This is a genomic window from Pseudodonghicola flavimaris, from assembly GCF_030164425.1.
GTDB lineage: Bacteria > Pseudomonadota > Alphaproteobacteria > Rhodobacterales > Rhodobacteraceae > Pseudodonghicola > Pseudodonghicola flavimaris.
The window spans coordinates 1-227,775 of sequence record NZ_JASNJD010000004.1 but is presented as its reverse complement, the minus strand read 5'-3'; the positions used below and the strand labels follow the sequence as shown (position 1 = coordinate 227,775).

Here is a 227,775-nt window from a genome sequence, read left to right as displayed (position 1 = left end):
CAGGGCCGCTGGGCGAGTGCCTGCCCGTCCCATCGGGCTGGCGCTTTGGCAATGTCGTGCCTCGGTCAGATCGTGGAAGTCTTTGACTGCCATCAAGCACACCGAACCGGAGACCGCAGCCCCCACGGGCAGGCGCCTGCCCTCCCCCGCCCACAAACGAAAACGACGGCCCGAAGGCCGCCGCTTTAGGGTGCGAAAGACTCACCCGGATCAGTCTTGCGGGATCACCCGCAGGTTCAGCTCCATAAGCTGTTCCGGGCTCGGCTCGCTCGGCGCGCCCATCATCAGATCTTCGGCGCGCTGGTTCATCGGGAACATGATCACCTCGCGGATGTTCTGTTCGTCGGCCAGCAGCATGACGATCCGGTCGATGCCCGCGGCGCAGCCACCGTGCGGCGGGGCACCGAACTGGAAGGCGTTGACCATGCCACCAAAGCGCTTACGCACCTCGTCTTCACCATAGCCGGCGATCTCGAAGGCCTTGAACATGATTTCGGGCCGGTGGTTCCGGATCGCGCCGGAGACCAGTTCGTAGCCGTTGCAGGCCAGGTCGTACTGATAGCCCAGCACCTTCAGCGGATCGCCTTCCAGCGCTTCCATCCCGCCCTGCGGCATCGAGAAGGGGTTGTGTTCGAAATCGATCTCGCCGGTTTCGTCGTCCTTCTCGTAGATCGGAAAATCGACGATCCAGGCAAAGGCGAAACGGTCGGTGTCGGTCAGCCCCAGTTCGTCGCCGATTACGGTGCGGGCCTTGCCGGCAACGGTCTGGAAGGACTCGGGCTTGCCGCCCAGGAAGAAGGCCGCGTCGCCCACGCCCAGACCCAGTTGCTGGCGGATCGCGTCGGTGCGTTCCGGCCCGATGTTCTTGGCCAGGGGGCCCGCCGCCTCCATCTCACCGTCCTTGTCGCGCCAGAAGATATAGCCCATGCCGGGCAGACCTTCTTTCTGGGCGAAGGCGTTCATGCGGTCGCAGAACTTGCGGCTCCCGCCCTTCGGCGCCGGGATGGCGCGGATTTCGGTGCCTTCCTGCTCCAAGAGCTTGGCGAAGATGGCAAAGCCGGAGCCCGCGAAATGTTCGCTGACCACCTGCATCTTGATCGGGTTCCTGAGGTCCGGCTTGTCGGTGCCATACCACAGCGCCGCGTCACGGTAGGAGATCTGCGGCCACTCCGCCGGGGCATCGACCTTGCGACCGCCGCCGAACTCCTCGAACACGCCCGCCAGCACCGGCGAGATGGTGTCGAACACATCCTGCTGGGTGACGAAGCTCATCTCCATGTCGAGCTGATAGAAGTCGGTGGGCGAACGATCGGCGCGCGGGTCTTCATCGCGGAAACAGGGCGCGATCTGGAAATATTTATCGAAGCCCGACACCATGATCAGCTGCTTGAACTGCTGCGGCGCCTGCGGCAGCGCATAGAACTTGCCGGGATGCAGGCGCGACGGCACCAGGAAGTCGCGCGCGCCCTCGGGGCTCGACGCGGTGATGATCGGGGTCTGGTATTCGCGGAAGCCCTGATCCCACATCCGCCGGCGCATCGACGAGACGACGTCCGAGCGCAGGGTCATGTTGCGCTGCATCGCCTCGCGCCGGAGGTCGAGATAGCGATAGCGCAGCCGGGTTTCCTCCGGATACTCCTGATCGCCGAAGACGATCAACGGCAGTTCCTTGGCGGCGCCCAGCACTTCCATGTCACGTACGAAGACCTCGATCTCTCCGGTGGGCAGCTTGGGGTTGATCAGGCTCTCGTCGCGCGCCTTCACCTCACCGTCGATGCGAATGCACCATTCCGAGCGCACCTTCTCCACCTCGGCGAAGACCGGGCTGTCGGGATCGCACAGCACCTGGGTGATGCCATAGTGATCGCGCAGGTCGATAAAGAGGATGCCGCCATGGTCGCGGATCCGATGAACCCAGCCGGACAGGCGAACGGTCTGGCCGACATTGGCCGCGGTAAGGTCTGCGCAGGTATGGCTGCGGTAGGCGTGCATCGTATCGATCCTTCGGGCGATCAGAAATGTGGCGCTGATACACCGCGATGGGCATCAGAAGTCAAGTCGGCAACAAGTGACGCGACGGGAATGGCTACATGCTTTGGAATTCGGCGGAACCCGTGTACGCTCAATGTGTGAAATAACCAGCGAACCTGAAAGCCGGAGGTTTGCCCTATGTGGAAAGCTGTTCTAGATCGCATGTTGGTGCAACTGATCAAGCAGGGTCAGTTGAAGGTTACCTTCCCAGATGGTGAGACAAAGACATACGGATCCGGGTCCGGACCCGGGGCCGACGTTCGCCTGACCGATAACAAGGCGGTGCGTGCGCTTTGCCTCAAGCCCGAGCTGTCCTTCGGGGAGTCCTACATGGACGGGACCCTGCAGATCGCCGACGACGACATGGAAGGGCTGTTGCGCGTTATCCTGCGCAATGCGCGGTCCCGCGACATTCCCGTCTGGGCCCGCGCCTACAGCGCCCTGCGCTATGCGGCGCAGAGCGTGATCCGCGCCAACACCAAGCGGCATTCACGCCAGAACGTGGCGCATCACTACGATATATCGGACGATCTGTATCGGCTGTTCCTGGACAAGGACATGCAATACAGCTGCGCCTACTTCACCGATCCCGCGATGTCGCTGGAAGACGCCCAGATCGCCAAGAAGGCGCATATCGCGTCCAAGCTGCAAATCGAACCGGGCATGAAGGTGCTGGACATCGGCTGCGGCTGGGGGGGCATGGGGCTGACCCTGGCCCGCGACTACGGCGCCCGGGTCACCGGGGTCACGCTGTCGGAAAACCAGCTGGCCACCGCCAAGCGGCGCGCCGCCGAGGCCGGGCTGGAAGGCCAGACCAATTTCCGCCTGCAGGATTACCGCGACCTGAATGAGAAATTCGACCGGATCGTATCGGTCGGCATGCTGGAACATGTCGGCGTTCCGTTCTACGGCGAATATTTCAATAAGGTCTCCGAGCTTCTGGACGACAGCGGCGTGGCGCTGATCCATACCATCGGCAGCCTGGCGCCACCCAGCGCCCAGGCGGAATGGATCACGAAATACATTTTCCCCGGCGGCTATATTCCCAGCCTGTCGCAACTGGCCCCGGCGATCGAGAAGTCCGGCCTCTGGTCGCTCGATCTCGAGGTGCTGCGCCTGCACTACGCGATGACGCTGCGCCACTGGCTGCAACGGTTCGACGCGCAGATCGATATCGTCCGGCAGACCTATGACGACCGGTTCATCCGCATGTGGCGGTTCTATCTGATCGCCTGCTACATGACGTTCGAGGAAGAGGATCAGGCGGTGTTCCAGTTCCAGCTGGGCCATCAGCACACCGCCGTGCCGCTGACGCGCGACTACCTCTACCCGACCGCAGAGAAGGTCTGCACGCCGCAGGCGGCGGAATAGATCGCTCTCCGCCCCAAGGCGGAACACCCTGCAATCAAGGGGCGGCCTGACCGGGCCGCCCCTTTGCAGTCCGGGGCCCGCCCATATCGCTCTTCCCCCGGCCGCACGCGGAATTCCGATCCGGGGAGCTGACCAGACGGCATGCGACAATCAAACATTTGCCGCATTAACCCAGTTCCGATAACCTTGGATTGCGCCCGCGCTTATTTTATGGGCGAATTTGATCAGTTAGCGTCACATTTTTCGACGCAACATTTCAGAATGTTCCTTGGTTCGGGAGGAAATCGAACATGAAGGTAGTATATGGTGACGACGGCCTGGACGACATCCTGGCTGGTTCGAACAAGAATGACCAGCTCATCGGCTTGGGGGGCGATGACATCCTCTTTGGTCAGGTGGGCGACGACACCCTGGAGGGCGGCGACGGCAACGACATTCTCTCCGGCGGGATCGGCGACGATACCCTGCTGGGCGGTGCCGGGCGCGATGTCTTCGATCTCTCCGCCGGGGACGACGTGGCCTTCGGCGGCGGTGGCAATGATCACTTCATCGTCAACGGCTTCGCCGGCGATCACGTGGTGATCACCGATACCTCTGGCCGGTCCGACACGCTGGATTTCTCCGGCGGCGATACCGGCGCAATCATCAATATGGCCGCCGGCTCGCTGTCCTATGTCGATGATCGGATCATCGAACTGACCGGCCTGTCCGACGAAGGCACCCGGTCGCTGGAAATGGTGCTGCTGCAGGATCTCTCCGGTTCGTTCAGCGACGACGTCTCGACCGTACGCGGCCTGGCCGACGATCTTGTGGATACGATCTCGGCCCTGACGACGACCGTGCGGCTGGGCCTGGCCAGCTTCATCGACAAACCGACCTCGCCCTTCGGCAGCACATCTGATCACGAATATCTGACCCAGCTCGGCCTGACCTCTGATTCGGAGGCTTGGATCGCGGCGCTGGATGCGATGACCGTCGGCAGTGGCTCGGACGGCCCCGAGGCGCAGCTGACCGGCCTGATGCAGGTGGCCCTGCGCACCGCCGAAGTCGGCTGGTCCAGCGACGCGCTGAAGGTGGTGGTGCTGACCACCGACGCCGTGCCGCATTTCGCCGGCGACAACCCGGTGGGCGACAACGACGGCGACGCGATCACAGACGGACCGGACAACGACGGCACCGGCGAGGATTACCCGACCCTCGATCAGGTCAAGGACGCGCTGATCAAGGGTGGCATCATCCCGATCTTCGCCGTCACCTCCGGCGTGATCTCCGACTACGAGGCGATCGTCGATCAGTTCGGCTTCGGCACCGTGGTCGAGCTCAGCTCCAACAGCTCGGACATCATCGAGGCGATCGAAGGCGGCATCTCCGAGGCGACCGACACGCTGATCGAGAATGCCATCGGCACCGACTTCCGCGACATCATCACCGGCAACGACGCCAACAACCTGATCCTGGGCAAGAACGGCAACGACAAGATCCTGGGCGGCAACGGCGGTGACGAGATTCGTGGCGGTCTCGGCGCGGACAAGATCCTCGGCGAGAACGGTGGTGACGACCTCTATGGTGGCGGCGCCAACGACAAGCTCTATGGCGGGCGCGGCAACGACACCATCGAAGGCGGCGCCGGGCGCGACCTTCTGGTTGGCGGCATCGGCGACGATGTCTTCGAATTCAATATCACCGAGGCCGACAAGGTCGACACGGTGAAGGATTTCGAAGACGGTGCCGACACCTTCAACATCCTCGACACCGTGCTGCACAGCTTCAGCGACATCTCCGTCTCTGCAAGCGGCGACGACGTGCTGCTGTCGATCGGCGGCACCGACTTCGCCCTGGTGAAAGACACCCTGGTGAGCGAAATCGACGCCTCCGACTTCAGCTTCGGCCTCGTCTGATCCGACCGGACGGCGCCAGGCGCCAATCCGGGACCGCATTGATCCCCCCGCCCCGGCGGGGGGATTTTTTTGCGGCAACCGGCCCCTTGAACCTTTCCGGCCCATCCCTATAAAGCAGGACAATTTGGGCGCCGCGCGGCCCCGGTGACTCGCCCGCCCCCAACACCACATCGAAGGAACAGGCCATGCCCAGAAGAACCGATATCTCCTCGATCATGATCATCGGCGCCGGTCCCATCGTGATCGGTCAGGCCTGTGAATTCGACTATTCCGGCGCCCAGGCCTGCAAGGCGCTGCGCGAAGAGGGCTACCGGGTGATCCTGGTGAACTCCAACCCGGCCACGATCATGACCGACCCCGGCCTGGCCGATGCCACCTATATCGAGCCGATCACCCCTGAAGTCGTCGCCAAGATCATCGAAAAGGAGCGCCCCGACGCGCTGTTGCCGACGATGGGCGGCCAGACCGGGCTGAACACCTCGCTCGCGCTGGAAGAGATGGGGGTGCTGGAAAAATTCGGCGTCGAGATGATCGGCGCCAAGCGCGACGCCATCGAGATGGCCGAAGACCGCAAGCTGTTCCGCGAGGCGATGGACCGGATCGGGCTGGAAAACCCCAAGGCCGATATCGTCACGGCGCCGAAGCTGCCCAACGGCAAGCATGACATCGCGGCCGGCCTGAAACAGGCGATGGAAGCGCTGGATCACATCGGCCTGCCGGCGATCATCCGCCCCGCCTTCACCCTGGGCGGCACCGGCGGCGGCGTCGCCTACAACCGCGACGACTACGAATATTACTGCCGCTCGGGCATGGAAGCCTCCCCCGTCGGCCAGATCCTGGTCGACGAAAGCCTGCTGGGCTGGAAGGAATTCGAGATGGAGGTCGTCCGCGACAAGGCGGATAACGCGATCATCGTCTGCGCCATCGAGAACGTCGATCCGATGGGCGTGCACACGGGCGATTCGATCACCGTGGCCCCGGCCCTGACGCTGACCGACAAGGAATATCAGATCATGCGCAACGGCTCGATCGCCGTGCTGCGCGAAATCGGTGTCGAAACCGGCGGTTCCAACGTGCAATGGGCGATCAACCCCGACAACGGCCGCATGGTGGTGATCGAGATGAACCCGCGGGTGTCGCGCTCTTCGGCGCTGGCCTCGAAGGCCACCGGCTTCCCGATCGCCAAGATCGCCGCGAAGCTGGCGGTGGGCTACACCCTCGATGAGCTCGACAACGACATCACCAAGGTGACCCCGGCCAGCTTCGAGCCGACCATCGATTATGTCGTCACCAAGATCCCGAAATTCGCCTTCGAGAAATTCCCCGGCTCCGAACCCTATCTCACCACCGCGATGAAATCGGTGGGCGAGGCGATGGCCATCGGCCGGACCATCCACGAATCGCTGCAAAAGGCGCTGGCCTCGATGGAATCCGGGCTCACCGGCTTTGACGAGATCGCCATTCCCGGTGTCTCCGCCGGGCTCTGGGACGAGGCAGGCGACGACAAGGCCGCCGTCATCAAGGCGCTCAGCCAGCAGACGCCGGACCGGATGCGCACCATCGCCCAGGCGATGCGCCATGGTCTCAGCGACAGCGATATCCAGGCGGTCACCAAATTCGACCCCTGGTTCCTGGCCCGCATCCGCGAAATCGTCGAGGCCGAGGCAGAGCTGCGCAAATTCGGCCTGCCGGTCACCGAGGACGGGCTGCGTGCGCTGAAGATGCTGGGCTTCACCGATGCCCGTCTGGGCAAGCTGACCGGCCGGGACGAGGACAACGTTCGCCGCGCCCGCCTGAACCTGGGCGTCACCGCCGTCTTCAAGCGGATCGACACCTGCGCCGCCGAGTTCGAGGCGCAGACCCCTTATATGTATTCGACCTATGAAACCCCGATGATGGGCGAAGTCGAGTGCGAGGCGCGCCCGTCGGATCGCAAGAAGGTGGTGATCCTGGGCGGCGGGCCGAACCGGATCGGCCAGGGCATCGAATTCGACTATTGCTGCTGCCACGCCTGTTTCGCGCTGACTGATGCCGGCTATGAGACCATCATGGTCAACTGCAACCCGGAGACGGTCTCGACCGACTACGACACCTCCGACCGGCTCTACTTCGAGCCGCTGACCTTCGAAAGCGTGATGGAAATCCTGCGGGTCGAACAGCAGAACGGCACGCTGCACGGGGTGATCGTGCAGTTCGGTGGCCAGACGCCGCTGAAACTGGCCCGGGCGCTGGAGGCCGAGGGCATCCCGATCCTCGGCACCACGCCGGACGCCATCGACCTGGCCGAAGACCGCGAGCGCTTCCAGGAACTGGTCAACCAGCTCGGCCTGAAACAGCCCAACAACGGCATCGCCCATTCCGATGAGGAGGCGCTGGCCATCGCCGAGGGCATCGGTTTCCCGCTGGTGATCCGCCCCTCCTACGTGCTGGGCGGCCGCGCGATGGAGATCGTCCGCGACCTCGATCACCTCAAGCGGTATATCTCCGAAGCGGTGGTGGTCTCCGGCGACAGCCCGGTGCTGCTCGACAGCTATCTCGACGGCGCGGTCGAACTGGATGTCGACGCGCTCTGCGATGGCGAGGCGGTGCATGTCGCCGGCATCATGCAGCATATCGAAGAAGCCGGCGTCCACTCCGGCGACTCCGCCTGTTCGCTGCCGCCCTACTCGCTCTCCGACGCCGTGATCTCCCGAATCAAGGACCAGACCTTTGCGCTGGCCCGGGCGCTGAACGTCGTCGGCCTGATGAACGTGCAGTTCGCGATCAAGGACGACGAGATCTACCTGATCGAGGTCAACCCGCGCGCCTCGCGGACCGTGCCCTTCGTCGCCAAGGCCACCGACAGCGCCATCGCCTCGATCGCGGCCCGGATCATGGCCGGCGAGAAGCTCTCCGCCTTCCCGGAACGGCCGCCCTATCAGAAGGACGCCGATTACGACACCACGCTGCCGCTGGCCGATCCGATGACGCTGGCCGATCCCAACATGCCCTGGTTCTCGGTCAAGGAGGCGGTGCTGCCCTTCGCCCGCTTCCCCGGCGTCGACACCATCCTCGGCCCGGAAATGCGCTCCACCGGCGAGGTGATGGGCTGGGATCGCGACTTCCCGCGCGCCTTCCTCAAGGCGCAGATGGGCGCCGGCATGGTGCTGCCGCGCGACGGGCGCGCCTTCATCTCGATCAAGGACGCCGACAAGACCGCGCTGATGCTGGAAGCGGCCCAGGTGCTGGTCGGTCTCGGTTTCACCCTGGTCGCCACCCGCGGCACCCAGGACTGGCTGGCCGGTCACGGGGTGCCCTGCGACCTGGTCAACAAGGTCTATGAGGGCCGCCCCGATATCGTCGACATGATGAAGGACGGCGCGGTGCAGCTGGTGATGAACACCACCGAAGGCGCCCAGGCGGTCGAGGACTCCAAGGGCATCCGCTCGGTCGCGCTCTACGACAAGATCCCCTATTTCACCACCGCCGCCGGCGCCCATGCCGCGGCACTCGCGATCAAGGCGCAGGCGGAGGGCGATGTCGGGGTGAAGAGCCTGCAGGCCTGAGCGCCCGCTCTCTGAAACGTCAAACGCCCGGCTTCGCGCCGGGCGTTTTCGTTTCCGCAGCAACTGTTGCGCCGCCACCCCTCTCAGCTGCCTCGCGCGGGGGGGGGGAGCCAGCTGGCCCGCGCCCTTCTTCTCTGCCCAAATACTCCCGCCGGAGGCGCCCGCAGCCCGCCGCGGCTCCCCCGGCCGGATAGGCAGGATCAGCGCTGCATCACATAGGTGCCGGGCGCATCGCACAGCGCCTTGCCCATCTTCGGCGGCGCGATCGGTTCGCCGCTCTGCTGCCCCTTCAGCCAGTCGACCCAGGCCAGCCACCAGGACCCGTCCTGCGGCGCCACGCTCTCGGCCCATTCGTCCGCCGGCACGAAGTGATTGTTGGTGAAGATGCGGCCCAGCCGGAAATGCCGGTGCTTGTGCCCGGGCTCCGACACCACCCCGGCGTTATGGCCACCGTTGGTCAGCGCGAAGGTCACCTCGCCCCCGGTCAGCGCCCCGGTCTTATAGGCCGATTTCCACGGTGCGACATGGTCGGTCTCGGTCCCCACCGCGAAGATCGGCACCATGATGTCGCGCGGCGTCACCGGATGGCCCTCGACCATGAACTTGCCGGCGGCGAAATCGTTGTCCAGGAACAGATGCCGCAGATATTCCGAATGCATCCGATAGGGCATCCGCGTGGTATCGGCGTTCCAGGCCATGATATCGATGGGATGCGGCCGCTCCCCCATCAGATATTCATGCTGCAGCCGCGACCAGATCAGATCGTTGGACCGCAGCAGCTGGAAGGCACCGGCCATCTGCGAGGCGTCGAGATAGCCGCTCTTCCACATCATGTCCTCGAGGAAGGAAACCTCGCTTTCATTGATGAACAGCGTCAGCTCGCCGGCTTCGGTGAAGTCCATCTGCGCCGCCAGCAGCGTCATCGAGGCCAGCCGGTCGTCGCCGTCGCGCGCCATCGCCGCGGCGGCGATGCTCAGGAGGGTACCGCCCAGGCAATAGCCCACCGCATGCACCCGCGCCGCGCCGGTGATCTTCTGGATCTCGTCGAGCGCCGCCATCGGCCCCATCTTGCGGTAATCCGTCATGCCCAGCTCGGCATCCTCGGCCTCGGGGTTCAGCCAGGAGATCATGAAGACGGTAAAGCCCTGATCGGTCAGGAATTTCACCATCGAATTCGACGGGCCCAGATCGAGGATATAGTATTTCATGATCCAGGCCGGCACGATCAGGATCGGCTCTGGCTGCACCTTGTCGGTGGTCGGGGCATATTGGATCAGCTCGATCAGCCGGTTGCGATAGACCACCTTGCCGGGGGTCACCGCCAGGGTCTCGCCCACGCGGAACTCCTCCGGGATCTCCGGCTTTTCCTGCAGCATCACCTTGCGCATGTCTTCCTGCAGATTGTGCATCCCGTCGACCAGGTTGCGGCCGCCCGTGGTGATGGTCTTTTGCAGGATCTCCGGGTTGCTCAGGACGAAATTGGTCGGCGCCATCGCGTCCAGCAGCTGGCGGGCAACGAAATTCACCACTTTCTCATTGGCGCGCTCGACCCCTCGCACCCCCGTGGTGGCCTCGTCCCACCATTTCTGTGTCAGCAGAAAGGCCTGCTGAAAGGCGTTGAACGGCTGGTGCGCCCAGCCCTCATGCTTGAATCGGCGATCATGGGCATCGGGCTGCTCGCAACTGCTGCCGCCCTGCTTCATCGCACAATCCGCAAGATAGCGGGTGTAACGCACCCAGTTCTCCACCGCCAGCTCGCCAAGCTCCAGCTGCTTGCCCGGCGACATCGCCATGTGCAGCGCCCAGTCGTAATAGTGCAGCAGCAGCGACGAGGGCGACAGCCCCATGGTCATCTGGCTGACGCCGGCACGAAAGGCGGTATCGGTCATCTGCGCCAGCTCATGCTCGCTCTGATGAAAGCCGGCGGAGGTTTCGGAAAGATCTTCGGATTTCGGGGAAACGGGGAGGCTGCTATCGGTCACGTCGGTCGATCCTGATCGGTTGGGCTGCGCCCGCCACATCGCGGCGGGTCCGGGTCGGGGTATCCGGGCAGGATATCAGTTTTATGACCCTGCCGGGCCGAGACTATCGCCTGATCCCCGGCCCGGCCAGACTTGACCGGGACAATCGCTTGGGAAACAGTGATCAAAACCGAGCAGAATGGACAAATCAGATGCGACTTTTTCTCCTCCTCAGCGGATTGCTCGCCCTCACCGCCTGTGGCGGCGTCCCGCTGGTGCCGCTGATCTGAAATCCTGCCGTGACGGCACCGGCGCGCGCGCCCTGGCGCCCTGCCCGCCCCGGAGGCGGAGCCGCGCCCACGGGTTGACCTGCACCCCGGTTTTGGGCCACATCGCCCGGCCCCGCTAGGAGACATAGATGTATAAGCCCGCGATCACCGGAACCGGCGTTTTCACGCCGGAAGAGGTCATCACCAACGCCGAACTGGTCGAGACATTCAATGCCTATGCCGACCGGATGAATGCCGCCAACGCCGAGGCCATCGCCGCCGGCGAGATGGAGCCGATGCAGCATTCCTCGGATGCCTTCATCGTCAAGGCCTCCGGCATCGAGCGGCGCCACGTCATGAACAAGAGCGGCATCCTCGACCCCGAGGTCATGCATCCGCTGCTGCGCCAGCGCAGCGACGACGAGCCGGGCATCATGGCGGAAATGGCGCTGGATGCGGCGAAGAAGGCGCTGGCCCAGGCCGGCCGCACGCCCGAGGATATCGATCTGGTGATCTGCGCCGCCTCCAACATGGAGCGCGCCTATCCCGCCGTCGCCATCGAGATACAGGCTCTGCTGGGCATCAAGGGCTTCGCCTTCGACATGAATGTCGCCTGTTCCTCGGCCACCTTCGGCATTCAGGCCGCCGCCGACATGATCCGCAGCGGCTCGGTCCGCGCGGCGCTGGTGGTCAACCCGGAGATCTGCTCCGGCCACCTGGAATGGCGCGACCGCGATTGCCACTTCATCTTCGGCGATGTCGCCACCGCCACGGTGATCGAACGGATCGAGGAGGCGCAGGGCCCGCATTTCGAGATCCTGTCGACCCGCTGCGCCACCCAGTTTTCCAATAACATCCGCAACAACAACGGCTTCCTGCGCCGCACCCGCCCCGACGGGCTGGCCGACCGCCGCGACATGCAATTCATGCAGAACGGCCGCAAGGTGTTCAAGGAAGTGGTGCCGATGGTCAGCCATCATATCGCCGACCATATGGCCGACGAAGGGCTCGAAGGCAGCGCACTCCGGCGGATGTGGCTGCATCAGGCCAACAAGACGATGAACGATCTGATCGGCAAGAAGGTCCTGGGCCGCGAGCCGGCACCGGAAGAACAACCCAACATCCTGCAGGACTACGCCAACACCTCCTCGGCCGGGTCGATCATCGCCTTCTCGCAGAATTCCGACGATCTGGGCGACGGCGATCTGGGGCTGATTTGCTCCTTCGGCGCCGGCTATTCGGTGGGCTCGGTGCTGCTGCGTCGGCATCTGTGATCCCCGGCCTGCGCCGCCCGGGCTGATCTGCGGCGGCGCCCCCGGCTTCTTCTCTGCCCAAATACTCCCGCCGGAGGCTCCTGCCCGCCGGACCAGGCGATTGGCCGCAGGGCTGACCCTGGCGGAGAGGACCTTGGGGGCGCTGCCCCCGCCGCGCCTCCCCCGGGATACTTTCAGCCAGAAAAGACCCCACGTTCCGATCGGAGCAGGGGGGATTTCGGGCAGGGCCTGGAGATGATGGGACGCGCCGGCGCGGGGACCTCAGGCGCTTTCCTCTTCCAGGTGCAGCTTCATGTCGATCAGCACCTGTTGCAGCAGCACGGTTTCGCGCAGGAGCCGCTTGGCCTCGTTCACCGTGATGATGCCATCCTCGATCGCGGTCTGATATTCGCTCATCAGCATGGCGAAGCGCTGACTCAGCGCGATGACATCGGAATTCACATTGCCGACGCTGGCCGAATTCGACCTGCGATCGTCGAAGGACAGCGTGATCTTCTGCAGCTCCGCCAGGGCTGCGGTGACATGCGGATAGCTCGCCTTGGCTTCCAGCCGCGCCACCACGTCGACCGGCATGAAGCGGTCGGCATGTTCGGGGTTGTCGGAGTAATAGCGGCCGAGCGTCGCCTTGGATTTGCCGGTGATCTCGCAGGCCGCCTCGATGCCCACTTCCTTGACCAAAGCCTCGGTGTGCTTCTTCAAATAGGTCGAGATCGAATTCATCCGGAACACCTTACCCATGACCCGGGCACCAAGGGGGAAGCGCCCGAAATTTTTCCCATTACCGATTCCTAATCGAAATGCGATCCCTTTGCTATCCCTCAGGTTTTCGAGGGTTTGAAAGAGTAGCAGATGTTATTGTCCGTCTGCGATTTTTGCGGCGGCGGGGCCTTATTTTTCGATCCCTCCCCCGTCGTCATGGCCTATTAGGCCGATTGCGTCGCCGCTCCAGGACTGCCCTGTCCATCCCCAGGGTCTGTTCCGTCCCGGATCGGCAGCCTTTAGCGGCGGCGCAGACCTTTTCCGGCAACGTCCTGGGTCTGCGGCCCTCCGTGCCCCAGCGACTTGTCACGGCGACTTGCCCCGCCGCGATTCCCCGCCTATCCCCTGCGCCATGGCCAAGCTCTACTTCAACTACTCCACCATGAACGCCGGCAAATCGACAGTGCTGCTGCAGGCGGCCCATAACTATGTCGAGAACGGCATGGCGCCCTATCTTCTGACCGCCGCGCTGGACGATCGTGGCGGCGCCGGCCGGATCGCGTCGCGGATCGGCATCGGGCGGGAGGCAGAGACCTTCACCGCCGGCGACGACCTGTTTCAGCGCCTGCAGGCGCGGCTGGCCGCCGGGCCGGTCGATTGCGTCTTCGTCGATGAGGCACAGTTTCTCGCCCCGGAACAGGTCTGGCAGCTGGCCCGAGCGGTGGACGATCTGCGGGTGCCGGTGCTCTGCTACGGGCTCAGGGTCGATTTCCGTGGCGCGCTCTTCCCCGGATCCGCGACGCTTCTGGCGCTGGCCGATGAAATGCGCGAGGTCCGCACCATCTGCCATTGCGGCCGCAAGGCGACCATGGTGATCCGGCAGGGACCCGACGGGGCGCCGCTGCATGAGGGCGATCAGATCCAGATCGGCGGCAATGAGACCTATGTCTCGCTCTGCCGCCGGCACTGGCGCGAGGCGATGGGGGAACGCGCTCCCGACGGCGCCTGAGGCGGCGCGACCGCCTAATTGACCCGGTTGGGGACGGTCTCTCCCGCCGCATAGGCGCGCAGGTTCTCCACCGCCATGGCCCCCATGTTCTCTCGCACATCGAGTGCGGCCGTGCCCAGATGCGGCAGCAGCACCGCGGTGTCGAGCGCCCTGAGCGCCGCCGGCACCGCCGGTTCGAACTCATAGACATCGAGGCCGGCAGCACCGATGCGGCGATCCTGCAGAGCGGCGATCAGCGCCGCCTCGTCGACGATATCGCCGCGGGCGATATTGACGAAGACCCCATGCGCCGGCATCGCGGCGAAGACCTCCGCCCCGACCAGATGATGGGTCTCGGCGCTGCCCGGGGCAGCCACCACCAGAATATCGGCCCAGGCGGCCAGATCGGTCAGCGTCTGAAACCGGGTGGCCGGGTGATCGACCTGCTTTTCCGAGCGGTTGAAATAGCCGATCTCCATGTCGAAGCCGTAGTGGCAGCGCCGCGCCACCGCCTGGCCGATGCGGCCCAGACCGATCACCCCCAGCTTGCGACCGGTGACATGCAGCCCCAGCATCTGGGTCGGATGCCAGCCCTGCCATTGCCCCGACCTCACCAACCGTTCACCCTCTGCGGCGCGGCGGCAGGCCATCAGGATCAGCGTCATGGCGATATCTGCGGTGGCATCGGTGACCGCGCCGGGTGTGTTGGAGACGGTGATGCCATGGGCGCGACAGGCCTCGACATCGATATGGTTATAGCCGACACCGAAATTGGCCAGCATCCGGCAGCGCGGGCGGCCGAAGTCCTGCAGGATCTCGGCCGTCACCCGGTCACCGAGGGTGATCATCATCGCGTCGAAGACGGCCAGCCCGGCGCGCAGCTCTGCGGCGCTCATCGGCTGGGTGCTCTGGCGCACCTCGACCTCGAACAGCTCCTCGGCGGCCGCCACGGTCGCCGGCGGCATCGGGCGCGACAGCAGCACCCGCATCAGTGCATCCGCCCGCCGGTGGGCACCTCGAGATCCGGACCGATCAGCACCACGCCACCATCGGGATCGGGCAGGCCCAGCACCAGCACCTCGGACATGAACTTGCCGATCTGGCGCGGCGGGAAATTCACCACCGCCATCACCTGTTTACCGATCAACCCGTCGGGCGTGTAATGCGCGGTGATCTGGGCGGAGGAGCGTTTCTCGCCGATCTCCGGGCCGAAATCGATCCACAGCTTGATCGCCGGTTTGCGCGCCTCGGGATAGGGTTCGGCGCGCACCACCCGGCCGACCCGGATATCGACTTTGAGAAAATCGTCGAAACCGATCTCGTCAGCCACGGGACAGCTCCTTCGATCGGTCGGTGGCCGCGGCCACGGCCCGTTTCAGCAGCGGCGGAAAGCCGGTTTCAGCATCCATCAGCACCTCGAGCGCGGCCTGGGTGGTACCGTTCGGGCTGGTGACATTGACCCGCAGCTGCGACGGCGTTTCCGAAGCGGCCTCGGCCAGCGCGCCGGCGCCGGCCACCGTCGCCTTGGCCAGCTGCATGGCAAGCTCGGGGCTCAGGCCCTGGGCCTCGCCGGCGGCGGCCATGGTTTCGATCAGGTGGAACACATAGGCGGGACCCGAGCCGCTGACCCCGGTGACCGCGTCGATCTGAGCCTCGTGATCCAGCCGGACCACCTGCCCCACGGCCGACAGCAGCCCCTCGGCCACATCCAGATGCTCTGCCGTCGCCTTGGCGTTGCCGATGATGGCGGTGATCCCGCGGCCGACGGCGGCCGGGGTGTTGGGCATCGCCCGCACCACCGGGGTGCCATCGCCCAGCATCTCCTCATAGGCGGCGATCGGGGTGCCGGCGGCAACGCTGACAAAGAGGGTATCACCGCCCCCCAGCGCCTTCAGCGCCGGCAGTGCCTCGCGCATCATCTGCGGCTTGACCGCCACCAGCACCAAGGCCGGGCATTCGGGCAGCGGCGCGTTGATATGCACGCCCTGCGCCTTCAGCCAGTCCGACGGATGCGGATCCACCACCCAAACCGAGGCGGGCGGAAGACCACCATCGAGCCAGCCTTCGAGCATCGCCGAGCCCATCTTGCCGCAGCCCAGAAGCACCAGCCCCTGTTCGGCGATCCGTGACATATCCATGGGGACCCCTTCCGTTTATATCGGTTCGGGGCCTAGGTTTACGCCCGGCCGTAGGCCTCTGCAATGGCGGCCTGCATCGCATCGCGCGGGGATTTGCCGCCCCAGACCAGCAGCTGGATCGCCGGATAATAGCGCTCGGCGCTCATCACCGCGGCATTGATCATGGTGTCGATCTGATCGGCACAGGCAACCTGCCCCCCGGCCAGAACCAGACCGTAGCGGTAGACCATCAGCTTCTGCTCTGCCCAATAGGTGAAGGCGCCGGCCCAGCACTGATCGTTCATCAGGTTCAGCAGCTCGTAAAGCCGGCTGTGCTGCTCTTCGGGGGGCTCCATCTCGAAGGTGCAGACCAGGCGCAGGGTCTCGTCATAACCGGACCAGGCCAGGGTGATCGAATAGGTGCGCCATTGGCCCTCGACAGCCATCGCGATCTGATCGTCACCGATCCGGTCGAAATCCCAGTCTCGGAATTCGGCCAGATGTTCGACGATGTCGATGGGATGAATATCGTCTTCCAGCATGTATTCGGACAAGGCCATGGTGCCACCTCTTTGATCTTTAGCGGCGTGGGGCCGATAGCGCCCCCAGCGCTAGGTGCCTGCTCAAGAGACCGGGGATGAACCTCCCCGCCTCTACAAGATATGGTGCGCCGCCTATGGGGGCTCTGGCAACCATTATTTTGGGGATAACAGCAATAACTTGTGGAGGAATAAGAAAAGGCGCCGAAATATTGACGCCTTTAAATCCGAGTCTTTTTCTGCGGGAATTCCCGGAAAACTCCGGCCCGGCCCCGGACGCCAGCGGGCGGACGCAGGGTTTTCCGATCCGGGCCAAGGGCTTGGGGCAACGGAACGCGATCTACTCCGCGGCCCAGAGAAACGCCACTGCCCGGGCCAGAAAAGCGGTGACCGAAGCACCGTGGCCGACATCGTCGAAGACCACGAAATCGGCCCCCAGATCGGCGGCCATCCGCTCTGCCCGGCCGAACATGTCGCGCTCTATCAGCCGCGCGATCCGGTCGGCCGGGGCACCGGTGGCGGCGGCCCGCTCCGGCGTCTCCAGCCCACCGATGGTGATCAGCACCGGGGCGCCACCGGGACCGGCGGCGGCAAACAGCGCCTCCGCATCGGTCCAGATCGACGGGCTGCCGGCGGCGATGTGGGAAAACAGCCCCGGCCGCTCTGCCCGCGCCTGCAGCGCGAAGGCGCCGCCGAAACTGTGCCCCAGGATCATGCGATGCGCCGGATCGACCGGCAGCGCCGTCTCGACCCGCGGGATCAGAACGGTTTCGATCAGTTCCAGCGTCGCCGCGCGACCGGGGCCCTCGGTCCCCTGCCCCACCAGATCCGGGCCGCGCCGGTCGAAATCGATCAGGGTGTCGGTGGGCCAGCCGATCCCCACCACCACCGTGGGGCGGGCGCCGGAGTGCGCATAGGGGCTGGCCCGCATCCGCACCGCGTCGCGCAGGGTGCCGAAGGTCCAGCCGGCATCGAGCGCATAGATGATGCCATAGCCCTCCTCCGGCGGCGGCTGATCGGGCAGCGACACGAGAATGCGGAACCGACCCTCCGCCGGGCCGAGATCGAATTGCGCGGTGCCGGCGGGCTGCCAGCGGGGGCCGAACGTTTCAGCCCCCGGGATCGGCTCTGGGCCCTGTTGGGCGGGCAGGTCCGTGGCGAAGCCGAGCATCGAAAGCGATGTGGCCATTGCTGCGATATGCCTCCGCATCAGAACGTCTTGGTCAGCGCCAGGTTGAAGGCCCGCGGCGCACCCCGGAAGTTGAACACGGTCGTGCTGCCGACGCGGGTGTAATAATCCTTGTCGAAGAGATTATCCACGCCCAGGCGCAGGGTCACGTCATTGGCAAAGGTCTTCGCCACCATCAGATCGACCACACCATAGCCCGGCGCCACGATCCCGCGCGACGAAAAGCTCGACATCACGGTCAGCCGACCGCCCAGGCTCCAGCCGGCGAACAGCCCCTCGGTCACATCGTAGCTGCCGGTGAGCTTCAGCATATGCTCCGGCGTGTAGGTCGAGAACGGATTGCCGGCGCTGCTGCCGGTCAGATATTCGGTGTCGGTAAAGGTGTAGCCGGCCGCGACATGCAGGTTCTCGCTGAACTCGCCCGACATCTCCAGTTCCAGCCCGCGTGAGCGGACCTCTTCGTCGGCGACGTAATAGCTGGTGCCGGTCACCGCCTCGGGCCGGTTCGTCTCGCGCAGATCGAACAGCGCGGCAGAGACGTTCAGCCCGTAGCCCAGCGTTGCCTTCACCCCGATCTCGTATTGCTGCCCCTCGATCGGGTCGAGCAGGTTGCCATTCACATCCACATAGGATTGCGGAATGAAGATTTCCGAATAGCTGGCGTAGAGCGTGGTGTTCGGCGTCAGGTCATAGGTGACCCCGGCAAAGGGCGTGACCTGGGCCGACACGTCATAACGGTCAGAGGTGGTGGCCCCGGTCGCCAGCGTCACGGTATCCACCGTCCCCTCGTACCAGCTGAGCCGTGCGCCGCCGATCAGGGTCAGCGGTTCCACCGGCGACAGCCGCACCTGGGTATAGAGCCCCTTCGACGTGGTCTCGGTATCGGTGCGGGTGGAATAGGTCGCGCCCGGCACCGCGACCGCGCCGCTGTCCCAGTTGTCCAGGTCCCAGCTGCCGGCGATGCTGCCGCGAGCCTGATACATGGTACTGTCGACCTTCTGCCAGTCGGCGCCGATGATCGCGTTGCCGTCCCAGTCGCCCAGCTGGAAGGGCAGCTCGGCATGCAGATCCAGCGCCAGGCTGTCCTGATCGAAATCCCGGTCCAGCCAGGACAGGCTGGAAATGGTATTGTCCGCCGCCGCGACAGAGCCGGAATAGCCATAAAGGAAATCGGCGTCCTGCTGCGACCTGCGCAACGAGAATTTCACCCGCCCGCCGTTGTCGAGGAAATGTTCGGCCGCGATCACCGCATCAGTGGTCTCGTTTTCGAAGGTATTCCAGTCGAGCACGGTGGTGGCCGAGGGGTCCATCCAGATCAGCGAACCGTCGGCATAGGTCGGCAGGCCGTTATAGGGGATGATGTCCCGCTCCATATGGCTGAGCGAGAAGGTCAGATGGGTGTCGGGCGTCACGTCCCAGGCCAGGGTGCCATAGAGCGAGGTGACCCCGTTTTCCACCCCGTCGACAAAACTGTCGCCGTCGCCATAGGCCGCCACGAAGCGGCCGCGCAGGGTGCCGTCGGCGTTCAGCTTGTCGGAGACATCGATCTCCGCCCGCGCATGGCCGTTCGAATCGATACTGGTGGTCGCATAGCCCTGAAACGCGGTGGCGGCGGCCTGTTTCAGCCGCATGTTGATCGACCCCGCCGGTTCGCCGGTGCCGATGAACAGCCCCGCCGGCCCTTTCAGCACCTCGATATGATCGACCATGGAGAGATCGGGCTGGGTGCCGTAGATCGAGCTGACCGGCGCCGGCAGACCGTCGAAATAGAGGTAGTCGAACTCATACCCGCGGGAGAAGATCGACGACCGGCCGACGTTGTTGTTCAGGATCATGATCCCCGGCACGTCGGTCAGCGCCTCTTCCAGCGCGGTATAGCCGCCGTCCTCGATCTGCTTGCGGGTCACCACGCTGGTCGATTGCGGCACCTCGCGGGGGCTCATCGTCGCCTTTTCCCCGACCGAGATCAGGTCGGTGGAATAGCTGCCGCTGGTCTCGGTCTCATAGCTCGATCCATCGACAACGATGGCATCGAGTTCGAAGGCATCCTGGGCCAGCGCCGGGCTGGCAAGAGCGGTCGTGGCCAGAAGGGCCACGCGCAGAGAGTGGCGCGAGAGGTTGAGCATCGTTGCGTCCCTAAATTCCGACTATTTTTCTCAAGCACTAAGCTGTAGGCTGCTCACGCAAAAGCCCGTCGGCTTCGCCAGACGGTCAGAAAGCTTTCGGAAACCGCCAAAATTCGGAGAGACCGGCACCATGGCGCAGATCAGCCTGGGACAGATCGAACGGAGCCTGCCACCGGCCAGCCGCGATTTCGGGGCCACCCTGCCGCCGGAGAGCATCGTGCTGAGCGGCGGCCGCATCGGCAGCAGCACCCCTTCGGGACTGGTGGTGAACCTGCAGGCGACGCGCGGCGAATCCGATTTCGAAACCCGGACGACCCGGCCCGCCAATGTCGTCCTGCACATGGTTCTGGAGGGCGGCGTGGACACCTGGCTGGGCGCCCAGCCGATGCCTCTGGGCCGCCCCCCGCGGGAGCCGGTGCGCGTGGTGATGAGCGCGCTGGCCCAGCCGATGGACTTCCGCCGCCGGGTCCGGCGCGGCCAACATCTGCGCAAGCTGACCGTGGTGCTGTCCTGGGACTGGCTCGAGGCGCGCGGGGTGCAGCGGGCGCAGCTGCTGCAGGGTCAGCGCCACCGCAGCGACAGCTGGATCGCCGCCCCCGGCGATGTCGCCCGGGCCGAGGCGCTGCTGGCGGCCCCCGACGGCGCCCCCCCGGGCCCGCTCCTGACCCTGGAGAAAGAGGCGCTGGCGATGTCGCTGGTGCGCCATGCGATGGAGCTCCTGCTGGCCGGCCGCGACCGGCTGAAGCCGCAGGACCGGGAAAAGCTCTCCCGCATGGAGGCGCTGGCGACCCGCCCGGGACCGCTGCCGGCGCTGGAGGATCTGGCGGCGGCGGGCGGCGTCAGCCTGTCGACGATGCGCCGGCTGTTTCGCCGCGCCTATGACCAACCGGTGCAGGAACGGCTGCGGGCGCTGCGGATGGACCGGGCCGCCGACGCCCTGCGTGCCGGCGCCCCGGTGGCGGAGGCCGCCCGGCTCGCCGGCTATGAGCGCACCACCGCCTTTGCCACCGCCTTTCGCCAGCGCATGGGCACCAGCCCATCGCGTTTCGCCCAGACCGCAGACTGAAATCGCCGGCCGATACCGCCCGGCAGGAGACACCGCACATGCTGACCATCCGCGACGAACGCCCTGAGGATATCGACGCCATCGGAGCCATCACCGCCGCCGCCTTCGCACCGGTGGCGGTCAGCCAACAGACCGAACCGGCGATCATCCGGGCGCTGCGCGCCGCCGGCGCGCTGAGCCTGTCGCTGGTCGCCGAGGATGCGGGGGAGATCGTCGGCCATGTGGCGCTGTCGCCGGTGACGATCGCCGCAGATGCGAACAGCGCGGACAGTGCTGCCCCGGAGGGCAACTGGTTCGGACTGGGACCGATCGCGGTTCGCCCCGACCGTCAGGCCGAGGGTCTCGGCAGCCGGCTGATACGGCAGGCACTGGCGCGGCTCACCGCCCGGGGCGCCGCCGGCGTGGTTCTGGTCGGCGATCCGGGCTACTATCGCCGCTTCGGCTTCGCCCCGGTCGCCGGGCTGGGCGTGGGCGGCGTCCCGCCCGAGTATGTGCTGGCCCTGGGGCTGGCCGCCGCCCCGCGCCCGGGACGGATCGTCTTTCACCCGGGCTTTGACGCGCGCTGAGCCCGGGCCCCGATGCCGCGCTGCGGCAGAGACCCCACAGTCCGCCACCTTCCGATGCCACCGCCCCGCTGCCGTCTTGTCTTCCCCCCCCAACAATGGGCTATTGACGGGATCGGAAACGCAAGGAACGGACCAGAGGCCCCCCGGCCGCCGATCAGCGGATGAGTTTTGTCGTCTTCATCAATAGCGTCGCCATGCTGGCAATGTCCGGGCTCATGGCCCTGACCGCGCTCCTGTTTGCCGATTCCACCCCGGTCTTCGTCGAGGCCTTCATCCTCTGCGGCCTGCTCGGCGGCGCCGTCGCCCTCGCCGGCGCCCGGTCGCAGCACGATCTTGAGCCGCAGCATGTGTTCCTGGTCACCGCCAGCGTCTGGATGACTGCGGCGCTCTGCGGCGCGCTGCCGCTGATGGTCTGGCAGCTGAGCCCGGTCGACGCCTTCTTCGAGGCGATGTCGGGCATCACCACCACCGGATCGACGGTGATGAGCGGCCTGGACGAGACCCCGCGCGGCATCCTGTTCTGGCGCGCCCTGCTGCAGGCGATCGGCGGTATCGGCTTCGTGGTCACCGGCGTGGCGCTGCTGCCGATTCTCAAGGTCGGCGGCATGCAGCTCTTCCGCACCGAAAGTTCGGAAAAGGGCGAAAAGGAACTGGCCAATGCCGCCCGTTTCGCGCTGGCCACCCTGGTCGCCTATGGCGGGCTGATGGCAGTGTGTTTCCTGCTCTATCTGCTGGGAGGGATGAGCCTGTTCGATGCTGTCACCCATGCGATGACCACGCTGTCCACCGGCGGCTATTCGAATTACGACGCCTCCTTCGGCCATTTTCAGAGCCCGTTTCTGCAATATACCGCCACCATCTTCATGGTTCTGGGGGGCTTTCCGTTCGCCTGGTACATCCGCGCCATCCTGCGGCGACAGTTCAACAGCGAACAGGTGCGCTGGCTGGTCTGTTTCCTGCTCGGTGTCAGCGTGATGCTGACCCTCTGGCTGGTGCTGGTCAACGACATGGAGATCGAACCGGCCTTCCGACAGGTCGCCTTCAACGTCGCCTCGGTGGTGACAACCACCGGCTACGCCAGCACCGATTACATCACCTGGGGCCCCTTCGCGGTGGCGGTGTTCTTCGCCATCACCGCCGTCGGCGGCTGCACCGGCTCCACTGCCGGCGGTGCCAAGATGATGCGCTGGATCGTGTTTTTCCGGCTGACGGCGGCGGCGGTCAAGCGCATCCGCTCGCCGCATCAGGTGGTGGTCGCACGCTACGAAGGCCGGCCGATCGGGCCGGATGTCACCTCCGGGGTGATCTCCTTCTTCACGCTCTACCTGTCGACCGTGATGGTGATGGCGGTGGTGCTGAACCTGCTGGGGCTGGATTTCCTCACCGCGCTCAGCGGGGCGCTGACCGCAGTGGCCAATGTCGGCCCCGGTGTTGGCGAGATCATCGGCCCCTCGGGCAACTTCGCGACGCTGAACGAGGCGTCGAAACTGATCCTGTCGATGGGGATGTATCTGGGCCGGCTGGAGATGATGACGGTTCTGGTGCTCTTCACCCCCGTCTTCTGGCGCGCGGGCTGAGATCGCCCGCGCCTGAGGCCCCGACAGCATCGGGGCCGGATACCCGCCTGCCGGGGCGGGGCGGGCTTACTTGCCCAGCTTCTCTTCCAGCGCGGCGATCCGGGCTTCGAGCGCGGCGTTCTCCTCGCGCGCCTTCTGCGCCATGATCCGCACCGCGTCGAACTCTTCGCGGGTCACGAAATCGCGATCGGCCAGCCAGCGGTCCATCAGCGATTTCATCGCGTTTTCGGCTTCTTCCCGGGCGCCCTGGGCCACGCCCATCGCATTGGTCATGAGCTGCGAGATGTCGTCGAACATCTTGTTGCGGGTTTGCATCTGTTGTCTCCCTGTCGCGGTCGCCCTCTATATGGGCGCAACGGCGCCGGGCGGCAAGGTTGACTTCGCCCCGTGCCCAGAGGCAAGGAGACGCATATGTACGCCGCCCTACGCTTTCCCGATCTGTCGCCCGAATTGTTCTCGATCTCGATCTTCGGGATGGAATTCGCCCTGCGCTGGTATGCGCTGGCCTATATCGCCGGCATCCTGATCGCCTGGCGCCTGGCCGTGGCTGCGGTGAACCGCCCCGCGCTCTGGCCCGCCACCGGCGCGCCGATGACGCCGAAGCAGATCGAGGATCTGCTGACCTGGATCATCCTTGGCGTGATTCTGGGCGGGCGGCTGGGCTTCGTGCTGTTCTACCAGCCCGGCTATTACCTGAGCCACCCGGCCGAGATCGTCATGGTCTGGCAGGGCGGCATGTCGTTTCACGGCGGCTTTCTGGGCGTGGTGGTGGCGGCCTGGCTCTATACCCGGGCCGAGGGCATTCCGCGGCTCGCCGCCGCCGATCTGATCGCCCATACGGTGCCGCCCGGGCTGATGCTGGGCCGTCTGGCCAATTTCGTGAATGCCGAGCTCTGGGGCCGGCCGACCGATCTGCCCTGGGGGGTGATCTTTCCCGGCGAAGCGGCGCAGGACTGCGCCGGGGTGCTGCCCGGGCTCTGCGCCCGCCACCCCTCGCAGCTCTACGAGGCGGCGCTCGAAGGGCTGATCCTCGGCGGGCTGCTGCTGTGGCTGGTCTATCGTCGCGGCGCCCTGAAGCGGCCCGGCCGGGTACTGGGCCTCTTCATCGCCGGTTACGGGCTTGCGCGGTTCATCGTCGAATTCTTCCGTCAACCCGATGCGCAGTTCGTCAGTCCCGGCAATCCGCTGGGTCTGGCACTGCACCTGGACGGCTACGGGCTGACCATGGGGCAATGCCTGTCGCTGCCGATGATCCTGCTCGGACTCTGGTTCCTGCTGCACGCGCGGAAGGCCGCCGCATGAGCCTGATGGACCGCCTGCAGGCCCGGATCCATGCCAGCGGCCCGATGCGGCTGTCGGACTACATGACCGATTGCCTGCTGCATCCCGATTTCGGCTATTACACCACCCGCGACCCGCTGGGCGCGGCGGGGGATTTCATCACCGCCCCCGAGATCAGCCAGATGTTCGGCGAGCTGATCGGCCTCTGCCTCGCCCAGGTGTGGATGGATCAGGGCCGGCCCGACCGTTTCACCCTGGCCGAACTCGGCCCCGGCCGTGGCACCCTGATGGCCGATCTGCTGCGCGCAACCCGCGCGGTGCCGGGATTTCACGCCGCCGCCGATCTGGTGCTGGTCGAAGCCTCCCCCACCCTGCGGCAGGCCCAGGCCCGGGCGCTGAGCGACGCCGCCCCCCGCTGGATCGGCGAGGTCACCGAGCTGCCGACCGACCAGCCGCTCTATCTGGTCGCCAACGAATTCTTCGATGCGCTGCCAATCCGCCAGTTCCTGCGCGACGGCGACGGCTGGCGCGAACGGCTGGTGGGGCTTCAGGACGGCGCCCTGATCTTCGGGCTCGGACCGCAGGCCGATCAGCCGGCGCTGGCCGGGCGGCTGCCCGACACCTCCGAGGGCGATCTGGTCGAACATTGCGAGGCCGCCGCGCCGATCACTGCCGAGATCGCGGCGCGAATCGCCGCCCGGGGCGGCGCCGCGCTGATCGTCGATTACGGCGATTGGGTGTCGCTGGGCGATACGCTGCAGGCGCTCAAGGGGCATCAGACCGCCGATCCGCTGGCGACCCCGGGCGAGGCCGATCTGACCGCCCATGTCGATTTCGAGGTGCTGGCCACCGCCGCCCGCGCCGCCGGCGCCGCCCATAGCCGGCTGACGCCACAGGGGGTCTTTCTGGAACGGCTGGGGATCACCCCACGGGCGCAGGCGCTGGCGCGGGGGCTTACCGGGCCGGCACTGGATCAGCTCGTCGCCGCACATCGCCGGTTGACGCACCCCGAGGAAATGGGAAACCTGTTCAAGGTGCTGGGCCTTTTCCCGGCCGATTGCAACGCACCGCCGGGACTGGAACGATGACACTGGAAATCCTGACCTCTGACAGCCTGTCGCCGCTGACGCATGGGTTCTTCACCCGCCGTGGCGGCGCCTCGTCCGGGGTCTTCTCCGGGCTGAACTGCGGCCCCGGATCGACCGATCAGGCCGAAGCGGTCGCAATCAACCGCGCCCGGGTCGCCACCGCGCTGGGTCTGCCGCCGGAGGCGCTGATGGCGGTGCATCAGGTGCATTCCGCCGATGTCGTCACCGTCACCGACCCGCTGGCCGACAAACCGCGCGCCGATGCGCTGGTCACCCGCACCCCGGGGCTGGCGCTGACCGTGCTGACCGCCGATTGCCAGCCCGTGCTTTTTGCCGACCGCGGCGCCGGGGTGATCGGCGCCGCCCACGCCGGTTGGAAGGGCGCGCTCTCCGGCGTGCTGGAGGCGACCCTCGACGCGATGGAAGCGCTTGGCGCCGACCGCGCCGAAACCGTGGCGGTGATCGGCCCGACGATCTCGCAGCGCGCCTATGAGGTCGGCCCGGAGTTCCTCGACGATTTCATGATGGAGGACCCGGAGAATGTCCGGTTCTTCGCCAATGGCGAGGGCGACCGCTATCTCTTCGATCTGCCCGGCTATGGGCTGCACCGGTTGCGCCGCGCCGGCATCGGCGCCGCCGAATGGACCCGGCACTGCACCTATTCCGATCCGGAGCGGTTCTATTCCTACCGCCGCACCACCCATCTGAAAGAGGCCGATTATGGCCGGCTGATCTCGGCCATCCGGCTCTGATCCCGTCGAGGCGAAGAATGCGGCGAGGCTGTCGCATTTCTTCCCCGCGCGCGCCGAAGCGTGCCATTTTTTCCCTGCCAAGGCCGCATCCCTGCCCGATTGCCCGGCGAGACTGACGGCATCGAAGACACCGCGACGGCGGTCCCAGGCAGGAGCATCCCGATGAAAGAAAAGACCCGCTTCATTCAATCTGTCCTCGACAGTGCGAAGAGCAGCCAGATCGCCCTGCCCTGGAGCCGCAAGACCCGAAAGCCGAAGGCGGCCTGAGGGAGAGGTCCGAGACACCTGAGCCGGCCGTTCCGGCCGCATCGCACCCGGATCCAGTACGGGGGATTCGAGCGCATCTTGCGGCAGGGCGGCCAATCTGACCGGGAATTCAGCCTGATTGCCCGCACAGCGGAAACAATACCGCGGGACTTATCGAGATTAGTGGACACGTTAACCGAGTTGCCCGCAATTCTTTGACAATTCTAACTGAATTTTGGCAAAAGCTGAATTGCTTCAGATGATCACATTCACCCGTGTCTGTCTGACGTCGTCGGTGGGGGCCGACCCAGATACGACCCTGTTGGAAAGGGCCGACCAAGCATGGCTACTACGCTCCCCCGTGCGCTTGCGCCAGTACCGCAACCGCAACCTAACACTCTTGAAATCAACCCGCTGCTGCAGGATCCCGCCGCGCTGCGCGGCGCCCGTGGCCGGCCGCAGCTGCGCCGCTACGAAGTCAGCGCGCTGGCGCCGAACGGCGACATCGTCGACACCCATCACATCGCCCCGGCGCTGCCGCTGTTCGAAAACGCCTTCTGCGCCTTCACCCGCCGTACCATGGTGGAAACCGACTGCGGCCCCGTCGCGGTCGAGGACCTGCTGCCCGGGGATCGCCTGATCACTGCCGACGGCAGCGCCGCGCCGCTGCTGTGGAAAGGCAGCACCACGATCCAGCCCAACCGACCGGACGCCAAGGGCCGCTATCACCGGCTGACCCGCGTGATGGCCGACAGCTTCGGCATGCAGATGCCGATGTCCGACGTGCTGCTGGGCCCCTCGGCCCGCATTCTCAAGACCCCGGGCCACCTGCGGGCGCTGGCCGGCAGCAACCCGTTGCTGACGCCGCTGACCGAATTCATCGATGGCATGAGCGTGATTGAAACCGCCCCGCCGACGCCGGCGCAAGTCTATCACCTGTGCCTGGCCGAGCATGCGGTGATCCGCATCGGCGGCATGGAGTTCGAAACCTATCATCCCGGCGCCAATGCGCTGCGAATGAGCAGCCCCGCCATGCGCGAGGTCTTCCTGGGACTGTTCCCCCATATCCGCGAGATGCGCGATTTCGGGCCACAGACCTACGCCCGCGCCGGCGACGGGGAGATCGACGCGATCAGCGCCTGATCGGCGCGCGCCGCCCGGTCGGCCCTTCCGGCCGGGATCATCTTCGAAGCAGATGCCCGCAGCCGCAGCGTCCCGATCAGGCGCTGCGGCTCAGTCTTTCTTCCAGCACGTCGAACGGCACACCAGCCTGATCCTTGGCGCAGCGGATCACCAGCGAGGTCTTGACGCTGGCGACATTCGGCGTGGTCAGCAGCTCCCCGGTCAGGAAGCTCTGGAAACTGCTCAGATCGGGGGCGACACATTTCAGGATGAAGTCCACCTCGCCGTTCAGCATGTGGCATTCCCGGACCAGCGGCCAGTTGCGGCAACGCTCCTCAAAGGCGCTCAGCTCGACCTCGGCCTGGCTGTCCAGCCCGACCATGGCAAAGACCTGAACCTCGAATCCCAGCTCGCGCGCGTTGACCTCGGCATGATAGCCGCGGATCAGCCCCGCCTCTTCCAGGGTACGCACCCGGCGCAGACAGGGCGGCGCGGAAATGCCCACCCGTTTGGCCAGTTCGACGTTGGTCATCCGGCCGTCTGCTTGTAGTTCCGACAGTATCTTGCGATCAATCGGGTCGAGTCGTGTCGTCGCCATGAAACGCTCCCGTAAAGTTGCGTTTCTTATAGCAGCGCGCCAAATATGCGCAATAATGTTTCGCCACAACGCAATATCCTGCCATTCTTGCCCCAAAAACCTGCCGTTTCGCTGTGCAGCCCCCCTGCAAAGACCGCCCCCGACGAAAGGATCCTGCGCGGATCTGGGGCCTTTAAGCCCCCTGCCCCTGCCGCTATATCCCCAAGAACCGCGGCGGCCCGTCTGCCGCCCTGCTGATTTGTGAGGACACCATGACCGAGACGCGCCACACCCGGGTTCTGATCATCGGCTCCGGCCCGGCCGGCTACACCGCCGGCGTCTATGCCAGCCGCGCCATGCTGCAGCCGATTCTGGTGCAGGGGCTGGAACCGGGCGGGCAGCTGACCACCACCACCGAGGTCGAGAACTTCCCCGGCTTCACCGAGGTGCAGGGCCCGGATCTGATGATCAAGATGCAGGAACACGCCCAGGCCATGGGCTGCGAGATCGTCGGCGACATCATCACAGATCTGGACCTGTCGAAACGCCCCTTCACCGCCAAGGGCGACAGCGGCACCACCTATACCGCCGACGCGGTGATCCTGGCCACCGGGGCGCGCGCCAAGTGGCTTGGCCTGCCCTCGGAAGAGGCGTTCAAGGGCTTTGGCGTCTCCGCCTGCGCCACCTGTGACGGGTTCTTCTACCGCGGTCAGGAGATCGTGGTGATCGGCGGCGGCAATACCGCCGTGGAAGAAGCGCTGTTCCTGACCAACTTCGCCTCCAAGGTGACGCTGATCCATCGCCGGGACGAGCTGCGGGCGGAAAAGATTCTGATCGACCGGCTGATGAAGAACGACAAGATCCACCCGCTCTGGCATCACCAGCTGGAAGAGGTGGTGGGCGAGAACGATCCCAAGGGCGTCACCGGCATCAAGGTCAAGAACGTCCAGACCGGCGAGATCAGCGAAATCCCCTGCAAGGGCGTTTTCGTCGCCATCGGTCATGCGCCGGCCAGCGAACTGGTGAAGGATCAGCTCGAGCTGCACAACGGCGGCTATGTCTCGGTCCAGCCCGGCTCCACCGCCACCTCGGTGCCCGGTGTCTTCGCCGCCGGCGATCTGACCGATCACAAATACCGCCAGGCGGTGACCAGCGCCGGCATGGGCTGCATGGCGGCGCTCGACGCCGAACACTGGCTGGCAGCCCAGGACGATTGAGCGGACGACTGCGGCACCAGGCCCCGCCGCCGGACGAAAAAACGCGCAGCCCCCGATCCCGGAGGCTGCGCGTTCTGCGTTTCAGCCCGCCCCGTTTCAGCGGGTGGGACGGATGACCCGGTTGACGTGACCCATCTTGCGGCCCGGCTTGACCTCGGCCTTGCCGTAAAGATGCAGCGCGGTATCCGGGGTTTTCGCCAGCTCCGGCACCCGCTCCATATCGTCGCCGATCAGGTTCTCCATCACCACGTCGGCGTGGCGCTGCCCGTCGCCCAGCGGCCAGCCGGTCACAGCGCGGATGTGCTGTTCGAACTGATCGACGGTGCAGCCGTTCTGGGTCCAGTGACCCGAATTGTGGACCCGAGGGGCGATCTCGTTCACCACCAGCCCGGCCGGCGTCACGAACAGTTCCACCCCCATCACGCCGACATAATCCAGCGCGTTGAGTATACGGGCCGCCAGCAGCACCGCGTCGTTGCGCTGCGCCGCGCTCAGACGGGCCGGAACCGTGGTCTGGCGCAGGATCCCCTCGCGGTGCAGGTTCTCGCCGGGATCGAAACAGGCGATCTCCCCCGACAGGCCGCGCGCGGCGATGACCGACACCTCATGGCTGAATTCGACGAAGCCTTCGAGGATCGCCGGCGCACCGGCCATATCCGCCAGCGCCGCCCCGGCCTGGTCGGCGGCCATGATCCGCGCCTGCCCCTTGCCGTCATAGCCGAAGCGGCGGGTCTTCAGGATCGCCGGCGCGCCGATCTCGGCCAGCGCCTCGGTCAGGTCCTCCATGTCGTCCACCGCCGCGAAGGGGGCGGTCGTCAGGCCCAGGTCGGTCAGAAAGGCCTTTTCCACCAGCCGGTCCTGGCTGACCTTCAGCGCCTTGCGATTGGGGCGGATCGGCCGCAGCGGCTCCAGCAGGTCGAGCGCCTCGGTCGGGATGTTCTCGAACTCATAGGTGATCACATCCACCGTCTCGGCGAAGGCACGCAGGGCGTCCGCATCGTCATAGGCGGCGGTGGTGACACGATCGGCCACCTGCGCCGCCGGCGGGTTGGCGCCGGGTTCATAGATATGGGTGGTAAAGCCCAGCCGGCTGGCCGCGACAGACAGCATCCGGCCCAGCTGACCGCCGCCGAGGATCCCGATCACCGCCCCGGGGGCGAGAACTGCGTCAGTCATCGACCGGCTCCTCCGGGATCGAGGCGGAGAGCGCGGCGCGCCAGGCGTCCAGCCGCTCGGCCAGCGCCGGGTCCTGCAGCGCCAGGATGCCCGCGGCCATCAGCCCGGCGTTGGCGCCGCCGGCGGCGCCGATCGCCATGGTGGCCACGGGAAAGCCCTTGGGCATCTGCACGATCGAATACAGCGAATCGACGCCGGAGAGTGTGCGGGTCTGGATCGGCACGCCGATCACCGGCACCCGGGTTTTCGACGCCATCATGCCCGGCAGATGCGCGGCGCCACCGGCGCCGGCGATGATCACCTGCAGGCCGCGGTCCACCGCAGTCTTGCCGTAATCCCACAGCCGGTCCGGCGTGCGGTGGGCCGAGACGATCCTGGCTTCATAGGGGATGTCCAGGGTATCGAGGATCTCCGCTGCCAGTTTCATGGTCGGCCAGTCGGACTGGCTCCCCATGATGATGCCGACGGGAGGATTGGCGGAATTGGCCATGTCTTGCGCCCCTTGCTGCGCCCGTGCTGGGAAAGAGCGCGCACTATAGCCAAATCAGCGCCCCAGGCAATCCACCAGCTCTGCCCCGTTGCGGCGGCGGCCATGCCGCAGGCGACAGGGTCAGACGATACCGGGTCAGGCGATGATATCGGGGGTCAGCCGGTCCTCGATCATCGCGATCAGGTCCTTCAGACGCAGCTTCTGCTTTTTCAGCCGCTGGATGGTCAGCTGATCGCCGGTGCCCCGCTCAACCAGTGCGGTGATCGCCTCGTCCAGGTCGCGGTGCTGCTGGCGGAACACCTCCAGTTCGACCCGCAGCACCTCATCGGTCTTCATCGAGATGTCGGTCGGAGCGTTCATGGCGATTCACCCAATCCTGGCTGCACAGCGGGCGTCCAGAATACGACCTCACATCGGTTTCGCCTAGCCCTTGTTAAACATGGTCATTCTTACCATATTCCTAGAACCTGCTGTCGCCGAACGGGGCGGTAGGCACCGTCGCTTTGGCAAAAGGACGAAAGACGTGTCGAAACTTACCCTCGGGTCCTACCCGCATCTTCTGGGGTTCGAGCAGCTCGAAAGGCTGCTGGAACGCTCAACCAAGTCGGGAAACGAAGGCTACCCGCCGTATAACATCGAACAAACTTCCGATTACTCCTATCGCATTACCTTGGCTGTCGCCGGATTTGCCGAGGATGATCTGTCCATAACGGTCGAGGATCGCCAGCTGGTGATCCGCGGGCGCCAGAGCGATGACAGCGAGGGGCGGGTCTTCCTGCACCGTGGCATCGCCAGCCGCCAATTCCAGCGTATGTTCGTTCTGGCCGACGGTGTCGAAGTCGGCGATGCGATCATGGAAAACGGTCTGCTGCATGTGGACCTGACCCGCTCTCAACCCGAAACCGTTGTGCAGACCATCAACATCAGAAAGGGGTAATGCATATGAACACGCCTTTTGATTTTCATCAGGATGGCCGCCGGATCGTCTATGTGAAGGCGGTGGATGTCGCCGATCTCCCGGCCGAGGTTCAGGCCGGCGCCAAGGGGCTTGACCACCTCTATGCGGTTCATGACGAGACCGGCCAGCAACTGGCGCTGGTCGCCGACCGTCGCCTGGCCTTCGTGCTGGCGCGGCAGAACGACCTAGAGCCGGTCACCGTGCATTGACCCGGTACGCCTTTGACTGGGTGGACGCCTTCACCGACCGCGCCTTTGGCGGTAACGGCTGTGTCGTCGTCCACGATGCCGATGACCTGAGCGTGGCGGACCGGCTGGCGCTGGTCCGCGAGACATCGCTGTCCGAATGCGCCTTTGTCGTCGCCTCCGATGTCGCCGATTTCGGGGCGCGTTATTATCTTGCCGACAAGGAAATCCTGATGGCGGGCCACCCCACCGTGGCCACCGTTGTGTCGCTGGTCGATCGCGGGCTGGTGACGCTGGAGACCGGGCAGGCCGAGTTCACGCTGGAGGTCGGCGCCGGCGTTCTGCCGATCACCGTGACACGACAGGACGGGGCGCTGAAGGTTGTCATGACCCAGCCGGCGCCGCAGTTCGGCCGCAGCTTCGATCCGGCGGAGATCGCGCCGATGGTCTCGCTGGCGCCCGGCGATATTCTGGGCACGCCGCAGGTGGTGTCCACCGGCTCGCCTTTCTGCATCGCCGTTCTGGAGAACAAGGACGCGCTGCGCCGCGCCCGGCTTGATACCGATCTGTTCCACGCGATGAACCCGCCGGGCACCCCCAGGGGCGAGGTGATCGAACCCTTCCTGGTCACCCTGGGCGGAGAAACCGAGGCGGGCGATACCTTCTCTCGGTTGCTGCTGCCGCCGCCGATGCCGGCCGAAGACCCCTTTACCGGATCTGCCACCGGCTGTATGGCCGGTTACCTGTGGCATCACGGGCTGATCGACGCGCCGCGCTTTCGGGCCGAACAGGGGCACTGGATGGGCCGTCCCGGTCTGGCGGAGGTCGAGGTTCTGGGCCCCCGCCCCGCCCCCACCGGCGTCAGGGTCGGCGGCCAGGGTTATGTGCTGATGCGCGGAGAACTGGAACTGCCGGCGGCCTGATCCCGCCGGGGCGCGCAAGACAGGACCGTCCGATGACCGAGCCCGCAATCGCCATCCTGCCGCATGGCCACCGGCTGGGGCCGGCGCTTTCGTCCCTGCCGGTGAGCGCGCTGATCTGGCCCGAAGGCTGTCCGGAGCGGTTGCAGGGCCGGACCGTCGGCGATCTGGCCGCCACCGACCACCTGATCGTCTACCCCCGTACCGACATCCATGTTCGCCTGCGCCGCGGCACCCGGGCACGGATTTCGCTGATCCTGGCGGAACCGGCGGTGATTCACGCCCGCCACCACCGGATGCTGCGCCTGAGCTGGCGGCGGTTCCATCGCATCCTGACCTTCAACGAAGATCTGCTGCGGCATTTGCCCAACGCGGTCCTGTTCCCGCTGGGCACCACCTGGGTGCCTGAGTGGCGCCAGCTGCCGCTGGACAAGACCGCGATGTGTTCGTTGATCGCCTCGGCCAAGCGCCACTCCGACGGCCACAAGCTGCGCCATGCCATGGTCGAATGGGCCCGCGACACCGGCCAGGAGATCGAGGTCATGGGCCGTGGCTACACCCCATTCGAGGCCAAGGCCGAGGGGCTGGCGCCCTTCCGCTACTCCATCGTCATCGAGAATACCCGCGAAACCAATTACTTCTCGGAGAAACTGCTGGATGCGGTGCTGTGCAATACGGTGCCGATCTATTGGGGCTGCCCCAATCTCGACCGGTTCATGGTCCCAGAGGGCATCATCCAGTGCCAGAGCGCGGCAGAGCTGCAGGCCGCCGTTGCCGCCATGTCGGTCGCGGATTTCGAGGCGCGCCTGCCGCAGCTGCGCCGTCTGCAGGGGGAGCTGGAGAAATACATCGACATCGACGCCCGCGCCGCCAAGATCATCCGCCAGAGCCTTTGAGCCAGGTTTCGCGGCAGATGTCCCGCCGCCTTGCTTTTGCGGGGGCAAGGCTGTAAGCCCCCCGCCACACCGGTCGCAGCCTACCCGGTTATCAAAACAAGGACTGAAACGATGAAAACTGCTGTTGTCTGCTCCGGCGGACTCGATTCCGTGTCGCTGGCCCATGTGCTGGCGGCGGAAAACGCCCTCACCCGGCTGATCTCCTTCGACTATGGCCAGAGGCACCGCAAGGAGCTGGACTTCGCCGCCGCCTGCGCGGCGCGTCTCGGGGTGCCGCACCATGTGATCGACCTGCGGTCTGTCGGGGCGGCGCTGACCGGATCGGCGCTGACCGACGATCTGGATGTGCCCGACGGGCATTACGCGGAAGAGACCATGCGGATTACCGTGGTCCCCAACCGCAACGCCATCATGCTGACCATCGCCTTCGGCATCGCCGCGGCGCAGGGCGACGATGCCGTGGCCACCGCCGTGCATGGCGGAGATCACTTCATCTACCCCGATTGCCGCCCGGCCTTTACCGAGGCCTTCGATGCGATGCAGCGCGCCGCGCTCGACGGTTATGCCGACGTCCGGCTCTCCACCCCCTTCGTGCATCGCAGCAAGGCCGATATCGTCACCGCCGGCGCCCAGGCCGGCACGCCGTTTGAGCAGACCTGGTCCTGCTACAAGGGCGGAGAAGAGCATTGCGGCCGCTGCGGCACCTGTGTCGAGCGGCGCGAGGCCTTCGCGCTGGCCGGTGTCGCCGACCCGACCACCTATGCCGACCCGGAGTTCTGGCGCGCGGCGATCGCGGCGCGGGAGGCTGTCTGATGTACCGGATCACCAAGGAGTTCCATTTCTCCGCCTCGCATCAGCTGTCCCATCTCCCCCCCGATCACCAATGTGCCAGGCTGCATGGGCACAATTACATCGTGGTGGTCGAGCTGGCGGCGGCTGATCTGAACGCGGACGGTTTCGTGCGCGATTATCACGAACTCGCGCCGCTCAAGACCTATATCGACGACGGTTTCGATCACCGGCACCTGAACGATGTGCTGGCCCAGGCTTCCACCGCAGAGAATCTGGCACGCCATTTCTTCGACTGGTGCCGCGCCCGCTGGCCCGAGGTAACGGCGGTGAAGGTCTCCGAGACGCCGAAGACCTGGGCCGAGTATCGGCCATGAGCCTGCGCATCTCGGAAATCTTCGGCCCCACCGTGCAGGGAGAGGGGGCGCTGATCGGTGCGCCCACGGTCTTTGTCCGCGCCGGCGGCTGCGACTACCGGTGCAGCTGGTGCGACAGCCTGCACGCGGTCGACAGCGCCCATCGGGCGGAATGGACACCGATGACACCGGCGGCGATCTGGGCCGAGGTCGCGCGGCTGTCGGACGGCCAACCGCTGACCGTATCGCTGTCGGGCGGCAATCCGGCGATCCAGGACTTCGGGCCGCTGATCGCGCTGGGGCACGCCGCAGGCTATGGCTTCGCCTGCGAAACCCAGGGCTCGGTGGCGCGCGACTGGTTCGCCGCGCTCGACACCCTGGTGCTGAGCCCGAAGCCGCCCTCTAGCGGCCAGACCGTCGACTGGGCGGCCTTCGATGCCTGCCTGACCGCCGCCGGAGCCGCCCCGCAGGTGGTGATGAAGATCGTGATCTTCGACGACACCGATTACGCCTGGGCCCGGGCGGCCGCCGATCGCTATCCCGATCTGCCGCTTTATCTGCAACCCGGCAACCCCGAGGTCGACCCCGAACGACCCGTCGATCTCACCGCCGCGCTGGCCCGGCTGGAGGCGCTGATCGCGCGCGTCACCGCCGACCGCTGGTTCCGCCCCCGCGTCCTGCCACAGCTGCATATGCTGATCTGGGGCAACAAGCGCGGCGTCTGACCGTTTCTGAGGAGCATGTCATGACCGACAAGACCATCTACAGCGATCTCAAGCAGCTGGGCGGCGCCACCGTCCTGCCCTCCAGCCCGGAAGAGGCAGAGCTGGAACGGGTCGCCAACCCGCAGGCCGATGTGGCCTACAACGTGCGCTTCACCGCGCCGGAGTTCACCTCGCTCTGCCCGATGACCGGACAGCCCGATTTCGCCCATCTGGTGATCGACTACGTGCCGGGCGACTGGCTGGTGGAGAGCAAATCGCTGAAGCTCTACCTCGGGTCCTTCCGCAACCACGGGGCGTTTCACGAGGATTGCACCGTCTCCATTGGCCGGCGTCTGGCGGCGTTTCTGGCACCGCAATGGCTGCGCATCGGCGGCTACTGGTATCCGCGCGGCGGTATCCCGATCGATGTGTTCTGGCAGACCGGTCCGCTGCCCGAAGGCGTCTGGATCCCCGATCAGGGGGTGCCGCCCTATCGCGGCCGCGGCTGAGCCAGACCGCCCCATATCCCCAAAGCAAAACGGCCCGGAGCAGTGCTCCGGGCCGTTTTCCATTCCTCAAGGCAGGTGCGATCAGCTCAGGCCGATCAGCCCCATGCCCTCCAGTTTCAGCAGCACCTGATGGGCGCAGTTATCAACCTCGGTGCCTTCGGTATCCAGGCGCAGCTCGGGGTTCTGGGGCTCTTCATAGGGGTCCGAAATCCCGGTGAACTCCTTGATCTTGCCTTCGCGAGCCAGTTTGTAGAGGCCCTTGCGGTCGCGCGCTTCGCATTCTTCCAGCGAGGTCGCCACATGCACCTCGACGAAGGCGCCATAGGCTTCGATCATCTCGCGAACGGCGCGACGGGTCGCGGTATAGGGCGCGATCGGCGCGCAGATGGCGATCCCACCGTTCTTGGTGATCTCGGACGCGACATAGCCGATCCGCTTGATGTTGATGTCGCGGTGCTCTTTCGAGAAGCCCAGTTCGGAGCTGAGGTGCTTGCGCACCACATCGCCGTCGAGCAGGGTCACCGGGCGACCGCCCATCTCCATCAGCTTGACCATCAGCGCGTTCGCAACCGTCGATTTACCCGAACCCGACAGGCCGGTGAAGAAGACGGTGAAGCCCTGCTGGGCGCGCGGCGGCTTGGTCTTGCGCAGCTCGGCCACGACCTCGGGGAAGGAGAACCACTCGGGGATCTCCAGGCCTTCGGCCAGACGGCGACGCAGTTCGGTGCCGGAGATGTTCAGGATGGTGACGTTGTCGCGATCCTCGATCTCGTCGTTCGGCTCGTACTGGGCGCGCTCCTGCACATAGACCATGTGCTTGAAGTCGACCATTTCGATGCCGATCTCGTCCTGATGCTGCCGGAACAGGTCCTGCGCATCATAGGGGCCGTAGAAATCTTCACCGGCGGAATTTTTGCCGGGGCCGGCGTGGTCGCGACCGACGATCATGTGGGTACAGCCGTGGTTCTTGCGGATCAGACCGTGCCAGACGGCCTCACGCGGGCCGGCCATGCGCATCGCCAGGTTCAGCAGCGACATGGTGGTGGTGGACTGCGGGTATTTGTCCAGAACCGCCTCGTAGCAGCGCACACGGGTGAAGTGATCGACGTCGCCCGGCTTGGTCATGCCGACAACCGGGTGGATCAGCAGGTTGGCCTGCGCCTCTTTCGCGGCGCGGAAGGTCAGTTCCTGGTGCGCGCGGTGCAGCGGGTTGCGGGTCTGGAAGGCGACGATGCGGCGCCAGCCCAGCTTACGGAAATAGGCGCGCAGTTCGTTCGGGGTGTCGCGGCGGGCCTTGAAGTCATAGTGGACGGGCTGCTGGATGCCGGTCACCGGGCCGCCGAGATAGATCTTGCCGGCGGTGTTGTGCAGGTAGTTGACGGCCGGGTGCGCCAGATCGTCGGCGCCGAAGACCATTTCGGCTTCGCGCGACTTGTTGGGTTCCCAACGGTCGGTGACGGTCATGGTCGCCAAGATCACGCCTTCCTGGTCACGCAGGGCGATGTCTTCGCCCAGCTCCAGGCCCGCGGCGAACTCTTCCGAGACGTCGAGGGTGATCGGCATCGGCCACAGCGAGCCATCGGCGGTGCGCATGTTCTCGACGACGCCGTTGTAATCCTCTTCCGTCAGGAAGCCCTTGAGCGGGAAGAACCCCCCGTTCATCAGCAGTTCCAGATCGCAGATCTGACGCGGGGTCAGATCGAGGCTTTTCAGGTTGGCAGCCTCAAACTTGAGTTTCTGCGCGGAATCAAAGGAAACATATAGCTCTGGGATCGGAGCCAGATTGCTCAACATCGTCATTTCAAATCTCTCGATTTCGGTTTGCGGCCTGCCCGTCACCCGGGTCGGGCGCGGCTTAGCCTTGCGGACCATAAAAAGTCCAGCCGCCCCGGAGCGTTTTTTCCGGTTTTGGGGCGTCTGGGCCGCAGTGTTCGCGGCTTTTCGCCGGTTAAGGCGTCAGAATGCCACCAATGCCGGCCTTGCGAGCCTCAGGCGGCATCCTTCGTCAGCAGCGCGTCGAGATCGCAACCGCTCTTCAGCGGCAGCGCCATCAGCGGCTCCGGTCGGCCCCGGAGGTCCAGCGACAGGAAGTCCAGCCCCGTCACCTCGACGCCCGCCGCCTCGAGCAGCGGCGCCGAGACCAGGAGTTCCACCCCGAGGTCCTTGGTCCGCCCTTCGAGCCGGCTGGCGGTATTCACCGAGTCGCCGATGATGGTGCGGGGCGCGTTGCCCGCCGCGCCGATCTCGCCCAGCACGAGGTTGCCGATATGCAGCCCCATGCCGATGTGAATCGGCGAGATCCCCTCGCGCGTCAGCTTGTCGTTGAAATCCGCCAGCGCCGCCGACAACGCCGCCGTCGCCTGCAGCCCGGCCCGGGCGGAACCGCGCTCTGTCCCGGTCTCGAACACCGCCAGCAGGCCGTCGCCCAGATATTTGTCGATGCTGCCCCCCGCCTCGAGGATGGGCGGCACGATGGCGTCGAAGAAGCGGTTCAGCAGGAAGACCACGTCATAGGGCAACTGCCCGGTAGTGCGGGCGGTGAACCCCCGCATGTCGAGAAACAGGATCGCCAGCCGCCGCTCCTCGCCCTGGCTGGCATGGGCGCGGCCACGCCGTCCGTCGGGCAGGAACACGCGAAACACGGTCAGGGGATGGTCAGGGCGGATCTGGCAGGCCAGCCGGGTATTCGGCGAAGCATGCACCGCGCGCAGGCTGCTCGCCTCGGCCGGGGACGGCGGCGGCAGAAACTCCCCGCCCTCCTCGATCACCACCCGGCAGGTGGTGCAGCGGCCGCGACCGCCGCAGAGCGCGGTATGCGGGACGCCATGAAACCGCGACATCTCCAGCAGCGTCATGCCGCGCGGCGAGGTGATCTCGGGCCCATCGACATAGGTCACCCGCACCGACCGGCGCCGGCGCAGCAGCCGGCGGCCGAAATGGATCAGCGCCGCAGCGGCAAGCAGCACGAGGAAGATCCGCACACCACCGGTCTCGATCCCGATCAGGGTGGTGAAGGCCTGCTGGTCCGGCCAGCGAAACCGCGCCATTTCCGTCGCCCGGGTGGTCACATCGGAGAAGACCAGCTCATGCATCCGCCGCCCCTCGGTCATGAACCCGGCCAGCGCATAGGCCGGAATCAGCGCCCCCAGCCCGAACCACAGCGGCGCCAGCCTGACCCACCAGTCCTTGGCCCGCAGCCAAAAATGCAAGCCGATACAGCCATGCACCCAGACCAGCAGCAGCAACAACGCCTGCAGCCAGCCGTCGGTGGAATTCCAGATCAGCGCGATCAGATAGTCCATCTCGTCCCGCACCCCGAACAGCTCATGCGCCAGTCGGGTGTGCACCAGATGCGGGATTAGCAGGACCGGGATGGCCAGGCCGAAGACGAACTGCAGCGCATTCCACCACGGCATCCGCAGGGTGCGCCGGCTGGCGAGGCTGTAGAGCGCCAGAGCGACATGAAGGACCAGCGCGGTATAAAGGAGAATCGTGCCCGGCAGGCTGCGGGTCACCACCTGGCGTAAGTCCTGGGCCACCTCCATCCAGCGGGGAGAGAACAAGCCCAACCCGATATTCAGGAAGTGAAACAGCGCGAAAACGAACAGCACCAGCCCGCTGCCGATGCGAGCCTTGGTGATCCAATTGCCACGCCAAAGCAGTGTCGCCACCCGTCGGTTCCCTTTCTGCCGCGCGAGCGCGCCCGATGCGCGCTCTGCGGCGTAAGACTGATTTCGAGGCCCCCCGGGGTCAAGGGCCGCGATGCACAACGATGGTGCGATCCGGACATCGGGCGCCCCTGTCCCGCCGTACCGCGCGGGCTCAGCCGGTCAGAAACCGCGCCGCCAGGTCGCCGGACATATGCGCCACGCGGCCGGCCGCGAACACCGCCACGATCCGCCCGGAGGACCGCTCCAGCACCAGAAGATCGGCGCGCTTGCCCGGCGCCAGCGTGCCGCGATCACTCAGCCCTAACACCCGCGCCGGCCCGGCCGAGACCAGATCCCAGGCCGCCTCGACCCCGAGAACCCCGGTCTGTGCGAGACTTAGCGCGGCGCGACGCGGCGAGGGGTAATGGTAATCCGAGGCCAGCGCATCGCACAGCCCGGACGCCACCAGATCGAGGGCAGAGACATTGCCGTTGTGCGATCCGCCCCGCATGACGTTGGGCGCCCCCATCACGATGGCGTCCCCCGCCGCGCGTGCCGCCTCTGCCGCCTCCCGCGTCTCGGGGAATTCGGCGATGCCGACGCCGCGCGCCCGCCAGGCCGCCCGGGTCTGCGGATCGCGGTCGTCGTGGCTGCCCATGCGAATGCCCACATCGCCGAGCCGCGCGGTCAGCGCCTCCAGCGCCGCCGGCACCTCTGGCCCCCGAGCCTCCAGCGCCAGCATCGTCTGGAAATACGCATCGGGGTTGCGCCCGGCCTTCAGCGCCTGGCCGGTCAGCCGAGGCGGCTTGCGTCCCGCCGCCAGCCGGTCATGGGCCAGATGGTCGTTGAAGACCACATAGGGCACCCCCCAGGCCGCCAGCCGGTCCGGCAGCGCGGCGTAATCGTCCAGCATATAGGTCTCGAACCGCAGCTGCGGGATCAGATCGGGGATCACCCGCGGCCGGACCGCGGCGATCGCGGTGAACACCTTCTCGGCGAACTCCGGTCCGCGCAATCCGCCCTCCCAGCTGTAGAACTGCGCCAGAACCGCGGTGGTGATGCCGTTCAACGCCAGCTCTCCCGCCGCAGCGACCAGCCCCTCCGCCACATCCGTCATCGCCCCGCGGCGCGGTGCCACGTGGCGTTCGAAACCGTCGCCATGCAGATCGACGATCCCCGGCAGGATCATGCAGCCGGAGAGATCGACGCGCCGGCCCGCAGGCTCCGACACGATCCACCCGTCGGCGAAGGAGAGCGGCGCATCCACCAGCCCCTGCCCCGGCAGGAGCACCTGCGCCCCGATCAGATCCAGCGCTGTCATCGCCGCCCCTCCCTTTCGAACAGAACCGCGCGCCAGGACAGATCGCGGTCGAAGGCCCCGGTGTCGAGAAACCGGATCACCTGGGCGATCACCCTGGGATCGTTCATCATATAGGTATGGGTCACCGGCAGCACGATATGGTCAGCCATGCCCGCGACCCGGGTTGCCGCCACCGCCACCTTGCCATCGTCCGGCCCCGCGATCAGCGCAGAGAACAGCGGGTTGGCGCTGTGCGACCCGGCGATCACGCCCAGCTCGAACCGCACCGGCGGCAGCGCCTTCGGCAGGCTCGCGGTGGCGCCGGCGCCGGTGCCCAGTTCCAGCCCCGCAGGTCCGTTCAGCCGGCGGAACAGCCGCCAGCCGGCCAGCGCGTCAACCAGCTCCGAGCCCTGGTTCGGCGGTCCCAGCATCACCACGCGGCCAATCGCCGTCTGCGGATGTCGCTGCATCCAGACCCGCAGCAGAATGCCGCCCATCGAATGGGTCACCATCTGCACCCGGGCCCCGTCGCAGGCCGAAAGCACCCTTGGTATGGTCTCGGCCGCCAGCGTCGCGATCGGCTTGCGGGTCGACAGGTAGCCGACCGTTTCCACCCGGGTGCCGCGCGCGCGCAGCACCGCCTTCATCACGGTGAAGGAGGCCTCGCTGCGGGCCAGCCCGTGCAGCAGCACCACACAGTCCGCCGCCCGAAGCCGGCCGGGCAGCGCCGGCACCAGTACCGTCGCCAGCAGGAGAGAGAGGAGAAGCCCGCGCATGCCCCGCCACATAGGCATTTTCCGCGGCCGGGAAAAGCCGGATCAGCGGTCTGCGCGGGGCTGGCGCCGGACCGGGCGCGGCATCCCCAAGGCGATGCCGCCGATCACTGCCACCGCGCCCAGGATCACCGGCCAGCCCGGCGCCTCGCCCAGCAGCGACGCCCCGGCCAGCAGTGCGATGACCGGTACCGACAGCTGCACCGTCGCCGCCGTCGGAGCCGCCAGCTGCGGCACCACCCGATACCACAGCGCATAGCCGAGCCCGGAGGTCAGCGCCCCCGAAACCACCGCCAGCCCGAGCCCGAGGGGCGCCGGTGCCGGCCCGCCCTCGAAGATCAACGGCAGCAGGCAGAGCGGCAGCGCCAGCAGGAAATTCGCCGCCGATCCGGCCAGCGCCGAGGTCTCGCCCCGCCCCGACAGGGTATAAAGCGCCCAGCCGAAGCCCGCCGCTGCCATGAAGCCGGCGCCGCGCACCGGCACCTCGGCCCCGGCCTCTGGCCAGAGGATCCAGGCCAGCCCGCCGAAGGCGACCACCGCCCCCAGCATCTGCCGCAGCCCGGCCGGGGCGCCGTCCAGCGCCGTCAGCGCGAAGATCGAGATCTGCACCACGCCGAAGAGGATCAGCGCGCCGACGCCGGCGTCGAGCGTCCGGTAGGCCAGCGAAAAGCCGATCATGTAGACCGAGAGCGACAGCGCCCCGAGCACGCGACGCCCCCGTCGGCCCCGCAACGGCAGCGGCAGGCGCCGGGCGCGGCTCAGCCCCAGCAGAACCACGGCACCGGCGGCCACCCGCACCGCGGCAAAGGCGGCGGGGGTGATACCGCCCTGCTCCACCCCCGCCCGGGTCAGCAGGGAATTGGCCGCGAAGGCCAGCATCACCAGCCCGACCAGAAGCGGCAGCCGCATCGCCACCGGCTCAGTACCGCGGCACGCCGGTCATATGCTCCGGCAGCAGCCGGATCGTCAGCGCACCGAGGCCGACCAGCACCAGCGCCAGAACGAACAGCCAGCCGAAGAACGGGATCAGCGCCACCAGACCGGCCACCAGCGCCCCGACCCCGGCGGCCAGCGCCCGGTCGCCGATCCCCTGCGGCAGCGGCCGACCCGCCGCCCCGAGCAGCGCCACGCCGAGCGCGTAGGCGCCGATCACGTAACCGAAGAGCCCGGCCAGCGCCGCCAGCAGGAAAAACGCAGGCGTCAGCAGGATCCCGATCCCGGTGAGCGCGACGACCAGCCCCGCCCCGGCCAGCGCCGACAGGGCGACGAAGCCCAGCCCGAGGCTGCGCCCCGGCCGGTCGAGGATGCGCCGCCGCATCGCCGCCAATGCCTCCGGCGCCAGCAGCGCGATGCCGGCCGCGATCGCCGCGATCAGCAACACCCCGGCGAGAAACCCGCTCAAGACCCCGCGCCAGGACATCATCGGGCGGCGATGATCGTCGCCCCAGGCGTCGGCCGGACGCCGCTCCACCCGATCGGACGGCGCGACGGTGGCCGGAATGGTCAGGCTGCCGGGCTGGTTTTCGTAAAGGATCAGGGTGCCTTCGACCCTGGCGCCGGTGCCGAAATCGACCTCGCGCGCGGTCAGGGCCAGATCGCCGGCGATGGCGCTGTCGATCTCGACCCGTTCGCCCGCCAGCATGGCATAGCCCGTCACATCCCCGGTCAACCGCAGGTCCGAGGCGGTGGCGCGCAGGTTGCCGCCCACCGGCGCGGTGATCCGCAGCTCCTGCCCCAGCAGCGTCGCATTGCCCGCGACCGGCCCCGACAGGGTCAGCCGCTGTCCCAGCGCATAGAGATTCTGCCCGATCGCCCCCGACAGCACCGCCCAGCGCCCGGCGACATGGGCAGTGCCGGTCACATCGGCATCAAGCGTCACCCGCTCCCCTGCCAGAAAGGCATCGGCGCGGCCCGCCTCGTCCAGGGTTACGGTCTGCCCGGCGCGAAACACGTCCTGCGCGATGGCGAAACTGCTGACCTCCTGCTCTGCCGCGGCGGCCGCCGTCAGGCCGACCATCGCGCACAGCGCGGCCATCACCCCCCTTACCAACCCCATGATATCCTCTCCCGATCTGCGGACGGTTCGGCGACATGCTACAGGCTCGGTGTGACAGTTCCTAGCGTTGACTGAGCCCCGCCTGCGGGGACACCGGCGGCACATGAAAAAAGGGGCCCCGAAGGGCCCCTTTCCAGCAAAAGCTGAGGGTCAGGCTTACATCATGCCGCCCATGCCGCCCATGCCGCCCATGTCGGGCATGCCACCGGCTGCCGCGCCTTCTTTGGCGGGCTTGTCGGCGACCATGGCTTCGGTGGTGATCAGCAGGCCAGCGATCGAGGCCGCATCTTCCAGAGCGGTCCGGGTCACCTTGGCCGGGTCGATCACGCCGAAGGAGAACATGTCGCCATATTCGTCGGTCTGCGCGTTGTAGCCGAACTTCAGGTCGTCGGATTCGCGGACTTTGCCAGCCACGACCGAACCGTCGACACCGGCGTTCTCGGCGATCTGACGCAGCGGAGCTTCCAGAGCCTTGCGGACGATGTTGATGCCGGCGTTCTGGTCGCTGTTGATGCCTGCGACACCTTCCAGAGCCTTGGCACCCTGCACCAGAGCAACGCCGCCGCCGACCACGATGCCTTCTTGCACGGCAGCGCGGGTTGCGTTCAGCGCGTCATCGACGCGGTCCTTACGCTCTTTCACTTCGACTTCGGTCATGCCGCCCACGCGGATGACGGCCACACCGCCGGCGAGTTTGGCAACACGCTCTTGCAGTTTTTCGCGGTCGTAATCGCTGGTGGTTTCTTCGATCTGGGTGCGGATCTGGGCCACGCGGGCTTCGATCTCGGCCTTGTCGCCGGCACCATCAACCACAGTGGTTTCGTCTTTGGTGATGGTGACTTTCTTGGCGGTGCCCAGCATGTCCATGGTCACGGACTCGAGCTTCATGCCCAGGTCTTCGCTGATCACCTGACCGCCGGTCAGGATGGCGATGTCCTGCAGCATGGCCTTGCGGCGATCGCCGAAGCCCGGTGCCTTGACGGCTGCGATTTTCAGGCCGCCGCGCAGTTTGTTGACCACCAGGGTTGCCAGGGCTTCGCCCTCGACGTCCTCGGCGATGATCAGCAGCGGTTTCTGCGACTGGATCACCGACTCGAGCAGCGGCACCATCGGCTGCAGCGACGAGAGTTTCTTCTCGTGCAGCAGGATCATGCAGTCTTCCAGCTCGGCGATCATCTTGTCGGGGTTGGTCACGAAGTAGGGCGACAGGTAGCCGCGATCGAACTGCATCCCTTCGACAACGTCGGTCTCGGTTTCCAGACCTTTGTTCTCTTCGACGGTGATGACGCCTTCGTTGCCGACTTTCTGCATCGCGTCAGCGATCTGACGGCCGATTTCGGCTTCGCCGTTGGCCGAGATGGTGCCGACCTGAGCAACTTCGTTGGTGTCGTTCACCGGACGGGCAGCGGATTTGATGGCTTCGACGACTTTGGCGGTTGCCAGGTCGATGCCGCGCTTCAGATCCATCGGGTTCATGCCAGCGGCAACGGCCTTCAGGCCTTCGCGCACGATGGCCTGAGCCAGAACGGTAGCGGTGGTGGTGCCGTCGCCGGCCTCGTCATTGGTGCGCGAGGCGACTTCTTTCACCATTTGCGCGCCCATGTTCTCGAACTTGTCTTCCAGTTCGATTTCCTTGGCAACCGACACACCGTCTTTGGTGATGCGGGGGGCGCCGAAGGATTTGTCCAGGACCACGTTGCGGCCTTTCGGGCCCAGGGTCACTTTCACCGCATCGGCCAGGATGTTCACACCCTTCAGCATCTTGTTGCGGGCTTCGGTGTTGAATTTGACGTCCTTAGCAGACATGTCTTTCTCCTTGAGAAACGTTGCGTGAAGTCAGCGATCAGAAGATCAGAGCAGCGCGGGCGCGCTTACTCGATGATCCCCATGATGTCGCTTTCCTTCATGATCAGCAGTTCCTGACCTTCGACGGTGACCTCGGTGCCCGACCACTTGCCGAACAGGACCTTGTCCCCGGCTTTGACGGCCATCGGGATCAGCTCGCCGCTGTCTTTGCGCGCGCCTTCACCGCAGGCGACAACTTCGCCTTCGCTGGGCTTTTCTTTCGCGCTATCGGGGATGATCAGCCCGCCTGCGGTTTTCTCTTCGCTTTCGACGCGCTTGACCAGCACCCGGTCATGAAGCGGTTTGAATGCCATCTTTGCAGCTCCTTGAGGCTCAAAGTTCGTGTTCAATTGCCCGCCCCGCGGTATCCCGGGAGGGGCTATTAGCACTCACTTGGAGAGAGTGCTAACGGCTAGCTAGATAGCGAACCGCATCGAGTCAACATCCGGGTTTCAATTTTTTTGCCGCGGCTGCGGTCTCAGCCCCCCGCAGGGCCCGCCTCTGCCGGCAGCGGCCATTGCGCCAGACCCTCGCGCCCGGCCGGTGTCAGCGCATAAACCCCGGTCGCCACCCGGTCGAACCAGCCATAGTGGTTGTCCCGCATCAGCCGGGTCGCCGCCTTGACCCCGGTTTCCTGCGCCACCTCGGCGCCGCGCGCGGTCTCCCGCCCGGCCAGATAGGCGGCGCAGCGCAGCGCATCCTGACGATAGCCGGTAACGATCCCCCCCCGGGTGGTGCCGCCGGTGTTGGGGTCGCCGGCGATCCGGTCGAACTCCCGCAGCAGGCGGGCCTGCCGCACCCTGGACTTGCGCGGGGCATAGGGTCCCGGATCGCAGAGCACCTCGGCCAGCGGATCGCCCTTGCCATCCCTCCGCAACACGATCAGCCCCAGCCCCAGCCGCCGGCATAGCGCCATGTTGTCCTTGAGCATCCGTCGCGCTGTACGGCCAGAAGGCTTCGGCACCGCGACATAGATCAGATCGCTGATCGCCTGCCGCGCCACCGCCTGATGATAAAGGCTGAGCGAGAAGCGCAGTTTCAGTTCCACGATCACCGGCGGCTCCTCCCCCCGGCGGGCAACGACATCGGCGGCCCCGACCTCGCCCTTGACCTCATAGCCCTGCCGTTCCAGCAGTGCCTTGATCGGTGGATACAACTGTTCTTCCCGGTCCATGCGGCGCAAGCTAGCCGCAGATGGCGACATATCCAAGCGGCAGACAACCGATCATCAGCGCGCCCAGCCGCCGCCGCGACGGTCCGCCCGGGGCCCCATTGCCTTCGCCAGTTCGCATCACTAGCGTCGCATCAGTTCTCCGGAGGTCCGATGCACGCCCTGATTGCAGCCCTGTTCGCCCTGCTTCTCCTGCCCGCCGCGCTGCTGGCCGCGCCCGTCTGCGGCGGCACCGATCTGGCCACCACGCTCAGCGACACCGAGCGGCAGGAGATTCGCGCCCTGACGGAGGCCACGCCCTACGCCCGTGGCAATCACTGGATCGCCGAGCGCAACGGCCAGACCCTGCATCTGATCGGCACCATGCATCTGAACGACCCCCGCATGATCGACGCCGCCCACCGGCTGGCGCCGGTGCTGGAGGCGGCCGATCTGCTGCTGCTGGAAGTGGCGCCAGACGAAATGGCGGATTTCACCAGTGCGGAGAACATGTCCGCCTTCCTGCTGTCGGAGGGGCCGACGCTGATCGACATCATGGGGGCGGAGAAATGGGCCGCCTTCTCCACATTGCTGCGCCATCATGGCATCCCGCCATGGATGGCGGCCAAGATGCGCCCCTGGATGCTGGACCAGATGCTGTCGATGCCGGCCTGCATCCGGCAGGACAAACAGGCCGCCGAGGGGCTGGACATGCGGCTGGAGGCCATCGCCGCAGACCGTGGCATCCCGCTTGCCTCGCTGGAAACGATGCAGGAGCTGACGGCGATCATGAACGCCAAGCCGCTGCCCCAGCAGGTCGAGGAGCTGCTGCTGTCGCAGCCACTCTACGAGGGGGCGGAGGATTACCTTGCCACCCTGCGCGAGGCCTATTTCGCCGAGGATTCGAGCTTCGCGATGGAACTCCTGCGCCGGGTCGCCCGGACCCGGTCCGGGCTGCCGCCCGAGGACTTCGACCGCAAGTGGGAAGAGTTTCAAGGTTCGCTTCTGGTCGGGCGTAACGCCCTCTGGCTGCCGCGAATTCTGGAACGGAACGAGCCGACCGTCGTGATCGCCGTCGGCGTCGCGCATCTAAGCGGCGAAACCGGCTTGCTGAGCGTGCTGGAACAGGCCGGATTCGCCCTTCGCCGCGCAATATTCTGACCCGAAGCCCCCGCCCGTCGGCGAAGCGCCGCGACCGCGCGCGCCATGGGTGACAAGAGAAAACGACATCCTTATAAGGCCCTCAAATTTCATGCTGCACAGGATAGCCCCATGACCATTCAAGTCTTTGGCCACAAATCCCCCGATACCGATTCCACCGGCTCGCCGATCATCTGGGCCTGGTACCTGACCGAGGTGAAAGGCGAAGCCGCCGCGCCGAAGCTGCTGGGCGAACCCAACACCGAGGCCGCCTTCGTGCTGACGCGCTGGAACCTCGACAAACCGGAAATCATCTCGGGCGTCGACGCCGATGCGCCGGTGGTCATCGTCGACACCAACAACCCGGCCGAGCTGCCGGCCGACATCAATGCCGCCGATATCCGCGCCATCATCGACCACCACAAACTGGTCGGCGGGATCGAGACCAAGGGCCCGATCGACATCACCGTACGGCCGCTGGCCTGCACCGCCACCATCATGATCGACCTGATGGGCGACGACGCCGCCAAGATGCCCGAGGCGATCAAGGGTGCTGCGCTGTCCTGCATCCTGTCCGACACGCTGGAATTCCGCAGCCCCACCACCACCGATCACGACAAGGCCGTGGCCGAGAAGCTGGCCGCCGATCTGGGGGTCGACATCTCCGCCTATGCGGCTGAGATGTTCGAAGCGAAATCCGATGTCTCCGCCTTCTCCGACGCCGAGCTGCTGCGGATGGATTCGAAGGAATACAACATCGACGGCACCGAATTCCGCGTCTCCGTTCTGGAAACCACCGCGCCGAAGATCGTGCTGGACCGCAAGGACAGCCTGATGAACTCGATGGTGGACGTTGCCAAGGAAGACGGCGCCGATCAGGTCCTGCTCTTCGTCATCGACATCCTGAACGAAGAAGCCACGCTGCTGGTGCCGAACGATCTGGTCAAGACCGTCGCCGAGAAGAGCTTCGGCGCCACCGTCGAAGGCGACACCGTGGTCCTGCCCGGCATCATGAGCCGCAAGAAGCAGATCATTCCGAACCTCAAGGTCTAAGGCCCGAGGTTACCGGCCCCGCGCCACAGTTAAGTCCCGGACCCCGCAGGTGGCACCTGCGGGGTCTTTTTTTTCAGAAGGAGCCCCTGCGATGAAACCCTTCCTGCGGCCCATCCTGGCGGCGCTGACCCTGGCGGCCTGCGACACCTGAGAGACCACTAATATCGACCGCGAACTGCGCAACCAGCCAGTCGATCAGATCGAGGCCAGCGCGGTCGTGCTGAGCGCCACCGCATATGACCCCGCGCGAGAAACCAAGCTGGGCGATCTCAAGGTCACCGTGAAAAAGACCACCGCGTTCCATCCGAACCCGACGGTCGAACAGGTCGAGGCCAAGCTGCGCAGCGACGCCGCCAAGATGGGCGCGAGCCGGGTCGTGGAAACCGAGATTTCCGCGGTCGAGATCTCGCCCTTCAGCTGGGGCACCCGCACCGGCACCGGCATCGCGGTCAAGCCGGCGAACTGACCCCGCCCGGCCCTTTCCGGGCCGCAACGGACATCGGCCACGGTAGGACGATACCTGCGCCCTACTCCACCGGGGTGCCGAAGATCACGATGGCCAGCCCCAGAAGCGCCAGCGCGACGAAGGCCGGCCCCCGCCAGGCCGTGCCGGGGCGGCCCCGTGCCGCCAGCGCGGCGATCACCGCCTGCAGCGCGTAATAGGCCGCGAAGGCGCGCGAGGCATAGGAGATGATCTGGAAGACATCGGCGCTCCAGGTCAGCAGGATGCCAATCGCCACCAGCAGCACGTAGGACTGGCGCGAACTGATCCGACCGCCGGTCAGCTCCGCCACCAGCCCGCCCGATCCGGCGGTATCGGCCACCGCGGCACTGAACTGCGCCGCCAGCGCCGCCGCCACCAGCAACACCGGCAAGATCGGCGCCACCAGCTGCATCAGATCGATGATCGCGGTTTCGGTCAGCGCCACCTCGCCGGCCGGAAAATCGAAGGCCAGCAGGCAGATATAGACCATGTAGATCAGCGTCGCCAAAGCTTGCGCCAGCCGCATCGCGCGGATCCGGGTCCGCGCATCATAGGTCTCGCCCAGATAGCGGGCGGTCTCGAAGCCCTGCACGGTGACGATCAGCCCGAAGGCCAGGGTTACCGCCGGCCAGCCGCTCAGCCCGGGATCGTTCAGCACCAGGTCGCCGGCCACCGCGTGCTGCGCCACATATTGCGCCAGCCCCACCAGCAGCCCGAGGATGATGGCGAGCTTGAGGCTGACCGCCACCTGCTCCATCCGCTCCAGCGCGCCGAAGCCGCGTGCCCAGCCGGCGATCAGCACCACCAGGAACACCGCCGTGGTCACCTCCCGCGCGTGGTCGGGGCCTTTCAGCGGCGTCAGGCTGACCGCAAAGGCGCCAAACAGGTTCAGGTAATAGCAGACCGAGATCACATAGGCGAAGGCCAGCGCCCAGGAGGCCAGGGTCTCCACCCGCTCCTCCGCCCGGCTGCGGCGCCCGCCGGCACGCTCGATCGCGGCGATGTTGAAACGCACCGCCGCGCCGAAGACCCAGGCGCCGAGACAGAGCGCCGCCATCGCGATCGGGGCATAAAGCCCGTAGCCATCGTCCAGGATCGGCCCCAGCACCAGAAAGCCGCTGCCGATGATCGAGGCCAGAGGCGTCACCGTGGCCCGCCACAGCGGTGCCTCGGACAGGCGCGGCCACATCAGAACGCCGAGCAGGGCGATGGTGGCCAGAAGGATCGCGAGATTTTGCATGGATCCGGTCTAACGCCCTCCGCCCCCACGGTAAATGCGTGATCCCGCCCGCGTCCTACTGAACCTTCTGCAGCCCGATATTGGCGTCGATCTGCTGCTTGGTGGCCAAAACCGTGGCGAGCCGCTTGGCGTCGGGCGGATGGGTGCCCCAGAACGACAGGTTGCCGGCGGTGGTCCGTGCCGCTTCCGAACGGGCAAAGAACTTCGCGCCCTTGACCGGATCGTAGCCCGCCGCATCCGCGATCCGCGTCCCCAGCGTGTCGCTTTCCAGCTCGTAGGTCTGGGAATAGGCCATCGACCCCGCCGCCGCGCCGAGATCCATGCTCTGGCTGACGGTGTTAGGATTGTAGCTGGAGGCGTTCGCGGTGGCCGCCGCCGTGATGACCCCGAGGATCAGCGCCCCGGCCAGCGCCTGTTGCTGTTGCTTCTGGATATGGCGGCCGATGAGATGCCCATATTCGTGCCCGAGGATGAAGGCCACCTCGTCGTCGCTGGCGCTGTCCTGCAGCATCGGCATCGAAATCCGGATCACCGGGGCCTTGCCGTCATAGGTGAAATAGGCGTTGCGCTGCTTCATCTTGCGGTCGATCTCCAGGGCGACGTTGCAATCGATGCTGCTGCCCTCGCGGGCGAGGGTTTCGCAATAGCGCCGGCCGGTCGGCTGGATCCGCGCCGCCACCCGCTGGAACCGGCGCTCTGCCGCTGCGGCCGATAGCGGCTGGCGCGGCCCTTCGGCACGGGCCTCGGCGAACATTCTGGTGGCAGTGTCGGACTGCCCGGCGCCCAGTTCGGGCAACTGATACGTGGTGCCGCAGGCCGTGGTCAGACCACAGATGCCAAGCGCCGCGAAAAATCGGGAAAACCGGCTCATGAACTCTCCTCTGGATTGCAGGCGGGATCACTAACCCGTGAGCGCTCCGCCGATGTCAAGCCGGCCGCGACGGCAGCCGCCGGAGGTTTGCCGTTGTCATTCTGCCACAAACCGGTGTTAGTGGGCGCAGATCATCCCCGGCCCGGCGCGCCGCCGCCCCGGCCCGTTCTGTCCCTCCAGACCACAGCAGACGGCTTTCATGACCCAGATCATCCCCGCCCTTTCCGAGATTTCCCAGACCTACGACGCGATGTTTGTCGACCTCTGGGGTTGCGTGCACAATGGCGTCACCGCCTACCCCGAGGCCGTGGCGGCGCTGCAGGCCTATCGCCGGACCGGCGGCGTTGTGGTGCTGGTGACCAATTCCCCGAAACCCCGCGCCGGCGTGGCTGAGCAGCTGTCGGCCTTCGGCGTGCCGGAAGATGCCTATGACACCATCGCCACCAGTGGCGACAGCGCCCGCGCCGCGATGTTCGAGGGCGTCGTCGGCCAGAAGGTCTGGTTCATGGGCGAATGGGAGCGCGACCAGGGCTTCTTCGAGCCGATCCATGTGCTTGAGGATCCGGTGGACATCACCCGGGTCGAGCTGGAGGAGGCCGAGGGCATCGTCTGCTGCGGCCCCTTCGACCCGCAGGCCAACCCGGCGATCCTGCGGCCGCAGTTCCTCTATGCCAAGCAGAAGGGGATGAAGCTGCTCTGCGCCAACCCCGATATCGTGGTCGACCGTGGCGAGGTCCGGGAATGGTGCGCCGGCGCGCTGGCCAGCCTCTATACCGAAATGGGCGGCGAGAGCCTCTATTTCGGCAAGCCGCATCCGCCGATCTACGACCTGGCCCGCCGCCGCCTGACCGCCCTGGGAATGGAGGTGTCCCAGGCCTCGATTCTGGCCATCGGCGACGGCATTCACACCGATATCGCCGGCGCGATGGGCGAGGATCTCGATTCCCTCTTCATCACCGGCGGTCTGGCCGCGGAAGAGACCGGAACCGCCCATCAGCCGGATGAATCGGCCCTAAGCGCTTATCTGGAAAAGGAAATGCGCGCGCCGACCTATGCGATCGGCCGGCTGCGTTGACACAAGAAAGCCTCTTGATTTTCTGCGCTTGCAAAGTAATAAAGTTGCCGGTGACGCGACGACTCATAACCGTTTATTACCGCGCCGATGAAATCAAGAGGACGACATGTTGGATAATCTGCCCCGCGGAACCATCTGCATCGAAGACATCGAAATGGGAATGACCCGGTATCTGCGCAAACAGGTCACCGATCGCGACATCGAAATGTTCGCCGAGGTTTCGACCGACCGGAACCCGGTGCATCTGGACGATGCCTATGCCCAGGACACCATCTTCGAAGGCCGCATCGCCCATGGCATGCTGACCGCGGGGCTGATTTCGGCGGTGATCGGCGAACAGCTGCCCGGCCACGGCACCATCTACATGGGGCAGTCGCTGAAGTTCCTCGGCCCGGTCCGCCCCGGCGACACCGTCTATGCCGAGGTCAAGGTGACCGACATCGACGTCGCCAAGCGGCGGGTGAAACTGGATTGCCACTGCTCCGTCGACGGCAAGAAGGTGCTGATAGGCGAGGCGACGGTGCTGGCCCCCAGCCGCAAGTTCGACTGAGATCGCAAAGCCCCACGCAGGCGTCTTGCGCCTGCCCGCGCGGGGCGCTAGGCATCCGCCATGCGGATCATCCGGGATTATCAATTCGTCGAGCCCCAGGATCGCGGCGCCAGCGCCGCGATTGGCAATTTCGATGGCGTACACATCGGGCACCAGTCGGTGATCCGGATGGCGAAGGCCGCCTGCCCCGAGGCGCCCCTGGGCATTGTCACCTTCGAACCCCATCCCCGCGAATTCTTCGCCCCCGACAGCCCGCCGTTCCGTCTGATGCGCAGCGGCACCCGGGCGCACCGGCTGCGGAAGCTGGGGGTCGACCGTCTCTATGAGCTGAACTTCAACGCCGCCCTCGCCGGGCTGACGCCCGAGGAGTTCGCCCGCAACGTGATCGCCGACGGGCTCGGCCTGCGTCATGTCGTGGTCGGCGCCGATTTCTGCTTCGGCAAGAAACGCAGCGGCACCGCCGCAGATCTGGTGCGCTTCGGTCACGACATGGGCTTTGGCGTCACCGTCGCGCCGCTGCTGGAGCAATCGGATCACACCGTCTCCTCCACCGCCATCCGCACCGCGTTGACCGAGGGCCGGCCGCGCAATGCCGCCGCCATGCTGGGCCACTGGCACCGGATCGAGGGCGAGGTGATCGGCGGCGAACAGCGCGGTCGCGAGCTGGGCTTTCCCACCGCGAACATGTCGATTGCCGGGCTGCATCCGCCGGCCTTCGGCGTTTATGCGGTTTTGGTCGATGTGCTCGACGGGCCGCATCAGGGCAGCTACCACGGCGCCGCCTCGCTCGGGGTGCGGCCGATGTTCGATGGCGAGGTGCCGAATATCGAGACCTTCATCTTCGATTTCTCCGGCGATCTCTATGGGGCGACGTTGTCGGTGGCTCTGGTCGACTACCTGCGCCCGGAACTGAAATTCGACGGGCTGCAGGGCCTGATCGACCAGATGGATGCCGATTGCGCCCGCGCGCGGGACATCCTGACCGCCCTATGAGCGCGCATATCGATCGCAAGGGGCTGACCCCCCGGTTCTGGGAGCGCAAGCCGCTGCGCAAGCTGTCCGACCGCGAATGGGAGGCACTGTGCGACGGCTGCGGCAAGTGCTGCCTGAACAAGCTGGAAGACGAGGAAACCGGAGAGGTCGCCCTCACCTGCCTGGCCTGCCGGCTGCTGGACGACGACAGCTGCCTGTGTTCGCAATATGAAATCCGGCATCAGTTCGTGCCCGAATGCATCGTCCTGCGGCCGAACAATATCAACGAACACGCCTATTGGATGCCCGAGACCTGCGCCTATCGTCTGCTGTGGGAAGGCAAGCCGCTCTATGACTGGCACCCGCTGATCTCCGGCGATCCGGCGACGGTCCATGCCGCCGGGGTGTCGATGCGCCACCGCACCATCCCCGAATTCGAAGTCCCGGAAGAAGACTGGGAGAACTATATCATCGAGGAGCCGACCTGATGTTCTTTGCGTCCGACAACGCCGGTCCCGTGCATCCCAGGGTCCTTGCCGCGCTGACCGAGGCCAACCAGGGCTATGCCCCCAGCTATGGCGCCGATGCGGTGATGGACCGGGTGCGGAACCGTATCCGCGAGATCTTCGAGGCGCCGGAAGCCGCGGTGCATCTGGTCGCCACCGGCACCGCCGCCAATGCGCTGGCGCTGGCCAGCCTGACCGCGCCCTATGAAACCGTGTTCTGCACCCCGGTCGCCCATATCCACGAGGATGAGTGCAACGCGCCCGAGTTCTTCTCGGCCGGGGCCAAGCTGACGCTGGTGCCCGGCGGCGACAAGATGACCCCGGAAGCGCTGCGCCGGACCATCCGCGCCGAGGGCAACCGCGGCGTCCACGGCCCGCAGCGCGGCCCGGTATCGCTGACTCAGGCCACCGAGCGCGGCGGCGTCTATTCGGTCGCGGAGATCGCGGCGCTGACCGCGGTGGCGCGCGACTTCGGGCTCAGCACCTATATGGATGGCGCCCGCTTCACCAATGCGCTGGTCACGCTGGGGTGCACCCCGGCCGAGATGACCTGGAAGGCAGGGATCGATGTCGTCTCGCTCGGCGGCACCAAGAACGGGCTGATGGGGGTCGAGGCGCTGATCTTCTTCGATCCGAAAAAGTCCTGGGAATTCGAACTGCGCCGTAAACGCGGCGCGCATCTGTTCTCCAAGCACCGCTACCTGTCGGCGCAGATGGAGGCCTATCTGACCGACGATCTCTGGCTGGAAATGGCGACGGCGGCCAATGCCAATTGCGCCCGGCTGGCCGAGGGGCTGCGCCGGGCCGGGGCCCGGCTGCTGCACACGCCGCAGGCCAACCTGATCTTCGCCGCCCTGCCCCGCCGGGCGCACCAGCGGCTGATCGCCGAGGGCGCGATGTACCACCTGCTGGACGGCACGCTGGAGGGTGAAGACCCCGACGAGCTGCTCACCTGCCGGCTGGTCTGCGACTGGTCGATCAGCGACGCGCTGATCGATCAGTTCCTGACGCTCGCCGCCGCCTGAACCGCCGCCCGAACCATCCCTGAGACGGCGGCTGAACCGGTGGCCACACCGGTTTCAGGCCGCGCCCGGCAGCGGTGCGTCGGCGAACACTCCGCGCATCGCAGCCGCCACCGCCTCCGGGTGGGTGATCGGCAGCATATGCCCGGCCCCCGGCACCGCCTCCTGACGGACTCGTGTCAGCCGCGCCGCGATCGCATCCGTGATGGCCGAGATCACCGGATGGCTGTCGCAGCCGCGCATCAGCAGGACCGGCATGGTGACCGCGTCCAGCCCGCCCGGCGCCGCCACCCCGGCCGGATCGTCATAGAGCGCCTGGCGGCAGGCCGGCACCAGCGGGATGCCGCGGATCATGCTGGCCCGGGCGGCCTCGGGCAGCGCATCCCAGCGCGGCCCCACGCCACCGCCCCACATCCGGTTGAACAGCCGCGCCCCGGTTGCCACCTCGCCCCGCGCCAGCGCCTCGGTGAAGGGGGCGGCATCGGCTTCGTGGCGGGCGACGGCCTCCGGCGCGCTCTGCAGCGCGAAGGCGAAATAGACCGGCTCGATCAGCGTCAGGCTGCGCACCAGATCGGGCCGCGCCACCGCCAGCCGCAGCGCCACGGTGGCACCGAAGGAATGGCCGATCACATCCATCGGCTCGTCCAGCAGCCCAAGGGCGGTGTCCAGCGTGCGGTCCTGGATATCCCCCTGCCCGTCCCAGTCGGGGCTGCGGCCGTGGCTGAGCATGTCGAAGGCGGTCAGACGCGCCTGCCCGTCCAGCGCCTGGGCCAGGCCGCGCCAAACCCCGGAATGGGCCAGGGTGCAATGCACCGCCAGCAACCGGCGGTCCCCCGTCCCCAACTCCCGCACAAAGACCGGTTGCGGCAGATCATTCATATCTTTCATCGACATCGCCCTTTCGACGCGTGGAGGAGTGGCGCGCACAGGCGGCGCAAACCTGTCTGATAGACCCGGAATGCCGGCGCCGTAAACAAATAGTCGCTATGCCGTGGCATGTTAGCTTTTCTCCGGCGCCAACCTTTGCGGGACGGGACGGTCATGTTAAGCGGGGTTTACATCACGAATCTGTCACAGACCTTGCTGCCCGGGGATATCAGCATATGGCGACCATGAACGAACCCAAGCTCATCGCTGGGAACGCAAACCTTCCGCTTGCCGAAGCCATCGCACGCCGCATGAGCATGAACCGCGGGGTTCAGCTCGGGCTGGTGGACGCGCGGGTCGAGCGGTTCAACGATGGTGAGATCTTCGTCGAGGTCTACGAGAACGTGCGCGGCGAGGATATGTTCATCATCCAGCCGACCTCGAACCCGGCCAACGACAATCTGATGGAACTGCTGATCATGAGCGACGCGCTGCGCCGGTCGTCAGCTGCCCGGATCACCGCGGTGATCCCCTATTTCGGCTATGCCCGTCAGGACCGCCGCACCAAGGCCCGCACGCCGATTTCGGCCAAGCTGGTCGCCAACCTGCTGACCCAGGCCGGGATCGAGCGGGTGCTGACCATGGACCTGCACGCGGCGCAGATTCAGGGTTTCTTCGACATCCCGGTCGACAACCTCTATGCCTCGCCGATCTTCGCGCTCGACATCAAGACCAACTTCAAGGGCCAGATGGGCGATCTGATGGTGGTCTCTCCCGACGTCGGCGGTGTTGCCCGCGCCCGCGAGCTGGCCAAGCGCATCAACTCGCCGCTGTCGATCGTGGACAAGCGCCGCGAGAAGCCCGGTGAGGTCGCCGAGATGACCGTCATCGGCGATGTCACCGACAAGATCTGCATCATCGTCGATGACATGTGCGATACCGCCGGCACGCTGTGCAAGGCCGCCGAAGTGCTGATGGACAACGGCGCCCGCGAGGTGCACGCCTATATCACCCACGGGGTGATGAGCGGCCCGGCAGTCGACCGCGTCACCAAATCGGTGATGAAATCGCTGGTAATCACCGATTCCATCGCCCCCAGCGATGCGGTGAAGGGCGCGCCGAACATCCGCATCGTGCCCACTGCACCGATCTTCGCTCAGGCGATCCTGAACATCTGGTACGGCACCAGCGTCTCCTCCCTGTTCGAGGACAACACGCTGTCGCCGATCTACGAATCCCTCTACTCGATGGATTGATCGGGGCGCGCCCGGCTGCGGGCGCCCCCTTCCCCCGTTTTCCTCCCCCCAGAGATCAGATCAGGTCCCAGTCGTCCTCATGCGGCAGAGACCCGATCGCCAGCCAGGTCACCCGCATCCGCGCGATCCGGGTGTCCAGCCACGTCCGGCAGACGATATCGAACCCTTCCCGCGTGACCGCCTCGGGCTTCAGCTCCAGCCGCACCGCAGCGGCCGTATCCGCATCCAGCATCGAGATCGACAGATGTACCGCCGGTGGCTGGCGAAACGGGCTGGAAAAGGGAATTGTGCGGCGTTTTTCGCGCGGACCCTGGCCGGTCCACATCTCCCCGCCATCTTCGAAATCGGAAAACAGGGGCACGTCGCCCTGATCGACCCCGATCAAGTGGTTCTGTAATGTCTTCATGTCTTGTCACTGTTCCGTCAATGCCGGAACAGAGCATCCCCGGGCCCGCCCTGTCAAAACAAAAGGCGGAAACAATGCGAAACCGGCCCCCGCTGCGGGCGGAGGCCGGTTTGCTGATTTCGCTGTCTCCGCGGTGGCGGTTACAGGCTCATGTGGTCGCCCAAAGCTTCCATGTCGGCGAGCAGCTTGGCCGCTTCGTCGACCAGGTTCTGCTCCACTTCAGGCGCGGCCTTGGCGGCCTCATGCGCGGTGCGGGCGTCTTCGATCAGCTCGTCCAGATGAGCGCGGGTCATCTCGCTCAGGGGAACGGCTTTCTCGGCCAGCACCGACATGGACTCACCGCCCAGCTCCGCGAAACCACCGGTCACGACGAACTCGGAGGTGCCCTCCGGGCTCTCGATCCGCAGCACCCCGGGACGCAGGGTCGTGATGACGGGGGCATGCCCGGGCATGGCCGTCATCTCGCCTTCCGCACCGGGAAGCCGGACCGCGCTGACCGGGAGCGACGCGAGGCGCCGCTCCGGACTGACGAGGTCGAATTGCATCGTGTCTGCCATCAGGCTTCTCCTCAGGCGGCTTCAGCCGCCATTTTCTCGGCCTTGGCGATCACTTCGTCGATGCCGCCGACCATGTAGAAGGCCGCTTCCGGCAGGTGGTCGTATTCGCCGGCCACAACCGCCTTGAAGGACGAGATGGTGTCTTCCAGCGGCACCTGCTTACCGTCGGCGCCGGTAAAGACTTTCGCCACGTCGAAGGGCTGCGACAGGAAGCGCTGGATTTTCCGGGCACGTGCCACGGTCAGCTTGTCCTCTTCGCTCAGTTCGTCCATCCCGAGGATGGCGATGATGTCCTGCAGCGACTTGTAGCGCTGGAGGATACCCTGAACGTCACGGGCAACCTGATAGTGCTCTTCGCCGACGATCTGCGGGTCGAGGATCCGCGAGGAAGAGTCCAGCGGGTCCACGGCCGGGTAGATGCCGAGCTCGGAAATCGCACGGCTCAGAACGGTCGTTGCGTCGAGGTGGGCGAAGGTGGTGGCCGGTGCCGGGTCGGTAAGGTCGTCCGCGGGAACGTAGACGGCCTGGATCGAGGTGATCGAACCGGCTTTGGTCGAGGTGATGCGTTCCTGCATCGCGCCCATGTCGGTGGCCAGCGTCGGCTGGTAGCCCACAGCGGAGGGGATACGGCCGAGAAGCGCCGACACCTCGGAGCCCGCCTGGGTGAAGCGGAAGATGTTGTCGACGAAGAACAGAACGTCGGTGCCGGACTGGTCGCGGAACTGCTCGGCCAGAGTCAGGCCGGTCAGCGCAACGCGGGCACGGGCCCCCGGAGGCTCGTTCATCTGACCGTAAACAAGCGCCACCTGGCTTTCCGACAGGTTGTCGGGCTTGATGACGTTGGATTCGATCATCTCGTGGTAGAGGTCGTTGCCCTCACGGGTCCGCTCGCCAACACCGGCGAACACGGAGAAGCCCGAGTGCACCTTTGCGATGTTGTTGATCAGTTCCATGATCAGAACGGTCTTGCCCACGCCGGCGCCGCCGAACAGGCCAATCTTGCCGCCCTTGGCATAGGGTGCCAGCAGGTCGATAACCTTGATGCCGGTGACCAGGATTTCCGATTCCGTCGCCTGTTCGGCGAAGGTCGGGGCCGGCTGGTGGATGGCGCGGGTCTCGGTCGCTTCGACCGGGCCCTGTTCGTCCACCGGCTCGCCGACGACGTTCAGGATGCGGCCCAGGGTGGCATTGCCGACCGGGATCGAGATCGGTGCGCCGGTATCGCTGACAGCCTGACCGCGGACCAGGCCCTCGGTGGCGTCCATGGCGATGCAGCGAACGGTGCCTTCGCCCAGGTGCTGCGCGACTTCCAGCACCAGACGCTTGCCGTTGTTGTCGGTTTCCAGGGCGTTCAGAATCTCGGGCAGATGGCCGTCGAACTGAACGTCCACAACGGCGCCAATCACCTGAGTGATCTTGCCTTCTTTGTTTGCCATTGGTGTCGTCTCCGGTTCTTTTTACAGGGCTTCCGCGCCCGAAATGATTTCAATCAGCTCGTTGGTGATCACGGCCTGACGCGAGCGGTTGTACTCGATCGTCAGCTTGTCGATCATGTCACCGGCGTTGCGGGTCGCGTTGTCCATGGCGGACATCCGCGCGCCCTGTTCCGAGGCCCCGTTCTCCAGCAGCGCGCTGAAGATGGCGGTGGCCACCCCTTTCGGCAGCAGTTCGGCCAGGATGGCCTCTTCGCTGGGCTCGTAATCATAGAGCGCGGTTGCGCTCGGCTCCTCGGCGGTTTCGAATTTCGCCGGGATGATCTGCTGGGCGGTCGGAACCTGCGTCACGACGTTGACGAACTTCGAATAGAAGATCGTCGCCACGTCGAATTCGCCGGCGTCGAAGCTGGTCAGAACTTGCTTGGCGATCCCCTGTGCATCCGCATAGGACAACCGCTTCACATTGCTCAGATCCACATGGCCGACAAAAAGCTCACCGACGTCGCGCTTGATGGCGTCGCGGCCCTTCTTGCCGACGGTGAGGATCTTGACCGTCTTGCCTTCGGCCTGCAGCCGTTGCGCATGGTTGCGCGCCAGCTTGGCGATGTTGCTATTGAAGCCGCCGCACAGGCCACGCTCCGCCGTCATCACGACCAGGAGGTGAACCTGGTCGCTGCCGGTGCCACGCAGCAGTTTGGGGGCGCTGTCGCTGCCCCCGACCGAGGCCGCCAGATCCGCCATCACGGCATTGAACCGTTCGGCGTAGGGGCGGGCCTCCTCGGCAGATTCCTGTGCCCGCCGCAGTTTCGCGGCGGCCACCATCTGCATGGCCTTGGTGATCTTGCGGGTCGATTTGACCGACTCGATCCTGTTTTTTAGGTCCTTGAGACTGGGCATTGCCTAGATCTCCCCTCAGGCGTAGTCGGCGGCGAATTCGTCCAGCGCAGCCTTGAGCTTGTCTTCCGCCTCACCTTTGATCTTCGGATCCTCGTCGGTGATCCACTGCAGCAGATCGGCCTTCTTGGTCCGCAGGAAGTTCAGCAGGCCCGCTTCGAACTTGCCGACTTCGTTGACCGGCAGCTTGTCCAGATAGCCTTTGATGCCGGCGAAGATGACGCAGACGATCTCGGCGTTGGTCAGCGGCGAATACTGCGGCTGTTTCATCAGCTCGGTCAGACGGGCACCACGGTTCAGCAGGCGCTGGGTGGCGGCGTCGAGGTCGGAGCCGAACTGGGCGAAGGCCGCCATTTCGCGATACTGCGCCAGTTCCAGTTTCACCGAGCCGGCGACCGATTTCATCGCGTTGGTCTGGGCCGAGGAGCCCACACGCGACACCGACAGACCGGTGTTCACGGCCGGGCGGATGCCCTGGTAGAACAGATCGGTTTCCAGGAAGATCTGACCGTCGGTGATCGAGATCACGTTGGTCGGAATGAACGCCGACACGTCGCCGCCCTGGGTTTCGATGATCGGCAGCGCGGTCAGCGAGCCTGCGCCATGGTCTTCGTTCATCTTGGCGGAGCGTTCCAGCAGGCGGGAGTGCAGGTAGAACACGTCGCCCGGGTAAGCTTCACGCCCCGGCGGACGGCGCAGCAGCAGCGACATCTGACGATAGGACACTGCCTGTTTGGACAGGTCATCGTAGATGATCAGCGCGTGTTTGCCGTTGTCGCGGAAGTATTCGGCCATCGCGGTCGCGGTATAGGGGGCCAGATACTGCATCGGCGCCGGTTCGGAGGCGGTGGCTGCGACGACGATCGAATATTCGATGGCGCCGGTTTCTTCCAGTTTCTTCACCAGCTGCGCAACGGTGGAGCGCTTCTGGCCCACGGCCACGTAGACGCAGTAGAGCTTCTTGCTCTCGTCGTCGCCTGCGGCAGCGTTGTAGGATTTCTGGTTCAGGATGGAGTCGAGCGCGATCGCGGTCTTGCCGGTCTGACGGTCGCCGATGATCAGCTCGCGCTGGCCACGGCCGACGGGGATCATGGCGTCGACCGATTTCAGGCCGGTTGCCATCGGCTCATGCACCGATTTACGCGGGATGATGCCCGGCGCCTTGACGTCGGCGATGCCGCGGGCCGTTGCGGCGATCGGGCCCTTGCCGTCCACCGGGTTGCCCAGGCCGTCAACGACGCGGCCCAGCAGCTCGGGGCCGATCGGCACGTCCACGATCGAGTTGGTGCGCTTGACGGTGTCGCCTTCCTTGATGTCGCGGTCGGAGCCGAAGATCACGACGCCGACGTTATCGGCTTCGAGGTTCAGCGCCATGCCCATGATGCCGCCGGGGAATTCGACCATCTCGCCGGCCTGGACATTGTCGAGGCCATAGACACGGGCGATACCATCCCCCACGCTCAGCACGCGGCCGATTTCTGCCACCTCGGCCTCTTGACCAAAATTCTTGATCTGGTCTTTCAGGATCGCAGAAATCTCTGCAGCTTGGATACCCATTTATCCGACCTCTTTCATTGCATTCTGGAGGGAAGCGAGCTTGGAGCGGATCGAGGTGTCGATCATCTTCGAGCCCACTTTAACGACAAGACCGCCAATGAGGCTTTCATCGACGGTCGCATTCACGTTCACGGTCTTGCCCACGCGGGCCGCCAGGGTCTTCGCCAGCTTCTCGGTCTGGGCTTTGGTCAGGGCCTTCGCCGAGGCCACATCCGCGGTCACTTCGCCACGGTCGTCCGCGATCAGATCGCGCAGGGCGGCGATCAGCTGCGGCACGACAAACAGGCGGCGTTTCTGCGCCATCAGCGCCAGCGCCTGGGTCATCACCGATGCCAGGCCCATCTTCTCGGCCACGGCGGTGATTGCGGTTTGCTGATCGTCGCGGGTGTAGAGCGGCGAAGTGATCAGGTCGCTCAGATCCTTGCTTTCGCTCAGCGCCGACGACAAATCGTTGAGGCTCGATTCAAGACCGGCAAGGTCATTGCTCTCTTTCGCAATCTCGAAGATCGCGGTGGCATATCGCGCAGCGATGCCTGCGGAAATCGAAGCTGGTTCGGACACGTCCACCCTTCCGATATCTGGCCCCGGTTACGCCGCGTGCAACGGTCCGGGGGCGTGAAAAACGACCCGCGAAAACGCAGGTCATCAAAATCAGCGTGGATGTAGCAGAGCCGACCCCACCCCGCAACAACCTATAGCGATATCATTGGACGGCATTCCCCACTTGTTTTCATTGGGTTAGCCGATATGCGACGGATTGCGCAGAATCCGGGGAAAAAAAATAGGTGATTCCGTGCGATTCTGCGTGATCAAATCCCGTGCAAAAGCCCAGCAACCACGCATTTCCACAGGTTTGGGCAGGTTGCGGCGGCCCGGTGACGCAGGGTCCGGCCCGGCCGCGACCGGGGCCATCAAGGGGCCGCACAGGCGCCGCGCTCAGGCCGGTTTGACCAGCCCGTCCAGCGCCTCGATCGGGCGCTTGGCCAGATCCTTGACGACGGTGCCCTTGGGTGGCTGCACCCGCTTGGACACCTCGACGATGAAGATGCCCCCGACCAGCACCGTGGGCAGCCGCGTGCCCATCTTCTCCAGCAGCGATCCCGAGCGCAGCCAGAACCGGCGCGCCGAGGGCGGCTGATAGAGCGCGGCGCGATGACGCTCGGGCAGAAACTGATGCTCCTTCAGCTGCGCCTCCAGCTGGCCGATGGTATAGGGCCGGCCATAGCCGAACGGCGTGCGGTCGCTGCGCGACCAGAGCCCGGCGCGGTTCGGCACGATGAAAAGCGCCTTGCCGCCCGGCCCCAGCACCCGGAAACACTCCTCCAGCAGCCGGGTTGGACGTTCCGAGGTTTCCAGCCCGTGCATCACCACCAGCTTGTCGACCCGGCCGGTTTCCAGCGGCCACAGCGTTTCCTCGCACAGGACCGAGACATTGGGCATCCCCGCCGGCCAGGGCATCACCCCCTGCGGCCCCGGCATCAGCGCCATCACCCGCCGCGCCTCCCGCAGATAGGGGCGCAGCAACGGCACGGCGAAGCCGAAACCCGCCACGGTCTGGCCCTTGGCTTCCGGCCAGAGATCGAGCATCGCCGCGCGCACCGAAGCCTGCGCCGCCCGGCCAAGGGTGCTGCGGTAATAGAAATTCCGTAGATCCTGCACATCGAGATGCATTGCGGGCGCCCGTCTGATCGGCCAAGCTGCCGGCAGTTTAACAACCCCGCTTTCCATTGAAAGGGAGAATGGCCATGCCGCTGGAAATCCTCACCATCCCCTGCCTGTCGGACAATTACGCCTTTCTCGCCCATGACGCCGCCAGCGGCGAGACCGCGCTGATCGATGCCCCCGAGGCCGCGCCGATCCTGGCGGCACTGAAGGACCGCGGCTGGACCCTGACCCAGGTGCTGCTGACCCACCACCACTGGGACCATGTGGAGGGGCTGGCAGATATCCTTGCCGCCTGGCCCGGGGCGCGGGTGACCGGGGCGGCAGCCGATGCCCACAGGCTGCCGGCACTGGACACCCAGGTCTCGGAAGGCGACAGCGTGGCAATCGGGCAGGAAACCGGCCGGGCGATCGATGTGTCCGGCCATACCGTCGGCCATATCGCCTATGTCTTCCCCGACAGCGACGCGGTGTTTACCGCCGACAGCCTGATGGCGCTGGGATGCGGCCGGGTGTTCGAGGGCACCATGCCGCAGATGTGGGCCTCGCTCAGCAAGCTGGCGGCGCTGCCCCCCGAAACGGTGGTCTATTCGGGCCATGAGTATACCCAGGCCAATGGCCGGTTCGCCGTCACCGTCGACCCGCAGAACCCCGCCCTGGCGGCGCGGGTGGCCGAGATCGCCGCCGCGCGCGACAAGGGGCTGCCGACGGTCCCCTCAACCCTGGCGCTGGAGCTGGCCACCAACCCCTTCCTGCGCGCCGCCGATCCGGCGATCCGCGCGCATCTGGAGATGCCGGACGCCACCGATGCCGAGGTCTTCGCCGAAATCCGCGCCCGCAAGGACAAGTTCTGATTTCGGTCTGAGACCGGGCACGCCACGCCGGGCCCCGCCCGGCCTGCGGTGATCTGACCAGGGGTCAGAACAGGAAATCGTCTGCGGTCAGCTCGCCGTCGAAGCCGGCCAGCTTGATCACGTTGGACTTGCCGAACTCGATGAAGGTCGCCGCCTTGGTCTGGCGGATCTCCAGCTCCTCGAAACTGCGCCCGTCGATCTCTATCAGGTCGCTGCCCTGCTCGAACCCGCGGATGATGTCGAAGCCGTTGCCGACGCGGGCGAACTGATAGGTGTCCGCGCCCGCCCCGCCGACCAGCACATCGTCGCCGCTGCCGCCGCGCAGGATATCGCGGCCGGCGGCGCCGAAGATGAAATCGTCGCCCGCCTGCCCCACCAGCAGATCGTTGCCGGCGCCACCGCGCAGGGTGTCGTCGCCGGTACCGCCGAAGATCTCGTCATCGCCGGCCTGCCCCAGCAGGGTGTCCTGCCCGGCACCGCCCAGGATTCGATCCGCCCCGGTGCCGCCCGCGACCCGGTCGTCGCCCTCGCCGGCGGTGATGGTGTCATCCTCGCCATTGCCGGCGATGTCGTCGTCCCCGTCGCCGCCAGCGAGGGCATCGGCGCCGCCGTTGCCGGTTATGATGTCATCCCCATCGCCGCCATAGACGGTATCGTCGCCGGAATGACCGAAGATCACGTCGTCGCCACCGAAGCCGAACAGCCTGTCGTCATCGGCGCCGCCGGCGATCATGTCGTCCAGTTCGGTCCCCTTCAGGGTATCGTTGCCGCCGCCGCCCGACAGCACCGCGCCGTCCAGCCCCCGCGCCTCCTCCGCCGTCGCGACGCGGCCCTGTACCACGTCGTCGTCATCGCCGCCGAAGAAGCTCACCCGGGTCTCTCCCCGGCCCGGGCTGTCCAGCGCCTCGATGGTTGTGGGCAGATCGGCGAAATCCACTGCCAGATCAGCGATCGACCCCAGCATGTCGTCAAGCCCTTCGACCACCTCGAACAGCTCGGTGATCTTCGCCAGCAGATCGTCCACCGGCGTGGAGAATTCCTTCAGCGGGTTCAGCCTGTCGAGGATCTTGTTCACCGCATCCTCCACCGGGCCCAGGATCGGCGACAGGATCGGGTCGAGCAGGCCCAGGATCGTGTCCGAAACCCCGCTGAGGAAATCGAGGATCGCGTCGATATCCGACCGGCTGATCGGCGGAAACAGTTTGACCCCGAAGATCGACGGCGGATTTTCCAGGAAATCGAAGATCACATCGAAGGGCGCCACCATTGCCGACACCACGGCGGTGAAGGGCGCGACGGTGCCGGGCAGCGCGTTGAGCCGTGCCATCAGATCGGTGATCTCCCCGATCAGCGCATCGAGATCGGCGAGCTCTCCGGCAGCGGTCTCGGTGGCGGCGGCGACACTGTCGAACAGCGCCTGCAGCTGCTGCTGCGCCGTGGTCACCGGATCGACGGTATCGGCGAAACGCTCCGCCAGCGCCGTGATCGCCGCTTCCAGCCGCGCGTCGTCTGCCGCCACGTTGGTCGCCCCGACGCTGGCGGCATAGAGCCCCGGCGACACCCCCGCCTCGGTGGCGTCGGCGGTCTGCGCCTTCAGCACCGTGACCCCGGCCGAAAGCACTGTCAGCGCCGTATTCGCCTTGTCCGCGACGCCGTAGATGTTTTTCCAGAACACCAGACTTTCGGCATAGACGCTGTCGATCTTGGTCAGCTCTCCCCGCATTTCGGCCGAGATATCGGCGGCCTGCTTCATCAGCGTGTCGATATTGGCGCGTTTGAAGGTGGTGCCGAGCCCGGGCAGAAGCTCGGCAATCTTGGCGATCCGGGCGCCGCTGCGCGATGAGTCGAGCGCATCGTCGAGCGCATCGGCCCAATATTCGATGGCGCTGCGCATCTCGATCTTGGTCTCGAGCGTGGTGACCACCGATTGCGCATATTTCCTGACCGCAAAGGCCACCGCCTTCATCCCGTAGACCGTCAGCTGTGGCGCGGTGAACCCCAGAAGGTCGAAATCCTCATCCGTGTCCTCGGCGCCGTTCCGGCCGTACAGATACCGCTCGGCTGTCCGCAGGCCGACCCGGGCATCGGCCAGGCTGGACCTTGTTTCCTCAATAGATGCAATAGCTTGCGCAACACTCGCCATACCCTATACCGCCTATTTGAATCGCTTCTGAAAAATACATCTGAGACTACAGCCAAAGTTGACGTAACGACAGCCAAATCGCGCCGCCCCGGCCGGGATCGCAGCCCCTGAACGCCCCCAAAACTTCACCTTTCGCAGGCAGGCGGCGTAATTTGTGATCATTCGGACCAAGAAAACTCTTGAAGCCCGGCCCCGATAAACCAAACTCTAAGGGTATAACGACACGGTTGGCTCGGGGAACGGCCAACACCCCTCCCCCGTACTGACCCAGATCAGAGGAGCACCAACGTGCCTTCATTCTCGAGCACCCTTGAACAGGCCATCCACGCTGCCCTCGCTCTGGCCAACGACCGACGGCACGAGTTTGCGACCCTCGAACACCTGCTGCTGGCCCTGCTGGACGAGCCGGACGCCACCCGCGTCATGAAGGCCTGCAGCGTCGATCTGGGCGAATTGCGCACCACCCTGGTGGATTTCATCGACGAGGAACTGTCGAATCTGGTGACGGATATCGATGGCTCCGAAGCGGTGCCGACCGCCGCCTTCCAGCGCGTGATCCAGCGCGCCGCGATCCATGTGCAATCCTCCGGACGGACCGAGGTGACCGGCGCCAACGTGCTGGTGGCGATCTTCGCCGAACGGGAATCCAATGCCGCCTATTTCCTGCAACAGCAGGACATGACCCGCTATGACGCGGTGAACTTCATCGCCCATGGCGTCGCCAAGAACCCGGCCTATGGCGAAAGCCGCCCGGTTTCCGGCGCCACCGATGCAGAGGACGAGGGCCACAGCTCTGCCGCGCCCGAGACCGGCGACCAGAAGGAAAGCGCGCTGGGGAAATATTGCGTCGATCTGAACGCGAAATCGCGCGAGGGCGACATCGACCCGCTGATCGGCCGCGATCAGGAGGTGGAGCGCTGCATTCAGGTGCTGTGCCGTCGGCGCAAGAACAACCCGCTGCTGGTGGGCGACCCGGGTGTCGGCAAGACCGCCATCGCCGAGGGTCTGGCCCGCAAGATCGTCAAGGGCGAGGTGCCGGAGGTTCTGTCCAACACCACGATCTATTCGCTCGACATGGGTGCGCTGCTGGCCGGCACCCGCTATCGCGGCGATTTCGAGGAACGGCTGAAAGCCGTGGTGACCGAGCTTGAGGAACACCCCGACGCGGTGCTGTTCATCGACGAGATCCACACGGTGATCGGCGCCGGCGCCACCTCCGGCGGCGCGATGGATGCCTCCAACCTGCTGAAACCTGCGCTGCAGGGCGGCAAGCTGCGCACCATGGGCTCCACCACCTACAAGGAGTTCCGCCAGCACTTCGAAAAGGACCGCGCGCTGAGCCGCCGGTTCCAGAAGATCGATGTCACCGAGCCCTCGGTCGAGGATGCGGTGAAGATCCTCAAGGGGCTGAAGCCCTATTTCGAGGAGCATCACAGCGTCAAATACACCGGCGACGCGATCAAGACGGCGGTCGAGCTGTCGGCGCGCTACATCCATGACCGCAAGCTGCCCGACAAGGCCATCGACGTCATCGACGAAGCCGGCGCGGCGCAGCATCTGGTCGTCGAGAGCAAGCGGCGCAAGACCATCGGTGTCAAGGAGATCGAGGCCGTCGTCGCCAAGATCGCCCGCATCCCGCCGAAGAGCGTCAGCAAGGACGATGCCGAGGTGCTGAAGGATCTCGAAGCCACGCTGAAGCGGGTGGTCTTCGGCCAGGACGCCGCCATCGAGGCGCTGAGCTCGGCCATCAAGCTGGCCCGGGCCGGCCTGCGCGAACCGGAAAAGCCCATCGGCAACTATCTCTTTGCCGGGCCCACCGGCGTCGGCAAGACCGAGGTCGCCAAGCAACTGGCCGAAACCCTCGGGGTGGAGCTGCTGCGCTTCGACATGTCGGAATACATGGAGAAACACGCGGTTTCCCGACTGATCGGCGCGCCTCCGGGCTATGTCGGCTTCGACCAGGGCGGCATGCTGACCGATGGCGTCGACCAGCACCCGCATTGTGTGCTGCTGCTGGACGAGATCGAAAAGGCCCACCCGGATGTCTACAACATCCTGCTGCAGGTGATGGACCACGGCAAGCTGACCGACCACAACGGCCGGACGGTGGATTTCCGCAACGTGATCCTGATCATGACCTCCAACGCCGGGGCGTCGGACATGCAGAAGGCCGCTATCGGCTTTGGCCGTGACCGCCGCGAAGGCGAGGATACCGCCGCCATCGAACGCACCTTCACGCCGGAGTTCCGCAACCGTCTGGACGCGGTGATCTCCTTCGCGCCGCTGCCGAAAGAGGTGATCCTGCAGGTGGTCGAGAAATTCGTGCTGCAGCTGGAGGCCCAGCTGATGGATCGTGGCGTGACCATCGAACTGACCCGCCCGGCCGCCGAATGGCTTGCCGACCGCGGCTATGACGACAAGATGGGCGCGCGTCCCCTGGGCCGCGTGATCCAGGAGCACATCAAGAAGCCGCTGGCGGAAGAGCTGCTGTTCGGCAAGCTCGCCAAGGGCGGCGTGGTCAAGGTGGGCGTCAAGGACGGCGAGATCGACCTGCAGATCGACGGCCCCGACCGCAAGCGCCTGCCCGGCGACAAGCCGCCGCTGCTGACCGCGGACTGATGCGCCCAGGTCTCAGATGCGGGGCCGCTGTCGCGGCCCTGCTGACATCGCTCGCCGCGCCCGCCGCGGCGGGCGATTTCGCTTTGGCGCTACCGATCGACTGCACCCTGGGCGAGAGCTGCTATATCCAGCAATATGTCGATGACGACCCCGGCCCCGGGGCCGGGGATTACCGCTGCGGCCCGCTCAGTTACGACGGGCACAAGGGCACCGATTTCGCCCTGCCCGATCTGGCGACGATGCGGCGCGGCGTGAATGTCCTGGCCGCCGCCCCCGGCGTGGTCCGGGGCTTTCGCGACGGCATGGCCGACCGGCTCGCCAGCAGCGAGACCGCCGGGGAGATCGCCGGGCGGGAATGCGGCAACGGCGTGCTGATCGACCATGGCGACGGCTGGGAAACCCAATATTGCCACATGAAGGCCGGCTCGATCCGGGTCACCACCGGGCAGACGATTGCCACCGGCGAGGTGCTGGGCCAGGTCGGGCTGAGCGGTCAGACCCAGTTCCCGCATGTGCATCTCTCGGTGCGCCATGACGGCGCGGTGATCGACCCCTTTGCGCCGGAGGGCGCCCGCTGCGGCGACGATACGCCGGCGCGCGATCTGTGGACCGAAACACCGGCCTATGAACCCGGCGGCCTGATCGCGGCCGGCTTCGCCGCCAATGTGCCCAGTTTTCAGGCGGTCAAGGCCGGCACCGCCGCCGATCCGACGCTGAACAGCCAGTCGCCGGCGCTGGTGCTCTACGGCTATGCCTATGGCGGGCGGCAGGGCGATGTGCTGGAGATCACCATCAACGGGCCGAAGGGCGAGGTGATCTCGCATTCCGACGGGCTGGAAGGCGCCAAGGCGCAGCTGTTCCGCGCCGCCGGCAAACGGCAACCGCCCGGCGGCTGGCCCAGGGGGCGCTATATCGGCATTGTCCGCATGCTGCGTGGAGGCGAGGAAATCGACAGCGTGCGGGTAACGCTGGCACTCGATTAGGCCGCAAGGGCCCCCGCGGCAGGACCACGGGCATTTTCCGCGCCGGGCGCCCTGCCCTGATCTACTTCTCGGTCAGCTTAAGCTCGATCCGGCGGTTCTGCGCCCGGGCTTCCGGGGTATTGGCCGGGTTGATCGGCTGGTATTCACCGAAACCGTTGGCCGACAGCCGCCCCGGCGCGATCCCCTGCGCCTCGACCAGATAGCGCACCACCGACAGGGCGCGGGCCTGGCTCAGCTCCCAGTTGTCGGCGAATTCCGCGCCCGGACGCAGCGGCACGTCATCGGTATGGCCATCGACGCGGATCACCCAGTCGATCTCGGGCGGAATTTCCGCCGCGATCCGGCGCAGGATGCGGGCCACCTTGTCGATCTCGCCCTTGCCGGCATCCGCCAGCTCGGCCTCCCCCGGCGCGAACAGCACTTCGGAGGAGAAGACGAAGCGGTCGCCCTGAATCCGCACGCCTTCCTCGTTGCCCAGCACATCGCGCAGCCGGCCGAAGAATTCCGAGCGATAGCGCTGCAGGTCCTTGGTTTCGGCCTTGAGCTGCTCTGCCTCGGCCTCGAGCCGCTTGCGTTCGACTTCCTCCAACAGCCGGCGCTTGCGCTCTTCCGCGGCGGCCCGGGCCAGCGCCGCGTTCAGATCCTGGCCAAGGTTCTGCAGCTGCACCTGGGCCGCCGCATCCCGCGCCTTGTAATCGTCCAGCAACGCCTGCAGGCTGCCCAACTGGGTGCGCAAAGCCGCCACCTGCTGGTTGAGCAACGCGGTCTGGCGCTGTGCCTCGGCCGAGGTTTCCTGCTCCCGCGCCAGAGTCTCCCGCGCCTTTGCCAGCAGGACGTCGCGCTGTTCGGCGGCAGAGAGCCGATCGGCCGCGGTCTTCTCCGCCGCGGCCTGCGCCGCCAGCGCCGCCATCAGCTCACGCCGCAGCTTGTCCTGATCGGTGGCCACGGCCTGGGTGTTTTCCAGCGCCTCCAGCGCCTTGGACAGCCGTGCCTCGATCGCCGCGCGGTCGCTGCCGGCCTGATCGGCGACCGCCTGCGCGGCGGCGAGATCGGTCTGCGCCTGCGCCAGCTGCGCCTGCAGCGCGCTGACCTGATCGGCGCCTTCGGATTTCACCACCTCCATCTGCGCCAGCGCCAGTTCCAGCCGGCGGGCCAGATCGTCGCGATCCGCCGCCCCCGACTGCGCCGCGCTCAGCTGCGCCAGCGCCGCCTTCAATTTCTCGTCCAGCCCGTTGCGCGCCGCCTCTGCCGCCGCCAGCAGGGTCAAAGTGTCCTCAGCCGATTTGCGCTGGCGTTCCAGCTCCATCGTCATCGCCGTCAGTTCGGCATCGGAATCCTGCAGCTTCTGGCGCAGCGCCTCCGCCGCCGCCGCCTCGGCCAGCCGCGCCTGTTCCTCTTCGCTCAACTGGCTTTGCAGATCGCCCATCCGCGCGGTCAGCGCCTTGGTCTGTTCGGCGTCATCGGCGGCCTGCTTGCGCAGATCGGCAACCAGCGCCTCGAGCGCCTCACGTCTGGCAGCGGCAAGCCGCGCCGCCTCCGCCTGGGCGTCGATCTCCTCTCGATGCTTGGCCAGCGCCAGGTTCAGCGCCTCCTGCTGCGACAGCAGCGCCGCCTTCTCGCCCTCCAGGCTCGACACCTGATCGCGGGCCGCGTCGCGTTCGCCCAGAAGGCCCGCGACCTGCTCCTCGAAACTGGCGATCCGCCCCTCTGCCGCCTTCAGCGCGGTGGCCTGGCGGTCCCGCTCCCCGGTCAGGGCGGCAATCGCCGCACGGGCCTGGTCCAGATCGGTCTGGGTATCGCTCAATGTCGCGGTCAGCGCCCCCATCCGGGCCTGCAGTCGGGCGTTCTCCCGCTCCCTGACCCCCAGCGCATCGGCCAGCGCGCTGATTTCCGAAGACAGCTGGTCCAGCTTGCTTTCCTGTCCGGTGATGGTTTCGCGCAGCACGAACATGACCACCATGAAAATGGTCAGGACGAACATCAGCACCAGCAGCAGCCCGGTCATCGCATCGACGAAGCCGGGCCAGATCGAGCCCTGGAACCGTTGTCCTGTGCGGCGGGACAGGGCCATGCCCTAGTCCTCCGTCCCGCCGGTCTTGCCCCGGCGGCCGCCGCGCACCGGTGCCAGCGCCTTGATCAGGATATCGATGTCCTTGCGCAGCTCGGCCATGCTCTCCTGCCGGCCGGCCGAGATCTCTTCGAGAATGCGCAGCATCTGCACGTCGATCGACCGCAGACGCATCCGGCTTTCGGCATCCATCCCGTCGCCGGCACCCTGATCGCGGATCATCTCGATCAGGGTCTCCTGACCGACCGCCACCCGTTCCAGCGCCGCGCTGATGGTCTCGTTCCGCTCCATCCGGTCGGCCATCCGCTCGATCCCGTCGGCCAGATCGCCCAGCTTGCGGTCCAGCCCCGCCCGGCTCTGGTCCGAGCTCGAGAACATGTCCTGCAGCGCCTGCATCTGGTCGGACATATGGTCCAGCACCCCTTCGAGCACCGAAACCTCGCTGTCGCCCTCCTCGCCGGAGGCGAAGCCCAGCCGGGTGATCGAGGACAACCATTCCTCCAGCTCGCGGTAAAACCGGTTCTGGCCGTGGCCCGACAGCAGTTCCAGAAGCCCCACCAGCAGCGACCCCGCCAGCCCGAGCAGCGAAGAGGAGAAGGCCACGCCCATGCCACCCAGCTGCGCCTCAAGCCCGGTCATCAGCCGGTTGAAGACCGCCAGCCCGTCCTCGCCCTCCTTCGGCGCCAGGCCGCGGATGGTGTCGACCACCGCCGGCACCGTCGTCGCCAGCCCGTAGAAGGTGCCCAGCAGCCCGAGAAAGATCAGCAGGTTGACGATATAGCGGGTGATCTCGCGTTCCTCGTCGATCCGTTCGGACACGGAATCGAGGATCGACCGCGACGAGGTAGAGTTCAGCTGCATCCGCGCGCCGCGCGGCCGCAACAGCGAGGCCAGCGGCGTCAGCAGCTGCGGCGCCTGCATGTCGCCTGCCTGACCGGTCACGAAGAGCTCGATCCAGCGGACCGAGCGCATCAGCTGCACCACCTGCCAGAAACAGGACAGCACCCCGATGGCGAAGACCACGGCGATGGCGATGTTCAGATAGGGGTTGGCCAGAAACACCGGCAGCACCCGCGGCAGCGCGATGAACGCCCCGAAGGCGGCCAATCCGACAGCGATCAGCATCAACATGATCTGGCGGATGGGTTGTGAGAAATGCGGCCGGGGTTCGCGGTCTCGCTGCACCATGGGGCTGGCGTCCTGATGGGTCTCTGCTCTGCAGCGAGCCTATAGAATAACTTGGCGCAACGCCAAGGGTTTATGCCAGCAAGCCGGCGACACGGGCGGACAGCCAGTCCAGATCCGGATCGCTGAGCCCGATCTCGGCCAGATGGCGGGCGGTATTGAACAGATATTCCGCATTCGGCCCGCGCCCGCCCACCGCCCGGGCGATGATCTGTGCCTGCTCCTCCAGCGGCAGGCCGCCGCAATACTGGCGATGATCGGGATCGATCACATAGGTGACGGCCCGCACCCGGCTGCCGTCGGTCAGGTCGACCTCCAGCACCTTCTCCAGATAGGCGGAGGACACCAGTTCGCGTTCGCGCAGATAGGCCAGCGTCTGCGCCTCCTGTCCGGCGGCGACCTTCAGCGCCAGGCCGGCACAGCTGGCGCCCGATGCCTGATCCAGCGCCAGAACCAGCCCCGGGTCGTCCTCGGTGCCGCGGTGGTGGATCGAGCGCATGCAGAACGACCGGTGATAATCGGGCAGCCGCGCGATCTCCTGCGCCGCCACGTCGAACCCGGGGTTCCACAGCAGCGAGCCATATCCGAATACCCACATGGTCATGCGTCTGGTCCTTGTCGGTTCCCGCCTGTAAATTCCGTCTGTAAACAGGAAAACAGGCGCAGGCGAAAGGGGCCCGGGATGCGGCGGCTGATCAAAATCGCTATCGTACTCGGGCTTTTGTGGTCCGGTGTCTGGCTGGCCGGCAGCCTGGTCCTGAAACGCGGGATCGAAGGCTGGTTCGCCACCCAGGCGGCGCGCGGCTGGCAGGCGGAATATGCCGCGATCACCGGCTCGGGCTATCCGCTGCGCCATATGACACTGATCGACACGCCGGCGCTGGCCGATCCCGGCAGCGGCGCAGCCTGGCGCGCCGACTGGCTCCTGCTCGACAGCCCGGCGATCTGGCCCGGGCACCAGCGGCTGCAGTTCCCCGCGACCGATCAGCGGCTGTCCTTCTTCGACCGCACGACGGTGATCCGGGCCGAGGACATGCAGGCGCGGCTGGACCTGCGGCTGGGGCGGGCACTGACCCTCGACCGGTTGGAGCTGACCGCCGCCGCCTGGCAGAGCGATCAACCCGATGGTGACCGGTTCGGCGCCGACGACCTGATCCTGTCGATGCGGCAGGAAGGGGCGCCGGAAAGCTATCGGCTCAGCCTCGCCGCCCGCGGTTTCACCCCGGGTCGCCGCCTGCGGCTGGGGGCGCTGGCCGGCGGCAGCGGCCTGCCCGGGACCTTCGACGCGCTGAGCGCCGAAGCGCAGCTGCGGTTCGACCGCCCCTGGGACCGCCGCGCGCTGGAAGACCGCCGGCCGCAGCCCCGCGCCATCGTGCTCGATGACGCCGATATCCACTGGGGACCGCTGCGGCTGCAGGCGCGCGGCGCCGTCGATATCGATCCAGCTGGCCGGCCGGGCGGCGAGATCGCGCTGCGGGCGGAGAACTGGCGCGAGATGCTGATGCTGGCGGAACAGGCCGGTGTGATCCCCGCCGAGACCGCCGCGCCGTTGCGCCGCGTGCTGGAGCTGCTTGCCGGCACCGGCGACGACAGCGACACGCTCGACACCCAGCTGCGCTTCGCCGACGGGCGGATGAGCCTCGGGCCGCTGCCGCTGGGCCCGGCGCCGCAGATCACCCTGCGCTAGAACCTCAGCGGCAATAGGGACCGCTGCGATAGCGCGCCACGTCCATGTGGAAATGATCCTTATGATAGCCGTCCGAATTCGGCCCCAGCACGGTGCCGAAGGGGCCGCAGGCAGCTTTCAACGATTGGGCGAGCGGCCGCAGCGTGGTGCCCTGCCCCCAGCCCTTGAGCACGGTCACCACTTCGCCGTCCATCATGGTGAAACCGGAGATGTCGATCGCCCGGCCCCGCCCGTGTTCCGAGATCTTGGCACCGCGCTGATTGTTGCGGGTGCGGCAGACGTAATGCGCCGCCACCTTCAGCTCGACCACCGGGCCACGACGGCGGAAGGCAGGCTTCACCCCGCGCTCCACCCAGGTCTTCAGCGACCGCGCCACATCGCAGGTCACCACCGCCGGCTGACTGAGCCGCACGCCCGCGACCGAACGGACCCGCACCGCATCCTCGATGCCGCAACCGGCGATCCGCCCCGGCACCCGGCCCACCGGCTCGCCCTGAATGCCGATATCGCCGCAGATCGCCCCGGCACGCAGCGCGCGTTTCTTCGCCATCGCCTTTTGCGACAGCCCCTCCGGCCGGCTCCAGGGCGCCGGAGAGCGCTCCGGGCCGAGGAACGGCAGGCCGGCGGGGCGCGCCGCCGCCTGCAGGCTCTGATCCGAGACCGGGCGCACCGCCGGACGTATCCGGTCTGACGCGGGCGCCGCGGAGGGCATGGGCGCCGAGGAGGGCGCGGGCGCCGCCGGAACAGCCCCGGCGCGCATCGGCGGGCGCGGAGAGTGCTCGGGCGCACCGGCTGCCGCGGACCAGGCCAGCAGCAGCAGGACGCCCAACGCGGCCCCCCGCGCCGCGATCATGTCTTGCCTTTGGGACCGCGGCCGAAGTCCGGTGCGGCCGTGTCCTGCCCGGCCTCGATAATGCCGCGGCGGATCGCCCGGGTGCGGGTGAAATAGTCGAACAGATGCTGCCCGTCGCCGGTGCGGATCGCCCGCTGCAGGGCAAAGAGCTCCTCGGTGAAGCGACCGAGGATCTCCAGCGTCGCGGCCTTGTTGGTCAGGAAGATATCGCGCCACATGGTCGGATCTGAGGCCGCGATCCGGGTGAAGTCGCGAAAGCCCGCGGCGGAATATTTGATCACCTCGGAATCGGTGACCCGGCGCAGATCGTCGGCCACGCCGACCATCGTATAGGCGATCAGGTGCGGCGCATGGCTGGTCACGGCCAGAACCAGATCGTGGTGATCGGGCTCCATCTCATCGACATTGGCCCCCATCGCCTCCCACAGGTGGCGCAGCCGCTGCACTGCCGCCGGCGCCGCGTGTTCGACCGGAACCAGCAGGCACCAACGGTTGTCGAACAGCTCGGCAAAGCCGCTTTCCGGCCCGGAATGCTCGGTCCCGGCCAGCGGGTGGGCCGGCACGAAGTCGACACCCTCGGGGATATGCGGGCCGACCGCCTCGATCACATGGCGTTTGACCGATCCGACATCGGAGACCGTGGCGCCCGGTTTCAGCGCCGGGGCGATCTCTGCCGCCACATCGCCCATCACCCCCACCGGCACGCAGAGGACCACCAGATCGGCGCCCTCAACCGCCTCGGCGGCGCTGTCGCAGACCCGGTCGCACAGGCCGATGCGGCGGGCGGTGTCCCGGGTCGTCGCCGACCGGGCGTAGCCGGTCACCTCGCCGGCGAGGCCCGAGCGCTTGATCGCCCAGAACATCGACGAGGCGATCAGCCCCAGACCGATCAGCGCGATGCGGTCGTAGATCGGGCCGCTAACCGTGGCAGGCAGGGTCATGCCGCCGCCCCCTTGAACGCCCGCACCGCCGCCGCGACCCGGCGGCAGCTGTCCTCGTCGCCGATGGTGATGCGCAGCGCCTGCGGCAGCCCGTAGCCCGCCACCTTGCGCACGATCAGCCCCTGCGATTTCAGATGCTCGTCGCAGGCGTCGGCCTCTGCCGCATCGGAGAAGCGGGCAAGGATGAAGTTGGCGCAGGAGGTGTCGGAGGCGACGCCGCATTCGGCCAGCGCCTCGGCCAGCCAGGCCCGCCAGCGGGCATTCTCCGCCCGGCACTTCTCGACGTAATCCTGATCGCGGATCGCCGCCTCCGCCGCCGCCAGCGCGGTGTTCGACAGGTTGAAGGGGCCGCGCACCCGGTTCAGCACGTCAATGATTTCCTGCGGGCCATAGCCCCAGCCGACGCGCAGCCCGCCCAGCCCGTAGATCTTGGAAAAGGTCCGGGTCATGAACACATTGTCGCGCGTCCCGACCAGCGCCGCGCCGGCATCGAAGCCTTCGACATATTCGGCATAGGCGCCGTCGAGCACCAGCAGCGTTTCCTCCGGCAGGCCAGCGGCGAGCCGGGCCACCTCCGCCGCGCCGATCATGGTGCCGGTCGGGTTGGCGGGGTTGGCGATGAAGACCAGCCGGGTGTTCGGGTTGGCTGCGGCCAGGATGGCATCGACATCGACCACCCGGTCCTGTTCCGGCACCACCACCGGGGTGGCGCCGACGGCCAGCGCCGAGATGCGGTACATCGAGAATCCGTGTTCGGTATAGAGCACCTCATCGCCCGGGCCGGCATAGGCCTGGCAAAGGAAACTGATGATCTCATCCGAGCCGACGCCGCAGATGATCCGCTCCGGATCGAGCCCGGTCACCTCGCCGATGGCCCGGCGCAGCCCGCTGTGATCGGTCGAAGGATACCGATGCAGCCCCGCGGCGCTGTCGCGCACGGCGGCGATGGCGGCGGGGCTGGGGCCGAAGGGGTTCTCATTCGACGACAGCTTGACCACATTCGCCACGCCCTCGACATGCGCCGCGCCGCCCTGATAGAGCGCGATCTCCATGATACCGGGTTGAGGGGTGATTTTGGTCATTTTCGGGTCTCCTTGACTGCCGCCCCTCATAGCGCCCGCGCTGCGCAAGGGGAAGCGCGGATCTCGGGGCGCGCCGGTGGCGGCGGCGCCCATCCGGTGGCCGCCGGTGCCCTGGCCCCGCGGCGGGATTGAGGGGCCAGCTCCTCAAACTCCCCGGGATATTTTCAGCCAGAAAAAGAGCACCCGCCAGGCCGGGCCGCGGAGCGGACACGGGCCGGCGCGGGAGGGCACTTGCAGGCGGCCCGGAACGGAAAAACCCGCCGCGAGGGACGCGGCGGGTTTCGGAATTCGGAAAGGCGCAGAGACTTAGTTCTGCGCGTAGAATTCGATGACCAGATGCGGTTCCATCTGCACCGGGTAGGGCACGTCGCTGAGGCCCGGGGTGCGCACGAAGGTGGCGGTCATCTTGCTGTGGTCGGCTTCGATGTAATCCGGCACGTCGCGTTCCGGCAGTTGCACGGCCTCGAGCAGCACGACCATCTGTTTCGACTTCTCGCGCACCTCGATGACGTCGCCCTCTTTCACACGGTAGGAGGGGATGTTCACCGGCTTGCCGTTCACCAGCACATGGCCGTGGTTCACGAACTGACGGGCGGCGAAGACGGTCGGCACGAATTTGGCGCGGTAGACGACGGCGTCCAGGCGGCGCTCCAGCAGACCGATCAGGTTTTCACCGGTATCGCCTTTGACCCGCTCGGCTTCGCCGTAGATGCGGCGGAACTGCTTTTCGGTCAGGTCGCCGTAGTAGCCCTTCAGCTTCTGCTTGGCCCGCAACTGGGTGCCGAAGTCGCTGAGCTTGCCCTTGCGGCGCTGGCCGTGCTGGCCGGGGCCGTATTCGCGGCGGTTGACCGGGGATTTCGGACGACCCCAGATGTTTTCGCCCATCCGGCGGTCGATTTTGTACTTGGCAGAGGTGCGTTTGGTCACCGTCTGATCTCCTTCGATTGGAACGCCGCCCGAAAGCGGCAATGAAGGGCGTTGTCCTCTTGGCCGAAGCCATGACAGGCATCCCCTTGCGGGGGCCACCAACACCAATGAAGCCGCGCTTATAGAGGTCTGCGAGGGGGAGTCAATGCGGATTCTGCGGGGCCCGCCGGCTCAGCGCGACCCGCACCAGCCGCAGGCCAAGACCGATCAGCACCGCCCCCAGACCGCGCTGGAGCCGCAGCACGATCCCGGGCCGCCGGCGCAGCCCGCGGGTCAGCCCGGCGCCGGTCAGTACCAGAAGCGGTTCGATGCAGGCCGCGACCGCGATGATCGGGCTTCTGTGCAGGAAGAACTGCGCCCGGGCCGGCCCGGAGCAGCACAACGCCAAAGGGCGGCGCCTCAGGCGGCCTCGTGCCGCAGGATGGCAGCCTCGGAACGGGTCAGGTTGCGCCGGGCATGCGGGCCGTAGAGCAGCGGATCGTCCTCCAGCCCGGGCAGCTGCGCCAGCAGCCGGGCGCGATCGCCGGCCTCCAGCGTCGCCAGATCGGCATTCGCGGGATGGAAGCTTTCGGTTTCGACGCCGTTGGCGGTCAGGATCTCGTGACGCGGCAGCAGCAGGTGCACATAGGTCACCTCGCGCAGGACATGATCGCGCACGATGGTGGTGTCGTTGATCAGATCGCGGGCGGCGACCAGAACCTCATCGGTGTTGAACAGCGCCTGCGCCGCGCGGCCGCGCAGCAGGATGCGATGCTCCGGCGAGACGATGAGTTCCTGATCGGGATGATCGATACCGAAGGCGCCGGGCCGCAGCCGCACCGGCCGCAGGTGCGGCATGACATAAAGCCGCGCACCGCTGAGCCGCCGGCGGCCGGACCAGAGCACCGGTTGTGCGCCGTTGTCGCGGGTCTGCACCAGATCGCCTTCGCGCAGCTCCTCCACCGCGATCAGCCCGCGCGGCGTGACCAGCCGGGTGCCGGGGGTGAAGCAGATCACCCCGCCCTGCCGGTCCTCGGGGCGCTGCGGCGCGCGATCCGTCAGGCTGTGGCGCACCACCCAGAGATCGGTCCCGCGTGGCGGCAGATCGTTGAGAAACATCAGAAGCGGCCGGCGGCCGGGGCCGACCTCGACCAGCGTGACGGTATAGCTGCGGGCACCGTCGGTGACGACGAAATATCGCTCCAGAAGCGGATCGTCGATTTCGACCGCTTCCAGATCACTGGTATTCTGGACCACCGCCCCCACGAGACGCCGCACGGCGCGCGCCGCACGTTCCCGGATCTCGGCCTCCCCGTTCGCCCCCTCAAGCCGCAACACACCACCCGGCCCGTCCACCCGCACGGTATCCCCGCGCCAGGACCAGGCCGCACCGGTCTCGAGCGCCGCAACCGGCGCATCCTCAAGACCGTCAATCTCCGTCTGCGACCAGGAAATGACGAACGTGCCGCGAAAGCCCGTTCTCATCTGCTCGTCTGCCTGCCTCTGTTTATTGTTGCCAGAACGTTAACAAAGGAATCGGAGCAAAGGAAGGCGTTTTGATTTCCGCAGGTTAGACTGTGATCTTAAAACGTCATCTTCACCTGCAGCAGGCCGACGACCTGACTTTCGGGCTGGGCACGGAATTCCTCGCCCAGATAGGCCATGCCGAAGAAGATGCCGGTGCGCCGCCCCTGCCAGTGGATACCGGCGCGCAGCCGGTCGCGGTGATCGGTCAGATCATAGCCACGGCCGGAGGGCAGATAGACGCTGTCGGCCACATAGGCGATATCGCCGCCCAGCGTGAAGCTGAAGCCCGGCACCGCCTGTGTCACCACCCGATAGCGCTGGCCGGTAACCGGGTCGCGCACCAGAAGCTCGCCCAGACCGGCGGGACCGAAGGTCAGGTCGGCGCCGACCCGCAGCAGGGTTTCATCGCCGGCGCGAGCCTCGGCAAAGGGACGCAGCCGCGCACGGCCCCCCAGATCGAAGCTGCGCCCGATCTCGGCCACGGCGGTGGGGCGGACGGTATTGCCGATCTGATTGGCCAGCATCCCGGCGCCCGGCTCGGTCGAGCCGAACAGCTGGTGCAGATTCTCATGCAGGTTATCGATCCCGGTCTGCGGCCCGATGAAGACCAGATCGCCGCCCAGCGACAGTTCCAGCCCGTCGCGGTTCATGTGGCTGTGCACCCCGAGCGAGATCGCCCCGGCATAGGGGCGGTCCGCCGGATTGGGCGAGACCAGATCCGCCGGTGCAATCACCTGGCTGAGGAAGCGATATTCGATCAGTTCGCCGAAGCCGGCCGGTGCGCTCCCGGTCCAGTCATAGCCGCGCACATAAGACGCGCCGATCGCCCCGGTGCGCCAGCGGTCGTCGTGATCGCCGAGAAAGTCGTTGGTCATATAGGCCCCGACGCCCAGCTTGTGCCGGCGCGGTCCCGGTGCAGTGTCAGTTGCAGAGTCTTGCGCGGCCTCCAGCGCCACGGTGCCCTCGGCGGCCGGGGTCTCCAGATTACCGGCCTGCGCGGCGGTGGCGATCAGCAGCGATGCGCCGCAAAGGGTGAAGAGAGTACGAAACATGTCCTTAAAGTCCTGCGTGCCCGAGCTCCCGGGTGCCCTTTATCTAGGCCCCGATTCCGCTGTTTGCCAGAGCGGAGCTATGCCCGTTCTGCACTGCTGATTGTGCAACTCTGCACCGACTCCCGATGACCGGAACACCCGCATCCCCTCTATCTCCGGCGCCTTTTCCCGCCAAAGCAGTGCCACCGGCGCCGAACCACGGGTCAAACGCTCCGGGGGGCAGGCCCCGCCCGACATCCCGTTCCAGCATTCGGTATTTTGTCGCACCCACGCGCGCCGCCCGGCAAACAGGCGCGAAGACGTCGCGGTCAGGCGAACAGGTACACTGCCCGGCGCAACAGATCCAGCCCATCGTGCAGTTCCTGCACCGCGATGGATTCGTCGGGCTGATGGCCGTCGCGCATGGTGCCGGGCCCGCAGACCACCGTGGGGATGCCGCGCGCGGCGAAGAACCCCGCCTCGGTGCCGAAGGCCAGCCTGACCGGGGCGGCATCCCGCAACAGCCCGGCGAAGGTCGCCACCGCCGGCAGGGCGGGATCGGTGTCGAGCCCCGGGTAGCTGCCGGTCAGCGTCACCTCCACCCCCTCGGGAACATCGATCCCGGCGAGGATATCGGCTGCGGTTTCCGCCGCCAGATGGCGGATTTCGAAATCGATCTCGGCGCGGTCCGGCACGATGTTGAGCGCGCTGCCGCCGCGCATCACCCCGGCATGCACCGTTGAACAGGGCGGATCATAGGCCGGGTCCTGCGCCCCCGCCTGCTGCAGCCGGGTCTGTGCATCGCGCAGCGCCAGAATGGTTTCGGCGGCCGGATGCAGGGCGTTGCGATACTGCGGCGCCATCGCCGAATGGCCCGCCTGCCCCCGGCTCACCGCCCGGTAGCTGGCCTTGCCCTTGTGCCCGGTGCCCAGCCGCAGCGAGGTCGGTTCCCCGACGATGCAGAGATCTGGGCGGCCCAGCGTCGGCAGAACCGCGTCGATCATCTCCGGAATGCCGCGACAGCCGATTTCCTCGTCCCAGCTCAGCACGATGGAGACCGGGCGCGCCGGCGGTGTCTGCCGCAGGGATTCCGCCAGCGTCAGCACGCAGGCAACGAAGCCCTTCATATCGGTGGTACCGCGCCCGAAGTAGCGCCCCTGCCGCTCGCCCAGGGCGAAGGGATCGATGCTCCAGCTCTGGCCCGCGACCGGCACCACATCGGTATGGGCCGACAGCATCAGGCCGCCCGCGCCGGCGCCAAACCGGGCCAGCAGCCCAGCCCGGGTGCCATCCTGCGACGGTACGATCCGGGTAGTGAAACCCGCAGCCTGCAGCAGCGCCGCGGCCCAGTCGATCAGATCGCGGTTGGAGCTGCCGGCAACGGTCTCAAAGCCGATCAGCCGGGCCAGCAGGTCACGCAGCCGCGCATGCAGGGGATCGGGGGTCATTGGCTGTCCTTTGTGCTGTCCTGCCCCGCCGCCGGCGCGACGACGCGGGCCCTGGTGTCGGGGGTGATGTGATCGCGCGCATGGGCCAGAAAGGCCGAGATCGTGCGCGAATGCTCGGCCCCCTCGGTCATCAGCAGCCCCAGCCTGAGCGCCCGGACCGGCCCGGTCAGCGGCACGAAGCGCAGCCGGCTGCCATCGGGGGAGTAGTCGGACAGAGGCCGGATATTGGCCACCGAATAGCCGAAACCATTGGCCACCAGCGACCGCATCACCGCCATGTCGCGGGTCCGCTCCGCGATCACCGGGGTCAGCCCGGCGGCGGAGAAGAACGACAGGAAGTATTCGGCGCTCATCGGCAGGTCGAGCAGCACCATCGGGTAGTCCACCAGCTCCTCCGGCGACAGGCTGTCGCGATCCGCCAGCGGGTGATCCTCGGGAAACAGCGCAAAGGGCGGCAGGTCGATCAGCGGCACGAAGCTGAACTCGGAGGGGATGTTCAGATCGTAGGTCAGCACCACATCGACCTGGGCGGCGCGCAGCAGTTCGAACAGCTCCGATTGGTCGCGTTCGAACTGGTGGAAATCCACCTCGGGATACTGATCGACAAAGCTGCGCCTGAGCCGGGGCAGAACGATCTGGGCGAAGGTCAGAAGACAGCCCACCCGCAGCGGGCCGCGCACCTTGCCGGAGATGTCATTGGCCAGATCGCCGAGGGCATAGGCCTTTTCCAACGTCTCTTGCGCGGCGGTGCGGAACAGCGCCCCGGCCTGCGACAACGACAACCCGCGGGCATGACGGCGCACGAAGAGCTTCAGACCGAACTCCGCCTCAAGCTGGGCGATCGCGGTGGAGATCGACGGCGAGGAGACATTGAGCTTCTGCGCCGCCAGGGCGATCGAGCCCAGATCGCAGACGGCAACGAAATATTCGAGTTGGCGCAGAGTGATGCGCAGGGGCATGGCGGTTCGGGAGGCAGCGGCAAGCGTCTTTTGCTTGAACTGCGCCATGCCGCTGGGAAGGTCAACGCCCGTTTCGCGTTCCCCGGCGGAGGACCGCCCCTTTCGCCCCGCGCTCATGCCGGCCGCCCGGCTGCGACCGGGCTCCGCACAGATCGGCGGCAGTCACTCATCCCCCGGCACGCCATAAGAAGGGGCCGCAGCCGGGTTCAGCGCCCGGGTGACGTAATCCTCGGCCTGCGGGCGATAGACCTCCCAGGCGCGAGCCACCGCCTCGATCGGGCAATCGGTGTCGAGCCAGTCGACGCGCAGCTCGGCATAGGGCCAGGCCGCCTTGTCGACGATCAGCAGCCCCGCCGAATGCACCGGCCCGGCCTCGCCGCCCTCGGCCACGGCGGCGCGCAGCGCCGCCACCAGCCGATCCCCCAGCGCACCTCTGGTCGTCTCGAAGGCCCGCACCATCGCCGCCGGCACCTGGTCGGAGGCCAGAAGATTGCCCCCCGAGGCGCAATCCGTCCCGGTCGCCGCCGTCCAGATCCCCAGCGCGTTGGCGCCGGAATGCACGAAGCTGCCGCCCTGCCCGTCGACTGCCAGAAGCTGGCGGTAATCCGCATGGGCATCGCTGCCGGCGGCGAAGGTCACCGCCGCCTCGGCGCTGTCGCCGGCGGCGAGCCGGTCCAGCATCAGCGGCCCCAGCGCCGGGTTGGTGATGTTCTGGGTCGAGACCGCCCCGACCCCGGCGCGGGCGAAGGCGCAGCGCGCCGCCACCGCCGGCGAGGAGGAGGAGATCACCATGCCGAACTGTCCGGTCTCGGCACAGCGGCCAACGAGCGAGAAGGTCATATGCGTTCCTGATCTTGCGGGTTCTCAGAAAATACCGGCGGGTTGCCCCGCCGGCCAGCCCGATCCGGCGGGATCGGTCGGGGGATGGTTCGGGATCAGTCCGGAATCACCGCGGTGGCGTCGATTTCCACCAGCCAGGACGGCCGTGCCAGGCAGCTGACCACCACGCCGGTGGAGACCGGATGCACGCCTTTGATATATTCGCCCATGGTGCGATAGACCGCCTCACGGTGACGCACGTCGGTCAGATAGACGACGACCTTGCACAGGTGCTCCATGCTGCCGCCGGCCTCCTCGATCAGCTGACGGATGTTCTGCATCACCTTGTGGGTCTGCTCGACCGGATCGAAGCTGCCGATGTCCTCGGCGGTGTCCAGGCTCTGCGGACACTGGCCGCGCAGGAAGATGGTGGTGCCGCGCGCGACCACCGCCTGACACAGATCGTTGTCAAGGTTCTGCTCAGGATAGGTTTCCTTGGTGTTGAACTTGCGGATGCGGGTGTGGGCCATGGGATACTCCGAAGGCAGGAAAACGGCCCCGGCCGGATGCCGGGACCGGAAGGAATGATATCAGGCCTCTTCCCTGACCGGCTGATCGGCACTTTCCGCATCGGGCTGGTAGGCGAGGTATTTGCTCTGGATATCGATATGTTCGGCGATGTGTTTGGCATCGTGCCAGACCCCCCAGATGAAACTGGAGCCGCGCCCGGAAAGCCAGGGCAGACCGAGGAAATAGATCCCCCGTTCCCGGGACACACCGCGCAGATGATCCGGGCGTCCCTCGGCATCGAAGGCATCGACCTCCATCCAGCTGTAATCATTCCGAAAGCCGGTGGCCCAGATGATCGTGGTCACCCCGGCCGCGGCCGGATCCAGCGTCAGGAGCGGCGTCGTCACACAGTCGGGCAGCGGCAGGAATTCCCGCGCCGCGGGCTCCTCCGGCAGGTCGAGCCCGTTGCGGGCGATATAGGCATCGGCCTCATCCAGCAGCGACAGGTAGTTGGCGTCGCCCCGGGCGATGTTCTGCGGCAGATCCGGGGCGAAATGCAGCCCCTGCGCATCATAGCCTTCGGTGCGGCCCACCAGCGTCATGCCAGCCGCTGCCAGCCGGCGGAAATCGATGGTCTCCCCCCCGCGCGCACCGCTGACTGCGATGGTGACATGGTCCGAACCGGGGGCGGCGACCTGCGCGTCCCATTTGCCCAGCACCCCCAGCCACCAGACGAAATCCCGGCCGCGATAGCTGCGCGGCGGCCGGTCGTGCGGCCCGACCGAGAGATAGACCCTGCGGCCGGCGCGGGACAGCTCATCGGCGATCTGAACGCCGGAAGAGCCCGCCCCCACCACCAGCACCGCCCCCGGTGCCAGCTGCGCGGGATTGCGGTATTCGCTGGAATGGATCTGGGTGATACCGGCCTCGGCCGGGACGATCGGCGGGATCGCCGGGGTCTGGAACGGGCCGGTGGCGACCACGACATGGCGCGCCTCGATCTCGCCACTGCCGGTCTCGACCCGAAAGCCGGGGCGCCCCTCCAGCCGGCTCAGCCGCGTCACCTCGACTCCGCAGCGCACCGGGGCGCCGATGCGCCGGGCGTAGGCCTCGAAATAATCCGCGACCCCCTCCTTGGGCACGAAATCGTCGCCGCTGCCGGGAAACTCCATATTCGGGAAACGGTCGTGCCAGGCCGGGCCGTTGGCCACCAGCGAATCCCAGCGGCCGCTGCGCCAGCGTTCGGCGATGCGGTCACGCTCCAGCACGATATGCGGGATACCGCTCAGCCCGAGATGTTCGCTCATCGCGATGCCGGCCTGCCCGCCACCGATCACGACGGTGTCGACTGTTTCAGTTGCCATGTCCTGCGTCCTTCTTCTGGCTCGCGCGCGCTGCGACCGCCGCAATGTGCTGGCGTCACCCGGTCTATGTGCGCTCTTGTTCGTTCGGTTGAAATTATGAATTCTCATAGCGTAACTTAGGGAAATCCTAACATAGGCCCAGCTCAGGCCACACGGCTCAGCAAGGTCGCCTTGCGGGTTCAGAGCCGGCGCGGAGGCTCTGTCAGGATGCCCACGGGGTGATGTTTCAGGCGCTCGCCCTCCCCCCCGCCACATGCGGCGCCAGCAGGGGTTTTCCAACGACACGAGCGCCCCCCTGCGGCAGCGGCGCGACCCATGCGAGGGATCCGCGATGGACTTGGCCTGCGGCCCAGCAAAAACACTGGCAGGCGTAGCCACAGCCAGACATGCAAACGGCCCCGGGTACGCCCCGAGGCCGTTTCTTCATTTTCTCAGCCAAAATGACCTTGTGAGACGGTTAGGTCATGTCGCGTGGCACGCCACAACAATGAGTCCTGACCCTAATTCACCCGCATTTCGAGTACCCGCAGCTGGCGCAGGTCATGCAGCCCTCGATCATGCGCATGTCGTACTGGCCGCAGCTGGGGCAGGCCTTGCCGCGCGGCGCGTCGAGGTTGACGACCTCCGCCTGCGGATCGCTTTTCAGCCCCATCCCCTCGCCTTCCAGGAAACCGGTCGTGACCATGTGGCGTTCGATCACGCCCCCGATCGCCGCCAGCATCGAAGGGATGTACTTACCCTGCACCCAGGCGCCGCCGCGGGGATCGAAGACGGCCTTCAGCTCCTCGACCACGAACGACACGTCGCCGCCACGCCGGAACACCGCCGAGATCATCCGCGTCAGCGCCACGGTCCAGGCGTAATGCTCCATGTTCTTGGAGTTGATGAAGACCTCGAACGGCCGCCGCCGCCCGGCGATGACGATATCGTTGAGGGTGATATAGATCGCATGTTCGCTGTCGGGCCATTTCAGCTTGTAGGTGTGGCCTTCCAGCGATTGCGGCCGGTCGAGCGGCTCGGACATGTAGACCACTTCCGCCCCGGGCTCCGTCACGCCGGCGCCCTTGGCCGGCGCCTCTCCCGGCGCGGTATCGGATTTCTCCGACACGCTCAGGACAGAGCCGGTCACATCGTTCGGCCGATAGGTGGTGCAGCCCTTGCAGCCGGTCTCATAGGCCTGCATGTAGACGTCCTTGAAGGCGTCGAAGCTGATGTCCTCGGGGCAGTTGATGGTCTTGGAGATCGAGCTGTCGATCCACTTCTGCGCCGCCGCCTGCATCTTGACGTGATCCGTGGGCGCCAGCGTCTGGGCGTTGACGAAATACTCGGGCAGCGGTGCATCGCCCTTCAGATCGCGCCACATCTGCACCGCGTAATCGACCACCTCTTCCTCGGTCCGGCTGCCGTCCTTCTGCAGCACCTTGCGGGTATAGGCATAGGCGAAGACCGGCTCGATCCCGCTCGACACATTGCCGGCATAGAGGCTGATGGTGCCGGTCGGCGCGATCGAGGTCAGCAGCGCATTGCGGATACCGTGTTCGGCGATGGCGGCGCGCACGTCCTCATCCATATGCTGAAGCGAGCCGCTGGCCAGGTATTTCTCCGCGTCGAAGAGCGGGAAGGCGCCCTTCTCCTTCGCCAGCTCGACCGAGGCGAGATAGGAGGCTCGCGCGATCTGATGCAGCCATTCCTCGGTCTGCGCCGCGGCCTCATCGGAGCCATAGCGCAGCCCCAGCATCAGCAGCGCATCGGCCAGCCCGGTCACGCCGAGACCGATCCGCCGCTTGGCCTGCGCCTCCGCCTCCTGCTGCGGCAGCGGGAATTTCGACACGTCGACGACGTTGTCCATCATCCGAACGGCAACAGAGACCAGATCGGAGAGCGCCTCCAGGTCCAGCGCCGCCTTCGGCCCGAAGGGATCGGAGACCAGCCGCGCCAGGTTGATCGACCCCAGCAGACAGGCGCCATAGGGTGGCAGCGGCTGCTCGCCACAGGGGTTTGTGGCGGCGATGGTCTCGCAATAGGCGAGGTTGTTCATCGCGTTGATGCGGTCGATGAAGATCACGCCGGGTTCGGCATAATCATAGGTGCCGCGCATGATCTTGTTCCACAGGTCGCGCGCCTGCAGGGTGTGATAGACCTTGTCGCCGAATTTCAGCTCCCAGGGGCCATCGGCCTTGACCGCCTCCATGAAATCATCGGTCACCAGCACCGACAGGTTGAACATCCGCAGCCGCGCCGCATCCTGCTTGGCGGTGATGAACTGTTCGATATCCGGGTGATCGCAACGCATCGTCGCCATCATCGCCCCGCGGCGCGACCCCGCCGACATGATGGTGCGGCACATCGCATCCCAGACATCCATGAAGGACAGGGGACCGGAGGCATCCGCCGCCACCCCCTTCACTTCCGCGCCGCGCGGCCGGATGGTCGAGAAATCGTAGCCGATGCCACCGCCCTGCTGCATGGTCAGCGCCGCCTCTTTCAGCATGTCGAAGATGCCGGACATCGAATCGGGCACCGTCCCCATGACGAAACAGTTGAACAGCGTCACCTCGCGGGCGGTGCCGGCGCCGGCGGTGATGCGGCCGGCGGGCAGGTACTTGAAATCCTCCAGCGCGCCATAGAACCGCTCTTCCCAGGCGGCCGGTTCCGCCTCGATCCGTGCCAGATCGCGGGCGATCCGGCGCCAGCTGTCCTCCACCGTGACATCGATCGGCTCCCCGTCGGCAGATTTGAAGCGATACTTCATATCCCAGATCTGTTCGGCGATCGGGGCGGCGAAACGAGTCATGGCAGCGGTCCTTGGCAGAGGATGTTGGTCGTGGAATGGAGACCCAGACTACACCACTCCGGCCCCGCACCACAACAAGCGCCAGCGGCAAAATGGATGCAAAATGCCCCCACAATTTGCCTTCCCCGTCCCAACCCCTACTATATGGGGCGTGAAGAAAGGAACGACTCAGGTGAGCGACAGGATCAACCTCATCAAACTCTGTGTCGGCGCCGATCAGGTCCAGGACCTGATCGACTGGCAGGCCCAGACCCGCAGCCGCTGGCCCGACGGGCTGCCCCGCCACGTCACCCGCATGTGGCCCAAACGCGCCGAGGAACTGCTGAACGGTGGTTCGCTCTACTGGGTCTTCAAGGGCGAAGTGCTGGCCCGGCAACGGGTGCTGCGGCTCGAAGAAGTCACCGGCCCCGACGGCATTGCCCGCTGCGGCATCGTCCTCGATCCGGAGGTGATCCTGACCCGCGCCGCGGCGCGGCGCCCGTTCCAGGGCTGGCGCTATCTCAAGCCGGAAGAGGCGCCCGCCGATCTGCCCGAAGGTCACGCCCGCGAAGACGAACTGCCCGAGGCGCTGAGCCGCGCGCTCGCCGATATCGGCGTGCTCTGATCCGTCGCCGCCCCGGCTCCATCCCGCGCAGAACGGGGGCGCTGCCCCCGCCGCGCCATCCGGCGCGACTCCCCCGGGATATTTGCCTCCAGGTCGAAGATCCCGCGCCGGCGCCGCCTTCGATCTGGCACAAATATCCCGGGGGAATCGCCGCAGGCGATGGGGGCAGAGCCCCCCCTTCGCGGCCCGGCAGGGCCGCAATCCGGCCGGGTTCAGGGGCCGTTCAGTGATCGATGCGGCGCAGAAGCTCGGCCAGGGCCGCCTGGTCGGGGCCCTCACAGGCGGCCACCCGGCTGCGCCAGAGCGTCGCCTGCGACCGCAGCACCAGCCCGTCGCTGAGAATCTTCAGATGATTGGCCCGCAGCGTCTCCCCGGTCGAGGTGATATCGGCGATCGCCTCGGCGGTCTCGTTCTTCACCGTGCCCTCGGTGGCGCCCTGGCTGTCGACCAGCTGATAATCGGCGACCCCGGTATCGGTCAGGAATTCCCGCACCAGCCGATGGTATTTGGTCGCGATCCGCAGCCGGAAGCCATGCTCGGCCCGGAACGCAGCCGCCGCCGCATCGAGATCGTCGAGCGTATCGACATCGACCCAGGCCCGCGGCACGGCGATGATCAGATCGGCCTGGCCGAAGCCCAGCGGCGCGATCTCCTCGACCTGCTGTTCCCAGCGCGGCAGTTTCTCGTGCACCAGATCGGTGCCGGTGACACCGAAATGGATGCGTCCCGCCGCCAGTTCGCGGGGGATTTCCCCGGCCGACAGCAGCACCAGCGCGACCCCGGCGATCCCCTCGACCGAACCGGCGTATTCGCGGTCGGACCCGGTTCGGGTCAGCCGGATGCCATGGCGGTCGAACCAGTCAAAGGTCTTATCCATCAGCCGCCCCTTGGACGGCACCCCCAGCTTAAGCGTCATTGCCCCGTCTCCTGCAGCGCCAGCATCAGCCCGGGACGCAGCACGCCGCCCACCGCCGGGATTTCGGCCCCATCGCCCAAGGCCCGGGTCAGCGCGTCATAGCGCCCGCCGGTGGCCACCGGGGGCAGATCGGCCCGGCCCTCGGCGTAGAAGCCGAAGACGAATCCATCGTAATATTCCATCGAGGTGCGGCCATAGCTCGCCTCGAACTCAAGGCTGTCGACATCGACGCCGCGATCCGCCAGCGCCCCCATCCGCGCTTCGAGCAGATCGACCGCCGGGGTGATCTGCGGCAGATCGACCGCCACGTCGCGCAGCCGTTCCAGCGCGAAGGGCAGCGTCTCGCGCACCGCCAGCAGGGTTTCCAGCCCCAGGAGTTCGTGATCGGAGACCGGCGCGGCGGCGGCATCGGCGCGCAGCGCCTCGATCCGCCGGACGATCTCGGCGCCGCTGCGGCGGCCGATCACCGGCCCGGCCTCGGCCATCGGGTCCGCGGCAGCCAGCAGGGCGGCGCGGGCCGGCGGCACCGCCGCCCGACCGGCATAGCGATCGAGCAGCGCACGGAACCGGCGCGGCCGCCAGATGTGGCGCATCAGCGCCGCCTTGCGCGCGGCAGTGGTCTGCAACCCGGCCACAGCCGCCTTGAGAATACCGATATCGCCGGTCGCCGCCCGCAGCGGCAGGCCGGAGAGCGCGCCGGCGATGCGGGTGAAGACCTCGGCATCCGCCGCCGCCGCATCGGCACGGTCGAAGACCTCATAGCCGACCTGGACGAATTCATTGGCGCGGTCGGGGTCGTGTTCCTGCCGCCGGAACACCTCGCCGGCATAGGTATAGCGCGCCGGCTCCGCCCCCTCGCGCATATGCATCTGCACCACCGGCACGGTGAAATCGGGGCGCAGCATCTGTTCGCCCCGCAGCGCATCCGAGGTGACATAGGCGCGGCCGCGGATATCCTCGCCATAAAGGTCGAGAAGCAGCTCCGCCGGCTGCAGCACCGGAGTTTCCACCGGCCGGGCACCGGCAGCTTCGAAATAGGCCCGCAGCTCTGCCGCGCGCGTCAGCGTCCTGGCACGATCCTCCATCAGTCCCACTCCGGCTCATCCAGATCATGCGCCGCGAGGATTTCGCGCACCTTGGCGACCAGATCGCCGCGCGCCACCTCGAACTGGCTCGGCCGTTCCTTCCATTCCTCCAGCGTCGCGTTCTCGGCGATCTGCGCGCCCAGGATCAGGTCCTTGACCTGCACGATGCCGGCGGCCTTTTCGTCGCCCCCCTCGATTACCGCGACCGGAGAGTTGCGCCGGTCGGCGTATTTGAGCTGGTTGCCGAAGTTCTTCGGATTGCCCAGATAGACCTCGGCCCGGATGCCGGCCTGGCGCAACTCGGACACCATGGCCTGATAATCGGCCATGCGGTCGCGATCCATCACGGTGACGACGACCGGGCCGACATCATGGCCGGTCACCCGGCCCTTTTCGCGCAGCGCCGCCAGCAGCCGGTCGACCCCGATGGAGACGCCCACCGCCGGCACTTCCTGGCCGGTGAACCGCTTGACCAGACCGTCATAGCGCCCGCCGCCCGCGACCGATCCGAACTGCCGCTTGCGGCCCTTCTCGTCGAGGATTTCAAAGGTCAGCTCAGCCTCGAACACCGGGCCGGTATAATAGCCAAGCCCGCGCACGACCGAAGGATCGATCACGATGCGATCGGGGCCATAGCCGCCGGCGGCCAGCAGATCGGCGATCTGGCCCAGCTCGTCCACGCCCGCGGCCCCGACGGCGCTCTCGCCCACGGCGGCGCGCAGATTGGCCAGGGTCTCGGCCGCATCGGTGCCTTTCGAGGTCAGGAAGGCGATCACCGGCTCGGCCTGTGCCTCAGCCAGCCCCACCCCGTCGATATAGGCGCCGGAAGCATCGAGCCGCCCCTTGCCCAACAGCTCGCGCACACCGGCCTCGCCGACCTTGTCGAACTTGTCGATGGTCCGCAGCACATCCGCCGCCTGCCCCTCATCGGTCACGCCCATCGCCTCAAGCACGCCGTTCAGAACCTTGCGGTTGTTGACCCGCACCAGGTAGTCGCCGCGCGGAATGCCGACCTCTTCCAGCGTATCGGAGAGCATCGCGCAGATCTCTGCATCCGCCGCCATCGCCGCGGTGCCGACGGTATCGGCGTCGCATTGATAGAACTGGCGATAGCGGCCCGGCCCAGGTTTCTCGTTGCGCCAGACCGGCCCCATGGCAAAGCGGCGATAGGGCGTCGGCAGATCGTTGCGGTGCTGGGCATAGACCCGCGCCAGCGGCGCCGTCAGGTCATAGCGCAGCGCCATCCAGTCGCCCTTGCCGTCGTCATCGGCCTCCTGCCAGGCAAAGACGCCCTCGTTCGGGCGGTCGACATCGGGCAGGAACTTGCCCAGGGCCTCGACCGTCTCCACCGCGCTGCTCTCCAGCGCGTCGAAGCCATAGCGATGATAGACCCCGGCGATCTTGCGCAGCATCTCGGTGCGCTGAGTGACCTCGGCGCCGAAATAGTCACGGAAGCCTTTCGGCGTTTCAGCCTTGGGGCGGGGGGTTTTCTTGGGCTTGGCCATCGCGGGCTCCTGCACAATCCTGTGTCGCGGCGCGGTCTAGCCCATGGCCCTGCGGGGAGCAAGGCGGGCAAACCCGTCGCGGCACCGCCCCGGGCCGGTTTCCTGCGGTTTTCGACGGGAATGCCGCCCCCCACACCGCCAATCCCGGGGTCAGCCCCCTGAAAAGACGCCGCCGCGCCCCTTGCCGGCGGCGAACCGCGCCGCCCCTGCCCGGCCTTCGGCCTGAAACACCGTGGCGGAGCGCCATTCCCGCCGCAGCGCCGCGGCCAGCTCTGCCGGCGGCAGCCGCGCCGACAGGTGATCGGCCTGCAGACAGCCCTGCGGAAACCGTGCCAGATCCCGCGCCAGATCGATCGCCGCCCCCAGCGCGCCGCCGGCCGGAACGATCCGGCTGGCAAAGCCCAGGCACAGCGCCTCCTCTGCCGCCACCGGACGGCCGGTCAGGATCAGGTCGTTGGCCCGCCCCTGCCCCAGCAGCCGCGGCAGACGCACGGTACCGCCATCGATCAGCGGCACCCCCCAGCGGCGACAGAAAACGCCGGTGGTCGCACTCTCGGCCATCACCCGCAGATCGCACCAGGCCGCCAGTTCCATTCCGCCGGCCACCGCATAGCCTTCGATCGCCGCGATCACCGGCTTTTTCAGCATTAACCGCGACGGCCCCATTGGGCCGGGGCGCGGGTCGGCCATCGGGTCCTGCCACTCCGGCGGGATGTCGAGGGCGGCGATCCAGGCCTCCGCCGCGCCGGACCCGGCCGATTTCAGATCGAAGCCGGAACAGAAACTGCCCCCCGTTCCGGTCAGGACGGCAACGGCCAGCGTCTCATCCGCCTCGAACTCCAGGAAGGCGCCAAACAGCGCTTGCGCGGTGTCCGGGTCTACCGCGTTGCGCGCGTCCGGCCGGTCGATGGAAATGATGCGCACCGCCCCCTCGGTCTCGATCCGAATGCTCATGCCGGGCCTCCCTACCGTCGCTCCTCATCTGCGCCCGAGGCTCGCGCGCGGCGGCCCCTGCCGCAAGTCCAACCGGACCGCATCGCGATATGACGTTGCGCCAGAGCCGTCCCGGGCCTATCTGCCCCCTAACCCCGGCAGACCGCCGGACCTACCCACAGGAGGTGCCGATGCAGCAAATCGAGGAAAGACTCTCCCACCTGATCCGCACCGTCGAGGAGCTGAGCGATATCGTCGCCGCCCAGCAGGCCGAGATCGACAAGCTCGGCCGCCGGGTCCAGATGCTGATGGAACGCGAGGCCCAGCGCGAGGCCGAAGGCTCCGGCGGCGTGATCTACGGCGACGAACGCCCGCCGCACTACTGAGCCTCAGGTGGGGAACAGGGGGCTGTCTGCCCCCTCTTGGCCCTGCCGGGCCAATTCACCCCCGAGGATATTTGCGCCAGATCGAAGGCGAGGCGAGCTGCCCGCTTCGACCTGGAGCCAAATATCCCGGGGGACTCGCCGCAGGCGAGGGGGGCAGCGCCCCCGCCCGCGCAGCGGCGTCAGATTTCCTCGACCGAGAGCACGCCGTCGAGGCTCTTCAGCGCGCCCTTGATCTGCGGGTTGATGGCGAAGTCCTGGCCGAGATCCATTTCCACCTCTCCCGGCAGATCCGGCGCCATCAGACAGAGCTGCACCGGGCCGCGGGCGGCGCCACGCGCGGCCTTGGCGGCATCCTCCAGGATGGTGGCCACCGTCTCCACCGCGCCGAGGCTTTCCAGAAAGACCCGAAGCCCGGTGGCGCCGGCCTGGGCCACGGCCGCGTCGACCGGGGCGACGGAGCGGCCCAGGAGCTTGAGCTGGTCGCTCTCCATTGCCGCCTCGACCGTGACCACCACCTTGGCGCCGGTTTCCAGCGCCTCGCGCGAGGCTTCTAGCGCCTCGGAGAACAGCGTCACCTCGAAGGCGCCGGTGGTATCGCTCATCTGCACGAAGGCGAAGCGGTTGCCGCGGGCGGATTTGCGTTCCTGACGGCCCGCGACCACGCCGGCGAGCTTGGCCACCAGCGGGCCGCGCCCGGCCTTGGCGGTCAGTTCGTCGAGAGTCAGTACCCCCTGGCGTTTCAGCGGCGCCATGTAATCGTCGAGCGGGTGGCCCGAGAGGTAGAAGCCCACCGCCTTGAATTCCTCGGCCAGCCGCTCGGCCGGCAGCCAGTCCGACATCGGGCTGAGCCGCGGTTCCGGCAGATCCTCCCCCGCCTCGCCGAAGAGCGAGACCTGGGCGCTGGCCTTCTGTTCGTGGATCGCCGCCGAATAGGCCACCAACGCATCGAGGCTTTCGAACACCCGCCGCCGGTTGCGGTCGAGCATGTCGAAGGCGCCGGCGCGGGCCATCATCTCCAGCGGCCGCTTACCGATCTTCTTCAGATCGACGCGGCGGGCGAAATCATAGAGCGTGGCGAAGGGCCGGTCCGGCCCGTCGGCGCGACGGCCGGCGGTGACCAGACGCATGGCGTCGAGGCCCACGTTCTTCAGCGCGCCGAGCCCGTAGACCAGCTCGCCGTCGACCACGTTGAAAGTGGCCTCTGAGCGGTTGACGCAGGGCGGCACCCAGGGCAGCCCCAGACCTTTTCTCACCTCCTCGAAATAGGTGGCCAGCTTGTCGGTCAGATGGATATCGCAGTTCATCACCCCGGCCATGAATTCGACCGGGTGGTTCGCCTTGAGCCAGGCGGTCTGATAGGAGACCACGGCATAGGCGGCGGCATGCGATTTGTTGAAACCGTAGTTGGCGAATTTCTCCAGCAGGTCGAAGACCTCGGAAGCCTTCTTCTTGTCGACGCCGTTCTTGGCCGCGCCCTCCTCGAATTTCGGGCGTTCGGCGTCCATCGCCTCCTTGATCTTCTTGCCCATGGCGCGGCGCAGAAGGTCGGCGCCGCCGAGGCTGTAGCCCGCCATCACCTGGGCGATCTGCATCACCTGTTCCTGATAGACGATGATGCCCTGGGTTTCCTCGAGGATATGGTCGATCAGCGGGTGGACCGATTCACGCTCCTTCATCCCGTTCTTGACCTCGCAATAGGTCGGGATGTTCTCCATCGGGCCGGGACGGTAAAGCGCCACCAGCGCCACGATATCCTCGATGCAGGTGGGCTTCATGCGCTTGAGCGCATCCATCATGCCCGAGCTTTCCACCTGGAACACCGCCACCGTCTTGGCATTGGCGTAGAGCTTGTAGGTCGGCAGATCGTCGAGCGGGATGGCGTTGATCTCGTCCACCGCGCCTTCGGGCGGATCATAGAGCGTCTCGCCGCTGGCGGCGATATGCAGGTGCCGCCCCGACTGCTTGATCAGGTCGACGGCGTTCTGGATCACCGTCAGCGTCTTCAGGCCGAGAAAGTCGAATTTCACCAGGCCGGCCTGTTCGACCCATTTCATGTTGAACTGGGTTGCCGGCATGTCTGAGCGCGGATCGCGATAGAGCGGCACCAGCTCATCCAGCGGGCGGTCGCCGATCACCACGCCGGCGGCGTGGGTGGAGGCGTTCCGCAGCAGCCCCTCGACCTTCATGCCGTAATTCAGCAGCCGCTCGACCACCTCTTCGTTGCGGGCCTCCTCGCGCAGGCGGGGTTCGTCCTGCAGAGCCTTTTCGATCGAGACCGGCTTCACCCCCTCGACCGGGATCATCTTGGACAGCCGGTCGACCTGGCCATAGGGCATCTGCAGCACCCGGCCGATATCGCGCACCGCCGCCTTGGACAGCAGGGCACCGAAGGTGATGATCTGCCCCACCTTGTCGCGGCCGTATTTCTGCTGAACGTAGTGAATCGTCTCTTCCCGCCGGTCCATGCAGAAGTCGATGTCGAAGTCGGGCATCGACACCCGTTCCGGGTTCAGGAACCGTTCGAACAGCAGCGAGTAGCGCAGCGGATCGAGGTCGGTGATGGTGAGCACATAGGCCACAAGCGACCCCGCGCCCGAGCCCCGGCCCGGCCCGACGGGGATGTTGTTCTGCTTCGACCACTTGATGAAGTCGGCCACGATCAGGAAGTAGCCGGGGAAGCCCATCTGCTCGATGATGCCCAGCTCGAACCTGAGCCGTTCCTCGTAATCCTCCCGCGTGCCGGCCGGCGGGATCACCGCCAGCCGCTTGTCCAGCCCCTCCCAGGCCTGCTTGCGCAGTTCCTCGACCTCGTCATCGGCGAATTTCGGCAGGATCGGCGCCCGCTTGTAGGCCATGAAGGCGCAGCGGCGGGCGATTTCCACGGTATTCTCGATCGCCTCGGGCAGATCGGCGAAGAGCGTGATCATCTCCTGCTGCGACTTGAAATAATGCTGCGCAGTGAGATGCCGGCGCGGATCGGCCTGGTCGACATAGGCGCCCTCGGCGATACAGATCAGCGCATCATGCGCCTCGTACATATCGGCGGTGGGGAAATAGACGTCGTTGGTCGCGACCAGCGGCAGCTCCATCGCATAGGCCATCTCGACGAAGCCGCGCTCGGTCAGCCGCTCCGCCGCCGGCAGCCCATCTTCGCCGGGATGGCGCTGCAGTTCGATATAGAGCCGGTCACCGAAGAACCCGTGCAGCCGGCGCATCAGCGCCTCCGCCTCCTCGCGCCGGCCCTGCTGCAGCAGCTGGCCCACCGGCCCTTCCGGACCGCCGGAGAGGCAGATCAGCCCGTCGCAATGCTGCGCCAGATCGTCGAGCGTGACATGCGGCGGCTGCCCGTCCTCGCGCAGATAGAGGCAGGAGTTGAGCTTCATCAGGTGCTCGTAGCCGGTCTCGGACTGCGCCAGCAGCACCAGCGGGCCGATCGGCAGCTGTTGTTGCCGACCGCCCGGCGCCGGGACCGCGGTCTCGTCATAGGCCAGATCAACCTGGCAGCCGATGATCGGCTGCACCCCGGCGCCCGACAGGGTAACCGAGAGCTCGAGCGTGGAGAACATGTTGTTGGTGTCGGTCACCGCGACCGCCGGCATCTGCATCTTCTCACAGAGGCCGGCGAGCTTTTTCAGCCGCACGGCGCCTTCGAGAAGAGAGTATTCGGTATGGATGCGGAGGTGGATGAATCGGGGGGAACTGCTCATGCCGGCATGATAGGCCGGCACCGGCACGGCGGCAATCCGGGGCAATCGGCGGCGGGACACGGCAGGGGGCTGTCTGCCCCCTCTTGGCCCTGCCGGGCCAATTCACCCCCGAGGATATTTGCGCCAGATCGAAGGCGACGACGGGGATATCGCGGCGCCCGATCACGAAAAGTTCAAAAAGACGGCAGAATTTTAAGGATTTTCCTGAAGGTCTTTCAGCATTGCTCCCCGGGGGCCGTCCCGGCAAGGCCGGGGAAAACCATATTTTTCCAAGACTTAGAGTTAAAGCCGCGATTTCTCGTCAAAGCTGTGGCGCGCGGTTTTTCTTGCCTCAAAGGGCAGGCTGTTCCTAACCTTGAGGTCAAGAACGACAAGGCCCGCCTTTCCTTCTACGTCGCATCGAAGGGGGCAGCTCTGGGCACAACGGGGTAAGGCGACCGGTTTCATCTATGACAATCAGGTTTCTTCTGAACGGAGAGACTGTGGAGCTGCAGGGCGTCGCGCCGACGCGCACGCTGCTGGACTGGCTGCGCGAGGCGCGCGGGCTCACCGGCACCAAGGAAGGATGCAACGAAGGCGATTGCGGCGCCTGCACGGTGATGGTGCGCGATGCCACCGGCGCCCGGGCGCTGAACGCCTGCATCCTGTTCCTGCCACAGCTTCATGGCAAGGCGGTGCGCACGGTCGAGGGGCTGGCCGGACCCGACGGCCAGCTGCACCCGGTGCAGCAGGCGATGGTGGATCACCACGGCAACCAATGCGGGTTCTGCACCCCCGGTTTCGTGATGTCGATGGCGGTGGCGCATCTGAACGGCGATCGCGACCATGCCACCACGCTGGCCGGTAACCTCTGCCGCTGCACCGGCTATGTGCCGATCCTGCGCGCGGCAGAGGCGGCGGCGGCCGCGCCGGTGCCGGACTGGCTGGCGGCCGACGGCGCCTTTGCCGCCGGTGGCGGCGATCCGATCCGCCCCGCCAGTGCCGATGACCTGGCGCGGGCCTATGCCGCCCAGCCTGAGGCCACGCTTGTGGCCGGCGCCACCGATGTCGGACTCTGGGTGACCAAGGGGCTGCGCGATCTCGATCCGGTGATCTTCCTTGCCGGCTGCGACGATCTGAAGGGTGTTGAAGAAACCGCCGAGGCGATCCGCATCGGCGCGATGACCGACATGAACACGGTGCGCACGGCGCTGGCGCCGCATTTCGTCTCCTATGCCGAGATGATCCGCCGCTATGCCTCCACCCAGGTGCGGGCGGCGGCGACCATCGGCGGCAATATCGCCAATGGCTCCCCCATCGGGGACAACCCGCCGGCGCTGATCGCGTTGGGGGCGAGCCTGCACCTGAGGAAAGGCGATGCGCGGCGGGTGATGCCGATCGAGGCCTTCTTCCTCGACTATGGCAAGCAGGACCGTGCGCCCGGCGAATTCGTCGAGGCAGTGAGCATCCCGCGTCAGCCCGACCGGCTGAAATGCTACAAGCTGTCGAAACGCTTCGATCAGGATATCTCGGCCGTCTGCGGCTGTTTCAACATCACGGTGGAGGATGGGCTCGTCACCGCCGCGCGGATCGCCTTCGGCGGCATGGCCGGCATCCCGAAACGCGCCCGCCATGTGGAAAGCGCCCTTCTGGGCCAACCTTGGGAGGCCGGCACCATCCGCATGGCCGGGGCCGGGTTCGATGCCGATTTCGCGCCGCTCTCCGACATGCGGGCCAGCGCCGCCTATCGGCTGGAGACCGCGCGGGCGATGCTGGGCCGCTATTTCGCCGAGGACCGGGGCGACACCGGCACGGTGCTGGAGGTCTCGGCATGAGCGTCTCGAGCCCCCTGCCCCATGACGCCGCGCGCCTGCATGTGACCGGGGCGGCACGTTATATCGACGACATCCCGACGCCGCGCGGCACGCTGCATCTGGCCTTTGGCCTGAGCCCCGTGGCCTGCGGCGCGCTGGAGGCGATGGATCTGGCCGCCGTGCGCGCCGCGCCCGGCGTCGTCGCGGTGCTGACTGCGGCCGATCTGCCCTTTGCCAACGATGTCTCCCCGTCAATCCACGATGAACCGCTGCTGGCCACGGATCGGGTCCATTATGTCGGCCAGCCGCTGTTCCTGGTGGTGGCGGAGAGCCATATCGCGGCGCGCAGGGCGGCGAAGCTGGGCGACATCCGCATCGCCGAGGAAGAGCCGATCCTGACCATAGATCAGGCGCTGGCCGCCGACAGCCGGTTCGAAGGCGGTGCGGTGATCTGGGAAAAGGGCGATGCCGCTTCGGCCATCGCGGCCTCGGCCCATGTGGTCGAGGGCAGCTTCGAGATCGGCGGACAGGAACATTTCTATCTGGAAGGCCAGGCCGCGCTCGCCCTGCCGCAGGAAGGCGGCGACATGGTCGTCCACTCCTCCACCCAGCACCCCACCGAAATCCAGCACAAGGTGGCCGAGGCGCTCGGCCTGCCGATGCACGGCGTCCGGGTCGAGGTGCGGCGGATGGGCGGCGGCTTCGGCGGCAAGGAGAGCCAGGGCAATGCGCTGGCGGTCTCCTGCGCGGTGGCGGCGCGTCTGACCGGGCGGCCCTGCAAGATGCGCTATGACCGCGACGACGACATGATCATCACCGGCAAGCGGCATGATTTCCGGATCAGCTATCGCGCCGGGTTCGACGCGGACGGGCGGATCCAGGGGGTGGAGTTCCTCCAATACGCCCGCTGCGGCTGGGCCCAGGATCTGTCTCTGCCCGTCGCTGACCGCGCCATGCTGCATGCCGACAGCGCCTATCTGCTGCCCAATGCCCGGATCGAAAGCCACCGGCTGAAGACCAACACCCAGAGCGCCACCGCCTTTCGCGGCTTCGGCGGGCCGCAGGGCATGCTGGGGATGGAACGGCTGATGGATCATGCCGCCCATCAGCTGGGGCTGGAGCCGGTCGAACTGCGGCGGCGGAATTACTACGCCGAGGCGGAAGAAGGGGGCTCTGCCCCCGCTCCTGCGGAGCCCCCCCGGGATATTTCCGGCCAGAAAAAGGGCGCGGAAAAAAGCGCCCGCAGCGCCCTGCCCCAGACCACCCCCTATGGCATGGAGGTGGAGGATTTCGCGTTGCACGGGATCACCGCCGCGCTGCTGGAGCGCTGCGAATATGCGGCGCGGAAACGGGCGGTGGCAGAGTGGAACGCGCAGGGCGGCGCGATCCGCAAGGGGATCGCCTTTTCCCCGGTGAAATTCGGGATCTCCTTCACGCTCACCCATCTCAATCAGGCGGGTGCATTGGTGCACGTCTATCAGGACGGCTCGATCCACCTGAACCACGGCGGCACCGAGATGGGGCAAGGGCTGTTCCAGAAGGTGGCCCAAGTGGCGGCGAGCCGCTTCGGCGTCGGCCTGGAGGCGGTCAAGATCACCGCGACGGATACCGGCAAGGTGCCCAATACCTCGGCGACGGCGGCCTCTTCCGGGTCCGATCTGAACGGCATGGCGGTGCAGATCGCCTGCGACGAATTGCGCGGGCGGATGGCGGCCTATCTGGCCGCGGAGCGTCAGGCGGCGCCGGAGGAGGTGCGGTTCGAGGCGGGCGCGGTGCATGTCGGCGGCGCGACGATACCCTTCGCCGAAGCGGCGCAGCGCTGTTATCAGGGGCGCGTGGGCCTCTCGGCCACCGGGTTCTACAAGACGCCGAAAGTGTCCTGGGACCGGGTCCGGGGACAGGGGCGGCCGTTCTATTACTTCGCGTATGGCGCCGCGGTGACCGAGGTGGCCATGGACAGCCGCACCGGCGAATACCGTATCCTGCGCGCCGATATCCTCCACGATGCCGGCGCCAGCCTGAACCCGGCGCTGGATATCGGCCAGGTCGAGGGCGGCTATGTCCAGGGCGCGGGCTGGCTGACGACGGAGGAACTGGTCTGGGACGACAAGGGGCGTTTGCGCACCCATGCGCCCTCGACCTACAAGATCCCCGCGTTTTCCGATCAGCCGGATATCTTCAACGTCGCGCTCTGGGACGGGCGCAACCGCGAGGACACCGTCTATCGCTCCAAGGCGGTGGGGGAACCCCCCTTCATGCTGGGGATCTCCGCCTTTCTCGCCCTCAGCGATGCGGTGGCCTCCTGCGGCGGCGGCTATCCGGCCCTCGATGCGCCGGCAACGCCCGAGCGGGTCTGGGCGGCGGTGCGGCGGTGTGCACAATGAGCTTCGACCTCGACGCCCTGCACGCGGCGGTTCGCGCCCACGCCCGCGTCACCCGGGTGGTGATCGCGGATGTCAGCGGCTCCTCCCCGCGCGAGGTGGGGGCGGCGATGCTGGTTTGGGGGGATGCGGAGACCGGCGGGCAATCGGGCACCATCGGCGGTGGAGCGCTGGAATTCTCCGCCGCGCGGGCGGCGCGGACCCAGGCGGCGCCGCGCCGGCTCAGCCGCCATGCCCTGGGGCCGGAGCTGGGGCAATGCTGCGGCGGCTCGGTGGTGCTGCTGTCGGAAGTCTATGACGCCCGGGCGCTGGAGGCGCTGACCGGCGAGGCAGTCGCCCGGCCCGTCGCCGACGCCGCCGCCATGCCGCTGAGCGTGCGACGTCTGCTGGACCGGGCACGGGCACGGGGCGAGCGGCCCGAACCGCAGCTGATCGACGGCTGGATGGTCGAACCGGTCACCTACGCCGCCCGGCAGCTGTGGATCTGGGGCGCGGGCCATGTCGGACGGGCGCTGGTCGATGTTCTGGCGCCGCTGCCCGATCTGGCGATCACCTGGGTCGATACCGGGGTGGCGCGGTTTCCGGCGCAGGTGCCCGACGCGGTCACCATGCTGCCGGCGGCCGCACCTGCCGATCTGGTCGCCTATGCGCCGCCGCGCGCCGCCCATCTGGTGCTGACATATTCGCATGCGCTGGACCTGGAGCTCTGCCATCGGCTGCTGAGCCATGACTTTGACTTTGCAGGCTTAATCGGATCGGCTACGAAATGGGGGCGGTTCCGGTCGCGGCTGCGGGCGCTGGGGCACGCGCCCGACCGGATCGCCCGCATCACCTGCCCGATCGGCGACCCCGCCTTCGGCAAACATCCGCAGCAGATCGCCATCGGGGTGGCCGCGCAGCTGATCGCGCGCCGGACCGGGGCGGCAACAGAAACGAGGGAGCGCGCGTGAGCCAGCCGCTGTTGAGCCTGAAGGGGCTGACCAAAGCCTATCCCGGCGTGATCGCCAACAACGACATCTCCTTCGACATCGGCGCCGGTGAAGTGCATGCGCTGCTGGGAGAGAACGGCGCCGGGAAATCCACCCTGGTCAAGATGATCTACGGGCTGGTGAAACCCGACAGCGGCACGATGACGCTGCGCGGGGACGCCTATGCCCCGGCCGAGCCGCGCGCCGCCCGGGCCGATGGCATCGCCATGGTGTTCCAGCACTTTTCCCTGTTCGATGCGCTGAACGTGGCGGAGAATATCGCGCTGGGGATGGAGAACCCGCCGCCGATGCGCGATCTGGCCAGCCGCATCCGAGAGGTGTCGGAAACCTATGGCCTGCCGCTCGATCCTTTCCGCACGGTGGGCGATCTTTCCGCCGGCGAACGCCAGCGGGTGGAGATCATCCGTTGCCTGCTGCAGGATCCGAAGCTGCTGATCATGGACGAACCCACCAGCGTGCTGACGCCGCAGGAGGTGGAGATCCTGTTCAAGACGCTGGAGAAGCTGCGGGCCGAGGGCACCTCGATCCTCTATATCTCGCACAAGCTGGAGGAGATCCGCCGGCTCTGCGACACCGCGACCATCCTCAGGCTGGGTCAGGTGGTAGGCGGCTGCATCCCGCGCGAGACCACCGCCCGCGACATGGCGGAGATGATGGTGGGCAGCGCCCTGAAGACGCCGGAGCGCAGCGGCCGGGCGCTGGGAGAGGTGGCGCTGGATATCTCCGGCCTGTCGGTCGCCTCGCCGGCCGAATTCGGCACCGCGCTGAAGAACCTGCATCTGACCGTGCGGCAGGGCGAGATCCTCGGGATCGGCGGCGTCGCCGGCAACGGTCAGGAAGAGTTGCTGGGCGTGCTCTCCGGCGAGATCCCGACCGAGGCGGAGGCGGTCAAGCTGGCCGGCCAACCGGTGGGGCGGATGGGACCGACCGAACGACGCACCCTGGGGCTGCTGACAGCGCCGGAGGAACGGCTGGGCCATGCCGCCGCCCCGGACATGAGCCTGACCGAAAACGCCCTGCTGACCGGGGCGGTGCGCGAAAAGCTGGAGCATCGCGGGTTCCTCAGATGGGGGGCCGCGCGGGCCTTTGCCGAGAAAATCATCGCCGAGTTCGACGTGCGCACCCCGGGGCCGGAGAATGCGGCGCGGTCGCTGTCGGGCGGCAACCTGCAGAAATTCGTCATCGGCCGGGAGGTGCTGCAGGACCCGGATGTCCTGGTGGTGAACCAACCAACCTGGGGGGTCGATGCGGCGGCGGCGGCGGCGATCCGCCAGGCGCTGCTGGATCTGGCGGCCAATGGGGCGGCGGTGATCTGTATCAGCCAGGATCTGGACGAGCTGATGGAAATCGCCGACCGCTTCGCCGCGCTGAACGAGGGCCGGCTGAGCGAGCCGCGCCCGACCGAGGGGCTGAGTGTCGACGAGATCGGCCTGATGATGGGCGGCGCCCATGGAATGGAGGTGGCCAATGTCTGAGGTCCGGCAAGACTTTCCGCAGCTGGCGGCCCCGGGCGCCCTGTGGGGGAAACCGATGGGAGTGCCCGCATGATCCGGCTGGAGAAACGGCCGCAGCCGTCACGCGCCTGGTCGATGGCGACCCCGGTGCTGGCGGTCATCGCGACGATGGTATTCGGCGGGCTGCTGTTCGCCGCGCTCGGCAAGAACCCGTTCCAGTCGATCGAGACGATTTTCTGGGAACCGCTCTTTGGTGAATTCTCCTTCTACTACCGGCCGCAACTGCTGGTGAAGGGGGCACCGCTGGTGCTGATCGCCATCGGCCTGTCGCTGGGCTTTCGCGCCGGCATCTGGAACATCGGGGCGGAGGGCCAGTACATCATGGGCGCCATCGCCGGGGCCGGGGTCGGGCTGGCCTTCTACCCGCTGGACGCCTGGTATGTGTTCCCGCTGATGGTGATCGCCGGCGCACTGGGGGGCTGGGCCTGGGCGATGCTCCCGGCGCTGCTGAAGGTGAAGTTCGGCACCAACGAAATCCTGGTGTCGCTGATGCTGGTCTATGTCGCCGAACAGCTGCTGGCGTCGATGTCGCTGGGGCTGCTGAAGAACCCCGAGGGCTTCGGCTTTCCCGGCAGCCGCAACCTGAACGATTACGCCGCCGGCAACAGCTGGATCGCGCAGGACATCGGGTTGCACTGGGGGGTGGCGGCGGCGCTGATCGCGGTGATCTTCGCCTACGTGCTGCTGAACCGGCACATGGCCGGTTTCCAGATCCGGCTGAGCGGCGAGGCGCCGCGCGCCGCCCGCTTCGCCGGGGTCAACCCGACGCGGCTGATCCTGCTGTGTCTGGGTCTGGCCGGCGCGCTGGCCGGCATGGCCGGGCTGTTCGAGGTCTCGGGCCCTGCCGGGCAGGTCAGCATCGATTTCAACGTCGGCTACGGCTTCACCGCGATCATCGTCGCCTTTCTCGGCCGGCTGCACCCGGTGGGCATCCTGCTGGCCGCGGCGCTGATGGCGTTGACCTATATCGGCGGCGAGATCGCCCAGGGCAATCTGGGCCTGCCGGCCGCCGCCATCCAGGTGTTCCAGGGGATGCTGCTGTTCTTCCTGCTGGCGCTCGATCTGCTGACCAACTACCGGCTGCGCCGGACCGTGACAGAGGGGAACTGAGATGGATTTGAGTGGTATCAACCCGGTCCTTCTGATCGCCTCGCTGATGGTGGCGGCGACGCCGCTGCTGCTGGCCGCGATCGGCGAACTCGTGGTCGAAAAGGCCGGTGTGCTGAACCTCGGGGTCGAGGGAATGATGATCACCGGTGCCATCAGCGGCTTTGCCGTGGCGGTGGAGACCGGATCGCCCTGGCTGGGCTTTCTCGCCGCGGCGGCAGGCGGGGCGCTCCTGTCGGCGCTCTTCGCGCTGCTGACCCAGGTGGCGCTGGCCAACCACGTCGCCAGCGGCCTGGCGCTGACGCTCTTCGGGCTCGGGCTCAGCGCCCTGATCGGCCAGAGCTATGGCGGCCAGAAACCTCCCGCCATGGCCAAGATCGACCTCGGGCCGCTGACAGATCTGCCGGTGGTGGGGCCGATCCTCTTCGGTCACGATCCGATCCTCTATCTCGGCATCGCCATCGTCGCCGCGGTCTGGGCATTGCTGAAGTTCACCCGGTTGGGGCTGATCCTGCGGGCGGTGGGCGAAAACCACGAGGCCGCCCATGCGCTCGGCTACAAGGTGGTGCGGATCCGGGTGCTGGCGATCCTCTTCGGCGGCGCCTGCGCCGGGCTCGGCGGTGCCTACATCAGCCTGATCCGGGTGCCGCAATGGACCGACGGCATGACCGCAGGGGTCGGCTGGATCGCCCTGGCGCTGGTGGTCTTCGCCAGCTGGAAGCCGTGGCGGGTGCTGGCCGGCGCCTATCTTTTCGGCGGCGTCACGGTGCTGCAGCTCAATCTGCAGGCAGCGGGGATTGCCATTCCCGTCGAATACCTTTCCATGTCGCCCTATGTGATCACCGTGATCGTGCTGGTCATCCTGTCGCGGGACAAATCCAGCGCCCCGGGATCGCTGGGGCGCATCTTCCATGCCTCGTCCTGACAGGGGCGGGCCAATAGCACTGAAACCAAGGGAGTCTTTTCGGAATGAAACTCACGAAACTGCTTGCCGGTGCCGCGCTGGCGCTCGGTCTGGCCTCGACCGCCATGGCGGCGGACAAGACCAAGGTCGGCTTTATCTATGTCGGCCCGATCAACGATGGCGGCTGGAGCCAGCACCACCATGAATCGGCCAAGAAGATGGCAGAGCATTTCGGCGACAAGGTCGAGCTGGTCTATCAGGAAAGCGTGCCGGAAGGCGCCGATGCCGAGCGCGCGATCACCCAGATGGCGCTGCAGGGGGCGGATATCATCTTCACCACCTCCTTCGGCTATATGGACGCAACGCTGAACGTGGCGAAGAAATTCCCCAAGGTGAAATTCGAACATGCCACCGGCTACAAGACAGCGCCGAACATGTCCGCCTATTCCGCCCGCTTCTATGAAGGTCGCGCGGTGACCGGCTTCATCGCCGGCAAGATGACCAAGTCGAACAAGATCGGCTATATCGGCTCCTTCCCGATCCCGGAAGTGATCCGCGGCATCAACTCGACCTACATCCACGCCAAGAAGGCCAACCCCGACGTCAAGATCTCTGTCATCTGGCTGAACACCTGGTTCGACCCGGCGAAAGAGGCCGACGCCACCCAGGCGTTGCTGGATCAGGGTGTCGACGTGGTTCTGGCGCATACCGATTCCACCGCACCGCTGGCAGTTCTGGAAAAGAACGGCGGCTATGGCTTCGGCCAAGCGGCCGACATGATCGAATTCGCGCCGAAACCGCGGCTGTCCTCGATCATCGACAACTGGGCGCCCTACTACATTCAGGAGGTCCAGGCCGTGATCGACGGCACCTGGGCCAGCCATAACGCCTGGGACGGCATCAGCACCGGCATGGTCGGCATCGGCGAGATTACCGACGCCGTGCCCGCCGAGGTCAAGGCCGAGGCGCTGGCGATGAAAGAAGCCATCGCCAAGGGCGAATACCACCCCTTCACCGGCCCGCTGAACAAGCAGGACGGCAGCCCCTGGCTGGCCGATGGCGAAGTCGCCGATGACGGCACCCTGGCCGGCCTGAACTTCTACGTCGAAGGCGTCGACGGCGACATCCCGCAGTAAACCGGCGATCCGCAGCCGGGCCGCGGCGGCGCCGGCTGACGCAGCCCTCGTCAGGCCCCGGAAGGCAATCGCCTCCCGGGGCCTTCTTCTTTGCGGGTGGTCTTTTCCCCGGGCGCGCGGCGTGCCACTGTCCGCCCCATGACTGATGTGAAAACCGATATCGTGATCATCGGCGGCGGCGTGGCCGGGCTGTCGGCGGGTGCCCGCCTCGCCCCCCATGCCACCGTCACCCTGCTGGAGGCGGAACCCGCGCTCGGCTACCACACCTCGGGCCGGTCGGCCGCGCTCTACGAAGCGAGCTACGGGCTGCCCTCGACCATGGCGCTGGCCCGGGCGAGCGGCGATTTCTTCCTGCGCGAGACCGACTATCTGTCGCCCCGCGGGCTGATGCTGGCGGGCAAGCCGGAGGATGCCGGGGATTTCGCCCGCGAGCTGGCGGAAATGGGCATGCAGCAGCTCAGCCCGGCCGAAGCGCAGGCGCTGCTGCCGATCCTCAACCCCGAGGTCGCCACGCTGGTCGGTCACACCACCGAGGCCTGGGATATCGATACCGACCGGCTGCTGCAGGATTTCGCCAAGACCATCCGCGCCCATGGCGGCCAGGTGCTGACCAAAGCGCCGGTGACCGACATCACCCCCGGTGCCCGCTGGCAGGTGACGGCCGCCGGCGTGGTGCATGGGGCCGATCTGGTGATCAACGCCGCCGGCGCCTGGGCCGATGCGGTGGCCGCCCTGGCCGGGATCGCGCCGATCAACCTGCAGCCGATGCGCCGGTCGATGGCGCGGATCCCCGCCCCCGACGGCATGGACCCCGCCGCCTGGCCGATGATCTTCGGCGTGCGCGAAAGCTGGTACATGAAACCCGACGCCGGCGCGCTGCTGGTCTCGCCGGCGGAGGAAGACCCGCTGCCGCCGCAGGACGCCTGGGCCGACGACATGGTGCTGGCCGAAGGACTGGCGCGGTACGAGGAGATGGTGACCGCCCCGGTGACCCGGATGATCTCCAACTGGGCCGGGCTGCGCAGCTTCGCCCCCGACCGCAATCTGGTGATCGGCCCGGATCCGCATGCGCGCGGCTTCTTCTGGCTGGCCGGTCAGGGCGGCTACGGCTTCCTTACCTGCCCGGCGGCCAGCCAGTATGCCGCCGACCTGATCCTGGGCCGGCCGCCGGTGATCGAACCGCCGATCCGCGCCGCCCTGAGCCCGGAGCGGTTTTCGAAATGACCCGCAAGCTGACCCTGCCCGACACCGCCAGCATCGCCAATCGCGGCGAAGGCGCCAAGCTGGTTGCCCCCTCAGCCAGCCGCAACCTGGAGCCCATCGCCGACCTGCTGGCGCAGACCGCGCCGCAGAGCGGCCGGGCGCTGGAGATCGCCAGCGGCACCGGCCAGCATGTCGCCGTCTTCGCCGCCCGTTTTCCCGACCTGATCTGGCAGCCCAGTGATCCCGATCCGGACCGCCGTGCCAGTATCGATGCCTATGCTGCAGAGAGCGGCTGCGGCAACATCCTGCCGGCGCTGGCGCTGGATGCCGCGACACCGGGCTGGGGGGCCGATCTGGGCGGCCAGAACCTGATCTTTCTCTCCAACCTGCTGCATCTGATTCCGATGGACTGGGTCGAGGTGCTGATCGCTGAGGCCGCCCGGGCCCTCGCCCCCCACGGGCGGCTGATCCTCTACGGCCCGTTCATGCGCGCCGGCGAGCTGACCAGCGATGGCGACAAGACATTTCACGCCAGCCTGATCGGCCAGGACCCGCGTATCGGATACAAGGACGATTTCGACATCCTCGACCTGCTGCAACAGGCCGGTCTGGAGATCGTCGAAGTGATCGAAATGCCCGCAAACAACCTGGCTCTCGTCGCGGAAAGCCGCGCTTTCTGATCAAGATCAAAGCCTGCGCCGCGGGCCTCGTGATCAGACGGGCGCAAAGCTAACTGTGAAAGGCATCAAAATGAGCTGGAAAGACAAGATCTCCGACCTGCGCGGCAGCCTGCGCAACCTGAACGGCGCCAATCCCGACGCGATGCGCGGCTTCGGCGGGCTGACCAAGGCCGTCAAGGAAGGCGGCGTGCTGGAGTTCAAGACCAAGGAATTCGTCGCCCTCGGCATCGCCGTGGCGGATCGCTGCGAATCCTGCATCGGGCTGCATGTCGAAGCTCTGGTGAAAATCGGCGCCACCCGCGAAGAGGTTGCCGATGTCTTGGGCATGTGCATCCAGATGGGCGGCGGACCCGCCATGATGTATGCCGCCAAGGCGCTGGAATGCTATGACGAGCTGAGCGCGGACTGACCGGCGCGCCGGACTGCCGGCACCCCGCCGAACCGACGCGCTCCACCCGCCTGTCCTGTGAAGGGAAAGAGAAGATGGAAAGACGACGTTTCGGCGGGCAGCCGGTCAGCCCCCTGCCCCGCTCGCGGGCCTGTTCATTGGCCTGTTCTTTGGCCAGCTCCCCGGCCCGGCCGTCAAAGCGGGGCGCGGCATGAGCAGCTATCGCTACAGCCTCGGGCAGGAAACCTTCCGTTTCGACGATCTCAAGGCGCTGATGGCGCGGGCCACGCCGCTGCGCTCGGGCGATCAGCTGGCCGGGGTCGCCGCCGCGACCGAGGTGGAACGCGTCGCCGCCCAATGCGCCCTGGCCGAATTGCCGCTGAGCGTCTTTCTGAACGAAACCGTGGTGCCCTATGAGACCGACGAAGTCACCCGCCTGATCCTCGACCGGCACGACTCCGCCGCCTTCGCCCCGGTGGCGCATCTGACGCTGGGCGATTTCCGCGATCTGCTGCTGTCCGATACCGTCGACAGCGCCATGCTCGGCGCCCTCGCCCCCGGGCTGACGCCCGAGATGGTGGCGGCGCTGTCGAAGATCTGCCGCAACCAGGATCTGATCCTGATCGCCCGTAAATGCCGGGTGGTGACCCGGTTCCGCAACACCATCGGGTTGGAAAAACGCCTCTCCACCCGGCTGCAGCCCAACCACCCCACCGATGACGCCCGCGGCATCGCCGCCTCGGTCTTCGACGGGTTGATGTACGGCTCCGGCGATGCGGTGATCGGTATCAACCCTGCCTCGGACAATGTGGCGACGATGATCGATCTTCTGCATATGCTCGACGCGCTGATCGCGGAGCATGACATCCCGACCCAATCCTGCATCCTGGCCCATGTCACCACCACGCTGGCCGCGATCGAGGCCGGCGCGCCGGTCGACCTGACCTTCCAGTCGATCGCCGGCACCGAGGCCGCCAACCGCTCCTTCGGGATCAGCCTCGACTTGCTGGAGGAGGCGCATCAGGCCACCCGGGCGCTGAACCGCGGCACCGTCGGACAGAACGTGATGTATTTCGAAACCGGCCAGGGGTCCTGCCTCTCGGCCGATGCACATCACGGCGTCGATCAGCAGACGCTGGAGGCCCGGGCCTATGCCGTCGCCCGCGCCTATGAGCCGCTGCTGGTCAATACCGTGGTCGGCTTCATCGGGCCAGAATATCTGTTCGACGGCCGCCAGATCATCCGCGCCGGGCTGGAGGACCACTTCTGCGGCAAGCTGCTCGGCGTGCCGATGGGCTGCGACATCTGCTATACCAACCACGCCGAAGCCGATCAGAACGACATGGACGTGCTGCTGACGCTGCTGGGAGCGGCGGGGCTGAATTTCATCATGGGCATTCCCGGCTCGGACGATGTGATGCTGAACTACCAGACCACCTCCTTCCACGACGCGCTCTATGCCCGGCGGGTGCTGGACCTGCGCCCGGCCCCCGAATTCGAAGCCTGGCTCGACCGCATGGGGCTGATGGCGGCCGATGGCAGCTTCACCCCCGCGCCGGCCCCGACCGGAGAGCTGTCCGACACGCTGCTGAGGCTGAGCGACGCATGAGCACCCGCCGTATTCCTCCCGCGCCCACCGGCACCGGTCCCCGACCGCTCGATCCCTGGTCGCCGCTGCGCCAGCTCACCCCGGCGCGCATCGCGCTCGGCCGCGCCGGCGTCTCGCTGCCCACCGCCCGGCATCTGGAATTCCAGATCGCCCATGCCCGCGCCCGCACCGCGGTGCATTCGGAACTGGATATCGCCGCGCTGCAATCGGCGCTCGGCCCGACCGCGGCCCAGCTCCTGCCAGTGACCAGCCAGGCGCCCGACCGCGCCACCTATCTGCAGCGCCCCGACCTCGGCCGCCGGCTGGCCCCCGACAGCGCCGAGACCCTGCGCGCGGCCCGGTCCGAAACCGTCCCCGATCTCGCCCCCGATCTCGCCATCGTGCTGGCCGACGGGCTCTCCGCCCTCGCCACGCAAAGCTCCGCGCCACCCTTCCTCGCGGCGCTGACGCCACGCCTCCGGGAGGCCGGGCTCCGCCTCGCCCCGCTCACCGTCGCCACCCAGGCCCGCGTCGCCCTCGGCGACAAGATCGCCCAGGCGCTTGGGGCCCGCATGGTGATGGTGCTGATCGGCGAGCGTCCCGGGCTCTCGGCCGCCGACAGCCTCGGCCTCTACCTGACCTGGAACCCGCGCGACGACAGCACCGATGCCGATCGCAACTGCCTCTCCAACATCCGCCCCGGCGGTCTCAGCTTCGAGGATGCCGCCCATCGGGCCGCCTATCTCGCGCGTGAGGCGATGCGGCTGCAACTGTCCGGCGTCGGGCTGAAGGACCGAACGGAAACCATCACAGGCGACGCCACCCCCGACCGGATCGCCTGATCCCTCTGCTGCGCTTTTTCTCGCCGCAAATATCCCCGCCGGAGGCAAAGGGGCCGCGCCCCGGCGCGGCCCCATGATCGTTTGCGCCGCAAGGCGCGCCTTCGGATCGCCGTCAGACGATCTTGCCCGGGTTCATAATATTGTCCGGATCCAGCGCCGCCTTGATCGCCGCCATATAGCGCATCGCCGGCCCCAGTTCCTTGTAGAGATAGGGTTTCTTGCCCTGGCCGATGCCATGCTCGCCGGTGCAGGTGCCCTCGACCGAGATCGCCAGATCGTTCAGCCAGCCGACGAATTCCTCCGCCGTGGCGATCTCCTCCGGGTTGTCGACGTCGATCAGCGGCAGACAGTGGAAATTGCCGTCGCCCACATGGCCGACGATCGGCGAAATCAGCCCCAGCTCGTCGGCCTTGGCCGCCGCCGCGGCAACACATTCGGCCAGCCGCGAGATCGGCACGCAGACATCGGTCGACAGCCCCTTGGCGCCCGGGCGCAGCCCGTGGCAGGCCCAGTACATGTCATGCCGCGCCTGCCACAGCTTGTTGCGTTCCTCGGTGCTGGTGGTGGCGGCAAAGCCATTGCCGCCGAATTCCTCGGCGATCGACCCGAAGGTCTCGGCCTGCTCCACCACCCCGGCGTCGGAGCCGTGAAACTCCAGCAGCAGCAGCGGCGTTTCCGGCAGCTCCAGCTTGGAATAGGCATTGGCGGCCTTGACGCTCAGCGCGTCCAGAAGCTCGATCCGCGCCACCGGCACACCGTATTGGATCGTCATCATCACCGCCTGACAGGCGGCATCGACGGAAGGAAAGGAACAGCGCGCCGAGGAAATCGCCTCGGGAATGCCCTGCAGGCGGAGCGTGATCTCGGTGATCAGCCCCAGGGTGCCCTCCGATCCCACCATCAGCCGGGTCAGGTCGTAACCGGCCGAGCTTTTCTTGGCACGGGTGGCGGTGCGGATCACCTCGCCATCGGGCATCACCACCTGCAGCGCCAGCACATTGTCCTTCATGGTGCCATAGCGCACCGCATTGGTGCCCGAGGCACGGGTCGAGACCATCCCCCCCAGCGAGGCATTGGCGCCCGGATCGATCGGAAAGAACAGGCCCTGATCGCGCAGGAAGGTATTCAGCTGCTCCCGTGTCACCCCGGGCTGGATCACGCAATCGAGATCCCCGGCATGAACCTCAAGAATCCGGTCCATCCGGGTGAAATCGACCGAGATACCACCGGCCGGCGCGTTCACATGGCCTTCCAGCGAAGTGCCGGTGCCGAAGGGGATCACCGGCACCTTGTGTTCGGCGCAGGTCCGGACGATCTCGGACACCTCTTCGGTGCTCTCCGGAAAGACCACCGCATCGGGGATCTGGTTCTGGATATAGGTCGTGGTGTGACCGTGCTGCTCGCGAATGGACAATCCGGTCTGGCAGCGGTCGCCGAAGCGTTGCTTCAGAATGCCGACGGTGGTTTCGATCCCGGTTTCGTTGCGCGGCAGCGCGGTTGCTTGCACCATATCAGTCTCTCCATTTGCGGGCGGACAATACGCGGTTTCGGCCAACCGTCAATCGGCGCGCCCGCGCCCTGCCCCGCGCCGCCCGGGACACGCCCGCTCCCGAAGCGCGCGATCCCCGGACATAAGGCGCCACCGCTCCCCTTCGACCTGGGACCAAATATCCTGGGGGTGAGGGGGCAAGGCCCCCTCTCCTGTCGCCGACACCGCCGCCGCCCTTCTCCGGCGCGCCCCCCGCCAGACCTCCCGCGAACCGCGCCTCAGCCCCCCAGCGCCACACCTTCGCGACGGGGATCGGCGCCGCCCTTCAGCTCCGGGCCGATCTCGATCGCATGCAGGCCGGAGTTCAGTGGCCGCGGCTTCACCTCATAGCCCAGTTCTTCCAGCGCCGGCGCCAACGACTCGATGCCGGTGCCCTCCTCCAGATCGAAGGTGCCGAAACGGTTCACCGCATGCGGCAGCGCCACCGCCTGCTGCACATCCATGCCCCAGTCAGCCCAGGCGATGATGGTCTTGGCGACATAGCCGATGATGCGGCTGCCGCCGGGAGATCCCACCACCAGAACCGGCTTGCCGTCCCGCATCACCATGCTCGGCGCCATCGAGGATCGCGGCCGCTTGCCCGGTTCGACCCGGTTGGCGATCGGCATCCCGTCCCGGTGGCTGCGGAAGGAGAAATCGGTCAGCTCGTTGTTCAACAGGAAGCCGCGCACCATCAGTCGCGAGCCGAAGCCGTTCTCAATGGTGGTGGTCATCGACAGCGCGTTGCCATAACGGTCGACGATAGAGATATGCGAGGTCGAGGGGAATTCGATCGCCTCGTCATCGGCCCAGAGCTGCGCGTGATCGAACTCCGGCGCGCCCGGCGCCACCTCGGGCAGGGCATCGCCTGCCGCCAGCAGGCCGGCGCGCTCGGCCAGATAGGCCGGATCGACCAGCCCCTTTGTCGGCATCGGCACGAAATCGGCATCCGCCATGTAGCGGCCCCGGTCGGCAAAGGCGAGCCGCGAGGCATCACCGATCAGCCGCCAGGCCTGCGGCTGGTCGGGGCCCGGCAGCTCGACGGTGTTCAGCATCCCGAGGATCTGGCCCACGGTCAGTGCGCCGGAGGACGGCGGCCCCATGCCGCAGACCTCATAGGCGCGATAGGCGACACAGACCGGATCGCGTTCCCGCACCTGATAGAGCGCGAGATCGATCTGCGACAGCACCCCGGGATTGCCCTCTGCCCCCTGCACCCGGGCGACGATATCGGCGGCGACTGGACCGGTGTAAAACCCTTCCGCCCCGTCGGCGGCGAGGGTCTTCAGCGTCTCGGCATAGGCGGTGTTGGTCAGCCGCTGGCCCTCGGACAGAGGGCTGCCGCCGGGGAGGAAATAGGCCGCCGTCTCGGGAAACCGGGCCAGCCGGCCGGCATCGGCATCGACCAGCGCGGCCAGCCGGGCGGAGACCTCGAACCCGTCTTCCGCCAGCCGGATCGCCGGGTCGAACAGCCCGGGCCAGGGGCTGCGGCCCCAACGGCGATGCGCCTCGGCCATCAGCGCCGGCGTGCCCGGCGTACCAACGGAAAGACCACCGACCACCGCGTCGAAAAAGCTCAGCGGCTCGCCCTGGGCATCCTGAAACAGCTGCGGCCGGGCCGCCAGCGGCGCGGTTTCGCGACCGTCGAGCGTGGTCAGCTCACCGCTGGCAGCATCGTACCAGACCAGAAAAGCTCCGCCGCCCAGGCCGGAGGACTGCGGCTCCACCAGCCCCAGCACACTCTGCGCCGCGATCATCGCATCGGCGGCGGAGCCACCGGCGCGCAGCACTGCGGCGCCGGCCTCCGCCGCATGTGGGTTGGCAACCGCAATCATCCAGTCGGTGCCCGTCACCGGGCGCCCCTCGGCCTTGGCGGTCAGCGCCGCGGCGACCTCGGGCGACAGCGAAGCGAAGGGATCGGCCGCCGTCGCGGCCTCGGGCGCCACGGCATCGGCGGTCTGCTGGGCAACCAGCGGCTGGGCCAGCAGGGCCCCGCTCAGGCAGGCGATAAGGAAACGGCGCATGGGGTGTCCCTTCCGAAATGTCGTTCGGAAGGCACTCTAGCGGATCGGGTCGGGCTGGCAATCGTCTGGATGTCGACAATTCGCCCGCGTCACGGCCTCTGCCCCGCCCGGGCGGGGCGATCCCCCTTGCCGGGGGATCAGCGGCTCAGCGGCTCAGGCCGCCGTGCAGCGTCGGCACATCCAGCGCGCTGAACCCGTAGTGGCGCAGCCAGCGCAGATCGCTGTCGAAGAAGGCGCGCAGATCGGGGATGCCGTATTTCAGCATCGCAATCCGGTCGATCCCCATGCCGAAGGCAAAACCCTGGTATTTCTCCGGATCGATACCGCCGGCCTGCAGCACCTTCGGATGCACCATGCCGGAGCCGAGGATTTCCAGCCAGTCGTCCCCCTCGCCCACCTTCAGTGTGCCGCCTTCCCAGGAACAGCGGATGTCGACCTCGGCCGAGGGTTCGGTGAAGGGGAAATGCGACGCGCGGAAGCGCAGCTCGACATCGTCGACCTCGAAGAAGGCCTTCACGAATTCCTCCAGCACCCATTTCAGATTGGCCATGGAGATATCGGTGTCCAGCGCCAGCCCCTCGACCTGATGGAACATCGGCGTGTGGGTCTGGTCGTAATCGGCGCGATAGACGCCGCCCGGGCAGATCACCCGCAGCGGTGCGCCCTGCCCCTCCATCGACCGGATCTGCACCGGCGAGGTATGGGTGCGCAGCACATGCGGCGGCCGCTCGTCGCCCTCGGCCCGGTGCATGTAGAAGGTGTCCATCTCCGCCCGCGCGGGGTGGTGGCCCGGGATGTTCAGCGCGTCGAAATTGTGCCAGTCGGTCTCGATCCGCGGGCCCTCGGCAACGGCGAAGCCCATCTCGGCGAAGATCGCGGTGACCTCCTCGGTGACCTGGCTGACCGGATGCAGCGTGCCCATGCGGCGCGGCCGCGACGGCAGGGTGACGTCCAGCCATTCGCTGCGCAGCCGCTCGTCCAGCGCCTTGTCGGCCAGCGCGGCCTTCTTGGCGGCGAGCGCGCTGTTGATCTCGTCCTTCAGGGCGTTCAGCGCCGGGCCGGCGACCTGCCGCTCTTCCGGCGTCATCTTGCCCAGCTCGCGCATTTTCAGGCTGACTTCGCCCTTTTTGCCCACGGCGGCGACACGGATGGCCTCCAGCGCGGATTCATCGGCCGCCTCTGCGATCTGCGCCAGATATTTTGCCTTAAGATCGTCCATGACGGTCCTCTGCTGCTTGCTTACGTCCTGCTAGCCCCGCCGCCCCGCGAATGCAAGTCACGCAACGGCGCAATGGACAGCCCGCGGGCGCCGCCGCTAGGCTCGACCGCGGGACGGCAGACCGCCCCGGGACCGTCCGAATGCGAAGGAGGAGCGCATGTGGGAGGCAGAGCGCGTGCTGCGGCACGCGGTGATGAATGGCCGTCTGCCCTTTGCGGTGGCCATGGTCGGCACATCCGGCGGCATCCGCTTCAGCAGCAGCATCGGCGATGCCGACAGCGGCCGCCCGGCCGGCGAGGACACGGTGTTCCGTATCTTCTCGATGAGCAAGGCGATCGGCGCGCTGGCGGCGCTGATCCTGATCGACCGTGGTGTGCTGAGCCCGGAGACGCCGGTGGCCGATCTGCTGCCGGAATGGGCCGATCTGCCGGTGCTGGAGGGCTGGGACGGCGACACCCCGATCCTGAGACCGCAGCGCGGCACCGCCACCCTGCGCCATCTGGCGACCCATACCAGCGGCATCGAATACGAGTTCTGGAATGCCGATGTCGCGAAATACCTCGAAACCCGGGGGGTGCCGCCGGCACTGTCGGGGCGCAAGGCCGGGCTGATGTATCCGCTGACCTCCGATCCCGGAACCCGCTGGGGCTATGGGCTGTCAATCGACTGGCTGGGCCGGATGGTGGAGGCGGCAGACGGCCGCCCGATCGACCGGTTCTGCCGCGAGGAGATCTTTGCCCCCCTCGGCATGCGCGACACCCGTTTCGAGCCCGACGGGCTGGAGGACCGGCTGGCGGCGGTGCGGATGCGGGCGGCCGACGGCGGCTTTCGCCCCAGCCGGCTGACGCCGCCGCGGCGGCCCGAGGTCTACGGCATGGGTCATGCGCTCTATTCCACCGCCCCCGATTACATGCGGTTTCTGCGCATGGTGCTGAATGGCGGCACGCTCGACAGCCAGCGGATCCTGTCGCCCGAGACGCTGCGGCTGATGACCGAGGACCAGATGCAGGGGCTTCAGTTTCGCAAGATGATCAGCGTGTCGCCGAAATCCAGCGCCGACGTCGATCTGTTCCCGGGCCAGCCGGTGACCCATTCGATGGCCTTCCTGCGCAACGAGACCGCGATCCCGGGGCGGCGCAGCGCCGGGTCGCTGGGCTGGGCCGGCATCTGCAACACCCATTACTGGATCGACCCGGCCCGCGATCTGGCCGCCGTGCTGATGACCCAGTCGCTGCCGTTCCTGGACCCACCCGTGGCGGAGACCTACGCCGCCTTCGAAAGCGCGGTCTATGCCGGGCTCTGACCTGCCCGCCGCCGGTGCCCCGCACCGGCGCGGCGGCGCAGCCGAGCGCCACCCCTGGCTGGTGGTGCTGGGGCTGGCGCTGGGACTTTGCATCACCAACGGCTTCGCCCGCTTCGCCTACAGCATGCTGCTGCCGGCGATGCGTGCCGATCTGGGCTGGAGCTATGCCCAGGCCGGCTGGCTGAACACAGCCAATGCGCTGGGGTATCTGGTCGGTGCGGTGCTGACGATGATCCTGATCGGCCGGATCAGCGCTTCGCGGCTGTTCAGCTTCGGCCTGGTGACCACCACCGCCGCACTGCTGCTGACCGGGGTCGATGCCGCGCTGTGGTGGCAGACCCTGTGGCGGGTGCTGGCAGGGGTGTTCGGGGCGCTGTCCTTTTCCACCGGCGGCGCGCTGGCGGCGCGGCTGTTCCCCGACAATCCGCGGCAGAACGCGCTGGCCATCGCCATCCTCTTCGGTTTCGGCGGCGGCTTCGGCATCGTGCTGGCCGGCAGCGCCCTGCCGCTAATGCTGGCGCACTACGGCCCGTCGAGCTGGCCCATGGGCTGGATCTGGGTCGGCATCGCCTGCGTGGTCTTCGCGCCACTGGCGCTCTGGTCGGGCGAGAGCCTGCGGCCGCCGAAGACCGCAGCGGCGGCACCCCCGACACGATTGCCGCTGCTGCGGATGCTGCCGGAGCTGCTGGGCTATGGCGCCTTCGGCATGGGTTATATCGTCTATATGACCTTTCTCAGCGCCTGGATGACCGAACAGGGCGCCGGCGCCGGGCTGATCGCGGCGGTCTGGGCGCTGCTGGGTCTGTGCCTCTGCCTGTCGCCCTTCGTCTGGCGGCCGGTCTTCGCGCGCTCTGCCACCGGGTTGCCGCTGGCGCTGATCCTCGGCTGCATCGCTCTCGGCTCCGGCCTCGCGGTGCTGTTCCCGGCCGGGCCCGGGCTGGCGGTCTCGGCGGCGATCTTCGGGCTCTCGGTCTTCATGGCGCCGGGGGCAGTGACCAATTTCGCCCGCCAGAACCTGCCGCCCGAGGCCTGGGGGCCGTCGATCAGCCTGTTCACCGTGGTCTTCGCGGTGTCCCAGACCGTCGGGCCGGTGGCCGCCGGCTGGCTGGGGGATGCGACCGGCGATATCGGCAACGGGCTGCTCTCCGCCGCCGGCATTCTCGCCACCGGCGGGCTGGCGGCGCTGCTGCAGCGGCGGATCGGCGGAGACTGAGCCGGGATCGCCGCCGGGCGGCCCCGGGATCGGATCGAGGGCGGAAGGCGGCCGGCCGCCACTGGACCTCCGCCCCCCCAGCGCCTAGGTTGGGCCCCAGATTCCCCGACCCCAGGTAGCCCCTTGTCCGACAGTCCCGCCTATCAGGTTCTCGCCCGCAAATACCGCCCCGAGACCTTCGCCGATCTGGTCGGCCAGGAGGCCATGGTGCGGACGCTGAAGAACGCCTTCGCCGCCGACCGCATCGCCCAGGCCTTCATCATGACCGGCATCCGCGGCACCGGGAAGACCACCACCGCGCGGATCATAGCCAAGGGGATGAACTGCATCGGGCCGGACGGCACCGGCGGCCCCACAACCGAGCCCTGCGGCATCTGCGAACATTGCCGGGCGATCATGGAAGGCCGCCATGTCGATGTGATGGAGATGGACGCGGCCTCGCGCACCGGGGTCAATGACATCCGCGAGATCATCGATTCGGTGCATTACCGGGCGGCTTCGGCGCGCTATAAGATCTACATCATCGACGAAGTTCACATGCTCTCTACCAGCGCCTTCAACGCGCTGCTCAAGACGCTGGAGGAACCGCCAGCGCATGTGAAATTCATCTTCGCCACCACCGAGATCCGCAAGGTGCCGGTGACCGTCCTGTCACGCTGCCAGCGCTTCGATCTGCGCCGGATCGAACCGGAGGACATGATCGGCCTGCTGCGCAAGATCGCCGACAAGGAAGGCGCCCAGATCGCCGAGGATGCGCTGGCGCTGATCACCCGCGCCGCCGAAGGCTCTGCCCGCGATGCGACCTCGTTGCTGGATCAGGCGATTTCCCATGGCGCCGGCGAGACCAGCGCCGATCAGGTCCGCGCCATGCTGGGGCTGGCCGACCGGGGCCGGGTGCTGGATCTGATGGACATGATCCTGCGCGGCGATGCCGCCGGCGCGCTGACCGAGCTGTCGGCGCAATATGCCGAAGGCGCCGACCCGCTGGCGGTGCTGCGCGATCTGGCCGAGATCACCCATTGGGTCAGCGTGGTGAAAATCACCCCGGAGGCGGCCGAGGATCCGACCATCGGTCCGGATGAGCGCGGGCGCGGCCAGGCGATGGCCGAGGCGCTGCCGATGCGGGTGCTGAGCCGGATGTGGCAGATGCTGCTGAAAGCGCTGGAAGAGGTCGCCGCCGCCCCCAACGCGATGATGGCCGCCGAAATGGCGGTGATCCGGCTGACCCATGTCGCCGATCTGCCGAGCCCGGAGGAGCTGCTGCGCAGGCTGCAGGATACACCGCCGCCGCCGATGTCCGGCGGGCCCACGGGTGGCGGCACGGGAGGCACCGGCGGCGGCGCCCCGGGCGGCGGGCCGGCGGGCTGGTCCGCCCCGACGACGACGATGGCCACTGCCGCGCCACCGTCCGGCGCCCCGCGCATGCATGGCGGCGGCGGTGCCAGCGCGATGCTGGCCCGCGATGTCGAGGCTGCGCTGGCCCGCTATCCCAGTTTCGAACATGTGGTGGAGCTGATCCGCACTCACCGCGACGTCAAGCTGCTGGTCGAAGTGGAAACCGGTGTGCGTCTGGTCGCCTATCAGCCCGGCCGCATCGAATTCACCCCGACCGATGCCGCCCCTGCCGATCTGGCGCAGCGGCTGGGATCGCGGCTGCAGGCCTGGACCGGCAACCGCTGGGCGGTGATCATCGCCGGTGGCAGCACCGCCCCCACCATCGCCGAGCTGCGCGATGCCGCCGAACTGGCGCTGCGCGAGGAGGCCCGCGAACACCCGCTGGTGCAGGCGGTTCTGGCGCGGTTTCCGAAGGCCGAGATCTCGGACATTCGCAGCCGCGACCAGATCGCCGCCGATATCGAGGCCGAGGCGCTGCCGGAGGTCGAAGACGAATGGGATCCCTTCGACGACAGCTGAGACCGCGGCGGTAAGTCGCCCCAGTGACCGGGCTCAGCCCTCCAGCAGTTCCCCGGTGCGCAGCACCTTGGCATAGCTCATCGCCAGCGGCGCCATGAAGGCGGCATGCACCTGGTCCGCGCTCAGCTCGACACCGCCGAACGCCGCCTCCTTCGCGCCGCAGGCGTCCTCGACCACCGTCACCGCGAAACCGTGGTCCGCCGCCGCCCGGGCGGTGGCATCGATGCACATCTGGCTCATCGCGCCGCAGATCGTCACCGCCCCGATCCCGGCGGCCTGCAGCCGTTCCAGCAGGTCGGTGCCGAGAAAGCTGTTGGGCCGCGCCTTGGTGATCACCGCCTCGCCCTCTGCCGGGGCGACGGTGGGATGGATATCCGCGCCGGCGCTGCCCGGACGGAAAAACGGCGCCTGGTCCGAGGCCATCTCGTGGCGGATATGCACCACCAGATCCCCCGCCGTCCGCGCCCGCCCCAGCAGCCGCGCGGCATTCTCCGCCACCTCCTGCATCTTCGCCACCGGCCAGAGGCCGGCTTCGAAATAGTCGTTCTGAATATCCACCAGGATCAGTGCCTGTCCGGTCATCTCCGAGCTCCTTCTTGCTGTTGCGTGGCACAGACTGCCGCGGATTGACCGCGGCGGGAATTGGCGGTTATGACAAATGATATGCAGAAACCGCCAAATCGCCCGATCCGCCTGGCGCTGGTCGCCTATCCCGGAGTGCAGCGCTCCGCGCTCGACGGGATGGCCGATATGTTCGCCCTGCTGCCACGGCTGACGGAGGCCACCGCCGCGGTTCCGGCCGCACCGCCCCAGCCCCCCCGATCTGAGCGTCGTCAGCGCCGCCGCGCTGCCGGAAACGCCGGTCGACGCCTTTGTCTTTCCCCCGTCGCTGCAGCCGACAGAGGCCCGCCCCGATCACCCGCTGATCCGCTGGGCCCGCGACCGACATGCCGAGGGCGCGCTGGCCTGTTCGGTCTGCGCCGGCGCCTTCTGGCTGGGACAGGCCGGGCTGCTGGACGAGCGCCCCGCCACCACCCACTGGGCACTGGAACCGGCCTTCCGGGCGCGATTTCCGCAGGTCCGGCTGCAACCGGACCATATCCTGATCGACGATATCGACATCGTCACCGCAGGGGGGCTGATGGCCTGGCTCGACCTGGGATTGCATCTGACCGGGCTGTGGTTCGGCCCCGATCTGGCGACCCGGCTGGCCCGGCACCTGCTGGTCGATCCGGCCGGGCGCGAACAGCGCCATTACGCCGGCTTCCGGCCGCCGCGCGGCCATGGCGATGCCGCCGTGCTCGGGGCGCAGCGCCGGATGGACACCGGCTTTGCCGATCCGCTCACCGTCACCGCGCTGGCCAGTCACGCCGGGCTGAGCGAGCGCAGTTTTCTGCGCCGGTTCCAGCGCGCCACCGGGCTGACGCCGGCGGCCTATCTGCAGCGGCTGCGGGTGGAAAAGGCGCGCGGCGCGCTGGAACGCGGCAGCGACAACACCGCCGAGATCGGCTGGGCGGTGGGCTATCGCGACAGCTCCGCCTTCGCCCGCGCCTTCCGGTCGGTGACCGGTCTCAGCCCTGGGGCCTATCGCGACCGGTTTCGGGTCACCGCACGACAGACACCCGGGCCGTGACGGCGCCTTGGGCCCCCGCATCGGCGACGTGGCCTTGTGCCGAAAGCCGCGCCCGCGTATTTCTGTGAACCAAGCACGAACACCTTTTCAGGAGAGCCCCATGTTCAAAGGACTCGGCCAGCTCGGCGATATGGCCAAGATGATGAAATCGGCCCAGGAGCTGCAAACCAAGATGGCCCAGATGCAGGACGATCTGGCCAATCTGACGGTCACCGGCGAATCCGGGGCCGGCCTGGTCAAGGCCACCGCCACCGCCAAGGGCGAACTGACCGGGCTGGATATCGACCCCTCGATCTTCAACGGCGAAGACAAGGAAGTGGTCGAGGATCTGATCCTCGCCGCGATCAAGGACGCCCAGATCAAGGCGGCCGAGAAGGCGCAGGAAGAAATGGCCGCGCTGACCGAAAGCATGGGCCTGCCCAAGGATATCAAGCTGCCGTTCTGATCCGGCAACTCCCGATATCGGCGACCGCGCCGCGCCCCGGCCGGCGCGGTCGCCGCCCGCTCGCCCCTGCCCACTGATCCGGGCCTCTGATCCGGTCCTGATCAGCCCCATCCATACAGGCCCGCCCATGTCCGCGAACCGCGAGATCGAAAACCTGATCGAGCTGATGGCCAAGCTGCCGGGCCTCGGGCCGCGCTCTGCCCGCCGGGCGGTGCTGCATCTGATCCGCAAGCGGGCGCTGCTGCTTATCCCGCTCGCCGATGCGATGCAGGAGGTCGCCGCCACTGCGCGCGAATGCCTGAACTGCGGCAATATCGCCACCGCCGACATCTGCGACATCTGCCAGGACGACCGCCGCGCCACCGGAGAGCTCTGCGTGGTCGAGGACGTCGCCGATCTCTGGGCGATGGAACGCGCCGGCGTCTTCAAGGGACGATATCATGTGCTGGGCGGCACGCTGTCGGCACTGGATGCGGTGGGGCCCGAGGATTTGCGCATTCCCCGGCTGATCGACCGGATCGCGGCGGAGCAGATCACCGAGGTCATCCTGGCGCTGAATGCCACTGTCGAGGGACAGACCACGGCCCATTACATCGCCGATCAGCTGGACGGCCAGGTCAGGCTGACCTCTCTGGCCCAGGGCGTGCCGATCGGCGGAGAGCTCGATTACCTCGACGACGGCACCATCGGTGCGGCACTGCGCGCCCGGCGCGAGATCTGACGGCCTATTCCGCCGCCTCGGCTTCTGCTTCAGCCGCCGCCCGGCGCAGCTTGCGGGTGTCCCAGGCATAGAGCGCCGCCCCCGCCAGAAGCCCCCAGAAGGCGCCGCCGATGCCGAAGAAGGACACCCCCGAGGCGGTGATCAGGATGGTGATCACCGAGGCCTCCCGCGCGGTGGGATCGGCGACAGAGGCCGCGAGAGATCCCGCCAGCGCCCCCAGAAGCGCCAGTCCCGCCACCGCCGCGATCACCTCCGGCGGTGCCACCGCCATCACCGCCACCGCGATGGCCGCACCCAGCCCCATGATGGCATAGCCGATGCCGGCGACGATCGCCGACCAATAGCGCCGGTCCGGATCGGGGTTGGCCTCCGGCCCGGCACAGAGCGCGGCGGTGATCGCCGCCATGTTCACCCCGGGGGAGCCGAAGGGCGCCGACAGCAGCGCCATCAGCCCGGTGAAGGAGATCAGCGGCCCGGCCTTGGGCGTATAGCCGAAGGATTTCAGCACCGCGATGCCGGCAACGTTCTGCGATGCCATGGTCAGCACGAAGAGCGGCAAGGCGATGCCGGCCACCGCCGCCAGCGTCAGCTGCGGCATCACGAAGACCGGCGGCGACCAGAACTGCCCCAGCGCGAAGGCGCCCGGCTCCAGCCCGCGCAGCACCAGCACCGTCGCCACCAGGATCGCCGCCGGGATCGCCAGCAGCCGGCTGATCCGCGCCATCACCGCCCAGGCCAGGAAGATCGGCAGCGCGATTTCCGGCATCACCCCCATGGCGCGGAACGGCGCCAGGCAGAGCGGCACCAGAATCCCCGCCAGCATGGCATTGGCCAGCGGTGTCGGGATCGCCTCGGCCAGCCGGCCCAGCGGCCGCCACAGCCCGGCCAGGATGGTCAGCGCCGCCGCCAGCATGAAGGCGCCGACCGTGACGGCGAAGCCGCCCTCCGGCGCGTGCAGCGTCGCCAGAAAGGCCGCCCCCGGCGTGGTCCAGGCCACCGACAGCGGCATCCGGTAGCGCAGGCTGAGGATGATCCCCGCCAGCCCCATCGCCACCGCCGCCATCATCAGCCCCGAGGCGGCCTCGGCCGGAGAGGCGCCCACCGCGGTCAACCCCTGAACGATCACCGCAAAAGAGCTGGAGAAGCCGACGAAGGCGGAAAGCAGCCCCGAGGTGAGCGAGGTGAAGGAGAAATCCCGAAACAGCGGTGCCATGGTTTTCCTTTCGATGGCGGCCGGCGCGGATGCGGCCCCCAGAACCCCGGCAAACTGCCGCATCGCAGCAGGACTGTCAAAACGCTTCTGCGGCAGGCCCGGCCCGGTGACGATCCGGTGTCGATCGGTCCCCTGCGCCACGAAAAAGCCCCCGCAAGCGGTGGCTTGCGGGGGCTCAGAAGCGGGCTCCGTCTCGGCGATCAGCCGCGGCGGAAATCGTCCTCGTCATCCTCGTCGTCATCACCGCCGCCAGCCGGCAGGTTGAAGAAGCTGTCGGCGTCGGTGACATCGCGCTCGGGCGTGTCGGTCTCGTCCTCATCGCTCGCCCCCGAAAGGGTGAAGGTTTCCAGCCCCTCGATCGCGGTGGGGATCTTCGGCTCGGTATCCATGCCCAGCGACTGTTCGGTGCTGACCAGCCGGCGGCGCTCGTCATCGGTCATGACCGAGCCTTCGGCGGCGCGCTTGGCAGCGGCCTTCTGCACCGCGGCGTCAAGCTCGGACTGTTTGCACAGCCCCAGCGCCACCGGGTCGATCGGCTGGATATTGGCGATGTTCCAGTGGGTGCGTTCGCGGATCGCCTGGATCGTCGGCTTGGTGGTGCCCACCAGTTTCGAGATCTGGCCATCGCTCAGCTCCGGGTGGAATTTCACCAGCCAGAGGATCGAGGCCGGGCGGTCCTGCCGCTTTGACAGCGGGGTATAGCGCGGGCCACGGCGCTTTTCCTCGCCGGAAGCGGCGGGGTTGAACTTGGCCTGCAGCTTGTAGAGCGGGTTCTGCTCTGCCTTGTCGATCTCGGCCTGGGTCAGCTGGTTGTTGGCGATCGGGTCAAAGCCCTTGACGCCGGCCGCGACATCGCCGTCGGCGATGCCCTGGATTTCCAGCTCGTGCATACCCACGAAATCTGCGATCTGCTTGAAGCTGATCGTGGTGTTGTCGACCAGCCAGACGGCGGTTGCCTTCGGGTGCAGCAGTTTGGCCATCTCGTGTCTCCTTACGCGTAGTTGTCCCGTCGCCCGGATCAGGGGCTGTCCCGGAGCGATCTCCGGAACGGGTTTCCGTTGTGGGGGAACTTCGGGCCTATATAGTGGCCCAAACCGCATAAGGAAAGAGTGAATGCGCTGGATCCTCCTCTGGCTGATGATGGCGCTGCCCGCGCTCGCCGATGGCGACCGGGCCGGGGCCTTTGACTATTATGTGCTGTCCTTGAGCTGGTCGCCCAACTGGTGCGCCACCGACGGCGATGCCCGGCAGTCCGAGCAGTGCGAGGCGCGTCATGATTACGGCTGGGTGCTGCATGGGCTCTGGCCGCAGTATCACCGAGGCTGGCCGGAATACTGCCACACCGCCGAGGCCCCGCCGAGCCGGCGGATGACCGCGGCGATGGCCGACGTGATGGGCAGCGGCGGGCTGGCCTGGTATCAGTGGAAGAAACACGGCGTATGTTCCGGCCTGTCGGCGCCGGCCTATTTCGCGCTGGCGCGCGAGGCCTACGATCGGGTGAACCGGCCCGAGATCTTCCGCCGGCTGAAGCAGGAGGTCAGGCTGCCCGCCAGCCTGGTGGAGGAGGCCTTTCTGAAGGCCAACCCGGGCTGGACCGCCGACATGCTGACCATCACCTGCAAGGACGGCTACATCCAGGAGGCGCGGCTCTGCCTGTCGCGTGACCTGACCCCGGTTCCCTGCGGCCGCGACGTGATCACCGACTGCAAGCTGACCGACGCGCTCTTCGCACCGGTGCGCTGACTCGTCCCCTGCGATACGCCCCGGCCATGATCCGGGGCGCACAGGGACCTTGTCAGAGCTCCAGCACCGTGCTCCCGGTGGTCTCCCGCGCCTCCAGCGCGCGATGGGCGTCGACGACCCGGTCCAGCGGGAACCGCTGATCGATGCGAATCGTCACATCGCCGGCGAGCACCTTGGCGAAGAGATGCTGAGCCATCTCTTGACAGGTGTCGTGATCGGCCAGATGGGTGAACAGCACCGGACGGGTCAGCTTCAGCGATCCCTTCTGTCCCAGCACCGCGATATCGACCGGCGGCACCGGGCCGGAGGCGCTGCCGAAGGACATCATCATCCCCAGGGGCTTCAGACAGTCGAGCGAGCCGTCGAACGTGTCCTTGCCGACCGAATCCATCACCGCATCGACGCCCCTGCCCCCGGTCAGGTCGCGCACCCGTTCGACGAAATCCTCGCTGCGGTAATTGATGCAATGGCTCGCGCCATGATCCAGCGCCAGCCGGCATTTGGCATCGGTGCCGGCGGTGCCGATCAGGGTGATACCCTCGGACCGTGCCCATTGGCAGGCGATCAGCCCGACGCCGCCGGCGGCGGCATGAAACAGCACGGTATCGCCGCGTTTCAGGGGGGTGGTGCGATGGAACAGGTATTCCACCGTCATCCCCTTCAGCATCATCGCCGCGCCCTGTTCGAAGCTGATCGGCCCCGGCAGCGGGCAGACCTGGGCCGCATCCATCACCCGCGCCTCGGTATAGGCGCCGGGCGGCTGGCAGGCATAGGCGGCCCGGTCGCCGGGCTTCAGATGGGTGACCCCCTCGCCTACCGCCTCGACCACGCCGGCGGCCTCCATCCCCAGCGGATGCGGCAGCGCCAAGGGATAAAGCCCGGAGCGTTGGTAGGTGTCGATGAAGTTCAGCCCGATGGCGCGATGACGGATGCGCAGCTGACCCGGACCCGGCTCGCCCAGCGGGCGATCCTCGATCCGCATCACCTCGGGCCCACCGGGGGTGTCGAAAACAACGGTACGTGCGGTTTCGCTCATGACGCGATCTCCCCTTCCACCACGCTTCTGCGGCGCGGAGAATCGATCATGCGCAAATCAGGGCGGTTGTCCATGCCCGGCGCAACTCCCGCGCCGGGCCGCCTGCCCCACATCCGCCGCTTGCCCGGAAAATTCCGAATTTTCCGGGCAATTTCCTGTCACGGGAAATTGGGCCGCTCAGCCGACCTTGAGGACGATCTTGCCGATATGGCCGGAGCTTTCCAGCCGCGCATGCGCCGCCGCCGCCTCCTCGAAGGCGAATTCGCTGTCCATCACCGGTGCCACCTTGCCGGCATCCAGCAGCGGCCAGACCGCCTCGGCCAGATCGCGGGCGATCCGCGCCTTGGCCAGATCGCTTTGCGGCCTGAGGGTCGAGCCGGTGATCGTCAGCCGCCGCGCCATCACCTGGGCGAAGTTCAGCTCAGCCTTGGGACCGGTCAGAAAGGCGATCTGCACCAGCCGCCCGTCATTGGCCAGCGCCTTGACGTTGCGCGGGATATAGCTGCCGCCGACCATGTCGAGGATCAGATCGGCGCCACCCTCGGCGCGCAGCACCTCGACGAAATCCTCTTCGCGGTAATTGATCGCCCGTTCTGCCCCCAACGCGGTGCAGGCGGCGCATTTCTCGGCCGAGCCGGCGGTGGCGAAAACCCGGGCGCCGAAGGCATTGGCCAGCTGGATCGCCGTGGTGCCGATGCCGGAGGAGCCGCCATGCACCAGGAACCGCTCTCCGCCGGTCAGCCCGCCACGGGTGAAGACATTCGACCAGACGGTGAAGAAGGTCTCGGGCAGGCAGGCGGCCTCTTTCATCCCCATGCCCTCGGGCACCCGCAGGCAATGCGCCGCCGGTGTCGCCACATATTCGGCATAGCCACCGCCGGGCAGCAGCGCGCAGACCTTGTCGCCGATCGCCCAGTCCGACACGCCTTCTCCCAGCGCCACAACCTCGCCCGAGGCCTCGAGCCCGGGCAGATCGCTGGCGGTAGGCGGTGGCGCGTAGCTGCCGGCGCGCTGCAGCGCATCGGGGCGGTTGACGCCGGCATAGGCGACCTTCAGCACCACCTGCCCCGGCGCCGGCACCGGCACCGGACGGGTAGTGAGTTTCAGAACCTCGGGGCCGCCGGGTTCGGTGATCTCGACGGCGCGCATGGTCTCGGACATCTGGGCTCTCCCTTCGCGGGCACGCGGCGGGGCGTGCCCATTGCTGTTGCCGACAGGGATACCCCGCTTCGGCGCCGGAGGCGAGCCCCCGCCGCCCCGCAGCCCTCAGCCGAGGCTGCCGGGCAGATCCTCGGGCCGGGCCTTGGGCGCCTTGATCTGCTTCGCCAGCCAGTCGGGACCGATCATGAAAGGTTTCAGCAGCGGGTTGCGCCGCGCCTGCTGCTTGAAGCTTTCCACCCGCATCACATCGTCGATCCGGCGGTCGAGAAACGCCCAGGTCGCCGCGCTTTCGGGGCTGTCGTCCCCCAGCCAGTAAAGCACGACCGAGGAATAGACCGCCGACAGGGTGGCGCGTTTCGAATACCAGTTGCCGTCTTCCGAGGTATCCCCGAGCGCCGTCCAGATCGCATCGGCGGTGCCCCAGATCAGCTTGGCACCGTCGGCAGCATGTTGCGGCAACGCAAAGAGGGTGGCGCCGCGGCGCACTGCTTCCTTGTCGGTGGCGGCCTCCAGCCGGAACCGCACCGCCAGCGCCACCTTGTCGCGATAGCGCATGCCGGTCAGATCGGTGATCTTCAGCCGCTCCGCCATCGCCAAATCGCCGCGCCGGTGATAGGCCATCGCCAGATCCACCGATCCCCGCGGGCAGATCGCCCGCGCCAGCCCCGGATCGATCCCGGCATCTTCGACGGCGGCCCTGAAGGTCGTCTCCGACCAGCCGTCGAACGCGACATGCATCAGCGCCGCATCCAGCAGCTGATCCCTGATGTCGCCCTGTTGGCCGGTGTCTTGAGTGGTGTCGTCCTGTTGCATGGTCCGGACCTCCTGTGCCTGTCGTCTGCTACACTAGACAAGATAGGCATCGCTTGCTATACGGCCACCTCCTGCAATTCCTTGCAACTCGAAACTAGAAAGGTGGTGACAACCACATGCAGGTTAGTGTTCGCGACAACAATGTCGATCAGGCGCTCCGTGCCCTGAAGAAGAAGCTGCAGCGCGAAGGCGTGTTCCGTGAAATGAAGCTGAAGCAACATTTCGAGAAACCCTCCGAGAAAAAAGCGCGCGAGAAAGCTGAAGCGATCCGCCGTGCCCGCAAGCTGGCACGCAAAAAAGCTCAGCGCGAAGGTCTGCTCTAAGCCCTTCCGAAAGCAGCCTTTTCCGGCGCTTATGACGCTATTCAGACGACCCCCGCGGCCCCGCCCCGGGGGTTTGTCGTTTCCGGGGGTCAGCCCAGACCGGGCACCGCGAGGCCGAAGGCCTGGGCCAGCAGCACCATGTTCAGCGACAGCACCAGCACCGCCCCCAACACCGCCGCCGCCTGGGTCAGCCGACCGATGCGGAAGGGCCCCATGATGTCGCTGCGCGATACGAAGACGATCAGAGCGATCATCGGCACTGGCAGGGCAATCGACAGAATCACCTGGGAAATCACCAGCGCGTCGGTGGCATTGGCACCGACCGCCACCACCACGAAGGCCGGGATCATCGTCACCGCCCGCCGGAACCAGAGCGGCAGCCGGATGCGCAGAAAGCCCTGCATGATCAGCTGCCCCGCCATCGTCCCCACCACCGAACTGGAGATGCCCGAGGCGATCAGCGAGATCAGGAAGACCGCCGCAGCCGCCCCGCCCAGCAGCGGCGTCAGCATGTGATAGGCAGTCTCGATCTCGGCCACCTCGCTGTGGCCGGCGTGAAAGGCGCTGGCCGCCATCATCACCATCGCCATGTTCACCAGACCGGCGGCGGCGAGGGCCAGGACCACCTCGAGGTTGGAATATCTCAGAACCATCCGGCGTTCGCGATCGTCGCGGACCTGGGCGCGATGCTGGGTCAGGCCGGAATGCAGGTAGATCGCATGCGGCATCACGGTGGCGCCGATGATCCCCACCGCGATGGTCAGCGCCGCGACATCGGGCAGATCGGGCGTGATCAGCCCGGCCCCGGCCTCTCCCCAGGCGATCGGGGCGATAAAGATCTCGACCACATAGCACAGGCTGATGGTGCCGACGAAGGCGCCGATGATCAGCTCCATCGGCCGGAATCCGCGGCCCTCGAACAACAACAGCGCATAGGTGACGATGGCGGTGATCCCCATACCAGCCAGAAGTGGCATGTCGAACAACAGCGCCAGCCCGATGGCACCGCCGAGGAATTCGGCCAGATCGGTGGCCATGGCAGCGATTTCGCTGACCGCCCACATCACCCCGATGACCGGGCGCGGGAAATGGTCTCGGCTGAGCTCGGCCAGGTTCTTGCCGGTGACGATCCCCAACCGCGCCGACAGTGCCTGAAACAGCATGGCGATCAGATTGGCCATCAGCACCACCCAGAGCAGTGCGTAGCCATAGCCCGCCCCGGCCTGAATGTTGGTGGCGTAGTTGCCCGGGTCCATATAGGCGACCGAGGCGATGATCGCGGGACCGGCAAACAGCAGGAAGGCGCGCGGCCCGCGACGACGGCCTTCCAGCACCTCGGCGATCCCGGCCTGGGTGCGCGCGGTGCTGGCGGAAGGGGCGGCTCTGCGACCTGCTGACATCTCGATCTGTCCTTCTCCGCGTGGCCGGAACCGGCCTGGCTCGGGCCAAATAAAGCCAGGGCTACACTTTTGACAAGAGGCAACGAGATCGCCCCGGCGTCACAACACCGTTTAAAGCCGGTTTGCAAAATGTAGATGCACCTGCAATATGTAGCCCCGCTTTCAACTCTGCCCCGAACGGGCATGCCGCAGCCGGGAGGGCACAGGCCGATGCCGCAGAGCGACCAGACCGAGACCGACGCCGCCGACCGGTTCAATCAGGCGCGCGCGGCGCAATCGGTGGCCCTGCTGGAAGATTACGCCGAGATGATCGGCGACCTGATGGAGGAGATGGGCGAGGCGCGGATCACCGATATCGCCCGGCGGATGGGGGTCACCCATCCCACCGCGACCAAGGCGGTCGCCCGGCTGAAACGCGAGGGGCTGGCAATCTCCCGTCCCTATCGCGGCGTCTTCCTCACCGAGGCGGGACTGGCGCTGGCCGACCGGGTGCGCGCCCGCCACCGGGTCGTCGTCGCTGTTCTGGAGGCCCTCGGCGTGCCGGCGGAGACCGCCGAGCTCGATGCCGAGGGGATGGAACACCACGTCTCAGAGGTGACGCTGGCGGCCTTCGAGCGGTTCCTGATCGCCCGCGGGTAAGGTTTCAGCCCCAGGCCACCGGCATGGTCAGCGGACCGCGAAAGGCCCAGCCACCGAACCGCGCCGGCCCGGCCAGCCTGAGATCGGGCATCCGCTCGAACAACATCGGCAGCGCCACATCCGCGATCAGGGATTTCGACGCCCAGGCGCCGGCGCAGAAATGCGGCCCCGCCCCGAAGGAGATCGCGGCGCTGATATCGCGGCCCAGATCGAACCGGTCGGGATCGTCGAAGATGCGCTCGTCCCGGTTGCCCGACCCGAACATCAGGAACACCCGCTCCTCCGGCTGCAGCGTGATGCCATGAAGCTCATGCTGCTGGGCAACCCGGCGCGGCGACATGCCGATGGGGGATATCCAGCGTGCATATTCCTCGAAGGCCTGCAGCCAGGGGATTCGCCCGGCGCGCACCTCGGCCAGTTGATCGGGATGGGTCAACAGCGCCCAGACCGTCCCCGCGATGGCGTCGCGCGGTTCGTTCTGGCCGCCGGAAATTGCCAGTTTTATATTGGCGCGGGTCTGGCTGTCCGACAGGCCGGCGCGCCGTTGCACCGACAGCAGCGACTGATCGGGCGCCGCATCTACCACCGGGATCATAGCGTCGATATGGCGGTCGATCGAGGCGGTGCAATCGTGGCAATTGGCCTCCACCGCCGGATCGCCCGCGTAGTTGGCACAGCCGTCGATCATGCCCTGGCTGACCCGGTTCATCTCATGCGCGGTCATATTGGTCAGCCCGGTGATCGATTTCAGCGCCTCGGCCGACACCGGCATGGCATAGTCGGCAACCAGGTCGCAGCCGCCCCGGGGGGCGAGATCATCCAGAATCCGCGCGGCATGGGTGCAGAACTGCTCAGTCCAGACCTGTTTCACCGTCTTCGGCGATACCGTCGGAAAGATCGCCCGGCGTTCAGCCATGTGATCCGCCCCATCCTTGCGCATCATGTTCTGGCCCATCAGCACGGTCATCAGCCCCTCCGGCTGATCGGACGAGAAGATCTCGGTCTTCTTCTCGTTTACGAAGATATCATCCCGCCGGGTCAGCAGCGTCGCCCCCAGCTGCGGCACCCGGACCACCGGCCCCAGCGCCCGCATGCGTTTCAGATCGGGATAGGGATCGCTCCAGAATCCCTGTGGATCGATTTCATACACCTGTGCTTGCGTCATGGCCGCCTCCTCCCTGCGTCCGTTCCGTGTTGTCATGGCAACACGGGTGATGTTGTCATGTCAACACCGAAGCCCTAGGCTGACAGCATGACCGACAGCGACCTGAGCGACGACCTGTTCCTGATCCTGCCCGACGGCAGCGACGAAACGCCTGAGCGCGCGACGCTCAGTTTCCGGCGTTCGCCCACAGTGTTGCTGACCTTCGCCTCGAACCGCTTCACCCGGGCCGCGGCGCGCGATTATCAGGACCGGTTCGGTCTGGGGGCGATGGACTGGCGGATGCTGGTGATGCTGACCCGCGAGCCCGGCAGTACCGTCAGCCACGCGGCCCGCACCATCGGCATCGACAAGGCCGCCGTCAGCCGCAGCCTGCACCGGCTGCAACAGCGCCAGCTGGCGACCGCGACCGCCGAGGGCCGTGACAGCCGCCGCAAGAGCTGGCAGCTGACCGACAGCGGCCGCGCGCTGCACGACCGCATCCTCGCCCATGCTCTGGAGCGGCAGAAGCGACTGCTGAGCGGGTTTTCGGAAACCGAACTGCGCGCGCTGACCGGATATCTGGCGCGGCTGCTGGAAAACATCGACGGGGCCTTTGACGACGGCCCCGCCGGCGCCGGGGATCAGTAGATCTTCGGCACGTAGAGCTCGTCCGGCAGCACCTGACGTTCGTAGTCGGGATTGTAGTTCCGCTCGGGCAGCTCCACCTTCTCCTGCGGAATATCCTCATAGGGGATCTGCGTCAGCAGATGCTCGATGCAGTTCAGCCGCTCCCGCTTCTTGTCGTTGCCTTCGACGATGTACCAGGGCGCCTCGGCGATATTGGTGCGGGCGAACATCTCTTCCTTCGCCTTGGTGTAATCCTCCCAGCGGATCCGGCTTTCCAGATCCATCGGCGACAGCTTCCACTGTTTCATCGGGTCGTGGATGCGCATCAGGAACCGGAACTGCTGCTCCTCATCGGTGATCGAGAACCAGTATTTCAGCAGGATGATACCGGAGCGGACCAGCATGCGTTCGAATTCCGGAACGTCCTGGAAGAACTGTTCGACCTGATCGTCCGAGGCGAAGCCCATCACCCGTTCCACCCCGGCGCGGTTGTACCACGACCGGTCGAACAGAACGATTTCGCCGGCGGCCGGCAGATGCGGCACGTAGCGCTGGAAATACCACTGGCTCTGTTCCCGGCGGCTCGGGGCCGGCAGCGCCACGACACGGGCGACCCGCGGGTTCAGCCGCTGGGTGATCCGCTTGATCACCCCGCCCTTGCCGGCAGCGTCGCGCCCTTCGAACAGGATGCAGACCTTGGCACCGGTGTGCTGCACCCAATAATGCATCTTGATCAGCTCGGCCTGCAGCCTCAGCAGATTGCGGAAATAGACCTTGCGATCCAGCAGATCGGGGTGCGCCTCGTTGTAGATCTTGCGGATCTCCAGCGACAGCATCGGCTCGGCGAACTCGATCTCGAGGTCCTCGTCGAATGTGTCCTGCAGTTCGGCCTCCAGCCAGTCCATCGACTCGGCTCCACGATCCTCGGTCAAGATCTGCTCCTTTCTTCACGTCTTCGCTGCTCTGCGCGGGCTATCCCGCCGATGTAAAACTTAGGTGTCACCCAAGCCCCCGGCTTGGGTGGATCTTGGGCCGCGCGCGCCGACAAGACAAGGGGGCGCGGACGTCTCGACACGCCACTGCGGCGATTTTCGCCCCCACGCCGAGGCTTGCCGCGACAAGGGTATTTCGGGCACTCTGCACGAACCGGCACGTCGCCGGTCTGTTTGATTGCGAGTTTCTAATGGTGTTTGAGTATTCCCCGAATATGTGGCCCCTGCGGCCCCCGAAGGCCCCCCAATGGCGTCCCTGAAATACGCCTGGCTGCAGGAGACGCTGTCGGAACTGATCCGCCACATGATGGCGGAGGGCCTTTATCCTGCCTGCACCCACCTGAACGCCGCGCTGGACAAGCTCCGGGCGATCGAGGGCAATCTCAGCCCGCGCGCCACCAGCCTGCAGGTAACCACCGTGCGGCTGGCGCTGGAGGAATGCCTGACCATGCTGCGCGAATTGGGCGAGGACCCCGCCGCCGACGATATCGCCCGGGCGCTGGCGCATCTGCCCACGGCTTCCGACGACGGAACCGCCGCCCCCCCGCAGCCGCGCACCACGCCGCCGCGGGACGACTAGACCGCTCAGACCGGCAGCGCCGTGGTCCGGAAAACCGTGCGCAGCGCAAAGCTCGACTGCATCTGCGCCACCCCGGGCAACCGGGACAGGTACTGGCGGTGGATACGGGCGAAATCCTCGGTATCCTCGGCCACGATCTTCAGGATGTAATCGGCCGAACCCGCCATCAGGTGGCATTCCAGAACCGCCGGGATCAGCGCCACCGCCCGTTCGAAGGCATCGAGCACCTCATCGGCCTGGGCCTGCAGGGTGATCTCGACGAAAACCGTGGTCGGCACCCCCATCTTGCGGGCGTCCAGCAGCGCCACGTAATCGCGGATATACCCCTCGGCCTCCAGCCGCTGCACCCGCCGGTGACAGGCCGAGGGCGACAGGTTCACCTTCTCCGACAGGTCGGCATTGGACATGCGCCCCTTCTTCTGCAGCAGGGTGAGGATGCGTTTATCCGTGTCGTCCAGTGACATTCATGCACGTCCTTTGCGGGAATTGAGGCATTCCCAGAAGAATATTCGAAAAACCCCACCGGATGCGAGCCGATTTTCCTCGGAAATTGCACTGGATTTCGCCCATTTTTTAAGCACAATATAAATGGGAGGACTCATCATGAAAATCGGCTGTCCAAAAGAGATCAAGCCGCAGGAATTCCGTGTCGGCCTGACCCCGAACGCCGCGCGCGAGGCGGTGGCCCACGGCCACGAGGTAATCGTCGAAGCCGGCGCCGGGCTGGGCGCGGGGTTCACCGATGCGGATTACACCGCCGCCGGGGCCGCACTGGTGTCCGATGCGGCGGAGATTTTCGCCCGCGCCGATCTGGTCATCAAGGTGAAGGAACCGCAGCCGGTCGAGCGGCAGCAGCTGCGCGAGGGCCAGATCCTCTTCACCTATCTCCACCTCGCCCCCGATCCGGATCAGACCCGCGATCTGCTCGCCTCCGGCGCCACCTGCATCGCCTATGAAACCGTGACCGACGACCGCGGCGGCCTGCCCCTGCTGGCGCCGATGTCCGAGGTCGCCGGCAAGCTGGCGCCGCAGGTCGGCGCCTGGACGCTGCAGAAGGCCAATGGCGGACGCGGTGTGCTGCTGGGCGGGGTGCCTGGGGTCGGACCGGCGCGGGTGCTGGTGATCGGCGGCGGTGTCGTCGGCACCCATGCCGCGCGGGTCGCGGCCGGCATGGGGGCGGAGGTCACCGTGCTCGACCGGTCGCTGCCGCGGCTGCGCTATCTCGACGATGTCTTCGGACGGGATTTCCGCACCGGCTATGCCTCGGAAGGTCTGCTGGCCGAACATCTGGCGCAGGCGGATCTGGTCGTCGGCGCGGTGCTGATCCCCGGGGCGGAAGCGCCGAAACTGGTGCGCCGCAACGATCTGGCCCGGATGAAACCCGGCGCCGCGCTGGTCGACGTGGCGATCGATCAGGGCGGCTGCTTCGAAACCTCGCGCCCGACCACCCATGCCGATCCGATCTTCGAGATCGACGGCATCCAGCACTATTGCGTCGCCAATATGCCCGGCGCGGTGGCGCGGACGGCGACCATCGCGCTCGGCAATGCGACGATGCCTTTCCTGCTCGCGCTCGCCGACAAGGGCTGGCGCCAGGCCTGCCAGGACGATCCGCATCTGATGAACGGGCTGAACACCCATGCCGGACAGCTCACCTGCTATGCGGTGGGCAAGGCGCAGGGGATCGACGTGATTTCCCCGGCGATGGCGCTGCGGCTCTGAGCCCGGTCAGAACATCCAGGTGATGCCGGCCGCCAGCGCCGGCATCAGCCCGATCGACACCAGCGTCTGCCAGGTGATGATATCGGCATAGAGATCGGCATCGCCGCCCATCTGCCGCGCCACGACATAGCCGTTCGACGCCGCCGGCACGGCGAAGATCAGGCTGCCCGCCAGCGCCTCGACCTGCGACAGCCCCAGCATCGCGGCGACCGTCAGGAACAGCAGCGGGCTCAAGACCGGGCGCAGCAGCACCCCCAGCGCCAGCCGCCCGGACAGGTCGAACAGCCGCCGCAGCCCGATCCCCGCCCCCACCGCCAGCAGCCCGACGCCCAGTGCGGCGCGGCCGATCAGATCGAGGGTCTGCCCGACGAATTCCGGCAACGGCAGGTCGGCGGCATTCAGCGCCAGACCGATGATGCAGCCCTGCACCAGCGGGTTGCGCAGGATCGACAGCGCGATCCCCTTCGCATTCGCCCGCCCTGCCCCGAAGACCACCAGCACCACGATGTTGACCACGTTGATCAGGGGCACCAGCACTGCCATCCCCACCGCCAGCAGCGCCAGCGCCGGACCGCCGACGAGCAGCTCTGCCGCCGCCAGCCCAACGAAGGCATTCCAGCGTGTCGCCGCCTGAAACAGGCTGGTGTAGGCGGGGTTCGGCAACCGTTCCACCCCGATCAGCAGCCGCAGCGACAGCACCGCCGCCGCCAGCACCCCGAAGGTGGTCAGGATCGCCAGGATCCACGGCCCGGAGACCGCCGAAAGATCCGAAAACCCGATCGATCTGATCAGCACCACCGGGATCAGCAGGCGGAAGCTGAGCGTATTGATCCCCTCCCACTGCGATCGCGGCACCATGCCGGCCTGAGTGACCAGGTAGCCGCAAAGAATGGTCAGAAGGATCGGAAGGGTCGAGAGCGCGAATTCCATGGCCGCCTGATGCGCCGGCCCGTCAGCCGCCGCAAGCGCAAAAGAAACAAATCACGAACACAACGGGCGGCCCGCCGGGCGTATCGCCCGTTTCGACGGCAGCCTCCCCGAAACGGCATCGGCCGGGGCTGTCCCCGGCCGATCCCTTGCCTGGCGTCGTGGTACGCTCAGCTTTCCTTGTGGATTTCCACCTGATGCGGATAGGGGATCGAGATGCCGCCCTTGTCGAAGGCCTCTTTCACCGCCTTGGTCATGGCGAATTTCAGATCCCAGTACTCCGCCGCCTCGCACCACAGCCGGGTTGTGATATCGACCGAGCTGTCGCCCAGGTTGGTCACCCGTACCCAGGGAGCCGGATCGCTCAGCACCCGGCTGTCGGCGCCGGCGGTCGCCAGGATGATCTCCATCGCACGGTCGATGTCGTCGCCGTAGTCGATGCCGAAGGTCAGATCGACCCGGCGGGTCTGATGCGCGGAATAGTTGGTGATGATCGCGCCCCAGGCCTTGCCGTTGGGCATGATGATCTGGACGTTGTCGGCCGTCGCCAGCTCGGTGGTGAAGAGGTTGAGATCCTTCACCGTCCCCGCGGTGCCGCCGATATCGACAAACTGCCCCAGCTTGTAGGGCCGGAACACCACCAGCATCACGCCCGCCGCCAGATCGCTGAGCGTGCCCTGCAGCGCCAGACCGATGGCCAGGGAGGCGGCACCCAGAATCGCGACAAGGCTGGTCGCCTCGATCCCGAAGATCCCCAGGACGGCCACCAGAACCATCGCCAGGATGATCCATTTGACCATGCTGGCCATGAAGTTGCCCAGCGTCGGGTCGATCTGCGGAGTCTTGTTGATCCGACGGCGCACCATGCCGCCGACACTGCCGGCCACGATCCAGCCGACGATCAGGACCAGAAGCGCCTTGACCGCGCCGATCAGCAGCGGCAGCAGCCAGCTCAGTTCACCGCTGATCTCGTTGCTCAGCTCGGTGATGGTTTCCTGCATGTCTCAGTCTCTCTCTTACAAACACATTCGAACCGCGCGGCCCCCACCCGGGGGCGCCTCAGTCCTTCTTCAGCGCGTCGCGGATTTCCAGCAGAACGTCAAGCTCGGTCGGGCCCGCCGGCGCGGCCGCCGCCTCTTCCTTTTTCTGGTGGTGATGGGCGAGCTCTTTGACCTTGTTGACGTAGCGCACCAGCATGAACACCACGAGGGCGATGATCAGGAAATTGATCACTGAGGTCAGAAAGGCGCCATAGGCGAAGATCGCGGCATCGGTCTCGCGCGCGACCTCCAGGCTCACCCCGGCCGGCACCTTGCCCGACAGCACCAGATACTGGTCGGTGAAATCCATGCCGCCGGTGAACAGTCCGACGATCGGGTTGATCAGATCGTCCACCATCGACCGGACGATGGCGGTAAAGGCCGCCCCCACGATGATACCCACGGCCATGTCGATGACATTGCCCTTAGAGATGAACTTGCGAAATTCCTGAATCATGTCTCCGGCTCCACTCGGACTGCCACACTCGCACAGCAAGCGCGCGATTTTCCGAGCCTAGCCGGCCTGCCCCGGCCTGTGAACACCGCGCGGCCCCGGTTTCCCTGTCCGCCGGGTCCGAAAGCCGCTAAGCCGGGCACAGCCCAAGAAAGGAGCCCCGATGCCCGATCTGTCGTCCTTCCCGATCACCCGCCGCTGGCCACCGGCCAACCCCGATCTGCTCCAGCTCTATGCCTTTCCGACGCCGAACGGCGTCAAGGTCTCGATCATGCTGGAGGAAACCGGCCTGCCCTACGAAGCGCATAAGGTCACCCTGGCCGACGCCGATGTCAAAAGCCCGGAGTTCCTGTCGCTCAGCCCCAATAACAAGATCCCGGCGATCCTCGATCCGCACGGGCCGGACGGCCAGCCGCTCGGGCTGTTCGAAAGCGGCGCCATCCTGATCTATCTGGCCGAGAAGACCGGCCAGCTGATCGGCTCGACCGCCTCGGAACGGGCGGAGATCCTGCAATGGCTGATGTGGCAGATGGGCGGCGTCGGCCCGATGTTCGGCCAGCTCGGCTTCTTTCACAAATTCGCCGGCAGCGAAATCGAGGATCCCCGCCCGCGCGACCGCTACATCGCCGAAGCCAAACGCCTGCTCGGCGTGCTGGAAACCCGGCTGGAGGGGCGCGACTGGGTCTGCGGCGCCTATTCCATCGCCGATATCGCCATCGCGCCCTGGCTGAACGCACTGGATTTCTACGACGCGCATGCGGTGCTGGGCTGGCAGAGCTACCCCCGGGTCGCGACCTATCTCGACCGTTTCCTCGCCCGCCCGGCGGTACAGACCGGCCTCGTCACCCCGCCGCGCGACTGACCGGGTTGGCCCGGTGCCGGCTCAACCCGGCAGCGCGCCGGTCAGAACATAGCGCAGGATCTGCACAACCTGCTCGGGCTCTTCCGCCACGGCGAGGGCGGCGGCATGCACTTCCTTCAGCGCATGCTGATGTTCGGGCGGGCTCAGCACGATGATCGACTTGCCCAGTGCCGCGGCATAGCCGGCGTCGAAGGCGGCGTTCCACTGCTTGTATTTCTCGCCGAAGCGGACCACGACGATATCGGCACCGGCGATGCCGTGGCGGGTACGGATCGCGTTCAGCTTGGCGCCCTTGTGGTCGTGCCAGAACTTGTTCAGCTCGGCCCCGAGGATGCGCACGCCGCAATCGTCGCTGGCGTCGTGATCGGTCACCGGCCCGGAAAAGCTGACATCCAGCCCGCTGGCCCCGGCGACGATCCGTTCGCGCCAGTCGCTGTGGATTTCACCGGAAAGATAGATGTTCAGGGTCATGCCCGTCCTCCTCGTTTCTGACGGGCCGCCTCGGCGCCGACCCGGGATGTGAAAAAGGGCGCCGCCGCGCCCTCTTCTTCTCTGTCCAAATACTCCCCCCGGAGGGGGCCGCATCAGCCGCGCAGGCTGGCGCCGGTGGCCTTGGCGACCTTCTCGACGATCTTGGCCCCGACGGCCTCGATCTCCTTCTCGGTCAGGGTCTTGTCGACCGGCTGCAACCGCACCGTGATGGCCAGGGACTTCTTGCCCTCTCCGAGGCTGCCGCCGACGAATTCGTCGAACACCCGCACGTCCTCGATCAGCGCCTTGTCGGCCCCGGCGGCCGCGTTGACCAGCGTCAGCGCCTCGACACTGGCATCGACGACAAAGGCGAAATCGCGTTCCACCGCCTGCAGGTCGCGCAGTTCCAGCGCCGGCCGGGTAGCGCCCGACTTGCGCGGCAGCGGCACTTCGGTCGGCCAGAGGGTAAAGGCCACCGCCGGCCCCTTGACGTTCATCGCCTCCAGCACCCGCGGATGCAGTTCGCCGAAGATGCCCAGAACCTTCTTCGGCCCCAGACAGATTTTCCCGTGCCGGCCCGGGTGCCACCATTCGGAAGCGCCGCGCAGGATCTGCACCTTGGCCGGCGCCCCGATCGCGGCCAGCACCGCCTCGGCATCGGCCTTGGCGTCGAACACATCGACCGGCCGCGCCGCGCCATGCACATCCTTCGGCCCGGTGCGCCCGATCAGCACGCCCGAGATCAGCTCATGCTGCTGGCCCGGCTCGCCGCCGTGAAAGGCCGGTCCGACCTCGAACAGCGCCAGATCCATGAAGCCGCGCGCCTGGTTGCGGGCCGCTGCCGCCAGCAGCCCGGGCAGCAGCGCCGGACGCATATGGCTCATCTCCGAGCTGATCGGATTTTCCAGCATCGTCGCCGCGTCGCCGCCGCCGAACAGCGCCGCCGAGGCCTGATCGATGAAGGTATAGGTCACACATTCGTTGTAGCCGAGCGCCGCCGCCGTGCGCCGGCCGATCTGCAGCCGCCGTTGCATCGGCGTCATCACCGGTTTTGCCACACCGTCGGAGACCCGCCGCATCGGCTTGCCCTTGAGCCCTTTGAGCGAGGCGATCCGTGCCACTTCCTCGACCAGGTCGGCCTCGCCCTGCACATCCGGGCGCCAGCTCGGCACATGGGCGATATTGCCCTCCAGCCGGAAGCCGAGCCGGGTCAGCGTCTGGCGCTGATCGCTTTCGGGGATCTCCATGCCGACCAGCGACTGCACCCGCGCCGGATCCAGCTTGTAGGCCCGGGAATGGTCCGGGACCGCGCCGGCGACGATGACCTCGGAGGGCTCGCCGCCGCAGAGATCGAGGATCATCTGCGTCGCCAGCTCCAGCCCTTCGACGGTGAAGGCCGGGTCCACCCCGCGTTCGAAGCGATAGCGTGCATCCGAGTTGATCTTGAGCGCGCGGCCGGTCATCGCGATCTGCACGTGATCCCAGAAGGCGCTCTCGACGAAGACATTCACCGTCTCCTCCGAACAGCCGCTCTCCTCGCCGCCCATGATGCCGCCGATGCTCTCCAGCCCCTTGTCGTCGGAAATCACCATCGCGCCCGCCGGCATGGTGTATTCCTTCTCGTCAAGCGCGAGGATGGTCTCGCCGCCCTTGGCACGATGCACCCGCAGCGCCGAACCGACCTTGTCGGCATCGAAGACGTGCAGCGGCCGGTTGCGATCGAAGGTGAAGAAGTTGGTGATATCGACCAGCGCCGAGATCGGCCGCAGCCCGATCGCCTTCAACTGATCCTGCAGCCATTGCGGCGACGGGCCGTTCTTGACGCCACGGATCAGCCGGCCGGAGAAGACCGGGCAGCCATCCAGCGTGTCCTCGTCGATGGTGACGCTGACCGGACAGGGGAATTCCCCCGGCACCGGCTGGGTGTCGCGCTGCTTGAGCGTGCCCAGACCCCGGGCCGCCAGATCGCGGGCGATACCGCGCACACCCAGCGCATCGGGGCGGTTCGGGGTGATGGCGATCTCGATCACCGGATCGACCTTGGCCGGATCGTTTTCCGCCAGCCAGTCGGAGAAACTCTGGCCGACCTCGCCCGAAGGCAGTTCGATGATGCCGTTGTGTTCGTCCGACAGCTCCATCTCGCGTTCGGAGCACATCATGCCATGGCTCTCGATGCCGCGGATCTTGCCGACCTGGATGGTGGTGTCGATGCCCGGGACATAGGTGCCGGGCTTGGCGACCACCACGGTGATGCCCTCGCGGGCGTTGGGTGCGCCGCAGACGATCTGGGTTTCGCCGGCATCGGTCTGAACCGTGCAGACCCGCAGCCGGTCGGCATCGGGGTGCTGTTCGGCATGGGTGACCTGGCCGACGGTAAATTCCTTCAGACGATCCGCCGGATTGATGATCTCTTCGACCTCGAGGCCGAGGTCGGTCAGGGCCTCGGCGATCTCATCCACCGTCGCGGTGGTGTCGAGGTGGTCTTTCAGCCAGGAAAGAGTGAATTTCATCGGTCGCGATCCGCCAGTCTGTCATCGGTCAGATGCGGCTTTAGCGGATCTCGGCGCGGGGTGAAAGAGGCGGTGGCGTCTCAGGCCGGGGCGACCGCGCCGGCGGCGGTCCCCGCCCTGGCCCGCACATGGGCGATCCAGTTGGCCAGCTCCCGTGCGCGGGTCTCCAACCGCAGCTCTTCGGAGCTGGCACCGATCCGGGTGGCGGCGGCTGGATCGTGGTGGGCGCGCTCCAGATCCTCGGCCAGGTTCCCCAGCTGCGCCGCCGGCCCACGGTGCAGCCCGCTGGTGCGGACATAGGTGGCGATATCGGCCGGCCGCAGCTCCGGGTGATACTGGGTGCCCCAGACATCCACCCCGCCCCGCCGGTAGGCCATGGCCTGCACCGGCGAATGGGCGTTGCAGGCGATGTGTTCGGCGCCCTCCGGCAGGCGGCGGACCTCGTCGCGGTGGATGCAGGGGGCGGCAAAGCCGGAGCCGCGGCCCGCCATCATCGGATGGTCGCGCCCCGCCCCGGTCGGGCGGGTGTCGCGCGCCATCCCGACTTCCACCCCGTTGGGACTGGCGGCGACCAGCCCGCCCAGCACCACCACCGCCAGCTGCATGCCGTTGCAGGAGCCCCAGACCGGGCGCCCGGCGGCAAAGGCGGCCTCCATCGCCCGGCGCTGCGGCGCCGCCTCGGGCGCATGCGGTGACCAGTCCTCGCCCGAGCCGGTGAAGACGACGCCGTCGACGGCGGCGAAAAGGTCGGGATCGACCGGCCCGGCATAGGGGGACGCGATGCGCAGATGCAGATCGGGCGCCAGCCCGAGCAGCGTGGTGACAAAGCCGCTGGTCGCCACATTGCCGGCCGCCTTGGTGGCGGGCATATTGCCTTCGAGGATGAGAAGAGTGGTCATCGGCGCGCTCCGGTTCCGGGTCCCCTCCGGTCTGACCGCAAAGCCAGCCGTCCGCCCGCCGCCCGGCGACATCAACTGGTCTTTTTGCGCCGCCGGCGCGGCTCAGCGGGTCTCTTCCGCCCGTTTCGCCAGTGCCTCGACCGACCCCACCCGCCAGAGATGGATTTCCCTGGCCAGACGCAGCGTCGGCTTGAGACAGAAGAACGCCGAGCCGATCACGAACAGCCAGGTCGCCGGCACCTGATAGGCCGCATAGAAGAACAGGATCGAGCCGACCAGAAAGCTGATCGCCGCGAGGAAATCGACCACGGTATGGGCGATCTCATAGGCCGCATAGACCCGATCGCTCTGTGGGTCCGCCCCACCCCGGTCGCGGAAAAACAATGGCATGGATGCTCCTTTCCGGGGCAGGACCGCGCCCCGACCCAGGCTGACGCCTCAGCCCGGCGGAGACAACCCCGCCGCCGGCGCCAACGGATAGTCCGCCAGCAGATCGTAGCGCGCGCCCTCCGGTCGCAGGCTGGAGCGATAGAGCCCGACCCGGTCGAGCGTCGCCGCTGGCAGATCGGGCAGCGGATGATCCGCCAGGAGGGCGGGCAATCTCTCTGCCAGCTGCGGCCGCAGCCCGGCACCGAAGCGGAACAGGGTGATATGCGGGTGAAACCGCTCCTTCGGGGCCGGCATCGCCGCCAGACGCAAGGCGCCCCGGATCGCCCTGTGCAGCGCCAGAAGCTCCGGCACCGGCGCGACATCGGCGAACAGCAACCGCGGCCGGTCACCGCCGAAACTGCCGAGACCGGTGATCTCAAGCGGAACCGCCGGGGCATCGAGCTCCCGCAACGCCTCGTCCAGCGCGATCAGACGCGCCTCGGGCTGATCGCCGAGAAAGGCCAGGGTCAGGTGCAGGTTGGGCTGTGGCACGGGCCGCCCGAAGGGCAGCCCCGCCTGCAGCCAGGTCAGCGCCGCCGCAACCGGATCGGGCAGAGGCAGCGCCAGAAAGCTCCGCATCGCGGATCAGAGCATGCCGGGAACCACCAGATCGGGCGGGCGGTGACCGTCTTCATGGGTCTTGATGTTGATGATCACCTTTTCACCCATCTCGATCCGGCCCTCCACCGTGGCCGAGCCCATATGGGGCAACAGCACGACATTGGGCAGATCGCGCAGCTTGGAGGCGACATCGCTGCCACGCTCGTATACGTCGAGCCCGGCGCCGGCGATGCCGCCGTCGCGGATCAGCCGGGCCAGCGCGCTTTCGTCGATCACCTCGCCGCGCGAGGTATTGACGATCACTGCGGTTGGTTTCATCAGCGTCAGCCGGCGGGCATTCATCAGGTGGAAAGTGCTGGGGGTCGACGGGCAGTTGACCGAAATCACATCCATCCGCGCCACCATCTGATCGAGGCTTTCCCAATAGGTGGCTTCCAGCGCCTCCTCGATCTCCGGGCGAACCCGGCGCCGGTTGTGGTAATGCACCTGCATGCCGAAGGCGGCCGCCCGGCGGGCCACCGCCTGGCCGATCCGCCCCATGCCGAGGATGCCCAGCCGGCGGCCGCTGATCCGGCCCCCCAGAAAGGCGGTCGGCGCCCAGCCGGTCCAGTCGCCCTTCTGCATGGCGGCCAGTCCCTCGGGGATGCGGCGGGTCACCGCCAGCATCAGCGCGATGGTCATGTCGGCGGTATCGTCGGTCACCACGCCCGGTGTGTTCGACACCAGCACACCGCGCTGACGCGCAGTGGCCACATCGATGTGATCGATGCCGGCGCCGTAGTTGGCGATCAGCTTCAGCCGCTCGCCGGCCTGGGCGATCAGCCCAGCGTCAATCGAATCGGTCAGCGTGGGCACCAGCACGTCCGCGGTCTTCACCGCCTCGACCAGTTCGGCCCGGCTCATCGGCGTGTCATCCTCGCGCAGACGCACGTCGAACAGCTCGCTCAGGCGGGTTTCGACCACCTCAGGCAACCGTCGCGTCACGACAACACTCAGTCGTTCTCTTGGCACTTCTGCTCCTCCAAAGGTTTCCATCCAGCCTGCGCCGTGGCATCGTGGCGCAGGATCAGCCGGGGCACAAGAACCCCATGCGCATATGACGCAGGCTTTTTCCTCTGAGGCGAAAGAAAATTTCGGGCGGGTCTTCTGTGACACGGATATCAGCTTTCAAACGCCCGCTGGCAGCGGCCTGCGCAGTTCTGCTTCTGGGGCTGGGACCGGTCGGCGCGGCGACGGACACCCCGGGCAGCGCCACCGCGGCGCCGGTCGAGAAGAAGATCGGCCCGGTCACCCATCTGCCGCTGCCGCGCTATGTCTCGCTGAAGACCGACGAGGGCAACGTGCGCCGCGGGCCATCGCTGACGCATCGGATCGACTGGGTGTTCAAGCGCCGCAACATGCCGCTGCAGATCACCGCCGAACACGGCCACTGGCGCCGGGTGCAGGACCGCGACGGCGCCGGCGGCTGGGTGCATTACGCGCTGCTGTCGGGTGTGCGCACGGTTCTGATCGAACAGGACATGACCCCGGTCTACAGCCGTCCCGACGCGCAGTCGCAGCTGAGTGCGCGATTCGAACTGGGGGTGATCGCCCGGCTGGGCGAATGCAGCCGCGACTGGTGCAGAATCTCTGCCGGCGGCTATCGCGGCTGGACGCTGAAGACCAACCTCTGGGGCGTCGACGCCGACGAGATTCGCGACTGATCTGCGCGCGGCCCTCGGGCCGGCTGCCTCCGACCCGCCGGCAAGTCCCGTGTGATCCGCCCGTCATCCCCGTCCCGGATCTTCGGTTTATCCCTCTGTTCCTTGGCCGTGACGGGCCGCGGGGCCGGTGCCGCGAGGGGCCTTTGCCCCTGCCCCGCACCCGGGTGAAACTTTTTTCAAGATGGGCCTTGAACCCTCCGAACAAGCCGCGTAGATAGCCGCTCACCGTTGGGGTGTAGCCAAGTGGTAAGGCAGCGGTTTTTGGTACCGTGTACCGTAGGTTCGAATCCTACCACCCCAGCCATCTTCCTGTTCATGTGACGTTCGCCGAAGATTGGAACTTTTCCGGTCCAACTTGGAATCTTGCTCGGGCAAGACTGGTATCTGCTGATATTTCAAATGTTTCGCCGTCCGCAATTCCTCTGAACTGACAGACATTTGCGCCCGTATGATCTCGTCCCTAAACTGAGGGACGACGAACACGGGAAGGCACAGGTATGGCCAACTGGTATTCGGCCGACCTGCACTTCGGCCACCACCGCATCATCGACTTCTGCAAGCGCCCCTTCGCCTCAACCGCGGAGATGAACGCGGCGCTGATTGCCAACTTCCAGGGCTACGTCGCGCATGATGATGACCTCTGGATCTTGGGAGATTTCGCCTTCGGCCGCGCTGACGATACAGCACAGTTCGAGAGCTGGTTTCACAGCCTGCCCGGCCGGAAGCATCTGATCATTGGCAACCACGACGATGAAGCAGTAATCTCGCTCCCTTGGGCCAGCACCGAGTACATGGCCGAGATCCAGGACGGAGATCATAGCCTCGTCCTCTGCCACTATCCGATGATCACTTGGAACGGTGCACGCAGAGGCGCCCTGCAGCTGTTCGGCCACGTCCACGACCAATGGGCAGGCTCGCGAAACAGCATAAATGTCGGCGTCGATCAGTGGAATTTTCGACCGATCCAGATTGAGGAAATAGCAAAGCGGGCAGCCCGTATGCCGGTTAACAAGCATTGGGCAGATGTTGAACACGGAAACGAGTTTCCGTAGACCAATTGAACGGGTGACATCTCGGACCAGTTGACCGTATGTGATGTGTAGCCTGACTTGAGTGCGGCCAGGAGAGAATGATAGAGCAAGTGCTGGATGCAACTATTCGCCTAGCGATGAGTGGGCGGCGTGCCTGAGAAAGCCAAGATGTCAATCGGCATTGAAGTTTGACCCCCTATCGGCGTCCAATATTGACCCCTTTGTGCTGAGCAGGCCCGGCGCTGCGTAGCCCTCACATAGCGCAGCGGCGGCGGGCCTGCGGGGTTTCGGGTTGGCGCTATGCGCGGTTCTTGAAGCGCCAGCTTTCGTTTCCGGTTTCGACGATCTCGCAGTGGTGGGTGAGCCGGTCGAGCAACGCGGTTGTCATCTTGGCATCGCCGAAGACGCTGGGCCATTCGCCGAAGGCCAGGTTGGTTGTGACGATGATGGATGTGCGTTCGTAAAGCTTGCTGATCAGGTGGAACAGGAGCTGGCCACCGGTCTGGGCGAAGGGCAGATAGCCGAGCTCGTCGAGGATCAGGAAGTCGAGGCGGGAGATGAGATCGGCGGTTCGTCCCTGGCGTTCTGCGCGGGCTTCTGCGTCCAGCTTGTTCACCAGGTCGACCACATTGAAGAACCGACCCCGGCGGCCCTCCCGGATGCATGTCCTGGCGATGCTGACGGCGAGATGGGTTTTGCCGGTGCCTGTGCCTCCGATCAGGACAAGGTTGCGTTGGTGATCCAGGAAGTCGCCGGTGGCCAGGTCGCGGATCAGCGTCTCGTTGACTTGCGCCGCCTCAAAGTCGAACTCTTCCATTTCCTTGGCGAGCGGCAGCTTGGCGATGGTCATCTGGTATTTGACTGACCGGGCCTGCTTCTCTCGGATCTCGGCGGTCAGCAGATCGCCGATGATCCGCTGGGGCTCGTGCTGGCGTTTAACGGCGGTGGTCAGCACCTCGTCATAGGCGGCCTTCATTCCGTAGAGCCGCAGCTTCCCCATCGCGTTGATCACGTCCGAGCGTTCCATTCTGTGTTCTCCTCAGGCTGTCATATCGGTTGCAGTCGGCAATGGGCTCACAGGCCAGCCGCAGGGCATCCGGGGTGGTGATTGTCAGGGGCGGTGGTGGCTCGCGGTGACGGGCCAGGATGTTCAGCACGACGCCTGCCGAATGGACGTTGTGCGACAGAGCCTCGGCACAGGCCGCCTCGACCGCATCCAGGCCATCGGTCAGCACGGAGGCGAGGATATCGACCATCTGCCGGTCGCCGCCCGGCTGGCGTTCCAGCTTGCGCCATACGCGACGGATCGGGAGCGGCAAGTCCCATTCCTTGAAGGGCGCGCCGTTACGAAGGGCGCCGGGTTTGCGGGCCAGAACGGGGATGTAATGCAGGGGATCGAAGATCGTTTTGTCCCGCCCGAAGGCCCGCTCATGCTGGCCAACGATTTGCCCATCCTGCCAGCATTCCAGCCGGGCGGCATAGGCCCTGATCTCCACCGGCCGCCCCACGGCACGGGCATCGACCGAGTATCGGTTCTTGTCGAACCGCACGAGGCAAGTCTTGGACACCGAGGCCGGAACCGCGTGGAATCCATCGAAGGGACCGACATAGGGCACAAGGCTCGGACGCTCTTCTTCGAACACCTCCCAGATCGTTCGGTCGCGCATCTCCGGGTGCTTGTTCGCCTTCGCATAATCCCGGCACCGGTCTTCCAGCCAGGTGTTCAGCTCGGCATAGGATTTGAACTTCGGGCGCGGCACGAAGAAGCGCCGCCGGATCACGCCCACCTGGTTCTCGACTTGCCCTTTCTCCCAGCCCGAGGCCGGGGTGCAGGCCACCGGATCGACCAGGTAATGCCCGCACATCTGCTGGAACCGCCGGTTATAGGCGCGATCCTTGCCGACGAAGATCGCATCGACCGCCGTCTTCATGTTGTCGTAAATCCCCCGGGCGCAAGCTCCGCCGAAGAACGCGAACGCCTTGTCGTGGGCGTCGAATACCATCTCTTGCGTCTCGCGCGGATAGGCCCGCACAAACGGCATCCGGCTGTGGCTCAGGCGCACATGCGCAACCTTCACCGTCGTGGTGACGCCATCGAGCAGGACAACCTCGTGGCTCCAGTCGAACTGATAGGCTTCGCCCGGATCGAAGCTCAGCGGCACATAAGCCGCGGCGGAGGCTTCCCGGGTCGCCTTCGACCAACCCGCCGCATAGCGCCGCACCGCATCATAGCTGCCGTCATAACCCCGGTTGCGCAGCTCTTCGTAAATCCGAACCAGTGTCAGCCGCTGGCGTTTGGACTGCCGGTCATTCTCGGCCAGCATCTCATCCAGATCGGACCGCCACGGGTCGATCTTGGGGCGGGGTTGGCTGGTTCGATCATAGCTGAACTCGGTTGCCCCGGACCGCACCACCTTCCGCACCGTGTTCCGTGATACCCGCAGTTCCCGGCAGATCTGCTTGATCGATTTCCTCTGAATGAAATACGCCCGCCTGATCTTCGCAATCGTCTCCACAACCAACATCCCCAACTCGCTCCCTCAAATCCGTCGAGGAAGCTTCTGAACAGAAATATCAGGGGGGTCACTTTTGGACGCCGATTACCCCAATACGGGGGTCAATTTTGCATGCCGGTTCACACACCGCCGTCCCGGCCCAGGAGCTGCGCCAGTAGCTCTCCAGCCGGTAGGAAGAGAAGGTGCCGGCGCTGTCCTCAGCCGCGGAAAAGCCGGAGTGGAACACCCCCAGCGGCGCATAGAGCCGGGCATCGAACAGCCCCGACAGCCGCGGATCGTTGCCGGCGGTGCCGCTGCCCGCCTGCGCCCAGTCGCCGCCCAGGTCGTAGTTCAGCACCGCGCCGAAACCGGCGACGGGCCTGTCGCGGCCGCCCTCCTCCGCCGCGTCCGTTCCGCCGGTGGCCTCGATGACCCGCGCCGCCCGGACCGCATCCGATGCAGTGACCCGCAGCACCTGCGCCGGTTCGTCCATCTGCCAGCTGAGCCCGTCGCCCTGCGGCAGCGTCACCTCGGTCCCATCACGGCAGGACCCGGGGCCGGGCTTCAGGCCGATGCGGCAGAGCTCTCCGGCGTCGGCAGTCAGCTGTCCCGGGGCGGGCTCGGTGAACCGGCCGATCAACCCGGTGGAGATATCGTTGATATAGACTTCGAGATAGAGATCGCGCGCCTCCTGCCCCCGGACGCCGGAGGTGATCAGCAGCAGCGCCCCCGACACGCCGCCCAGACCGACCCGAAAGAGCCTTCCGATCCGGCGCCCCTCAACGCGCCGCAACAGTCGCATTGTAATTGCCCGCGTCGGTCTTCGCCGTCAGTTTCAGCGTCCCGCCGCCCGCGCGCAGCGTTCCCAGCGGCCAGCGCATGCTGGCGCCCGCCAGCACGTAGCCGAACAGCCCGCGTTTGCGATAAATCGCCCGGCCACCCTGCTGCAGCTGCAGATCGACCAGCCGCAGCCGGTGTTCGCCGCTGTTGCGCGCCTCGAGATAGCTCTGCCCGCCCTGCCGGCGCAACGACCAGCTGACCGCGGCGGGCCGGCTGCCCTGCGGCACGAAGAACACCGGCAGGCTCAGCCGGGTGGCGAAATCCACCGTGCCGGAGCGCTGGCGGCTGCGGTCCGGCACCTCGTCGACCAGCACGCGATAGGCCTCCTCCCGGCGCACCCGCGACTTGACCGTGCGCACCACCCGCACCGATTGCTCCGTCCCCGGACGGACCTGGGTGATCGGCGGACTCACCACCACCTCGCGGGTCGACACCAGCCGTTCGGTGCCGCCCTGCTGTTCCCAGCGGAACACCCGCACCTGCACTGTCAGCGCCCGGCGTCCGGTGTTGCGCAGGGTCAGCGTGCCCTGCGCCCCCGGCGCCACCACCTGCATCAGCACCGGCGTCACCCGCAGACCTTCGGCCACGGCACCGACCGGCAGCACCGCCCAGACGGCCAAAACCGTCAGGACAGCAAAAAATCGACGGAGTCCGAGTCCCCAGGTCGCTGGCATTCGCCCCCTCCTCCGGTTGCTCAGAACGTGACCGTCACGGTGATCGTATCGGTATAGGTTCCCGCCGCCGGCGTGGTCTGGCTCGGCACCGTGCCATAGACCGTATAGGTCTGCGCCGCGCCGGTGCCGGTGCCGGTCACCACATCGGTACCGATGGTGTCGCCCCAGTTCGAGGTGCGCGCAGAATCGGAATAAAGCTCATAGCCGATGGTCGCGCCGCCGCCGGAGACCTCCATCAATCGGGTGGCGGTGGTGCCGCCAGTGGTGGCCCCCTCGTTCAGCCCGATGGAATAGCCTGTGCCGGTGGTGCAGGTGATCTGCAGATCGGCGGAAGAGGTGACCGCCGTGGTCAACACCCCCTGGGTGCCGAAATCCAGCGTCTCGGTCGAGGTGACCTCGCAATCGTCGCTGATGACGATCTGAACCCCGAAGGTCGCGGTGGCGGTCTGCGCCACGACCGGACCGGTATATCCGCAGAGGGCAACGGCCAGGATCGCAAGGGCGGCGGATGTTTTTCTGCTCATGTTAGCCTGCCTGATGCTAATCTCAATTGATGCGCCTCACCCCTTTCGGGCCATTCAAATAAACATACGCACTGGCTGCGGAAAAACAGCCGGCGTCGAGGCAATTAAAATTATCTCGATCTTCCGGAATACATCAAGGAAAATCATATTTCCGTTATTCATTTTATATAAATTAGGTAAATCACGCTGACCAATTTAGGCGGGCGCGTAATTAAATTGAAAAAATAGACAAACGCATATTCTGAAAACAACCCAGGCGACACAAGATGCGCCAAACTCGCCCGACCTGCCGGCGAGCCAGCGGGTCGGGCAATGCAAAACGCCCCGGGGTCGATGCCGGGGCGTTTCACGAAAGGACAAGCGCCGGAGCGACGCCGGGCCAGGCAGATTACCGGATGGTCGGGTCCAGCCGGTCGCGCAGCCAATCGCCCAGCAGCGAGATCGCCAGCGTCGTCAGCACGATCACCACCGAGGGCGTCAGCATGATCCAGGGTGCCCGGGTGATGTATTCCCGGCCGTAGCCGACCATATTGCCCAGGCTGGTCATCGGCGGCTGCACCCCGAGGCCGAGGAACGACAGGCCGGATTCCAGCAAGATCACCTCAGGGAACACCAGCGTCATCGACACGATGAGGGTGGAGGCGATGTTCGGCAGGATATGCCGCAGATAGACCCGGCCGGGCTTCGCCCCCAGCTGGCTCACCGCTGTCGCATAGCCCTGCGCCGAGGCGGCGATCGCCAGACCGCGGGCGATCCGGGCATAGCGTTCCCAGCCGTAAAGCCCCATCAGCCCGACCAGAAGCGGCAGCGAATTGCCGAAAAAGGCCAGCACCGAAAGCGCCAGGATCAGAAACGGCATCGCCGCCTGGAAATCCGCCAGCACCAGAACGATCTGCTCGACGATCCCGCGGAAATGCGCCGCAAGAAATCCCAACGTGGTGCCGAGCACGGCGGAGATCAGTGTCGCGCCGAAGGCGATCAACAGCGAAATGCGGATCGAGACGATCAACCGGGACAGTACATCACGCCCCAGCTCATCGGTACCCAGCGGATGCGCCAGCGACTGGAACGGCGCCACCAGCCGGTATTTCAAATCCAGCGCGGTGAAGGAATGCGGCATCAGCAGATCGGCGAAAACCGCGGTGATCAGCATCAGTCCGACCCAGAACAGAGAGGCCGTCACATACCACGGCAGGCTCCACCGCCGACGGGCGGGTTTGGCGGGGACAGAGGGGGCAAGCATATCGGTCATGGCTCAGGCTCCCGCGCGCGCGCCCTGCCGAAGCCGGGGGTCGAGCACGCCATAGAGGAAATCGACGATCAGGTTCGAGGTCACCATCGAGGCGGCGACCAGCAGAAGCAGGCATTGCACGACCGCCAGGTCGCGGTTCGACACCGCCACCACCAGAAGCCGCCCCACCCCGGGCCAGGAGAACACGCTTTCCACCACCACGGCGCCGGCGATCAGGCTGCCGACCAGAAAGCCCACCAGCGTCACCGTCGGGATCGCCGCATTGGGCAGCGCATGGCCGCGCACCACCGCCGCCCAGGGCAGCCCCTTGGCCGAGGCGGTGCGGATGAAGGGGCGGCCCAGCACCTCCAGCATGGCGGAGCGGGTAAAGCGCGCCAGCGCCGCCGCGCCGCCGAGGCCGAGTGTCAGGATCGGCAGGATCGCATGCATCCAGCTGTCGCGCCCGCCCGAGGGCAGCCAGCCCAGCTTGACCGAGAACACCAGCACCAGCGCCAACGCCAGAACGAAGCTGGGGATGGCGAAGCCGAAGACGGCAGAGACCATGACGGTGCGGTCAAAGGCCGTGCCCTGATGCAGCGCCGCATAGACGCCGGCGGGAATGCCGATGGCCAGCTGCAGGAACAGCGCCGGGATGGTCAGCGCCAGCGTCGCGGGGATCCGCTCTCCCACCAGTTCGATGGCAGAGCGGCCGTCGCGCATGGAGATGCCCAGATCGCCGCGCAGGATGGCGCGGAAATAATCGAAGTACTGGACCAGCACCGGCCGGTCGAGGCCCCAGTTGTGACGGAAGGCCTCGATCGCCTCGGGCGGCGCCTCGGGGCCGAGGATGATGGTGGCGGGATCGCCGGACAGGCGCAGCACGATGAAGGCAAAGGTGACCACCAGCGCGATGGTCAGGGCAGCGCGCAACAGGCGCGAAGCGATATAGCGGATCATTTGGCAGCCATCCCGGCAGGTGTGTGTTGGATCAGGTGGCAGGCGGCGCGACGGCCCGGGGCGAGCCGGGTCAGCACCGGCATCTCGGCCCGGCAACGGTCGGTCGCCAGCGGGCAGCGCGGATGAAAGGCACAGCCCGACGGGCGCGCGGCGGGGTTCGGCGGCTCGCCGGTCAGGATCACCCGCTGGCGCTGGCGTGCCCCCGGAACCGGCGCGGCCGAGACCAGCGCCCGGGTATAGGGATGCTGCGGATCACGCAGCACCTCCTCGGCGGTGCCCTCCTCGACGATATGGCCCAGATACATCACCGCGACGCGCTGGCTGATCTGGCGCACCACCCGCAGGTCGTGGCTGATGAAGATCATCGCCAGCCCGCGTTCGGCCTGCAGATCGATCAGCAAGTTGACCACCTGCGCCTGGATCGAGACATCCAGCGCCGAGACCGGCTCGTCGCAGACCAGCAGCTCGGGATCGGTGATCAGCGCGCGGGCGATGATCACCCGCTGGCGCTGACCTCCCGACAGCTCATGCGGGAAGCGGCGGCCGTGATCGGCCGACAGCCCGGTCATCTCCAGCGAGCGGGCGATGGCTGCGGCCCGCGCGGCCTTGTCGCCGATCCCGTGGATCTCCAGCGGCTCGCCGATCTGATCGGCCACCGGCAGGCGCCGGTCCAGCGCCCCCAGCGGGTCCTGGAACACCATCTGCGCCCGTTTGCGCAGGCTGCGCCAGCTCTCGCTTCCCGGATCGGGCATCGCAGCGCCGTCGAACCGGACAGAGCCGCTGTCGGGCGCCTCCAGCCCCAGCGCCATCCGCCCCATGGTGGATTTGCCGGAACCGGATTCGCCGACGATGCCCAGCGTCTCGCCCGGCCGTACCTCAAGCGACACGCCGGCGACGGCCTGCACCGCGACCGGCGTGCCGAACAGCCCCTTGCGGCTGGTATAGGTGCGGGTGACCTCGTTCAGTGACAGCAACGGTGCGCTCATGCCCGGACCTCCGGTCGTGCGGTTTCCGCCGGCAGGGCCGTGGCCGCCGGCTGCAGATCAAGCTCTGCGGCGCGGGCACAGGCGATGCGGCGTCCCGGTTCCAGCCGGCGCAGCTCCGGCACCGCACCCAGACAGGCGGGGGCGGCATGGGCGCAGCGGGGGGAGAAGGCGCAGCCCGGCGGCATCCGCCGGGGATCGGGCACCACGCCTGGGATCGCCACCAGCCGGCGCGGCGCGTCCAGCGTCGGCAGCGCATCGATCAGCCCGCGGGTATAAGGGTGGCGCGGCGCTTCGAACAAAGTGCGCGCCGGCGCCTCTTCGACGACGCGGCCGGCATACATCACGGCAACCCGGTCGCAGTTTTCCGCCACGACGCCCAGATCGTGGCTGATCAGCACCAGCGCCATATCGGTTTCGCGCCGCACCAGTTGCAGCAGATCGAGGATCTGCGCCTGGATCGTCACATCGAGCGCGGTGGTCGGTTCGTCGGCGATCAGCAGATCGGGATTGCCGGCCAGCGCCATGGCGATCATCACCCGCTGGTTCTGACCGCCCGACATCTCGTGCGGATAGGATTTCAGCCGCCCCGCCGCATCCGGAATGCCGACCAGATCCAGAAGCCGCCTAGCCTCCGCATCGATCGACTTGCCCGAGAGCCCGCGATGCAGCGCCAGCGCCTCCGCCATCTGGCGGCGGATCGTCAGCACCGGATTGAGCGCCGAAGCCGGGTCCTGAAAGATCATCCCGATACGGCCGCCGCGCAGATGTTCCATCCGCTCGATCGGCGCCTCCAGCAGATTGTCGTCGTCGAGGGACACCCGCCCCTCGACAACAGCTTTTTCAGGGAGCAGCCGCAAGGCCGCCAGCCAGGTGACCGACTTGCCCGAGCCGCTTTCGCCCACGATCCCCAGCGCCTCGCCACGGTGGATCGCGAAATCCACCCCGCGCACCGCCGGAGCCCCGTCAAAGGCGACCCGCAGCCCCTCGATCCTGATCAACGGCCCTGCCATGGCTCAGATCGCGAAGTTGCCGGGGCCGAAGTCCATGGCAAAGGCCGGCGCGGCCTTCCACTGGATCGACTTCGGCTTGGCGGTGAAGGTCGCGTTCTGGTGCAGCACGCTATAGGCCGGGTCCTCGCGTTCGCAGATTTCCAGCATCCGCGCGAAGGCCTTGCGGCGGGCGGCGCGGTCGACCGAGGTTTCGAGGAATTCGCAGAGCTGGTTCATCTCGGCGTTTTCCCATTCGCCGATCTGCTGCTGCTGACCGTTCGGCCCGTGCTGGTTGACGATCGAGGAGACCGGATCCGGGAACGGGGCGGAGTTCGACCAGTCGCGCACCGCGCGGGTTTCACCACGCTCCATGATCTGAGCCCAGTTTTCCTTGCTTTCGATCTGCACGTTCAGGCCGACCGACTTCCACATCTCGACCAGCACCTGCGCGGTGGCGACCTGGTTGGTGTAGTAGTTGTTCAGCAAACGATAGGGGATCGGATCGCCCTTGTAGCCAGCCTCTTTCACCAGGCTCATGGCCAGTTCCGGGTTGAATTCCGGCACCGTCCAGTCGGCGATGAACATATCGGCGTAATAGGGCCATTGCAGGCCGGCGGGGACCACGGTGCGGCCGGCCCAGAGGCTGTCGACGATGGCCTGGCGGTCGACCGCATGGGTCATGGCCCGACGGATACGCGGATCGGCCAGTTGCGCGTGATGCTTGTCGAAGACGGTCAGGCGGTGGTTCGGGATGGTGCCGCCCTGCACTTCGAAGGCCGCATTGCTTTCGATCTCGCCGATCAGATCCGGCGGGATGTCGCAGGCGAACTGATATTCGCCCGACAGCAGGCCGTTCACCCGGCTGGCGACTTCCGGCACCTCGACGAAGCGAATTTGCTTCAGCGGCGGCAGACCGCCCCAGTAATCGTCATGCGATTCCAGCAGCAGTTCGGTGTCGGGGGTGAAATGGACCACCTTGTAGGGGCCGGTGGTGACGGGCTTGCGGGCCCAGTCGAGGTAGGAGGCGCTCTCCTCCCAGCCGCGGCGCGACATGATGTCGGAGCCGTAGCGCAGCAGCCGACCTTCCAGGGTCACGTCGGGCGTGGCGTTGTAGAAGCGCACGGTATACTCGTCGACGGCCTCGACGCGGGCCAGGTCGGGCCAGGCGCGACGGGCGACGGCGGGCACTTCCGGCGGCAGTTCCTTGCCGGCGCGCGGCGTCGGGATCTGGCCCAGAACCTTGATGGTGGAGCGGTTCTTGGGCTGGGTGTCGCCGAACATCCGTTCACGCGAGAAGGTGAAGACCACGTCATCTGCGGTCAGCTCGTCGCCGTTGTGGAACTTGACGCCTTCGCGCAGCTTCAGCTCGACGGTCTGATCGTCGATCCGGGTCCATTCGGTGGCCAGCAGCGGCTTGGCTTCCAGCTGGCCCCGCAGGTTGCGGCCGATCAGCGATTCCCAGATCGACCCGAAGAAGACGCGTTCGCCCACGTTCGACTGTTCGCGCAGCACGTCCAGCGTGTTGGAGTTGGTGATTTTCTGCACGGCGATGGTGATCGACGGGCGGGCGGTCTGGCCGATGGCGAAGCGCGGCAGCACCAGCGAGCCGGCAGCAACGGCCCCGGTGCGCAGCACCGAACGACGGGAAATCAGCATGGGTAGGTCCCCTTGGTCTATCCAGAATGAGTGGGATATGCGGAATGCTCCGCCGCACTAAGGCCGAGAGGTGACGCCGGGGTGAAACCCGGGTGACAGGGAAATGACGTTTTCAAAACAATGATTTGACAGAGGACCCTGATGACAGGCGGCAACCGTCGGGCCCGCTCCGGCGCGGCCGCGATCCTTCGCCCCCTAGCCGGCCAGAGCCCGCAGAGCCGCAATCAGCGCATGGGGATCGTATTGCCCCAGATAGACCGGCGGGATCGCCCGCGCCTCTCCCAAGAGCCCCTCCACCGCCAGGCGCGCGCCGCGTACCGCGTATTCGGTGGTGAAGACCACATCGTCGGACACCTCGACGAACTGCCCCAGCAGACCCAGATTGGCATAGCCCGCCGGCACCGGCGCCGGCCGGTCGGCCTTTTTCCGGCGCATCAGCACGCTGCCGGCATAGGGCATCAGGCAGGGCATGCAGATCGCGGTCTCCAGCATCTCGGGCAACGCCTGAGACATTCCCAGATGATGCGCCAGTTCGCCCAGAATCTCCGCCCCCGAGCAGTCGGACAGGACCTTGTCCACCGCGCTGCCCGGCCGGTCGAGATAGAGACCGTAGCCCCAGAACAGATCGGAACCGGCCGGCTGATCGGTGAAATGCGGCGTATGAAACCCGGTCAGGGTCAGCAGCCAGGGCGATGCGGTCAGCGTCATCAGGCCGCCCCGCCCCAGCGCCGCCCCTGACAGCGCCTCGATCCGCGGCCTGAGCGGACCGCCGCGGGCGGTGATAGTGAAGGTGACCCAGGCGGTCCGCTCGATCCGCGCCCGGAACACTTCCGGATCGCCGAGCCCGGGATAGCGCCCCGCCAGCCGGCGCCACAGCGCCCAGGCCGGGCTGTCACCGGCGCTCGGCGGTGGTGGCGTCGCCATGTCACCGAAGGTGGCGTCGGCCACATGCGATCCCAGGGTGATGAACAGCAGATCCGACGCGTCCAGCGTAACCCGCTCCGTCACGCCCGCCCGGCGCAGGCTGAACTGCGCCGGCCGCAGCCGGCCAGCATCTTCGACGAAATCGACATCCTCGCAGCAACAGCCCATATGGACCTGCACGCCCAGCCGCTTCAGCCAGTCCCGCAACGGCTCCACCAGCGATTCATACTGGTTGTAGCGGGTGCGCTGGATCGTCGTCATCGACGCCATGGTCGGCAGCAGATGAAAGAACCGCCGCAGATAGCGCCGCGTCTCGATGGCGCTGTGCCAGGGCAAGAGCGCGAAGATCGATCCGAACATGTTCCAGAAGTTGGTCTGCAGGATCGAGAGATCGAGCACATCCTCGACAGACTTGCCGTCCAGCACCCCCTCGGGCGCCAGTAGCAGCTCGGTCAGGTCGAGCAGATTGCGCGGGCTCAACCCGAAGTGCTCGGCTGCCAGAACCTCGCCCCCCGGCCCCAGCAGCCGCGCAGCGTTCTGCCAGCCGTGCGCGGCATTGAAGGCCCGCACATCGTCTTCGATCGAGACCGTCGGATCGTCGCGCGACGGGAGGAAGGACATCAGATCGTGAATGCAGCCTTCGCGGGCCTCGAACATCCGGCCGCCCCGCATGACATAGCCGTGCTCGGCGCTGCCCCGTGCGTCCAGCGCGCCGCCCAGCCGCTCGCCCGCCTCGTAGATATGGATATTGGCGCCCAGCAGCCCCGCGTCGCGGAACAGATAGGCCGCCGTCGCGAGCGCCGAAATCCCGCCGCCGATGATATGCGCTTTCATGCTGCCTCCTCCCGGCCCGGCACGAGCCTCCGCCGCCCGGCACCATCGCCCGATGCGGAAAGGCCGCCGGCCCGATCCGCCGCGGCGGCCCGGTTGGGTCGGTTCTCAGACGCGGCGAAGCGGGGATGCAGGCGCCTGTCCTGCCGCATCCTCTGCCCCAGCATCGCCCCGACTCAGGGCAACGATCAAGGATCATTCTGACCGCAGCCCGCGCCAGGGCCCGGCGGCGACCGCCATGCGCGCCATCGCACGCATGGCGGCAGTCTCTGGGGGTCAGCGGCGGTCGGCCCGCAGCCGGCCGAAGTTCTCGCGGTGAATTTCGTAATGCGCGTCGATGAAATTCTCGAAATGCACCAGGCAGGCCTCCTCATCGGCAAGGATCACACCGTATTGCCCCGGCCCGTCGACCAGCTTCACATAGTCCGGCGCGCTCGGCAGATGCAGCTTGGCGCTGTAGTGGCCGCCCGCGATGGTGGTGAAGGGAATGCCCTGCCAGCTGCCGGTGGTGGTGATGTGGACATGCCCCGACATCACATGGCGGACATTCGGGTGGGTCTTCAGCACCGCCAGCAGCTTCTCCGGCTCCTCCAGACGAATCCGGTCAACCGGCATCTGCAGCCTTGCGGCATGGTGGTGCAGCACCACGATCACCGGCATGTCCTTCGCCTCGTCCAGCCGCGCCTGCAACCAGGCCAGCCGGGTGTCGCAGAGGCGCCCGGCCACCAGCCCCGGTTCGGTGCTGTCCAGCAGGATGATCCGGTGCCCCTTGGCGTCGATCACCTTCTGCACGAAGCCGTTCTCGTCGGCATAGGCGTCGCCGAAGACCTCGAGAAAGGTCGGCCGGTCATCGTGGTTGCCCAGCATCAAATGTGTCGGCATCGGCAGTGGCGCGATCAGGTCGGGCAGACGCGCATAGGCGTCCGCCTCCCCCAGATCGGCCAAATCGCCGGCCAGGATCACCATATCCGCATCCGCGTGACGCGTGATCACGCTGTCGACCGCCTGACGCAGCCGCTGCGCGGTATCGAGCGTGTTGGAAATCTCGCCCTCGGGGACGAGATGCAGATCCGACATGATGACCAGCTTGAGCGTCATTGGGCCAGGCCCCTTTCTTCGAGATAGCGCATGGACCCCGGGATACCGGATTTGTCGCGCAGCTCAAGAACCAGGTGGGGGGTGGCATCGATGCCGCCCAATGCCCGGAACACCGCGTCCCAGCGGATGGTGCCCTCGCCCAGAGCCCAGTGGCGGTCGGCGTAGCCCTCGTTGTCCTGCAGGTGGACGTGATGCAGCAACTCGGCGGCGGAGGTCACATAGTAATCAACCGGCGGCGCGCCGTTCGTTTCATGGGCATAATGCGCATGGCCGGTGTCGATCGACAGTTTGAGCGCCGGCGAATCGAAATGCTCGACCAGGCGGCGGCGGTCCATCGGATCGATGTCCTCGATATTCTCCAGAACCAGGGTCACCCCCATGTCCTCGGCCCGCTTCATCGCGGCACCGATGCTGGCGGCGACATTCTCCAGCACCTTCGCGCGGGCGCCGGGCAGGTTGTCCAGGTTGTTGTAATCCCAGGTGGTATAGGGCGAATGAATCACCATCTGGGTGGCGCCGACGGCGGCGCAGACATCCAGCCCCTGATCCATCCGACGCGCGACCAGCTGCTGAAAGCCCGGATCCATGGTGCCGATGGTGAAGCCCCAGAACGGCCCGTGGATGCCGATACGCCCCTTGTGCCCGTCCAGCAGGCGGCGCGCCTCTTCGGCCAGCGCGCTCCAGTCGCTTTCCAGCACCTCGGCGGTGTGGAAGGACTGCAGCTCGACATCGCGGTCCTTTTCGAACAGCCAGTCACGATAGGTTTCCAGCTCCGCATTACGCAGAGCCGCTCCGACGACGGGGAGTGTCATTCCGGTCTCCTTGGAAAAGTCTTGCGCCGCCTCCGTAGAGCCGGCGGATGACCGTGAAATGACGTTTGCGTAACAGTCCCGTGCCGGCCCGGTGAAATCGTCACACTGCCGGGCCGCCCGCGCAGAAAACCGTTTCAGAACAGGCCGCTCAGAACAGGCGGCCCGGGTTCATGATGCCCTTGGGGTCGAGCGCCCGGCGCAGCGTGCGGCTCAGCGCCTGCTCGGCCTCAGAGCGCAGCTTCGGCACGTAATCCACCTTGAAGGCGCCGATCCCATGCTCGGCCGAGATGGTGCCGCCGGCGTCCAGCACCGTGGTGATCACCGCATCGACGATCAGCGCCTCGCACTCCGGCCCGATCTCGGACCCGGAGGATCTGACCACCCCCAGGTGCAGGTTCATGTCGCCCAGATGGCCGAGCCAGAGGCAGCGCAGCTGATGCGAGGCCGCCGCCAGCCGGTCGTTCAGCCGGGCGACCACCGCATCGCCGATCTCGGGATGCAGGCTGATGTCGAAATTGACGATCGAGGAGAACGCCTGGTTGAGCCCCTCGTTGGCACTGCGCAGCGCCCAGAATTCCTCGGTCTGGCGCAGGCTCTGCGAAATCGCCCCGTCCAGCACCAGTTCCTTCTCGAAGAGATATTCCAGCGCCGTCTGCAGGTCACCCCTCAGGCCGGCCTCTTCCTGGCCCTCGGCCTCGATCAGCAGGGTCAGACCATCGGCGCTGTCGGGCAGCGGATCGAACCCGCGGAACCCGCTGGCGAAATAATAGTAATCGGGCCACATCACCTCGCAGATCGACAGCCCCGGCAGCCGCAGGCTGAGCGCATCGAGCACCTGCTGCGCGCGGGCCAGGTTCTCCACCCGCAACAGCGCGGTGACCCGGGCCGGCTGCGCCGGATGCAGCCGCAGCACCGCGCCGGTGACCACCCCCAGGGTGCCCTCCGCACCGATGAAGAGCTGCTTCAGATCGTAGCCGGTGTTGTTCTTGAGAAACCCGTTCATCGCGCTGACCACGGTGCCGTCGGGCAGCACCGCCTCCAGCCCCAGAACGTTCTGCCGCATCATGCCATAGCGAAACGCGCGCATGCCACCGGCATTGGTGGCGATCATGCCGCCGATCTCGCAGGAGCCCCGCGATCCGATGTCCACCGCGAACAGCAGCCCCTGCGCCTCGGCCGCCTGCTGCACCTGTTCCAGCGTCACCCCGGCCTGCACCCGGGCCACCCGCCCCTGGCCGTCGATCTCGGGCGCGCCGTTCATCCGGTCGAGGCAGATCACCACGCCATCCGCCAGCGGCTGTGCGCCACCCGCCAGCCCGGTGCGCCCGCCCTGAGGCACCACCGGCAGGCCATGTTCGTTGCAGATTTCCAGGGTTCTGGACACTTCTTCCACCGACCGCGGCCGCACCACGGCCAAGGGCGTTACCGGGCAGCGGCTGGCCCAATCCTTCAGATAGGCCGGATTTGCGGTTTCCCCAGGTTCCACCACCTGTGCGCCCAATGCGGAAAGAAGAACATCCAGTGTCATTCAAACGCCCCAAACTTAGCGGCCGGACCGGCCCCGGGTTCAGCAAACGTCAAACCCACGGTCGGTGCAAGGCCTAGCATGCCGGTGTCTTCCCCCCCCCGCTTTGGCGCCCGCTGGCCGGCGGTTTGGCGCCAAACGAAAGATGACTCTCCGGTATTCAAATCAATGCCGGAGACCCTATTGCGCGCAATCCCCTAACGCCAGACTGACCCTAGGGAAGTCCGCGCCGCGACCCCGGCCTGCTGTGGCACATCGCACAGTCGCTTCCTATTCACGGCTGAGCGCCACCACCGGATCGAGCTGCGCGGCAGAACGGGCCGGTAGGAACCCGAAGGTGACCCCGATCAGCGTCGAAGACAGGAAGGCCACCACGATCGCCGTGGTCGAGAAGGTCAGCCGCACCTCGTCGCTGAGGGTTTCGACCAGTGCGCCGCCGGTCAGCGCGCCGAGGATCCCGAGGATGCCGCCGACCAGACAGACCAGCACCGCCTCGATCAGAAACTGGCTGATGATATCCGACCGCCGCGCCCCGATGGCGATCCGCACCCCGATTTCCTTGGTCCGCTCGGTGACCGAGACCAGCATGATGTTCATCACCCCGATGCCGCCGACGATCAGCGAGATCACCGCGATCATCGCCACCAGCAGGGTCAGCGTCTGGGTGGTCGAGGTGATGGTCTCGCGGATGGTGTCGCTGTTGGAGAGGAAGAAATCCTTGGTGCCGTGCCGTTCCAGCATCAGCGCCGAGATCTCGGCCTGGGCCGCGTCCATCTCGTAATCGTCGGTCACCCGAACCTCGATGCTGTCGACGAAATTCTGCCCCGAGACCCGCGACATCGCGGTGGTATAGGGGATCCAGACATTCAGCGACGACGGCCCGAAGGTGGCCCCGGTGGAGCGCACCACCCCGATCACCCGTACCGGCACCCGACCCAGCAGCAGCACCTGACCGATCGGATCGGCGCCCGCCTCGAAGAAGGTGTCGCGGGTGTCCTCGTCGATCACCGCCACCTGCGCCAGCGCGGTGACATCCTCCGGCCCGAAGACATCGCCATCGACGGCGACATAGGAATGCACCTCGAAGTAATCCCCGCTCACCCCCTTGATCGCCGCGCTGGCCTCCTCGTTGCGATAGATCACCGAGGCGGTGGAGGAGACCGCCGGCGACACGCTGGCGGCGTAGTCCTGCAGCGCCAGCATGTCGGCATCCGACGGCAGCAGCGTCTCGATCCGCTCGGCATCGCGCGCGCCGAAGCCGGAGCCCGCCCGCAACGTGATCGTGTTGGTGCCGAGCGAGCTGATGTTGTCCAGCACCTTCTCCTGCGTGCCGGTCCCCAGCGCCACAACCAGCACCACCGAAGCGATGCCGATGATGATCCCCAGCATGGTGAGGAAACTGCGCACCCGATGCGCCAGCATCGCGGTCAACGCCATCGAGAACGCCTCGCGCAGGCGGCGAAGCACCGCCCCCGGGCGCAGCGGCAGGTCCGGCCGGACCTGCGGCGCCGCGGGCTCTGCCGCCGCACCGTCCCGGTCGCCCTGCCGGGTGTCGGAGATCACCCGGCCATCGCTGACCTCGATGATGCGGTGGGCATGGGCGGCGACCTCGGGATCGTGGGTCACCATCACGATGGTATGGCCGCGCGCGTTCAGATCCAGCAGCAGGTCGATCAGCTCGGCGCTGCTCTTGGTGTCGAGCGCGCCGGTCGGCTCGTCGGCCAGGATCACCTCGCCGCCGTTCATCAGCGCCCGGGCGACCGAGACCCGCTGCTGCTGGCCGCCGGACAGCTCGCTGGGCTTGTGATCCAGCCGGCTTTCCAGCCCCAGCTGGCCCAGAAGCTGTGCGGCCCGGACCCGGCGCGGGCCGCGGCCCTCGCCGGTGTAGATCGCCGGCACCTCGACATTGCCGACCGCATCGAGATCGGGCAGCAGTTGATAGCGCTGGAAGATGAACCCGAAATGCTCGCGCCGCAGCCGGGCCAGCTCGTCATGCTCCAGCGTGCTCACATCCCTGCCCGCGAAGCGATAGCTGCCCGCGGTTGCCCGGTCGAGACAACCGAGAATATTCATCAGCGTCGACTTGCCGGACCCGGAGGCCCCGACGATCGCCACCATCTCGCCGGGGTAGATGTCGATATCGACGTCGCGCAGGACCGTGATGGTCTCGTCGCCGGCCTGGAAACTGCGGGTGATCCCGCGGGCTGAAATCAATGGCTCCGTCATCTCAGAACCCCATCGGCGGACCCATGCGCCCGCCGGAGCTGCTGGCCGCCGCCACCGCCGTGCCGGTCACCACCAGATCGCCCTCGCTGAGCCCCGAGGTGATCTCCGCAGTCACCTTGTCGTTCAGCCCGACTTCGACCCGCTGCACCCGGCCTGTCTGCGTCTGCGGATCCCAGATTTCGACCGTATAGCCGCCCTCGCCGCGCCTGAGTGCCGCGGACGGCACCGTCAGGACATCGTCGGCCCGCGCCAGCACGATGGAGACCTGAGTGGTCATGCCGATGCGCAGCTTGTGGCCCGGGTTATCGACGTCGAGCAGCCCGTTGTAATAGATCGCCTCGTCGGTATTGATGGTGTCGCTGTCCTCGATCTCGGACGGCGCCGGTTCGACCGCGCGCACCACCGCCTCGAAGGCGGTTTCCGGCTCGCCCAGAATGGTGAAGCTCACCTCCTGGCCCGGCGCCACATGTACGACATCGGCCTCGGAGATCTCAGCCTTCACCACCATCTGATCCAGATTGGCGAGCTTGACGATGGTCGGGGCCGCCTGGGTGGCGTTCACGGTCTGGCCTTCCTCCACCACGATGGCCACCACGGTGCCGGAGATCGGGGCGGTGATCCGGGTCCGCTCCAGCGCGATCTTGGCGGTCGACACGGTGACCTCCGCGCTCGACTTCTCGGCCTCCAGCGCCTTCAGCTCGGCAGTATAGACCAGCACGTTCGCGGTGGCGCTCTCGATGGTTTCCTGGGTGGCGAATTCGCGCTCTCCCAGCGATTTCTGCCGGTTCAGCGTCAGCTCCGCCTGTTTCAGATTGGCCTGTTTGGCTGCGATCTGTGCCTCGATATTCGCCAGCGCCGCCTCTGCGGTCAGCACCGCGTTCTGCTGGTCCTGCGAATCGATCTCGGCGATCAGATCGCCCTTCGCGACCTCCTGCCCGAGGCTGACGGCCAGCGTCTCGATCTGGCCGGAGACGCGGGCGCCGACGCTGACCAGCTGCTTGGCCTCTATAGTACCGGAGGCCAGCACGGTTTCGGCCACCGACCCGCGCGTCGCCTGCGCGGTGACCGGTACGCTGGTATCTTCCTGCGTCCCGAACATCCACCAGCCCAGACCCGCCGCCACGATCACAACCAGAACGACGATCAAACGAAATGGCTTTTTCATATCTTTTCCGTGCCTGCCTAGCTTTGTCTTGCGTGTATCCGATGTCTTACACGCCCCCGCCCGGGGATTCCGTCGCCGACACTCGCAGCAAATGCCCCGGTCGGGGAGCGCCAAGACGCCGATGGCTGCGCTTTGCCGCGGGGGACTACCGCGAAAATCGCAATTTCCGACTTGATGTGTCAGGATTGGCCCACTAGAAAATCCGACACAAACAGTCAGAAAATCCGGGCCTTCAAGCCAGACGCCAGACGTTCCGGGATGCCATCAGGACCCCATCAGGAGCTTTGCGCATGCCCGCCTCCCCTGTCGCCGCCCCCGTTGCCTCTCCCGACGAGATCGTTGCCGCCCGCGCCGCCCGGCCCGAGTTGCGCGCCCGCGATCTGGCGGCCTCGCTCAATGTCTCCGAGGCCGCGCTGGTCGCGGCCAATGTCGGCACCACGGCAACCCGGATCGACGCTCATCCCGATCGGCTGATCCCGGCGGTGGAGACCATCGGCGAGGTCATGGCGCTGACCCGCAACGAAAGCGCGGTGCATGAATGCACCGGCCCCTATCAGGACTATCACCCCGGCGAACATGCCGCGATGGTGCTGGGCAAGGCCATCGACCTGCGGATCTTTCCCAAACACTGGTCCCGGGCCTTTGCCGTGGCGGAGGAGACCGACAAGGGTACCAAGCGCAGCCTGCAGGTGTTCGACGCCCATGGCGACGCGGTACACAAGGTGCACCTGAAACCCGCCTCGGACGTTGCCGCCTTCGAGGCCGCGGTGGCCGCGCTCGCCACCGGCGACAGCGACCGCAGCTATCCGACCACGCCGCGCCCGGCCCCTGAGGGCGCCCGCATCCGCGAAGACAATCTCGATATCCTGCGCAAGGAATGGGAGCGGATGACTGACACCCACCAGTTCCTGCGGCTGGTGTCCAAGCTGAAGATGAACCGGCTCGGCGCCTATCGCGCGGCGGGGGACCGGTTCGCCACCAGGCTCGATACCGGCGCCGTCTCCCTGATGCTGGAACGCGCCGCCGCCGACGCGGTGCCGCTGATGATCTTCGTCGGCAATGCCGGCTGCATCCAGATCTACAGCGGCCCGGTCCGGACCATCAAGCCGATGGGACCGTGGCAGAACGTGCTCGACCCGACCTTCAACCTGCACCTGCGCGCCGATCATATCGCCGAGGTCTGGCGGGTCTGGAAGCCGACCCAGCGCGGCCCGGCGATCTCGATCGAATGTTTCGACGCCGAGGGGCAGCTGATCCTGCAGAGCTTCGGGCTGCGCGATCCCGAGGCCGCCGGCGCCTGGGCCGGCCTGGCCGAAACCCTGCCCGCTGCCGGGGCCCCGGCATGATCGCCGGTCTCAGCCGCCGCCGCGCCATCGCCGCCGTTCTGGCGCTGGCCGTGCCCGTCGCGACCGCCCTGCCGCTCGCCGCTGACCCCGCCGGGCGGGTGGTGGGAGTCGGCGGATCGGTGACCGAGACGATCTATGCGCTCGGCGCCGGCGACCGGCTGGTCGCCCGCGACACCACCTCCACCTTTCCCGCGGCGGCAAACGAGCTGCCCGATGTCGGCTATATGCGGCGGCTCTCGCCCGAGGGCGTACTGTCTGTGGCCCCCGACCTGATCATCGCCGAAGAGGGCTCCGGCCCGCCGGAGACGATCCAGATCCTGGCGGAGGCCGATATCCCCTTCGTCGCCGTGCCGGCGGCGCTGGATGCCGCCGGGGTCGGTGCCAAGATTCGCGCTGTCGGGAGGGCGCTCGGCCTCGATGCCGAGGCCGCCGCCCTCGCCACCGAGATCGAGGCCCGCATCGCCGCCGTCCAGGCCCGGGCGGCCGGGGTCGAGACCCCGACCCGGGTGCTCTTCGTGCTGTCGGCGGCCGGCGGCCGGCTGATGGCCTCGGGTCAGGGCACCGCGGCGGATGCGATGATCCGGCTGGCCGGTGGCATCAACGCCGTGGAGGGCTTTCCCGGCTACAAGCAGCTGACCGACGAGGCGGTGCTGGCCGCCGCCCCCGACGTGATCCTGATGATGGACCGCGGCGCCGGCGGTACTCACGACAGCGCCGGCGTACTGGCCCACCCGGCGGTGGCGATCACCCCGGCCGGCCGCGACCGGCGGCTGATCCAGATGGACGGGCTCTATCTGCTGGGCTTCGGTCCGCGCACCGCCGAGGCGGTGGCCGACCTGCACCGGGCGCTCTATCCCGGGAAGGGCTGATCCGATGGTCGCACTGAGCGAACCCACCGCGCCCGTCGCCGGCGATCGCCGCGGCCGTGCCCGCCAGACCACCTGGGGGCTGGCGCTGCTGCTGCTGATCGCTGCCTGGGCCTCGCTGGCCACCGGTGCCGCGGGCGTGTCGCTGAGCGAGGCGCTCGGCCGGCTGATCTCCGGCGAGGGGCTCAGCCTGCAGGATCGCGTGGTGCTGGGCCAGATCCGCCTGCCCCGGCTGGTGACCGGGCTGCTGGTGGGGGCGGCGCTGGCGGTCTCCGGCGCGGTGATGCAGGGGCTGTTCCGCAACCCGCTGGCCGATCCCGGGCTGGTCGGCGTCGGCGCCGGCGCCGGGCTGGGAGCGGTCGCCGCCATCGTGCTGAGCGGCCTGCTGCCTGCCGGTCTGGCGGCGGCGACGGGAATGTACACGGTGCCGATCGCCGCCTTTGTCGGCGGCTGGGCGGCAACGCTGATCCTCTATCGTGTCTCGACCCGGGCCGGGCGCACCTCGGTCGCGACCATGCTGCTGGCCGGTATCGCGATGCAGGCGCTGGCCGGGGCGGCGACCGGGCTGCTGGTCTATGCCGCCGACGACAGCCAGCTGCGCGATCTGACCTTCTGGCAGCTCGGCTCCCTCGCCGGGGCGAGCTGGGCCAAGCTGGCGGTGGCCGCCCCGATCATCGCCATCGCCCTCTTGGGCACCTGGGGGCTGGCGCGCGGGCTGAACGGGCTGGCGCTGGGAGAGGCGACGGCCGCCCACATGGGCATTCCGGTGCAGCGGGTGAAGAACCTGTCGATCCTCTGCGTGGCGGCGGCGACCGGTGCGGCGGTGGCGGTCTCCGGCGGCATCGGCTTCATCGGCATCGTGGTGCCGCATCTGCTGCGGCTGGCCACCGGGCCAGATCACCGCAACCTGTTGCCCAATGCGGCGCTGCTGGGCGCCAGCTTGCTGGTCGGCGCCGATATCTTCGCCCGGCTGGTGCTGGCACCGGCGGAACTGCCGATCGGCATCGTCACCGCCCTGATCGGCGCGCCGGTGTTCCTGTGGATCCTGCTGCGCCGCCGCGGCCTTCTGGACATGTGAGGACCCGATGATCGATGCCCGCCAGATCGAGGTCAGCCTTGGCCGCCGCCGGGTGCTGAACCGGGTCGATTTCCAGGCCCGCGCCGGAGAGCTGACCGCCATCGTCGGCCCCAACGGCTCCGGCAAGACCACGCTGATCCGCGCCCTGACCAGTGAGATCGGCTTTACCGGCCAGCTGCGGATCAACGATCGCGATCCCGGCCAGCTGAAACCCTGGGTGCTGGCGCAGCTGCGCGGGGTGCTGGCGCAATCGGCTCAGCTGGCCTTTCCCTTCACCGTCTTCGAGGTGGTCCGCCTGGGCGCCGAGGCCGGTGGCCATGCCGGCCCGGAGGCCACAGCCCTGGCCCAGGCGGCGCTGGCCCGGGTCGATCTGGCCGGCTACGAGGGGCGACGCTATCAGGCGCTCTCGGGCGGCGAACAGCAGCGGGTACAGCTGGCCCGCGTGCTCTGCCAGGTCTGGGATGCGGTAACGCCGGAGGGGCCGCGCTGGCTGTTTCTGGACGAACCTGTCTCGGCGCTCGATATCGGCCATCAGCTGCAGGTGATGCGGCTCGCCCGCGACTATGCCCGCCAGGGCGGTGGCGTGGTGGCGGTGATGCACGACCTGAACCTGACGGCGATGTTCGCCGACCGTATCGTGCTGATGGAGGCCGGCGAGATCGCTGCCACCGGCCCGGTGACAGAGGTGCTGCGCGCCGACATCCTGTCGCGCGTCTACGGCTGCCGACTGAACGTGATGGGCGCAGGCGGCGACGCCGGGCTGCTGGTGGTGCCGGCGGCGGAGCCGGTGTAAGGCCGGCGCCGCGGAGGGGCCCGGCAGGACGACAGGACAGGCTCTCGGTCAAATGCCGGATCTTGCATTCCGCAGGCGTTCTACGGGATACGGCGGTCCGAAGACCCGCCGGGAGCGGGCCATTGAAAGCCGATAGCCACCATGCCTCAGACCGACCTCCTCAAGACCGATTGTTCGAAATGCGCGGCTCTGTGCTGCGTCGTGCTGGCCTTCGACAAGGGCAAGGATTTCGCGTTCAGCAAGAACCCGGGGGAACCATGCCGGAACCTCTCGGGGCACAGTTGCTCAATCCATGATACCCTGACGCAAGACGGTTTTCCGGGCTGCGTTGCCTATGATTGCCTCGGCGCCGGAAACCGCGTGGTCCAGGAGGTCTTCGCTGGTCGATCCTGGCGGAACGAACCCCGCCTGATGCGGGTGATGATGGAAGCTTTCTCAGGCATGCGGGAGGTCCACAAGCGCATCGACTTGCTGCGCGCGGCCGAGACCCTGCCGCTGGAGCCGCGCGACGAGCAGGCCCGCCAAGGCTTTCTGGCCCGCCTGGAGCAGAAGCGGTGGAGTGGCCCTGAACTCAATGACTTCGAGGTCGGTCTGGCGCTGGAGATCGACCTCTTCTTCCACGGGATCAGGGACCATCTGCCGGCCTCCTTCAGCGCCGGCCGCTGACCCTCCCGGTTGGCCCGGCGAAGATGCGCGGTTAGGCCCTGCGTCCGAAGCGCGCTCGCCGGCCTGGTGCCGCGGGGGAACCGCCCATTCGGGCCGGGAATCCCGGACTCGGGCTCACGTCCGGCAAAGCCCACCGTAAGAAACGGCTGCCGGGCCGGCCTCCCCTGCACCACGCCCCCGGAAAGCGCCCCCCGATGCAAAAGGGGCGACCCGCAGGCCGCCCCTCTGCCCGACAGCGAAGGCGTGGTTCAGCCGCGATAAAGCGTCTTCATCTCCAGCTGGCGGTGGAAGGTGTAGGAATAGCCGTCGATATCCTTCTGCATGCCGACCTCCAGCGCCGGGTGCCAGAGGATGATGATCGGGATATCCTCCTTGACCATCTCGATCATGCTCTTGACCTGTTCGTCGTAGACCGCCTTGTCGGCCTCGTAGCGCGAGGCCTTGACCAGGTCGCCGAAGGCCTCGTTCTGATACGATCCGAAGTTCCAGCGCGAGGTGCCGGTGTAGAAGACCCGGAAGAAGTAATCCGGGTCGGAGAGATAGGCGGTCGACCCCTCGAAGTAGAAGGGCACCTTCTTCTCCTGCAGCAGCGTACCAAGCTGGCCGGCAGGCACTTTTTCGATCTCCACTTCGATGCCGATACGGCCCAGCGCTTCCTGCACGAGGAGCGCCACCGGCTCGGCGATCGTCGCCAGCGACAGTTCATAGGAGAAAGTGGTCTTGAACCCCTCGGGGAAGCCCGCTTCGCTCAGCAGCGCCTTGGCCTTCTCCAGATCGGTATCATAGCCGCTCTGCTGCGGATAGGCGATGGTGTCGGGGCGCCCGGGCTTGCCGCCGTGCAGCGGCCGGCCACGACCGAACAGCGCCGTCTTGAACATGTCGTCATAGGGCAGCGCATAGGCGATGGCCTGACGCACCAGCTTGTTGTCGAATGGGGCCATCTGGCTGTTCATGCCGATGAAGTGGAAGCTGGAGGTCGGCACGCCCACCACCTTGATGGTGTCGTTCTCCAGCAGCGTCAGCACGTCCTTCGGCGGCAGGTCCTGCACGATGTCGGCATCGCCCCGGACCAGCGAGGCCACCCGCGTCTCCGCCGCCTGCACCGTCTGCCACAGGATGCGCTTGAAGCCGGGCAGCGGGCCGCTCTTCCAATCGTCGTTGCGGTCGAACAGCATACGTTCGCCGATCTCCGCCTTGGCGACCTTGAAGGCGCCGCCGCCGGCCGGATTGGCCTTGAGCCATTCCATCGCAAAGGGGTCCTCGGCGGTGGCATGCTGCTTGGCGAGCTTGGAGTTGACGATGATCGGATAGGTCAGCGCCAGGTTCGGCAGCGCGAAACGGTCGGGTTGCGGCAGGTCGATGCGGACGGTCAGATCGTCGACGATCACGAACTGATCCGGCGAGGTCATCGACCCGGTGCGGAACTGCGACGCGCCGATGGTGCTGGCGACAACGCGGTCAAGCGACCATTTGACGTCCTCGGCCATGACCGGGCTGCCATCGTGGAAGGTGGCATCCTTGCGCAGCCGGAAGGTGATGGATTTCTGATCTTCGGAAATCTCGTAGCTCTCGGCCAGTTGCGGCTGGATGTCGAAATAGTCGTAATAGCCGACCCCGCCTTCGGTCTCCTTGTAGCCGAAGGTCACCAGCCGGTCGTAGATGTTCCAGGTGACCTGGATCGACTGGCGGTTCACCCCGACCGAAAAAGTGTCATAGGAGTTCGCGGCGCCTTCGCTGAGAACCCGCAGGCTCTCGGCCCGCGATTGCGCATGTGCCCAGGAGCGGGGCAGCATCGTCGCCGCGCCCATGGCGGCGGCGGCGGTCAGAAACTGACGGCGTTTCATGGTTTCATTTCCCTTTCGTTGGACTTCGGGTGTGGTTCCGATCTCGCGGTGCTGCGAGGGATCCGATTCCGAAATTGCCCGACCGCAGACATGGTCTGATTTCGCGGCGGGGGCAAACCCCGGTTGGATCACTTTGCGTTTTTCTGGTTCTCCTCCGTTGCACCGCCGGAACCGGTGAACGCAGCCGGCGATCTCCGCCGCCGGCCGCAAGGATATGGCTCAGAACTTGACGGCGGCCCCGCCCTTCAGACCCAGCGCGGCGCGCGCCTCGTCCGGGGTGGCGACCTGCCCTTTGAGCGCCTCGATGACGCCGCCGATCATGGTGACCTGTTCGGCGTTCGATTCCGCCATGCGGCCCGGCCCGGCATAGAGACTGTCCTCCAGCCCGACGCGGACATTGCCGCCCATGGTGGCGGCCATGGTGGCCATGTTCATCTGGTGCCGCCCCCCGGCCAGCACCGACCATTCGTAGTTGCCCGGGCCGAACAGCCGGTCGGCGGTCTGCTTCATGAACATCAGGTTTTCCGGGCCCGGCCCGATACCGCCCAGCGTACCGACGATCAGCTGGATGAAGGGGACGCCCTGAACGAAGCCGCGGTCCATCATGTGCTTGAGATTATACAGATGGCCGACATCGTAGCATTCGAATTCGAACCGGGTGCCGCCCTCGCCCATCTTGGTCATGATGGTCTCGATATCGAGGAAGGTGTTGCGGAAGATCGCGCCCCGGCTGGCTTCGAGGTATTCCTCTTCCCAGTCGTATTTCCATTTCCCCATGTACTTGTCCTTCATCATGTATGAGCCGAAGTTCATCGACCCCATGTTGCAGGAACACAGTTCGGGAGAGGCGGTGAGCGGTGCGGCCAGACGATCCTCGATCGACATGAAGGTGGAACCGCCGGTGGTCATGTTCAGGATCGCGTCGGTCTCGGCCCGGATCGAGCGCAGGATATGCAGCCAGGTGTCGATATCGCCGGTGGGCTGGCGGGTTTCGGGATCGCGCGCATGCAGGTGCAGGATGGCGGCACCCGCCTTGGCGGCCCCGATCGCCTGTTCGATGATCGCATCGGGCGTCACCGGCAGATAGGGCGACATGGTCGGCGTATGGGTGCCGCCGGTAATGGCGCAGGTGATCACGGTGGGTTTGATTTTGGCCATATCGCTTACTCCGTATATTCCAGACCGCCGCAGATGCTCATCACCTGACCGCTGATCGGCCGGCCCGAGGGGCTGCACAGATACATCACCAGGTCGGCGATCTCTTCCGGCTCGACCATGGTTTTCATCGACACCGCGCGCAGGGCGATGGCCTCCATCTCCTCGTAGGAAATGCCACGGGTTTCCGCGCGCGAGGTGAAGACCCGCTTGATCCGGTCGCCTGCGACCACCCCCGGGGCGATGGCGTTGACGCGGATCTGATCGGGGCCGAGTTCCACCGACAGCGAGCGGGCCAGCGCGATCACCGCCGCCTTGGAAGCCGCATAGGGCGAGCGCAGCGGAAAGGCATATTTGCCGGCGACCGAGGCCATGCAGACGATGGAACCGCTCTCGTTCTGCTTGATGTGCGGGATCGCCGCCTTGGCCATGTAGAACTGGCCGTTGACGTTGATGTCGAAACAGCGCCGCCAGTCCGCGGAGTCGATATCCTGCACCGCCGCCGCCGGGCCGGCGATACCGGCATTGTTGACCAGGATATCGAGCCCGCCCATGTCGTCGACCGCCGCCTGGGTGAAGGCGATGCAGGCCGCCTCGTCCGACACGTCGCAGACCATGGTGCCGATGCCCGGCAGCGCGGCGGCGGTGGCCTCCAGGGCCTCGGTATCGACGTCGCAGACCCAGACCCGGGCGCCTTCGGCATGCATGGAACGCGCAATCTCCAGTCCAATGCCCGAGGCGCCGGCGGTGAGGATCACCCGTTGTCGTTTCCAGAATTCGTCGTGCTTGCGGGACATCTCTTTCGTCTTTCCAAGGTTAGATCGGTTGGATCGGTGGCGGGTCGAAGGCCGTCACCGGTTTCTGCGGGGTCGCGACCGGCTCGGCCAGAACCAGCGCGCTATGGGCGACCGGCCCCTGAGCGAGCTGCGACGTGCCGAGATCGCGGGTCAGGACATTGGGATTGCCATGCAGGTCGAGGGCGCCGATGCGGCCCGGCTCCTCCGGGTTGAACCAGGCGCCGGTGGCCAGCTGGACCACCCCCGGCGCGACATCGTCGGAGATCACCGCACCGGCCAGACAGGCGCCCCGGTCGTTGAAGAGCCGCACCAGCGCGCCGGCGGCAATACCGCGCGCGGCGGCATCGGCGGGGTTGAAGGCGGCAGGCTCCCGCCCGTCGATCTTGCTGGCCAGGCTGACGGCGCCATTGTCCATCTGCCCGTGCAGCCGGGTGACCGGCTGGTTCGAGATCAGATGCAGCGCCCCGACCGCCTTCGATGCCGCCCCCAGCCATTCGCCGGGCGGGAACCAGGCCGGATGCCCCGGGCAGTCGTCATAGCCGAAGCCGGCGACCGTCTCGGAAAAGATCTCGATCCGGCCGGAGGGGGTGTTCAGCGGATTGGCCCCGGGATCGGCACGGAAGGCCGCCAGCAGCGGTTCAGGCGCGCGCTCTGCCGCGAAGCGCGCCAGCCCCCGGTCCCAGAATGTCTCGAAATCGGGCAGTTCCACGCCGCGTGCCGCGGCGACCGTCCGCGACCCGTCATAGAGGTGGCGTACCCAGCCCATCTCGTCGCGGCCCTCGGTGAAGGCCTCCGCCAGCCCGAGATGGCCGGCGATCTGGCTGAGGATATCGTAATCGCTGCGCGCCGCACCGAAGGGCGCGCACAGACGATGCATGGCGACCAGATGCGGTTCGGCCTTGGCGATGCCCAGATCGTTGCGCTCCAGCGTCGTGGTGCAGGGCAGCACGATATCGGCATGCCGCGCGGTGGCGGTCCACCAGCTGTCCTGCACGATCACCGTTTCCGGCCGGCGCCAGGCGGCAATCAGCTTGTTCAGATCCTGCTGGTGATGGAACGGGTTGCCGCCGGCCCACCAGACCAGCCGGATATCGGGGTAACGGAGCGCCCGGCCGTCGTAGTTGAACGGTGCGCCCGGGTGCAGCAGCATATCGGCCAGCCGCGCCACCGGGATGAAGCTGTCCACCGGATTGCGGAACTGCGGCAGCGCCGGCCAACCCATAGCCGGATCGGTATTGCCGACCCGGTTGGAACAGCCGTAGCCAAAGCCGAAGCCACCGCCGGGCAGACCGATCTGCCCCAGCATCGCCGCCAGCGCCACCGCCGCCCAGATCGGCTGTTCGCCATGATCGGCGCGCTGCAGCGCCCAGGCGACCGAGATCATTGTGCGCGCCCCGGCCATCCGCCGGGCCAGCGCCCGGATATCCTCTGCCGCCACGCCGCAGAGCGGGGCCGCCCACTCCGGATCCCGGACGATCCCGTCCGCCGCCCCGGTCAGATAGGCGCGAAACCGGTCGAAGCCGGTGGTATAGCGGTCCAGAAAGGCATGATCCGCGCGCCCCTCGGTCTCCAGCACGAAGGCCAGCGCCAGCATCAGCGCGGTATCGCTGCCCGGTCGCACCGGCAGCCACTCTGCCGCGACCCGCGCAGCGATATCCGACTTCAGCGGGCTGATATTGACGAAGGCGACCCCGGCATCGCGGCAGCGATCCAGCCATTCCGGCACCAGGTGGCGCCCGACCCCGCCGGCGCTGACCTGGGTGTTCTTCTCCGGCAGGCCGCCGAAGGCCACGAACAGCTCACAGGCGTCATGGATCAGAGACCAGGGGGTGTGGTTATCGCCCATCCCGTCGGTCGAGCCGATGATATGCGGCAGCACCACCTCGGCCGCGGCGTGACTGTGGGTATTGACCGACCGGCTATAGCCCCCCGCCACGTTCAGAAACCGGTGCAGCTGGCTTTGCGCATGATGGAACCGCCCGGCGCTGGCCCAGCCGTAGGACCCGCCGAAGATGGCGCGGTTGCCGTGGGCGCCGCGAATACGGTCCAGTTCCGCCGCGACCAGCCGCGTGGCCCGGTCCCAGTCGACCGGCACGAAGGGCTCCGCCCCCCGCCCCGCGCGGGAGGCAGGGCCGCCCTCAAGATAGCCCGCCCGCACCATCGGCTGACCGATTCGGGCGCTGTCGCGCTGCGCCCCCAGCATGGATTGCCCCAGCGCCGAGGGCGCCGGATCGTCCGTCATCGGCCGCAATGCCGCCACCTCGCCCGCGGGGCCCGGTTCGGCGCGGTAACTGCCCCAATGGGCGAGGGTGTATCTGTCGGTCGGCATCGGTGGCTCCTGTCTCTCAGCGCAAGGTGGCGCGCCCGTCCGAGAGGACTGGCGCGTCTCTCTCTTTCGCATGAGCGGTGAAGGCCACGCCATCGCCGGTTTCCCAGAACTGGAAGACAAGGGTTTCGCCGGGGAAGAGCGGGCCGCTGAACCGCGCGGCAAATCCCGCCATCCGGGCCGGATCGCCACCGCAATACCGCTCCAGCACGGTCAGGCAGGCGATGCCGAAGGTGCAGGCGCCATGCAGAATCGGCCGGTCGAACCCGGCGGCCCGGGCGACCTCCGGCAGGCTGTGCAGCGGGTTGCGGTCCCCCATCAGCCGGAAGAACAGCGCCTGATCGGGGCGCGTCGGCACTTCGGCCGTGGCCTGCGGCGCCCCCTCGGGGGCGGGCAGACGCGGCGCCTCCTCTCCCCGGGAGCCGCCGAACCCGCCGGCGCCCCGTACGAAAAGATTGGAGGAGGAGGTGAAGATCACCGCGCCATCGCGGGCCACCTCGGTGCGGTGCCGGATGATCGCGGCCTTGCCCACGCCCTTGTCGGTCAGCCCGACGATACCGGCGGTCACATCGACCTCTCCCGCCGGGGCGAAGGGCGCGGCAAAGCTCAGCTCCAGCCCGCCATGGACGACCATCTCCAGATCGACCCCGGCCGCCTCCATCCACGAATCGTTGAAGGCCAGATTCTGCCCGAAGGAGGGCACCACGCGCTGCCCCTGTTCCTGCACCAGCCCCAGATCGGCACCGAGCCCGGCCCCCAGCGACAGCGCATAAAGCAGCGTATCGCGGTCGTCATAGCGGAGGTGGCGGTCGGGAATCTGCAGCCCCATGAGGCGGTCGGCATTCAACGGCATGAGCGTCTCCGGTACATCCTTGATGCCGTTACGATGCCATCGCAGTTTAAATATTGCAATAGAGTTCCACATTGTGAAACACATTGGCCGGAAGCAGCGAAATCGCTGCCCGCTTCGTCAGCACCGCGCGCCACCGCCCCGGGGCCCGCACAACCCCTCAAGGAGAGATCATGCGCAGCTCCGTCATCGTGGCGACCGCCCGAACCCCGATCGGAAAGGCCTATCGCGGCGCCCTCAACAACACGGCCGCCCCCAGCCTGGCCGGCCATGCCATCGCCGCCGCGCTGAGCCGCGCGGGACTGGCCGCCGACAGGGTGGAAGAGGTGGTGCTGGGCGCAGCCCTGCAACAGGGCAGCACCGGCTTCAACGTCGCCCGGCAAGCGGCGCTGGCCGCCGGCTGCCCGGTCAGCGTCGCCGCCCATACGCTGGACCGACAATGCGCCTCCGGCCTGACGGCGATCGCGGCGGCGGCACATGGCATCGCGCTGGAGGGCCAGCAGATGGTGGTGGCCGGCGGGGTCGAATCGATCTCGCTGGTGCAGAACGAGCACATGAACATGTATCGCAGCCGCGATCCCGGCCTGACCGCGACTCATCCGGCGCTCTATATGTCGATGCTTGAAACCGCCGAGATCGTGGCCAAGCGCTACGGCATCCCCCGTGCGGCGCAGGACGCGCTGGCGCTGAGCTCGCAACAGCGCACCGCCGCCGCCCAGGCGGAGGGCCGGCTGAGTGCCGAGATCTCCCCCATCGAGGCGACCAGGCGCGGCAAGGCGGCCGACGGCACCCCCACGGAAGAGCGGGTGACGCTGGCCCGGGACGAATGCAACCGCCCAGGCACCACGGCCGAGGGGCTGGCCGGGCTGCAGCCGGTCTTCGCCGACGGCCAGGTGATCGCCCGAGGCCAATGCGTCACCGCAGGCAACAGCAGCCAGCTCTCCGACGGGGCGGCGGCGCTGGTGCTGATGGAGGAAACCGCCGCCGAACGACAGGGGCTGTCCCCGCTCGGTGCCTTTCGCGGCATCGCGGTGGCGGGCTGCGAGCCCGACGAGATGGGCATCGGCCCGGTCTTCGCCATCCCCAAACTCCTGAAGGCGCATGGGCTGACCGTCGAGGACATCGACCTGTGGGAGCTGAACGAGGCCTTCGCCAGCCAGGTGCTCTATTGCCGCGACCGGCTGGGCCTCCCCGACGAGCGGCTGAACGTCGACGGCGGCGCCATTGCCATCGGCCACCCCTATGGCATGTCGGGAGCCCGGATGGCCGGCCATATCCTGCATGAGGGCAAACGGCGCGGTGCCAGATACGGCGTCGTCACCATGTGCATCGGCGGCGGCATGGGCGCCGCCGGCCTGTTCGAAATCTTCTGAGAGGCCAGAGAATGACCACACCCTCCCCCGTCTGCTGGACCCACTCCGACGGTCTGGCCGTGATCACCGTGGATCACCCGCCGCTGAACCTGCTGTCTGCCCCGGTGCGATCCGGGCTGGCCCGGGCGCTGGACCAGATCGCCGCGCACCCGGAGGTGACCGCCGCTGTGCTGCGCTGCGCCGGCCGGAGCTTTTTCTCCGGTGCCGATCTCTCCGAATTCGACCAGGCCATCGCCCAGCCGGACCTGCCCACGCTGGTGGCGCAGGTCGCCGATTTCCCGAAACCGCTGGTCGCGGCGCTGCATGGCACCGCGCTTGGCGGCGGCTTCGAACTGGCGCTGGCCTGCCCGGCGCGAATCGCCACCGTGAGCGCCCGCATGGGCCTGCCCGAAATCCGGCTGGGGCTGATCCCCGGCTGTGGCGGCATCGCTCGGCTGACCCGGCTGGCCGGGCCTGCCGTGGCGCTCGATCTGGTGAGCTCGGGACGCACCCTCGGCGCAGCGGAGGCGCAGTCCCTCGGTCTGCTCGATGCGGTGAGCGCGGGCGATCTTCTGACCGACGCGCGGACGCTGGCCCGGGAGCTGACGGCAGGCGCCCCCCCGCGCCCGGCCCCGGCGCCCGCCCCCGCCGATCTGTTCGACAGCTTCCGCGGCCGGACCGCCCGCAGGTTCCGCGGCCAGACCGCCCCGGCAGAGGTGCTCGCCTGCGTCGAACGCGCCACCGCGGTCCCACTGGCCGAAGCGCTCGCCGCCGAAACCGAGGCCTTTCACCGGCTGGAACAGGGCGCGCAATCGAAGGCCCTGCGCCATGTATTCTTTGCCGAGCGCGAGGCGCGCAGGCTGCCGGACCTGCCCGAGGGCACCCGGCCACTGCCGATCGCCTCTGTCGGCATCCTCGGCGCCGGCACCATGGGGCGCGGCATCGCCATGAGCTTCGCCAGTGCCGGCCTGCCGGTGACCCTGATCGACAAGACGCAAGACGGGATCGACCGCGCGACCGCAGCCATCGCCGGCACCTATGCGCGACAGGCCGGACGCGGCCAGATCACCGAAGCGGAGGCCGCCGCCCGCCGCGACCGGATCACCACTGGCACCGACATCGGCGCCCTGTCGCAGGTCGATCTGATCGTCGAGGCGGTCTTCGAGGTGATGGAAGTCAAGCAGCAGGTGTTCCGCCAGCTCGACGCGATTGCCCGACCCGGCGCGATCCTCGCCACCAATACCTCGTTTCTGGAAATCGGCCGGATCGCCGGCGTCACCTCCCGGCCCGGTCACGTGCTGGGGCTGCACTTCTTCTCTCCCGCCCATGTGATGAAACTGCTGGAGATCGTGCGCGGGGCGGAGACCGCGCCGGAGGTGCTGCTGACGGCGGTGGAGCTGGCGCGGCGCATCGGCAAGGTCGGCGTGGTGGTCGGCGACTGCCACGGCTTTGTCGGCAACCGCATGCTGGCCCGCCGTCAGGCCGCCGCCGGGGCGCTGATCCTGGAGGGCGCGACGCCTTGGCAGGTGGATCGGGTGCTCCATGACTTCGGGTTGCCGATGGGCCCCTTCGCGATGGCCGATCTGGCCGGGCTGGACCTCGGCTGGGACCGCGAGACCTCCTCGGGGGCCAGCATCGAAGAGTGCCTCTGCGAGGCCGGGCGATTCGGCCAGAAGACCAAAGCCGGCTATTACGACTACGACGAGACGGGTCAGGCGCTGCCCTCGGCACTGACAGACCGCCTGCTGGTCACGCTTTCCGCCCAAAAAGGCATCACCCGCCGGGAGATTTCAGACGCCGAGATCCTGGCCCGCTGTCTCGATCCGATGATCGAGGAAGGCCGCCGGATCCTGGCCGAGGGGGTCGCTGCCCGCGCCGGCGATATCGATACCATCTGGGTCAACGGCTATGGCTGGCCGGCCTGGACCGGCGGGCCGATGTACTGGGCCGATCATCGCGGCGGATAAATCCCGCCGCCGGACGCTCAGCGCGGCTCATACCCCAGCTGGGCGGAAAACAGGTCGGCCTGCTGACGCACGATCGCCTTGCAGGCCTCGAAGGTCTCCCCGTCCGCCCGCGCCGTGGGCAGCGTGATGCCGATGGTGCAATGCACCTTGCCGTCGCTGCCCAGGATCGGCGCCGAAACGCCGCTGACGCCCTCGTCGAATTCGTCGAAGGCGGTGGCGATCCCGGCCTCCCGCGCCGCCTCCACGTTGGCGCGCAGATCGGCCAGCCGCGTCAAGGTCTTCGGCGTGAATTGCTGCAACGGGCGTTTCAGCATTTGCAACCGCTCCTCGGTCTCCACCATCAGGAAGGCCTTGCCGAGCGAGGAACAATGGATCGGCGTACGCGATCCGATCTGCGACACCGTCTGGATCGCCTGGGACGAGGCCGCCCGGTCGACGATCACCACATCGTTGCCCTCGATGATCGCCAGGACAGCCGGTTCGTCGGTCTCCCGCGCGAGCGTATCCAGATAGGGCCGGGCCATGTTGCGGATATCCAGCCGCTGAAACGCACGCACGCCGATCTGCCACATCTTGGTGGTGATCATGTAGCGCCCGTTCGGCTCGTCCTGCTGCACATAGCCCAGGTTTCGCAGGGATTCGAGCATGCGATAGGCGGTGCTCTTGTTCATCTGCGCATCGCGCGACAATTCGGACAGCCTGACCGGCGCGTCATAGGTCGACAGCAATTCGAGCAGGCGCAGCGCCTTTCCCACAGTTCCCGACACCCAAGTCTCCTCAACAGCAACGGTCCGGTCCGGCCCGGAGCCCACATCAATCTCAGGGCGCAGACCGGTACCGGTCCTCGCCTATCAGACTCTTCCGGCGACTGAAATCCCATGCCGAAAATCGGAACAGGACCCAACGTCACGCCCCCCGGGGCCGGCAGAAAATTTCCACCGTCAGCTTGACAGAATTTCCAAAATAACGAAACCTCATTTCGAATATTAAAACGACAGATCAGATCGGCAGCCCCGGAACCGCCCGGCGGGGCGCCGCCTGGATCAGAAAGGAAGACCGGATGTCACTCTCCATCACCGAAGATCAACGCATGGTGGCCGAAGGCGTGCGCGCCTTTGTCGAGGCCGAGCTGCAGCCACATGAGAAGCTGGTCGAAGAGCTCGACAACGTGCCCGACGATCTGTTCGACGAGATCCGGCAAAAGGCGATCGCGGCGGGCTATTACGCCATCAACATGCCCGAGGAGATGGGCGGCGGCGGTCTGGGCCAATCGCTGCGCTGCATGGCCGAGATCGAGTTCGGCCGCACCAGCCGGGCCCTGCATGTGATCTGCAACCGCCCCGCCCCGATCCTCACGGCCTGTCAGGGCGACCAGATCGACACCTATCTGAAACCGGTGATCACCGGCGAACGCTGGGAATGCTTCGCCCTGACCGAGCCGGGCGCCGGATCGGACGCCCGCCAGATCGCCACCAGGGCGGTGCGCGACGGCGACGATTATGTCGTCAACGGCGAGAAGATCTTCATCACCATGGCGATGAAGGCGGATTTCATCATCCTCTTCGCGGTGACCGGCGTTGACGAGACCCCGAAGGGACCGCGGAAACGCATCACCGCCTTCCTGGTCGACAAGGACACCCCCGGCATCGCCGTCAGCCCGATCCATGTGGTCGGCAACCGCGGCATGAAATCCTGCGCCATCTCGTTCTCCGACGTGCGGGTGCCGGCCCGCAACATCCTGGGCGAGGAAGGCGGCGGCTTCCAGATCGCCAAGAACTGGATCTTCTCGGGCCGCATCATGCTGGCCGGCAATTGCATCGGCGTCGCCGAACGCGCCATGGGGATCGCGGCGCAATACGCCAATACCCGCAGGGCCTTCGGCAAGACCATCGGCGAATTCCAGGGCACGGCCTTCAAGCTGGCCGACATGGCGATGGAGATCCACGCCACCCGGCTGATGGTGCTGGACGGCGCCGCCAAGATGGAAGCCGGCACCATCACCCAGCGCGAGGCGTCTCAGGTCAACCTCTTCGGTTCCGAAATGGCCGGCCGGGTCACCGACAACGCGATGCAGATGCTGGGCGGCATGGGCGTCACCCGCGAATGGCCGATCGAACGCATGTGGCGCGACGTGCGGGTGGAGCGGATCTGGGAAGGCACCTCGGAAATCCACCGCGACATCATCTCGAAAGACGTGCTGCGGGAGTTCCCGGCATGAGCCAGCCATCCCGCATCAAGACGGAAGTCAAGGGCGAGGTGCTGGAGATCATCTTCGATCACCCGCCCGCCAATGCCTTCGACCAGCAGGCCAGCCGCGATCTGGACGCGGCGCTGACCCGGCTGAACGACGACCCCGCCCTCAGGGTGGGGATCGTCACCGCCACCGGCGACCGGATGTTTTCGGCCGGCTGGGATCTGAAGGCGGTGGCCGCCGGCGACGATGGCGAGGATTTCGGCCCGCATGGGTTTATGGGGCTGAACCGCCACGACATGCTGAAGCCGGTGATCTGCGCGATCAACGGGCTGGCGGTCGGCGGCGGTTTCGAATTCGCGCTGAACTGCCAGATCGTGCTGGCCGCGCCACATGTGGAATTCGCCCTGCCGGAGCTTGCCCGCGGTTTCATTCCCGAGGCCGGCGGTCTCTGGCGGGCGCATCGCAAGCTGCCCGGCAACATCGCCTCGGAACTATTGCTGACCGGCCGGCGCATGGGGGCGGAGGAGGCCAGGCACTACGGCTTCGTCAACCGCATCGTGCCGCGGGACGAGCTGATGACAGTGGCCCATGAGATCGCGGCAGAAATCGTCACCGGCGCACCGCTCGCCGTGGCGGCGTTGCTGGAGGCCACCCGCGAGGTCGAGATGCTGCAGGACAAGCAGGCCTTCGAGACGATCCTCGGCGGCCTGCCCGCGCGCGACCGCATGCGCGCCTCGGAGGACTTCAGCGAGGGCCCCCGCGCCTTTGCCGAGAAACGCGCGCCGCGCTGGAAAGGGAAATAACTGATGATGAATTTCGATCTGAGTGACGAACAGCGCCTGATGCGCGACAGCCTGCGCAGCTTCCTGCTGAAGGAATGCCCGCCGGACTATGTCCGTGCCTGCGATGAGGAGGAGAAATTCCCGTTCGAGCTCTATGACAAGCTGGCCGCGACCGGCTGGCTGGGCCTGCCGATCCCGGAGGAATACGGCGGCATGGGCGGCAGCTGCACCGATCTGGCGGTCTTCCTGGAAGAATTCGCCATGCATTTCGAGGCCGGCGCCAATATCTTCTATACCACCATCGTGATCGCCACCGACGCGCTGGTCCACTTCGGCACCGAAGAGCAGAAGAAGGAGCTGCTGCCGAAACTGGCCAAGGGGGAGATCCGTTTCGCCTTCTCGCTGTCGGAACCGAATTCGGGGTCGGACGCCGCCTCCCTGCGCACCCGCGCGGTGCTGGAGGGCGACGAATGGGTGATCAACGGCCAGAAGATGTTCTGCTCCTGCGCGCAGGAAGCCGATTACATCCTGCTGATGGCTCGCTCCGACGCGGAGGCGCCCAAACACAAGGGCATCACCATGTTCCTGCTCGACCCCAAGACCCCCGGGGTGGAGATACGCAAGCTGAAGAAACTGGGCCTGAAGCCCATGGACCTGAACGAGATCTTCCTGAAGGACGTGCGCCTGCCCAAGGATGCGATCATCGGCGGCGCCAATTCCGGCTGGCTGAACGCGCTGAAAACTCTGGACTACGAACGCTGCTGCCTGTCGGCGGTGAACGTCGGCGCGGCGCAGAGCTGCCTGGACAAGATCCTGCAATACACCGATGAGCGCGAGCAATTCGGCCAGAAGATCAACAGCTTCCAGCTGACCCGCGCCAAGCTTGCCGACATGCATATGGAGATCGAGGCGGCGCGGCTGCTGCTCTACCGTTCCTCCAATCTGGTGGACCGAGGCATTCCCAACAACAAGGAAAGCGCCGTCGCCAACCTCTATTCGTCCGAAACCTACGTGCGCGCCGCGCTCAACGGCATGCGGATGATGGGAGGCTGGGGCTATCTGATGGAATACGACATGCAGCGGCATTTCCGCGATTCCAAGCTGGCCGAGATCGGCGGCGGCACCTCGGAAATCCTGCGCATCATCATCTCGCGCGAGCTGACCAAATGACCAAGGACGCGCGCCATTCCGACCGGTTGGGCACCCTTGCGGTGCACGCCGGGCTGGACCCACGGGCCCATGAGGGCGCTGTGACCATGCCGATCTATCAAAGCGTCACCTTCGCCGCCCCCGATACCGAAGGGCTGGAGGCGGTGAACAGCGGCAAGGCGCGCGGCTTTGTCTATTCGCGGGTGCGCAACCCCACCGTGATGGCCGCCGAGCAGCGGCTCGCGGCGCTGGAGGGGGCGCAATCCGCCGCCCTCTTCGCCTCGGGCATGGCGGCGGTGACCGGGGCACTGGCGCCGCTCCTGCAGGCCGGGGACGAGCTGGTCGCCCTGCCCGATATCTATGGCGTGACCCTGCGCTATTTCACCGAGCTTCTGCCGCGGCAGGGCGTCACCGTCCGCTGGGCCACCTCGCTGGCACCCGGGGATGTCGCGGCCTGCGTCACCGAAAAGACCAGGGTGATCTATGCCGAAACGCCGACCAACCCGCTGGTGCGCATCGTCGATCTTCCGGCCCTCGCGGCCATCGCCCATCAGGCCGGCGCCAAGCTGGTGGTCGACGGCACCCTGGGCGGGCCGATGAACCAGCGCCCGCTGGAGCTGGGCGCCGATCTGCTGATCCATTCGGCGACCAAATACCTCAACGGCCATGGCGACGTTCTGGCCGGTGCCGTCTGCGGTGCCCGGTCCGAGTTGCGCGCGGTGCGGTCGTTTTCCCAGGCCAACGGCGGGGTGATGGACCCGCATGCCGTCTGGCTGCTGATGCGCGGCATGGCGACCTACGGCCTGCGAATGACCCGACACAACGAAAACGGCCAGCGGCTGGCAGAATTTCTTGCCGCCCACCCGGCGGTCGGCAAGGTCCATTACCCCGGGCTTGCCAACCACGACGACCACGCCCTGGCGGCCAAGCAGATGACTGGATTCGGCGGGCTGATGTCCTTCGAGATGGCCAGCGCAGAGGCCGCCCGCCATGTGGTCGACGCCACCCGGCTCTTTGCCATCGGCCCCTCGGTCGGCGGCGTCGAAAGCCTGATCAGCCAGCCGGGCAATACATCGCATTATTCCGTACCGCCCGAGAAGCGGCGCGAGATGGGGATCGGCGACACGCTGGTGCGCATCTCCGCCGGGATCGAGGAGGCGGAGGATCTGATCGAGGATCTCACCCAGGCTTTGGAGGACTGCAAATGACCGATCTGGTGATCGCGAACGGCACCGTGGTTCTGCCCGAGGGCACCACCACCGCCGACATTCTGATCGAAGGCGAAAAGATCAAGGCCATCGTCGATCCCGGCACCGGGACAGGCGACCGGGTGATCGACGCCACCGGCAGGATCGTGCTGCCCGGGGGCGTCGACCCGCATGTGCACCTGCTGGTGGGTTTCATGGGCCAACGCTCGGTCTATGACTTCGAAACGGGGGGTATCGCGGCGCTCAGGGGCGGCACCACCTCCATCGTCGATTTCGCGCTGCAACGGCGCGGCAAGTCGATGCTGGCGGGCCTTGCCCATCGCCGCAAGCAGGCCGATCCGGTGGTCACCGTCGATTACGGGCTGCATCTGATCGCGACGGACGTGAACGACGACACCCTGGCCGAACTGGCCGGGCTGCGCGCCGCGGGCGTCTCCTCGCTCAAGGTCTATACGGTCTATGAGGAAGACGGGCTCAAGCTGGAGGACGGTCAGCTCTACCGGCTGATGCAGCAGGCCGCCAAGGACGATCTGATGATCGTGCTGCATGCCGAAAACGCCGGCATCGTCGAGGCGCTGCGCGCCGAGGCCATCGCCAAGGGTCATACGGAACCGCGATGGCACGCCCTGACCCGGCCGCCGATTTCCGAGATCGAGGCGGTCTCGCGCGCCATCCTCTTCTCCGAGGATACCGGCTGCGGCGTCCATATTCTGCACCTCGTGGCCAAGGGCGCGCTGCCGCTGGTCGAGGCCGCCCGCAAGCGTGGCAGCAAGATCACGGCAGAGACCTGCACCCATTTCCTCGCCCTGACGGACGAGGCGCTGGAACGCGAGGACGGCCATAACTTCATCCTCAGCCCGCCGCTCCGGGATGCCGACAATCAGGCCGCGCTGTGGCAGGCGCTGGCCCGCAGCGTGCTCTCCGCCGTGACCTCGGACGAGGTGTCCTACTCCGCTGCCGCCAAGGCGATGGGCCTGCCCTCCTTCGCCGATGTCGCCAATGGCGCGCCGGGGATCGAGATCCGGCTGCCGATGCTCTACACCCTCGGCGTCGATCAGGGGCGGATCAGCCTCGATCAATTCGCGCGCCTCACCTCCACCTGGCCGGCCGATATCTTCGGCATCGGCGACCGCAAGGGCCGGATCGCGCCCGGCTATGACGCCGATATCGCCATCCTCAACCCCGGGCGGCGGCAGGTGATCAGCCCCGACAGCGATTATGGCGACATCGGCTACAATCCCTATTCTGGGATGGAAGTGACCGGCATGATCGACACCACCCTGCTGCGCGGCCGCGTGGTGGTCGAGAATGGCGAATTTCTGGGCGAGGCCGGTCAGGGCCGGTTCCTGGAACGCGGCACCGCCGTCCGGCCCGATCTGCCATGACCGACCCGCTCGCCCCCATCGCCGGTCTGATCGCCGATTTCCAGGCGCTCTCTGCCATTGGGCGCGATCCCGAGGGCGGCTGGAGCCGCCCGGCCTTCGGGCCACAGGATTGCGCCGCGCAGGAGTGGTTCCTGGCCCGCGCCCGCGAGATGGGGATGAGCGCGCGGTATGACGCCTTCGGCAATGCCATCGCCCGCACCCCGGGCATGGGGCCGGCGGTGGCGCTGGGGTCGCATCTGGACACGGTGAAAAACGGCGGCGCCTATGACGGCGCGCTGGGGGTGCTGGCAGGGCTTGAGATCGCCCGGCGTGCCATCGCCGCCGGCACCTGGGCCCGCCCCATCGAGGTGATCGCCTTTCGCGACGAGGAGGGCCGCTTCGGTCCCTTCACCGGCAGCCGGGCGATGACCGGCGGTTTCACCCCCGACGATCTGGCGCAAAAACGCGGCCAGGACGGCACACCGCTGGTCGAGGCGATGGCGGAGGCCGGGTTCGATCCCTCCCGCGTGCGCGAGGCCGCCCGCGATTTCTCCGACCTGCACGGCTATGTCGAGCTGCACATCGAACAGGGCCCGGTGCTGGAGGCGCGCGGCGACGCGGTGGGCATCGTCACCGCCATCGCCGGGCAGGAGCGGTTCGCGATCCGCTTCACCGGCCGCCCCGACCATGCCGGCGCCGCGCCGATGGAGCTGCGAAACGATGCCTTCGCCGCCACCGCCCACTTTGCCGACCGCTTCCGCGCCATGATCCTCGCCGACCCGAGCGACACGCTCAGGGGCACCATCGGCGTGGTCAAGCTGATGCCGAACCAGGCCAATGTGGTGCCGGGAGAGGTGCGGCTGGCGCTGGAGATCCGCGACACCGATGGCACCGCCCTGTCCCGGGCCACCGCGATGACCGAGGCACTGGTGGCCGAGACCGGCGCCGCCTTCGGCAGTGAGACAAAGGTCCGCCGCATCTATGGCGAGGCGCCGGTGGCGCTGTCGTCCGGGATGCAAGAGAGCCTGGCGGCGGCGGCACGGGCCCATGGCATCCGCCACAGCCGGCTGCCGTCGGGGGCCAATCACGATGCCGGGATCGTCGCGGCGCATCTGCCGGTGGCGATGCTCTTCGTGCCCTCGAAAGACGGGCGCAGCCATTGCCCGGAGGAACATACGGACTGGGCGCCGATCGCCCAGGCAGTCACGGTCCTGGAGGAGGCCGTGCGTCAGATTGCGGAGCAGGAATTTTGACCGAAACGCGCGCCGGCACCGGCCCGACCCCCGCCGCCGCCCCGGCGATCAGAGCCGGAGCGCAATCGCCCTTCTGGCCCGCCGGGCTGCCGGCGCATCTGGACTTTCCGCAAGGCAATGCCGTCGGCAACCTGGAGCACGCCGCCCGCCGTGCACCTGACCGGCCGGCGCTGTACTACTACGGCCGCACCACCCGTTACGCAGAGCTCTATGCCAGGGTCGAGGCGCTGGCCGGCTACCTGCAGCATCGCGGCCTGCGTCCCGGCGACCGGGTGCTGGTCGATCTGCAGAACTCGCCGCAATTCGTCACTGCCTTTCACGCCATCCTGCGCGCCGATGCGGTGGTGGTGCCGATCAACCCGATGAACACCACCGAAGAGCTGGAACATTACGCCCGCGACAGCGGTGCCCGTCTGGCCATCGTCGGCGACGAGCTGGTCGATCGCTTCCGCCCGCTGATGCCGGAACTGTTCGACCGGCTGATCGTCGCCCATTACGCCGATGAGGCCCCCACCGCTCCGGCAGAACCGCTGCCGCCGGTGATGCAGGCGCCCCGCGCCGCGCTGCGGCCGGAGACGGAAACCGATTTCGAGGCCGCCATCGTCGCCGGCCACCGCCCCACCCCCTATGCCGCCAGCAGCGCCGATATCGCGGTGATGCCCTACAGTTCCGGCACCACCGGCAAGCCCAAGGCCTGCATGCACCCGCATTCCACCGTGGCCTTCACCGCCGCCGCCCAAGCGAAATGGTACGGGCTGGATGACCGCTCGGTGATGACCTCCTTCATGCCGATGTTCCATGTCGCCGGCATGCAGGCCTCGATGAGTGCGGGGATCTTCGCCGGCGCCGCGCTGGTGATCATGACCCGCTGGGACCGCGACATCATCCCCGATCTCTTCACCCGCCACAAAGTCACCTGGTGGAGCGCCGCGCCCACCATGATCGTCGACGTGATGGCGAGCGAGAAGTTCGATCCCGCCTGTCTGGCCCATATCACCGTGCTGACCGGCGGCGGCGCCTCGATGCCCGCCGCCGTGGCGCTGGAGCTGCGCGACCGCTACGGGCTGGAATTCTGCGAGGGCTACGGGCTGACCGAGACGATCTCGGCCACCCATATCAACCCGCCGGCCCGGCCAAAGCCGCAATGCTTGGGCCTGCCGATCTTCGACACCCTATCCATCGTGGTCGACCCCGACACGCTTGCGGAAAAGCCGCAGGGCGAACTGGGAGAAATCCTGATTTCCGGGCCGCAGGTGATGGCGGGCTACTGGAACCGCCCGGAGGCGACGGCAGAGACGCTGATCCCGCTGCAGGACCGGCTGTGGCTCAGGACCGGCGATCTGGGCTATGTCGACGCGGAAGGCTATTTCTTCATCGTCGACCGGCTGAAACGGATGATCAGCGTGTCGGGCTTCAAGGTCTGGCCGGCGGAATGCGAAACCCTGCTCTATCGCCATCCGGCGGTGCAGGAATGCTGCGTGATCTCTGCCCCCGACCCCTATCGTGGCGAAACCGTCAAGGCGCTGATCGTGCTGAAACCCGGCCAGGCGGCGCAGGTCGACGCCAGAACGATCACCGAATTTGCCCGCGCGCATATGGCCGCCTACAAGATCCCGCGGATCGTCGAATTCGTCGACAGCCTGCCACAATCGGGCAGCAGAAAGGTGGACTGGCGCGCCCTGCAACAGGCCGAATGGAGTGCGAAGCAATGACCGATCAGATCTGGTTCGAGGATTTCACTCCCGGCGCGGCGCTGATCTCGCCGCGGCGCCGCATCACGATCTCCGATATCGACACCTATGCCGCGCTGACCGGCGAACGCCATCCGGTCCATATGGACGAAGCCTTCGCGCGGGAGGCGGGCTTCGACGGCCGCATCGCCCACGGGCTGTTCAGCCTGGCGCTGATCGAGGGGCTGAAATCGCAGCTCGGGGTATTCGAACGATCTGTCACCGCCTCGCTCGGCTGGACCGACATCAAGTTCAGCGCGCCGCTCTATCCCGGCGAAGAGGTCTATCTGCGGCTGGAATTCGTCGACAAGCGAATGACCTCGAAACCCGGGCGCGGGCTGGCCACCGAACGCGGATTTCTGCTGAAAGCCGACGGGACAGAGGTTGTCAGCGGCGATCACCTGATCTTTCTTCTGTGCCGACCGGGGGACGAGGCCGCCCGATGACCTGCCCCGCCTCCGCCTCTGACGCCCAACGGGAGCCCTGCGCATGAGCAAGATCGTCTGGCGCATCCTCAGTTCGATCCCCACCCTTTTCGGGGTGCTGATCGCGACCTTCCTGATCACCCGGGTGCTGCCGGGCGATCCGGCGGTGTTCTTCGCCTCGAACCCGGCGATGTCGAACGAGGATGTGGAGAAAATCCGGGTGGCGCTCGGTCTCGACAAATCGCTGATCGAACAGTTCTGGATCTATCTCGGCGCGCTCTGGCAGGGCGATCTGGGCACCTCGATCTCCACCGGTCAGCCGGTCGCGACCGAGATGCTGACCCGGCTGCCCGCCTCGGCCGAGCTGACGATCTTCGCCTTCCTGCTGGCGATCGCCGTGTCGATCCCGCTGGGGGTAGTGGCGGCGCTCAAGCCCGGCTCCTGGGTCGATCAGCTCTGCCGGATCATCGCGACGCTGGGGGTGTCGATGCCCACCTTCGTCACCGGGCTGCTGCTGATCTACCTGTTTTACTACATCCTCGGTGTCGCGCCGGAGCCGACCGGACGGCTCGATCCCTTCATGTTCAAACCGCCCACCGTCACCGGCTTCATCCTGATCGACGGGCTGATCGACGGCGACCCCGAGACCACCTGGGCCGCGTTCAAACAAATCCTGCTGCCGGGCATCACCATGGCGATCTTCGCGCTGGCCCCGCTGGCGCGGATGACCCGGGCCTCGATGCTGAACGTGCTGTCCAGCGAGTTCATCCGCACCGCCCGGGCCAACGGGCTGACCCGGCGCAAGATCGTGATGACCTATGCCTTCCGCAACGCGATGCTGCCGGTGGTGACCTCGCTGGGGATGACGTTTTCCTACATGCTGGGGGCCAATGTGCTGGTCGAGAAGGTCTTTGCCTGGCCCGGCATCGGCGCCTATGCGATGGACAGCCTGATCTCGCTCGATTACGCGCCGCTGCAGGCCTTCATGCTGATCATGGCCGGCATCTTCCTGCTGGTGAACCTTGTCACCGACCTCCTCGCCGGGCTGGTCGATCCGCGCGCGGGGCTGAGCTGATGGCAGCGACACATTCCTCCACCGGACGGCTGGCGACCCTGCGCTACATCCTGTCCGAGAACCGGCTGCATCAGGTCGCCTTCCTGCTGTTCGCGCTGCTGATCCTCGCCGCGATCCTCGGGCCGCTGCTGGCGCCGCACGATCCGCTGGCGACCAACCCCGACGATGCGCTGATGCCGCCTTCGGCCACCTACTGGTTCGGCACCGATCAGCTGGGCCGCGATGTCTTCTCCCGCGTGTTGGTGGCGACCCGGCTGGACATGCTCATCGCCTTCGGCGCAGTCGGGCTGTCCTGCGTGGCCGGATCGCTGATCGGAGCGGTGCTGGGCTATTTCGGTGGTGTGCTCGACACCGTCTCCAGCCGTTTCGTCGATGTGCTGATGGCCTTCCCGCTGTTCGTGCTGGCGATGGCGATGGTTGCCGCGCTCGGCAATACGGTGATGAACGTGATCTATGCCACCGCCATCATCAACCTGCCGTTCTACGTCCGGCTGGCCCGGGCCGAGGTCAACGTGCGCCGTCACATGGGTTATGTCGAGGCGGCGCGGGTCGGCGGCTCGGGCCATGGGCGGATCCTGCTGGTCTTTCTGCTGCCCAACATCCTGTCGCCGCTGGTAATCCAGGCCTCGGTCAACCTCGGCTGGGCGGTGCTGAACGCGGCCGGGCTGTCGTTTCTCGGTATGGGGGTGCGGCCGCCGACGCCCGAATGGGGCATCCTGGTGGCCGAGGGCGCCCGCTTCATCGCCTCCGGGCAATGGTGGATCTTCCTGTTCCCCGGCCTGGCGCTGATGCTGGCCGTCTTCACCTTCAATCTGCTCGGCGATGCGCTGCGCGACATCCTCGACCCGAGAGCCCGGACATGACCTCCACCACGCCTCCTCTGCTGTCCGTCCGCGACCTGACGGTCGATTTCCGCACCCGTCACGGCACCGTGCATGTGCTGGAAAACGTCAGCTTCGATCTGGCCCCGGGCGAGATCATCGGCATCGTCGGCGAAAGCGGCTCGGGCAAATCGGTGACCGCCTTTGCCATCATGGGCATCCTCGACAAGGCGGCGCGAATCCTCTCCGGCGATATCCGTTTCGAGAACCGCGATGTCATGGCGATGTCGCCGCGCGCGCGCGATCTCTGGCGCGGCAAGGAGGCCTCGATCATCTTCCAGAACCCACGCACGGCGCTGAACCCGATCCGCCCGGTCGGCGATCAGATCGCCGATGTGATCGCCCGCCACACCCCCGCCGCCCCCGCCGAGGTGAAGGCCCGGGTGCTGCAGGCGATGCGCCAGGTCCGTATCCCCGACCCGGAAAAACGCATGAGCGCCTACCCGTTCGAGCTGTCGGGCGGGCTCTGCCAGCGGATCGGCATCGCCGCCGCGCTGGCCTGCGAGCCGCGGCTGCTGATCGCGGACGAACCCACCACCGGGCTGGATGTCACCACCCAGGCGGTGATCATGGATCTGATCCGCGACGTCGCCCGCGCCGGCAACCTCGGCACCGTGCTGATCACCCACGATCTGGCCCTGGCCTCGGAATACTGCGACCGCATCGTGGTGATGCACGCCGGCCATGTGGTTGAGACCGCGCCGGTGGCCGAACTGTTCGCCCGGCCGCGCCATCCCTATACCACCGGACTGCTGGGCAGCGTGCCCTCGCTGGTCGAGAGTGTCCATGACCTGCGCGCGATCCCCGGCTCGCTGCCCGACCTGCGCCGCAGCGATCTGCCCCCCTGCCGCTTCGCCGACCGCTGCCCGCGGCATCAGCCCGGCTGCGAGGCGCCGGGGCTGCGCCCCGAGCCTGCCGGTCCCAACCATCTTGTCGCCTGCAGGTATCCGTTGTGAGCCAGTCCCCCATCCTCTGCGTCGAAAACCTGAAGAAGCATTTCGTGCTGAAGCACAGCAATGCGCTGACCGGGCGCGAGCCGGTCAAGCTGCATGCGGTCGATGACGTCAGCCTGTCGATCCACCCCGGCGAGGCGCTGGGGCTGGTCGGCGAATCCGGCTGCGGCAAATCCACCCTGTCGCGGCTGCTGTGCCGGCTGGTCGATGCGACCTCCGGCAAGCTCTTTGTCGACGGCCGGGATATCTCGGCCATGTCGGCGGCGGCGTTTTCGAAATCGCCACTGCGCAGCGACATCCAGATGGTGTTCCAGGACCCGACCGAAAGCCTGAATCCGCGCTTCAGCATCTTCGACCTGATCGCCGATCCGCTGCGCCAGCTCAAACGCCCGAAAAACCGCGCCGAGGTGCAGGCCCGGGTCGAGGCGGCGGCGCGCTCGGTCAACCTGCCGCTGGAGCTGCTGAGCCGGTTTCCGCACCAGCTCTCCGGCGGGCAGAAGGCACGGGTCGGCATCGCCCGCGCCATGGTGGTGGAGCCCCGGCTGCTGGTGCTGGACGAGCCGACCTCGGCGCTGGATGTCTCGGTGCAGGCCACCGTGCTGCAACTGCTGGACAAGATCCGCCACGAACAGGGGGTGGCGCTGCTCTTCGTCAGCCACGATCTGAACGTAGTGCGGCTTCTGTGCAGCCGGATCGTGGTGATGTATCTGGGCCAGGTGGTGGAGAGCGGCGCAACCGACCCGCTGTTCCATCATCCCGCCCATCCCTATACCCGGGCGCTGCTGTCGGCGATCCCCACCCTGCGCGAAGGCGCCAGGCGCGAGCGGATCAAGCTGGATGGCGATCCGCAAAGCCCGATCAACCCCAGCGGCACCCGCTGCCGGCTCTATGGTCGCTGCCCGGCGCAGCAGGCGCTGTGCAACCGCGTCGAGCCGGAGCTGAGGACCCTGCCCGACGGCCGCCAGGTGCGCTGTCACTTCGCCGACGCCCCGGCGCCGCCCGAAACCGCCCCCGCGATCGACCCCGAGATCACCCCCGCCCCCCTGCTCTGACCCGGTAACCGACTGTAAGGAACACAACCATGCCCAGACTGACCGTCCCCGTAAGCGAAATGGTGAAGAACGCCCGTGCCCGGATCGAGGAGATCGAAACCAAGGATCTGATCGCCATGCTGGACGATCCCAATGTGGTGGTGGTCGATCTGCGCGACGTGCGCGAACGCCAGCGCTCGGGCTTCATTCCCGGCAGCTTCCACTGCCCCCGCGGCATGGTGGAATTCTGGATCGACCCCGACAGCCCCTATTTCAAGCCGATCTTCGGCGAGGACAAGAAATTCGTGTTTCACTGCGCCTCCGGCTGGCGCTCGGCACTCAGCACCGCGACGCTGAACGACATGGGGTTCGAATGCGCCCATCTGCGCGAAGGCTTCTCCACCTGGGCCGATCAGGGCGGCCCGGTCGAATTCCCCGAACCGCGCAAGTGAGCGGAACATTCCCCGTCATGCGTCCGGCCCGATTGCATCGGCCGGAAGCGTGACACTTGGCCCCGGACCCCTCCGGGGCCTTTTTTCGCCCTCCGCGCGTTCAGGCGCCGCGGGCGTGAAACACGAAGCCCAGGAAATTCAGCAGGATCTGCGCCGCCAGGATCGGGGTGGAGCCGGTCGGATCGTAATCGGGGGCGACCTCGACCAGATCGATGCCGACCACCTCATGCCGCCGGGCCAGCGCCTGCAGCATCTCCAGCACGTCGTAGTAGAGAAAACCACCGTGCGACGGGGTGCCGGTGCCCGGTGCGATCGAGGGGCAGAACCCGTCGATATCGAGCGTGACATAGACCCGCGCGCCTTCGGGGATACGGGCGATCACCCCCTGCGGCCCCAGTTTGCGCGCCTGGCGCACCGACAGGATGTCCGACCCCATGCGGCGGGCGTCCTCATAGCCCTCTCGCGCGGTGGAGGAGACATTGCGAATGCCCACCTGCGTCAGCCCGGTGACATAGGGTTTCTCCGCCGCGCGTCGCATCGGGTTGCCGTGGCCGGCGGTCACCCCGTGGCGTACGTCGACGAAATCCAGATGCGCGTCGATCTGCAGGATATGGATCGGTCCCTGCCCCTCGAAGGCCTCGATACAGGGGATGTTGACGGAATGATCGCCGCCGATCACCACCGGCAGCGCCCCCGCCTTCAGGATCGCCTGCACCCCGGCGCGGATATTGGCGTGGCTGCGCGGCGTATCGGTGTGGACGATGTCGGCATCGCCGATATCCACGATCCGTACCGAGGCCGGCAGATAGGTGGCGTCATCCTCGTGATCGTAGGCGCCGGCATGGCCGAAGCTGAACAGCGTCGAAGCCTCGCGCACCGCGCGCGGGCCGAAGCGGGCGCCGGCGCGGAACTGGGTGCCGAAATCGAAAGGCGCGCCCAGCACCGCCACATCGGCATCGATGCGGTCCCAGTCGCCCTGGTAGGGCCGCTTGCCGAAGGTGGAGATCCCCACGAAGGGCAGGTTCAGCCGGCCGCTCTCATAGCCATGCGCATCGCTCATCTCATCGTCCTCTGTTCTGTCACAGCCCCGGCCCCCGGGCGGTTATGCGCCATAGGGTTTCGACCCGGTCGCCCCGCAGCCCCACATACCAGTCATGCAAGTTGCAGGTGGGGTCGCAATGGCCCGGCACCAGTCTGAGCCGGTCGTTGATCTTCAGCGCGCCCGCCGGATCGGCGATCTCGCCATGTTCGTCGGAACAGGCCAGATAGGTGACGTCCGACCGCCCGAAGACCACCGGCAGCCCGCTGTCCACCGATTGCGCCTTCAGCCCGGCATCGCAGACGGCACGGTCCGGCTTGGCGTGGCTCATCACCGAGGTCAGCAGGAACAGCGCGTTTTCGAACCCCGCCACATCCAGCCGCTCTCCCCCGGCGTCCAGCACCTTGCCGTAATCGGCATCCATGAAGATGTAGGAGCCGCATTGCAGCTCTGTATAGACGCCGGAGGCCGCCTCGAAGGCAAAGCTGCCGGTGCCACCGCCGGTGACGGTGCGGCAGGGCAGCCCCGCCGCCGCCAGCGCCGCGACCACCGCCCGGGTCTGGGCGATCGCGGCCTCGGCCGCCTCGGCCCGGGCGGCGTGATCGTAGATATGCTGCATCGACCCCTGATAGGCCTGAATGCCGTCGAAACGCAGCCCCGGGGCGGCGGCTATGGCCCGGGCGATCTCCACCGCCGTCTCCGGCGTGGCGACACCGCAGCGCCCGGCGCCGCAGTCGATCTCCACCAGACAGGCCAGATCGGTGCCATGGCGCTGCGCTGCCGCCGAAAACACCGCGACGGCCTCCGGATCATCGAGGCAGCAGCTGATCCGGGTGCCCAGCTTCGGCAGTTGCGCCAGCCGGTCGATCTTGACCGGATCGCGGATTTCATTGGCCAGCAGGATGTCAGGCAAACCGGCGCGGGCGAAATGCTCGGCCTCCGACAGTTTCTGGCAGCAGATGCCCACGGCGCCGTGGCCGATCTGGTGACGGGCGATCTCAGGGCATTTGTGGGTCTTGGCATGCGGCCTCAGCGCGATCCCCGCCGTGGCGCAAAAATCGCGCATCCGGGCCAGGTTGCGCCCGAAGGCATCGAGATCGACGATCAGGCAGGGGGTCTGCACCTCGGCCTCCGTCATGCCGGGGCGGGCCGGGAACAGATACCCCAGCGCGTGCAGATCGTCTTCGGTGAGCTCTGGCATCGGGTCCCCTTCGTCGCAGCCTGTCGGCACGACCATAACGGCGGCATCGGCCCGCTCAACGAAAAACCGGATGCTGGCGGACCCGTGCGGCGACAGAGGATCCGCCGCGGGCGCCGTGACGCGACGGAAGGCCCGCCATCACCCGTTTCGATATGCCGGCGCCCAATTTTGGCCGGGTTCGCGCGCTATCTCCGATGCCCGACAGCGACAGGAGGATCCCATGGAAGACAGCATCGCGATCTTGGTCGATGGCGACAACCTGAGCGCCGCCCATGCCCCCGACCTGCGCCGGATCGCAGAGGCCCTGGGCCGTCCGACCGTGCTGCGCGTCTACGGCGATTTCAGCCGCGCGCTGGCCTGGCAGGCCGCGCCGGGATTCCGCCTGTGCCACGCCGGCAACGGCAAGAACGCCGCTGACCTGCTGATGACGGTGGAGGCGATGGAACTGGCGCTGGAACACGACTTCGGCGCGCTGATCCTGGCCAGTTCCGACGGCGATTTCAGCCATCTCGCCCTGCGCCTGCGTGAACGCGGCATGACCATCGTCGGCGCCGGTGAGGCCAAGGCACCGCAACACTTCCGCGCCGCCTGCAACCGGTTCCTCGAACTTGGGCAAGCGGCCCCCACGCCACGGCCCCCGGCGCACTGTCCCTCCGAACTGCCGGCCCCAACTGCCGAGAGGCCAGACAGGCCCACACCACTCGACCTGCAAATCCGCGCGATGATCGCCACCCACAGCAAGCAGGGGCGCGGGATGCCGCTGGCCGCACTCTCCCCAATGATGCACACCGCACATGGGGTACGCATCAGCACCCTGCCGGAGAAGACGTGGCGAAGCTATCTGACTGCGCGCAAAACGCTCTATGACCTCGATCCGCGCGGCCCCGGCGCCATGGTCCGCTTCCGCCCCGAGGGCTTTGCCGGGAACTGACCGCTCAGTCCCCGGCGGTCAGCTGACGTATATAGCCCAGCACCAGGGCGTCGCGCCGGGCGGCAAGCGCCTCCATCGACTGGCCATCGGTCTCTGCCGCGATCCCGGCTGCCAGCGTATCGACGACCTCCGGGGTCAGCTCCGGGTGGCCCAGATCGTCCCACCAGCTCTGCATCGCCGGTCCGATGTGATCGCAGAAGTGGCGGATGCCGCCGGCACCGCCGCCCAGATGGAACAGGCAGCTCGGCCCCATCGCCGCCCAACGCAGCCCCGGCCCGTAGGTCACCGCCTTGTCGATGTCGCCGACGCTGGCCACCCCTTCGACCGCCAGATTGATCGCCTCGCGCCAGATCGCCGCCTGCAGCCGGTTGGCGATATGCCCGGGCACCTCCTTGTTCAGCCGCACGCAGACCTTGCCGATGCTCTCGTAAAAGCCCTGCGCCCGGTCCAGAACGCCGGCCGCGGTGCGCCCGTTGCCCATCAGTTCGACCAGCGGGATCAGATGCGGCGGGTTGAAGGGATGCGCCAGAACCAGCCGGCCGGGATCGGCGAAACCGTCCTGCATCAGGCTCAGCTTCAGCCCGGAGGTGGAACTGCCGATGATTGCGTCCGCAGCCAGCGCCGGTTCGATCGCGCGGTAGAGATCATGCTTGATCTCCAGCCGCTCCGGCACGCTCTCCTGGACGAAGCCCGCCCCGGTCACCGCATCGGCGGGATCGCGGGTGAAGCGCAGCCCCGAGGTGTCGCCCGCCTGCGCCCAGCCCAGCGCGCTCAGCGTCTGTGCCGCGGTTTCGACGAAATGCAGCACCTTCGCCTCTGCGTCCGGCGCGGGATCGTAAACGGCGACGCGCCGACCGGTGGCGGCGAACAGGGCCGCCCAGCTCATGCCGATGGTGCCGGCGCCCAGAATGGCGGTGTCGGGAAAATTCATCTCAATGTCTCCTGCACTTCGCGGCTCCTTGCCGTCGCGGATACTCGCGCTCAGCGGCGCACCTCGGGCACCGCCTCCAGCGGGATCACGTCGACGGCCTGCCGGCTCTCCTGCCCGCCGGAGGAGCGCAGCACGCCCCGCACCGGCGCGACATCACCGTAGTCGCGGCCGTAGCCGACGGTGATGTAATCGATGCCGGCGAACTGATCGTTGGTCGGATCGAATTCGATCCAGCCGGTTTCCTGCCCGACCCAGGCCCGTACCCAGGCGTGCATCGCATCCGCCCCTTCGAGCCGCGGCTGCCCAGGCGGCGGAAAGGTGCGCAGAAAGCCCGAGACATAGCCCGCCGGCACGCCGATGCCGCGCAGTGCCGCGATCATCACATGGGCGAAATCCTGACACACCCCGTGCCGGTTGCGAAAGGCCTCGGCCGGCGGCGTATCCACGGTGGTCGCCTCCGGATCGAAGGTCATGTCGCGATGCAGCGCCCGGCCCACCGCCTCCACCGCCTGCAGCGCGGTCATCCCGGGGGTGAGGCAACCGCGAGCATATTCCGTGGTCGCCGCCATCGGCGCCACCCGCGGCGAGGCGGCCATGAAATGATGCGGCGCCGTCGGCAGCAGCGTGTGCACATTGGCGATATCGGCAGCCAGCCCGGCCAGCGGCGGCGACAGATCCAGCGGCATCGCCACCGCGATCCGCTCCACCTGGGCGGTCAGATGCAGCGAAAAGGCCTGGATCGGCTGGTGCCAGGCCACCGCGCTGGTGGCATTGCCGAAGAAATCGACCCGGTCATAGCGTTCGCCGGGGCGCGGCGTCACCTTCAGCATGCGCTGCTGAACCCGCTGCTGGCCGGGAATGTCCGAGGGCAGCAGGCGCAGCACGTTGCGGGCGCGGTCGGAGACCGCGTCATAGCTGTAATCGATCGTGAGCCGGACATCGTAGCGCATCGCTCACCTCAGATAGGAAGAGGACAGACCGTCGGAAATGACCGCCAGATCGGCCCGCAACTGCCACAGCCGCTCGGTGGTCAAGTCCGCAGGACGGGCGCAGGCGATCTCTGCCTCCAGCGGCAGGATCGCCCGCAACAGCTCGGAGGGGCGGCCATGCGCCTCGGCCGCCGGCAGATCCTCGGCCAGCTGGCGCAGGCGGCGGATCAGGAACAGCAGCGCCCGCGGATTGTCGGCATCCAGCGCCAGCAGATCGACCACGGTGTCGCGATTGGTCTCCACCCGGTAGCGGCGCTGATGGGTGATGATGCTGTCGCCCACCTCCACCGCGATATCCAGCGCCCCCTGCGGCGCATCCTCGGCGGTGAACACCGCCAGCAGCGAGGCGATCGCATCGGCGCGCTCCAGCGCCCGGCCGAAGCTGAGGAAGTTCCAGCCGGAGAACCGGTACATGTTCTCATGCACCAGCCCGGTGATCCCGGCGATCTTGCGCACCAGCACCGACATCGCCCGGGCGCAATCGTCGCCTGGCTGTGCCGTACCGGTCATCCGGCTGGCGGTCTTCAGCAGGTCGTTCAGTGCCGACCAGCCATCGGTGGAAAACCGGTCCCGCACCTTGCCGGCACAGCTCCGCGCGGCGATGATCCGGCCGATCAGCGCCTCCGGGATCGTCTGCGACAGGTCGAAGCCATAGCTCTTCAGATAGTGGCGCAGCGTCTTCAGCCGGGCGTCGTTGCGGTTGTCGGTGGCGGCGAGCCGCAGGTGATAGGCGCGGATCAGTCGGACCGCATCCTCGGTCCGCTCCAGATAGCGCCCCAGCCAATAGAGGTTATCGGCCGCCCGCGCCGGCAGGATGCCGGGGGTGGCGCGGCGGAAATCGCCTTCGGCGTTCCGGGTCCGCGCGATCCGGTGCACCGGCCGGTCGGAGACCACCCAGACATCGGCGACCGAGCCGCCGCGCTGCATCGCCAGGGCGGTGGCGTCGCCGGAGCGGCCGATCCGGGCATAGCCGCCTTGCATGAAGGTCCAGCCCTCGGCGGTGCGCGCCGCGAAGACCCGCACGGTCATCGGCCGCGGCACCACCCGGCCACCGCCGCCCTCGGGCGTCTCGCCATCGTCTTCCCAGGCCGGCGTCGTCGACAGGGTCACCGCCTCCTGGCCCACCAGCCGGTCGCCATGCTGCTCCAGCCAGGCCGCGATCGACGGTGCCCCGCCGCCGCTGTCCTCATCCCCCAGCGGCGTCGAGCCGCCCAGATCGAAAGGCAGTTCCACCGCGTCGGCGGGACCGATCAGCATGGTCTCGGCATTATCGCTGACATAGGCGCGTTCGGCCGCGCCGCCGCACCACCAGGTGGCGATATTCGGCAATTGCAGCGGCTGCCCTGTCAGCACCTCGCTGATGCGCGGCAGGAACGCCATCATCGCCCGCATTTCCAGAACGCCCGACCCCAGCGCATTGGCCATCGACAGGTTGCCGGCGCGCACCGCCTCCATCAGCCCGGGCGTGCCGATCTGCGAATTCGGGTCGAATTCCAACGGATCGGCAAAGCTGGCGTCGATGCGGCGCCAGAGCACACCCAAGGGTTTCGGCCCCTCGATGGTGCGCACCATCGCCTCGCCGTTCTCGACCAGCAGGTCCTCGCCCTCCAGCAGCATCATGCCGAGGTAGCGGGCGATATAAGTGTGTTCGTAGTAGGTGTCGTTCGACGGTCCCGGGGTCAGGATGCCACCGGTCCGCGGCCGCTCCCAGGGCGGCGCCGCCAGCGCCTCGATGGAATCGCGGAAGGTCTCGAAGAACCCCGCCAGCTTGTGAATATAGGCGCGGGGAAACCGTTCGGGGAAAATCCGCCCCGTCGCCATCCGGTTTTCCAGCGCGAAGCCCGAACCGGAGGGCGCCTGGGTGCGATCGCCCAGCACGAACCACGACCCGTCGGGCGAGCGGCCGATCTCGAACGCGAGGAAATGCAGGTAATGACCGCCGCGCGGCGTCACCCCCACCATCGGCCGCAGCCAGTGCGGCGACCGCGCCACCAGTTCCGCCGGCAGGTGATTGTCGGCCACCAGCTGCCCCGGCCCGTAGAGATCGGCCATCACCCGTTCCAGCAGATCGGCGCGCTGCGACAGGCCGGCACAGATCTGCGCCCATTCGTCTTCGTGCAGGATCACCGGGATATGGCTGAGCGGCCAGTCCCGTTCCGCCAGCGGGTCATTCGAATACTGCCGGTAGAACACCCCGGCATCGCGCAGATACTGATCGGCGCGTTCGAAACGGGCGGCGATCTCCTCCGAGGTCAGCCGCGCGAACCGATCCACGAAGCGCCGCCAGACCGGGCGCATCTGTCCGTTCTCGTCGAACAGCTCGTCGGCAACGCCGGTCAGCCGCCGGTATTCGGCGAAGATATCCGGCGGCACGGTGTCTTTCAGGGCTCCAGGCGACATGATCGGGTCTCGGGCGGCGTTTGCGGCGGCTATCGGGCGGTCAGAGCAGTCCGATGGGCCGTCTGAGGTCCAGCGTCAAGGGAAATTCCGGGTGCGGCACCTCCGGCGCGGGGACGTAATCGCCCGGCGTGTGGCCGAAGGCCTCGAACCGGGCCAGCCGCCGTGCCTCGGCCTCGTTGCCGTTGACCGGGAAGGTGTCATAGCTGCGCCCGCCGGGATGGGCGACGTGATAGGTGCAGCCGGCAATCGCCCGCCCGGTCCAGTCGTCGTAGATGTCGAAGGTCAGCGGCGCATTGACCGGCAGGGTCGGATGCAGGGCCTCGGGCGGCTGCCAGGCCTTGAACCGGACCCCGGCCACCGACACGCCGGAGGTGCCGGTACGGGCCAGCGGCATCGGGCGCCGGTTGCACATCACCCGGTAGCGGTCCTGATGCAGCGTCGTCATCTTCACCTGCAGCCTCTCGACCGAGCTGTCGGTATAGCGCACGGTGCCGCCGATGGCGCCGGTCTCGCCCAGCACATGCCAGGGCTCCAACGCCTGACGCAGCTCCAGATGCACCCCCTCGGCCTCGATCTGGCCACAGAAGGGGAAGCGGAATTCGGATTGCGCCACGAACCACTCCGGCTCCATTGCAAAGCCGTGCTGCCGGAGATCGGCCAGCACCGAGAGGAAATCCTCCCAGATGAAATGCGGCAGCATGAACCGGTCGTGCAGCACCGTGCCCCAGCGCACCGGCCGGCCTTGGACCGGCGCCTTCCAGCAGCGCGCGATGATCGCCCGCAGCAACAGCTGCTGGGCCAGCGACATGCGCGGATCGGGCGGCATCTCGAACCCGCGGAACTCCACCAGGCCCAGCCGGCCGGTGGGGCCGTCGGGGGAATAGAGCTTGTCGATGCAGATCTCGGCCCGGTGGGTGTTGCCGGTGACGTCAATCAGGATGTTCCTCAGCAGCCGGTCGGTCAGCCAGGGTGGCGGCGTCGTTCCCTGCCAGGGCGGCACGATCTGGCTCAGCGCAATTTCCAGCTCGTAAAGGCTGTCGTGGCGGGCCTCGTCGATCCGCGGCGCCTGAGAGGTCGGGCCGATGAAGAGACCGGAGAACAGATAGGACAGCGACGGATGCCGCTGCCACATCAGGATCAGCGATTTCAGCAGGTCGGGGCGGCGCAGGAAGGGGCTGTCATTCGGGGTCTCGCCGCCGACCACCACATGGTTGCCGCCGCCGGTGCCGGTGTGGCGGCCGTCGATCATGAACTTGTCGGCGCCCAGGCGCGATTGCCGCGCTTCCTCATAGATCGCCTCGGTGGTGGCGACGCAATCCTGCCAGCTGTAGGCCGGATGGATATTCACCTCGATCACGCCGGGGTCAGGGGCGACGCGGATCACGTTCAGCCGCGGGTCGTGCGGCGGGGCGTAGCCCTCGATATGAATGGGCAGGCCCAGATCTGCCGCAGTCTCCTCCGCCGTGGCCAGCAGATCGAGGTAATCCTCCAGCGTCTCGCAAGGCGGCATGAAGAGACAGAGCCGCCCCTCGCGCGGTTCGATGGCGATGGCGGTGCGCACCGCCCCCCCTTCGGGGTCGATGCCCTGGGCCATGATCTTCTGCCGTTCACCGCCGGCCGATTGTGCCTCTGACACCGGCTGCACCCGGTCGGTGTCGACCTCCGGCATCAGCGCGGCGCGTTCGGCCGCCTCTGCCGCCGCCCGCCCGGTCTCCTCCGCGGCGAGGCGGTCGATCTCCTCCTGCACCCGCTGGCGGCGTTCGGCCATCGCGACGTGGAAATCGGGCAACGCCGCCCGTTCCACCGTCGGATCGGTGGGATAGGAATAGGGATAGGCCGAGGGCGCCACATAGGGCAGCGATCCCAGCGGCAGCCGGAACCCCACCGGGCTGTCGCCGGGGATCAGGAACAGATGCCCGCGCCGACCCTTCCAGCGTTCGGACCGCCAGCGCCGGCCACTGGCCTGCGACTGCCAGGCCTGAATCGGCAGGATATAGCCCGCCGGCTCGGTCAGGCCGCGCTCGAACACCCGGGCGAAGCGGGCGCGATCCTCCGGGTTCTTCAGTTTGGAATTCTCCGGGCTGACATTCGGCGGCAGCATCGCCTCTTTCAGGATCCATTCGCCCGGATCCTCGAAAGCGGGCTGGGCGCACTCGGCCTCGACCCCGAGGTTTTCGGCGAACCTGCGCATGAAGGCGCCGGCATCCTCGGCGCTGGCCGGGGCCGGCTGCGCCTCGCGCGCGATCAGCTCGGGGTTCTTCCACACCGGTTTGCCGTCGCGCCGCCAATAAAGCGAGAAGGTCCAGCGCGGCAGGCTTTCGCCCGGATACCATTTACCCTGACCGTAGTGCAGAAAGCCGCCGGGGGCGAACCGGTCGCGCAGCCGCCGGATCAGATCGTCGGCCAGCCCGCGTTTCTGCGGCCCCACGGCGGCGGTGTTCCACTCGTCGCTTTCGAAATCGTCGATCGACACGAAGGTCGGCTCACCGCCCATGGTCAGCCGCACATCGCCTTCGGCCAGATCCGCGTCCACCTTGGCACCCAGGGCATTCAGCCGGTCCCAGGCGTCTTCGGAAAACGGCTTGGTGATGCGCGGATGCTCGGCGACCCGGGTCACCTGCATATCGAAATCGAAGCTCACCTCCGGCGTGCCCACGGCCGAGAACCCGCCGGCGATGGGGGCGGCGTTGCGGTAATGCGGCGTCGCGGCCAGCGGGATATGGCTTTCCCCGGTCAACAGGCCCGAGGTGGGATCGAGCCCGACCCAGCCGGCGCCGGGCAGGAAAACCTCGCACCAGGCGTGCAGATCGGTGAAATCGTGATCGGTGCCGGAGGGACCGTCCAGCGCCTCCAGATCCGGTTTCAGCTGGATCAGATAGCCGGAGACGAAGCGGGCGGCGAACCCGAGATGGCGCAGCACCTGCACCAGCAGCCAGCTGGAATCCCGGCAGCTGCCGGATTTCTTTTCCAGCGTCTCGTCCGGGGTCTGCACCCCGGCCTCCATCCGAATGGTGTAGTTGACGTAATCGGCGATCCGCGCGTTCAGCGCGACCAGGAAATCGACGGTCCGGGATGTCTTGAAATCGATGCTGCCGATGAACTGCGCCAGCAACGGGCCTTCCGGCTCCGGCGTGCGGTAGATCACCAGATCGTCTTTCAGATCGGCGGGATAGTCGAACGGCCAGTATTCAGCGCTTTCCTCGACGAAGAAATCGAAGGGGTTATAGACCGTCATGTCGGCGACCAGATCGACCTCGACCCGGAATTCGGTCACCGGCTCGGGAAAGACGAAGCGAGCCTGCCAGTTGCCGTAGGGGTCCTGCTGGTGATTGACGAAGTGATCCGCCGGCGTGACCTTGAGAGAATGGGAAATCACCCGGGTGCGGGAATGCGGCGCCGGACGCAGGCGGATGATCTGCGGCCCCAGCGACACCAGACGGTCGTATGTGTAATGCGTGACGTGGTGGATGGATGCGTAGATCGCCATGATGCCTCGTTCTGTCCCTTGCGCCACGCCCGCCCGCGGGGCAACGCGCCTCTCTGTCGCCTCAGAATAGAAAGCCGCCGGCGCGGGTTCCTAGGCCCAAGCTGCGCCTCAGACCTCACAGGGACATAAAAAAGCGTCAGGGTCGAACAAATTTTCGGCAGCCCGAGGATCCCCGCCGCCCCGGAGGTGCGGCGGCAGGGTCGGCGGCCCGGTCGGGCGCGGCGGTCAGCCGGCGCGGGGCACCAGCGCCAGCACCCGCAGCGGGCTGCCGGAACCTTCGTGGATTTTCAGCGGCGCGGTCATCAGGACGGCACCACGCGGCGGCAGCTGATCCAGCCCGCAGAGGCACTGCAGACCGTAGCGCCCCGCCCCGTGCAGGAAATGGTGCGCCGGCAGGGGCGGCACCAGGTGCCCCCCCTGCCCGGCATCGGTGCCGATGGTCTCGGTGCCGAAGCCGAGAATGTCGCGCTCTTCCACCAGCCATTGCATCACCTCGGCATCGGGGCCCGGGGTATGGGCGCCGTCCTCGCCCAGGTTGGCATAGGCCAGCCCGCTGCGCTTGGACCAGTCGCTGCGCATCAGCACCCAGTGACCGGCGGCGATCCTGCCGTGCTCCGCCTCCCAGGCCTCGACCCGGGCCCGGGTCAGCAGGAAGTCGGGATCGGCGGCGCATTCGGCCGAGACGTCGATGACGCAGACCGGGGCCACCATCCGCCCCACCGGGATGGTGTCGACGGTGTTGCAGGGCAGATCGCGGCCGGTGAACCAATGCACCGGCGCATCGAAATGGGTGCCAGTATGTTCGCCGAAGCTGAGGTTGTTCCAGTACCAAGATGGGCCGGAGGCGTCGTAGCGCGAGATCCGCTCGATCCGCACCGGAGCGGATTCGCCGAATTCCGGCGGCAGCACGATGACCGGGCTGTCTTCGCGCAGGGTGAAGGTGAGGTCGACCACCTCGACCGCGCCGCTGGCCAGTTCGCCGACCAGAAGCTCCAGCACGTTACTCATGTCGCTCTTCCCTTCCATCACGATTGCCCCAGTTCGCGTTCCACCGCCTTGGGATTGGCGTCGAGCCTTTCGCGCAGCTCCTGCGCCACCGGGCCGATATCGAGCTCTTCCAGCCCCTCGGTCAGCGCCTTGACGATGCCGCGCGCGAGGGCGGCACCGTTGACCTTCGGCGGGATCATGGTCTGGAACCACGGGTCCTCGGTCGGGCCGGAATAGAGGTTGATCAGCTTGACGCCGCCCTGCAGCAGCTCGGCCCGCAGCCCCTGCGAGAAGGCATGCGCCGCGGCATGGGCGGCGGACCAGCCCATATGCCCCGGCAGCGGCGCCAGCGCGTGGATCGACAGCAGGTTGACCCAGGCCGCCGCCGCCGCCGGCCCGTCGGCCCCGCGCCCGATCAGCGCCGGTGCCAGTGCCTGCGCCAGACGCATGGGACCGAAGGCGATATGCTCCATCATCTCCTGCGCCGGCAGCAGGGTGCCGGGCTGCAGCGTCTGACCGGCGCGCACCCGGTCGGCGGTGTTGATCACGATCTCCGTCGTGCCGCCATAATCGCTGGCGTAGTCGAAGACTGACCGGTCGCTGGTCAGATCGAGCGGCAGGATCTCCACCCCCTCGATCCCGTCATAAAGCGGCGCCTCGCGGAAGGGTTTCCAGGCCTCGGGCACCCCCAGCCGGATCTTGCGTGCGCCCGCCGCCTTCAGCGCCTTGACGATGGCGGGGGTGGCGAAATGGCGGGCGTCGGTGATCAGCACCCGGCGGTGCAGCGGGTGCGCGACCATCTCGCGCCACTTGGGATCGGTCATCAGGTCCACCTCCGCGGTTTTCGGCGCCGCATAGAGCACCGCCTGCCCGGCCTTGTCGAGTTTCAGGTGCATCCGCACCGCTGCGCCCACCGCGACCTCCGGATGCAGATGCGCGATCACCTGCGGCCCGTCGGCCAGCTGTACCAGCCCGACATGCCAGGGAGCGCGTTCGCGGAAGTAGGGCAGCGCCGGAACCTCGGCCTGGGTGCGCGACAGCAGCGTGCCGGCGGCAGCGGCCGGCGCCATGGCGATTTCCGTCGACAGGCAGTTGGGGCAGATGTCGCGCACCGGGAAATGCACCGTGCCGCAGGCGCGGCACCGGGGCAGCGCGAACTGCCCGCGCGCCGCCGCACGGGTCAACAGATGCGCCGCCCGGCTGCGGCCCCCCGGCGGGGTCAGCGGCAGCTCGGTCCGGACCAGCGGGTCCTTGCGCTTGGGACGTTCAAAAGGGGTCGTCATGCCATGCTCCCCTGTTCCAGGATGACCGCGCCGGAGCCCAGCCCACGGTCGTAGTTGATCATGCCGAAACCGGAGACCAGCCCCAGTTTCGCGTCCTTCACCTGCCGCGGCCCGGCCTGCCCGGTCAGTTGCCGCAGCACCTCGACGACACCCAGATGGCCGCCGGCACAGCCCGCCTGCCCGACCGAGAGCTGCCCGCCCGAGGTGTTGTGCGGGAAGCTGCCGTCGAAGGTGAACTCATGCGCGCGCACGAATTCCGGCGCCTCGCCCGGGGCGCAGAACCCCAGCCCCTCGAACTGCAGCATGCAGACGAAGGGATAATCGTCATAGGTGTTGACCACGTCGATATCGTCGGGCCGCACCCCGGCCATCGCATAGAGCGTGTCGACATCCACGCCCCAGCCGCCGCGCAGCTGGATCGGGTCCTCGGCAAAGCCGTTATAGCGTTCGATGCCGCCGGTCAGCCGGGCGAAGGCCAGCCCCTGTGCCTTTGCGGTTTCCTCGCGCATCACCAGGAATCCGTCGGCGCCGGCGCAGGGCTGGACGCAGTCGAACAGGTGGATTGGCGGCGCGATCGGCCGCGCCCCCAGATAGTCGTCGAGGCTGAGCGGTTTCTTCATCAGCGCGTTGGGATTGCGCAGTGCGTTATAGCGCATCGCCACGCAAAGCTTGCCGAAATCCTCCCGCGTGGCGCCGGTGGTCGCCATGTATTGCGCCGCCATCAGCGCGAAGGAGACATTCGGCCCGCCCGAGCTGTAGGGATAGACCCCATCCTGCGAGAACCGGCTGAAATTCTCCAGCCCGTGGCGGAAGGAATGGATACCGTTGGTCTCGCCGGCAACGCAGGCGACGATCTCGGCATCCCCCATCTGCACCGCCCGCGCCGCCCGGCGCAGCGAGGCGACCGCCCCCATGCCCCCCAGCGGCACGAAGTCGACCAGCCGCGGCGACAGGCCGAAATGCTGGGTCAGCCCCACCGCGCTGTCGGGGGCAGAGGAGAAGCTGGAATAGACGAAACCGTCGATCTCGCGGTGCGAGGCGAGCCCGGCGCCCCGGGCCAGTTCGGCCAGCGCGCGGCCGGTCCACCAGGCGGCGCCTTCCGGCGAGTAGCGGGTATAGGGCACGGTGACCGGGGTGGTGATCACCACCCCGTCATAGCCTTTGGGAGCGGCGGCCATCAGGATTGTCCTCCGGGTTTGCCAGCGGTGCGGAACCGGCCCTTTTCGCCGCGCAGGTCGATGGCGCTGCCATCCTCCACCGCAGTGGCGGCATTGGCCTTGAGCACGCCGCGCTGCAGTTTCTTGGTCGAGGTCAGCGGCAGCGCGTCGGTGAAGACCACCCAGCCCGGCAGCTTGTGATAGCTGATGTAGGGGGCCGCCGCCTCGACCAGCGCCAGGGCGGCGTCGCGGTCGCGGCCGGCCAGCGCCGCGGGCGCCGGATCGCTCAGCACGATGAAGGCCAGAACCTCCTCGCCGCGGACATCGTCGGGCGCCGGCGCCACCGCAGCGGCATAGATGCCCGGATCGCGCACCAGCGCGCTTTCGACTTCGAGCGAGGAGATATTCTCACCCGAGCGGCGCACGATGCTCTTCTTGCGGTCGACGAAATAGAACAGCCCCGCGTCGTCCCGCATCATGATGTCGCCGGTGTGGAACCAGCCGCCTTCCCAGGCCTCGGCGGTGGCCGCCTCATCGCCCAGATAGCCGGAGAAGAAGCCGCGCCGGGGATCCGCACCCCTGGCCCGCACCCAAAGCTCCCCCGGCTGGCCGGTGGCGACGTCGGCGCCGGCATCGTCCACCAGCCGCCAGTCGACGTTGCGATAGGGCTTGCCGATACATTGCTTGCCCTTCGGCAGCTCGATCCCGGCCGAGCCGATGCCGGCGGCACCGCCGGTCTCGGTCATCGCCCAGCCCTCTTCGATCCGCACGTTGTAGCGGCGCTCGAACTCCTGCTTGTTGCCGGGCTCGACCCCGGGGCTGAAGACCAGCCGCGCCTGATGCGCGGTCTCCGCCGGGTCGACCGGCAGTTTCAGCAGGATCGCCGGGATCACCCCCAGCGCGTGGACCAGCGTGGCGCCGCTGTCGGCCACCGTCGGCCACCAGGCACGGGCGTGGAACCGGTCCAGCGCGACGATACAGCCGCCTGCCTGGATCATGCCCAGGCAGGTGCAGCCCAGCGCGTTCATGTGAAACAGCGGCAAGGGCGTCAGCGCCACCTCCGCCCCCGGCGCCATCGGGCCCATCCCCTCGTCCGAGACATACCAGGCGGCGAGCGTCAGAAAATATTCGTTGGAGAGCTGGCAGGCCTTGGGCAGGCCGGAACTGCCCGAGGTGAAGAGGATGGCGCATTCCTGATCCGGGCCCGGCGTGCCCGCCTGCGGCGCGCTCAGCGCCCCGGGCGGCACGCTGTCGGGATGGGCGCGCGGCAATCCCTCGGGGCAGCCCGCGTCCAGCAAGGCATCGTAGGCCGGCAGCGCCACCACCAGATCGGAGCGGGATTTCTCCAGCTGATAGCGCAGCTCCTCCGGCTTCAGATCGGGGTTGATCGGCACGATGGTGGCGCCCAGTGCGTTCAGAGCCAGCCAGTGAAACAGCATCTCGGGCCGGTTTTCCAGGATCAGCGCCACCCGGTGGCCCCGCCCGTAGCCCGCCCCGGCATAGCGGTCGCGCAGCGCGTCGATCACCGCCGCCGCCTCGGCGTAGGTATAGCTGAACCCCTCGGGCGCATAGCTCAGATGCGCCGAGGCGGGGGCTTTCATCACCGGTTGGCCGGGATAGTCGCGCGCGCTGGCGGCGAACAGATCAAAGGGCGTTTGAGATGTCATTCGGACCTCCTGTTGCCGGGTACTCTAGGCCGGTGGCCAGCCGGTGATCCAATTCAATCCGCTTGCCCGATTGATATCATTTCGCTATCAAAAATAATGAAACTGAGCCAAATCAGGTATTTTATCGCTATAGCAGAGCTGCAGCATTTCGGCCGGGCGGCAGATCTGCTGCGCATCGCCCAGCCGGCGCTGAGCCGGCAGATGAAGCTGCTGGAAGACGAGATCGGCGTCACCCTGTTCGAGCGGTTGCCCCGTGGGGTGCGCCTTACCCCGGCGGGAGAGGTGTTCCTGACCCAGCTGAAGCCGGTGGAGGCGCGGATCGAACGGGCCGTCGCCGCCGCCCGCGCCGCCGCCTCCGGCGCGGAGGGGCAACTGTCGCTGGGGCTGATCGAGGTCTCCGCCTGGTCCGGTATTGTGCCGCAGACAATCCAGGAATTCCGCCAGAGGTTCGCCGGGGTCGAGCTGAACCTGCTGGCCATGTCCTCCGGCGAGCAGATGGCGGCGCTCCGGACCGGCAAGCTCGATGCCAGCATCATCTACAACCCCCAACCGGAACCCGGGCTGACCCTGGCGCCGCTGGCGCTGCACCGGCTGATGCTGGCGGTCCCCGCCGGCGACCCGATGGCGGACCGACCGACGGTGCGAATGGCCGATCTGGCCGGCGCGCCGCTGATCGGGTTTCGCCGCGCCTCCTCCCCGCAGATGTACGACGACGTCACCGCGGCGCTGACCGCGGCCGGCCATCGCGGCGGGTTTCACAGCGAGATGACCAATGAATCCGATATCCTGGCGTTGGTGAACTCCGGCCTCGGCATGGCCATCGTGAACGAGAACCAGCGGCTGCGGCCGCCGCCGGCGGTGCGCTTCATCCCGGTTCCCGATCTCGATGTGCGGCTGCGGCTCTGTCTGGTCTGGCCGGAGGGCGCCCCCTCTCCCACCCGGGACCGGTTCATCGATCTGATGCTGGCACGGCGCGATCCGGCCGCCGCCTGAACAATCCGTTTCACCCGGCGCGCAATCCTTGGGCTTCGCCTGCGGGGGCGCAAGGGAAAGCCGGCCTTCGGGACCGAAAACCATGGAACCCCGGCGCCGGTCGCAGGCATGCTCCGCCCGACCCCAGGATAACAGGACCATGGTGATGAACGATCAGCCGGCAGCAACGCCCCTTGCGGATCCCGGGCCCTATGCACGCAGTCTGGCAGAGCTGAGCCAGCGGGTACGGGACGATATCGCCTATCTCGGCGAGGAGACTCCGAACTGGGTGCCCGAACGGTCCGGCACCGATTGCGACGTGCTGGTGGTCGGCGGCGGCCAGAGCGGCATGGCCATCGGTTTTCTGCTGCGCCGGGCCGGGATCGCGCGGCTGCGCATCGTTGATGCCGCCCCCGAGGGCCGGGAAGGCGTCTGGCTGACCACGGCGCGGATGCGGACACTGCGCAGCACCAAGACCCTGCCCGGGCCGGAGCTGGGCATCGCCGCGCTGAGCTTTCGCGCCTGGTTCGAAACCCTCTACGGTCAGGCCGCCTATGCCGCGCTGGAGCGCGCCAGCCGGCAGGACTGGGCCGCCTATCTCAGCTGGTATCGCCAGGCCACCGGCACCCGGGTGGAAAACGACACCCGCGTCACCGCCATACGCCCCGATCCGAACGGAATCGCGGTGGAGCTGATCCGCGATGGCCAGGCCGAACGCTGCGTGACGCGGAAACTGGTGCTGGCAACCGGCATGGGCGGATCCGGACGGATGTATATCCCCGAGACGATCACCGACACGCTCGACCCGGCGCGCTATGCCCATACCGACACGGCGATCGACTTCGCCCGGCTGAAGGGCAAGCGGATCGGGGTGCTGGGCGCTGCCTCCTCGGCCTTCGACGTCGCCGCCACGGCGCTGGAACAGGGCGCCGCGCGCGCCGATCTGTTCTGCCGGCATGACGATCTGAACCGGGTCACGCCGATCAAGGGCATGGCCTATGCCGGGGTGATGGATCATTATCACGAGCTGCCCGATGCCCGGAAATGGGAGCTGATGCGCTATTTCTTTGCCCGGGCCGCGGGGCCCATCGCCGCCACCGTGCGCCGCGCCACCGCCCTGCCCGGGTTCCACCTGCACTTCGGCCAGAGCTGGCAGCGGCTTGCGCAGAATGGCGACAGCGTGGTGGTGGAGACCGAGGCCGGCCAGCATGAGTTCGACTTCATCGTCACCGGCACCGGCTATGTTCAGGAGGTGACGGAACGGCCCGAACTGGCGGTGATCGCGGGCGATATCGCGCTCTGGCGCGACCGGTTCCAGCCCGAGGACGGGGTGGATATCCCGGCGCTCTCCTCCTACCCCTACCTGGGCCCGGGGTTCGAGTTCCTCGAACGCCAGCCAGGGACGCAGCCGGTGCTGGGGAATATCCATTGCTATACCTACGGCGCAAGCCTCAGCCATGGCCGCGCGGTGGGGGAAATCGCCAGCCTGCGCCACGGTGTGCCGCGACTGGTCCAGACCATCGGTCGCGACCTGTTCCTGGCCGACTGGTCACCGCATCGCGACCGGCTGATGTCCTATGACACCCCGGACCTGACCGGCGCCGAATACGGCCGGGCGCCCGGCTGAGGCGGCGCGCCGAAGACCCCGGAAACCATAGGCCCCGGTTTTCCGTTGCAATGCCCCCTGCCGCACGAGAAGCTGACGTTGCGACAGGAGGATCAGCGCATGCGTCAGGCCAGCGAACAGACCCGGAGCCGGAGTGGGGCCAACGCCCGCCATGACTACGACGCCGCCGTTCTGACCTCGGCGGCGCTGCCTTGGCTGACCGGGCCCTCCTTCATCTCGCTCTGGCATGCCTGCGGGCTGGCGGCGCTCGGCTACCGGGTGGCCTATCTTCTGCCCTGGCTCGATGCCGCCTCGCAGGAACGGCTCTGGGGCGAGCAGCGCTTTGCCGATTTCGCCGAACAGGTGGACTGGCTGCGTGCCGAGGCCGCCGATCTGGGCTGTCCGCCGCTGCCCGAATGCCGCCCCTATCGCAGCACCTATATCGCCCGGATGAAGTCCATCGTGCCGCTGGAGGATGTGTTCCGCGCCGCGCCGCCCTGCCACAGCCTGATCGCCAGCGAGCCGGAGCATCTGTGCTGGTATCCCTTCACCCGCGGCCGCAGCCGGATCCGGGCAGAGCGGACGCTGGGCCTGTCGATGACCGATTACGAGACATACATCCGATCCTCCGACCTGCCGGCGCCGGGACGGGTGGCACAGCTGGTCTCCTACCTGCACGGGCGCGCCATCCGGCTCAGGATCGACCGGCCGCTCAGCCTGTCGCCGGCGCTGACGCTGCCGGGGGTGAGCATGCCGGTGGAACGGATCACCGGGGTGTCGCGCGGTTATGCCCGGGTTCCACCGGTCGCGCCGGAGGTGCGCGGTGTCTATTTCCTGGGCTCCTTCCTGTGGGAGAAGGGACTGGAGGATCTGGTGCGCATCGCCAAGCGCGCCGATCAGCCGCTGGACGTGATCGGCGGCGGCCGGGACGAGGCCGGCTTTCGCGATCTGGTGACCCGTGAACAGGCGCCGCTGACGCTGAAGGGGCCGAACGCCCGGTTCTGGGAAACCATCGGCGCCTATCGGGTGATGCTGAACCCCTCGAAAAGCGAGGTTCTCTGCACTGCGACCGCCGATGCGCTGGTCGCGGGCCGCCATGTGGTACTGCCCGAATGCCCGGGCAACCTGCCGTTTCACGCCTATCCCAACGCGCATTTCTATACCGATATGGAGGGCGCGGTGGCGGCGCTGCGCCGGGCCATCGCGACCGATCCCGAACCGCCGGTGGCGGCGCGGCGGGATTTCGACTGGATGGAGGCCTGCCGCCGGCTGGCCGGACTCTGCGGGCTGAGCGACACCGCTGCCGCCCCGGCCGAACCGGCTATGGCCTGAGCCGCGGCATGCAGAGATAGATCGGCTCCGGACTCAGCCGGATGCGGGCCGGCAGATGCGCCACGATATCGCCATCGGCCTGCACCGGGTCGCCGACCGGCCCGGCGATTTCCAACCCGCGCGCCTCGACCTGCTGCACCAGGTTCAGCCGGTGCAACAGCCCCAGCGGGATCGCCACGAAACGGGCGAAGACCTGCAGCGGCCGGCCGGTGGGAAACAGGGTGATCTGGAACGAGGGCGCCGCGATATCGCCCCGCGGCGCCAGAATGAAACTGCCGCCATAGCGCTTGCCCCGGCTTACCACCAGGGTGGCGGCACGATGTTCGGCCGCATCCACCGACAGGCAGATATCCTCGCAGCGCCAGCGCCGGAGCGTGCGGGTCACCTCGATCAGATAAGCCGCCTTGCCGAACCGGCTCTTGACCGAACGGCGCAGGTCGGAGACCACCTGCGCATCGAGACCGACCCCCGCCATCATCATGAAGCGGTGGCCGTTGACCTCGCCGGGGTGGATCGGCTGGATCCGCCCCTGCATCAGACAGCCGGCGATCCGCGCCGGGTCGATGCCGATGCCGATCTCATGCGCCAGTACATTGGCCGTCCCCAGCGGGATCAGGCCCAGCGGCGGCGTTCCGGGGCCGATCCCCTGCAGCGCGTCGTTCACCGTGCCGTCGCCACCGGCGACCACCAGCACATCGGCCATCGCGCGGGTGGTCTCCCGGGCGAATGCCGCCGCATCCCCGGCACTGGCGGTGGTCACGATCTCATGGCTGTGGCCCGCCGCCTCCAGCCGCGCCAGCACCGCCCGCAGCCGCTCGCGGCGTTTGGTCTTGCCGCCAGCACGGGCGTTGTGGATGATGCGGAACCGCAGTGCCCGATCCTGTGGCAGATCGGTGCACGCCCCCGGCTCCGGGCGATCGGGCCGGTCCATCAGTCCGGTCTCATCTCGGGCACCGGCGAAATCGGCCGGTGCCGCGCCGCCACCGGTTTGCGGCCGGCGGCGATCCGGTCGAGGATCGTCACGATATCGCTGCAGGAGGTATTGGACCGCCGTGCCGGACGCTCTCCCGCCGCGACGGCGAGCGCGCCGGTATAGAGCGTTTCGAACTCCTCCAGCGTGGAGAAGGCCTGCCCCAACCCCTTGTCCAGCACATGGCGCAGCACCGCCGCCTCCTGCGGCAGCGCCAGGCTCCGATCCAGCAGCACCGGCACCCCCAGCGCCAACGCCTCGCTGACGGACCCGGGACCGGGCTTGCCGATGAAAACATCACTGACGGAAAGATAGTGCGGCACCCGATCGGTGAAGCCGAGGACATGGGCCGGGTAAGGCAGATCGAGCGCGTCGATCTCCGCCGCCAGCGCCGCGTTGCGACCGCAGAGGAACACCACCTGCGCCTGCTGCGGCACCCGCGCCATCTGCCGCGCCAGATCGACCATCCGTTCACTGCCCTGCGCGCCATAGAGAACGGTCACCACCGGCCGGTCGGGATCGAGCCCCAGGGCACCGCGCTCCGCCGGGCGGGCGGCGGCAGCGGCGAACTCGGGCCGCACCAGCAGACCGCCCATGGCATGGACCCGCGGCGCCAGCCGGCGCTGCCGGCGCGCATCGGCCCGGGCCTCCTCGGTGCCACAGATGGCATGATAATCGTCGCGGTTGGGGAACCACACACCGCGCGCCAGTTCCCGCCAGTCGGTGATCAGCACCGCCCCCTCCGGCGCCGGCCCGGTGCGCAGCCCGGCGCGATAGCGCGCCAGCGCGTTCAGCAGCACCCGGTTGCTCAGCGGCATGACCGAGACGGCGATATCCGGGGCGATCTCCTCGAACCGGCGGGCCAGAAGCCGGGTCGCCGGTGCCTCGAACAGCACATAGTTCAGCTTCAGCCCGGCATAGAAGGCCCAGCAGGCCAGACGGGTGCGGCCCCGGCGCAGGATCACCTCGTTATAGACGTCCTCGCCGCTGCGGCGGCCGAACCAGGCGAAGATATCCAGATGCGGGATCACCGTCTTGTAGGGGTTGATCAGGGTCACGCGATAGCGCCCGGTCGCCTCCAGCGTCGATCTGAGCGCATGGGCGCTGGCCCGGTGGCCGCCGCCGGCATCGGTGTAGATCACAGCGACGTGCAAAGGCGTGGTCATTGGGTGTCGTTCGGCCCCTGTCTGAAAGTGGTGGGCACCAGATGCGCGCGGGTCATCGGCAGATCGTTCCTGAGCCCCTTGGTCATCAGCATGTGATAAAGTCGGTTGTCACCCCAGCTGAAGGAGGAGCTGGCAACCTCGAGATAGAGCCGGAAGCTGCGGACGAAGGTTTCGTCATACATCTCGGTGATCCGGTCGATATTGGCGTCGAAGTTCTGCATCCAATAGGCCACCGTCGGCGGGTAGTGCAGGCGCAGGTTCTCCAGATCCACCGTCTCCAGCCCGTTGTCGGCCGCGGACTGAACCATCGTGGTCAGCGGCGAGGCCTGGGTGCCGGGAAAGATGTATTTGTCGATCCAGGGATCGATCGGGCGTTCCATGTCGTTGCCGATGGTATGGACCAGCGCCAGCCCCCGCGGTTTCAGGATCTTGGCGATCCGTTCGAAGACCGGCGGAATCTGCGCATTGCCCATATGTTCCAGCATGCCGATGCTGGCGACCTTGTCGTAAATCCCATCCGCTTCGCGCGCGTCGGTCAACCGGATCTCGATCTTGTCGGACAGGCCGCGCGCGGCGATCTTGCGGATCGCATAGTCGCGCTGCTCGGCGGAGATGGTGAAGCCGACACCGGTTACCCCGTGGTGTTCGGCGGCATGCATCAGGAAGCCGCCCCAGCCGCAGCCCAGATCGGCGATATGCTCGCCCGGCTGCAACCGCAGCTTCTGGCAGATCAGCTCCATCTTGTTCCACTGCGCCTGATCAAGGCTGTCGTCGGGAGAGTTGAAATAGGCGCAGGTATAGATCATGCCCGGGCCCAGCAGCAGTTCATAGAAATCGTTACCGATATCGTAGCTGAAAGAGATATTGTCGCGTGCCCGGGCCAGGGTGTTGCGGGCGATCAGGAAGTGGATCGCCAGTTTCAGCCGCAGCATCAGTGACATCGGGCGTTCGGCGAAATCGATCTTGAAGCCGAGATAGAACAGCTTCTTGATATCGCCCTCGACCTCGATCTCGCCGGCCATATAGCTTTCGCCGAAGCCCATGAAGGCGTCCGAGATCACCCGCGACAGCGCCCTCCGGGTGTTGAAGATCAGGACGAACTCCGGATCCTCGCCGATCTTGAAGCCGGTGCCGTCCCAATAGCGCACCTCGAAGCGGGCCTCCGGCTCAGCCGCGGTCATTGCCTCGGCAAGGTCTTTGATAACGTCTTTCATGAAATGGCTCTATCTTGTGGCTAAGGCGTATGGCGGAGGGCGCGGATCAGGAACCGCGCACCGGTTTCGGGCCGCGGATCGCGGTCCGGATCGAAATGATGCTGTTGCGATAGTCGGGAGAGCTGCGTTTCAGCTCCTCATGCAGCGCGGGCAGATTGTGATAGGGCACGCCCGGATACATGTGATGAGCGGTGTGGAACCGGAAGCCGATCGGCTGGATCAGCAGCGCCAGCGGCGATTCAATGGTGAAGCTGTCCACCATCTGGTCGCGCGGGCCGGAGGCCTCGGCCAGGGCTTCCAGTTCATGCTCCAGCGGGATGCGGGCGGTGATCAGCGCCCAGCCCCCGACCATGACGGCATAGTAGAACGGCAGCGCCGACGGCAGCAGCGCCACGAACAGCACGAAGACCACCAGCGTCACCTGGGCATGACGCCTCACCTCACCCTGCTGTTCCGCCGTCAGCTCGGAGCTGAGCGAGAAGCCGAAGTTCTCCGTCGCCCAGCGGTCCAGCGCCCGTTCGAAGCGGAAGGCCCCGAGCGCGCCGGTGATCGTCATCAGCAAGTTGGTGAACGGCACGATGAAGGGGATCACCACAAGCACCATCACCATGGCGAAGGGATTGCCCCGCACCAGCGGGTATTGCGGGTCCTCCGGCGTGCCGAAGACCCCGAGGCGGTGATGTGCCAGATGCGGCAGCCCGAAGCGGATCGGCGGCACCATCACGATCACGGCGACAGTCCATGTATAGAGCGCCCGGAACAGCCTGAGGCTGGCGTGTTTGCTGTGCACCACCTCGTGACAGAAGAGCCCGGCACGATGCAGGCTGAGCACGGCCAGCACCCAGGGCAGCAGAACCCAGGGCCCGTCCGCCCCGATCCCCCAGACGAAGGAGACCGCGAAAACGGCCAGATAGGTCAGGAAGTCACGGTAATATCGGGCCGGACGGGGGACAAAAAACTTGCGATCAATCATCTGAGGCTTGGCCTTCCTGCGAGGGGCGCATGCTGTGATCCGGCGCCCGGTCTCAATCCATCATTCCCATGATTTTTATATCAGCCCGGTGTTGAAGGCTGCGACCCCCATCACATAGTGGACCAAAGTTACGCCGGCGACGTTCTGGTGGCGCATGTAGATCAGGCCGAAAACACAGCCGGTGGCGATCGTCATCAGCACTGCGGCCATGCCGAAATGCAGATGGAACATCCCGAACAGGATCGATGCCAGAAGCACCGACCATAGACCATTGGAATCGCCCAGAAATCTCTGAAACGACGACTGCAGGAAGCCGCGCGCGATGATCTCCTGCAGGGCGCTGTGCAGAAAATAGCTGAGCGTCCCGAGCAGATCGAAGGGCAGAACCTTGCCCGGCAGAGCATCAAAATGCCTCAAAATTGCGGCAACTATCCAGGTCAGCGCGAACAGGCCGACGGAAATCAGCGCGCCTTCGCTCAGCGATCGCTTCAGTCCGACGGTGGTCAGGCCCAGCGACTGCAGCGAAATCCCCATGTGCCGAATCACGAAGAAGCTCGGCACCAGCAGCACCGCCAGATACTGCCACGCGAAGATCTGCGTGTAGATATCGACGCTCAGCGTCATGCGGGCCAGCATGTTGTTCACGATGGTGCCGATGGACATCATCGTCAGCGAATAGATGAAGAAGCGGCCGAACTGCTCCTGTTCCTTGCGCAGCGCCAGTTCGCGTTGCAGCGCCTCCACATGGCCCTGTGTCGTCGCCCGCATCCGGCGGGTAACGAAGGCCGCAAGCGCGCCCTTCAGCTCCAGAAAGCCGGCCTCTCCGTCGGGCTGGGCACGCAGTGCCTCTGGCGCGATTTCCAGGATCACCCCGGCGCTCTCCGCCCGCACGGTGGCGGCGCGGGGTTCCCCGTCCAGCAACGCCATTTCGCCGAAGGGCTGGCCCGGGCCGATCTCGGCCACCCGCACCTCGGTCCCGCCGCCGGGGGCCGCGCGATAGATGCCGAACGTCCCTTCGCGGATCAGGAAGAACTCCGTGCTGGTCTCCCCCTCGGCGATGACGGTCTCGCCCGGCGCGACATGCCGCTCCTGCGAGGCGGCGCCAACGGCGCCGATCAGCCGGTCGGGCATATAGGTGGTCAGGTTGGGAATGATCTCTTTCAGCCGGTCCTTGCTGACCGCGGTGTCGACGGTCATGACCGCGCCGCCCCGCGCCCTCTGCGGAACCCGCACCCGCCGAGATAGAGCAGGATCACCGTCGGCATCAGCAGCACATGGTAGCTGCCGTACAGGCCAAGTCCCCAGAACCCGCTGCTCTGGGCCGGTATCATGCCAGAGATCCCCAGCGTCACCAGAATGCCCAGGATCATTGCCCAGGTGCCGGAATTCTGCCGCAGGTTGGCGACGCTCAGCCCCAGAAGCAGCAGCAGCCCAGCGGAATAATAGAGAATGACGGACATGAAATCGTCCGAGGTCAGGATCATTCCCAGCGGATAGAGCGCCCCGAGCGCCGCAGCCCCCATCACCATCCCCCGCCAGCGGCCCGCCAGATACTGTGCGGCGGCGGTGACGATCATCGCCAGGCTGCCGGCGACGATCACCACCCGGGTGGCGACCACCCAGCTGCGATGCGCCGGGTGCCCGATCGCCTCGTAGAACCCGTGGTCGATCATGCCCAGCAACGAGGCCAGCCCGATCAGCGCCAGCGTCGCGCCCCAGAGCCAGGCCGGAGAGCCCGCCTGCACACCGGGCCGGAAGCTGAGACCGGCAAGGAAAAACAGCTCACAGGCGAGGATCCCGTCTGTCAGCGCGGATAAAGCGAGCTCGCTAAGCATGATACCTTCCTGCTGTTCGATCCGTGTCGCGGCACGGTGGCGCCTTCTCCGGGCGGGGTGTGGATATGCGATCCATCGCCTCCGTTATGCCTCTGATCGGGATCTAATACGAGACGATTGTTCAGTCTACGGCCTTGCCATCCCGACCCCGAGATCACGGTCGTCATCGGTCAAACACGCTCAGCCTGCGGGCGCGGCGTGGCAAAGCGACGCCTGATCAACCCCTTCAGCGCCCGCTCCGCCGGCATCTCATAAAGCTTGTAGAGGAGCACCGAGGCCACCACCGTGATCCCCAGCGACACCGGGAAGAACACCGCATCCGCCGGCATGGCGCCGCGCAGGAAAAGGTTCATCAGATGCAGCATCGGCTGGTGGATCAGATAGAAGGCGAAGGACGCATTGCCCAGCAACACCAGCAGCGAGCTGGCGTAGAAACCGGTCCAGGCCGACCGCTCGGACAGATGCGCGTAGAAGAACAGCATGATCACCGGCAGGTAGAACAGCGAATAGCGAAACGGATCGGCCACCGCCGGCGCGATCCACATCGCCGCGAAGAGCAGCAGATAGGACAGCGGGATCAGCCCGGCGGGCAGGCGTTTGCCCCTCTGCCACAGATCGTGCAGCAGCATGCCGATCATGAATTCGAGGATGCGAAACCCGGGGAACACGTAGAACAGCCAATGCGAGAGCGGGTATTTTCCAAAAAACCGCGTCTCGCCCAGGAACACCTGCACCAGCAGGGCGGAGATCAGAACCACGCCCCCCAACCCCAGCGTCAGCCGCAGCAGGCGCCGCGGTGCCAGCGTCACCAGAAAGAAGAAGGCGACGTAAAAGGCCATCTCGTCCGACAGCGACCAGGACGGGGCATTGAGCGAGAAATAGTAATCCGAAACCGGCACCCAGCTTTGCAGGAAGCTGAGGTTCAGCAGCGTCTTCATCACCCCGAACGCCTCGGAATAGATCGCCTCGTTCTGGACGATCGCGAAATAGACGAAGGGCAGCCCGGTCAGGACATGCAGCGGCGTCAGCCGGGCGATCCGCAACAGGACGTAGGAGGGAAAGGAAACCTGCCCGGCCCGGATGCGACGCCCATAGGAATGGGTCAGCACGAAGCCCGAGAGCATGAAGAAGAACGACACCCCGACATAGCCCTGCTGGGCAAGTGTCCGCAGCGCCTCCGGGCTGGTGTCCCAGCGGAAATGCACGGCAAAGACCAGCAGGGCGGCGAAGAACCGAAGCCCGGTCAGTTGCTCCACCCGGCCGGTGGCGCCCTTTTGTCCTGTCATCGTCCTGCCCTTTCCCTTGGCCCGCCCTCTGCCGGGTCTAGAGCCCGGCCTGCTGCCGGACCCAGCCCCATGTCTCCTCGATCCCCGGGGCCAGCGCAGTGCGGCAGCGCCAGCCGAAGGCCTCCTGCGCCCGGGTCACGTCCAGCACCACGCGCGGCACGTCGAAACTGCGCCCGGGGCGGAACACCGGCTCGGCCTCGCGGCCGACGATACGGCCGATCACCTCCACCACCTCGCGGATCGAGGTGCCCTCACCGCTGCCGGCATTGAAGACACCGGTCTGATCGGACAGCACCGCCCGGACGCAGAGATCGGCCAGATCGCCGACATGGAGGAAATCGCGCACGACGCTGCCGTCGCCCCAGACCTCGATCGGTTCCTGGCGCGCATGACGCCACAGATAGGTGCCGATCACCCCCTGCACCCCGGTGCGCCCCTGCCGCGGCCCATAGGGGTTGGAGGCCCGCAGCGCCACATAGCTGAGCCCGTGCAGCGCCTGTTCCATATGCAGGTATTTCTCCACCGCCAGCTTGACGATGCCGTAGGAGCTGATCGGATTCAGCGGGTGATCTTCGGCAATCGGATCGCGCTGCGGCACGCCGTAGACGGTGCCGCCGGAAGAGAGAAACACCAGCCGTCTGGTGCCCTGCCGCCGCATCGCCTCAAGCAGGCGGACGGTGGGGATCAGATTTTCGGCGATATCCGCCGCCGGGTCGCTGTTGGAGGTCGCGGGCACCATGGTGCTGGCAAGATGCACCACCACATCCACCCCCTGCAGCGCCGCATCGGGCACCGGCGATCTGGTCAGATCGTGCAGCACATAGTCGACCCCCGGCAGCGCCGCGCGAAACCGTTCCGGGCTGCGGTCGAGGATCCGCAGCGACAGCCCGCGCGATCGCAGCGCATCGACGATATGCGAGCCGATGAATCCGCAGCCGCCGATGACGAGAACTTTCAAATCGTCTTCTTTCAAAATGATCCGCCAAAATGGTCTGCGGACCCGCGGGCTCGGCGCGGACCGGAGGAAAAGCCAGGGGTCTGACGCCAGCTAACCCGCTCAGGTAACCTCGCGTCAATAGCCGTGGACCGGGATGGTTTCCGCTTTCCCTACGCGGTGGCCGATCCGCACCGGAGCGCCCCGGGGAGACCCCGATTGCCGGTCCTGGATCGCGCAAAAGAAAACCGGACCGGGAAACCCCGGTCCGGCTGAGAGCACTTGGCTTGCGGTGACGCGTCTGGTCCCGATCAGAAGAACGAGAAGTCGGAGACGTCCAGATCGGCCTTGTGCACGCCCAGGAGCGTGATGGTGTTGGACGCATCCACCGTGATCACGGTGTTGGGGCCCACATCGGCGGTATGGC

The 227,775-nt window shown here is 66.9% G+C and carries 205 protein-coding genes, 1 tRNA gene and 1 pseudogene; 90 read left to right on the top strand and 117 right to left on the bottom strand.

Annotation, left to right across the window (positions count from 1 at the left end):
- Positions 1-210 precede the first annotated feature (210 nt).
- Positions 211-1,992 (bottom strand): aspartate--tRNA ligase, encoded by a 1,782-nt coding sequence (gene aspS / locus QO033_RS07355; RefSeq protein ID WP_284480305.1) that lies wholly within the window; start codon positions 1,990-1,992, stop codon positions 211-213.
- A gap of 177 nt (positions 1,993-2,169) precedes the next feature.
- Between aspS and QO033_RS07350 the strand changes: the two genes are divergently transcribed.
- The 3 genes from QO033_RS07350 (at position 2,170) to carB (ending at position 8,845) form a co-directional block, all read left to right on the top strand.
- On the top strand, positions 2,170-3,402 hold the full coding sequence (locus tag QO033_RS07350) for an SAM-dependent methyltransferase (protein WP_284480304.1): 1,233 nt from the start codon (positions 2,170-2,172) through the stop codon (positions 3,400-3,402).
- Positions 3,403-3,692: 290 nt separating this feature from the next.
- Positions 3,693-5,300 carry a hypothetical protein gene (locus QO033_RS07345; RefSeq protein ID WP_284480303.1) on the top strand — a complete coding sequence of 536 codons (1,608 nt, stop codon included), beginning with the start codon at positions 3,693-3,695 and terminating at the stop codon, positions 5,298-5,300.
- Positions 5,301-5,485: 185 nt separating this feature from the next.
- Entirely contained in the window at positions 5,486-8,845 is a 3,360-nt protein-coding gene (carB, locus tag QO033_RS07340) for a carbamoyl-phosphate synthase large subunit (protein ID WP_284480302.1), read from the top strand.
- A 200-nt stretch (positions 8,846-9,045) separates the two neighbouring features.
- Here carB and QO033_RS07335 read toward each other — a convergent pair whose 3' ends face one another.
- A complete protein-coding gene (locus QO033_RS07335) occupies positions 9,046-10,734 on the bottom strand; it encodes a PHA/PHB synthase family protein (protein WP_407682100.1) in 1,689 nt (562 codons plus the stop codon).
- A 176-nt stretch (positions 10,735-10,910) separates the two neighbouring features.
- On the opposite strand from QO033_RS07335, the gene QO033_RS07330 reads away from it, so the two are divergent.
- Both QO033_RS07330 and QO033_RS07325 read left to right on the top strand, forming a co-directional pair.
- The gene (locus tag QO033_RS07330; RefSeq protein ID WP_284480300.1) at positions 10,911-11,096 is read left to right on the top strand and encodes a hypothetical protein; all 186 of its coding nucleotides are present in this window, start codon (positions 10,911-10,913) and stop codon (positions 11,094-11,096) included.
- 128 nt (positions 11,097-11,224) lie between these two features.
- On the top strand, positions 11,225-12,349 hold the full coding sequence (locus tag QO033_RS07325; protein WP_284480299.1) for a beta-ketoacyl-ACP synthase III: 1,125 nt from the start codon (positions 11,225-11,227) through the stop codon (positions 12,347-12,349).
- 261 nt (positions 12,350-12,610) lie between these two features.
- On the opposite strand, the gene QO033_RS07320 is transcribed toward QO033_RS07325, so the two are convergent.
- Positions 12,611-13,069, bottom strand: a complete 459-nt coding sequence (locus QO033_RS07320) for a hypothetical protein (protein ID WP_284480451.1) — start codon at positions 13,067-13,069, stop codon at positions 12,611-12,613.
- A gap of 391 nt (positions 13,070-13,460) precedes the next feature.
- Here QO033_RS07320 and QO033_RS07315 point away from each other — a divergent pair, with 391 nt between their 5' ends.
- Positions 13,461-14,057 (top strand): thymidine kinase, encoded by a 597-nt coding sequence (locus tag QO033_RS07315; protein ID WP_284480298.1) that lies wholly within the window; start codon positions 13,461-13,463, stop codon positions 14,055-14,057.
- A gap of 14 nt (positions 14,058-14,071) precedes the next feature.
- On the opposite strand, the gene QO033_RS07310 is transcribed toward QO033_RS07315, so the two are convergent.
- The 6 genes from QO033_RS07310 to QO033_RS07285 all read right to left on the bottom strand — a co-directional run bounded on the left by QO033_RS07310 (position 14,072) and on the right by QO033_RS07285 (position 20,007).
- Positions 14,072-15,025, bottom strand: a complete 954-nt coding sequence (locus tag QO033_RS07310) for a 2-hydroxyacid dehydrogenase (RefSeq protein WP_284480297.1) — start codon at positions 15,023-15,025, stop codon at positions 14,072-14,074.
- Positions 15,025-15,366: a tRNA-binding protein gene (locus QO033_RS07305; RefSeq protein ID WP_284480296.1), complete on the bottom strand. Its 342-nt coding sequence runs from the start codon at positions 15,364-15,366 to the stop codon at positions 15,025-15,027. The genes QO033_RS07310 and QO033_RS07305 overlap by 1 nt, the downstream gene beginning before the upstream one ends.
- On the bottom strand, positions 15,359-16,174 hold the full coding sequence (gene proC / locus QO033_RS07300; RefSeq protein WP_284480295.1) for a pyrroline-5-carboxylate reductase: 816 nt from the start codon (positions 16,172-16,174) through the stop codon (positions 15,359-15,361). The genes QO033_RS07305 and proC overlap by 8 nt, the downstream gene beginning before the upstream one ends.
- Before the next feature lie 38 nt (positions 16,175-16,212).
- The gene (locus QO033_RS07295) at positions 16,213-16,713 is read right to left on the bottom strand and encodes a type III secretion system chaperone family protein (protein WP_284480294.1); all 501 of its coding nucleotides are present in this window, start codon (positions 16,711-16,713) and stop codon (positions 16,213-16,215) included.
- A 319-nt stretch (positions 16,714-17,032) separates the two neighbouring features.
- A complete protein-coding gene (locus QO033_RS07290; RefSeq protein ID WP_284480293.1) occupies positions 17,033-17,881 on the bottom strand; it encodes an alpha/beta hydrolase in 849 nt (282 codons plus the stop codon).
- A 20-nt stretch (positions 17,882-17,901) separates the two neighbouring features.
- Complete coding sequence (locus QO033_RS07285; protein WP_284480292.1) at positions 17,902-20,007, bottom strand: TonB-dependent siderophore receptor; 2,106 nt, start codon at positions 20,005-20,007, stop codon at positions 17,902-17,904.
- A 130-nt stretch (positions 20,008-20,137) separates the two neighbouring features.
- Between QO033_RS07285 and QO033_RS07280 the strand changes: the two genes are divergently transcribed.
- The 3 genes from QO033_RS07280 (at position 20,138) to QO033_RS07270 (ending at position 23,216) form a co-directional block, all read left to right on the top strand.
- Positions 20,138-21,073: a helix-turn-helix transcriptional regulator gene (locus QO033_RS07280; RefSeq protein ID WP_284480291.1), complete on the top strand. Its 936-nt coding sequence runs from the start codon at positions 20,138-20,140 to the stop codon at positions 21,071-21,073.
- Positions 21,074-21,111: 38 nt separating this feature from the next.
- The gene (locus QO033_RS07275) at positions 21,112-21,639 is read left to right on the top strand and encodes a GNAT family N-acetyltransferase (RefSeq protein WP_284480290.1); all 528 of its coding nucleotides are present in this window, start codon (positions 21,112-21,114) and stop codon (positions 21,637-21,639) included.
- Positions 21,640-21,800: 161 nt separating this feature from the next.
- Complete coding sequence (locus QO033_RS07270; protein WP_284480289.1) at positions 21,801-23,216, top strand: TrkH family potassium uptake protein; 1,416 nt, start codon at positions 21,801-21,803, stop codon at positions 23,214-23,216.
- 66 nt (positions 23,217-23,282) lie between these two features.
- Here QO033_RS07270 and QO033_RS07265 read toward each other — a convergent pair whose 3' ends face one another.
- A complete protein-coding gene (locus tag QO033_RS07265; protein ID WP_284480288.1) occupies positions 23,283-23,531 on the bottom strand; it encodes an accessory factor UbiK family protein in 249 nt (82 codons plus the stop codon).
- Positions 23,532-23,627: 96 nt separating this feature from the next.
- Here QO033_RS07265 and lgt point away from each other — a divergent pair, with 96 nt between their 5' ends.
- The 4 genes from lgt to QO033_RS07245 all read left to right on the top strand — a co-directional run bounded on the left by lgt (position 23,628) and on the right by QO033_RS07245 (position 27,726).
- Entirely contained in the window at positions 23,628-24,518 is an 891-nt protein-coding gene (gene lgt / locus QO033_RS07260) for a prolipoprotein diacylglyceryl transferase (protein ID WP_284480287.1), read from the top strand.
- Positions 24,515-25,585, top strand: coding sequence for a class I SAM-dependent methyltransferase (locus QO033_RS07255; protein ID WP_284480286.1), 1,071 nt, complete (start codon positions 24,515-24,517; stop codon positions 25,583-25,585). Before lgt ends, QO033_RS07255 begins: the two co-directional genes overlap by 4 nt.
- Positions 25,582-26,337: a peptidoglycan editing factor PgeF gene (pgeF, locus tag QO033_RS07250; RefSeq protein WP_284480285.1), complete on the top strand. Its 756-nt coding sequence runs from the start codon at positions 25,582-25,584 to the stop codon at positions 26,335-26,337. Before QO033_RS07255 ends, pgeF begins: the two co-directional genes overlap by 4 nt.
- 588 nt (positions 26,338-26,925) lie before the next feature.
- Positions 26,926-27,726, top strand: coding sequence for a Hint domain-containing protein (locus tag QO033_RS07245; RefSeq protein ID WP_284480284.1), 801 nt, complete (start codon positions 26,926-26,928; stop codon positions 27,724-27,726).
- A gap of 76 nt (positions 27,727-27,802) precedes the next feature.
- Here the strand turns inward: QO033_RS07245 and QO033_RS07240 are convergent, their stop codons facing one another.
- Complete coding sequence (locus QO033_RS07240; RefSeq protein WP_284480283.1) at positions 27,803-28,303, bottom strand: Lrp/AsnC family transcriptional regulator; 501 nt, start codon at positions 28,301-28,303, stop codon at positions 27,803-27,805.
- A 251-nt stretch (positions 28,304-28,554) separates the two neighbouring features.
- Between QO033_RS07240 and trxB the strand changes: the two genes are divergently transcribed.
- A complete protein-coding gene (gene trxB / locus QO033_RS07235; RefSeq protein ID WP_284480282.1) occupies positions 28,555-29,499 on the top strand; it encodes a thioredoxin-disulfide reductase in 945 nt (314 codons plus the stop codon).
- A 96-nt stretch (positions 29,500-29,595) separates the two neighbouring features.
- Here trxB and QO033_RS07230 read toward each other — a convergent pair whose 3' ends face one another.
- From QO033_RS07230 to QO033_RS07220, 3 genes are all read right to left on the bottom strand, one after another.
- Positions 29,596-30,675 carry a 5-(carboxyamino)imidazole ribonucleotide synthase gene (locus tag QO033_RS07230; protein ID WP_284480281.1) on the bottom strand — a complete coding sequence of 360 codons (1,080 nt, stop codon included), beginning with the start codon at positions 30,673-30,675 and terminating at the stop codon, positions 29,596-29,598.
- On the bottom strand, positions 30,668-31,165 hold the full coding sequence (purE, locus tag QO033_RS07225) for a 5-(carboxyamino)imidazole ribonucleotide mutase (protein ID WP_284480280.1): 498 nt from the start codon (positions 31,163-31,165) through the stop codon (positions 30,668-30,670). The genes QO033_RS07230 and purE overlap by 8 nt, the downstream gene beginning before the upstream one ends.
- Positions 31,166-31,300: 135 nt before the next feature.
- Positions 31,301-31,525: a YdcH family protein gene (locus tag QO033_RS07220; protein WP_284480279.1), complete on the bottom strand. Its 225-nt coding sequence runs from the start codon at positions 31,523-31,525 to the stop codon at positions 31,301-31,303.
- 163 nt (positions 31,526-31,688) lie between these two features.
- Here QO033_RS07220 and QO033_RS07215 point away from each other — a divergent pair, with 163 nt between their 5' ends.
- The 8 genes from QO033_RS07215 (at position 31,689) to queF (ending at position 36,482) form a co-directional block, all read left to right on the top strand.
- Positions 31,689-32,102, top strand: a complete 414-nt coding sequence (locus QO033_RS07215; RefSeq protein ID WP_284480278.1) for an Hsp20 family protein — start codon at positions 31,689-31,691, stop codon at positions 32,100-32,102.
- Positions 32,103-32,107: 5 nt separating this feature from the next.
- Positions 32,108-32,332 carry a DUF1150 family protein gene (locus QO033_RS07210; RefSeq protein WP_284480277.1) on the top strand — a complete coding sequence of 75 codons (225 nt, stop codon included), beginning with the start codon at positions 32,108-32,110 and terminating at the stop codon, positions 32,330-32,332.
- Positions 32,329-33,231, top strand: coding sequence for a PhzF family phenazine biosynthesis protein (locus QO033_RS07205; RefSeq protein WP_284480276.1), 903 nt, complete (start codon positions 32,329-32,331; stop codon positions 33,229-33,231). The genes QO033_RS07210 and QO033_RS07205 overlap by 4 nt, the downstream gene beginning before the upstream one ends.
- 32 nt (positions 33,232-33,263) lie before the next feature.
- The gene (locus QO033_RS07200) at positions 33,264-34,124 is read left to right on the top strand and encodes a glycosyltransferase family 10 fucosyltransferase (RefSeq protein WP_284480275.1); all 861 of its coding nucleotides are present in this window, start codon (positions 33,264-33,266) and stop codon (positions 34,122-34,124) included.
- A 111-nt stretch (positions 34,125-34,235) separates the two neighbouring features.
- On the top strand, positions 34,236-34,937 hold the full coding sequence (queC, locus tag QO033_RS07195; protein ID WP_284480274.1) for a 7-cyano-7-deazaguanine synthase QueC: 702 nt from the start codon (positions 34,236-34,238) through the stop codon (positions 34,935-34,937).
- Positions 34,937-35,290, top strand: coding sequence for a 6-carboxytetrahydropterin synthase QueD (gene queD, locus QO033_RS07190; RefSeq protein ID WP_284480273.1), 354 nt, complete (start codon positions 34,937-34,939; stop codon positions 35,288-35,290). Before queC ends, queD begins: the two co-directional genes overlap by 1 nt.
- On the top strand, positions 35,287-35,994 hold the full coding sequence (gene queE / locus QO033_RS07185) for a 7-carboxy-7-deazaguanine synthase QueE (protein WP_284480272.1): 708 nt from the start codon (positions 35,287-35,289) through the stop codon (positions 35,992-35,994). The genes queD and queE overlap by 4 nt, the downstream gene beginning before the upstream one ends.
- Before the next feature lie 20 nt (positions 35,995-36,014).
- Entirely contained in the window at positions 36,015-36,482 is a 468-nt protein-coding gene (gene queF / locus QO033_RS07180) for a preQ(1) synthase (protein WP_284480271.1), read from the top strand.
- An 81-nt stretch (positions 36,483-36,563) separates the two neighbouring features.
- On the opposite strand, the gene QO033_RS07175 is transcribed toward queF, so the two are convergent.
- From QO033_RS07175 to QO033_RS07135, 9 genes are all read right to left on the bottom strand, one after another.
- Positions 36,564-38,282, bottom strand: coding sequence for a bifunctional sulfate adenylyltransferase/adenylylsulfate kinase (locus tag QO033_RS07175; protein ID WP_284480270.1), 1,719 nt, complete (start codon positions 38,280-38,282; stop codon positions 36,564-36,566).
- Positions 38,283-38,470: 188 nt separating this feature from the next.
- The gene (locus QO033_RS07170) at positions 38,471-40,153 is read right to left on the bottom strand and encodes an adenylate/guanylate cyclase domain-containing protein (protein WP_284480269.1); all 1,683 of its coding nucleotides are present in this window, start codon (positions 40,151-40,153) and stop codon (positions 38,471-38,473) included.
- Between the two features lie 151 nt (positions 40,154-40,304).
- Positions 40,305-41,453: an alpha-D-ribose 1-methylphosphonate 5-triphosphate diphosphatase gene (locus QO033_RS07165; protein WP_284480268.1), complete on the bottom strand. Its 1,149-nt coding sequence runs from the start codon at positions 41,451-41,453 to the stop codon at positions 40,305-40,307.
- Positions 41,450-42,208, bottom strand: a complete 759-nt coding sequence (locus QO033_RS07160; RefSeq protein ID WP_284480267.1) for a lipase family protein — start codon at positions 42,206-42,208, stop codon at positions 41,450-41,452. The genes QO033_RS07165 and QO033_RS07160 overlap by 4 nt, the downstream gene beginning before the upstream one ends.
- 42 nt (positions 42,209-42,250) lie before the next feature.
- The gene (locus QO033_RS07155; RefSeq protein WP_284480266.1) at positions 42,251-43,114 is read right to left on the bottom strand and encodes a DMT family transporter; all 864 of its coding nucleotides are present in this window, start codon (positions 43,112-43,114) and stop codon (positions 42,251-42,253) included.
- 10 nt (positions 43,115-43,124) lie between these two features.
- Positions 43,125-44,261, bottom strand: a complete 1,137-nt coding sequence (locus tag QO033_RS07150; protein WP_284480265.1) for an ABC transporter permease family protein — start codon at positions 44,259-44,261, stop codon at positions 43,125-43,127.
- A 156-nt stretch (positions 44,262-44,417) separates the two neighbouring features.
- A complete protein-coding gene (gene groL / locus QO033_RS07145) occupies positions 44,418-46,067 on the bottom strand; it encodes a chaperonin GroEL (RefSeq protein ID WP_284480264.1) in 1,650 nt (549 codons plus the stop codon).
- A 65-nt stretch (positions 46,068-46,132) separates the two neighbouring features.
- The gene (gene groES / locus QO033_RS07140) at positions 46,133-46,420 is read right to left on the bottom strand and encodes a co-chaperone GroES (RefSeq protein WP_284480263.1); all 288 of its coding nucleotides are present in this window, start codon (positions 46,418-46,420) and stop codon (positions 46,133-46,135) included.
- 164 nt (positions 46,421-46,584) lie between these two features.
- On the bottom strand, positions 46,585-47,280 hold the full coding sequence (locus tag QO033_RS07135; RefSeq protein WP_284480262.1) for a DUF2161 domain-containing phosphodiesterase: 696 nt from the start codon (positions 47,278-47,280) through the stop codon (positions 46,585-46,587).
- A gap of 150 nt (positions 47,281-47,430) precedes the next feature.
- On the opposite strand from QO033_RS07135, the gene QO033_RS07130 reads away from it, so the two are divergent.
- From QO033_RS07130 to QO033_RS07120, 3 genes are all read left to right on the top strand, one after another.
- Positions 47,431-48,417 carry a TraB/GumN family protein gene (locus tag QO033_RS07130; RefSeq protein ID WP_284480261.1) on the top strand — a complete coding sequence of 329 codons (987 nt, stop codon included), beginning with the start codon at positions 47,431-47,433 and terminating at the stop codon, positions 48,415-48,417.
- Between the two features lie 111 nt (positions 48,418-48,528).
- Entirely contained in the window at positions 48,529-49,449 is a 921-nt protein-coding gene (locus QO033_RS07125; RefSeq protein ID WP_284480260.1) for a manganese-dependent inorganic pyrophosphatase, read from the top strand.
- 217 nt (positions 49,450-49,666) lie between these two features.
- Positions 49,667-49,915, top strand: coding sequence for a hypothetical protein (locus QO033_RS07120; protein WP_284480259.1), 249 nt, complete (start codon positions 49,667-49,669; stop codon positions 49,913-49,915).
- A 61-nt stretch (positions 49,916-49,976) separates the two neighbouring features.
- On the opposite strand, the gene QO033_RS07115 is transcribed toward QO033_RS07120, so the two are convergent.
- Positions 49,977-51,173 carry an amino acid permease gene (locus QO033_RS07115; protein ID WP_284480258.1) on the bottom strand — a complete coding sequence of 399 codons (1,197 nt, stop codon included), beginning with the start codon at positions 51,171-51,173 and terminating at the stop codon, positions 49,977-49,979.
- A gap of 55 nt (positions 51,174-51,228) precedes the next feature.
- Complete coding sequence (locus QO033_RS07110) at positions 51,229-52,044, bottom strand: M48 family metallopeptidase (RefSeq protein ID WP_284480257.1); 816 nt, start codon at positions 52,042-52,044, stop codon at positions 51,229-51,231.
- Between the two features lie 199 nt (positions 52,045-52,243).
- Here QO033_RS07110 and QO033_RS07105 point away from each other — a divergent pair, with 199 nt between their 5' ends.
- The 5 genes from QO033_RS07105 to QO033_RS07085 all read left to right on the top strand — a co-directional run bounded on the left by QO033_RS07105 (position 52,244) and on the right by QO033_RS07085 (position 56,172).
- Positions 52,244-53,119, top strand: coding sequence for a TIGR01459 family HAD-type hydrolase (locus QO033_RS07105; protein WP_284480256.1), 876 nt, complete (start codon positions 52,244-52,246; stop codon positions 53,117-53,119).
- Between the two features lie 106 nt (positions 53,120-53,225).
- Positions 53,226-53,669: a MaoC family dehydratase gene (locus tag QO033_RS07100; protein WP_284480255.1), complete on the top strand. Its 444-nt coding sequence runs from the start codon at positions 53,226-53,228 to the stop codon at positions 53,667-53,669.
- A gap of 60 nt (positions 53,670-53,729) precedes the next feature.
- On the top strand, positions 53,730-54,662 hold the full coding sequence (locus tag QO033_RS07095) for a bifunctional riboflavin kinase/FAD synthetase (protein ID WP_284480254.1): 933 nt from the start codon (positions 53,730-53,732) through the stop codon (positions 54,660-54,662).
- The gene (locus QO033_RS07090) at positions 54,659-55,129 is read left to right on the top strand and encodes a YcgN family cysteine cluster protein (RefSeq protein ID WP_284480253.1); all 471 of its coding nucleotides are present in this window, start codon (positions 54,659-54,661) and stop codon (positions 55,127-55,129) included. Before QO033_RS07095 ends, QO033_RS07090 begins: the two co-directional genes overlap by 4 nt.
- On the top strand, positions 55,129-56,172 hold the full coding sequence (locus tag QO033_RS07085; RefSeq protein ID WP_284480252.1) for a threonine aldolase family protein: 1,044 nt from the start codon (positions 55,129-55,131) through the stop codon (positions 56,170-56,172). Before QO033_RS07090 ends, QO033_RS07085 begins: the two co-directional genes overlap by 1 nt.
- Positions 56,173-56,226: 54 nt before the next feature.
- Here the strand turns inward: QO033_RS07085 and QO033_RS07080 are convergent, their stop codons facing one another.
- The gene (locus QO033_RS07080; protein ID WP_284480251.1) at positions 56,227-57,057 is read right to left on the bottom strand and encodes an alpha/beta fold hydrolase; all 831 of its coding nucleotides are present in this window, start codon (positions 57,055-57,057) and stop codon (positions 56,227-56,229) included.
- A 215-nt stretch (positions 57,058-57,272) separates the two neighbouring features.
- Here QO033_RS07080 and QO033_RS07075 point away from each other — a divergent pair, with 215 nt between their 5' ends.
- Positions 57,273-58,292, top strand: coding sequence for a ribose-phosphate pyrophosphokinase (locus QO033_RS07075; protein WP_284480250.1), 1,020 nt, complete (start codon positions 57,273-57,275; stop codon positions 58,290-58,292).
- A 55-nt stretch (positions 58,293-58,347) separates the two neighbouring features.
- Here the strand turns inward: QO033_RS07075 and QO033_RS07070 are convergent, their stop codons facing one another.
- The 7 genes from QO033_RS07070 to QO033_RS07040 form a co-directional block, all read right to left on the bottom strand.
- Complete coding sequence (locus QO033_RS07070; protein ID WP_284480249.1) at positions 58,348-58,698, bottom strand: H-type lectin domain-containing protein; 351 nt, start codon at positions 58,696-58,698, stop codon at positions 58,348-58,350.
- Between the two features lie 140 nt (positions 58,699-58,838).
- Positions 58,839-59,255 carry a F0F1 ATP synthase subunit epsilon gene (locus QO033_RS07065; protein ID WP_284480248.1) on the bottom strand — a complete coding sequence of 139 codons (417 nt, stop codon included), beginning with the start codon at positions 59,253-59,255 and terminating at the stop codon, positions 58,839-58,841.
- Between the two features lie 11 nt (positions 59,256-59,266).
- On the bottom strand, positions 59,267-60,691 hold the full coding sequence (gene atpD / locus QO033_RS07060; RefSeq protein WP_284480247.1) for a F0F1 ATP synthase subunit beta: 1,425 nt from the start codon (positions 60,689-60,691) through the stop codon (positions 59,267-59,269).
- Between the two features lie 21 nt (positions 60,692-60,712).
- Positions 60,713-61,588, bottom strand: coding sequence for a F0F1 ATP synthase subunit gamma (locus QO033_RS07055; RefSeq protein ID WP_284480246.1), 876 nt, complete (start codon positions 61,586-61,588; stop codon positions 60,713-60,715).
- A gap of 15 nt (positions 61,589-61,603) precedes the next feature.
- Positions 61,604-63,142 carry a F0F1 ATP synthase subunit alpha gene (atpA, locus tag QO033_RS07050; RefSeq protein ID WP_284480245.1) on the bottom strand — a complete coding sequence of 513 codons (1,539 nt, stop codon included), beginning with the start codon at positions 63,140-63,142 and terminating at the stop codon, positions 61,604-61,606.
- The gene (locus QO033_RS07045) at positions 63,143-63,703 is read right to left on the bottom strand and encodes a F0F1 ATP synthase subunit delta (protein ID WP_284480450.1); all 561 of its coding nucleotides are present in this window, start codon (positions 63,701-63,703) and stop codon (positions 63,143-63,145) included. It abuts the gene before it with no gap.
- Between the two features lie 375 nt (positions 63,704-64,078).
- Entirely contained in the window at positions 64,079-64,813 is a 735-nt protein-coding gene (locus QO033_RS07040) for a class I SAM-dependent methyltransferase (protein ID WP_284480244.1), read from the bottom strand.
- A gap of 74 nt (positions 64,814-64,887) precedes the next feature.
- Here QO033_RS07040 and gloB point away from each other — a divergent pair, with 74 nt between their 5' ends.
- Positions 64,888-65,658, top strand: a complete 771-nt coding sequence (gloB, locus tag QO033_RS07035) for a hydroxyacylglutathione hydrolase (protein WP_284480243.1) — start codon at positions 64,888-64,890, stop codon at positions 65,656-65,658.
- A gap of 64 nt (positions 65,659-65,722) precedes the next feature.
- Here gloB and QO033_RS07030 read toward each other — a convergent pair whose 3' ends face one another.
- Positions 65,723-67,801 (bottom strand): calcium-binding protein, encoded by a 2,079-nt coding sequence (locus tag QO033_RS07030; RefSeq protein WP_284480242.1) that lies wholly within the window; start codon positions 67,799-67,801, stop codon positions 65,723-65,725.
- 288 nt (positions 67,802-68,089) lie between these two features.
- Here QO033_RS07030 and clpA point away from each other — a divergent pair, with 288 nt between their 5' ends.
- Together clpA and QO033_RS07020 are read left to right on the top strand one after the other, a co-directional pair.
- Complete coding sequence (gene clpA / locus QO033_RS07025) at positions 68,090-70,420, top strand: ATP-dependent Clp protease ATP-binding subunit ClpA (RefSeq protein ID WP_284480241.1); 2,331 nt, start codon at positions 68,090-68,092, stop codon at positions 70,418-70,420.
- Between the two features lie 83 nt (positions 70,421-70,503).
- On the top strand, positions 70,504-71,403 hold the full coding sequence (locus tag QO033_RS07020; RefSeq protein ID WP_284480240.1) for a M23 family metallopeptidase: 900 nt from the start codon (positions 70,504-70,506) through the stop codon (positions 71,401-71,403).
- A gap of 61 nt (positions 71,404-71,464) precedes the next feature.
- Here the strand turns inward: QO033_RS07020 and QO033_RS07015 are convergent, their stop codons facing one another.
- The 3 genes from QO033_RS07015 to QO033_RS07005 all read right to left on the bottom strand — a co-directional run bounded on the left by QO033_RS07015 (position 71,465) and on the right by QO033_RS07005 (position 75,260).
- Complete coding sequence (locus QO033_RS07015) at positions 71,465-73,474, bottom strand: peptidoglycan -binding protein (RefSeq protein WP_284480239.1); 2,010 nt, start codon at positions 73,472-73,474, stop codon at positions 71,465-71,467.
- 3 nt (positions 73,475-73,477) lie between these two features.
- Entirely contained in the window at positions 73,478-74,659 is a 1,182-nt protein-coding gene (locus QO033_RS07010) for a biopolymer transporter ExbB (protein WP_284480238.1), read from the bottom strand.
- A gap of 70 nt (positions 74,660-74,729) precedes the next feature.
- Positions 74,730-75,260: a gamma-glutamylcyclotransferase gene (locus tag QO033_RS07005; RefSeq protein WP_284480237.1), complete on the bottom strand. Its 531-nt coding sequence runs from the start codon at positions 75,258-75,260 to the stop codon at positions 74,730-74,732.
- 78 nt (positions 75,261-75,338) lie between these two features.
- Between QO033_RS07005 and QO033_RS07000 the strand changes: the two genes are divergently transcribed.
- Positions 75,339-76,343, top strand: a complete 1,005-nt coding sequence (locus QO033_RS07000) for a DUF2125 domain-containing protein (protein WP_284480236.1) — start codon at positions 75,339-75,341, stop codon at positions 76,341-76,343.
- Between the two features lie 4 nt (positions 76,344-76,347).
- On the opposite strand, the gene QO033_RS06995 is transcribed toward QO033_RS07000, so the two are convergent.
- From QO033_RS06995 to QO033_RS06935, 13 genes are all read right to left on the bottom strand, one after another.
- Complete coding sequence (locus QO033_RS06995) at positions 76,348-77,196, bottom strand: extensin-like domain-containing protein (RefSeq protein ID WP_284480235.1); 849 nt, start codon at positions 77,194-77,196, stop codon at positions 76,348-76,350.
- Complete coding sequence (locus QO033_RS06990) at positions 77,193-78,137, bottom strand: prephenate/arogenate dehydrogenase family protein (RefSeq protein ID WP_284480234.1); 945 nt, start codon at positions 78,135-78,137, stop codon at positions 77,193-77,195. Before QO033_RS06990 ends, QO033_RS06995 begins: the two co-directional genes overlap by 4 nt.
- Positions 78,134-79,219: a histidinol-phosphate transaminase gene (gene hisC, locus QO033_RS06985; protein ID WP_284480233.1), complete on the bottom strand. Its 1,086-nt coding sequence runs from the start codon at positions 79,217-79,219 to the stop codon at positions 78,134-78,136. The genes QO033_RS06990 and hisC overlap by 4 nt, the downstream gene beginning before the upstream one ends.
- Before the next feature lie 306 nt (positions 79,220-79,525).
- Positions 79,526-80,146 (bottom strand): 30S ribosomal protein S4, encoded by a 621-nt coding sequence (gene rpsD / locus QO033_RS06980; protein WP_284480232.1) that lies wholly within the window; start codon positions 80,144-80,146, stop codon positions 79,526-79,528.
- 142 nt (positions 80,147-80,288) lie between these two features.
- Positions 80,289-80,534 carry a hypothetical protein gene (locus QO033_RS06975; RefSeq protein WP_284480231.1) on the bottom strand — a complete coding sequence of 82 codons (246 nt, stop codon included), beginning with the start codon at positions 80,532-80,534 and terminating at the stop codon, positions 80,289-80,291.
- Positions 80,535-80,545: 11 nt separating this feature from the next.
- Positions 80,546-81,610 (bottom strand): Hint domain-containing protein, encoded by a 1,065-nt coding sequence (locus tag QO033_RS06970; protein ID WP_284480230.1) that lies wholly within the window; start codon positions 81,608-81,610, stop codon positions 80,546-80,548.
- Positions 81,611-81,708: 98 nt separating this feature from the next.
- Positions 81,709-82,704, bottom strand: a complete 996-nt coding sequence (locus QO033_RS06965) for a lipid A-modifier LpxR family protein (RefSeq protein ID WP_284480229.1) — start codon at positions 82,702-82,704, stop codon at positions 81,709-81,711.
- A 308-nt stretch (positions 82,705-83,012) separates the two neighbouring features.
- Positions 83,013-84,131: an acetylornithine deacetylase gene (argE, locus tag QO033_RS06960; protein ID WP_284480228.1), complete on the bottom strand. Its 1,119-nt coding sequence runs from the start codon at positions 84,129-84,131 to the stop codon at positions 83,013-83,015.
- Complete coding sequence (locus QO033_RS06955) at positions 84,128-85,207, bottom strand: LysR family transcriptional regulator (RefSeq protein ID WP_321170041.1); 1,080 nt, start codon at positions 85,205-85,207, stop codon at positions 84,128-84,130. The genes argE and QO033_RS06955 overlap by 4 nt, the downstream gene beginning before the upstream one ends.
- A gap of 45 nt (positions 85,208-85,252) precedes the next feature.
- A complete protein-coding gene (locus QO033_RS06950; RefSeq protein WP_284480227.1) occupies positions 85,253-85,930 on the bottom strand; it encodes a DUF1028 domain-containing protein in 678 nt (225 codons plus the stop codon).
- Between the two features lie 95 nt (positions 85,931-86,025).
- Positions 86,026-86,439: a RidA family protein gene (locus QO033_RS06945; RefSeq protein ID WP_284480226.1), complete on the bottom strand. Its 414-nt coding sequence runs from the start codon at positions 86,437-86,439 to the stop codon at positions 86,026-86,028.
- A 60-nt stretch (positions 86,440-86,499) separates the two neighbouring features.
- Positions 86,500-87,783 (bottom strand): flavin-containing monooxygenase, encoded by a 1,284-nt coding sequence (locus tag QO033_RS06940; protein ID WP_284480225.1) that lies wholly within the window; start codon positions 87,781-87,783, stop codon positions 86,500-86,502.
- 505 nt (positions 87,784-88,288) lie between these two features.
- A complete protein-coding gene (locus tag QO033_RS06935; RefSeq protein ID WP_284480224.1) occupies positions 88,289-90,577 on the bottom strand; it encodes an adenosylcobalamin-dependent ribonucleoside-diphosphate reductase in 2,289 nt (762 codons plus the stop codon).
- A gap of 172 nt (positions 90,578-90,749) precedes the next feature.
- Here QO033_RS06935 and QO033_RS06930 point away from each other — a divergent pair, with 172 nt between their 5' ends.
- Positions 90,750-91,181 carry a DUF1489 family protein gene (locus QO033_RS06930; RefSeq protein ID WP_284480223.1) on the top strand — a complete coding sequence of 144 codons (432 nt, stop codon included), beginning with the start codon at positions 90,750-90,752 and terminating at the stop codon, positions 91,179-91,181.
- A 223-nt stretch (positions 91,182-91,404) separates the two neighbouring features.
- Here the strand turns inward: QO033_RS06930 and hisG are convergent, their stop codons facing one another.
- From hisG to QO033_RS06910, 4 genes are all read right to left on the bottom strand, one after another.
- Positions 91,405-92,097: an ATP phosphoribosyltransferase gene (gene hisG / locus QO033_RS06925; RefSeq protein ID WP_284480222.1), complete on the bottom strand. Its 693-nt coding sequence runs from the start codon at positions 92,095-92,097 to the stop codon at positions 91,405-91,407.
- The gene (locus tag QO033_RS06920) at positions 92,094-93,182 is read right to left on the bottom strand and encodes an ATP phosphoribosyltransferase regulatory subunit (protein WP_284480221.1); all 1,089 of its coding nucleotides are present in this window, start codon (positions 93,180-93,182) and stop codon (positions 92,094-92,096) included. The genes hisG and QO033_RS06920 overlap by 4 nt, the downstream gene beginning before the upstream one ends.
- The gene (gene hisS / locus QO033_RS06915; protein ID WP_284480220.1) at positions 93,182-94,687 is read right to left on the bottom strand and encodes a histidine--tRNA ligase; all 1,506 of its coding nucleotides are present in this window, start codon (positions 94,685-94,687) and stop codon (positions 93,182-93,184) included. Before hisS ends, QO033_RS06920 begins: the two co-directional genes overlap by 1 nt.
- Positions 94,688-94,837: 150 nt before the next feature.
- Positions 94,838-95,641 (bottom strand): crotonase/enoyl-CoA hydratase family protein, encoded by an 804-nt coding sequence (locus tag QO033_RS06910; RefSeq protein ID WP_284480219.1) that lies wholly within the window; start codon positions 95,639-95,641, stop codon positions 94,838-94,840.
- Positions 95,642-95,811: 170 nt separating this feature from the next.
- Here QO033_RS06910 and QO033_RS06905 point away from each other — a divergent pair, with 170 nt between their 5' ends.
- Entirely contained in the window at positions 95,812-96,006 is a 195-nt protein-coding gene (locus QO033_RS06905) for a SlyX family protein (RefSeq protein ID WP_284480218.1), read from the top strand.
- 179 nt (positions 96,007-96,185) lie between these two features.
- Here QO033_RS06905 and dnaE read toward each other — a convergent pair whose 3' ends face one another.
- Positions 96,186-99,713, bottom strand: coding sequence for a DNA polymerase III subunit alpha (gene dnaE, locus QO033_RS06900; protein ID WP_284480217.1), 3,528 nt, complete (start codon positions 99,711-99,713; stop codon positions 96,186-96,188).
- A 449-nt stretch (positions 99,714-100,162) separates the two neighbouring features.
- On the opposite strand from dnaE, the gene xdhA reads away from it, so the two are divergent.
- From xdhA to eutC, 12 genes are all read left to right on the top strand, one after another.
- Complete coding sequence (xdhA, locus tag QO033_RS06895) at positions 100,163-101,527, top strand: xanthine dehydrogenase small subunit (RefSeq protein ID WP_284480216.1); 1,365 nt, start codon at positions 100,163-100,165, stop codon at positions 101,525-101,527.
- The gene (xdhB, locus tag QO033_RS06890; protein WP_284480215.1) at positions 101,524-103,890 is read left to right on the top strand and encodes a xanthine dehydrogenase molybdopterin binding subunit; all 2,367 of its coding nucleotides are present in this window, start codon (positions 101,524-101,526) and stop codon (positions 103,888-103,890) included. Before xdhA ends, xdhB begins: the two co-directional genes overlap by 4 nt.
- On the top strand, positions 103,887-104,837 hold the full coding sequence (gene xdhC, locus QO033_RS06885; protein ID WP_284480214.1) for a xanthine dehydrogenase accessory protein XdhC: 951 nt from the start codon (positions 103,887-103,889) through the stop codon (positions 104,835-104,837). The genes xdhB and xdhC overlap by 4 nt, the downstream gene beginning before the upstream one ends.
- Positions 104,834-106,351 carry an ABC transporter ATP-binding protein gene (locus QO033_RS06880; RefSeq protein WP_284480213.1) on the top strand — a complete coding sequence of 506 codons (1,518 nt, stop codon included), beginning with the start codon at positions 104,834-104,836 and terminating at the stop codon, positions 106,349-106,351. The genes xdhC and QO033_RS06880 overlap by 4 nt, the downstream gene beginning before the upstream one ends.
- 69 nt (positions 106,352-106,420) lie before the next feature.
- Positions 106,421-107,500 carry an ABC transporter permease gene (locus QO033_RS06875; RefSeq protein WP_284480212.1) on the top strand — a complete coding sequence of 360 codons (1,080 nt, stop codon included), beginning with the start codon at positions 106,421-106,423 and terminating at the stop codon, positions 107,498-107,500.
- A 1-nt stretch (position 107,501) separates the two neighbouring features.
- Positions 107,502-108,422, top strand: a complete 921-nt coding sequence (locus tag QO033_RS06870; protein WP_284480211.1) for an ABC transporter permease — start codon at positions 107,502-107,504, stop codon at positions 108,420-108,422.
- A gap of 44 nt (positions 108,423-108,466) precedes the next feature.
- The gene (locus QO033_RS06865) at positions 108,467-109,537 is read left to right on the top strand and encodes a BMP family ABC transporter substrate-binding protein (protein WP_284480210.1); all 1,071 of its coding nucleotides are present in this window, start codon (positions 108,467-108,469) and stop codon (positions 109,535-109,537) included.
- Between the two features lie 138 nt (positions 109,538-109,675).
- Complete coding sequence (locus QO033_RS06860; RefSeq protein WP_284480209.1) at positions 109,676-110,761, top strand: NAD(P)/FAD-dependent oxidoreductase; 1,086 nt, start codon at positions 109,676-109,678, stop codon at positions 110,759-110,761.
- Positions 110,758-111,420 (top strand): DUF938 domain-containing protein, encoded by a 663-nt coding sequence (locus tag QO033_RS06855; RefSeq protein WP_284480208.1) that lies wholly within the window; start codon positions 110,758-110,760, stop codon positions 111,418-111,420. Before QO033_RS06860 ends, QO033_RS06855 begins: the two co-directional genes overlap by 4 nt.
- A gap of 70 nt (positions 111,421-111,490) precedes the next feature.
- Positions 111,491-111,829 carry a carboxymuconolactone decarboxylase family protein gene (locus tag QO033_RS06850; RefSeq protein WP_284480207.1) on the top strand — a complete coding sequence of 113 codons (339 nt, stop codon included), beginning with the start codon at positions 111,491-111,493 and terminating at the stop codon, positions 111,827-111,829.
- Positions 111,830-112,019: 190 nt separating this feature from the next.
- Complete coding sequence (locus QO033_RS06845) at positions 112,020-113,417, top strand: ethanolamine ammonia-lyase subunit EutB (RefSeq protein WP_284480206.1); 1,398 nt, start codon at positions 112,020-112,022, stop codon at positions 113,415-113,417.
- Positions 113,414-114,238, top strand: a complete 825-nt coding sequence (gene eutC / locus QO033_RS06840; RefSeq protein ID WP_284480205.1) for an ethanolamine ammonia-lyase subunit EutC — start codon at positions 113,414-113,416, stop codon at positions 114,236-114,238. The genes QO033_RS06845 and eutC overlap by 4 nt, the downstream gene beginning before the upstream one ends.
- Before the next feature lie 112 nt (positions 114,239-114,350).
- Here eutC and QO033_RS06835 read toward each other — a convergent pair whose 3' ends face one another.
- The 3 genes from QO033_RS06835 to pheS form a co-directional block, all read right to left on the bottom strand.
- Positions 114,351-115,748 (bottom strand): FAD-binding oxidoreductase, encoded by a 1,398-nt coding sequence (locus QO033_RS06835; protein ID WP_284480204.1) that lies wholly within the window; start codon positions 115,746-115,748, stop codon positions 114,351-114,353.
- Between the two features lie 257 nt (positions 115,749-116,005).
- Complete coding sequence (ggt, locus tag QO033_RS06830; protein WP_284480203.1) at positions 116,006-117,790, bottom strand: gamma-glutamyltransferase; 1,785 nt, start codon at positions 117,788-117,790, stop codon at positions 116,006-116,008.
- Positions 117,791-117,935: 145 nt separating this feature from the next.
- Positions 117,936-119,009, bottom strand: a complete 1,074-nt coding sequence (pheS, locus tag QO033_RS06825; RefSeq protein WP_284480202.1) for a phenylalanine--tRNA ligase subunit alpha — start codon at positions 119,007-119,009, stop codon at positions 117,936-117,938.
- A gap of 157 nt (positions 119,010-119,166) precedes the next feature.
- Here pheS and QO033_RS06820 point away from each other — a divergent pair, with 157 nt between their 5' ends.
- The 3 genes from QO033_RS06820 (at position 119,167) to QO033_RS06810 (ending at position 123,439) form a co-directional block, all read left to right on the top strand.
- Positions 119,167-120,312 carry a serine hydrolase domain-containing protein gene (locus QO033_RS06820; RefSeq protein ID WP_284480201.1) on the top strand — a complete coding sequence of 382 codons (1,146 nt, stop codon included), beginning with the start codon at positions 119,167-119,169 and terminating at the stop codon, positions 120,310-120,312.
- Positions 120,299-121,525 carry a YbfB/YjiJ family MFS transporter gene (locus QO033_RS06815; protein ID WP_284480200.1) on the top strand — a complete coding sequence of 409 codons (1,227 nt, stop codon included), beginning with the start codon at positions 120,299-120,301 and terminating at the stop codon, positions 121,523-121,525. The genes QO033_RS06820 and QO033_RS06815 overlap by 14 nt, the downstream gene beginning before the upstream one ends.
- Positions 121,526-121,648: 123 nt before the next feature.
- The gene (locus QO033_RS06810) at positions 121,649-123,439 is read left to right on the top strand and encodes a DNA polymerase III subunit gamma/tau (RefSeq protein ID WP_284480199.1); all 1,791 of its coding nucleotides are present in this window, start codon (positions 121,649-121,651) and stop codon (positions 123,437-123,439) included.
- Positions 123,440-123,472: 33 nt separating this feature from the next.
- Here QO033_RS06810 and QO033_RS06805 read toward each other — a convergent pair whose 3' ends face one another.
- Positions 123,473-124,021: a cysteine hydrolase family protein gene (locus QO033_RS06805; protein ID WP_284480198.1), complete on the bottom strand. Its 549-nt coding sequence runs from the start codon at positions 124,019-124,021 to the stop codon at positions 123,473-123,475.
- 241 nt (positions 124,022-124,262) lie between these two features.
- Between QO033_RS06805 and QO033_RS25250 the strand changes: the two are divergent.
- From QO033_RS25250 to recR, 4 genes and pseudogenes are all read left to right on the top strand, one after another.
- Positions 124,263-124,538 (top strand): annotated as a pseudogene (locus tag QO033_RS25250) (DJ-1/PfpI family protein); the annotation flags it as partial.
- A gap of 42 nt (positions 124,539-124,580) precedes the next feature.
- Complete coding sequence (locus tag QO033_RS06795; RefSeq protein WP_284480197.1) at positions 124,581-125,072, top strand: GlxA family transcriptional regulator; 492 nt, start codon at positions 124,581-124,583, stop codon at positions 125,070-125,072.
- Between the two features lie 100 nt (positions 125,073-125,172).
- Positions 125,173-125,517 carry a YbaB/EbfC family nucleoid-associated protein gene (locus tag QO033_RS06790; RefSeq protein WP_284480196.1) on the top strand — a complete coding sequence of 115 codons (345 nt, stop codon included), beginning with the start codon at positions 125,173-125,175 and terminating at the stop codon, positions 125,515-125,517.
- Between the two features lie 127 nt (positions 125,518-125,644).
- Positions 125,645-126,238 carry a recombination mediator RecR gene (gene recR / locus QO033_RS06785; RefSeq protein ID WP_284480195.1) on the top strand — a complete coding sequence of 198 codons (594 nt, stop codon included), beginning with the start codon at positions 125,645-125,647 and terminating at the stop codon, positions 126,236-126,238.
- Between the two features lie 4 nt (positions 126,239-126,242).
- Here the strand turns inward: recR and QO033_RS06780 are convergent, their stop codons facing one another.
- Positions 126,243-127,451 carry a benzoate/H(+) symporter BenE family transporter gene (locus tag QO033_RS06780; protein ID WP_284480194.1) on the bottom strand — a complete coding sequence of 403 codons (1,209 nt, stop codon included), beginning with the start codon at positions 127,449-127,451 and terminating at the stop codon, positions 126,243-126,245.
- 200 nt (positions 127,452-127,651) lie between these two features.
- Complete coding sequence (locus tag QO033_RS06775; RefSeq protein WP_284480193.1) at positions 127,652-128,431, bottom strand: DUF1013 domain-containing protein; 780 nt, start codon at positions 128,429-128,431, stop codon at positions 127,652-127,654.
- Between the two features lie 133 nt (positions 128,432-128,564).
- Here QO033_RS06775 and QO033_RS06770 point away from each other — a divergent pair, with 133 nt between their 5' ends.
- A complete protein-coding gene (locus tag QO033_RS06770) occupies positions 128,565-129,194 on the top strand; it encodes a ribonuclease T2 (RefSeq protein ID WP_284480192.1) in 630 nt (209 codons plus the stop codon).
- Positions 129,195-129,246: 52 nt separating this feature from the next.
- Here QO033_RS06770 and QO033_RS06765 read toward each other — a convergent pair whose 3' ends face one another.
- The 3 genes from QO033_RS06765 to QO033_RS06755 form a co-directional block, all read right to left on the bottom strand.
- Positions 129,247-130,230 (bottom strand): quinone oxidoreductase family protein, encoded by a 984-nt coding sequence (locus tag QO033_RS06765; protein ID WP_284480191.1) that lies wholly within the window; start codon positions 130,228-130,230, stop codon positions 129,247-129,249.
- Between the two features lie 177 nt (positions 130,231-130,407).
- Entirely contained in the window at positions 130,408-131,391 is a 984-nt protein-coding gene (locus QO033_RS06760) for an NAD(P)H-quinone oxidoreductase (RefSeq protein ID WP_284480190.1), read from the bottom strand.
- 105 nt (positions 131,392-131,496) lie between these two features.
- The gene (locus QO033_RS06755; RefSeq protein WP_284480189.1) at positions 131,497-132,204 is read right to left on the bottom strand and encodes a COQ9 family protein; all 708 of its coding nucleotides are present in this window, start codon (positions 132,202-132,204) and stop codon (positions 131,497-131,499) included.
- A 116-nt stretch (positions 132,205-132,320) separates the two neighbouring features.
- Here QO033_RS06755 and rpsU point away from each other — a divergent pair, with 116 nt between their 5' ends.
- Positions 132,321-132,527, top strand: coding sequence for a 30S ribosomal protein S21 (gene rpsU, locus QO033_RS06750; RefSeq protein ID WP_005614280.1), 207 nt, complete (start codon positions 132,321-132,323; stop codon positions 132,525-132,527).
- Between the two features lie 89 nt (positions 132,528-132,616).
- On the opposite strand, the gene QO033_RS06745 is transcribed toward rpsU, so the two are convergent.
- Positions 132,617-133,927, bottom strand: coding sequence for an Nramp family divalent metal transporter (locus tag QO033_RS06745; RefSeq protein WP_284480188.1), 1,311 nt, complete (start codon positions 133,925-133,927; stop codon positions 132,617-132,619).
- Positions 133,928-134,137: 210 nt separating this feature from the next.
- On the opposite strand from QO033_RS06745, the gene mntR reads away from it, so the two are divergent.
- The gene (mntR, locus tag QO033_RS06740) at positions 134,138-134,566 is read left to right on the top strand and encodes a manganese-binding transcriptional regulator MntR (protein ID WP_284480187.1); all 429 of its coding nucleotides are present in this window, start codon (positions 134,138-134,140) and stop codon (positions 134,564-134,566) included.
- Between the two features lie 4 nt (positions 134,567-134,570).
- Here the strand turns inward: mntR and QO033_RS06735 are convergent, their stop codons facing one another.
- On the bottom strand, positions 134,571-135,731 hold the full coding sequence (locus QO033_RS06735; protein ID WP_284480186.1) for a cytochrome P450: 1,161 nt from the start codon (positions 135,729-135,731) through the stop codon (positions 134,571-134,573).
- Positions 135,732-135,818: 87 nt separating this feature from the next.
- On the opposite strand from QO033_RS06735, the gene QO033_RS06730 reads away from it, so the two are divergent.
- Positions 135,819-136,358, top strand: a complete 540-nt coding sequence (locus QO033_RS06730; protein WP_284480185.1) for a MarR family winged helix-turn-helix transcriptional regulator — start codon at positions 135,819-135,821, stop codon at positions 136,356-136,358.
- Here the strand turns inward: QO033_RS06730 and ppk2 are convergent.
- Positions 136,352-137,242 (bottom strand): polyphosphate kinase 2, encoded by an 891-nt coding sequence (ppk2, locus tag QO033_RS06725; RefSeq protein WP_284480448.1) that lies wholly within the window; start codon positions 137,240-137,242, stop codon positions 136,352-136,354. The two genes, QO033_RS06730 and ppk2, sit on opposite strands and share 7 nt — an antisense overlap.
- Positions 137,243-137,576: 334 nt before the next feature.
- Between ppk2 and QO033_RS06720 the strand changes: the two genes are divergently transcribed.
- The gene (locus QO033_RS06720) at positions 137,577-137,909 is read left to right on the top strand and encodes a hypothetical protein (protein WP_284480184.1); all 333 of its coding nucleotides are present in this window, start codon (positions 137,577-137,579) and stop codon (positions 137,907-137,909) included.
- 5 nt (positions 137,910-137,914) lie between these two features.
- Here the strand turns inward: QO033_RS06720 and QO033_RS06715 are convergent, their stop codons facing one another.
- Positions 137,915-138,373: an Lrp/AsnC family transcriptional regulator gene (locus tag QO033_RS06715; RefSeq protein WP_284480183.1), complete on the bottom strand. Its 459-nt coding sequence runs from the start codon at positions 138,371-138,373 to the stop codon at positions 137,915-137,917.
- A 139-nt stretch (positions 138,374-138,512) separates the two neighbouring features.
- Here QO033_RS06715 and ald point away from each other — a divergent pair, with 139 nt between their 5' ends.
- Complete coding sequence (gene ald / locus QO033_RS06710; RefSeq protein ID WP_284480182.1) at positions 138,513-139,631, top strand: alanine dehydrogenase; 1,119 nt, start codon at positions 138,513-138,515, stop codon at positions 139,629-139,631.
- 6 nt (positions 139,632-139,637) lie between these two features.
- Here ald and QO033_RS06705 read toward each other — a convergent pair whose 3' ends face one another.
- From QO033_RS06705 to mscL, 3 genes are all read right to left on the bottom strand, one after another.
- Complete coding sequence (locus QO033_RS06705) at positions 139,638-140,561, bottom strand: AEC family transporter (RefSeq protein WP_284480181.1); 924 nt, start codon at positions 140,559-140,561, stop codon at positions 139,638-139,640.
- A gap of 167 nt (positions 140,562-140,728) precedes the next feature.
- Positions 140,729-141,559 carry a mechanosensitive ion channel family protein gene (locus tag QO033_RS06700; RefSeq protein ID WP_284480180.1) on the bottom strand — a complete coding sequence of 277 codons (831 nt, stop codon included), beginning with the start codon at positions 141,557-141,559 and terminating at the stop codon, positions 140,729-140,731.
- A 58-nt stretch (positions 141,560-141,617) separates the two neighbouring features.
- Positions 141,618-142,055, bottom strand: a complete 438-nt coding sequence (gene mscL / locus QO033_RS06695; protein WP_284480179.1) for a large conductance mechanosensitive channel protein MscL — start codon at positions 142,053-142,055, stop codon at positions 141,618-141,620.
- 160 nt (positions 142,056-142,215) lie between these two features.
- On the opposite strand from mscL, the gene QO033_RS06690 reads away from it, so the two are divergent.
- Positions 142,216-142,914, top strand: coding sequence for a glutathione S-transferase family protein (locus tag QO033_RS06690; RefSeq protein ID WP_284480178.1), 699 nt, complete (start codon positions 142,216-142,218; stop codon positions 142,912-142,914).
- A gap of 21 nt (positions 142,915-142,935) precedes the next feature.
- On the opposite strand, the gene QO033_RS06685 is transcribed toward QO033_RS06690, so the two are convergent.
- The 6 genes from QO033_RS06685 to QO033_RS06660 form a co-directional block, all read right to left on the bottom strand.
- Positions 142,936-143,385 (bottom strand): YtoQ family protein, encoded by a 450-nt coding sequence (locus QO033_RS06685; RefSeq protein WP_284480177.1) that lies wholly within the window; start codon positions 143,383-143,385, stop codon positions 142,936-142,938.
- 113 nt (positions 143,386-143,498) lie between these two features.
- A complete protein-coding gene (gene pheT, locus QO033_RS06680) occupies positions 143,499-145,895 on the bottom strand; it encodes a phenylalanine--tRNA ligase subunit beta (RefSeq protein ID WP_284480176.1) in 2,397 nt (798 codons plus the stop codon).
- 80 nt (positions 145,896-145,975) lie between these two features.
- A complete protein-coding gene (locus QO033_RS06675) occupies positions 145,976-146,794 on the bottom strand; it encodes a type 1 glutamine amidotransferase (protein WP_284480175.1) in 819 nt (272 codons plus the stop codon).
- A 102-nt stretch (positions 146,795-146,896) separates the two neighbouring features.
- The gene (locus tag QO033_RS06670; RefSeq protein WP_284480174.1) at positions 146,897-147,184 is read right to left on the bottom strand and encodes a YrhK family protein; all 288 of its coding nucleotides are present in this window, start codon (positions 147,182-147,184) and stop codon (positions 146,897-146,899) included.
- Positions 147,185-147,232: 48 nt separating this feature from the next.
- Positions 147,233-147,802 carry an RNA 2',3'-cyclic phosphodiesterase gene (gene thpR / locus QO033_RS06665; protein ID WP_284480173.1) on the bottom strand — a complete coding sequence of 190 codons (570 nt, stop codon included), beginning with the start codon at positions 147,800-147,802 and terminating at the stop codon, positions 147,233-147,235.
- Positions 147,803-147,808: 6 nt separating this feature from the next.
- The gene (locus QO033_RS06660) at positions 147,809-148,795 is read right to left on the bottom strand and encodes a 2-hydroxyacid dehydrogenase (RefSeq protein ID WP_284480172.1); all 987 of its coding nucleotides are present in this window, start codon (positions 148,793-148,795) and stop codon (positions 147,809-147,811) included.
- 137 nt (positions 148,796-148,932) lie between these two features.
- On the opposite strand from QO033_RS06660, the gene QO033_RS06655 reads away from it, so the two are divergent.
- The 3 genes from QO033_RS06655 to QO033_RS06645 all read left to right on the top strand — a co-directional run bounded on the left by QO033_RS06655 (position 148,933) and on the right by QO033_RS06645 (position 150,539).
- Positions 148,933-149,487 carry an SH3 domain-containing protein gene (locus tag QO033_RS06655; RefSeq protein ID WP_284480171.1) on the top strand — a complete coding sequence of 185 codons (555 nt, stop codon included), beginning with the start codon at positions 148,933-148,935 and terminating at the stop codon, positions 149,485-149,487.
- Between the two features lie 229 nt (positions 149,488-149,716).
- A tRNA-Gln gene (locus QO033_RS06650) sits at positions 149,717-149,791 on the top strand.
- 193 nt (positions 149,792-149,984) lie between these two features.
- Complete coding sequence (locus QO033_RS06645; protein WP_284480170.1) at positions 149,985-150,539, top strand: metallophosphoesterase; 555 nt, start codon at positions 149,985-149,987, stop codon at positions 150,537-150,539.
- Positions 150,540-150,816: 277 nt separating this feature from the next.
- On the opposite strand, the gene istB is transcribed toward QO033_RS06645, so the two are convergent.
- The 16 genes from istB to QO033_RS06565 form a co-directional block, all read right to left on the bottom strand.
- The gene (gene istB / locus QO033_RS06640; RefSeq protein WP_284480169.1) at positions 150,817-151,545 is read right to left on the bottom strand and encodes an IS21-like element helper ATPase IstB; all 729 of its coding nucleotides are present in this window, start codon (positions 151,543-151,545) and stop codon (positions 150,817-150,819) included.
- A complete protein-coding gene (gene istA, locus QO033_RS06635; RefSeq protein ID WP_284480168.1) occupies positions 151,478-153,043 on the bottom strand; it encodes an IS21 family transposase in 1,566 nt (521 codons plus the stop codon). Before istA ends, istB begins: the two co-directional genes overlap by 68 nt.
- A 58-nt stretch (positions 153,044-153,101) precedes the next feature.
- Entirely contained in the window at positions 153,102-153,815 is a 714-nt protein-coding gene (locus QO033_RS06630; protein ID WP_284480167.1) for a fimbria/pilus outer membrane usher protein, read from the bottom strand.
- Positions 153,793-154,473 (bottom strand): fimbrial biogenesis chaperone, encoded by a 681-nt coding sequence (locus tag QO033_RS06625; RefSeq protein WP_284480166.1) that lies wholly within the window; start codon positions 154,471-154,473, stop codon positions 153,793-153,795. The genes QO033_RS06630 and QO033_RS06625 overlap by 23 nt, the downstream gene beginning before the upstream one ends.
- A gap of 74 nt (positions 154,474-154,547) precedes the next feature.
- Positions 154,548-155,051 (bottom strand): Csu type fimbrial protein, encoded by a 504-nt coding sequence (locus tag QO033_RS06620; RefSeq protein WP_284480165.1) that lies wholly within the window; start codon positions 155,049-155,051, stop codon positions 154,548-154,550.
- Between the two features lie 388 nt (positions 155,052-155,439).
- Positions 155,440-156,303, bottom strand: a complete 864-nt coding sequence (locus tag QO033_RS06615) for an ABC transporter permease (protein ID WP_284480164.1) — start codon at positions 156,301-156,303, stop codon at positions 155,440-155,442.
- A 3-nt stretch (positions 156,304-156,306) separates the two neighbouring features.
- On the bottom strand, positions 156,307-157,239 hold the full coding sequence (locus tag QO033_RS06610) for an ABC transporter permease (RefSeq protein ID WP_284480163.1): 933 nt from the start codon (positions 157,237-157,239) through the stop codon (positions 156,307-156,309).
- Positions 157,236-158,225 (bottom strand): ABC transporter ATP-binding protein, encoded by a 990-nt coding sequence (locus QO033_RS06605; RefSeq protein ID WP_284480162.1) that lies wholly within the window; start codon positions 158,223-158,225, stop codon positions 157,236-157,238. The genes QO033_RS06610 and QO033_RS06605 overlap by 4 nt, the downstream gene beginning before the upstream one ends.
- Entirely contained in the window at positions 158,222-159,235 is a 1,014-nt protein-coding gene (locus QO033_RS06600) for an ABC transporter ATP-binding protein (RefSeq protein WP_284480161.1), read from the bottom strand. Before QO033_RS06600 ends, QO033_RS06605 begins: the two co-directional genes overlap by 4 nt.
- Before the next feature lie 3 nt (positions 159,236-159,238).
- On the bottom strand, positions 159,239-160,870 hold the full coding sequence (locus QO033_RS06595) for an ABC transporter substrate-binding protein (protein WP_284480160.1): 1,632 nt from the start codon (positions 160,868-160,870) through the stop codon (positions 159,239-159,241).
- A 195-nt stretch (positions 160,871-161,065) separates the two neighbouring features.
- Positions 161,066-162,628: an oleate hydratase gene (locus QO033_RS06590; protein WP_284480159.1), complete on the bottom strand. Its 1,563-nt coding sequence runs from the start codon at positions 162,626-162,628 to the stop codon at positions 161,066-161,068.
- Between the two features lie 273 nt (positions 162,629-162,901).
- The gene (locus QO033_RS06585; protein WP_284480158.1) at positions 162,902-163,723 is read right to left on the bottom strand and encodes a phosphodiesterase; all 822 of its coding nucleotides are present in this window, start codon (positions 163,721-163,723) and stop codon (positions 162,902-162,904) included.
- Positions 163,720-164,535 carry a sugar phosphate isomerase/epimerase family protein gene (locus QO033_RS06580; RefSeq protein WP_284480157.1) on the bottom strand — a complete coding sequence of 272 codons (816 nt, stop codon included), beginning with the start codon at positions 164,533-164,535 and terminating at the stop codon, positions 163,720-163,722. The genes QO033_RS06585 and QO033_RS06580 overlap by 4 nt, the downstream gene beginning before the upstream one ends.
- A 148-nt stretch (positions 164,536-164,683) precedes the next feature.
- The gene (locus tag QO033_RS06575) at positions 164,684-166,063 is read right to left on the bottom strand and encodes an FAD-binding oxidoreductase (protein ID WP_284480156.1); all 1,380 of its coding nucleotides are present in this window, start codon (positions 166,061-166,063) and stop codon (positions 164,684-164,686) included.
- A gap of 267 nt (positions 166,064-166,330) precedes the next feature.
- Positions 166,331-168,286, bottom strand: coding sequence for a MacB family efflux pump subunit (locus QO033_RS06570; RefSeq protein ID WP_284480155.1), 1,956 nt, complete (start codon positions 168,284-168,286; stop codon positions 166,331-166,333).
- Position 168,287: 1 nt separating this feature from the next.
- Positions 168,288-169,451 (bottom strand): efflux RND transporter periplasmic adaptor subunit, encoded by a 1,164-nt coding sequence (locus QO033_RS06565; protein WP_284480154.1) that lies wholly within the window; start codon positions 169,449-169,451, stop codon positions 168,288-168,290.
- Positions 169,452-169,741: 290 nt separating this feature from the next.
- On the opposite strand from QO033_RS06565, the gene QO033_RS06560 reads away from it, so the two are divergent.
- From QO033_RS06560 to QO033_RS06540, 5 genes are all read left to right on the top strand, one after another.
- A complete protein-coding gene (locus tag QO033_RS06560) occupies positions 169,742-170,797 on the top strand; it encodes a hemin-degrading factor (RefSeq protein WP_284480153.1) in 1,056 nt (351 codons plus the stop codon).
- Positions 170,794-171,666: a heme/hemin ABC transporter substrate-binding protein gene (locus QO033_RS06555; protein ID WP_284480152.1), complete on the top strand. Its 873-nt coding sequence runs from the start codon at positions 170,794-170,796 to the stop codon at positions 171,664-171,666. Before QO033_RS06560 ends, QO033_RS06555 begins: the two co-directional genes overlap by 4 nt.
- Positions 171,667-171,670: 4 nt before the next feature.
- Entirely contained in the window at positions 171,671-172,741 is a 1,071-nt protein-coding gene (locus QO033_RS06550; RefSeq protein WP_284480151.1) for a FecCD family ABC transporter permease, read from the top strand.
- 7 nt (positions 172,742-172,748) lie between these two features.
- Positions 172,749-173,534, top strand: coding sequence for a heme ABC transporter ATP-binding protein (locus QO033_RS06545; protein ID WP_284480150.1), 786 nt, complete (start codon positions 172,749-172,751; stop codon positions 173,532-173,534).
- A 141-nt stretch (positions 173,535-173,675) separates the two neighbouring features.
- On the top strand, positions 173,676-174,200 hold the full coding sequence (locus QO033_RS06540) for a 6,7-dimethyl-8-ribityllumazine synthase (protein ID WP_284480149.1): 525 nt from the start codon (positions 173,676-173,678) through the stop codon (positions 174,198-174,200).
- A gap of 248 nt (positions 174,201-174,448) precedes the next feature.
- Here QO033_RS06540 and QO033_RS06535 read toward each other — a convergent pair whose 3' ends face one another.
- The 5 genes from QO033_RS06535 to QO033_RS06515 form a co-directional block, all read right to left on the bottom strand.
- Complete coding sequence (locus QO033_RS06535) at positions 174,449-176,044, bottom strand: ABC transporter substrate-binding protein (RefSeq protein ID WP_284480148.1); 1,596 nt, start codon at positions 176,042-176,044, stop codon at positions 174,449-174,451.
- A 219-nt stretch (positions 176,045-176,263) separates the two neighbouring features.
- A complete protein-coding gene (locus tag QO033_RS06530; protein ID WP_284480147.1) occupies positions 176,264-177,202 on the bottom strand; it encodes a BKACE family enzyme in 939 nt (312 codons plus the stop codon).
- Positions 177,203-177,207: 5 nt separating this feature from the next.
- Entirely contained in the window at positions 177,208-177,996 is a 789-nt protein-coding gene (locus QO033_RS06525; RefSeq protein WP_284480146.1) for an SDR family oxidoreductase, read from the bottom strand.
- A 19-nt stretch (positions 177,997-178,015) separates the two neighbouring features.
- Positions 178,016-180,325: a molybdopterin-dependent oxidoreductase gene (locus tag QO033_RS06520; protein ID WP_284480145.1), complete on the bottom strand. Its 2,310-nt coding sequence runs from the start codon at positions 180,323-180,325 to the stop codon at positions 178,016-178,018.
- Between the two features lie 16 nt (positions 180,326-180,341).
- Positions 180,342-181,175 carry a MaoC family dehydratase gene (locus QO033_RS06515; protein WP_284480144.1) on the bottom strand — a complete coding sequence of 278 codons (834 nt, stop codon included), beginning with the start codon at positions 181,173-181,175 and terminating at the stop codon, positions 180,342-180,344.
- A 170-nt stretch (positions 181,176-181,345) separates the two neighbouring features.
- On the opposite strand from QO033_RS06515, the gene QO033_RS06510 reads away from it, so the two are divergent.
- Both QO033_RS06510 and QO033_RS06505 read left to right on the top strand, forming a co-directional pair.
- Positions 181,346-182,545 carry an acetyl-CoA C-acyltransferase gene (locus QO033_RS06510; RefSeq protein ID WP_284480143.1) on the top strand — a complete coding sequence of 400 codons (1,200 nt, stop codon included), beginning with the start codon at positions 181,346-181,348 and terminating at the stop codon, positions 182,543-182,545.
- A gap of 11 nt (positions 182,546-182,556) precedes the next feature.
- Complete coding sequence (locus QO033_RS06505; RefSeq protein WP_284480142.1) at positions 182,557-184,491, top strand: 3-hydroxyacyl-CoA dehydrogenase NAD-binding domain-containing protein; 1,935 nt, start codon at positions 182,557-182,559, stop codon at positions 184,489-184,491.
- 17 nt (positions 184,492-184,508) lie between these two features.
- Here QO033_RS06505 and QO033_RS06500 read toward each other — a convergent pair whose 3' ends face one another.
- Positions 184,509-185,258 carry an IclR family transcriptional regulator gene (locus tag QO033_RS06500; RefSeq protein ID WP_284480141.1) on the bottom strand — a complete coding sequence of 250 codons (750 nt, stop codon included), beginning with the start codon at positions 185,256-185,258 and terminating at the stop codon, positions 184,509-184,511.
- 293 nt (positions 185,259-185,551) lie between these two features.
- On the opposite strand from QO033_RS06500, the gene QO033_RS06495 reads away from it, so the two are divergent.
- From QO033_RS06495 to QO033_RS06435, 13 genes are read left to right on the top strand one after another with little or no spacing between them, the layout of a single operon-like run.
- A complete protein-coding gene (locus QO033_RS06495; protein WP_284480140.1) occupies positions 185,552-186,709 on the top strand; it encodes an acyl-CoA dehydrogenase family protein in 1,158 nt (385 codons plus the stop codon).
- Positions 186,706-187,488: an enoyl-CoA hydratase-related protein gene (locus tag QO033_RS06490; protein ID WP_284480139.1), complete on the top strand. Its 783-nt coding sequence runs from the start codon at positions 186,706-186,708 to the stop codon at positions 187,486-187,488. The genes QO033_RS06495 and QO033_RS06490 overlap by 4 nt, the downstream gene beginning before the upstream one ends.
- Positions 187,489-187,491: 3 nt before the next feature.
- Entirely contained in the window at positions 187,492-188,637 is a 1,146-nt protein-coding gene (locus QO033_RS06485) for an acyl-CoA dehydrogenase family protein (RefSeq protein WP_284480138.1), read from the top strand.
- Positions 188,634-189,824, top strand: a complete 1,191-nt coding sequence (locus QO033_RS06480; RefSeq protein WP_284480137.1) for a trans-sulfuration enzyme family protein — start codon at positions 188,634-188,636, stop codon at positions 189,822-189,824. The genes QO033_RS06485 and QO033_RS06480 overlap by 4 nt, the downstream gene beginning before the upstream one ends.
- The gene (gene hydA / locus QO033_RS06475) at positions 189,821-191,209 is read left to right on the top strand and encodes a dihydropyrimidinase (RefSeq protein ID WP_284480136.1); all 1,389 of its coding nucleotides are present in this window, start codon (positions 189,821-189,823) and stop codon (positions 191,207-191,209) included. Before QO033_RS06480 ends, hydA begins: the two co-directional genes overlap by 4 nt.
- On the top strand, positions 191,206-192,441 hold the full coding sequence (locus QO033_RS06470; protein ID WP_284480135.1) for a Zn-dependent hydrolase: 1,236 nt from the start codon (positions 191,206-191,208) through the stop codon (positions 192,439-192,441). The genes hydA and QO033_RS06470 overlap by 4 nt, the downstream gene beginning before the upstream one ends.
- Positions 192,438-194,153 (top strand): long-chain-fatty-acid--CoA ligase, encoded by a 1,716-nt coding sequence (locus QO033_RS06465; RefSeq protein WP_284480134.1) that lies wholly within the window; start codon positions 192,438-192,440, stop codon positions 194,151-194,153. The genes QO033_RS06470 and QO033_RS06465 overlap by 4 nt, the downstream gene beginning before the upstream one ends.
- A complete protein-coding gene (locus QO033_RS06460) occupies positions 194,150-194,617 on the top strand; it encodes a MaoC family dehydratase (RefSeq protein WP_284480133.1) in 468 nt (155 codons plus the stop codon). The genes QO033_RS06465 and QO033_RS06460 overlap by 4 nt, the downstream gene beginning before the upstream one ends.
- A 43-nt stretch (positions 194,618-194,660) precedes the next feature.
- A complete protein-coding gene (locus QO033_RS06455) occupies positions 194,661-195,671 on the top strand; it encodes an ABC transporter permease (RefSeq protein ID WP_284480132.1) in 1,011 nt (336 codons plus the stop codon).
- Positions 195,671-196,534: an ABC transporter permease gene (locus QO033_RS06450; protein ID WP_284480131.1), complete on the top strand. Its 864-nt coding sequence runs from the start codon at positions 195,671-195,673 to the stop codon at positions 196,532-196,534. The genes QO033_RS06455 and QO033_RS06450 overlap by 1 nt, the downstream gene beginning before the upstream one ends.
- Positions 196,531-197,508, top strand: coding sequence for an ABC transporter ATP-binding protein (locus QO033_RS06445; RefSeq protein WP_284480130.1), 978 nt, complete (start codon positions 196,531-196,533; stop codon positions 197,506-197,508). The genes QO033_RS06450 and QO033_RS06445 overlap by 4 nt, the downstream gene beginning before the upstream one ends.
- Positions 197,505-198,557 carry an ABC transporter ATP-binding protein gene (locus QO033_RS06440; RefSeq protein ID WP_284480129.1) on the top strand — a complete coding sequence of 351 codons (1,053 nt, stop codon included), beginning with the start codon at positions 197,505-197,507 and terminating at the stop codon, positions 198,555-198,557. The genes QO033_RS06445 and QO033_RS06440 overlap by 4 nt, the downstream gene beginning before the upstream one ends.
- A gap of 29 nt (positions 198,558-198,586) precedes the next feature.
- On the top strand, positions 198,587-198,988 hold the full coding sequence (locus tag QO033_RS06435; protein WP_284480128.1) for a rhodanese-like domain-containing protein: 402 nt from the start codon (positions 198,587-198,589) through the stop codon (positions 198,986-198,988).
- A gap of 100 nt (positions 198,989-199,088) precedes the next feature.
- Here the strand turns inward: QO033_RS06435 and QO033_RS06430 are convergent, their stop codons facing one another.
- Entirely contained in the window at positions 199,089-200,048 is a 960-nt protein-coding gene (locus tag QO033_RS06430; protein ID WP_284480127.1) for an agmatinase, read from the bottom strand.
- A 19-nt stretch (positions 200,049-200,067) separates the two neighbouring features.
- The gene (locus tag QO033_RS06425) at positions 200,068-201,228 is read right to left on the bottom strand and encodes a DSD1 family PLP-dependent enzyme (protein WP_284480126.1); all 1,161 of its coding nucleotides are present in this window, start codon (positions 201,226-201,228) and stop codon (positions 200,068-200,070) included.
- Positions 201,229-201,448: 220 nt separating this feature from the next.
- Between QO033_RS06425 and QO033_RS06420 the strand changes: the two genes are divergently transcribed.
- The gene (locus QO033_RS06420) at positions 201,449-202,159 is read left to right on the top strand and encodes an NYN domain-containing protein (protein ID WP_284480125.1); all 711 of its coding nucleotides are present in this window, start codon (positions 201,449-201,451) and stop codon (positions 202,157-202,159) included.
- Positions 202,160-202,163: 4 nt separating this feature from the next.
- Here the strand turns inward: QO033_RS06420 and QO033_RS06415 are convergent, their stop codons facing one another.
- The 8 genes from QO033_RS06415 to QO033_RS06380 all read right to left on the bottom strand — a co-directional run bounded on the left by QO033_RS06415 (position 202,164) and on the right by QO033_RS06380 (position 215,060).
- Entirely contained in the window at positions 202,164-203,090 is a 927-nt protein-coding gene (locus QO033_RS06415; RefSeq protein ID WP_284480124.1) for a 3-hydroxyacyl-CoA dehydrogenase NAD-binding domain-containing protein, read from the bottom strand.
- Positions 203,091-203,140: 50 nt separating this feature from the next.
- A complete protein-coding gene (locus tag QO033_RS06410) occupies positions 203,141-204,040 on the bottom strand; it encodes a transglutaminase family protein (protein WP_284480123.1) in 900 nt (299 codons plus the stop codon).
- Positions 204,041-204,043: 3 nt separating this feature from the next.
- On the bottom strand, positions 204,044-206,479 hold the full coding sequence (locus tag QO033_RS06405; protein WP_284480122.1) for a circularly permuted type 2 ATP-grasp protein: 2,436 nt from the start codon (positions 206,477-206,479) through the stop codon (positions 204,044-204,046).
- Positions 206,480-206,519: 40 nt separating this feature from the next.
- On the bottom strand, positions 206,520-209,966 hold the full coding sequence (locus QO033_RS06400) for a transglutaminase family protein (RefSeq protein ID WP_284480121.1): 3,447 nt from the start codon (positions 209,964-209,966) through the stop codon (positions 206,520-206,522).
- A gap of 225 nt (positions 209,967-210,191) precedes the next feature.
- Positions 210,192-210,974: a cyclase family protein gene (locus QO033_RS06395; protein WP_284480120.1), complete on the bottom strand. Its 783-nt coding sequence runs from the start codon at positions 210,972-210,974 to the stop codon at positions 210,192-210,194.
- Between the two features lie 17 nt (positions 210,975-210,991).
- Positions 210,992-212,236 carry an SDR family NAD(P)-dependent oxidoreductase gene (locus QO033_RS06390; RefSeq protein ID WP_284480119.1) on the bottom strand — a complete coding sequence of 415 codons (1,245 nt, stop codon included), beginning with the start codon at positions 212,234-212,236 and terminating at the stop codon, positions 210,992-210,994.
- A complete protein-coding gene (locus tag QO033_RS06385; protein WP_284480118.1) occupies positions 212,233-213,414 on the bottom strand; it encodes a thiolase family protein in 1,182 nt (393 codons plus the stop codon). The genes QO033_RS06390 and QO033_RS06385 overlap by 4 nt, the downstream gene beginning before the upstream one ends.
- Positions 213,414-215,060: an AMP-binding protein gene (locus tag QO033_RS06380; protein ID WP_284480117.1), complete on the bottom strand. Its 1,647-nt coding sequence runs from the start codon at positions 215,058-215,060 to the stop codon at positions 213,414-213,416. The genes QO033_RS06385 and QO033_RS06380 overlap by 1 nt, the downstream gene beginning before the upstream one ends.
- Before the next feature lie 96 nt (positions 215,061-215,156).
- On the opposite strand from QO033_RS06380, the gene QO033_RS06375 reads away from it, so the two are divergent.
- The 3 genes from QO033_RS06375 (at position 215,157) to QO033_RS06365 (ending at position 218,970) form a co-directional block, all read left to right on the top strand.
- The gene (locus QO033_RS06375; protein WP_284480116.1) at positions 215,157-216,053 is read left to right on the top strand and encodes a LysR family transcriptional regulator; all 897 of its coding nucleotides are present in this window, start codon (positions 215,157-215,159) and stop codon (positions 216,051-216,053) included.
- Between the two features lie 145 nt (positions 216,054-216,198).
- On the top strand, positions 216,199-217,659 hold the full coding sequence (locus QO033_RS06370) for a SidA/IucD/PvdA family monooxygenase (RefSeq protein WP_284480115.1): 1,461 nt from the start codon (positions 216,199-216,201) through the stop codon (positions 217,657-217,659).
- A gap of 99 nt (positions 217,660-217,758) precedes the next feature.
- Positions 217,759-218,970 carry a hypothetical protein gene (locus tag QO033_RS06365; RefSeq protein ID WP_284480114.1) on the top strand — a complete coding sequence of 404 codons (1,212 nt, stop codon included), beginning with the start codon at positions 217,759-217,761 and terminating at the stop codon, positions 218,968-218,970.
- Here QO033_RS06365 and QO033_RS06360 read toward each other — a convergent pair.
- The 8 genes from QO033_RS06360 to QO033_RS06325 all read right to left on the bottom strand — a co-directional run bounded on the left by QO033_RS06360 (position 218,960) and on the right by QO033_RS06325 (position 227,372).
- Complete coding sequence (locus tag QO033_RS06360) at positions 218,960-219,901, bottom strand: diacylglycerol/lipid kinase family protein (RefSeq protein WP_284480113.1); 942 nt, start codon at positions 219,899-219,901, stop codon at positions 218,960-218,962. The two genes, QO033_RS06365 and QO033_RS06360, sit on opposite strands and share 11 nt — an antisense overlap.
- Positions 219,901-221,106, bottom strand: coding sequence for a glycosyltransferase (locus QO033_RS06355; RefSeq protein ID WP_284480112.1), 1,206 nt, complete (start codon positions 221,104-221,106; stop codon positions 219,901-219,903). Before QO033_RS06355 ends, QO033_RS06360 begins: the two co-directional genes overlap by 1 nt.
- Positions 221,103-222,320 carry an SAM-dependent methyltransferase gene (locus QO033_RS06350; RefSeq protein ID WP_284480111.1) on the bottom strand — a complete coding sequence of 406 codons (1,218 nt, stop codon included), beginning with the start codon at positions 222,318-222,320 and terminating at the stop codon, positions 221,103-221,105. Before QO033_RS06350 ends, QO033_RS06355 begins: the two co-directional genes overlap by 4 nt.
- 46 nt (positions 222,321-222,366) lie before the next feature.
- On the bottom strand, positions 222,367-223,293 hold the full coding sequence (locus QO033_RS06345; RefSeq protein ID WP_284480110.1) for a fatty acid desaturase family protein: 927 nt from the start codon (positions 223,291-223,293) through the stop codon (positions 222,367-222,369).
- Between the two features lie 75 nt (positions 223,294-223,368).
- Entirely contained in the window at positions 223,369-224,490 is a 1,122-nt protein-coding gene (locus QO033_RS06340) for a cyclic nucleotide-binding domain-containing protein (protein ID WP_284480109.1), read from the bottom strand.
- Positions 224,487-225,128, bottom strand: a complete 642-nt coding sequence (locus tag QO033_RS06335) for a DUF6962 family protein (RefSeq protein WP_284480108.1) — start codon at positions 225,126-225,128, stop codon at positions 224,487-224,489. Before QO033_RS06335 ends, QO033_RS06340 begins: the two co-directional genes overlap by 4 nt.
- Positions 225,129-225,298: 170 nt before the next feature.
- Positions 225,299-226,414: an acyltransferase family protein gene (locus QO033_RS06330; RefSeq protein ID WP_284480107.1), complete on the bottom strand. Its 1,116-nt coding sequence runs from the start codon at positions 226,412-226,414 to the stop codon at positions 225,299-225,301.
- A 37-nt stretch (positions 226,415-226,451) separates the two neighbouring features.
- Positions 226,452-227,372, bottom strand: coding sequence for an NAD-dependent epimerase/dehydratase family protein (locus tag QO033_RS06325; RefSeq protein ID WP_284480106.1), 921 nt, complete (start codon positions 227,370-227,372; stop codon positions 226,452-226,454).
- Positions 227,373-227,775: the final 403 nt, after the last annotated feature.

Bases quoted from the DNA above. Each gene is read 5' to 3' on its own strand.
- aspS (WP_284480305.1), bottom strand. From the start codon at position 1,992: ATGCACGCCTACCGCAGCCATACCTGCGCAGACCTTACCGCGGCCAAT.
- QO033_RS07350 (WP_284480304.1), top strand. From the start codon at position 2,170: ATGTGGAAAGCTGTTCTAGATCGCATGTTGGTGCAACTGATCAAGCAG.
- QO033_RS07345 (WP_284480303.1), top strand. From the start codon at position 3,693: ATGAAGGTAGTATATGGTGACGACGGCCTGGACGACATCCTGGCTGGT.
- carB (WP_284480302.1), top strand. From the start codon at position 5,486: ATGCCCAGAAGAACCGATATCTCCTCGATCATGATCATCGGCGCCGGT.
- QO033_RS07335 (WP_407682100.1), bottom strand. From the start codon at position 10,734: ATGACCGATACCGCCTTTCGTGCCGGCGTCAGCCAGATGACCATGGGG.
- QO033_RS07330 (WP_284480300.1), top strand. From the start codon at position 10,911: ATGACCCTGCCGGGCCGAGACTATCGCCTGATCCCCGGCCCGGCCAGA.
- QO033_RS07325 (WP_284480299.1), top strand. From the start codon at position 11,225: ATGTATAAGCCCGCGATCACCGGAACCGGCGTTTTCACGCCGGAAGAG.
- QO033_RS07320 (WP_284480451.1), bottom strand. From the start codon at position 13,069: ATGAATTCGATCTCGACCTATTTGAAGAAGCACACCGAGGCTTTGGTC.
- QO033_RS07315 (WP_284480298.1), top strand. From the start codon at position 13,461: ATGGCCAAGCTCTACTTCAACTACTCCACCATGAACGCCGGCAAATCG.
- QO033_RS07310 (WP_284480297.1), bottom strand. From the start codon at position 15,025: ATGCGGGTGCTGCTGTCGCGCCCGATGCCGCCGGCGACCGTGGCGGCC.
- proC (WP_284480295.1), bottom strand. From the start codon at position 16,174: ATGGATATGTCACGGATCGCCGAACAGGGGCTGGTGCTTCTGGGCTGC.
- QO033_RS07295 (WP_284480294.1), bottom strand. From the start codon at position 16,713: ATGGCCTTGTCCGAATACATGCTGGAAGACGATATTCATCCCATCGAC.
- QO033_RS07290 (WP_284480293.1), bottom strand. From the start codon at position 17,881: ATGGCCACATCGCTTTCGATGCTCGGCTTCGCCACGGACCTGCCCGCC.
- QO033_RS07285 (WP_284480292.1), bottom strand. From the start codon at position 20,007: ATGCTCAACCTCTCGCGCCACTCTCTGCGCGTGGCCCTTCTGGCCACG.
- QO033_RS07280 (WP_284480291.1), top strand. From the start codon at position 20,138: ATGGCGCAGATCAGCCTGGGACAGATCGAACGGAGCCTGCCACCGGCC.
- QO033_RS07275 (WP_284480290.1), top strand. From the start codon at position 21,112: ATGCTGACCATCCGCGACGAACGCCCTGAGGATATCGACGCCATCGGA.
- QO033_RS07270 (WP_284480289.1), top strand. From the start codon at position 21,801: ATGAGTTTTGTCGTCTTCATCAATAGCGTCGCCATGCTGGCAATGTCC.
- QO033_RS07265 (WP_284480288.1), bottom strand. From the start codon at position 23,531: ATGCAAACCCGCAACAAGATGTTCGACGACATCTCGCAGCTCATGACC.
- lgt (WP_284480287.1), top strand. From the start codon at position 23,628: ATGTACGCCGCCCTACGCTTTCCCGATCTGTCGCCCGAATTGTTCTCG.
- QO033_RS07255 (WP_284480286.1), top strand. From the start codon at position 24,515: ATGAGCCTGATGGACCGCCTGCAGGCCCGGATCCATGCCAGCGGCCCG.
- pgeF (WP_284480285.1), top strand. From the start codon at position 25,582: ATGACACTGGAAATCCTGACCTCTGACAGCCTGTCGCCGCTGACGCAT.
- QO033_RS07245 (WP_284480284.1), top strand. From the start codon at position 26,926: ATGGCTACTACGCTCCCCCGTGCGCTTGCGCCAGTACCGCAACCGCAA.
- QO033_RS07240 (WP_284480283.1), bottom strand. From the start codon at position 28,303: ATGGCGACGACACGACTCGACCCGATTGATCGCAAGATACTGTCGGAA.
- trxB (WP_284480282.1), top strand. From the start codon at position 28,555: ATGACCGAGACGCGCCACACCCGGGTTCTGATCATCGGCTCCGGCCCG.
- QO033_RS07230 (WP_284480281.1), bottom strand. From the start codon at position 30,675: ATGACTGACGCAGTTCTCGCCCCCGGGGCGGTGATCGGGATCCTCGGC.
- purE (WP_284480280.1), bottom strand. From the start codon at position 31,165: ATGGCCAATTCCGCCAATCCTCCCGTCGGCATCATCATGGGGAGCCAG.
- QO033_RS07220 (WP_284480279.1), bottom strand. From the start codon at position 31,525: ATGAACGCTCCGACCGACATCTCGATGAAGACCGATGAGGTGCTGCGG.
- QO033_RS07210 (WP_284480277.1), top strand. From the start codon at position 32,108: ATGAACACGCCTTTTGATTTTCATCAGGATGGCCGCCGGATCGTCTAT.
- QO033_RS07200 (WP_284480275.1), top strand. From the start codon at position 33,264: ATGACCGAGCCCGCAATCGCCATCCTGCCGCATGGCCACCGGCTGGGG.
- queC (WP_284480274.1), top strand. From the start codon at position 34,236: ATGAAAACTGCTGTTGTCTGCTCCGGCGGACTCGATTCCGTGTCGCTG.
- queD (WP_284480273.1), top strand. From the start codon at position 34,937: ATGTACCGGATCACCAAGGAGTTCCATTTCTCCGCCTCGCATCAGCTG.
- queE (WP_284480272.1), top strand. From the start codon at position 35,287: ATGAGCCTGCGCATCTCGGAAATCTTCGGCCCCACCGTGCAGGGAGAG.
- queF (WP_284480271.1), top strand. From the start codon at position 36,015: ATGACCGACAAGACCATCTACAGCGATCTCAAGCAGCTGGGCGGCGCC.
- QO033_RS07175 (WP_284480270.1), bottom strand. From the start codon at position 38,282: ATGACGATGTTGAGCAATCTGGCTCCGATCCCAGAGCTATATGTTTCC.
- QO033_RS07165 (WP_284480268.1), bottom strand. From the start codon at position 41,453: ATGACAGCGCTGGATCTGATCGGGGCGCAGGTGCTCCTGCCGGGGCAG.
- QO033_RS07160 (WP_284480267.1), bottom strand. From the start codon at position 42,208: ATGCGCGGGCTTCTCCTCTCTCTCCTGCTGGCGACGGTACTGGTGCCG.
- QO033_RS07155 (WP_284480266.1), bottom strand. From the start codon at position 43,114: ATGCGGCTGCCGCTTCTGGTCGGGCTGGTGATGCTGGCCTTCGCGGCC.
- QO033_RS07150 (WP_284480265.1), bottom strand. From the start codon at position 44,261: ATGGGGTTGGTAAGGGGGGTGATGGCCGCGCTGTGCGCGATGGTCGGC.
- groL (WP_284480264.1), bottom strand. From the start codon at position 46,067: ATGTCTGCTAAGGACGTCAAATTCAACACCGAAGCCCGCAACAAGATG.
- groES (WP_284480263.1), bottom strand. From the start codon at position 46,420: ATGGCATTCAAACCGCTTCATGACCGGGTGCTGGTCAAGCGCGTCGAA.
- QO033_RS07135 (WP_284480262.1), bottom strand. From the start codon at position 47,280: ATGGACCGGGAAGAACAGTTGTATCCACCGATCAAGGCACTGCTGGAA.
- QO033_RS07130 (WP_284480261.1), top strand. From the start codon at position 47,431: ATGCACGCCCTGATTGCAGCCCTGTTCGCCCTGCTTCTCCTGCCCGCC.
- QO033_RS07125 (WP_284480260.1), top strand. From the start codon at position 48,529: ATGACCATTCAAGTCTTTGGCCACAAATCCCCCGATACCGATTCCACC.
- QO033_RS07115 (WP_284480258.1), bottom strand. From the start codon at position 51,173: ATGCAAAATCTCGCGATCCTTCTGGCCACCATCGCCCTGCTCGGCGTT.
- QO033_RS07110 (WP_284480257.1), bottom strand. From the start codon at position 52,044: ATGAGCCGGTTTTCCCGATTTTTCGCGGCGCTTGGCATCTGTGGTCTG.
- QO033_RS07105 (WP_284480256.1), top strand. From the start codon at position 52,244: ATGACCCAGATCATCCCCGCCCTTTCCGAGATTTCCCAGACCTACGAC.
- QO033_RS07100 (WP_284480255.1), top strand. From the start codon at position 53,226: ATGTTGGATAATCTGCCCCGCGGAACCATCTGCATCGAAGACATCGAA.
- QO033_RS07095 (WP_284480254.1), top strand. From the start codon at position 53,730: ATGCGGATCATCCGGGATTATCAATTCGTCGAGCCCCAGGATCGCGGC.
- QO033_RS07090 (WP_284480253.1), top strand. From the start codon at position 54,659: ATGAGCGCGCATATCGATCGCAAGGGGCTGACCCCCCGGTTCTGGGAG.
- QO033_RS07085 (WP_284480252.1), top strand. From the start codon at position 55,129: ATGTTCTTTGCGTCCGACAACGCCGGTCCCGTGCATCCCAGGGTCCTT.
- QO033_RS07080 (WP_284480251.1), bottom strand. From the start codon at position 57,057: ATGAAAGATATGAATGATCTGCCGCAACCGGTCTTTGTGCGGGAGTTG.
- QO033_RS07075 (WP_284480250.1), top strand. From the start codon at position 57,273: ATGGCGACCATGAACGAACCCAAGCTCATCGCTGGGAACGCAAACCTT.
- QO033_RS07070 (WP_284480249.1), bottom strand. From the start codon at position 58,698: ATGAAGACATTACAGAACCACTTGATCGGGGTCGATCAGGGCGACGTG.
- QO033_RS07065 (WP_284480248.1), bottom strand. From the start codon at position 59,255: ATGGCAGACACGATGCAATTCGACCTCGTCAGTCCGGAGCGGCGCCTC.
- atpD (WP_284480247.1), bottom strand. From the start codon at position 60,691: ATGGCAAACAAAGAAGGCAAGATCACTCAGGTGATTGGCGCCGTTGTG.
- QO033_RS07055 (WP_284480246.1), bottom strand. From the start codon at position 61,588: ATGCCCAGTCTCAAGGACCTAAAAAACAGGATCGAGTCGGTCAAATCG.
- atpA (WP_284480245.1), bottom strand. From the start codon at position 63,142: ATGGGTATCCAAGCTGCAGAGATTTCTGCGATCCTGAAAGACCAGATC.
- QO033_RS07040 (WP_284480244.1), bottom strand. From the start codon at position 64,813: ATGCATCTCGATGTGCAGGATCTACGGAATTTCTATTACCGCAGCACC.
- gloB (WP_284480243.1), top strand. From the start codon at position 64,888: ATGCCGCTGGAAATCCTCACCATCCCCTGCCTGTCGGACAATTACGCC.
- QO033_RS07030 (WP_284480242.1), bottom strand. From the start codon at position 67,801: ATGGCGAGTGTTGCGCAAGCTATTGCATCTATTGAGGAAACAAGGTCC.
- QO033_RS07015 (WP_284480239.1), bottom strand. From the start codon at position 73,474: ATGGCCCTGTCCCGCCGCACAGGACAACGGTTCCAGGGCTCGATCTGG.
- QO033_RS07010 (WP_284480238.1), bottom strand. From the start codon at position 74,659: ATGGTGCAGCGAGACCGCGAACCCCGGCCGCATTTCTCACAACCCATC.
- QO033_RS07005 (WP_284480237.1), bottom strand. From the start codon at position 75,260: ATGACCATGTGGGTATTCGGATATGGCTCGCTGCTGTGGAACCCCGGG.
- QO033_RS07000 (WP_284480236.1), top strand. From the start codon at position 75,339: ATGCGGCGGCTGATCAAAATCGCTATCGTACTCGGGCTTTTGTGGTCC.
- QO033_RS06995 (WP_284480235.1), bottom strand. From the start codon at position 77,196: ATGATCGCGGCGCGGGGGGCCGCGTTGGGCGTCCTGCTGCTGCTGGCC.
- QO033_RS06990 (WP_284480234.1), bottom strand. From the start codon at position 78,137: ATGACCCTGCCTGCCACGGTTAGCGGCCCGATCTACGACCGCATCGCG.
- hisC (WP_284480233.1), bottom strand. From the start codon at position 79,219: ATGACCAAAATCACCCCTCAACCCGGTATCATGGAGATCGCGCTCTAT.
- QO033_RS06970 (WP_284480230.1), bottom strand. From the start codon at position 81,610: ATGAGAACGGGCTTTCGCGGCACGTTCGTCATTTCCTGGTCGCAGACG.
- QO033_RS06965 (WP_284480229.1), bottom strand. From the start codon at position 82,704: ATGTTTCGTACTCTCTTCACCCTTTGCGGCGCATCGCTGCTGATCGCC.
- argE (WP_284480228.1), bottom strand. From the start codon at position 84,131: ATGACCCCCGATCCCCTGCATGCGCGGCTGCGTGACCTGCTGGCCCGG.
- QO033_RS06955 (WP_321170041.1), bottom strand. From the start codon at position 85,207: ATGAGCGCGGGGCGAAAGGGGCGGTCCTCCGCCGGGGAACGCGAAACG.
- QO033_RS06950 (WP_284480227.1), bottom strand. From the start codon at position 85,930: ATGACCTTCTCGCTCGTTGGCCGCTGTGCCGAGACCGGACAGTTCGGC.
- QO033_RS06945 (WP_284480226.1), bottom strand. From the start codon at position 86,439: ATGGCCCACACCCGCATCCGCAAGTTCAACACCAAGGAAACCTATCCT.
- QO033_RS06940 (WP_284480225.1), bottom strand. From the start codon at position 87,783: ATGGCAACTGAAACAGTCGACACCGTCGTGATCGGTGGCGGGCAGGCC.
- QO033_RS06935 (WP_284480224.1), bottom strand. From the start codon at position 90,577: ATGACTCGTTTCGCCGCCCCGATCGCCGAACAGATCTGGGATATGAAG.
- hisG (WP_284480222.1), bottom strand. From the start codon at position 92,097: ATGACGCTTAAGCTGGGGGTGCCGTCCAAGGGGCGGCTGATGGATAAG.
- QO033_RS06920 (WP_284480221.1), bottom strand. From the start codon at position 93,182: ATGGAGGATCGTGCCAGGACGCTGACGCGCGCGGCAGAGCTGCGGGCC.
- hisS (WP_284480220.1), bottom strand. From the start codon at position 94,687: ATGGCCAAGCCCAAGAAAACCCCCCGCCCCAAGGCTGAAACGCCGAAA.
- QO033_RS06910 (WP_284480219.1), bottom strand. From the start codon at position 95,641: ATGAGCATTCGGATCGAGACCGAGGGGGCGGTGCGCATCATTTCCATC.
- QO033_RS06905 (WP_284480218.1), top strand. From the start codon at position 95,812: ATGCAGCAAATCGAGGAAAGACTCTCCCACCTGATCCGCACCGTCGAG.
- dnaE (WP_284480217.1), bottom strand. From the start codon at position 99,713: ATGAGCAGTTCCCCCCGATTCATCCACCTCCGCATCCATACCGAATAC.
- xdhA (WP_284480216.1), top strand. From the start codon at position 100,163: ATGACAATCAGGTTTCTTCTGAACGGAGAGACTGTGGAGCTGCAGGGC.
- xdhB (WP_284480215.1), top strand. From the start codon at position 101,524: ATGAGCGTCTCGAGCCCCCTGCCCCATGACGCCGCGCGCCTGCATGTG.
- xdhC (WP_284480214.1), top strand. From the start codon at position 103,887: ATGAGCTTCGACCTCGACGCCCTGCACGCGGCGGTTCGCGCCCACGCC.
- QO033_RS06875 (WP_284480212.1), top strand. From the start codon at position 106,421: ATGATCCGGCTGGAGAAACGGCCGCAGCCGTCACGCGCCTGGTCGATG.
- QO033_RS06870 (WP_284480211.1), top strand. From the start codon at position 107,502: ATGGATTTGAGTGGTATCAACCCGGTCCTTCTGATCGCCTCGCTGATG.
- QO033_RS06865 (WP_284480210.1), top strand. From the start codon at position 108,467: ATGAAACTCACGAAACTGCTTGCCGGTGCCGCGCTGGCGCTCGGTCTG.
- QO033_RS06860 (WP_284480209.1), top strand. From the start codon at position 109,676: ATGACTGATGTGAAAACCGATATCGTGATCATCGGCGGCGGCGTGGCC.
- QO033_RS06855 (WP_284480208.1), top strand. From the start codon at position 110,758: ATGACCCGCAAGCTGACCCTGCCCGACACCGCCAGCATCGCCAATCGC.
- QO033_RS06850 (WP_284480207.1), top strand. From the start codon at position 111,491: ATGAGCTGGAAAGACAAGATCTCCGACCTGCGCGGCAGCCTGCGCAAC.
- QO033_RS06845 (WP_284480206.1), top strand. From the start codon at position 112,020: ATGAGCAGCTATCGCTACAGCCTCGGGCAGGAAACCTTCCGTTTCGAC.
- eutC (WP_284480205.1), top strand. From the start codon at position 113,414: ATGAGCACCCGCCGTATTCCTCCCGCGCCCACCGGCACCGGTCCCCGA.
- QO033_RS06835 (WP_284480204.1), bottom strand. From the start codon at position 115,748: ATGGTGCAAGCAACCGCGCTGCCGCGCAACGAAACCGGGATCGAAACC.
- ggt (WP_284480203.1), bottom strand. From the start codon at position 117,790: ATGCGCCGTTTCCTTATCGCCTGCCTGAGCGGGGCCCTGCTGGCCCAG.
- pheS (WP_284480202.1), bottom strand. From the start codon at position 119,009: ATGGACGATCTTAAGGCAAAATATCTGGCGCAGATCGCAGAGGCGGCC.
- QO033_RS06820 (WP_284480201.1), top strand. From the start codon at position 119,167: ATGTGGGAGGCAGAGCGCGTGCTGCGGCACGCGGTGATGAATGGCCGT.
- QO033_RS06815 (WP_284480200.1), top strand. From the start codon at position 120,299: ATGCCGGGCTCTGACCTGCCCGCCGCCGGTGCCCCGCACCGGCGCGGC.
- QO033_RS06805 (WP_284480198.1), bottom strand. From the start codon at position 124,021: ATGACCGGACAGGCACTGATCCTGGTGGATATTCAGAACGACTATTTC.
- QO033_RS06795 (WP_284480197.1), top strand. From the start codon at position 124,581: ATGGCCTGGCTCGACCTGGGATTGCATCTGACCGGGCTGTGGTTCGGC.
- QO033_RS06790 (WP_284480196.1), top strand. From the start codon at position 125,173: ATGTTCAAAGGACTCGGCCAGCTCGGCGATATGGCCAAGATGATGAAA.
- recR (WP_284480195.1), top strand. From the start codon at position 125,645: ATGTCCGCGAACCGCGAGATCGAAAACCTGATCGAGCTGATGGCCAAG.
- QO033_RS06780 (WP_284480194.1), bottom strand. From the start codon at position 127,451: ATGGCACCGCTGTTTCGGGATTTCTCCTTCACCTCGCTCACCTCGGGG.
- QO033_RS06775 (WP_284480193.1), bottom strand. From the start codon at position 128,431: ATGGCCAAACTGCTGCACCCGAAGGCAACCGCCGTCTGGCTGGTCGAC.
- QO033_RS06770 (WP_284480192.1), top strand. From the start codon at position 128,565: ATGCGCTGGATCCTCCTCTGGCTGATGATGGCGCTGCCCGCGCTCGCC.
- QO033_RS06765 (WP_284480191.1), bottom strand. From the start codon at position 130,230: ATGAGCGAAACCGCACGTACCGTTGTTTTCGACACCCCCGGTGGGCCC.
- QO033_RS06760 (WP_284480190.1), bottom strand. From the start codon at position 131,391: ATGTCCGAGACCATGCGCGCCGTCGAGATCACCGAACCCGGCGGCCCC.
- QO033_RS06755 (WP_284480189.1), bottom strand. From the start codon at position 132,204: ATGCAACAGGACGACACCACTCAAGACACCGGCCAACAGGGCGACATC.
- rpsU (WP_005614280.1), top strand. From the start codon at position 132,321: ATGCAGGTTAGTGTTCGCGACAACAATGTCGATCAGGCGCTCCGTGCC.
- QO033_RS06745 (WP_284480188.1), bottom strand. From the start codon at position 133,927: ATGTCAGCAGGTCGCAGAGCCGCCCCTTCCGCCAGCACCGCGCGCACC.
- mntR (WP_284480187.1), top strand. From the start codon at position 134,138: ATGCCGCAGAGCGACCAGACCGAGACCGACGCCGCCGACCGGTTCAAT.
- QO033_RS06735 (WP_284480186.1), bottom strand. From the start codon at position 135,731: ATGACGCAAGCACAGGTGTATGAAATCGATCCACAGGGATTCTGGAGC.
- QO033_RS06730 (WP_284480185.1), top strand. From the start codon at position 135,819: ATGACCGACAGCGACCTGAGCGACGACCTGTTCCTGATCCTGCCCGAC.
- ppk2 (WP_284480448.1), bottom strand. From the start codon at position 137,242: ATGGACTGGCTGGAGGCCGAACTGCAGGACACATTCGACGAGGACCTC.
- QO033_RS06720 (WP_284480184.1), top strand. From the start codon at position 137,577: ATGGCGTCCCTGAAATACGCCTGGCTGCAGGAGACGCTGTCGGAACTG.
- QO033_RS06715 (WP_284480183.1), bottom strand. From the start codon at position 138,373: ATGTCACTGGACGACACGGATAAACGCATCCTCACCCTGCTGCAGAAG.
- ald (WP_284480182.1), top strand. From the start codon at position 138,513: ATGAAAATCGGCTGTCCAAAAGAGATCAAGCCGCAGGAATTCCGTGTC.
- QO033_RS06705 (WP_284480181.1), bottom strand. From the start codon at position 140,561: ATGGAATTCGCGCTCTCGACCCTTCCGATCCTTCTGACCATTCTTTGC.
- QO033_RS06700 (WP_284480180.1), bottom strand. From the start codon at position 141,559: ATGCAGGAAACCATCACCGAGCTGAGCAACGAGATCAGCGGTGAACTG.
- mscL (WP_284480179.1), bottom strand. From the start codon at position 142,055: ATGATTCAGGAATTTCGCAAGTTCATCTCTAAGGGCAATGTCATCGAC.
- QO033_RS06690 (WP_284480178.1), top strand. From the start codon at position 142,216: ATGCCCGATCTGTCGTCCTTCCCGATCACCCGCCGCTGGCCACCGGCC.
- QO033_RS06685 (WP_284480177.1), bottom strand. From the start codon at position 143,385: ATGACCCTGAACATCTATCTTTCCGGTGAAATCCACAGCGACTGGCGC.
- pheT (WP_284480176.1), bottom strand. From the start codon at position 145,895: ATGAAATTCACTCTTTCCTGGCTGAAAGACCACCTCGACACCACCGCG.
- QO033_RS06675 (WP_284480175.1), bottom strand. From the start codon at position 146,794: ATGACCACTCTTCTCATCCTCGAAGGCAATATGCCCGCCACCAAGGCG.
- QO033_RS06670 (WP_284480174.1), bottom strand. From the start codon at position 147,184: ATGCCATTGTTTTTCCGCGACCGGGGTGGGGCGGACCCACAGAGCGAT.
- thpR (WP_284480173.1), bottom strand. From the start codon at position 147,802: ATGCGGAGCTTTCTGGCGCTGCCTCTGCCCGATCCGGTTGCGGCGGCG.
- QO033_RS06645 (WP_284480170.1), top strand. From the start codon at position 149,985: ATGGCCAACTGGTATTCGGCCGACCTGCACTTCGGCCACCACCGCATC.
- istB (WP_284480169.1), bottom strand. From the start codon at position 151,545: ATGGAACGCTCGGACGTGATCAACGCGATGGGGAAGCTGCGGCTCTAC.
- istA (WP_284480168.1), bottom strand. From the start codon at position 153,043: ATGTTGGTTGTGGAGACGATTGCGAAGATCAGGCGGGCGTATTTCATT.
- QO033_RS06630 (WP_284480167.1), bottom strand. From the start codon at position 153,815: ATGCGACTGTTGCGGCGCGTTGAGGGGCGCCGGATCGGAAGGCTCTTT.
- QO033_RS06620 (WP_284480165.1), bottom strand. From the start codon at position 155,051: ATGAGCAGAAAAACATCCGCCGCCCTTGCGATCCTGGCCGTTGCCCTC.
- QO033_RS06615 (WP_284480164.1), bottom strand. From the start codon at position 156,303: ATGACCGATATGCTTGCCCCCTCTGTCCCCGCCAAACCCGCCCGTCGG.
- QO033_RS06610 (WP_284480163.1), bottom strand. From the start codon at position 157,239: ATGATCCGCTATATCGCTTCGCGCCTGTTGCGCGCTGCCCTGACCATC.
- QO033_RS06605 (WP_284480162.1), bottom strand. From the start codon at position 158,225: ATGAGCGCACCGTTGCTGTCACTGAACGAGGTCACCCGCACCTATACC.
- QO033_RS06600 (WP_284480161.1), bottom strand. From the start codon at position 159,235: ATGGCAGGGCCGTTGATCAGGATCGAGGGGCTGCGGGTCGCCTTTGAC.
- QO033_RS06595 (WP_284480160.1), bottom strand. From the start codon at position 160,870: ATGCTGATTTCCCGTCGTTCGGTGCTGCGCACCGGGGCCGTTGCTGCC.
- QO033_RS06590 (WP_284480159.1), bottom strand. From the start codon at position 162,628: ATGAAAGCGCATATCATCGGCGGCGGGATTTCGGCGCTCGCGACGGCG.
- QO033_RS06585 (WP_284480158.1), bottom strand. From the start codon at position 163,723: ATGACGCTCAAGCTGGTCATCATGTCGGATCTGCATCTCGTCCCCGAG.
- QO033_RS06580 (WP_284480157.1), bottom strand. From the start codon at position 164,535: ATGACACTCCCCGTCGTCGGAGCGGCTCTGCGTAATGCGGAGCTGGAA.
- QO033_RS06575 (WP_284480156.1), bottom strand. From the start codon at position 166,063: ATGACACTGGATGTTCTTCTTTCCGCATTGGGCGCACAGGTGGTGGAA.
- QO033_RS06570 (WP_284480155.1), bottom strand. From the start codon at position 168,286: ATGACGGAGCCATTGATTTCAGCCCGCGGGATCACCCGCAGTTTCCAG.
- QO033_RS06565 (WP_284480154.1), bottom strand. From the start codon at position 169,451: ATGAAAAAGCCATTTCGTTTGATCGTCGTTCTGGTTGTGATCGTGGCG.
- QO033_RS06560 (WP_284480153.1), top strand. From the start codon at position 169,742: ATGCCCGCCTCCCCTGTCGCCGCCCCCGTTGCCTCTCCCGACGAGATC.
- QO033_RS06555 (WP_284480152.1), top strand. From the start codon at position 170,794: ATGATCGCCGGTCTCAGCCGCCGCCGCGCCATCGCCGCCGTTCTGGCG.
- QO033_RS06550 (WP_284480151.1), top strand. From the start codon at position 171,671: ATGGTCGCACTGAGCGAACCCACCGCGCCCGTCGCCGGCGATCGCCGC.
- QO033_RS06545 (WP_284480150.1), top strand. From the start codon at position 172,749: ATGATCGATGCCCGCCAGATCGAGGTCAGCCTTGGCCGCCGCCGGGTG.
- QO033_RS06540 (WP_284480149.1), top strand. From the start codon at position 173,676: ATGCCTCAGACCGACCTCCTCAAGACCGATTGTTCGAAATGCGCGGCT.
- QO033_RS06535 (WP_284480148.1), bottom strand. From the start codon at position 176,044: ATGAAACGCCGTCAGTTTCTGACCGCCGCCGCCGCCATGGGCGCGGCG.
- QO033_RS06530 (WP_284480147.1), bottom strand. From the start codon at position 177,202: ATGGCCAAAATCAAACCCACCGTGATCACCTGCGCCATTACCGGCGGC.
- QO033_RS06525 (WP_284480146.1), bottom strand. From the start codon at position 177,996: ATGTCCCGCAAGCACGACGAATTCTGGAAACGACAACGGGTGATCCTC.
- QO033_RS06520 (WP_284480145.1), bottom strand. From the start codon at position 180,325: ATGCCGACCGACAGATACACCCTCGCCCATTGGGGCAGTTACCGCGCC.
- QO033_RS06515 (WP_284480144.1), bottom strand. From the start codon at position 181,175: ATGCCGTTGAATGCCGACCGCCTCATGGGGCTGCAGATTCCCGACCGC.
- QO033_RS06510 (WP_284480143.1), top strand. From the start codon at position 181,346: ATGCGCAGCTCCGTCATCGTGGCGACCGCCCGAACCCCGATCGGAAAG.
- QO033_RS06505 (WP_284480142.1), top strand. From the start codon at position 182,557: ATGACCACACCCTCCCCCGTCTGCTGGACCCACTCCGACGGTCTGGCC.
- QO033_RS06495 (WP_284480140.1), top strand. From the start codon at position 185,552: ATGTCACTCTCCATCACCGAAGATCAACGCATGGTGGCCGAAGGCGTG.
- QO033_RS06490 (WP_284480139.1), top strand. From the start codon at position 186,706: ATGAGCCAGCCATCCCGCATCAAGACGGAAGTCAAGGGCGAGGTGCTG.
- QO033_RS06485 (WP_284480138.1), top strand. From the start codon at position 187,492: ATGATGAATTTCGATCTGAGTGACGAACAGCGCCTGATGCGCGACAGC.
- QO033_RS06480 (WP_284480137.1), top strand. From the start codon at position 188,634: ATGACCAAGGACGCGCGCCATTCCGACCGGTTGGGCACCCTTGCGGTG.
- hydA (WP_284480136.1), top strand. From the start codon at position 189,821: ATGACCGATCTGGTGATCGCGAACGGCACCGTGGTTCTGCCCGAGGGC.
- QO033_RS06470 (WP_284480135.1), top strand. From the start codon at position 191,206: ATGACCGACCCGCTCGCCCCCATCGCCGGTCTGATCGCCGATTTCCAG.
- QO033_RS06460 (WP_284480133.1), top strand. From the start codon at position 194,150: ATGACCGATCAGATCTGGTTCGAGGATTTCACTCCCGGCGCGGCGCTG.
- QO033_RS06455 (WP_284480132.1), top strand. From the start codon at position 194,661: ATGAGCAAGATCGTCTGGCGCATCCTCAGTTCGATCCCCACCCTTTTC.
- QO033_RS06450 (WP_284480131.1), top strand. From the start codon at position 195,671: ATGGCAGCGACACATTCCTCCACCGGACGGCTGGCGACCCTGCGCTAC.
- QO033_RS06445 (WP_284480130.1), top strand. From the start codon at position 196,531: ATGACCTCCACCACGCCTCCTCTGCTGTCCGTCCGCGACCTGACGGTC.
- QO033_RS06435 (WP_284480128.1), top strand. From the start codon at position 198,587: ATGCCCAGACTGACCGTCCCCGTAAGCGAAATGGTGAAGAACGCCCGT.
- QO033_RS06430 (WP_284480127.1), bottom strand. From the start codon at position 200,048: ATGAGCGATGCGCATGGCTATGAGAGCGGCCGGCTGAACCTGCCCTTC.
- QO033_RS06425 (WP_284480126.1), bottom strand. From the start codon at position 201,228: ATGCCAGAGCTCACCGAAGACGATCTGCACGCGCTGGGGTATCTGTTC.
- QO033_RS06420 (WP_284480125.1), top strand. From the start codon at position 201,449: ATGGAAGACAGCATCGCGATCTTGGTCGATGGCGACAACCTGAGCGCC.
- QO033_RS06415 (WP_284480124.1), bottom strand. From the start codon at position 203,090: ATGAATTTTCCCGACACCGCCATTCTGGGCGCCGGCACCATCGGCATG.
- QO033_RS06410 (WP_284480123.1), bottom strand. From the start codon at position 204,040: ATGCGCTACGATGTCCGGCTCACGATCGATTACAGCTATGACGCGGTC.
- QO033_RS06405 (WP_284480122.1), bottom strand. From the start codon at position 206,479: ATGTCGCCTGGAGCCCTGAAAGACACCGTGCCGCCGGATATCTTCGCC.
- QO033_RS06400 (WP_284480121.1), bottom strand. From the start codon at position 209,966: ATGGCGATCTACGCATCCATCCACCACGTCACGCATTACACATACGAC.
- QO033_RS06395 (WP_284480120.1), bottom strand. From the start codon at position 210,974: ATGAGTAACGTGCTGGAGCTTCTGGTCGGCGAACTGGCCAGCGGCGCG.
- QO033_RS06390 (WP_284480119.1), bottom strand. From the start codon at position 212,236: ATGACGACCCCTTTTGAACGTCCCAAGCGCAAGGACCCGCTGGTCCGG.
- QO033_RS06385 (WP_284480118.1), bottom strand. From the start codon at position 213,414: ATGGCCGCCGCTCCCAAAGGCTATGACGGGGTGGTGATCACCACCCCG.
- QO033_RS06380 (WP_284480117.1), bottom strand. From the start codon at position 215,060: ATGACATCTCAAACGCCCTTTGATCTGTTCGCCGCCAGCGCGCGCGAC.
- QO033_RS06375 (WP_284480116.1), top strand. From the start codon at position 215,157: ATGAAACTGAGCCAAATCAGGTATTTTATCGCTATAGCAGAGCTGCAG.
- QO033_RS06370 (WP_284480115.1), top strand. From the start codon at position 216,199: ATGAACGATCAGCCGGCAGCAACGCCCCTTGCGGATCCCGGGCCCTAT.
- QO033_RS06365 (WP_284480114.1), top strand. From the start codon at position 217,759: ATGCGTCAGGCCAGCGAACAGACCCGGAGCCGGAGTGGGGCCAACGCC.
- QO033_RS06360 (WP_284480113.1), bottom strand. From the start codon at position 219,901: ATGGACCGGCCCGATCGCCCGGAGCCGGGGGCGTGCACCGATCTGCCA.
- QO033_RS06355 (WP_284480112.1), bottom strand. From the start codon at position 221,106: ATGACCACGCCTTTGCACGTCGCTGTGATCTACACCGATGCCGGCGGC.
- QO033_RS06350 (WP_284480111.1), bottom strand. From the start codon at position 222,320: ATGAAAGACGTTATCAAAGACCTTGCCGAGGCAATGACCGCGGCTGAG.
- QO033_RS06345 (WP_284480110.1), bottom strand. From the start codon at position 223,293: ATGATTGATCGCAAGTTTTTTGTCCCCCGTCCGGCCCGATATTACCGT.
- QO033_RS06340 (WP_284480109.1), bottom strand. From the start codon at position 224,490: ATGACCGTCGACACCGCGGTCAGCAAGGACCGGCTGAAAGAGATCATT.
- QO033_RS06335 (WP_284480108.1), bottom strand. From the start codon at position 225,128: ATGCTTAGCGAGCTCGCTTTATCCGCGCTGACAGACGGGATCCTCGCC.
- QO033_RS06330 (WP_284480107.1), bottom strand. From the start codon at position 226,414: ATGACAGGACAAAAGGGCGCCACCGGCCGGGTGGAGCAACTGACCGGG.